Raw genomic sequence first — 226,141 nt, forward strand, 5'->3', positions numbered from 1 at the left:
CTCGGCGTCGGCGAAGGTCATTTGCTTCATCGGGAAACTCGGGCAACGGGATCGGCGTATTTCACCAGATTCGGGAAGTCTTTTTCAGACCATCCCTAACCGGGGCCTTATAGACGCGTCAGAACGAATCACGGTAATGAATGGCGTAACTCTCAATTCCATCATTTGGATTCTTAATACCTGCGTTTGAATAGTGAATCGCCCGCAATCCTATCTCATGGCCACCAGCGAAACGAAGGCCGGCGCCTATGCGGTCTTCGAACTGAAAAGACGATCCTAAGCCATTGTTTTCAATCTCTGTATTTTCGAATATCGCGATACCAACCGCCGCTTCGAGATAGGGCTTGACCGACCCACCATTGAATTCGTACACGAATACAGGTGCCAGCGAGATGCTGTGATTGTTGGAGATCCGGTCTCCCTCCCAGTACGTAAACCCTGCATCCCAGTATCCCGTTAACCGACCCGTCTCTGTCTGAAACCAGCTGCGCTCGAACTCTTTTTGAACGCCGAATCGGTAAGTTGTCGTTGACTCACCGGTGCGCCCAACAGCAGCGGTAAAATCTAAAGCGTGTGTAGCAGTCATTGGTATAAGCACAGCCGTCGCAACCGCGGCGAGATAGGCCCATTTTTTCATTTTGGCTTCCTGTAGATACGGGTTTTCCCGGCGCTAGGTAACGAGAGCCCAGCGCCGTTGAACGGAGCGGAATAACAACAAACTGGAATCGATACAACTACGATAGACATGCTCATACATAGAAAGCCAAAGGTGGCTAGGGGCACATGTACGAAACAGATCTCAACATGGGAAGCCTAGGGCGCTTTGACCGGCCCTAGGATCGTGTTAGTGCCCTCTACTGCAAGCATCAGAAAGCGCCTTATATTTAACCGTTTGGATTTTTCCAGACGAATCTGCGTATTTCATTATGTAATCTATTGGCTTGCAGGTACGGCCTTCTTCAACTGAAGATATGGACAGGACATTCTGTATGTCCAGATTGGCGTCATAGGTATAGGTTGTCGGAGCGCTTTCAGCGAGCGCGCCTAGCGACAAGAGCAAGCCAAGGCTGGCGAGAACAAGGTTTGCTGGTTTACTCATTTTCTTGCTGGTCATATTTACATTCCTGGTTACTAAATAATTGCTTGATATCTTCAGGCGCGGCATCAGGCAAACTAGCAATTTAGCAAGCGACATAGCGATACTCGTCCCTTGAAGCACTGTTAAAGCTAGAAGTAGTCAGCCGGCTTAATTTCGATCAATAGATATTCTCGGTCACCCCCTTTTGTAGACTTGCTGATAAACCTTTGGAACACGCGACCATTCTGTCTATTAAACGGCCTTGGTCGCGCAGATCGGTTCTTTGATACACCGCGTACCTGTTGTCGTCTTGCAAGATATAAAACTCAACAGGCCCTGATGGGACTGCATTGTCGGGCGAATCGGCATAAATACTCGACTCTTCGCCGCTTCTTATTACAACGGTCTCGAACCCTTTGCCAATATCAAATTTTATACAATTAAAGAACTCTCTCTCCTGTATCAAGGTAATCTCCGGGTATCGGTCGCGCCCCTGCCTTATGTCTGGGTTTTGCATGCAGCCTGTTAACAGCAATGCAGGCACAAGCAAAGCCAATACAACTATCAACGAAAGTGAACGGTTACCAAATACAAGATTTTTAATATTTCTCACAACCGCTTCCCTTGACGATAACCATTACAAACAGCCGCGGAAAAGCGTGCCCAATACTTTTCACAACCGAGCGAGAGCTTTCGCTATTAGCGGCCGTCAAAATTAGAGGATCTACTTATCTAAGTAACAGAAACGAAGTTGTTCTTACACTATCTGTAAGCGCTAACCACTATTACCATTCAAGCCAAAGGCTCTGCGACAAAAAAGACGTTATGCGACTACAGGAATCAATGGATCTGCTGCTGCGATGCTGCATGTCGATCAGCAGCCGGCGGGTAAATCCAGACGCTATTAATCAGCTGTTTGCGAGCTTTCGCTTCATCTCGCACCGTATTTTTACTTCTCGATTCCTCGTCCAACTGATCCACATCGGAAGTATGCTCAATGCCAGCTAGCGCTGGACGCACCACCTTGCTACAAGCAGCTAGTAATCGGTCATATGCCAGTTCCAGCGGCTCAAATTGGGCGTTGCGGTATATGACGACTCGGCTGCTTACGTCGATATGCTCAGCCATACCCTTTACGAAGGTTACGTCGACAGCGGCTAAGAGCTCGTCCAAAGAAGCAACCATCCTGTGCACATCAGACTCGTAGAAGCGTGGCCGTACATGGAGTTCGGCCTGCGGCGCCATGACCTCGATTTCGACGTCGTTGCGGCTGTGTTTTTCCAACATACGAGTGGCGCTAAGCGCACTCCACATGCCGCTGAACCCTGCACCAACGATGAGAATGCGCTGCTTCATCGGAACCTTTCCTGAATTACAAAACGGGTGCTCACCAGATCTGTAGGCCGGCAACCGCTGTTGGGTGCTGCAGATGAGCGAACCGGCTCAATAACTACGACAATACTAGTCGTAGATTTGCGACGCAAGCTTTTGTTGATCTGGAAGGCCACCGCTTGTGACCACCAAGCGGCTGCGACCATGCAGCGCTTGGTTTACGTGTGGTTCAGGCATAACCTAAGGCAGATGGGAGCTTAACTGCAGGCAAGTCAAAGGCAGACTCCCCTTGAATAGCCCAAAATGTCCCAACTGAAATGCGGTTGCTATAGGCGGAGTTTCTGATATGGCGTTGTACAGTGCAGGAGTGGAGTACGGGGTTCACTGCCTACTTTTCTTAACTGACGAGAAAGGCGATGCACGCGAGGCCAGTGTGCGGACGTTGGCTGAGCTTCAAGGTGTTCCCGCGGAATTACTGGCGAAGGTATTCACTCGCCTGGCCAAGGCGAATTTGGTTGTCGCGACCGAAGGGGTGCGTGGCGGTTTCCGTTTAGCGCGCCCTGCAGACGAAATCACCGTGCTGGATATCGTTCGAGCAATTGATGGAGAGAAGGAAATCTTCAAGTGCCGCAACGTGCGTCAACGTTGCGCAGTGTTCGAAACCCACTGTCCAGAGCCTGATTGGGAAAGTTTTGGGCCCTGTAGCATCCATGCCATCATGATTCAGGCTCAGCAGCGGATGGAGGAAGCCCTTGCTCAGCAGACCATTCTGGATATCGTTCGCCGGATTGCACGTAAAACACCGCCAGAGTACGGAGAGCAGGTCCTCAAGTGGATCAGTTGACTGCTCTGGAAGCAGCGAAAGCCCGCTTTGAAATCCTCCTTGTATCGCAGCTTTCCTTCACGTCTGCCGACAACCCGAGAATTTGGCCCGTACTTTCTATGGCCAACGGCGCTAGATATCTGAGCGAGCCAAACGGGACAGCCGGATGGCCGTTTCCCGGACTATCCGGCGAGTAGCCTGGAAGTGATACCAGGATAAAGACTTCGCGCTCTTCGACGCCACGAAGGCGGAGCACAGCTGGTATCACCCCACCACCTCACACAACCCACCCGGCACCTTCATCACCCACTCCCTCACCGCAAGCACCGTCGGATCATCCCGACGGCTCTCCGGATATACGAGATGAAACGGCTTGCCCGGCATCTCCGGCCCGAACGGCTGCAGCAGCCGCCCTTCTCTCAATTCATCCTCGATCAACTGACGGCTCATCAGTGCCACGCCCTGCGCGCCGATGGCGGCTGAGATGGCGTGGGTCTCGTCGGAGAAGACCAGCCCGGCGCTGACGTCCAGCCCCGGCACGTTGGCGAGCTTCTGCCATGACGCCCAATGAATCGGGGCCGAGGCGGCACCCCGCGCGTGAAAGTGGATCAGCGGGTGGTTGGGCAGGTCGGCGACGTCGCGAAGGCCCAACAGCGGACTGCAGACCGGGACGAAGGTGTTGTCGATCAGCTTCTCAGCCACCAGCCCTGGCCAGCGCCCATCGCCGTAGCGGATGGCGATATCCGCCGTAACGCCATCCAGCGCCACCGGCTCGTGCGAGGTGTGGAAGCGCAGGTCGATACCAGGATGCGAATCGCGCAGCAGGCAGACCCAGGGCACCAGCCAGCGCACGGCAATGGCCGGCGTGGTGCTGAGGGTGATCGCCTGCCGGCACGGCCCCGCACTAAGGCGTTCGACCGTGGCGCTGATGCTGTCGAACGCGGTCTCCAGCGTCTGCTGCAGGTCACGGCCTTGGGCGGTGAGTTCCAGCTGCCGGGGTTTGCGCAGAAACAGCGCCACGCCGAGGGAATCTTCCAGCGAGCGAATCTGGTGACTGATGGCCGTAGCGGTGACATTCAACTCTTCGGCGGCCTGCTTGGCGCTCTCGTGGCGTGCGGCGGCTTCGAAGGCACGTAGCGCAGAAAGCGAAGGTAACCAGCGGTGCGCCATGGCTGAGTTTTCCTCATCTGTAACCGAAAGAAATGGTCGTTTGTCGCCCATAGAGCCTAAATCTAGTCTGGGCCTACCGCGAATGACAGATGAATTCTGTTTATAGAGGAGACCTACCATGACGCACCTTCTGCACCTCGACGCCAGCGCCCGCCCCGGCTTTGCCGGCAAAGACGAGCACGGCTCCCACAGCCGTAATCTTACCCACCGTTTCGCCAGCCAGTGGCTGGCCCGCCGCGCACAGGACAGCGTGACCTACCGGGACATCGGGCAGAACCCACCCTCCTACATCAGCCATGACTGGATCGCCTCCAGCTTCACGCCGGAAGAACGCCGTGAGCCTTGGATGACGGAAACATTGGCGGAAAGCGACCAGCTGGTCGATGAGCTGATCGCCGCCGATGTATTGGTCATCGGCACGCCGCTTTACAACTTCGGCATGCCCGCCGCGCTGAAGGCCTGGATTGACCTGATCGTGCGGCCGGGGCGGACGGTCGCGGTCGACGAAACCAGGCTCCCTGACCCCTACATCCCGTTGCTGGCGGACCGGCCACGGCATGCAGTCATCCTCACCGCAAGGGGTGGCATCGGCTTTGGGCCCGGTGGGGAGATGGCGCATATGAATCATCTGGAGCCGAACCTGATGACCGCACTTAATTTCATCGGCATCACCCGCATCCACCAAATCGCCATCGAAGGGCAGGAAACCGGAGGTGATGTGCTGGCTGCTTCGGTGGAACAGGCGCTATGCGCGGTGGATGCGTTGGTGGCATCGCTTCAGGCGGCGTTTGACGATCCCGCCTCGAAGTTAGCCCGCCAACGGCAGGCAGAACCCGTCTAGCAGGCGATCTCCGAGAGAAGCTTGACCGTCCTGCACTCCGTGTAGGAACGCCGCCCACTGGTGCTTCAACGTCTTGCTAACAGCTAGCCTGGCGGTGAAAAGCACGCAGCGATGCGGAGCGCAGCAGATGGTTCCATGCTGTTACACCGAAGCCATCGTAGGCCGGTTGTCAGGGGCGGTTGCTCGCCTCAAGCTTCTTTCCTACAGCGGCGGTTACTTCCCGCAAGCCTTGGCTGGTCACCTTCGCCCAGTCGCTGTCCGTTACGAATTGCCTACCGTCTTGGCGCCATCGGTCGCTGGACGGAACCCACGCATCCTGGCCACTTATCGCCGGGTACAATGGCACCTTTTCGCACCGCACCGGAGCTCCCATGTTCACCCTCTGCCACCTGAACTCTCCGCCGCCGGAATCGATGAAAAGCCAACTGCTGCAGATGGTGGTGGACTACCTCAGCGACATCAGCGCGATTTCACTGCGCCCCAGCAACCCGCTGTATCAGCTGTATCAATACGTGGTGGGGCTCGAAGTGCACCGCTATCTGGACAGCATGGAGGGCGCCCCGGCGGGCGCGCCTGAATTGATCATGGCGCTGGATGCCGACGAACCGGCCAACCTGGTCGGCTTCGCGCTGTATCTGCCTTATGTGGATGATCCCGAGGCGTGCTCGCTGCTGTATCTGGCAGTGCGGGACAGCCATCGCCGGCAGGGCATCGGGCGGGCCATGGTCGATGCAATGCTGACGCGCTATCCGCATGGAGAAGTGGCGTGTGTGGCCGGTAAGGTGTCGTATTTCCAATCGCTGGGCTTTCAGCCATTGGCGGCTCGCGGCCCTCAGGTACTCATGAATACGCAAAGCCAGGCGTCCAGCGGACTAGTAGCGGTGCAGGATCTGGAGCCGATCTTCAAGTCTGAGGAAGTTCGCCAGATTCATAGCTATCTGGTCAAACAACACGGCGCCGAAGCCATGAGCGACGCGGAGAAAAGCCGCGATCAATTACTCGATGAGCTGGCTCAACAGGCGATTCATCTGACGCAGACGTCCTCGACGGCCAATCGGTTGCATTGATTGCCGGCCCAGCGCAGCCATACGCTTCATAACTTCACACAGGCAAAGATCGCGTTGCCGGACGTCCCGTTCCAGGGAAGGATCTTTTCGTAATCATGCTCCAGCACGTGCACGCCGAAATACGGCTGCAACAGCTTGCTCAGCTCGGCGAAACTCACCGCCACCATGCGATGCTCGTCGTGCCATGTCTGACTTTGCCCCGCTGTCGTTCTTTCGATCCGCAGTTTCAACAGCTGTTGCTCGCCCGCCCCAGCGTAGTGCCAACCCGAGCTGAAGCTGAACAACCCATCGGGGTGGTTAGCTTCGTGCGCTACGAATGACGCGTTATCGATGGTGTGTTTGTCGACTGCGTTGAAGCAAAACAGCCCACCGGTTGCCAATGCACCTCGCACGCTAGCGATGCAGGCCTGCAATCGTGCAATTTCGGCACTGTAGTGAATCGAATAGAGAAAACAGGTGATTAGATCGGCTGGCTGAGCCACGGTGAAGCCGCACATGTCCTGACGTGAAAACTCAGCTTCCGGGCAGCGGACGGCCGCCCTGTCCAGCATGGGCTGATTGATATCGAGTCCACTGCTCTGATAGCCAGCATCAAGAAAGTGCCGTACATGCGGGCCTGTGCCACAGGCGAGATCCAGGTGTCGGTTGCCGCCGTTACCGAACAACTTGTGCAGACGATGAACACAGTGGCTTTGCGCGCGGTAGTCGATATCGGCGCACATGAGGTCGTAGTAACCCGACAAGTCGGTATAGATAGCGGTGCCGGGCATGATGGCCTGAGGTGCGAGGACTGGATGGGGCGCGCATATTATCCCGGCCGACTGGAAATCGCCTGGCAATTACGCATGAGCTGGCACGGCGGCCTACCGCCCTCCCGATGTCCAGCGCGCCCCGCTTGATTCCCCTTGAGTAAGTTTGCACCGGCCGATGATCGATAGCGTTCAGACCGGGACGACCGGCCCCGCGAGCCTGTCCAGGCACAGCTGTTCCATGCAGCGGGCCCAATCGCTCATTCGATCCGCTTCGAGCTGCACCAGCATCGCGTAGCGGCGCCCGCCCCAGACCGAAAGATGAAGCGCTTCCAGGGTTGCAGCAGACGGGCGCGCCGGCAGGTCGGTCGCCGCGTCGATGACGCGTTGCCAGGCGCCCAATAGATCCTCATAGACCCGGCGCTGGTGCTTGGGCTCAGCCACCAGCGTTTCCAGCTCGAGCATGTCCGGGTGGAACCAGGGTAGCTGAGGCTCGGCCCCGGCCAAGGTGCGCACCAGGCGCCGGATGCGCTCGGGCCAGGCAAGGGCGACCGGCGCTACGGCTCGCGCCTCGATGGACTCCAGCAACTGCTCGACGCAATAGCGCACGTAGCCTGAGTGCAGCGCGTGTTTGCTAGGGAAATAGTCGTACAGGGTGCCGATGGCCACACCGGCTTCCAGCGCGACCGCCCGGGTCGTCAATCGAGACCAGCCGTCGCGCTGCCATATCCGAACATAGCTGTCGAAAATCGCCTGAACGGTGACCTTGGCGCGCTGCTGAGTGGGCCGTTTGAGCGGCTTGGCGCTCGGCAATCGTATGCTCATCTAATCCGAACCCGGCGGTGAAACGAAAGGGCTACAGTCAATGCCGTCCATTTACGAACCCAAGGTGCCATCGATGAGCGTCATTCGCCAGTTGCAGAACAACAAGAAAGACATGGAGCAGACCCGCCTTCAGACCCAGGCCATGCCGGAACTGAAAGCCGGCGAAGCCCTGCTGCGCATCAGCCGACTGGCGCTGACGACGAACAATGTCACTTATGCCGCGTTTGGCGAGACCCCTCATCTGCGCTACTGGGACTTCTTCCCAACGGGCGATGCCGACTGGTTCCACATGCCCGCCTGGGGATTTGCCGAGGTCGTGGAAAGCACCGTTGATGGCCTGGCGAAGGGCGAGCGCTTCTATGGCTTCTGGCCGATCGCCAGCCATCTGGTCATGCAACCGGTGCGGGTCTCCGAGCGCGGATTCTACGACGGTGCCGAACACCGGCTTGAACTCACATCAGCCTACAACCAGTACCAGCGCATCAGCAGCGATGACGCTTATCGCGCCGAGAGCGAGAACTACCAGATGTTGTTGCGCCCGCTGTTCATCACCTCGTTCATGCTGGCCGACTTTCTCGATGACAACGCCTTCTTCGGCGCGCGCCAGATCCTGGTCTCCAGTGCCTCAAGCAAGACGGCGTACGGGACTGCCTTCTGCCTGCAGGACAATCCAGCCGTACAGCTGATCGGCCTCACCTCCCCGGGCAATATCGATTTCGTACAACGCCTGGGCTGCTACCGCCAGGCGCTTGGCTACGACCAGCTCGCATCGCTGGACCCGAGCGTGCCCACGCTGTACGTGGACTTCTCGGGTAGCGCCAGCCTTCGCCAGCAAATCCATGGACATTTCAAAGAGGCTCTGGTGTACGACTGCTACGCCGGGTCTGCCCAAAGTCATGAATACAGCAAACGTGATCAGACGTTGGCCGGACCGCAACCACAGCCCTATTTCGCGCCGTACCAGATCAAGAAACGCAACGCCGACTGGGGGCCTGCCGAGGTGACACGCCGCTTCAACGAAGCGCAGCTGGCCTTTATCGCTCGGGTGAGCGACGCGCAGCAGCCCTGGATGCAGGTCAACGAACACGCCGGCCTTGAAGCGGCACAAGCGCTAGCCGAGTCCTTGATCAAAGGCGATATCAACCCGTTGGCAGGCCACGCCGTGGTCCTGGACTGACCCGCTAACACTGCCGTTTACGGCGTGTCATCCGAACGTATTGAGCGTGAGGCTGGCGTCATTTGCGCAAGCCGCTAGCCTGACTATCAGACTGACTCTGAGGAGCGAGGATGACTGGCGACGAGATCACCGATTGCTACCAAGGCTACATCGCCTGCTTGAACAGCCAGAACTGGCCGGAGCTGGGTCACTTTGTCCATGACGAGGTGCATTACAACGGCAAGTTCGTGGGGCTGGGTGGCTATCGCCGGATGCTTGAAGAGGACTTCCGAGCGATTCCCGATTTGCAGTTCACCATCGGGCTGCTGATCGCCGAACCGCCGCATGTAGCGGTGCAGCTGCTGTTCGATTGCACCCCCATAGCGGACTTGTTCGGCTTTGCAGTAAACGGAAAACGGGTGGCCTTCACCGAAAACGTGTTCTATGCGTTCAGCGAGGGAAAGATCCGGAACGTCTGGTCCGTGATCGACAAGGCCGCTGTTGGCGACCAACTCTGATCGAGTGGGCCGTCAGAATGCGCTGCGATTGACAGACTGGTGCGGTGCTGGCGAATCCCGGCGCACCTGATCGTCAAACGCAGCGGGAGCAGGATTCAAAGCCGGTTGTCGTGCAGCCCGGCATAGAGGCGGGTCATTTCGTTGAGCTGACGGAACATCGATTCGGCATTCACCGCCACGATGGTGGACACGAACTGCTTGGAGGTGAACGCCTTGCTCGCGAACTTCCAGCGGGCGTCGGTCTTGCGCAGGGCTTCGGCGATTTCTGCGTTGGGTGCATCGGCTGTCTGCAGCTCGGCCATGTCATGAGGTAATCCTTGCCGACGATCTGTCCCAGGCTGCGCTGCAGACCGGCCATGTTCATGATTTCCAAAGGCGCCGTATCCGCCCAGCACATCGCACTCAGCAGGCTGCAACCCAATAGCACAGCGGTGTCGAGTGCCTGTAGAAAGGCGAACGCTGGCGGTAACGTATCGGCTGTTCGGCTTCAGCCCCGCCTGCGCGACGTGCTTCTCGGCTGCAGCTGATCCAGCGCGCTGGAGTTCTGCCTCGCCCAGTCGTAAATCATTTCGATCGGCTGGACCATGAGTTTGCCGAGCGGCGACAGCGCATAGCTCACTGCTGGCGGTACCGAGTCGAGCGTGTGGCGTTCGATCAGGCCGCTGACCTCCAGCTCGCGCAGGGTCTGTATCAGCATTTTCTTGGATATACCGGGCAGGCTTCGATGCAATGCGCCACTGCGGGCAGTGCCATCGTGCCGAGCATGCAGGGTGTGCAGAATCATGCTCGTCCACTTGGTGGAGAAGATCTCGAGCACGCGTCTTGGGGCGCAATCTTCGCGCCATTGTTCTTCGTCAGAGCCGGGTTGCATCGGGGATGGTTACCATTTGGTGCCGACTTGGGTCGGCATCTTCGAGTGAGTAAGGTGCAGGCCTGTTTCGCTTTGTGGGGTTTTGAACATGACAAATCAAGCACTGGTGGTCGGCTCGAGTGGGATCGTTGGCAGCGCGGTGTCTCGCCTGTTGGCCAAGAAAGGTTGGTCCTTTGCCGGCCTCGCCCGTCGCCCGAGTCAGGAATCGGGCGTCACCCCGATCAGCGCGGATCTGCTGGACCCGGCGGCGCTGTCTTCAGCGCTGGCCGACGTTTCGCCCACTCATCTTTTTCTGACCACGTGGGCGCGCCAAGCCAGTGAAGCGGAGAATATCCGCGTCAATGCACTGATGATTCGCAATGTGCTCGAAGCCGTTCGAGCTTCAGGCTCGGTTCGCCATGTGGCGCTGGTCACCGGGCTTAAACATTACCTCGGCCCATTCGAAGCCTACGGCAAGGGCACGCTGCCACAAACGCCGTTTCGTGAGGAACAAGGGCGACTCGACGTCGAGAATTTCTACTACGCCCAGGAAGACGAGGTATTTGCGGCGGCCGAACGCGATGGCTTCAGTTGGAGCGTTCACCGCCCCCACACCGTCACTGGAATCGCAGTCGGCAACGCGATGAATATGGCAACGACGCTGGCCGTGTACGCCTCGATCTGCCGTCAGACCGGTCGGCCCTTCCGCTTTCCGGGCTCGGAAGTCCAGTGGAACAGCCTGACCGACATGACCGATGCGGGCCAGCTGGCCCGGCACCTGCACTGGGCTTCGACTACACCGGCCGCCGCCAACCAGGCCTTCAACATCGTCAACGGTGACGTGTTCCGCTGGAAGTGGATGTGGGCGCGAATTGCCGAGTGGTTCGGCATCGACGCGGCCCCCTTCGATGGCCAGCCCGCTCCGCTGGAACAACAAATGGCAAACGATGCCGAGGTCTGGGCAAAGATGGCCAAGCAGTTCGGTTTGGCTGAAGCGGATATCGGCAAGCTCATCTCGCCTTGGCACACCGACGCCGATCTGGGCCGCCCAATCGAGGTAGTGACAGACATGTCGAAGAGCCGAAAGCTTGGCTTTCTGGATTATCAGGCAAGTGACGACGCATTCTTCGACGTGTTCACCAAGCTGCGCGCCAGCAAACTCATCCCCTGATCGGAGCCGGGTATTCCGGGCCCACCGACAATTGGGCTGTCCCGTATACTCGCGCGTTTTCCGCGCGAGTCTTTTCCCAGTGAGCAACAAACGTTACGCCTGCATCGGCCTGAGCAATCCGAAGTCGCCTTCCAATGTCGGCGCAATCATGCGGGCGGCGGGCTGCTATGGCGCGGCTTCGGTGTTCTACACCGGCACTCGTTATGACCGAGCCAAGGATTTCATCACCGATACCAAGAAAGTCCATCAGGACATCCCACTGATCAACATTGATGACCTGCGCAAAATCCTGCCGCTCGGCTGCGTGCCGGTCGCCGTGGAGTTAGTCGAGGGTGCTCGCGCCCTCCCCGAGTACACCCATCCGGATCGCGCGCTGTACATCTTCGGTGCCGAAGATGGCTCGCTGAGCAAAGAGATCCGCGACTGGTGTGAAGACGTGGTCTACATCCCCACCAACGGCTGCATGAATTTGGCGGCGACGGTCAACGTGGTGCTCTACGACCGCCTGGCCAAGGGCAACAACACCCGCTCGGGCCCCGGGTTCGGACGTCAAGCTCAACAAAGCACTTAATCGAATGCTAGGGGCACGGTTGGGCGAGCCATAGACGCAGTGACCTGCGGGCGAACCGGCAGGCCTCACGGATAAGCCGAGCTAAGTCACGCGGGCTTCATCATCACCAGAATGAAGCCGGCGACGATGCCGGCCACGGCGATTGCCCAGCCGATCCGATGCGCACGGTTCTTTTCTGCTTGCCGAACAGGGTCTACTGGCTTTTTCTTTCTCACGATCTACCTGCTTTTGAAAAAAACACGACTGCTGACTAGCACGTTGCGCTACCGGGCTTGAGGCGCGTCCTTTTTAGGCTGGGCCGATCGAATTGTCCAGTACGCTGCTTGGCGAAGGGTCCTCTGCAACAAATGAAACAGCTGCCGCCGGCTATCCGAGCGGGCTCTCTCCAGCATTCGGCTCGTCTTTGGGCTCTACCGTTTCCTCCGGGTCGTTTTCACCCGAATCAGGCACGTCGCCATATTCGTCATAGTCCGGTGGGGTCAGGCCATCCTTGAGTGGATCGTTAGGGTCGGTCATGTCATCGGTCCTGATCAGTTACGTGAAAGATGAACAGCTCAGTTGTTCGAACGCTCCTCTCAACGAAATGTTCGCAGGCGACCGATCAGTATCCGAAAATACTCGCCATCGTGAAGGTCAGGCGTTGCGTTCGTGCGGCACCGGCTAGGGCGCACCGAAGAGTGCGACCCAGTAGATGCCCGCATCGCTCTGCGGATCCACCGCATAGGCCGCGCCCAGCTCACTGAATTGCGGGTTCATCAGATTGGCGCAATGCCCCGGATTCGCCAGCCAACCTTCGACGATCTGCCGCGGTCGGTCCAGCGCGGCTGCGATGTTCTGGGCGACCGGCGCGCCGGGATACCCGGCCAGCTCCGCCCTGTCGCCCGGCGTACGTCCATCCCGATCCAGGTGGCTGAAAAAGTTGCCGTTGGCCATGGCTCGGCTGTGGGCTTCGGAGAGGCTGGCAAGCGTAGCGTTCCAGCTAAGCGGAGCGGCTGCAGCGAAGGGTTTGCCAGCACACTGGCGCGCGCTGGCACGCACGCGATTGATTTCGTCGAGTAGCGCCTGCCCTTCTGCCTGCGCGTCTTTCAAATGCCCGCCGAGCATCGGCCGCGCCAGGACGATGCGCCAGTCGCGCCCCTCGCGACTGACGCCGATGTCGGTGTATTGCGGATCGAGCACCACGCGACAGAAGCTTTCGCGCAGCGCCTGCATCGCGGCTTGTGCATCACGCGGTCCGGACAGACTGATGGCCTGAACATTGGCCATCGGATAACCGTTGCGTGCCAATGAGCCCTGCAGATCACCGGCGCCAGTGGCAGGCAACACCAGGCGCGGGTCGGACGAAAGGGCCGTCAGCTCCTCACTCGCCCGGTCTTTGCAACGCTGCACTTCGCTGCGGTAGGCGTTGATCGTCTCGATCAATTGCGCCTCCTCCGCTGCGCTGGCCGCAATCGCCATAGCGCTGCCGGTGAGCGTTACCAAAAGCAGTGAGAGGGAAAGCAGGCGCATGAAGATCTCCAGATAGCACGGATGCGGACGCTGAAGATGCACCGGGCACGCCCCGGAAGTCGAGCCCATGTGGCGAACCAACCCCCTGAACCAGGGACCGTGCTTGGCGTTCCGCACCTCCCGCAATCTATAATCGTTCTTATTTGCACCGGAACTATGCATGTCCTCCTGCGCAGCTCGCCAGATACTGGCGATCGAAGACGATCCGATCCTCGGCCCTCACCTGAAAACCTCTCTGGAACATCGTGGCTTTCACGTCACCCTCGCCGATGACGGCCCGACCGGCCTCGCATTGGCCAGCGAAGCGACGTATGACCTGATCCTGCTGGATGTGATGCTGCCTGAACTCAGCGGCATGGAGTTGCTGACCCGGTTGCGAGAGCAACGCCGCACACCTGTGCTGATGATGTCCGCGTTGGGCAACGAGGCGCACCGTATACAGGGCTTCGACAGCGGCGCCGACGACTACCTGCCTAAGCCGTTCAGCATCGAGGAGTTGCAGGTGCGCATCGCGGCGATCCTGCGGCGGGTGGCCTATGAGCGCAGCGTACCGGCAGCGCCGAATCAGGATGCAGTGCGCTTCGATGACCAACGCAGCGACATGCTGTACGAAGGCCGATGGGTCGGCCTGACGGCCACCGAATATCGACTGATGAAGGTCCTGCACGACGCCGCCGGCGAAGTGCTGAGTAAGCCGTTTCTCTACCAGCAGGCGCTGCGCCGCGGCTATTCGCAGCATGATCGCAGCCTGGACATGCACATCAGCAATATTCGCCGCAAGCTGGCGCGCGAACAGGTGGCAACCCTGCGCCTGGAGTCCGTGTGGGGCAAAGGCTACGTGCTGGAACTGCAGGCGAGCTGATGCCCAATCGTCATTCGTTGTTCTGGCGCCTAGTGGTGCTGGTTGCAGGGTTCTGTCTGTCGATGATCTGGGCCAGCGGCTACGTGAGCCGTTATATCGATAGGGCCAGCTCCTTTCTGTCTGAACAGGCGCGCGACACCCTCACCAGCTATGCACACGAAGCCAAGGTTGCGCTGCAAACGGGCCCAGCGGCGATGGCGCAGTGGCTGATTGTTATGAAAGAACGTGAGCCGGGCTGGCTCGTGGTCGTGGACCAACAACTGCAACCGCTCGGTGGCCAGACGCTGAGCGACGAGGAACGGCAAAGGCTCACCTTTGTGCGGCATTTCGATTGGCCCATGAGCAGGCGCTATGACGGCCTGCCCCTAGTGTCCGTCCCGCTAGAGAGCACCGGTGCCAAGTTGATTATCCAGCTGCCGGAACGCTTCCGCCCCTGGCGTAACCATGCGCTACTCACCGCGGGCGGCGTCTATCTGCCGTTGGTGTTGCTGTCATTGCTGTTCTGCTGGCTGCTCTATCGAATGCTGGTTTCGCCGCTGGACCGCCTGCGCCGGCAGGCCAACGCCTTACGCGGCAACCGCCTCGACTCATTGCTGCCGCCCTCCATCGCCCGACGCAACGATGAGCTGGGCGAACTGGGCCGCTCGCTGGAATACCTCACGCAGCGCCTGCGCGATTCGGTCGCCCAGCAGCAACAGCTGTTACGCGATCTGTCCCACGAGCTGCGCACACCACTGAGCCGGCTGCGTGTCGCCTGCGAGAGCGAGCTGAGCGCCGGAGACATGCGCAACCGCACCGAGCGTGAAATCAACAGCATGCAGCAACTGGTCGATCACACCCTGGAGTTCGCCTGGCTGGACAGCGAGCAGCCCCGCTTCGAGTGCGAGCCTGTGGATGTAGCGGCGCTCTGGGACCTGCTGTGCGAGAACGCTTGTTTCGAGGCCGGCTGGCCGCGTGAACGCATCCAGGCGCAGATACCGGAAGGCTGCCAGGTGCTCGGCAACCTCAACGCATTGGCGCAAGCCATGGAAAACATTCTGCGCAATGCCATTCGCTATTCCCCCGCGCACGGCGTGGTTTGCCTGACGGTCGCTCGAGACGGCGACAGCTGGCGTCTGCGCATTCAAGACCAGGGCCCAGGCGTGCCTGAGGCGAAACTGGCCGTCATCTTCAGGCCCTTCGCGCGACTCAGCGCCGCCCGCCCGGGAGGTGACGGCTTCGGGCTGGGCCTCGCCATCGCCCGCAGCATGGTGGTGATGCAAGGCGGTGCGATCTGGGCCGAGAACGGAGCGTCCGGGCTGCGCATGATCATTCGCCTGCGAAGTGTATAGATTGTAAATGCGCTTTACTCTCAAATGAGAATACTTAGCATTGCGAGCAACTAGCGGATCGCACCGCAGCTCACATGCATGCGCCATATCGTTCATGGCTGCAGACGTAGGTTTTCTCAGGGAGATGGCAGTACATGGTGACTTTCAATCGACATCGGCTGGCTTGCGCAATCGCTGTAGCAACCTGGATGAGCACGCCGGTCAGTGCCGCAGAGCCGGTCGAACTAAAGAACGTCGTCGTGACCGCGTCGGGATTCGAGCAGCAGATCAAGCAGGCCCCCGCCTCCATCTCCGTGGTCACTCGCGAGGAACTGGAAAACAAATCCTATCGCGACGTCACCGATGCCCTGCGTGACATCCCCGGCGTCGTTGTCACCGGCGGCGCCAGCTCAAGCGATATCAGCATTCGCGGCATGGCGTCCAAGTACACCCTGATCCTCATCGATGGCAAGCGCATGGAGTCGCGCGCGACGCGCCCCAACAGCGACGGCCCCGGCATCGAGCAAGGCTGGACGCCGCCGCTGGAAGCCATCGAACGCATTGAGGTCGTGCGCGGCCCAATGTCCTCACTGTATGGCTCTGACGCCATGGGCGGCGTGATCAACATCATCACGCGCAAGGTGGCCGATACCTGGCGCGGCGGGCTGCGCACCGAAAAGACCTTCCAGGACCGCTCCGATTCCGGCGATTACCACACGCTGAACAGCTACCTCTCCGGTCCGCTGGTCGAAGGACTACTTGGGCTGCAGGTCTACGGACAGACAGCGCGCCGAGACGAGGATGACATCCCTCGCGGTTTCAACGAGCAGAAGACCGACAGCGGAACGGCAAAGCTGTCGTTCACGCCGAACGAGGCCAACGACATCGTTCTGGAAATGGGCAAGACCGAGCAGGAACGCAACGCCAGCGTGAGCCGCTCCGGCACGGGCAACAGCGATTCGCTGTCGGACTACGACCGCACGCATTATTCCATCAGCCACACCGGCCGCTGGGATTCAGGCCAGTCGGAGAGCTATTTGCAGCAGGAGCGCATCGAGAACCCGGGCCGTGAGATGGAGCTGGAAAACAGCGTGTTCAATACGCAAAGCTCGCTCTTTCTGGGTAGCCACATCGCCACATTCGGCGGCCAATACAAGTACGAGGATCTTTCGGACAAAGGCAACCAGCTACCTGGCGCTGAGGACCTCACCCGCCTGACACGCTGGTCCTGGGCACTATTTGCGGAAGACGAGTGGAGCCTGACCGACAGCTTCGCGCTGACCACCGGCCTGCGCATGGACCGCGATGAGAACTACGGCACCCATTGGTCTCCGCGGGTTTATGGCGTGTGGCAGGCAGCCGAGCAATGGACGGTCAAAGGTGGCGTCTCCAGTGGCTACCGCTCGCCGGATATTCGTGCAGTCGTGGACAACTGGGGGCAGATCACCGGCGGCGGACGGGGCGACCCCGCGGTTATTGTCGGCAACTCGGCTCTCAAACCCGAGGAAAGCCTGAGCCAGGAAATCGGCGTGTTGTGGGACAGCCTGAACGGTGTCTCGGCGGGCGTGACCCTGTTCAACACCGACTTCGAAGACAAGATCACCGAGCTTCGCCGCTGCACGGATACTACCGGCAATGCCTCGGGCCAGTGCGTCGTCAATGGTGAGGCGTACCGTTTCATCAGTGATCGGGTGAACGTTGATGAAGCGCGCATGCGTGGCGTCGAGGCGACCTTTGATTGGGCGATCACCGAAACGGTGTCCCTGGGCGCCAACTACACCTACACCGAATCGGAGCAGCGCAGCGGCGACTTCCGCGGCGAACCGCTCAACCAGATGCCTGAGCACATGTTCAACACCATGCTGGACTGGCAAACCAGCGACCGCCTTGGCACCTGGGCACGACTCAATTACCGCAGCGAAACCTCGGAATACCTCTCGCGTACCAGCATGGCGGAAAGTACCCCGGCGTACACCCTGGTTGACCTGGGCGGCACCTATGCACTGAACCAGAACGTCAAGCTGCTGGCGGGTGTGTACAACGTCTTCAACGAGCAGATCGACTACGACAGCTACGAAACTGTGCTCGACGGGCGTCGCTACACGGTAGGAGTAAGCGCTTCGTTCTGAGGATTCATGAGAGACGCTTTGCCCAGCCAGGCCTCTCGCTTCGCTTAACGAGACTGGCGTAACGCTCATCAGGCTGGCCCGGGCGCAAGGGCGTTGCCCTCTCGGTTGATCACAACACCCATGCCCGGCCGGCTCTTGAGACGGTTGGGCATTTTTCGTACGAACTTCACTCGGAATCCAGTCGTGCCCCGTTCTGCCACTCAATCGAAAAGTGCCTGGCCTGCCATCGCCACCCGCACCGTGCTGGCCCTCCTGGGCGGTTACGCCTTCACCTATGCCTTCACTGCCGCGCTCGCGCAGTGGCTGCCGCTGGATCCGGTGGACGCGGTTAGCACGGCCTCGTTGCTGTCGTTCGTGGTGTACCTGACGTTCCTGCTCTGGGCGTTCGCCGCTGCCTCGCTGTGGCGGGTACTGATCGGCGCTGGGCTCGCAATTCCCTTGGCTGTCATCGGCTTCTGGCCGCAATTGCTGGAGGTGCTGCGATGAAAGGCAGCCTGACCCAACCGATGTCCTGGCTGCATACCTGGTGCGGGCTGTTGCTCGGCTGGATGCTGTTTGCGATTTTTCTCACCGGCACTCTTGCGGTGTTCGACAAGGAGATCAACTGGTGGATGCAGCCGGAGCTGACCGATCAGGCGCAGTCTCCTGCCGCTGCGGCCAACGTGGCGCAGCGCTGGTTGATGGATAACCATGCGGACCAAACGAACTGGAACATTAGCCTGCCCACTGAGCGCTCGCCGGATCTGAGCGTATCGGTCGGTGAGCGGCGCCGAGGCGCCGTGAGCACTCAGCTGGACCCGGTTTCCGGGGCGACCGTCGAACCGCGCGAAACCATCGGCGGTAACTTCTTCTTCCATTTCCACTACACCCTGCACCTGCCGCGCACGCTGGGCGTATGGCTGGTGGGGTTCGCGGCCATGGCGATGCTGGTGGCGCTGATCAGCGGGATCATCATCCACAAGAAGCTCTTCAAGGAGTTCTTCACTTTTCGGCCCGCCAAAGGGCAGCGCTCCTGGCTGGACGCGCATAACGCCAGTGCCGTTCTGCTACTGCCGTTCCATCTGATGATCACCTATACGGGCCTGGCAATCTTCTTTCTGCTTTACATGCCGGCAGCAGTCGACGCGCTGTATGACGGCGACCGTCAGGCCTATTTCCGCGACGCACAGCCAGCCCGCGCAGCGGAGCAAGGCCACCGCGAGCAGCAGGCTGCGCAAGGCGAACAGGCGTCACGTGAAGTGCAGCCCGGACGCAGTGAGACAACCCGCGGCGAAGGCCGTGCCAGACCTGCTTCAGCACCGGCAGCACCTCAGATTGCGCTGGGCGGGATCGTCAGCCGCGCCGAGGCACACTACGGCGCAGGCATGATCGGCGGTCTGGCCGTGAGCAACCCGGGCCGGGCCAATGCTCAGGTCACGGCGCGCCCGGTGCTGGGCAACCGCATCGAGCTGACCAAGGGCGAAGGCATGGTCTTCAACGGCGTTACCGGCGAACTGATCCAGGCGCCGGAGCTGTCGCGCACCAGCCAACTGACCCAACGAGTCATGGCAGGCCTGCACTTCGCGCAGTTCGGCGGTTATCCGATGCGCTGGCTGTATTTCGTCTGTGGCCTGATCAGCTGCGCCATGATCGGCACAGGACTGGTGCTCTATACCGTCAAGCAACGCAAGCAAAGCAAGGCCAACCCGCATTTCCTGAGGGTCGTCGAAAGTCTGAACGTAGCGGTGGTCGCCGGGCTTTCGCTTGCCTGCATCGCCCTGCTGTGGGGAAATCGGCTGCTACCGGCCGCGCTGGAAGACCGTCAGAACTGGGAATTGCGGGTGTTCTTCGGCATCTGGGCGTTGAGCTGGTTACACGGGTGGGCCCGCAAGCCTTTACACGCGTGGCGAGAGCAAATCTTCGCTTCGGCAGTACTGGCGCTCAGCCTGCCGCTGCTGGACCTGATGACAGGAAACCTGACCGCCGACAGCATGCGCGTGTCGCTGAGCGTCAGCATGGTGATGACAGGCCTGCTGCTTGCCTGGACGGCCTGGAAGATTCCTAAGGCAGTCGCCGCCCGAAAGGCGCGGTCTGCTTCTCTCAACCGCCCCGTCACTGGAGCCTCGTCATGAACGGCTCCGCACTACTGGCCAGCCTCGTGTTGGCGTATGCCGGCATGCTGGGTTTCTGTCTGGGGAAAGAGCGCCACTGGAAACAGCTGGTCAGCCCGCGCATGCCTGCGCAACTTCGCCGCCTCTGCATTCCGGCCGGCAGCCTTCTGCTCGGCCTAGCCGTGTATGTGGCAGGACAGGTCTGGCCCAGCGGCATGGCAATAGTCGCCTGGTTCGGCCTGATCTCGCTCACCGGCTTCGCCCTGCTCATGCTGATCCCCTATGCGCCGCGTTTGGCCACCGCCTTGCCTGCGCTGGGAGGGATGGTCTGGATCATTCTGGCGCTGGTTTGAGTGGTTGCTAACGCGGTCAGGGCCACTGAAGGCGGCCGCTAGCGGAACGCGGTGAGATCATTCCCGCGCTAAGCTCGAATGCATCCATCACAACCCCCTACGGCAGGATATGTAGATGCCCGAAGTACTGGCGAGAGTCGAGTGCGCGGTGCTATGCGGTCAAGACGGGTTGCTCGAGCGCACGCGCTGGAGCAGGTATTCGGCAATTGACGCAGAGCGTCACGGCGGCGCTCCCACGTGGGAACGAGGGAGCGGTTAATAGCCCATGCAGGATGACGTTGAGTGAAGCGATACCTATCGAGCGAATTCGCCCCTCGGATCCTGATGGGTGTAGCAAGCTCAAGCCATCCTAAAGAGCCAGGTTTTCTTTAGATCCTTCTGCTCACCGTGGAGAGGCAGGCTGCAGGTTTGCGGCAGATCCTGGCTGGCCTACGCATGGGCCGCCAGGACATGCAGGGCTTTTTCGCTTACCAGTTGTAGCTGACCTTCGCCGTGATCTCGCGGCCGGGGTTGTAGTAGTCCGCAGTGCCTGAGCCAACTACGTGTTGCTCGTCCAGCAGGTTGCTGACGTTGATGGCCAGATCGGTGTCTTTGAGGATCTGGTAGTTGAAAGCGGCATCAAACAGGGTGGTGGCATCGCTTTTAGCGCTGTTAGCGGGATTGAAGTAATACGCGCCTGTGTAGCGCGCACCCAAACCGACACTCATTGTCGTGCCTGGCAAGTTGTAATAGCTCCACAGTGATGCCGAATGTTTGGGCGCCGCTTCGAACTCGTTACCCTCGAGCGAAGCGCCACTGCGCAACGTTCCGCGAAGCACCTCCGATTCCATGTAGGAATAGCCACCGATCAGGCTCAGGTTTTCAGTCAGTTCTGCCTTGGCCTCCAGATCGAGACCGCGCACACGCGACTCACCAATGGTTTCCCGTTCGATAGTGCCATTAGGCTGTACGACCGCGACGGTAATGTCTTCCTGAGTCAGATCGTAAACGGCTGCAGAGAACAACGCATTCATGTTCGTGGGCGAGTACTTCACCCCCACTTCGTATTGCTTGCCGCGCTCTTGGGTGACGCCAATGGATGGCGGCGCGACGGATTCCACCATGCTGACGTAGGTGGAAACTTCGTCGTTCACGATGTAGGTCAATGCCCCGCGAACAGAGTTTTCCGAGAAGGTATCCGAGGCTCTAACGTTGGTGATGTCGGTGCTGGAAAGATCCAGTGAGTCGTTGCGGATACCACCCGTAACGATAAAGCGCTCGAAGAATGACAGGTTCTGCTGCACGAAAACCGACTTGGTGGTGTAGTCCTGTTTGTTACGGCTATAGGGGACCAGACCGACCGGGGCACCGCCGTAGACGGGACTGGCGATGTCGATGGGAGAAACGCCTTGATAGAAAGAACTATCCTCGGACGAGGCATCGCGATACTCCACCCCTACCATCGTGCTGCTATCAATGTTTTCAAATCGGGCATCGTACTGAAGCATCAAGTTGCCGTTTAGCTGGTCGGCGTCAGTGTCGGTACCAAAAGCATCACGATTGAGTAAGGTTCCAGTCCCCGTGCCGTTCAGGTACACGTAGCCAAAATCATCAGTCAGCTCGCTGTAACGCAGATTGCTGCGCAGGACGAAACCATTGTCGAAATCATGAGTGAAGTTGCCGCTTAGACTGGTGCGTTCGACATCATGAAAGTTGTAGTCAGGCTCGCCATATAATTTGCTGCGGTCGTACTCCTTATCTTTCGGATAACCGCCGCTGTTGGGCGTGCTGGTTGTCTTGAGGTAGTCGAGAATTACCGTTGCCGAGGTGAATGCCGTCGGTGCCCAGGTCAGGCCGCCCATCAAGAACTTGTTGTCGTCCTCTGAGTGATCGTACTCACGATCGCTGTTCTGGATCTTACCCGTGAAGCGGTAGGCCAAAGTCTGATCTTCATTCAACGAGTCCCCGACATCGATGCCGGTTTCAACATGATCATAGGAGCCGTAGGTCACGTAGCCCTGGCCGAACTTGTCGAACCGCGGCTGCTTGGTGACGAAGTTCACCGAGCCACCCGGATCTGCCGGGCCAAACAAGGTTGAGTTGGCACCACGGAGGATTTCGACGCGCTCATAGGCGAAGGGCTCTTCGCGTACGCCGCGCATCGATCCCAGAGTCAGGCCATCACGGTACGTGGTGGCCTGAAAGCCACGAATCTTGAAGTAATCGTTGCGATCGTCAGTGCCGTAGTAGTCGGCGATGACGCCCGGGGTGTACTGCAGAACCTCTTCAGTGGTACTGGCGCTGCGCTGCTCGATTTCCTTTTGGGTGACCACCGAAACCGAAGCGGGCGTGTTAAGGATACTGGTAGGAACCTTGCCGCCGACCCAAAGCTCCTGAGCAACAACCGTGCTGGCGTCGTCGCCGGCAGATGCGCTGGCATTGACGATGATGGGCGCCAGGCGAAACGGCTCTTCAGTATCCGTGCGGGCCGACTCTTGCGCGCTAACGCTCAAGGGTGCGGCTACCGCACAGCACAGAAACGCGGTGGTGGTACGTCGCCAAGGTGTCTGCGCCTTGTAAAGCCCGGCCTTACTACCAGTCATGCTTGAGGTCCTCTGTATTTAGTGGTTGGCAGCCGCATCTTCTGATTTTTGTTACATCAGGTCACATTGAGCCGCGGACAACGGATAATAATCAATCGCGAATGAGATAAGTAATCATTTATTTAGCTAAACGAAAAACCTTCTCGTCCACATCACTAAAACTGGTGGATTTACTTGGTTAGGTAGCCGCCTCTCGCCGTAGCGCGAATCGTCGAGTCAGTGGCGTTCATCATCGCAATCGATATCCGGGCCTCGATCACTCGCCCGGCGGCCAGTCCCAAATGGCCCGTAAGTCTTTACAATGCGCGGCTTCGATCTACACCCGGTCCGCGCTCATGTCCTTGCCACAACATCACCTCGAATTGCTCTCCCCTGCCCGGGACACGACCATTGCACGTGAAGCCATCCTGCATGGCGCCGACGCGGTGTATATCGGCGGGCCGAGTTTCGGTGCGCGGCACAACGCTGAGAACAGCGTGGCGGACATCGCCGAGCTGGTGAAATTCGCCCACCTGTTTCACGCCCGGGTGTTCGTCACCATCAACACTATCCTCCATGACGACGAACTGGAAGCCGCGCGGGCGCTGATCTGGCAGCTCCACGAGATTGGTGTCGATGCGCTAATCGTGCAGGACATGGGTGTGATGGAAATGGACATCCCGCCGATCGAACTGCACGCCAGCACCCAAACCGACATCCGCACCCTGGAGCGCGCCACGTTTCTCGACAAGGCCGGTTTCTCTCAGCTGGTACTGGCTCGCGAATTGAACCTGCAGGAAATCCGTGCGATCAGCGATGCGACCGATGCGGCGATCGAGTTCTTCATTCACGGCGCCCTGTGCGTGGCGTTTTCCGGGCAGTGCAACATTTCCCATGCGCAAAACGGCCGCAGCGCCAACCGTGGCGATTGCTCCCAGGCGTGCCGCCTGCCCTACACGCTCAAGGATGACCAGGGCCGCGTCGTTGCCTTCGACAAGCATCTGCTGTCGATGAAGGACAACAACCAGAGCGCCAACCTGCGCGCGCTGGTCGACGCCGGCGTGCGCTCGTTCAAGATTGAGGGGCGCTACAAAGATGTGAGCTACGTGAAGAACATCACCGCTTACTACCGCCAGCGCCTCGACGAGATCCTCGCAGACCGCCCTGACCTGGCCCGCGCGTCCAGCGGCCGTACCGACCATTTCTTCGTGCCGGACCCGGACAAGACCTTCCACCGCGGCAGCACCGACTACTTCGTCACCGACCGCAAGATCGACATCGGCGCCTTCGACTCACCGACCTTCACCGGCCTCGCCGTAGGCGAAGTGCTCAAGGTCGGCAAGCATGACCTGACCGTGCAGACCCGCGAGCCGCTGTCCAACGGCGACGGCCTCAACGTGCTGATCAAGCGCGAGGTGGTGGGTTTTCGCGCCAGCGTGGTCGAGCCGCTGAAGCAGTTCGAAGAGGACGGCCAATCGCTCTGGCAATACCGCGTGGAGCCTAACGAGATGCCCGACGCGATCCGCCAGCTACGCCCGAACCATCCGCTCAATCGCAACCTGGACCACAACTGGCAGAACGCGCTACTGAAGACCTCTGCCGAACGCCGCATCGGTGTGCGCTGGCTGGCCAAGCTGCGTGCGGACGAACTGGAACTGCACGTCACCAGCGAAGAAGGCGCCTATGCCAGCGTCTCGCTGGCCGGTCCATTCGGCGAAGCGAAGAAGCCGGAACAAGTGCCCGGCCAGATCGCCGACCTGCTGAGCCAACTGGGCACCACGATCTACCACGCCGAAGAAGTGGACGTGGACGCACCGCAGGCCTTCTTCATCCCCAACTCGCAGCTCAAGTCGCTGCGCCGCGAAGCCATCGAGGCGCTCACCGAAGCCCGTGAAGCGATCCGCCCACTAGGCAGCCGCAAGGCGGTCAGCGTACCGCCGCCGGTCTACCCGGAAGCGCACCTGTCGTTCCTCTATAACGTCTACAACGAGAAAGCCCGCGACTTCTATCACCGTTACGGCGTGCAACTGATCGATGCGGCCTACGAGGCCCATGAAGAAACCGGCGAAGTGCCGGTGATGATCACCAAACACTGCCTGCGCTTCTCCTTCAACCTTTGCCCGAAACAGGCCAAGGGTGTGACGGGCGTGCGCACCAAGGTCGCGCCGATGCAACTGATTCAAGGCGATGAAGTCCTGACGCTGAAGTTCGACTGCAAGCCCTGCGAGATGCACGTGATCGGCAAGATCAAGGGCAACATCCTCAACCTGCCGCAGCCCGGCAGCGCCAGCAGCGTGGTCGGGCACATCACGCCGGCCGATCTGATGAAGACCATTCGTAGCAAACCGCACGCCTGAGATTAGGCCAGACCCAGCGGACGCCTTCGAGGTGTCCCACTGGCGCTGATAACCGGTCGCACCGTCAACAATAACGCCTGCAACCGGAAGTTGCGCACCGGGCCGCAGTGGCTGGTTGGCCAACTCTGCCGACGGAATAAGAAATAGCTGTCGAAATCCACTGCCTCAGCAAACTTACTGGCGAATGGACACTCCTAATGGCACCGCGCCCTTACCCACCAAGGGCCTAAGCCTCAGCGTGAAACAAGGATCGAAGGATGCTCAACAGGTCAGTCAATTGGATCGTTGTACTGCTTTTGCTCGCCGCTGTTGCTGGCTGTACGACCGCTCCGCCGAAGGAACCGACAGCAGGTCAGCCGCCGGCGTCTGTGACCGGGCAGCTGATCGGCTCCGGCAAGGCTTCGTACTACGGAAGCCAGCATCACAACAAGTTGACCGCCAGCGGTGAGCGCTTCGATCAGGGCGCGCTGACCGCAGCTCACCGCACCCTGCCCTTCGGTACTCACGTGCGGGTCATCAACACGCGCAATGGCAAAAGCGTGGTGGTCCGCATCAACGACCGGGGGCCATTCGTGCGGGGGCGCATTATCGACCTGTCAAAAGCGGCCTTTCAGAGCATCGCCAGCACCCGCTCGGGGATCATCCGGGTGCGCCTGGAAAAGGTTGAGTAGCCGAACAAATCCTTTGCAGGCGGCATCAAGTCGGGGCGCAGCGTGCCGATAAATTGTCACGTCCCCTCCCGCCCGGTGCTTCCATGTTCAATGGCCAATTAAAAAAACAACTCGAAGAACAAGCCTCAGAGCTTTCGCTGCTTCGCCAGCTGCGAGACCAGATGAACGCGACACTGCTGTCGATCACGCTCGACACCGAGTTCCGAATGGCCGCCATCAACCCGGCATTTGCCAAGACGCTCGGCTACACAGTCGAGCAGCTGCAAGGCCGGCCAATGGCTGAAATTGTCCCGGCGTACGTCAAGAACCTGCCCTGCTTCCACAATTTCCGGGCCGCTGTCGCCAAGCTCGCACCCGTTAGCGATGACTACCGTTTTCTGCGCACCGACGGCAGCCTGGCGTGGTTGCACATCGACTGGTTCCCGATCAAGAACGCCCAGGGCAGCTTGCTGCAGATGAGCGGCTATGCGCGTGAAGTGACCAAGGAACTGCAGCTCGCCAAGGAAAACGAGGCGTTCATCAACGCACTGCTTCGCTCCACCGCTGTGATCCAATTCAACCTGGACGGCACCGTCGTAACGGCCAACGATCAATTCCTGCAAGGCATGGGTTATTCGCTCAAGCAGATCGTCGGCAAGCATCACAGTATGTTCTGCACCACCGAAGAAGCGTCTTCGCAGTCCTACAAGGCCTTCTGGCAGACCCTCAATCGCGGCGAATTCGTCGCCAATCGCTTCAAGCGCATCGACAGCATGGGCAGGGACGTCTGGCTGGAAGCGACGTACAACCCGGTCTACGACACCGAGGGCAATCTCTGCAAGGTCGTGAAGTTCGCCAGCGTTGTGTCCGAGCAGGTCGCGCGTGAGGAAGAAGTTCGCGAAGCGGCCAGCATCGCCTACGACGTGTCCCGCAAGACGGACACCAGTGCCGAGCGCGGCGCCGTAGTGGTCAAGGATACGGTGGCGACCATGCAGCGCATCGCCGAGGAAGTCGAATCAGCCACTCAGGGTATCGAGGCGCTGGGCCAGCAGTCCCATCTGATCAGCTCCATCGTGCAGACCATCGGCGGCATCGCCGCTCAGACCAACCTGCTCGCGCTCAACGCCGCCATCGAAGCGGCGCGTGCCGGTGAGCAGGGTCGCGGGTTTGCGGTCGTCGCCGATGAGGTACGCCAACTGGCCGGCCGCACCAGCGCGGCCACCGAGGAAATCGTCAGCGTGGTCCAGAAAAACCAGGCGCTGGTCGACGAAGCCGTACGGGAAATGGCCAACAGCCGCGAGCAAGCCGCTCAGGGTCTGTCCCTCGCCAACCAGGCCGGCGCGGTGATCGTCGAGATCCAGGACGGCGCCAAACAGGTCGTTAGCGCCGTTGGCCGCTTCGCCAACGAGCTGAAATAACCGCGTCGGATGACCGGTCTGGATGCATGGAGCAGTCCGTGCATCCGCCTCCCCTGTGTTTGGTCGCTCTCGATGCGAATCCGTTCACTCCGAAGCACGCCGAAACACGCAAGCGCCACGCCATCCAGTCTGAGAGTTCACCCCGTCGAGCTGGGCGCGAGAAGTGGCTGATTTGCCAGGAGTCAGCTTACCGTCGTGCTCATCGGACGCGCAAAACGGTACGTGGCGAAACAGCACAGCACCACGCCGCTCAACGCCAGCAAGCCGCCGACGATGCCGACATTGCTCAGTCCCAGATGAAGCGTGACCAGGCTCCCCAGCAGCGCGCCGCCGCCAATCCCGACGTTGTAGATGCCGGAGAACATGGCCATGGCGACGTCGGTCGCATCGGACGCGAGGTTAAGCACCTTGGTCTGCAACGCCAGACCGAAGCACATCCCGGCGATTCCCCAGACCACCACCAGCGCACCTAGCAATGAGCTGTCCCGCGCGGCGGGCAGCAACAGCAGCAGGCAGGTCGCCATGGCCGAAATTGCCGCGATCAGAAAGCCCCTCGGGTAGCGACCGCTGTAACGACTGAACAGCACCGAACCCAGGATGCCGGCGCCGCCGAAGAGCAACAGCAGCACCGTCGTCATTTCACCGCTGAGGTGCGCAATGGTCTGGGCGAAAGGCTCGATATAGGTGTAAGCGGTGAACTGCGCCGTGATCACCAGCGCAGTCAGCACGTATGCGGCCACCAACGCTGGGCGCTTGAACAGCACCGGCAGACTGCGCAGCGATCCGGAGTTCTGGCTGGGCAGCAATGGCAGGGTGCGCGCCAGCACCACAACGACCAGCGCGGCGATCCCGGCAATGGACAGGAATGTCGTGCGCCAGCCGAGTGCTTCACCGACGACACGACCCAACGGAATGCCCAGCACCATGGCAAGTGCGCTGCCCGTCGCCAACAAGCCCAGCGCCTGAGCCTGCTTGCCTTCAGGCGCAACACGCACGGCTAACGATGCAGTGATCGACCAGAACACCGCGTGCGCCAGCGCGATGCCAATCCGACTGAGCATCAGCATGCCGAAGCTTGACGCCACGCTCGAGACCAGGTGGCTACCAATAAACACCACGAAGACGAACATCAGCAGCGTGCGGCGCTCGACATTGCGCGTCAGCAGCATCATCGGCAGCGACATCAACGCAACCACCCAGGCGTAGATGGTCAGCATCAAGCCGACCTGGGCGGGCCGCATATCGAACGAGCGCCCGATATCACTGAGCAAGCCGACCGGGACAAACTCGGTGGTGTTGAAGATGAAAGCGGCAAGAGCCAGTGCAACGACACTGAGCCAACTGCCGGGCTGGGCGTTCGATTCGTTCATGTAGACAGGTCTGACTGCGGTGCATTGGTGGAGGGATGCCGCGTGGCATCCGGGCACGAATGGCGATTGGAAGGTGACAAGCCGCTTGAAAGTCCACAACGCGGTCGCGCCGCTACTCCGAAGAAGTACGGGGATCGTTCACAAAGGAATGTGTTTCAGGCGGAAGGTCTGAGCGGCGCGGATTCTACGCCTGCGGCTGAAGCCTGTCAGGCACGGGAGATGACGGCCGACCAATGGCGGCTGCGCCCAGCAAACAGCGCCTTGGAACGAGGCGTCCAAAGCGCTGGGGTGTTGCGATCAGTTGGTGAACCGCAATTACGGGTTGAAGTAGGCCCGGGCGCGCGCCACTTCAGCGGCGGTCGGTGTATAGCTGGTCCACTGATCCTGCTCGTTCTTCTTGTAGCGCACCACACCCTTGGCCACATCGAACTCGTAGAACGGATAGACCTCACGCAGGTTGTAGAAGGCGGCGGGGGCGAAGAACAGGATGTCCGCCACGAGATAGCCACTGTTGAACTTCAGCGGGATCAGCCCGTACATGGGCTCCATGCCGGCCTGCGTGGCGCGGAAGCGGTACTGACCGAAGCTGGTCGCCTTGTAGGTCTTGCTGACCGGATTCTTCAGCACCAGCGGCGCGTCATCGTTGATCTTGACTGCGAGGCTGGGGTCGCTGGAGCGCAGCGAGGTGGTGGCGGTGCAGGCGGACAGCAGAACAGCCATCAGCGGCAGTGCGAGGAGGTGTTTGGTTTTCATCGTCATTCCCTTGCAGGTGGTTGGCGTAGACGGCTCGCTGTCGCCCTGCGCTGGGGTGCTGCGGCCGTCCGTTGGCGGGCGGCACTATAGGGCAACGTCCGTGTTATGGCCATGTGACACTACGCCCAAGCAGCCTGTTTCCGATCACCGGTTCGTTCGAACGCTGCCACTCGGCACTCCGCCGAAACTTTCCCAGCCGGGCACCAGCCGTATCTACAGAACCCATCCGACTCCGGAGCACCTATGGCTTACCCGAAGATCCCTGCGCAGCAGCAGGACCGCTTGCCCGGCCGTGAAACCGAGATGCACCCGCAGGCCGAATTCATACGCGACAGCTACAAGGGCAGCGGCAAGCTCGCGGGCAAGGTCGCGTTGATCAGCGGCGGCGATAGCGGCATCGGTCGTGCTGCTGCGGTGCACTTCGCCCGTGAAGGCGCGGACGTCGCGATCATGTACCTCGACGAACACGAGGACGCCGAGAACGCCAAACGCATGGTGGAAGCCGAGGGCCAGCTCTGCCTGCTGTTACCCGGCGATATCCGTGACAGCCGCCACTGCAACGATGCCGTCGAGCAAACCGTGAAAACCTTCGGCCGGCTGGACGTGCTGGTGAACAATGCCGGCCGCCAGGAGGTGCAGACGCGGCTCGAAGACATCACCGATGAGCAGTGGGAGAAGACCTTTGCCACCAATATCCACGGCTACTTCTACCTCACCCGTGCTGCCCTGCCTCACCTGAAGGCTGGCGCCTCGATCATCAACACCACCTCGATAAATTCCTTTATCGGCAACCCGATACTGGTCGATTACACCTCGACCAAGGGCGCCATCGACGGGTTTACCCGCGCCCTGTCGCAACAACTGATCGAACGCGATATCCGCGTCAACCAGATCGCGCCCGGTCCGATCTGGACCCCGCTGCAACCGCCATCGCTGGGCAAGCACGACCCGGAACTGCTCGAAGACTTCGGCAGCCAGATGCCAATGGGCCGCTGCGGTCAACCATCCGAGCTAGGCCCGGCCTACGTCTATCTGGCAAGCGAGGACTCGTCCTATGTCAGCGGCCAGACGATCCATATCAACGGCGGCAAAGTCGTTAACGGCTGAGCCGGTCACCCATCTACCTATTGGGCCGCACCAGTTCTGGCGCGGCCCGCCCAGGCCCCAAGGGCCCGAATCATTGGGTAATGACCCGCTACGGAACCATCCGCCTGTCTCGCCCGCCCAATAATCAGGACGGCACGGCTCACCTGACCGGTCGAGACGCCCGCCGCGTATTTGAACCGCAGCCAGGTCTGCATACCCAAGGTGAAGTCATGCCCCAGATCCTCCTAGCAGCGTTTGATCGTTACGCCGAAGCCGAGCAAGTCAAAACCGAGCTCATCAGCAAAGGGATAACCAGCGACGCCATCCAGATTTCCGCCTCGTTCAACCCGGACACGGTCGACAGCAGTCGCGTGGAGGTAATCGGCGAAGAGCCGGGCGATGACGCCTCGGTAGCGGAGAAGATCGGCAGTTTCTTCGGCAAGGTTTTCGGTGACGACTCAAGCAAGCATGCCGGTCGTTACCCGGAAGCTGCTCGACGGGGTTCGACCATCGTGACCGTCACGCTGGACACCGATGATGAAGTCGCCATGGTCGAAGAGTTGATGGAGCGCAACGGCGCGATCGACATTGATGAGCGCAGCGCCAGCTGGGGCGAAGAGGAAGCGACCCCTGTCACCGCGAGTACCGAAACGCTGACCACCGGTTATCCCGATGCCGCCTCACTCAGCGTCGATGAACGCGAAGTAAACGGAACGGCCAGCGGTGATCGCGGCGCAGCGGACGGCTCGATTCCCGGGCGTGCCGAAAACGACAAGGCCGGGCGGCGTGACAACACGGCTGGGCGTGTGCGGATCGTTCCGCGCTGAGATCATTTGCCGACCCGCGCAGGTCAGCCTCCACCTTTCTGAATAGCGGCTGACCTGACGCAACCGACCGCAACCTCCGGTCGCATCACTGCGGGACAAACACCTCGTCGAGCAGACTGTTCATGGCCTGAAATGCTCGCTCGGCCACTTCCGGATTGAACTCGTTGCGCCCAGGCACGTTGGCGTAAGGGTCGGTGAAGGAATGCACGGCGTTGCCATAGATGTTCATCTGCCAATCCACATCGGTGGCTTTCATCTCGGCGATGAACGCATCGACCTGTTCTTTCGGTACCGCCGGGTCGTCGGCACCATGCAACACCAGCACCGGCGCCTTGATCTGTTTGGCATCGTCCGGGTTCGGTGTATCGAGGTTGCCATGGAACGAGACGAAGGCGTCCAGATCGGAGCCAGACCGGGCCAACTCAAGAACTGCACCGCCGCCAAAGCAGAAACCGATCGCCGCCATCTTGCCGGTATCCAGCGCCACCACCTGCTGCGACCTGAACGCCTCGACCGCAGCCTGGGCCCGTTTGCGCATCAGCGGCCGATCGCCACGTACCGACGTGGCAGCCGCCTTGGCTTCATCCGGATTGGATGGCCGCACCGCCTTGCCGTACAGGTCAGCCATGAACACGACGTACTTATCCCCCGCCGCGCGCGCCGCCTTTTCAGCGGAGCGCTCGGTGACGCCCAACCAGTTGGGCACCATCAGCAAGCCGGGCCGCGGCGCGGTGACCGAATCGTCATAGGCGAGCAGCCCCTCATAGGTTTCACCGGCGATTTCGTAGGCATGTGGCTTGACCACCACCGCCGCTTCGGCGGCACCGACCATCCCGGCCAGCGCCAGGGCAATACACGTCTTGTTCATGGAGGCGTTCCTGCTCAGTGAGACGACTGTTCAACGGTAGCGGAAAACCCAGACCGTACCGGCTGGCCTTACCCTCAGACCATTTCGGTTTGTGTCGCCACCTTGCGAGCAGAGTCAGATCTGCTTGAGACGATGCTGCAGTGCTAGCGCATTAGCGGTCGCCGCCCCGCTGGCGGTGTTGTCGAAAATGCACCAGCTGGCTGTGTCCGCTGGTTGCGTAGCGCTTCGCTCAGCCAGCCGCTCGGTCAAGCCGTCGAGCCAATCGTCACCATACGAGGAGTAATAGATGCGCGGCGAGCCATGCAGACGGTGATACGTGAAGCCATCCCAACCGCCCGGCTCGGCCGCGGCCGGAAAAGGCGCCGGGTCAGCCGCGACCCGTGCGACTCGAGCGTCTCGAAGCACCGGATCGGCATCGAGCCAGCTCGGATGGCGCGGCTCGATCGCCACCAGCCCGTCATAACGTGCTCTCAACGAGTCGATGAACGCTTGGGCGATGCTCGGCTCGTAAACCAGCGAAGGTGGCAGCTGCACCAGCAGGCAGCCTAGCTTGTCAGCCAAATGGCCACATTCGTTCAGAAACTGTTCGATCAGTTGATCGCAGCCAGCCAGCCGCCGTTCATGGGTGATCTGCTTGGGTACCTTGACGCTGAAACGAAACCCGACCGGCACGCTTTCCGCCCACTTGGCGTAGGTCGTGGGCCGATGGGCTCGGTAAAACGAGCTGTTGATCTCGACAGCGGGTAAACGAGCCGCGTACCGCTGCAGGTGCGTGCCCTGCGCTGGAAACGCCGACCATTGCTCGCGCGGCAAGCTCCAACCGGCGGTGCCGAGCAGAACGGCGGGACCGTGGCTGACGATACTCACTGGGCCGCACCCGTTACGTTTTGCATCTCAGCCGTCTACTGACTGAACACAGCAGCGCAGGCAGCGGGCAGACGGCGACTTGGGCTGGCCATTGCCACCGGACGCGGGGTCGGGAGGATCGCTTCACAGCCCTCGCCCGGTGGCGGCGCTGGCTGGTCGACACAGTCGGTCGAGCCCTCCGGGCAGCGCAGACGGACATGCAGATGTTCGTCATGAAAAGGCCATGGGCGGATGCGTTGCAGCCAGGAACGGTCGTCCCACTCACGCTCACAGAGGTCTCGCTTGACCGCCGCATCGACGAAGATGCGCGCCACCTGTGAGTCCTGCGCGGCAAGGCGGATCAGCTCCGCGTGTTGGTCGGTCCAACGTGTGCTGTCCAGTTCCCCGGTGGTTTCGTCGACCAGGATGGGTTGTTCGATCCCCTCGCGCTCGCTGCGGGCCAGCGGCGGCAGGTCCAGACGGAACCAGATGTCGACGTCCAGGCCGCTCTGGTGGCTGACATGCCCATAGGACATCGGGCCGCCGCGCGGCTGCGCCATATCGCCGACGAGCATGGGGCCGATGCCAGCCCCATCCAGCCGGCGACCAAGGTCCTGGATGTAATCAAGCAGCGCGGGATGCCCGTAGTGGCGGTTACGCTGCATATCGACGGCCTGGTAACCCTCACCTTCGGGCGGCAGCTGGACCGCGCCAGCCAGACACGCCGCACCGTGCTTACCGATGATCCGTGGCTCGCCGGGTAGCGGCGCGGTCACGCTGGACCAGTCCCGGTCCGCCGCGCTGACTGCAGAAACCAGCCATCCGGCCATACCGCAGGCCACCAGTGCCTGCCTGCAAAGTTGACTTAATACGCGGATGCGTTGACTGCTCATAGCGACTTCGAAGTCCTCCTATTGATCCGAACGTTAGATCAGCGCTGCTGACGTGAAAGCCACTCCAGTCCAGGCCGGTAAAGCATGTCGTGCTCGCCCTCGAACAGCACCAGCTCGGTAGGACCCGATTTCAGGTACAGCAACACGTCGGCATCCGCCTCGGCGAACTGCGGGAACTCGTCATTGCCCTTGGCCGATCGTCGGCGCAAGGCATCCGGCACCTGACGGGTTTCCATCAGTTGGTCGATCTGCTCCTGGGGGATGCGATCCTGTTCGTTTGCCAGGTCGTTGAAGGCATGAAGCGCCTGCTCAGGCGGGACAGTGGTGTCATTAATGCCGTGAGCGATGAGTACGCGAATATCGCCCGCGACCTCCGGCACATAGCGACTCGGGCTGCGCTTGCGGCATTCATCAAAGGCGCTGGAGCCCTGAGTTGGCTCACCACCACAGGCCTGCTCGATTTCACCGGCGTACTTTTCGCCGCGCGCTTTGTTCCATTGGTGCCAGGTCACCAGGTCATAAACCGGCACCCAAGCCGCAACGCCGGCAAACACATCGGGATTACGACTCGCCAGGTGCAGTGCATTCATCGCGCCGCCCGAATAGCCGAGCAGGTAGATTCGCGACTCGTCGATTTCAGCCTGTTCGCGCGCATATTCGAGCGCGTCCTGCATGTCAGAAATCGCCAGATCGGAGGCGGTCGATTCGGGACGGCCATCGTTCTGACCTCGGAAGTTCGGGTGAATGAATACCCAGTCGTTCGCAATCGCGAACTGGCCCAGCGGAATGTCGATGTTCTGCAGGTAATCGGTGCTCCAGCTGTGCAGCACCATGAGCAGCGGCTTTTCCTTGTCTGAACCCGAATCGTAGAACAGCGCCGCCTGCTCGCTGTCATCGGCACTGGACGGAATCTTAATGTCCTTTATTTCTGGCGTTGCTTCACGCCAGCGGGACAGCTCGGCTATCGCCAGACCGCCCGGATAATTGGTGACCCGCAGAAGATCGCTGGGGTGCTCTAGATCCTCAGCCTGAACGCTCCCGACGCCAGCACCGGCCAGCATCAACATCCCGAGCATGACCGCACAGATGACCCGCCCGAACAGATCGTTGGCGCGCCATGAAGGACCATCGCCCACTGGAACAGCCTGTAGTGAGTAGCTGCTTTCTCCGTGCGAAGCACCATAGCGTTGTCTCCCGCGAGTCGGTTTCGGGCGTATAGGATTTGCGACTCCGAGCAATTGCATACGTTCGCGATTCTGCGAGCCGACGCATGGCCGCCTGCCATGCTGCTCGTATTGCGCGGCCTGATTGTCCAAACTTGCAGCACACCTGATCAGAGAGGCGTCGATCATGCGCAAGGCCGAAGCCAAACAGCGCCACACCCACAAACTCGAAAGACTTCAGCGCTTTCTGGACTGGGCCAGCGAGCGCCATCCCGATTTCGTGCCGAAGAAGAATCACCAGGAGAAATGGTTCAGCACCTACCTCGGCCATCAGCCACCGGAAATCGGCCGTGCAGCGCGGTTGTTCTGGCTTGGGCTGGACGAGCCTACGGTCGAGGCGAATCTTGAGGACGCCGACCCGACTCACCTGATCGGCCGACTGCTGAACCGGGACGTGAACGATTTCAGTTGTACCGTCGATATCTTCGGTATCGAGAAATCGCTGGATTGCGGCGCGGTGCAGAACCTGCTCGAACCCGAGTTCGCGCTGCGCATCGACGACAGCGGATCGATAGACGAATTCGAACGAAACGTGTGTGCTGCGGTGCAGACCCTGGTCCGGGATCGCCTGCATGTGCTGGAGCAGCCGTTCGGCAGCCTCAGCGAAGAACAGAAAGCCCAATGCCTGGAGCGCCTGCCCGTGCGGCTCTCACGCCTCGACGACTTTGCGGCGCGCGCCGTCGACATTGTCAACGAGGTCAAGCACGAGCTGCGCTATGTGGTCGAGCTGCGCCACGGCGAGGTCGCCCTGGACATGCAAAGGCGCATTCCGGGCGGCCGGGGCCATGTGCTCAGCGAGCAAGAAGTCGCGCAGCTCAAAGACGAAGACCGTCAGGCGATGAATGCCAAGTTCGAGATGATGATCGAGGAAGCGCAGGACTTCGATCTGCAGCTGCTCGGCGAGAAGCGCCTGACCGAAGTCTTCATGATGGAGCCAAAAAAGCTGCGTCGGACCATACGCTTCGCCCGCGAGGACAATCGCGAGAAGATGGCCTTCGCCGTGCTGCTGGAGAACAACCCGCGCTTCGTCCATTACCACAAGCTCTACGCCGCGCGGCGCATCACTCGCACCTGGACCGCCCTGCTCGGCCCGACCAACAGCGGCAAGACTTACCAGGCGATCCAGGCCATGACCGGCGTGACCCACGCTATCTACCTGTCGCCGCTGCGCCTGATGGCTCTGGAAAACCAGGAACGCATCGAATCCATGGGCGTGCCCTGCTCGTTGGTCACCGGGGAAGAGGAAATCATCCGCGAGGGTGCCACCCACTATTGCTGCACCGTCGAGGAATTCGCGCGCTTCCGTCACGAGTCCTGGGACGTGGTGGTGATTGACGAAGTGCAGATGATGGCCGACTCGCAACGCGGCTGGGCATGGGTCGATGCGCTGGTCAGCGCCTACACCCAGGACCTGATCATGACCGGCCCGGAGCTGATCCAGCCGTCGCTGAGAACCCTTTGCGACCTCTGCGAAGACCAACTCGTAGTCAAACGCACCAAACGACTTTCACCCGTGGACGTGGCGCGCCGCTCGACCACCCTCAAGCAGCTTGAAGCCGGGTCGATGCTGGTCGCTTTCAGCCGCAAGACGGTGCTGGAACTCAAGGCGATGCTGGAGATGACCGGCAAAAGCGTCTCGGTGGTCTACGGTGCGCTATCGCCGGAAGTTCGCCGCGAGCAGGCCCGTCGCTTCCGCGAAGGCGAAGCCGACCTGATGGTCGCCACGGATGCTGTGGGCATGGGCCTCAACCTGCCGGCGCACACGCTATGCTTTTACACTGACGAGAAGTACGACGGCATCCAGAACCGCCAGCTGAAGGTGCAGGAGGTCAAGCAGATCGGCGGTCGCGCCGGGCGCTTCGGCCATCACGACAGCGGCCTCATCACCGCACTGGACGGGCAGACGCTGCAGTCGATCAAGCGCCTCTTCCACAGCGCGGACCTGCCGGTGGACCTGTCGCAGTACCAGGTACGGCCCTCCATCGAGCACCTGCAAGCCATCTCCGAGCTGATGAACGAGCCGAGCCTGCTACGGGCCTGGCTGACCTTCAACCGCAACATCAACTACGGTGACGAATTCATCTCGATCCTGCCCGACGAGCTGGCGGAGTGGATCAAGCTGATCGACGACCCGACCATAGACCTGCCGTTGCGCTGGATCTTTGCCTGCACACCAATACGCGGCGGTCTCGACAGCCCGGCCGCCGTTTTCGCCCAGCAGTGGTTGAAGAAGGTCGCGCAGGACAAAGAGATCCCATTGCCGCGGCTGATCATCGATGCCGACCTGGCGACGCTGGAAAGCTCACTGCACGTCATCGAAACCTACCTGCACCTGGCGCGCACCCTGCCGGCGCATTTCCCCGCACTGGAGCAGGCAGAAGAGCACCGCAGCCTGCTAAACGGCGCCATCACCCGCGAGCTGTCGCACCAGCGCAAGCCACGCAGCTCTGATCGCCGGCGGGTGTCGGGCGACAACCGCAATTGCAAGGGCTGCGGCAAGGCGATGCCGATGGCCGCACGCAAATTCAGGCTGTGCCAGAGTTGTTTCAGCGAAAAGCGAAGGTAGCCTGGCGGATAAGGGCAACCCATCGGCGTCCGCGCGGGCTCGAAAACTTCAGGCTCGGCAATGATTGAGGCCGCGAACAGGCTCCGAGTCCCTTAACCGACTACACCGGCGCGGCGCGATCCCATCCCATGGTTCGCAGCAGCAGTCGATGCCGCTTACCGATTGCAGGCAAAACTGGCGAACGCCCGGCTTGGGACTGGCCAGCAGACCGGGCGCCCCTTAGGATGCCGCAGGTTCATAGCGTGATCGGGCGTATTCAACACCTCGTTACGACAGCGATCACCGAAAGCCATGGAGTCAGGACCGATGTCGATCATCCTTCAGTTGCGCAGGCAACTGGCCGCGGTCACCAGTCGACTCGGCTGGGCCGCACTACTACTCGCAGTCATGGTGCACGCCGGCGTGTCTTATCTCGGCCTGCGCCTGTTCGCCGAAGCGCCGCTCACCGAGCTCAAAACCTTCATCTATTTCTATCTGACCACGGCGCTGACCGTCGGCTACGGTGACTTCTCGCCGCAGACCGCTGGCGGTCGCATCTTTGTTTCCACCTGGTTGATGATTGGCGGCATCGCGTTGCTGACCGCTGTCATCGGCAAAACCACCAATTCCATAATCGCAGTCTGGAGGAAAGGCATGAAAGGCAAAGGGACATTCGCCACCTGCACGGGCCATACCGTTGTGATCGGTTGGGAAGGCGAAATCAGCGAGCGCGTCGTCGAGCTGCTGCACGAAGACGAGACCTCCAACGACCACCTGATCGTCATCTGCGACACGGTGCTCGAAGAGAATCCAATGCCAGGTAAGACCGAGTTCATCCATGGCGAGAGCCTGTCGTCCCTGGCACTGCTGCAGCGCGCCGGGGTAAAGGGGGCCGAACGCACACTGGTGCGCACCGGCTCGGACGACCTGACGCTGGCCGTCGTATTGACCATCAACCAACTCAACCCGGTCGGCCATGTGGTTGCCCATTTCAGCAGCAGCGAGACCGCGCGATTGGCCCGCAGCTACGCGCCAAAGCTGGAATGTACCTCCAGCATGGCCATCGAAATGCTGGTGCGCTCATCGCAGGACCCGGGCTCCTCGGTGATTATCAACGAGCTGCTCAGCGTCGGTCAGGGCGCGACCCAGTACCGCCTGCTGCTGCCCGAGAGCTACGAAAGCACCGTCGGCTCGCTCTACAAGCAATTGAAAGACCGCCACAACGCGACACTCATCGGCTACCGCGGCAAGGACCAGAGCCAACCAATCATCAACCCAGCTAATGACACCCAGGTGCGCGGCGGCGAGCTGTTTTATATCGCCAATGCGCGCCTCGCGGGCTTGGGTGAGGCGAGCTAAAACGGCGCTACAGCTAAGCATTCATAGACTTTCGCTCCGGGGCGGGGCTTTCTGGATGCCCCGGAGCGTCGCCTGATACATAGAAGCTGCGGTCGCGGCGACAGTCAGATCCGACTTGTCACAGCACCAAGCACACCGCCCGCAACCCCCGCATTCATGGAATCAACCCCACCCTCCCGGCTCTGATTAGGACAGTCTGAGCTACCGGGAGACACCATGAGCGACCCACACGACCTGCAGCGATTCGTCGACGCCCAGCAATCGACCTATGACCGCGCGCTGGCGGAACTCAACGCCGGCCACAAGCAAAGCCACTGGATGTGGTTCATTTTTCCGCAGATTGCCGGCCTAGGCCACAGCGACATGGCCCGTCGCTACGCCATCAACGACGCGGACGAGGCGGCGGCCTATCTGGAGCACCCGCTGCTCGGGCCTCGCCTGGAGCAATGCGCGCAAGCACTGCTGGCCCATGCCGAGCGGCCGGCACGGCAGATTCTCGGTTCACCCGACGATAGGAAGTTGCACTCAAGCATGACGCTATTCACCGCCGTTGCGCCTGAGCGAACCGTATTCCAGGCGGTGCTCGATGCGTTTTTTGCAGCCGATCCCGACCCGGCGACGCTCTCGCGCTTGCATCGCTGACCCGAGAACGGGGTTGGCCTGTCAACGGGCGGACAAGGCAAGCGCGATAGGCTTCAGCTTCCAGTGCCGCCGGAGGAAAAGAACGACAGTCCGACAGGATCTGGAGCGTGGCCCAGGCAGCCCCCTTCGAAGTCTTACCGTAAAGACTGATGGTGGCGCCGCACAGATCAAGGAACCACTGATCAGTTAATCCCTCCAACCAGCGGATCGCAGCCCGTCTCCCTGGCTCGTTGCGATCCGTCTGCGTCTATGCCGCGCTTTCGCCGGCCTGCAAGTACCGCTTCCTGCTGCGTTCACCTGACACAGCCGCTCAGATCATCAGCCTGCGCGCCAGAATCCTGCCACACCCGACAGGAATATCGCTGTTTCGTCAGATTTCCGTAGAAATGTTCAGCTTTTTACTTTGACAGCCCGTGCTTTTGACCTTAAGTTTTCACTTCCGAACATTTCCGAACCCTCGCAGTATTCGGATCATAACAACAACAGTCTCACAAAGAGGTTCTGCGCATGAGCAACCCGTCCACCCCGACGCTTCGGGGGCAATGCATCGCCGAGTTTCTCGGCACCGCCCTGTTGATCTTCTTCGGTACCGGCTGCGTGGCCGCACTCAAGCTCGGCGGCGCTGATCTAGGCCTTTGGGAAATAAGCGTTATTTGGGGTATCGGCGTCAGCATGGGGGTTTACCTCGCCGCAGGTGTTTCGGGCGCTCATCTGAATCCTGCAGTCTCCATTGCGTTGTGGCTGTTCGGCACATTCGAGCGGAACAAGGTGCCGGCCTATATCCTCGCCCAAACCGCGGGCGCCTTCTGCGCCGCCGCGTTGGTTTATGGTCTTTACAGCAGCCTGTTTTTCGATTTCGAACAGGCCCAGCAGATGGCTCGCGGCAGCGTTGCCAGCCTCGAGCTGGCATCGGTGTTTTCCACCTACCCTCACGCATCTCTGTCGGTCAGCCAGGCGTTTCTGGTGGAAGTGGTGATTACCGCTATCCTGCTGGGGATGATCATGGCGCTGACAGATGACGGTAACGGCCTGCCGCGCGGTCCGCTGGCGCCTTTGCTGATCGGTTTATTGATCGCCGTGATTGGCGGCGCGATGGGCCCGCTGACCGGCTTCGCGATGAATCCAGCGCGGGATTTCGGTCCAAAGCTGATGACCTTTTTCGCCGGCTGGGGAGAAGTCGCATTCACTGGCGGGCGCGACATTCCGTATTTCCTGGTCCCGCTGATCGCACCAGTGCTGGGCGCCTGCATTGGCGCGGCCGGCTACAAAGCGCTGATCTGCAAGCATCTACCGGGGCTGGGAGGCGCGTGCGACGTGTCGGCAAATGTCGAAACGAAGCCTGACAGCAAAGCCTTCACCAAACACGATGTCACTGCCCCAGAAGCTCGTTAAGGAATCGACACCATGAGCAATCAAAACAACAAGCAATTCATCGTCGCCCTCGATCAGGGCACCACCAGTTCACGCGCCATCGTGCTGGACCGCAACGCCAACGTAGTGACCATCGCCCAGCGCGAGTTCGCACAAATTTACCCACAGCCGAGCTGGGTCGAGCATGACCCCATGGAAATCTGGGCCACCCAGAGCGGCGTATTCGTCGAAGCCCTGGCGCAGGCCGGGATCACTAATGAGCAGGTCGCGGCGATCGGCATCACCAACCAGCGCGAAACCACTATCGTCTGGGACAAGATCACCGGCCGCCCGATCTACAACGCCATCGTCTGGCAGAGCCGCCAGAGCACGCCGATCTGCGATCAGCTCAAACGCGACGGTATGCAAGACCATATCCGCAAGACCACCGGCCTGGTCATCGATCCCTACTTCTCCGGCACCAAAATCAAGTGGATCCTTGATCACGTCGAGGGCAGCCGTGAGCGCGCGCGCCGTGGCGAGCTGCTGTTCGGCACCGTCGATTGCTGGCTGATCTGGAAGATGACCCAGGGCAAGGCCCACGTCACCGATTACACCAACGCCTCACGCACCATGCTTTATGACATCCATAAGCTGGACTGGGACCCGGTCATGCTCGAAGCGCTGGATATTCCGCGCGAGATGTTGCCCGACGTACGCTCGTCTTCCGAAGTCTATGGCCACGCCTATCTGGGCTCGGGCCAGAGCACCGGCATCCCCATCGCAGGCATTGCCGGCGACCAGCAGGCCGCGCTGTTCGGGCAGATGTGCGTCGAGCCGGGCCAGGCCAAGAACACCTACGGCACCGGCTGCTTCCTGCTGATGAACACCGGGACCAAGGCCGTGCAGTCCGAACATGGTTTGCTGACCACCATCGCCTGCGGACCGAAAGGCGAAGTGAACTATGCATTGGAAGGCGCCATCTTCAACGGTGGTTCTACCGTGCAGTGGCTGCGCGACGAGTTGAAGGTGATCAATGACTCGCTGGATTCCGAGTATTTCGCCACCAAGGTCAAGGACAGCAATGGCGTCTACCTGGTCCCGGCCTTTACCGGGCTCGGCGCGCCCTACTGGGACCCACGCGCCCGTGGCGCGCTTTTCGGCCTGACCCGCGGCGTGAAGGTCGATCACATCATCCGGGCGGCGCTGGAATCCATCGCCTACCAGACCCGCGACGTGCTCGATGCCATGCAGCAGGATGCCGGTGAGCGCTTGCGTTCGCTGCGTGTGGACGGTGGTGCCGTGGCCAACAACTTCCTTATGCAGTTCCAGGCCGACCTGCTCGGCACGCAGGTCGAACGCCCGGAAATGAAGGAAACCACTGCACTTGGCGCGGCTTATCTGGCGGGCCTGGCGACGGGTTTCTGGAGCAGCCTGGACGAGTTGCGCAGCAAGGCCACCATCGAACGTGTGTTCGAACCGGCCTGCGACGATGAGAAGCGCGAAGCGCTCTATAAAGGCTGGAAGAAAGCGGTTGGCCGCACCAGGGACTGGGAAGAAGAATAAGCTCAGCCGCAAACTGCCACGCAGCACAGCGCCCGGCCCGGTTTCTATTTCGCGCCGGGCGCTCGATTCGCAAACGAACAATTCTTTAATCACAGACCAGACTGCGGCATGCTTCCCGGCATATCGATAAGAAGGAAGCCTCCATGAGTCTGGCCCCACGACAGCAGAGCATTCTCGAATTGGTGCGCGAGCGCGGCTACGTCAGCATCGAAGAACTGGCGCAACAGTTCGCCGTGACGCCCCAGACCATCCGTCGTGATATCAATCAGTTGGGCGAAGCCGGCCTGTTGCGCCGCTACCATGGTGGCGCCGCCCACGACTCCAGCGTGCAGAACACCGCCTACACCCAGCGCGCCCGGCAGATGCGTGACGAGAAGCGCCGCATCGCCGACGCCATGGCCGCGCACATCCCCGATCAGGCCTCTCTGTTCATCAACATCGGCACCACCACCGAAGCCATCGCCCACGCTCTGCTCAATCATCGCGACCTCAAGGTCATCACCAACAACCTGCACGTGGCAAGCATCCTCAGCCCCAAGGAAGATTTCGACGTACTGATCGCCGGAGGCAACGTGCGCAGCGATGGCGGCGTGGTCGGTCAAGCCACTGCGGATTTCATCAGCCAATTCAAGGTGGACTTCGCCCTGATTGGCATCAGCGGGATCGATGAGGACGGCACCCTGCTGGATTTCGATTACCAGGAAGTGCGCGTCTCCCAAGCCATCATCAACAATGCGCGGAAAATCTACCTGGCTGCAGATTCAAGCAAGTTCGGCCGCAGCGCCATGACTCGTCTTGGCTCGCTGGAACAGATCGATATGCTGTTCACCGAGGCCCAGCCGCCCGAAGCCTTCCTCGGCCTGCTGGCACAGCACAACGTGAAGCTGGAAGTCACCGGTTAAACCGCTTCAGTGACCGTCATGCTTGGAGTATGCGCAGCCTGCGCAATACCCGCCTGGACCACATTTCTTCGGTGGTGTGAACACGCGAGCGGCCAAGGCTGCCGTGCTCCGGTGGGCTGAAGCCCACCCTACTTCTCTGGCTGAATCGCTTCAGTAACCGTCATGTTTGGGGCACGCGCAGCCTGCGCAATACCCGCATGGACCGGATTTCTTCGGTGGTGTGAACACGCGGGCGGCCAAGGCTGCCGTGTTTTGGTGGGCTGAAGCCCACCCTACTTCTCTGGCTGAATCGCTTCAGCGACCGTCATGTTCGGGGCACGCGCAGCCTGCGCAAACCCGCCTGGACCAGATTTCTTCGGTGATGTGAACACGCGAGCGGTCAAGACTGCCGTGTTTTGGTGGGCTGAAGCCCACCCTACCTTTTAGCGTTACCCATCCAAAGCACACCAATCCGTCGCACGCCGTAGGGTGGGCTTCAGCCTACCACATGCAGACTGCACCGCTAACCGACTGAACCCCGCTAATTTCTGCCCTAACACCCATAGGTTGACCGCTCAGCACCAATAAGCAGTTCGGATCGATTCGATTATTTTCTTTTGATATAAAAAACGAATACCACCTCTAGAGAGAGGTTCTTTTCTACGCTAGGATGTTCATATTCGAAAACAAATGTTCGTTCTTGAGGAGAATCCCTGTGACCGAGACCGTCTCCGAGCTGTACGACATCGCTGTGATTGGCGGTGGGATCAATGGTGTAGGCATCGCTGCGGATGCAGCCGGACGTGGCTTATCGGTGTTTCTCTGCGAACGCGACGACCTGGCCAGTCATACCTCCTCAGCCAGCAGCAAGCTGATCCACGGCGGCCTGCGCTACCTTGAGCATTATGAATTTCGCCTAGTGCGCGAGGCACTTGCCGAACGCGAAGTGCTGCTCGCCAAAGCCCCTCATCTCGTCAAGCCGATGCGCTTCGTACTGCCGCATCGTCCGCACCTTCGTCCGACGTGGATGATCCGTGCAGGCCTGTTCCTTTACGACAACCTGGGTAAACGCGAAAAGTTGCCGGCGTCGCGGGGGTTGCGCTTTGGCTCAGAGAGCCCGCTCAAGGCCGAGATCAAGCGCGGTTTCGAATATTCCGATTGCTGGGTCGACGATGCACGGCTGGTGGTGGCCAATGCCATGGCCGCTCGCGAGAAAGGCGCGCACATCCACACCCGGACCCAGTGCCTGAGCGCCAAGCGTGCCGCTGGTATCTGGCACGTCGAGTTGCAGCGACAGGACGGCACACGGTTTTCCTTACGCGCCAAGGCACTGGTCAATGCGGCAGGCCCATGGGTAGCGCAGTTCATCGGTGACAAGCTGCAGCAGCGCTCGCCCTACGGCATCCGGCTGATTCAGGGCAGCCACATCATCGTGCCGAAACTGTACGAAGGTGAGCAGGCCTACATCATGCAGAACGAGGACCGGCGCATCGTCTTCGCCATCCCCTATCTCGACCGTTACACCATGATCGGCACGACCGACCGCGAGTACCGGGGTGACCCGGCCACGGTCAGCATCAGCGAAGAAGAAATTGCCTACTTGCTGGGCGTTGCCAATACGCACTTCCGCAAGCAGCTCGAGGAGAAGGACATCCTGCATACCTTTGCCGGTGTACGACCACTGTGTGACGACGAGTCGGACAACCCCTCCGCGGTCACCCGTGACTACACGCTGTCGCTGTCGGCAGAAGAGAAACAGGCGCCGCTGCTTTCAGTATTCGGCGGCAAGCTGACCACCTACCGCAAACTGGCCGAATCGGCGATGGCTCAGCTCAAGCCCCACTTTCCCAGCATGGGCGAGAGCTGGACAGCGTCTGCGCCGCTACCCGGCGGCGAAGGCATGACCACGGCCGAGGCGCTCGCTGAAGAGCTGATGGCTAAGGTAAAAGGCGTCGAGCAACCGCTGGCCAAACGCTGGGCGACGCTTTACGGCAACCGTGTTTGGCGCATGCTCGGCGATGCCCGCTCGCTGGATGCGCTGGGGGACAACCTCGGCCAGCACCTATATACACAGGAAGTTGATTACTTGCGGCGCGAAGAATGGGTGACGCAGGTAGACGATATTCTCTGGCGCCGGAGCAAACTTGGCCTGGCGTTCACAGCGAATGAAATAACCCGCCTGCAGCACTATCTGCAGGCGCAAGTGAGCAGGACGACCGACGTAGACGCGGCCTGACGCCCGCGACGTTTCGGATCGCCGCCGATTGCGGTAGGCTCAGCGACTTCTCAAGACGGAGTAACTCCCCATGGCCCGAGCCACTGCCCGCCACATCCTGGTTCCCACTGAAGACAAGTGCAACGAGCTGAAAGCTGCCATCGAAGGCGGCGCCGATTTCGCTCAGGTTGCCAAGGACAATTCCACCTGTCCATCGAGCCGCCAGGGCGGCGACCTGGGTTCGTTCGGTCCTGGCCAGATGGTCAAGGAATTCGACACCGTGGTGTTCAGCGCCCCGCTGAACCAGGTGCAAGGTCCGGTGAAGACCCAGTTCGGTTATCACCTGCTGGAAGTGACCAGCCGCCAGGACTGATCCTGCAGCCCCCGCGCATCTTGCGCGGGGGCGCCCAGGCCGCTCAGCCATCGATGCGCCGAGCGACCTCTTCCAACCCGTACCTCCCCGCTACCCCTTGAATCCAATCACGCCTCCAGGCGGAAACGCCCAGTCAGAGCTTTGAGCCCGTTCATGCTCTGCATGATGGTGTTGCCTGAGGCCGCGGTATCGTGGGTAGCGCTGGCCGCCTGATCGGCTACCTGAGCGATACGGGTCAGCGACTGGTTCATGTCCTCGGCTACCTGCGACTGCTCCTCGGCTGCCGTCGCGATCTGATTAGTCATGCCGCGAATGGTATCCACAGCACCAACGATTTGGCCCAAGGCATGCTGCGCCGCTTCGATCTGCGTCAGCGTTGTGATGCTGCTCTGCCGTGAGGCATCCATGCCTTCACCGGCACGCGTGGCCTGGCTCTGCAGTCGCTCGACCAGGACACTGACTTCCTTGGCTGAATCCTGCGTGCGACTGGCCAGGCTGCGTACCTCGTCTGCAACCACGGCGAAGCCACGCCCTTGTTCGCCCGCTCGCGCAGCTTCGATGGCTGCGTTGAGCGCTAACAGGTTGGTCTGCTCGGCGATGCCGCTGATCACGTTGAGCACCTTGCCGATCTCATGGCTGTCCTGCACCAACTGCTGCATCACACTGGCCAATCCATCGACATGGCCGGTCAAGGCGCGGATGGCCGTGACCGATTCGTTCATCACCGCATTACCGGCGCTGGTTTCCTGCTCGGCAAGATCCGCCGCGCTGGCCGCTTCGACGGTGCTCCGCGCCACTTCCTGCGAGGTGGCGAGCATCTCGTTCATGGCGGTGGCGACCTGATCAATCTCGGCCTGCTGCGCCTCGACGTTGCGCGCGCTGTCGCCCGCCAAACTCGCCATGCGCACGCACTGACCATCGGCTTCGTCGGCAGCCTGACGCACGCCACGAATCATTTCGCCAACCTGCCCCAGCAATCGGTTGTAAGCGAGGGTGATCATGCCCATTTCGTCATCGGCGTGGCGCACCTGCAGCGGTGCGGAAAAATCCCCCTGGCTGACCTTTTCCAGGCGACCGCGCAACTCGTCGACCTGCAGCATCAGCCAGTTCATGCCGGCGATCCGTCCGAGGATCACCAGTAGCAGGATGCACAAGGTCGAACCCATCGCGACCCAAAGTTGCTGTGAAGCACTGCGATTGGCCTCTGCGGAAATCAGTGACACCACCTCGTTGGACGCTGCGAGAATTTCGTTGGCATCTGCGGCCACCGCTTTCAGATCAGCGTTCTGGCCGGCCGCCAGCGCCTGCACGGCGGGACGATAGCGCTGCCATATCTGGTCAACGCGCTGCAGATGCGGCTTGACACTGGCCAGCTCTACCGGGGCGATGCCCTGGCTGCCGTCGCCGTTGAGCAGCAGACGATGCGACTGTTCGAAGCGCTGGATGGTTTTATCCACTTCAGCCGGACCAACGATACCCTGGGACGCCAACAGCGCCTCTTTCATCATCTTCTGGCTGAGCATGCGCTGGGCGCCAGCCATGTCGATCTGGCTGGCGTCCTTGGCGGACATGAACAGCACGCCGGCCGTGAGCGCCGCGCAGAGAAAGATCAGGCTGTAGGAAAAGAAGAATTGCTGATTGATTGTGCGCAGGCCCAGCGCGCGCAATACCGACTGGATGAGGTTAGCCAAGGTGCTGGTCATGGGTGTATCCAACTACAGAGAAGGTAAAGCGCTGCCATTACTCGACGGCGTCGCAGTTACCCACTTCTCGGCTGTAACAGGAGCAACTTGATAGCCGTCGATCATCTATCTGAAAGTACCGTCATACAGGCGTTTGAAAGATTTTCGCCCACTCACGGGACGCTCATCCACGCTCTGATCCAGATCAATTAAATTGACACTTTGGGCAACCGAACGCCGCATAAGGACTATGGTCAGGTAATGGCAGGGCTACTTGTCTGGCACCCATTTTTTCATTGAGGACTCGTCATGTTTCATGTAACCCGCATTGGTGATAATCGCATCGACGTGGATTTCTCCGGAAAACTCGACAGCAGCGAGATGCGCTTCGCACTCGACGAACTGATGCGAAAGTCAGAGGGCATCAGCCACGGCCAAATGCTCTATCGCATCGGCGATTTCGATATACCGACGCTGGGCGCGATGGGTGTCGAACTGGCGCGGATTCCCCAGCTGTTCCGCTTCATTCGCCGCTTCGATCGCTGCGCGGTGGTGTCCAACAAGGACTGGCTGCGCAGGGCCAGCGAGATCGAGGGGGCGCTGTTCCCTGGCCTGGCTATCAAGGCCTTCGACGAGCACCAGAACACCGAGGCGCATAACTGGCTGGAGAGCCAGAACTGACCACGCTTTCTCGACAGCCGCTAGCGGGGCGTACCGAACACCTGGGTCCAGTAGCTGCCGGCGGCGCTGGATTTGTCGATGGCGTAGGCCGCGCCCATCTCGGTGAAATCCAGATTCATGATGTTGCTGCAATGCCCGGGACTGGCCAACCAACCCGCCATGACCTGATCTGCCGACCCCTGCCCGGCCGCGATGTTCTCGCCGATACGCTGCCAGCTGTACTCGGCACGGTTGGCGCGATCACTGACCAGGCTGCCGTCCGGCGCCCGATGGCTGAAGAAGTCTTGTTTGGCCATATCGCGGCTGTGCGCCAGAGCAGCATCGGCCAGGTCGCCGTTCCAGCTCAATGCCGGTGCCGCCTCGAACGAACGATTACCGCATTTGCGCGGCTGCGCCCTCGCTTCATTGACCCGCTGCAAAATGTTATTACCTACCTGTTGCCAGTCGCCAAGGTCGGGGGAAAGCAGCGGCTTGGCCAGCAGTACCTGCCAAGTGTTGCCCTTACGCGACACACCGATTTCGGCGAAGTCCTGGCTGCGCAGAGGGGCGCAGTAGCGCTGCTTGAGGGCCTGCATGGCGCTTTTTGCATCCGCCGGCCCGGAGACAGAGATGGCTTGCAAGTTGGAAGGTCGGTAACCCGCTTCCTGTAACGCCTGCTGCAGTTGCGCCCCACTGGTGGCCGGTGCCACAGCCAGCGCAGCATTGGGCGCTAGTGGCCCGACCGCCTGGGCTTCATCACCGCCGCAGGCTTCCCCAGCCTCGCGAAATTCATTGATCAGACCAATCAAGGGATCGGATTCCTGAGCATGCGCCTGGCACGCCAGACTCGTAGCCAGAACCAGCAGGGCACCAACTGCTACACGTGTTGGCGCACCGCCTGCTGAGGATGTGGCTGGAGTCGGGATAAACGGGGTCATGGCGTCACCTGTCTGTCTGCGATTAAACATGCTGACCACGATGCTTAGAGGGCGATCCGCTGCGGCGCTCAAACCGGTAGATCATCGACGACCACAAAGATTGGCGGCAAAGATGCGATGATGCCCAGCGCAGCCGAACCCAACCCGCACGACTGACCACACTCATGACTCTTTCTGATTTCCTGCTATTTGCCCTGCCGGCAATCTTCCTCACCGGCCTATCCAAAGGCGGATTTGGTGGCGCCCTGGGCGGCATCGCCGTCCCGCTGCTGGCCCTGGCAATCTCGCCGAAACAGGCCGCCGCAGTGATGCTGCCTATTCTCTGTTTGGCTGATGTCGTGGGCCTCAAGGCGTATGCCGGTCACTGGGACAAAGCGAATCTGAAAGTGATGATGCCGGGTGCGTTGATCGGCATCGCGCTGGGCTCGCTGACCTTCGGCATGCTCGACGAGCGCATGATCGGCCTGATGATGGGCGCCATCGCTGTCGGCTTCGTGCTGTTGGGCCTGGTGACCAACAACGACAAGCCGCGACCGCTGCAGCGCGGGCGCGGTACGTTGCTCTCCTCAATTGCCGGCTTCACCAGCTTCGTCGCCCACGCCGGCGGGCCGCCAATCATGATGCATCTACTGCCGCAGCAGCTGGACAAGCTGCGCTACGTGGCGACCATCAATCTGTTCTTCCTGATGACCAACGCGATCAAGCTGATCCCTTATGCAGCGCTCGGCCAGTTCAGCTACGAAAACCTGCTGCTCAGCCTGACGCTGGCGCCGGTGGTGCCGTTCGGCGTCTGGGCCGGGCTCTGGTTGCACAAGCGCATCGACCACAAACTATTTTACCGAATCGCCCGCGTGGGCATGCTTCTGGCCGGGCTGCAGCTGATCTGGAAAAGCCTCTGAGATCTGCAGCGGCTACGACCGGCCGCCCGGTTTTTCTGAACGTTTCGCGCGCCTGCCCAGTCGGATTCAGTGAACCCAATGCAAAGGAGTCATCCTCATGCTGAAGTTTCTGGGCAGCACAATAGGCATCATCTTTCTGATCGGTCTGTTGGTCGTGATCGGTTTATTCGCGTTGATTTTCTAACGTCAACCAAGACGATCACTTTGCAACCACGGCCCCTCGGTACGCACAGCCGCACGTTGCACGTTTATCGACAGGCCGCCGCCAACCCGGCGGCCTGTTTGTTTCCGGCCACGGCATATCAACCATGACCCTGTCTCCTCGCCTCGTGATGGCGCTTCTCAACCTGTCAAGAACGCTTGCCCTGCTAGCACTGCTCTGCGCGGCCATGCTGCCGACGACCCACGCCTGGGCTCAGGAAGGCGTCGCGACCGTGCGCCTGGACGGCCGAACCTTGTTCCGCATCGGCCCCAGCGAAGCGCTCGAACCGCGGCCGCGGGCGCGGCAGATAGAACGGCAACTGGCAGCCGTGCTCGAAACGCCCCAGGGCATCACCCCGGCGCGTATCGAGCCGACTGAATCCGAGGAGGACGATGGACTGCAGATCAGCGTGGCCGGCCGCCCATTGATAGTGGTCACACCGGCCGATGCCGAAGCCAACGGCCAGCCGCTAGACCGACTCGCGCGCAACTGGGCAGCAATAATTGACCGAGCTCTGGCGACGGCTGCCAAACGCCGCGATTCGGACCGTGGACGGTTTTTGACTTCAGTGCAGTCGAGCGTCGAAACCGCCTTCGCCAGGCTGCTCGAATCGGCGATCAGCATCATTCCCAGAGTACTGGCGGCCCTGTTGGTCCTGCTGCTGTTCTGGGGGCTGGCCACTGCCGTACGTGCGCTGATGAAGAAGGTCGTGCGCCGCTTGGCGAATGATCTGACCGTTGAGAACTTGGTCCGGCAGGTGAGCTATTACGCGGTCTGGGTGCTCGGCATCATCGTCGCCGCGAGTGCCTTCGGCCTGGAACCGAGCACTCTGGCCACTGGGCTTGGACTGACCAGCCTTGCGCTGGGTTTCGCCCTCAAAGACATTCTCTCCAACTTCGTCAGCGGTCTGCTGATCCTGACGCTGCGGCCGTTCCAGCTGGGCGATCAGATCATCATCGGCGAAACCGAAGGCAGCGTGGAGCGCATCGAGCTGCGCGCCACCCAGATCCGCACCTACGACGGCCGCCGTGTACTGGTCCCCAACGCCGAAACCTTTACCTCGCGCGTCACCAACAACACGGCGGCGCCGATCCGCCGCGGCAAGGTGGTCTGCATGCTGGGATATGGCGTCGACATCGATGCAATCAGCGCAGTGATGCGTGAGGCCGCCCAACAGACCACCGGTGTGCTGGCGACTCCGGAAGCCTCGGCACACCTCATCGACCTGGGCGAGAGCCAACTGGTGTTCGACGTGCAGTTCTGGTGCGATTCGCGCCGCTCGGATTTCGTCGCCACCGCATCAGAGGTGCGAAAGAGCCTGATAGCGGCGCTGCGCGCGGCCAGAGTCACGCTGCCTGACGAAGCGCGCCAGAACGTAGTGCTGCACACCCCAAAAGCCTGAGCCGCGCGTACTGGCTGGGAGCTGATTGAACGCGGCCATCCGGTGGGCTTACGGAACGGGGGCATGATCGCCGGTAGGGGTTTCAGGTGGGCTAAAGCCCACCCTACGGAACGACGGGACAGGGGTTGAGGACCGGTAGGGTGGGCTTCAGCCCACCAAAAGGCACGGCAGATTCAGTCAACCCTCGCGCTCCGGCTGGACCACCATCATGCGTGTACGACCGGAAGGCAACGCGGCGGGCGGCTCGTTGCGACCTGTTTCTTCACGACGGTCCGAGCCAAGACGACGGATAACACCGGAACCGCGCCGGGCACACGGCCGGTAGGGTGGGCTTCAGCCCACCGAAAGGCGCGGCAGATTCACTCAACCCTCGCGCCCCGGCTGGACCACCATCATGCGTGTAGCACCGGAAGGCAACGCGGCGGCGGCTCGTTGCGACATGTTTCTTCCCGGCGGCCCGAGCCAAGACGACGGATGACACCGGAACCGCGCCGGGCACACAGCGGTCGAGTGTAGGTCAGCGCGCTATCCCGCGGCGAAGACGTGCGAGACGAAAAGGTCCAACTGAATGAGGCAGTTACTGCAAAACGCTGCGTTAGCCTGTGCCACGGCGCTGTTGCTAGTGGCGTGCTCCGACGACGAACAAACCGCACCACCCGCCCCCCCACCGCCCGAGGTGGAGGTCATGACGGTCGACCCCCGACCGATCCCCAACATCATCGAGCTCCCTGGGCGGGTCCAGGCCGTGCGCATTGCCGAAATCCGCGCGCGGGTCAACGGCATCATTCAGGAACGGCTTTACGAAGAAGGCACCGACGTCGAGGTCGGCACGCCGCTGTTCCAGATTGACCCGCGAGAAATGCGCGCCAACCTCAAGGCTGCCAAAGCCGCGCTGGAACGCGCCGAAGCCACCGCGTTGAATGCCGCGCAGGACGTCAAACGCTACAAGGGCTTGGTTGCCAAACAGGCGATCAGCCAGCAGGAGTACGACACCGCCCTGGCCACCTTGCGCACCGCCAAAGCCGACGTATCGCAAGCCGAGGCCAATGTGCAATCGGCTGAGCTCGAACTGGAATACACCACCGTCGAGTCCCCTATCGAAGGTCGAGCGGGCCGCGCCCAGGTCACCGAAGGCGCGCTGGTCAGCGCCAGCGAAGGCACGTTGCTGACCACCGTGGAGCAATTCGATCCGGTCTATGTGAACTTCGCCCAGTCCAGTTCCGACCTTTTGCAGATCCGGGCGCAGCTCGCCTCCGGCGCACTGAAGTTGCCGGAGGACGGTCGAGTCGAGGTCAAGCTGATCCTGGAGAACGGCGCCGAATATCCGCATCTCGGCTACGTCAATTTCTACGCCATGAGCATCGACGAGAGCACCGGCACCGTGGCCGTGCGTGCCGAATTTCCGAATCCGGACCGCCTGCTGTTGCCCGGTCAGTTTGTCCGCGCGCGCGTCAATGCCGGCATCCGCCCGAACGGCGTGCTGATTCCGCAGCGCGCCGTGATGGTGAACGACCAGGCCGCGCGGGTATTGCTGGTGGGCGAGGACGACAAGGTCGCCTCGCGCGAGGTTGAACTGGGCGAGCTGCAGGGCAGTAATTGGATCATTCGTAGTGGCCTGGACGCTGGCGATGTGGTGATCGTCGAAGGTGGCGGCAGTGTCCGTAGCGGTGCGCCCGTACGCACCATACCCTTCGAGCGCGAAGAGCCGCCGGAGCCCTCGGAACCGCCAACGTCTTCCGAGCCCGCCCCATGACGCCGGCGTTCTTCATCCGTCGCCCGGTATTCGCCTGGGTCATCGCCCTGGGGATTCTGCTGGGCGGTCTGCTGGCCGTGCGTTCGCTGCCCATCGAGCAATACCCCAGCATCGCGCCGCCCAGCCTGCGGATCAGCGTCACCTACCCCGGCGCCGATGCGTCGGTGCTGGAAACCAACGTGACCCAGGTGATCGAACAGGAGCTGAACGGCGTCGAGGGTTTCCTCTACATGGACTCTTCGAGCCGCTCCAATGGCAGCGCTTCGATCGAGCTGACGTTCGAGGCCGGCACCGACATCGATATCGCCCAGATGGAAGTGCAGAACCGCCTGAGCCGGGTCGAGCAGCGCTTACCCGAAGAAGTTCGCCGCCAGGGCATCCAGGTATTCCAGGCGTCGAGGGACTTCCTGCTGATCATTTCGCTGTTCTCCGAGAACGGCACCATGAGCACCCTGGAGCTGGGCCATTTCGCCACCACCCGCGTACTGGACGAGCTGCGCCGCGTGCAAGGCGTCGGCGACATCCGCGAGTTCTACACCGCCTATGCCATGCGCATCTGGCTCAACCCCGACCGGTTGGCCAGCTTCGGCCTGTCCGCCGCGGATGTGCTGGCCGCGGTGCAGGAGCAGAACAGCCAGTCGGCCGGTGGCGCCCTCGGTGATCTACCCCTGGCCGAAGGCATCGAGATCAATGCACCGCTGGAAACCCGCGGACGCTTCAGCACGCCGGAAGAGTTTGCCTCGATCATCCTGCGCGCCACACCGGACGGTTCGGCGATACGGCTGCGCGATGTCGCCCGGGTCGAGCTCGGCGCGCAGAACTACACCTCGCGCAGCGAACTCAACGGCCAGCCCGCCGCAGGCCTCGCTGTACAACTGTCCCCCGGCGCCAATGCGCTGGATACAGCCGCGGCGGTCAAGCAACGGATGCGTGAGCTGGCCGATGGCTTTCCCGAAGACATCGCCTGGACGGTGCCATTCGACTCGACGCCGTTCATCTCGTCGTCCATCCAGCAGGTTGTAGTCACTCTGCTCCAGGCCATGGCGCTGGTCGTGCTAGTGATGCTGCTGTTCCTGCAGAACTGGCGCACCACGGTGATTCCCACCATCGTCATCCCGATCACCCTGGCGGGCACCTGCCTCGGGCTGTGGATCGCCGGCTTCTCGATCAACCTGCTCAGCCTGTTCGGCATGGTGTTGGCGATCGGCACGCTGGTGGACGATGCCATCGTGGTGGTGGAGAACGTCAAACGAATCATGGACGAAGAACAGCTGCCGCCCTACCAAGCCACCGTCAAAGCCATGGATCAGGTGACCGCACCGATCATCGGTACGACGCTGGCGCTGATCGCGGTGTTCGTGCCTCTGGCCTTCTTCCCTGGCTCGACGGGCGGCATCTATCGTCAGTTCGCCATCACGCTGTCGATTGCCGTCGCCACTTCAACGGTGCTGGCGCTGGTGTTGACGCCCGCACTCTGCGCAGCGTTGCTGAAACCGAGCAAGCCGGACGACGAGAAGCCCGGTCTTGGTCAGCGCATCTTCAGCCCGTTCAACCGCTGGATGGAACGCACCACCGACCGCTATCACAGTGCAGTCGGCGGCATGCTCGCCCGCCCCATCTGGTTCCTGCTGGCGTTCGTCGGGCTGTTGGCACTGACGGCATTTCTCTATCTACGGATGCCCAGCGCCTTCCTGCCTGACGAAGATCAGGGCTCGCTGATGACGATCATCCAGGCGCCGCCCGGCGCGACCGTCAAACGCACCGAAGAGGCCATCGAACAGGTCAAGGCGTTCTACTCCGAGCACCCCTTGGTGGAGGATGCCATCACTGTTTACGGCTTCAGCTTTTTCGGCCAGGGCCAGGCGCACGCGATGTCCTTCGTACGGCTGATCCCCTGGGACCAGCGCACCGAAGAGAACAGTTCTGCCCAGGCATTGGTGCGCGAGGCCATGGGCCGTTTCTCGCAGATCAAGGAAGCGCGGGTGTTCGCCTTGAATCCACCCTCAATACCCGGACTGGGCGTGGCCGGTGGCTTTACGTTCAAGCTCGAAGACCGCGGCGGAATGGGTTACCAGGCGCTGCTCGACGCGCGTAACCAGCTGTTGGGCAAAGCGAGCGAAAGCCCCATCCTGCAAAACGTGCGGCCTGAAAGTGCCGACGATGCGCCGCGCCTGCGGGTCAACATCGACCGGATCAAGGCACGCGCGCTGGGACTTTCGATCAACGAAGTCAACGCGACGCTGGCGATCGCCTTCGGCAGTGCCTACGCCAACGACTTCAACCGGGACGGACGGGTGCTACAGGTTTTGCTGCAGGCCGAGGCACCCTATCGGATGACGCCTCAGGACGTGCTCGACCTCAAGGTGATCAACGATCAGGGCGAAAGCGTGCCGTTCGGCGCCTTCACCACGGTGGATTGGACCGAAGGGCCGACCCAGCTACAGCGCTACAACGGCTATCCGGCCCTGACTCTGTCCGGCAGCGCCGCGCCCGGTTCGACCACCGGTGAAGCCATGACCGAAATGGAAAGGCTGGCCGGTGAGCTGCCCGGCGGATTCAGCTACGAATGGACCGGCGCCTCGCTGGAGGAACAGCAGGCATCCGGGCAGGTCGGTCTGCTGTTGGGGCTGTCGTTGCTGGTGGTGCTGATGGTATTGGCCGCGCTGTATGAAAGCTGGACGGTGCCCATTGCGGTCTTGCTGGTGGTGCCCTTCGGCGCGCTCGGTGCGGTGTTGTTCGCGATGCTGCGCGACCTGCCGGCGGACGTCTATTTCAATGTCGGCCTGGTGACCATCATCGGCCTGTCAGCCAAGAACGCGATTCTCATCGTCGAGTTCGCCATCGAAGAGGAAGGCCACGGCAAAAGCCTGACCGATGCCGTGATGAACGCGGTGCGTCTGCGCTTCCGGCCGATTCTGATGACCTCGCTGACCTTCATTCTCGGCATGCTGCCGCTGGTACTGTCCACCGGCGCCGGCGCGGCTGGCCGGGTGGCAGTCGGCACCGGTGTGATGGGCGGAATGATCGTTGCGACCCTGCTCGGCCTGTTCTACATCCCGCTGTTCTATCTCTCCGTACGCCGCTGGCTGGCCAAGCGCCGCCCGCCTAGCGCAGAAGACAAGGCGCACCCGGCCGAGGAAGAGGAGGCGCCAAACAATGCCTAGGTTTGCGCCCTTGCTGCTGATCAGCGTCCTGACGGGCTGTCAGCTCGCGCCGTCCCATGAGCAACCGCCCTCGCCTACCGCTGCCCAGTACCCGGCGGACTATCAGCCCATGGACGGCGAGGTATTGGCCAGTGAGATCGGTTGGCGCGAGTTTCTTCAGGATCCACGCCTTGAGCGGTACATCGACACGGCGCTGCAGCGAAACCGAGACCTGCAGATTGCTACAGCACGGATAGAAGAAGCCCGCGGCCAGTTCGGTGTACAGGGTGCCGATCGCTACCCGACGCTGGCCGCAACGGCTGACGCCAGCCGGGGTCGTTTTCCAACCGGCGGCGCGGGCGCGACCGGTGCCGGTTCGGTAGGCGGTGGCACAACCGGCTTCAGCGGCGGTTCCGGCGGGCAGATCAGCGAACGGTTCACGGTCGGGCTGGGCCTGTCGGCGTTCGAACTGGACTTCTGGGGGCGGGTGCGCAATCTCACCGAGGCTGCCCGAGCGCAATACCTGTCGACCGTCGAGGCACAGCGCGCCTTCAGGTTGTCATTGATAGCGGACGTGGCCTCGACCTATCTCGCCGTGCGCGGCGCTGAGGCGCGCATCGATCTTGCCGAAGCGACCTTGCAAAGCCGCCGCGATGGTTTGCGCATTGCCCGCGTGCGCTTCGAGGCGGGAATCACCACGGCATTGGACCTGAATCAGGCTCAGGCGCTGCTGACTCAGGCCAAGACAGAGTTGGCCAACCTGCACCTGGTCCGAGCCGAGCAGGTCAACTACCTCACCCAACTGGTCGGAGGGCCGCTGCAACAGCCGTTGCCGGAACCGCTGCCGCTGAACGAACAGATCGAACCGCTGCGCCTGGACGCGGGACTGCCATCGGAGCTGCTGCTGGTACGCCCGGACATCCTGGGCGCTGAGCTGGACCTGCGTGCAGCGCGCGCCAACATCGGCGTGGCGCGGGCGGCGTTCTTCCCGCAAATCTCGCTGACCGGCAGCTTTGGCTATATCTCCAGCGAGCTGGACAACCTGATCAGCCGTGATAATCGCACCTGGAGCATTGGCCCTAGCCTTTACCTCCCCCTGTTCGACTTCGGCCGCAACCGTGGCAACCTGACCGTCGCCGAGGCGCGGGAGAACGCGGCTGTTGCGCGGTACGAAAGCGCCATCGAAACCGCCTTCCGCGAGGTGGCGGATGCACTGGCAGGCCGCCGCTGGCTGGCCGAACAGGTCGCGGCGCAAGCGGAGAACGTCGCCACGCTGCGCCGTATCGCCGACCTCGCCCGCGAGCGCTACGCCGAAGGCGTGGTGAACTACCTTCAGGTGCTCGATGCAGAGCGCAACCTGTTCGATGCCGAACAGGCCTTCATCCAGGTCAAGCGCGCTCAGATTCAGAACCTGGTGAGCCTGTACATCGCGCTGGGTGGCGGTACCAGGACTCCGTCTTCGACAGCCCAGTCCGACGCGACACAGCGGGCCGTGACCTCTGGTCGCTAAGGCGCGTAACGGCGCGCTTCCCGACCTGCGGCGGCGAATGCTCTGCGTCCCGTGACGGTCAAAAGAATCACCACACAATCACCAGAGGAATCGAAATGGGCCTGTTCGATACGATCAAAGAAAAACTCGGCATGGGCGGCGTGAGCAACGAAGCGCACAAGCCGCTCGATCCGAACCACACACCGAACCAGCATGCGCCGGATACGGTTGTTGACTCGGAGCGGCCTACCGCAGCACACAATGCGACCACCACGCCGCCGGGAGTGGCGCCCAGTCCCGAAGGCGTAGCTCATTCAGCAGGTGCTTCAACCAGTGCGGTCGATGTTCCTGCAAAGCTCGACGCCATGGCCGCCAACCATCCGGAACAGCTGAACTGGCGCACCTCCATCGTCGATCTGCTCAAGCTGTTGGGGCTGGATAGCAGCCTGGAATCGCGCAAGGAACTCGCCACAGAACTGGGCTGCCCGCAGGACAAAATGGGCGATTCGGCCCAGATGAACAGCTGGCTGCACCGCACCGTGATGCACAAGCTCGCCGAACATGGCGGCACTGTTCCGCCGGAATTGCGGACCTGAGCAGTACCCTGGCTTCGCCGGGTGCTGTCACCCGGTAGGTCCGGTTCGCAAGCAAGCTGGCTCCTTCAAAAATTGGTGCATACACCCAGTAGGAGCGAGCTTGCTCGCGAACCGCCTAAGGCGCCGCGTATTACCGGCGTTTATGCAGCTCCTGAATTCATTACGCTGCTTAGCCGAGATCAGCTAACGCCAGCGCTCAATCGTCCAGCGACGGCCCGATCATCTCCGCCAGCTGTGGATACACGCCCGGGCAGGCGACAAGATACGGATTGCCGAGCAGCAACCCATCATTTCGGAAGAAGTCATTGACCTGTCCGCCCGCCTCTTTCACCAGCACCAGCCCCGCCATGCAGTCCCAGCTCTTCAGTTCGGTTTCGTAATAGCCGAGCAGCCGTCCCGCGGCCACGTAGGCGGTCATCAGTGCGCCTGAGCCGTTGCGGAAGAACATCCCGCCTTCAGCCAGCAGCTTTTCCATGAACGGTATGAAGTGTTCCTTCCCGCGAGAATGGAAGGTGCCCGTGGCGGTCACGCCTTGTCCGACGTGTGTCGCCGCGCTGACCTTCAACGGCGTGTCGTTGACGAACGCACCTTTGCCTAAACAGCCGTTGAACAGCTCATTGTGGTTGGGGTCGGCAATCGCGCCAAGATGCGGCTCACCGTCAATCAGCAGGCCGATCGAAACGCACCAGTTGTGCAGGCCGTTGACGAAGCAGGCAGTGCCATCGATCGGGTCGATGACCCAGACGCAGCGGGCGCCCAGATCAGCCGAGCCACTTTCTTCCCCGAGAAAACCGTCCTCAGGGAAGAGCTGAGTCAGCCGCTCACGGATAAAGGCTTCGATCTGCTTGTCGGCAATGCTGACCACATCCTGCAGATCGTCGCCCTTGTGTTCGATGGTCAGTGCTTCACGCTTGCGGTAGAAGTCCATGCCCAGCTGCGCGGCCTCAAGGGCAAGGGCTTTGGCGCTGGCATAGCGCGCGTCGATATCGAGGAATTGCTCGGAAGTCATGACCGTCCTGTGAAGCGGATGCGCAGTGCCGCGCGGGAACGCAGATTCTAGAGAATCGATGACGACGGGCATACCGGACGTTGCACCTTCGTCGTCTGGCGAGCCATGGCGTGGTCCACCTGGCGTTACTGGCCAGGCGGAACCGCCAGTTCAACTCACGGTTACTCTTCGCCCTGCTCGTGCAGGCGCACGTTGAGCTCATCAACCACTGGCGCCCATTCGGCATCATCCATCAGCTGCTCCTTTAGAAACGAACCCTGGGCTTCGCTCCAGAACGGCGCTTCGGAGACTTTCATATGATTGGGGATCGGACGGTGGCTGGCGATGAATGCATCGATGCTGGCAGGGTCGGACGGCAGGCCGAGTTGTTCGAAAAGTGTGCCGAGGTCTTTGTTGGGTAATTCCATGAACGGGCTCCGTCAGGCTATGCAGAAAGTCTGGACCGCCAGGTTGACGATCCTCTCTAGATAGAGACGGTGGTGCGCTGCACAGTTCAACCGGAAGCAGGCACAGGACAATCCCGAGGCATCGTGGGTATCAATCGGAAACAAAAAACCCGCTGCAGCCATTGGCTTGCGGCGGGTTGCAAAGGGTTAGGCTGCCTTGTCGAACAGCTGCCGTCCCTGATCGAGACATTGGTCGACCAGCCACTTGCCATGGGCGATGGATGCCCGCTGTGCCTGTTCGAGTTCTGCCATGAAGGCGTGTCCAACCGGCAGCGCCATACGTCGGGTTGTCTGCCCCTGGGGATTGCTGATACGGCATCCGCCAGCCCAGGGAGTCGGCGTGCCTGGGTGCTCCACTACCGCTGCGGTAATGACGTAATCACGGTATTCGCACTGCATCATGGTCATGGGTGTCACCTCACCTGCTGGTGGCACGGGTTGCCCGCTGGAGCTCGCCCACGTGCCAATGATCCCCCTTTGATCGTCCGTTAAAATGCCGCAAAAACCCGAGCGCGCAATGACCCGGCGTCGATTGCAGTTCCTCGATTGGGTATAGCACAGGCACGAACGTTCACAGGCCCGGTCATCGGGTCGATGGGCGCTACGAGATGGCGGGTTACGGCAGGTTGTAGCGAGGAGGCAGGCGTCGCGGGGCGACGCCTGCCTGTGGCGAGAGGTCGCTAGGTATCAAGAGCTGCGCAGTTGCTCGTCAGCCAGAAAATCCTCTTCCAGCAAGGCGTCGCGGCCTTCGACTTCGAGGGTCTCACCTTCGAGAGGTGTCGGGGCTAAGGCGCGCTTGCTGCGCAGCTTGCCGAACTGATGGTTCAGCGCATTGTTGAGCTTGTCGATGGCGCCATCGACTGCCAGCTCCAGCGACGCCGCCTTGTGCGTGACGGACACTGGTTGCAGCCCTTTGGGCCGTGCCTCGATCTGGCAGCGCTTGTCCTGCGCGCCGGCCTTGACGCCGTTCTCGTCGTTCAGGTGCACCACGACGCGGGTGACTTCGTCGTCGAATCGATCCAGCTTGTCGGCAACACTGCCACTGACCCAGTCTACGAGACGGGCGCTGCCTTCGATGTGGTTATCGCTATGAACTTGGATCTGCATATGCTCTTCCTTCTACGCGATCGGGTAACCACCGTTCAGCCACAAACGGCCTGATCTAGGAATGCCACTAATGCGCAGAATAAGCAAGGCCAAGAAAGTCGCGTATCGCCTGGGGTGAACACCACTGGTGCGACGGGAACATCACGAGGCTGATTGGCTGGCGGCGGTCAGCTTCTTCTTCGGGTAGATGTCGTAACGGCTGGACTTGCCCTCAAGGCTGTAGCCCGGCGTAGCACCGTCAATGGTCGGCGCCTTGCGTGGTCGTTTTACCACTACTCGGTGGCTGGCCAGCACCAGCGCCTGTTCGAGCAAGGCGCCGGCATCCAGATCATCACCCACAAACGGCCGGAACAGGCGCATTTCCTTTTTCACCAGTGCGCTTTTTCCCCGGTGCGGAAACATAGGATCTAGATAGATGACCTGCGGCGGCTCACTCTGCCACTGATGCATCAGCTCGATGGCGTTGCCCTGCTGTAAACGCATGCGCTCGACGATAGCGCGCACCTCGGCATCCTCACTACCACGCCGCAGACCATCCTCCAGCAGTGCGGCAATCAATGGCTGACGTTCGAACAGCACCATCTCGCAGCCCAACGTCGCCAGCACGAAAGCATCCCGCCCCAGGCCAGCCGTGGCGTCGAGGATGCGCGGTCGGATACCGGGCTGGATGCCAACTGCCTTGGCGATCATCTGTCCGCTACCGCCGCCGAACTGACGACGATGCGCTGCGCCGCCTTCGACGAAATCCACCCGCACCGGCCCTGGCGCACTTGGCCCGAGCAGCTGCAGCTGCAGGCCGTCCTCCCCCAGTTGAAGGGCAAACTCCGCGTCGTCCGCTTGCATCGGCAAGCCCAGCCGCTTCGCCCAGACGTCAGCCTGCTCGGCGAATCGAGGAGCGAGGGCTTCGACGCGAACCAACGGAGATGAGGCGGCCATAGGAAAACTCGGGGGTCGGAAAAACGCCGCATTCTGCCAGAGGAGACGCCGGGCTGCCTCAGCGGCACATGCCGAAACCGCCCATATCCACATGAAAATGATCGTGATGAGCCGCGTTGTACTCGGGGCTCAGGGTGATCTTGAAGGCGTCACAGGCGGCAGCCTTGACCTCACGGAGAAAGCGCGCCTTATCGTCATCACCTTTCCAGTCACGCGCAACGGTGATCCGCGTGCCGTCCTTCAGGCGAAAGCCAGCCAGATCCAGCGCGTTGGCCGAAGCGTGCTGACTGCGCCTGTTGCTTCGCGCAATATTGCGGCAGGCAAAGCTGCCGAAATGATCGATTCGCGCGACCGGCTGACCGAATATCCGCTGTGCCGCAGGCTGCAGGCCATGCCGTTCGAACATCGCATAAGCTGCGGCCAGAGGGCAGGTGGCCAGAAAGGCGCCACTGAATTGCACGCCCGAGCCACTGATACGTACGGCATTTTCAACCGGGCAGCCAGGCTGCGGCGTGCTGTCAGGCACAGCCACATAATTTAAGACAGAGGTCCTCAACGCCTGCTCGCACAATGCACGATCCTGCTGCAAGCGCTGCAGTTTGAACGAGGTCAGCAGGTTCGGTGCCTCGCGGATATCCAATGGCGCCCAGGGGTTCCACTTCGCCGGAACATCGACATGCCCACGCCAGACGGCGTAGGCGAACCCAGCCAGAGCGACGAGCAGCAAGAGGAATAAACGGCCAAATGTCATAGACGTTTCGGCAGCGCCGCGACTTGAAGGTTGCAGCGCCGACTAGCCGTCTGTGCCGTCAGCGCTCCCCAGTTGCATCGAGCAGGGAGAGCTGCGACTCGGTTTGCATGGGCGGCGCGGTCAGCGGTGGCAAGCCGGGTAGCCGCTCGCTGAGCAAGTCATGGAAGCGCATGGCCAGCTCGGGCGCCAGGCGATTGTCTGGGGTATGCAAGTAGACGTGTGGGCGCTTCCCTGCTTCGATCCAGTCCGCGACCTTGCCTAGCCAAGGCGTCATGAAGCGATCGTTTGCTTCCAATGCCGGGTGCCCGACGAAGCGGAGCTGCGGAGACTCGCTGAATGCCGCCGGCCGCACCGGCAGCCGGGGCTTCTTGCTTTGGGCATGCCGCAGCGCCGGATCGCTGGATTGGCAGCTGAACAGCGCGCGCGTATCCATGCAGATCCGCTCGACGCCTCGTTCACGCAGCATCCGGTTCAGCGCCCGCTCGTCCTCGCCCTTGGCAAAGAACGCGGCATGCCGCACCTCCACGGCAAGCGGTCGATCCAGCGTCTCGATCAGTTGCGCCAGCTCGTCGAGACGTGCCGGACCGAACGATGCAGGCAGCTGCAACCAGAACGGCGTCACCCGCGCGCCAAGCGGGGCCAACAGGGATCGAAAAGACAGCACCAGGTCCAATACGTCGCGGAGATCCGGCGCCTGACTGATCTCGCGAGGCAGCTTGGCGCAGAAGCGGAAGCCTTCCGGCATCACCGTCGCCCAGCGCTGGATCTTCTGCACCGAAGGCCAGGCGTAAAGCGTGGTGTTGCCCTCGACCGTGTTGAACACCGAGCAATAGCGCGCAAGGTATTCACTGGCGGGCAAACCCGGCGGGTAGAGCGAGCCACGCCAGGCGGCATCGTTCCAGGAGGGACAGCCGAGAAAATAGGGAAGATTCAATCGCGGTTCACTAGCAGGCCGTTGAAAAACGTTGGCGAGGCAGCCAGTGCAAGGCAAAAACAGGCGAAAAAGCGGAGTTTACGAGTTGTAAATGAGCATTTTGAGCCTGTTTTTAACGCAGCAATGGCAACGCAGGTAGTTTTTCAACAGCCTGCTACGCCTCAGGCATAGAGATCCAGACCTAGCACTTCATGGGCGTCCAGGTCAGCCGTGAAGCTGGCGGTAGTGCCGTAGCTCTGCAACGCCTGGGTGGCGCGGCTGGTAAGCGGTCGCTCCATCATGGCTTCAAAGCGCGCCGGCATGAAGTCGCCGGATATCACCGAACCGTAGTCAGTCGACTCGCTTTTATTGCGTCGGGCGAGGTGTTCGTAGGTGGAATCGGCTTGGCTGGCCGGCGTGACGATGGACTCGCGTGCCTGCTCCGCAGCCCTTTCGCTTTCACGATAAGGGACCGGCGCACTGCCTGGGTGGGCAGGACGTTCAATGGGATAGGCAGAGGGGGCGAGACCGTTAAGGCGCATCATTCACCTGTTCAAGTTCGCCGACTCTAGCGAGCCGACACGCAATTGGCAATGCCGCTTGTCACCGAGGGGCCTTGGGCGTGGCGACATTGTCACGCAGGTAGATCGGCTGGGCCTGATCGGCCTCCACCGCTTCCCCACGCTGCCAAGCAAAGCCGGCCAACGCAAGCAGATCCAAAGCATGCGGTAGCAAGGTAGCGTCGCTCGCGGAGGGCTGAACGGCGAGACGCGCGCCATAACCCCAGCCCGTACCCGCACCGAACCATTGCCCTTCGCTTCCGCGGGGCAGGCTGACCTGTTCCGGTGGCAACACCGCCTCGCTGCCGGCCAGCTGCATTTCACCCTGCTGCGCCCGATAGCAACCCCAGTAGACCTCGTTCATGCGGGCGTCGATCGCCGCCGCGACCTGCTCCGCACCCTGTTCGCGGTAAGCGCGCTGGGCGATGGTTGCCAGGGTCGAGACTGGCAGCACCGGGCGCTCCAGCGCGAATGCCAACCCCTGCACCACACCAACAGCAATACGCACTCCGGTAAAAGCACCGGGACCACGGCCGAATGCCAGGGCGTCTACTGCCGACAGCGCGACGCCCGCCTCGCTCAGCAGCGTCTGGATCATGGGTAGAAGACGCTGGGCGTGCAGCCGCGGAATCACCTCGTAATGGCTCAGCACCTGACCGTCATGCAGCAGCGCGACGGAGCAGGCTTCGGTGGCGGTATCCAGGGCCAGCAGCGTGGTCATCAGATATTCCGGTCAGCAGCAAAAAGGGCGGCGATTGTAGCAGTTGCGCTCGCGCCGATTGAATACGAACTGCCCCCGCCGCTCTGCAGATGAGCAGGAAACGAAAACGGCCCGCAAGCGGGCCGTTTCGTGAAGCCAGACAATATCAGCTGAGCGCCGCCATCACCTTCGAAGTGATCTCTTCCACGGAGCCGACGCCTTCGACGCGGCTGCACTTCGGCGTGCCTTCAGCCGCTTCGAGGTTCTGGTAGAACGCGACCAGCGGTTTGGTCTGGGAATGATAGAGGCTCAGGCGATGGCGGATGGTTTCTTCCAGATCGTCCTTGCGCTGAATCAGGTCTTCACCTGTCAGGTCATCGACGCCAGCGACCTTTGGCGGGTTGTGTTCGGTGTGATAGACACGACCTGAAGCCGGATGCACGCGGCGGCCGGACAGGCGACCGACAATCTCTTCATCGTCCACCGCGATTTCCAGTACGTGATCCAGCTTGACGCCGGCATCACGCAGCGCTTCGGCCTGTGGAATGGTGCGCGGGAAGCCATCGAAAAGGAAACCGTTGGCGCAATCGGGCTGCTGCAGACGCTCCTGAATCAGCGCGATGATGATCTCGTCGGAAACCAGACCACCACTGTCCATCACGTCCTTGACCTGCAGGCCCAGCGGCGTGCCGGCCTTGACCGCTGCACGCAACATGTCGCCCGTGGAGATTTGCGGGACGGCGAACTTCTCGGTGATGAAGCGGGCCTGTGTGCCTTTCCCGGCACCCGGCGCTCCCAGCAGAATGATGCGCATGGAGTGAGTCCTCAAGTTTGCGAAGGGATGCCGCCAGGATCGATGCAACGCACCCTCACCTCTGGCGAATCAAAAAATCTGGTTTGCCGCCATGCGACAAAAGGTTGAACACGATACACAGCGCACAGAATGCAGACAAGCGGGGCCCATGGCGTCTTGGCAAGCCGACACCAGGCAGCGTGAGGTGACGATAAATTGCCACCAGCTGCCCATGACGGCGGTTGCCAGACGCGTCATGAGCATGGCCGTAAGGATTAGCCGGTGTTGCGCAGACCAGCGGCAATTCCCGCAACGCTGACCAGCAAGGCTTGCTCCAGAGGGCTTTCCGCCGGGCTTTGCTGTTGCCGTGAACGTGCCAGCAGTTCGGTCTGCATCAGATGCAGCGGATCGAGATAGGTATTGCGCAGGCTGAACGCTTCAAGGCTGGTAGGGTTGTGCGCCAGCAGCATTGACTGCCCGGTCAACTCGAGCACCGCCGCAACCGCCTGCGACAATCTGTCACGCAGATCACAGCCTAACGGCTGCAGCTCTGCGCTGACCAAGCGCGTGTCGTAGCGCTCGGCGATCTCCGCGTCGGCCTTGGCCAGAACCATCTCGAGCATGTCGATGCGGGTGCTGAAAAACGGCCAGTGCTCACGCATCGCCTTGAGCCGTTCACCTTCGCCTCGCTCCAGCGCGCCGCGTAGGGCCTGTTCCCAGCCCAGCCAGGCGGGCAGCATCAGCCGCGTCTGGGTCCAGGCAAATATCCAGGGAATCGCGCGCAGGCTTTCGACACCGCCTTCGCGGCGCTTCGATGGGCGGCTGCCCAGCGGCAGACGTCCGAGCTCCTGTTCCGGTGTCGCCTGGCGGAAATACTCGACGAACTGCGGATGGTCGCGGACCACGCTGCGGTAGGCCGACACGCCGTCTGACGCCAGCTGTTCCATGGATTCACGCCAGTCCGGCTCGGGCATGGGCGGCGGCAGCAAGGTCGCTTCGAGTACGGCAGCCAGATACAGGCTGAGATTCTGCTCGGCGATATCCGGCAGGCCGAACTTGAAACGGATCATCTCCCCTTGCTCGGTGGTACGGAAACGCCCCGCCACCGACCCGGGTGGCTGCGAAAGAATGGCTGCGTGCGCCGGTCCGCCGCCACGCCCAACCGTGCCGCCACGGCCATGGAATAACAGCAATTCGACCTGGTGCGCGCCGCAGATCTCCACCAGGCTTTCCTGCGCACGGTATTGGGCCCAAGCCGCGGCGGTGGTACCAGCATCCTTGGCAGAATCCGAATAGCCGATCATCACTTCTTGCGGGCCGTGCAGCCGCTGCCGATAGCCAGGCAACCCGAGCAGCTTGTCGATGCTCGGACCCGCATTTTCGAGGTCGGCCAGCGTCTCGAACAGCGGCACGACACGCATCGGGCGTTGCAGCCCGGCTTCCTTGAGCAACAGCTGTACCGCCAGCACATCCGATGCGCCCCTGGCCATGGAGATGACATAGGAGCCGAGCGACGCACCCGGCGCTTGCGCCACTACGCGACAGGTATCGAGCACCTCGGCCGTTTCGGCCGAGGGTTGAAAGTTCGGCGGTAACAATGGCCGACGGTTGTTCAGCTCGGATTGCAGAAAATCCAGACGCTGCTGCTCGTCCCACTGATCGTAGTGGCCGATACCCAGATAATCGGTAATCTCCGCCAGCGCCGCGACATGCCGGGACGCGTCCTGGCGAACGTCCAGGCGCACCAGAAATAGGCCGAACGCAGCGGATCGGCGCAAGGTGTCGAGCAGGTCGCCGTCGGCAATCATGCCCATGCCACAGGCATGCAGCGAGTGGTAACAGAGCTCCAGCGGTTCGCACAGATCGCGGTTGTCCAGTAACACGTCGGGCGGTGCTGGCTGGGCATTCTCGAGCGAAACACTGGCCCAGTCGCGCGTGGCTTGCAGGCGTTCGCGCAACGTTTTCAGCAAGGCTCGATAAGGTTCAGCCGACTGCCCGCTGCGGCTGAGCAGTTCAGCGCTGGCGGTCTGCATCGACAAGGCGGTGATCAGGCCCTCGATATCGCGCAGGAACAAGTCTGCCGCGACCCAGCGTGCCAGCAGCAAGACTTCCCGGGTCACTTTCGCTGTCACATTGGGGTTGCCGTCACGATCACCGCCCATCCATGACGCGAAGCGTATCGGCGCGACATCTAACGGCAGGTGTAGGCCGGTGCTGCGTTTGAGCGCTTGATCGGCCTGCCGCAGCACGTTCGGAAGCGCTTGCCACAGCGAATTCTCGATCACGGCAAAGCCCCACTTCGCCTCTTCTACCGGCGTCGGCCGGCTGCGACGAATCTCTTCGGTGTGCCAGGCCTCGGCAACAAGCCGCTGCAGGCGCAGCTCGATCTTGGCCAGTTCTTCCTGACCGAGGTCCGTGTGGTCCCGCGCCGCCAACTGAGCGGCAATGGCGTCGTATTTCTGGATCAGGGTACGGCGCGATACTTCGGTGGGATGCGCGGTCAGCACCAGCTCGATGTCCAGGCGACCGACCTGACGCGCCAGAAACTCCTGGCCGAAGCCTTCGCTCTTCAAGCGTTCGAGCAGGCCACCCAAGGCGCCCGCCTCGAACGGAGCCGGTTCGTCGGGCCGACGCCTGCGCACCTGGTGATATTGCTCGGCGATATTGGCCAGGTTGAGAAACTGGCTAAAGGCGCGCGTCATTGGCAGGAGCTCGTCATCGCCCAGGCCATCGAGCGTTTCCTGCAACAGCTGGGCGCCCTCAGCCGAGCCACGGCGCGCGCCCTTGGCACCCTTGCGGATGCGCTCGATCTTGTCGAAGAAGGCATCGCCATGCTGCTCACGAATTGCATTGCCCAGCAGCTCGCCGAGCAGATGAACGTTTTCGCGCAAACGCGCGTCGATCTTCGCCATGTCCGCCTCTCTTTACAGGCCGCCGCATCGCCAGCTCGCAATCCAATGCCAGCAATGCTGAACGGCTACGCTGTATGAACCGTCCAAACAGAGTGCACAGCGTCCACGACGATGACAAGGCGTAGCAGAACAAGCCTTGGAGATGCTGGCTCGTAATACCCGCCAATACCGCTCGCCAAGCGAGCTAAGGATGGAGCTAGATGAAGATTTCAGAACTGGTCCGGGAATGGGAAAGCAGTGCCAAGGGCCGCATGAGCGCCGACCAGTACACCATTCCGTTGGATGTCGAAAGCGCGGCAAGACTGGCTGCCCTCGCCGAAATGTATCCGAAGCGCAGCACCGAGGAGCTGCTGGGTGAGTTGGTCGGCGCGGCCCTAGAAGGGATCGAGACCAGCCTCCCCTACGAGCAAGGTTCCAAGGTGATTTCGACAGACGAGCAAGGCGACCCGATCTATGAAGACATTGGACCAACGCCGCGCTTTCTGGCCCTCTCGCGCAAGCATCTTGAGCGTTTGCTTGCCGAACGCGGTGAGCAAGCCTGATCGATTTTTGAACGTTGGGACCAACCTCGAATAGGCGTACCGAGGTGGCGTGTCATCGCCCCCTCACGCCTGCCAAATGGCTCTAGGCAGCCCTTTTCTAGTGGTTGGGGTTGTTTTTACTGGAACGATTACGCCCAGCCGGCCTCACAAAAACATGCCCGTTTTAATTGCTGACCGCTCCTGACGCGTTCAAAGCACAGCCTAACGGGCACTGTTCTCGATATCCCGTCCGATATCCCACTGGAGACTGGCCATGAAAATGAACACCATCGAAAGCCCCCTTTCGCGATTCCAGCTACCCAAGCTGGCAGCCGTTGCACTTGGGGGCCTGTTGCTGGTTGGTTGTGCCGGCAATCCACCAAACGAGCAGTTCGCTGTAACCGAATCGGCCGTTCGTAGCGCGGTGAGCGCTGGCGCCACCCAGTACGCGCCCGTAGACATGCGTGCCGCTCAGGAGAAGTGGAAGCAAGCCGAACTCGCCATGCAGAAAGAAAACTATGAGGAAGCCCGTCGACTCGCCCAGCAGGCCGAGTGGGACGCTCGGGTTGCAGAGCGCAAGGCACAAGCGGCCAAGGCCCAGAAGGCCGTTGAGGACGCTCAGAAAGGGGTCCAGGAGTTGCGCGAAGAAAGCATGCGTGGCCTGCAGCAGTAACCCTCTTCCCTTCCGCACTCTCTTTTAGCAGAGGATGAATCGACATGCATAAGCTAGTAGCCATCCCCACAGCGATTGCCATGAGCATCGGCCTCGCCGCCTGCTCGTCGCAGCCGAATCAGACGCTTGAAACCGCACGCACCGAGTTTTCGGCCCTGCAGAGCAACCCGCTTTCGCAGAAGTACGCCGCGCTGGAAGTCGAGGATGCGAGCAAGCAGCTCGACAAGGCCAACGACGCCTACCTGAACGACGCCGATGAAGAACGTGTCGACCAGCTCGCGTACCTGGCCAACCGCCGGATTGATCTTGCTGAGCAAACCATCGCGCTGCGCAAGGCCGAAGAGCAGATCGACGAAGCCTCGACACTACGCGCCAAGGCCCGCCTTGAATCGCGCGAAGAGATGCTCAAGCGTCAGCAAGAAGAAATCCGCCAGTTGCAGCAGGATCTGCAGGCCAAGCAGACCGAGCGCGGCACACTGGTGACCTTTGGCGACGTCCTGTTCGATCTGGACAAGGCCGACCTCAAGCCAGCCGGCATGCGCGACGTGCAAAAGCTTGCTGACTTCCTCCAGGAAAATCCCGACCGCAAGCTCGTGATCGAAGGCTATACCGACAGCACCGGTTCCGATTCCTACAACCAGCAGCTGTCGGAGCGTCGTGCAGAGGCCGTGTACCGTGCACTTATCCATGCCGGCGTCGATTCCCAGCGCATGCAGACCGTCGGTTACGGCGAGCAGTATCCGGTCGCCAGCAATAACACGCCGGCCAGCCGGGCAATGAACCGTCGCGTCGAGGTGACGATCTCCAACGATAACCAGCGCGTGGCACCGCGCTCCTCAATGCAGTAACGGCGTCTCGAACCGCCCCGGTGACACCGAAGCCCGCCCTGATGGCGGGCTTTTTTGTGTTCAAACCTTAGAACGGCGCGAGGTTATGGCCTGGTCGCCGGAGCGCTCTCGGCCGGCACCTGCTGGCCCGTACAGCGGATCGCTCGCTTGCGATTGTCAACCAGCACGCCAGTCAGGCCCTTCTGCTCGGTATCGAAGAGCACTATCACACCATCAATGCACTGTGCGACTTGTGGTGCAGGCTTCAGCGAGACCCGGTAGTCCTCGCCGGGAATGGTCTTGAGCATCGTATAGTCGGCCAGCAAAAGCGCATCCTCCGGCTTGGCGATGTGCACGTAACCATAGTAGGACAGCACCGCAACGGTGCCGATGACGCTGCCGATGGCGGTGAGAATCAGCGGAATGGGGTTGCGTTCGGACATGACGTATTGGCCTGATCAAAGAACCCGCATTGTCGCAAAAATAGCGGGCTCAAGGCGAAACCCGCTTGCGGCCCGACACCAAACAATCAGGGGAAGGCGTGTCCGACAGCGCTGACTTGCAATGGAATTGCCAGCAATCGTGCCTACAGGTGATTGCCCACCATTGCCGAGACAAATAGCGCTTCCCGCGCATGCGCCAACCGCCGAAGGTTGTGCGACTGCTCCGCTGTCCTGCGTGCCGTTGCATGCATGCGCCTTTCTGCCCTCATTAGAGCGAGCCCGCCATGGATCTTTCCGAACGCCCCGACTCCCTCGATCTGGACCGAGCCTTCGCTGCGGTCCCGGACCTCATTGCGCACTGCGCCATCGAGCGACCCGACCATCCGGCATTGGTGCAAGATGAGCGCCGCCTGAGTTACGCCGAACTCGACGCGTTGATGGACAGAGTCGCAGCCGCATTGCAGCGCGACGGCATGCACCCCGGCGACGTACTGGCGATATGCGCCTACAACTCAATTGAATACGCTGTCGTGTTTCTCGGCGCGTTGCGCGCCGGTGTAGCCGTAGCCCCCCTGGCTCCCTCCGCCAGCGCCGAAAGCCTGTTGACCATGCTCGCCGACGCCGCACCCCGCGTGTTGTTTTTAGATACCCACGCCGCCCAGCATCTGGCGCCGGTGGAAGCACGCCTGCCCTGCCCAACCCTGCGCCTCGATCAGGCGACACGGCACGGCTTGTCCGCGTGGCTGAGCGATGCCGCGCCGGCGCCTGTGGCGATCCAACCGGGCTGGGCGTTCAACATCATCTATTCCTCCGGTACCACCGGCGAGCCCAAAGGCATTGTGCAGTCGCACGCCATGCGTTGGGCCCATGTGCGCCGCAGTGCCGCCTATGGATACGGCGACAACGCCACGACACTGATCTCCACACCGTTGTATTCCAACACCACGCTGGTGGCCTTTCTGCCGACACTGGCGCTGGGCAGCACGGTGGTACTGATGAGCAAGTTCGACGCCGGCGAATACCTGCGCCTAGCCCAGCAGCACGCGGTAACCCATACGATGCTGGTGCCGGTGCAATACCAGCGGCTCATGGCACGCGACGATTTCGAGCAATACGACCTCAGCCGCTTCCGCTACAAGATGTGCACCAGCGCGCCGTTCAGTGCAGCGCTGAAGGCCGACGTCCTGGCGCGCTGGCCCGGCGGGCTGGTCGACACCTACGGAATGACCGAGGGCGGCGGCACCTGCATCCTCGCCGGGCACGAGTACCCCGACAAGCTGCACACCGTTGGCCGCCCGGCCGAAGGCCATGATATCCGGGTGATAGACGACGAAGGTCATGAACTGCCTGTCGGCTCGATTGGAGAGATCGTCGGCCACTCCCCGGCAATGATGACCGGTTACCTGAACAAGCCGGAGAAAACCGCTGAAGCCGAATGGTTCGATCCCAGCGGCAAGCGCTTCATCCGCACCGGCGACGTTGGCCGCTTCGATGCGGACGGTTTTCTCACGCTGCTCGACCGCAAGAAGGACATGATTATTTCCGGCGGCTTCAACCTCTACCCGAGCGATCTGGAGGTGATCTTGCGCGAGCATCCGGCCATCGCCGACGTAGCGGTGGTCGGTGTGCCTTCAACGCGCTGGGGCGAAACGCCGGTGGCTTTCGTGGTGCTGTCAGAGAATCAGACGGAGGCGCCCGAGACACTGCAAGACTGGTTCAACAGCCGCGTGGGCAAGACGCAACGCCTGGCCCGGCTGGTACTGACGGACGAGCTGCCACGCAGCGCCATCGGCAAGGTGCTCAAGCGTGAGCTGCGGGATCGGTTCACCTCGGAGCACGGGACGGTGGACTGATTCAGCCGGCGCCCGCCATGGCGCCGGAAAAGCAGCTGCGAGCGCGCCCTCCAAAACGGGCACGCGATCAGTAGAGGAAGAGCTGGCTGCAGCTTTGAACTGCCGACAGCGCTTGCGCCGCGGTTCACATTCGTTGAAACAACGGCGCGACCGACCGAACATTCTCGAACGTCGGAACACGCCTTCGGCTGTTTAACTCAACCTATCCGCCAGAGCCTGAACCCTGGCTGGGTCAGCCTCAATACCCGCGCTGAATATCAATCACACCGCTTACGGCCTGGCCGTTTTCCAGCGCGACAATCTTCCCGGCAATCTGCGCAATGGTCGCTTCGCGCAGGGTTCGCGCCGAGACATGCGGAGTGATAGTGACCTGCGGCATCCGCCAGAACGGATGCGACGACGGCAGCGGTTCTTCCCGGAACACGTCAAGCACTGCGCGGGTCACCTTGCCTTCTTCGATGGCTCGGCAAAGATCTTCATCGACTAGATGCTCGCCGCGCCCGACGTTGATCACCACGGCATCGGGCCGGAGCTTGGCCAGCATCGAATGGTCGATCAGATCGCGTGTGCTGTCGGTCAACGGCAGCGTATTGACCAGCACCCGAGTCTCAGCGAGGAACTCGTCAAGCCCAGCCGCGCCGGCAAAGCTGTGCACGCCATCGATGCTGTGTGCGGACCGCGCCCAACCATTGACCGGATAATCCAATGCCGCGAGCGTCCGCACGACACGCTGGCCGATATGCCCCAGCCCGAGTACACCCACCGGCCATTCGCTGCGCTCGATGGGGCGGCGCAGTTTCCATTGGCCCGCCGCCTGCTGTTCGCGGTATGCATCCATGTCGCGGCTGATACCGATCACGTGATAGGCAACATACTCGGCCATCTGCACCGACATGCCGGCATCCTCGAGCCGCACCACCGGAATGTCGCGCGGCAGATTCGGCACCTGCACCAGCGCATCGACGCCCGCGCCGAGGTTGAACACCGCTTTGAGCTGCGGCTCTTTGTCGAACAGCGCGGCCGGCGGATGCCAGACGAGGGCGTAGTCCGCGCCGCAGCTCGGTAAGTCCGGATGCCATACCTGGATATCAGCCTCCGGCAGGTGCTGCTGGATCAGGCTGGTCCAGCGCTCGGGCTTGGGGTCGGCGGCGACGAAAAGGATCTTCATAAGCTCTCTGTATTCTGCTCGGGGAAAAATGCCGGGCCGCGCGGCAAGCGGCACCGTTTGCCTGATGCTAGATGGCGTAGACGTGGCCGTTGGCTTCCAACAGGCGCAACAGGGCCGGCCAGGTCAGCTTCGAGGCATTGCCCAGTTCGGCGGACTGCTGACGCGTGGTCTCGATGGCGGCGGCGGATGGCAAATGAGTCGGGCCACAGGATTGGGCGCGCACCTGAATCTCACAGGCCTTCATCAGGAAATACAGGTAGGTAAAGGCTTCGGCAACCGTGCTACCGGCGGTGAGCACGCCGTGGTTGCGCAGCATCATCATCCGCTTGTCGCCGAGGTCGCGGATCAACCGCTCGCGCTCGCTCAGATCCAGCGCGACGCCTTCGTACTCGTGATAGCAAAGGTGGTCGAGACAGAGCATCGCCGTCTGACTCAGGGGCAACAAGCCATCGCGATGCGCCGAAACCGCCACGCCATCAGCCGCATGAAGATGCATGACCGCACCGGCATCCTCCCGCCCCATGTGCACGGCACTGTGGATGGTGAAGCCGGCCGGATTGACCCGATGCAGGCTACCGCTCTGAACGACCTGCCCCTCCTGATCGACCTTCACCAGGGATGAGGCGGTAATTTCCTGAAACAGCAAACCGTAGGGGTTGATCAGAAAGTGATGTTCCGGCCCTGGCACGCGCGCCGACAGATGGGTGAACACCAAATCGTCCCAACCGAAGTGCGCCACCAGCCGATAGGCCGCGGCGAGGTCCTTGCGCACCTGCCATTCGGCTTCGCGATTCGTCGAGGTTGACTCTTGCATAGCTCTGCTCCAGTGGTTTGGTAGGCGCGCCGGGGGGCGCATGGCCCGCAGTGGCCGATGTAATCAGGCCTCTTGCGTATTGCCGACGTGCTTGCGATTTTCTTCTTCCTGCAGGGCCCGCCACATCAGCTTGCCAGTCGATGAGCGCGGCAGCGAGGTGACGAACTCCACATACACCGGCGCCTTGTAGGCCGCCATTTCCGCCTTGCACCAGTCGATGATGTCCTGTTCGCTGACCTGTCCGGCCTGACCGTCACGCAGCACCACGCAGGCCTTTACCGTCTCGCCGCGCTTGGGGTCGGGGCAGGAAATGACACAGCACTCCTGAATCGCCGGGTGGCGGTACATCAAACTTTCCACCTCCGATGGCCAGACCTTGAAGCCCGAGGCGTTGATCATCCGCTTGACCCGGTCGACGAGGAAGAAATAACCCTCTTCATCGTAGTAGCCCATGTCACCGGTGCGGAAAAACCTCTGGCCGTCGAGTTCGATGAAGGCCCGTTCGGTCTCTTCCGGCCGGTTCCAGTAGCCCTGGAACAGCTGCGGCCCGCGACTGATGATCTCCCCCACTTCGTTGGGCCCCAGCTCCTGCTGGGTAGTCAGGTCGATGACACGGCTGTCGACGTCGAATACCGGAATACCGAGGCACTGCGCCTTGGGCCGTGGCACCGGATTGATATGCGTCGCCGCGATGGTTTCGGACAGCCCATAGCCTTCGATGTAACGCAGGCCGGTGAGCCGATGCAGTTTCTCCTCCACGGCCTTGGGCATCGCGGCGCCGCCGCCACCGACGCTGACCAGGCTGGACAGGTCGTAGCGTTCCAGGTCCGGATCGGAGAGGAAATCGATGGCCATCGTTGCGATGTTTACCCAACCGGTGACGTTGTGACGCTCGATGAGCTGAGCGGCCACCTTACGGTCCCAGCGGGTCATGATGACCGCGGTGCCGCCGTTGTAGATCGGCCCGCTCATGGCGCCCTGCATGCCGGTGACGTGAAAGTAGGGCAACGTTGCGAGAATCACTGATTCGCTGGTGCTGTTGGTCCAGACCACGCGATGAATAATGGTGGCCATCGCCGAACGATGGGTGTGCATGCAGCCTTTGGGCGCGCCAGTCGTACCGGAGCTGTAAGGGAATACGCAGAGATCATCCGGACCCGCCGTATGCGGACCTGGAGCATGACCCGCATCGAGGGTGTCGCGCCAGGCGATACCGCCTGCGAAATCCGGGGTACTCGGCGCAGCCTGCACTTCGGCCGGTAACGCCAGATCGGTGGGCTTCCGAACATATTCCGAATAGGCCGCGACGATCACGTGGCGCAGCTGTGCAGTGCCGACCAGCGGTGCAATGAAACCCGTCAGCTCCTGCCCGCAGAGGCATACCGAAGCGCCGGTGTCGTGCAGGTAGTGTTCCAGCTCGGCGCTGTGGTTCATCGGGTTGACCGGTATCACCACGGCGTCCGCACGCAGGATCGCGTAGTAGGCGATGGTGAATTGCGGTGAGTTCTGCATGTACAACAACACCCGATCGCCCTTGGCCACGCCCAGGTGCTGAAGGTAGCCCGCGAGCGCCTCTACCTCGCGCAACAGCTCGGTGTATGTGATCAGGGTGTCGTAATAGACGATGGCCGTCTTGTCCGGGAAGCGCCGTGCGGCGATTTCCAGGTTAACGAACAGGCTGGTCTCCGGCACCGTCAGGTGCTTGGGCAACTCTTCAGGCCAGACCGCATGATGACGAGTGAACATTACAGAACTCCTGAATCGCTATGAGAGGCCAGTTCGGCTATGGCCCGTTCTTCGCCCCACTCGAGCCAGCGTCGGGTGTCGCGCAGAGGCGTGAGGGCGATACGTTTCTCCCGCAACGCCGTGACATCTGCTTCAGGCGCGACGATGTGGGCCGAGGAGTGCTCAAAGCCGAGCCACCAATACGGAAGCCCCCGCCCGTCCTGACCTGCCTGCAACCGCGGCCGCGTAATTGAGCCCCGCGATTGCTGGGTCATCCGCACGTGGCTCACGGCAGTGGCCGAGCACGCCGGGAAGTTCACATTCCAGCAGCAACCGCTGCCCTCGCGACGCGCCCAGAGCGCCCTGATCGTAGGTGCGGCGTAGCGTTCGACGCAGGACCAATCGATGGCCGTGCGATCGAGGAAAGCCTGGCTCAAGCCAATCGCGGGCAGGCCCAGCAGATCGGCACTGAGCACCGCACCGAGCGTTCCCGAATAAGGCACCGAATCACCGATATTCGCCCCGCTGTTGATACCGGACAGCACCAGGTCGGGCGGCGTTTCCTCCAGCCATTCGGCCATGGCAAACATCACACAGTCTGACGGCGTACCGGAGACGGCGAAGCGTCGCTCGCCATGGTGATACACCCGCAGCGGTGAATGCACCGAGATGCCCTGACCGGTGCCACTCTGGTCGTGCTCGGGCGCCACCACCCACACTTCTTCCGCCAGTTGTGCGGCGATCCGCTCGAGCAAGGCCAGTCCCGGCGCGGCAATGCCGTCATCGTTGGTCAGCAGTACGCGGCGCAGCAAGGGCGCACTCATGACAATGCTCCCTTGTCGCCACCTTGGGCGATGCGCCAGCCGGCTTCGGCCAGTAGGCCCGCACGCTGGCCGACCTGCAAGGCATCAGCGTTGCTGGCGTTGCCCTGCAACGCACGTGCATAGACACCCTGAAGAATCGCCGCCAGCCGGAACAGGGAGAATGCGACGAACACATGCCAATCGGCGACCTCGGCACGCCCGCTTTGCTGACAGTAACGGGCCAGCACGTCTTGTTCGGAGGGGATGCCCTGCGCCTGCAGGTCGATGCCGATCAGACCACGCAAACCGTCGACGCCGGCCGGAAGGTGATACGGCAGGCAGAAGTAGGCCAGGTCCGCCAGCGGATGGCCGACGGTGGACAATTCCCAATCCAGAATCGCCGCCACCCTCGCCTCCGCCGGATCGAAGATCAGATTGCCGAGCCGGTAGTCTCCGTGGGCGATGGCGCACTCGTCGCGCTCCGGCGCCTGCTCGGGCAGCCACTGCATCAGATTTTCCATCGCCGGCATGTCGCCGGTGCGGGACGCCTGATACTGGCCGGACCAGCGCTTCACCTGACGGGCGAAATAGCCTTGAGCCTTGCCGAAGTCGCCAAGCCCGACGGCGGCGACATCAACCTTGTGCAACTCGGCCAGGGTATCGACCGCGGCCAGATGGATCGTGTGGCGGTCATCAACGGCCAGCCCTTCCAGCGCCGGATGGCTGAAGATCCGCCCCTCAACGTGGTCCATCACATAAAAGGCGGTGCCGATGATCGCTTCGTCCTCGCATAGCAGATGGACGCGTGGCACCGGAACTGCGGTGTGCTCGGACAGGGCCCGGATCACCTTGTACTCACGCTCGACCATGTGCGCCGAGGGCAGCACTTTGCCCGGCGGCTTTTTGCGCAGGACGTAACGCCGCCCAGCACTTTCCAGAAGGTAGGTGGGGTTGGACTGACCGCCCTGAAACTGCCGAACCTTTAGCTCGGAGCCTAAATCTGGCAGCTGCTGCCGAAGGTATTGCGCCAGCGCCGCCTCATCGAAACGATGCGCGGGAAGCACGTCGATCAACTCGGGTTCATTCATCGCCGAGCCCTCAGCATGCGGTTTCGCCGCCATCGGCAACGATGACCTGCCCTGTGATGTAAGCGCTCGCGGGCGCGGCCAAGAACACAGCCAGGCCGGCAATGTCCACCGGCTCGCCGATACGACGCAGCGGTGTTTTTTCCGCCGCTCGGCGGACCCGCTCTGGATCATCGAGCAGCGCCTTGGCGAAATCGGTACGCACCAGCCCCGGTGCGATGGCGTTGACGCGGATGCCCTTGGGCCCCCACTCCACCGCCAGGTTGCGGGCCAGTGCCGCTTCGGCCGCCTTGGACACGCCGTAGGTGCCAATCACGGTGTTGCCGCGCAGCCCGGCGATGCTGGAGAGCATGATCACCGCGCCCTCGCCACGCTCGGCCATCTGCGGCAACACCATGTTGGACAGCCAGAAGGTGCCCTTGACGTTGGTGTCCATGATCTTGTCCCAGGCGTCGTCGGTCAGCTCACTGGTGGGGCCATAGACCGGGTTGGTGGCCGCGTTGCAGACCAGCACGTCGATACGCCCCCAGGTCTGCAGCGTGGTGTCGACCAACCGCTGCAGGTCTTCCTTGCGCCCAACGTGGCACGGCACCGCAATCGCCTCGTGGCCCGCGGCTTTAAGCTCGGCAGCGACGGCCTCGCAGGTGTCGGCCTTGCGGCTGGAGATGACCACCCGCGCGCCGCACCGAGCCATCTCCTCGGCGATGGAGCGGCCAATACCACGGCTGGAACCGGTGATCAGCGCCACTTTTCCGGACAGATCGAACAAGGGATTGGTCATGAGGACTGCATCCTTCTTTTGGGTTTGTCGGAAGCTCAGCGCTTGCTGGAATAGTTCTTCAGTTCGAGCTTGGCGATGGTGTCCAGATGCACCTCATCAGGACCATCGGCCAGCCGCAGCGTCCGCTGGTGTGCCCAGGCCGCTGCGAGGAAGCTGTCCTGCGAAACGCCCTTGGCGCCGTGCACCTGAATTGCGCGGTCCAATACTCGCAACGCCATGCTCGGCGCGGCCGCCTTGATCATGGCGATCTCCTGCCGCGCGACCTTGTTGCCAACGGTGTCCATCATTCGTGCCGCCTTCAGCGTCAGCAGGCGGGTCTGCTCGATCTCGATGCGCGAGCGGGCAATGTCCTTGCGGATCGAATCGAAGTCGGCGAGCTGCTTGCCGAACGCCACTCGGTCATAGACGCGCTCGCACATGGCTTGCAAGGCCCGCTCGGCCACGCCGATGGTGCGCATGCAATGGTGGATGCGGCCCGGGCCGAGACGCCCCTGGGCGATCTCGAAACCGCGCCCTTCGCCAAGCAGCATGTTGCTGGCCGGCACGCGAACGTTGTTGTAGTGAATTTCAGCGTGGCCATGGGGCGCGTGGTCGTAACCGAACACGTGGAGCGCACGAACGATCTCAACACCAGGCGTGTCCAGGGGCACGAGAATCATCGACTGCTGCCGATGGCGCTCGGCCGCCGGGTCGGTTTTGCCCATTACGATGGCAATCTTGCACGTGGTGGTCATCGCACCTGACGACCACCATTTCTGCCCGTTGATCACATACTCATCGCCTTCGCGGCGGATTTCGCAGGCGATGTTGGTGGCGTCAGAGGATGCCACCTCGGGTTCGGTCATGGAGAAACAGGAGCGTATTTCGCCATTGAGCAGCGGCTTGAGCCACTGTTCCTGCTGCTCGGGTGTGCCGTAGCGCGCCAGCACTTCCATGTTGCCGGTGTCCGGCGCTGAGCAGTTGAAGACTTCGGCGGCAACATGCGAGCGGCCCATGATTTCGCAGAGGTGGGCGTACTCGAAATTGGTCAGTCCAGCGCCGTGTTCGCTTTCTGGCAGGAACAGATTCCACAGGCCCTGCGCCCGAGCTTTCACTTTCAGCTCCTCGAGGATCGGCGGTGGTGCCCAGCGGTTGCTGGCGGTGGCAACCTGCTCGTGAAAGACATGTTCGTTCGGGTAGATATGTTCGTCCATGAACGCCGTGAGTTGCTGCTGGAGTTCCAACGCCTTGCCGGTCAGTTCATACATTGCCGTTTTCCTTCTTATTGTTAGGTGCGAGGAAATCCATGGGGACGCCCTCAGGCTGCTCGCTACCGGAGCGCAGTCGGAAGGTCGCTTCGCCGATGGCCAGCAGACGATCTTCGCTGTCGCGTATTTCTCCGGAGCTGTTGAATATTCGGCTGCCACCGGCGCGTCGCCGACCAATGGCGCGTATCACACCGCCGGAGCACTGGCCAGTAAAGGTGGTGTTGAGCACCAGCGTGATCGCCTTGCGAACGCGCCCCGGATAAGGGCAATAGGTGCCGGCCTCGGCTAGCACCACGTCCAGCAGCGCAGTCATTACGCCGCCATGAAGCACGCCGGCCATATTCAGATGGCAGGCCTGCACATCGAGCTCGATCACGGCTTCGTCTTCCGTCCAGGACACCTGGCGATAGCCAAGCACCTGATGAAAGCCAGGCAGGTCGCTGCCTCCGCTGATCGGCAAATGATGGGTTCGGCTGTCGTTCACGGGCAGCTCCGTTTCCTGCCCGTTCATCGCTCGATTACCGCGCAGCGCGCCGCATCGAAACAGGAATATTGCATCCGGATGATTCTCGCAATAAGGCGCATAGCGAGTCCTCTCGATTGTTTTTGTGGGGAGTCCTCTTCCTTTTAACGCTGGCATGCTTGAAACATCACGTCAATTCGGAATCCAGTTCCATCAGGCAGAATTATGATGCCCCACAAACAGAACCGTCTAAGCTCAACTTCTGCCGGACATACACCGGTCAATCAGCCGCTGAACGCCGAACTGATTGTCGAAAAAGGAAGCGATAGCTTTGTGCTAGCGCTTGAAAAAGCTTCGAGCTATGTTAGCTTTCGATCAGCCCTGCAAAAATCAGTTCTGCTGTGCGAAACACTGACACAGAACACGAGGCACAAAAGATCGCCTCAGCCAGACAATTACAACAAGAGGACGCGTTATGAAATCCATGCTTAAGAAACTGCTCGTTCCCGCCAGCCTATTAGCGTTGACAGTCTCCGCCATGAGCGCGCAGATGGCGGCCGCACAGGAAGTCACCAAATGGCGCGTGCAATCACATTGGCCGAGCGCCAGCAGTTCCTATGAAGACAGTCTCGGCCGCCTGAAGCGCGAGATCGAGCGACGTACCGAAGGCCGCCTGGAATTGCAGCTGTTCGAGTCCGGCGCGCTGTTCAAGCCGCAGGAAACCTTCAATGCTGTGAGCCGCGGCATCATCCAGATGGGCACCATCTCCCCCGGCTACGCTCAGGACAAGATTACGCTGGCCGGTATTGCCTCCGGCCTGCCCTTCGCCTTCCAGAACGTCTGGGAAGCCGCGTATTTCCATAAGCACATGGGTTTCGAGAAGATGCTGCAGGAAGAAGCTGCCCAGCATGGCGTCTACTGGTCGACCGATAAGGTCTACCCGACCGAGATGGTGGTGAAGAACCCGATCAACAGCTGGGAGGATTTCACCAAGCTGAAGATTCGCTCGTCGGGCGCGCTGCAGAAGTTCCTCGATGAAGCCGGGGCGTCAACGACCTATCTGCCAGGTGGTGAGCTTTATCCGGCGCTCGATACCGGTGTCGTAGACGGCGCGCACTGGGGCGCAGTGCAAGGCGCGGCGAGCATGAGCTTTTATGAAGTGGCGAAGCATCATGTCCGACCCGCTCTGAACATCGCCGGCACTGATGTGATCATCATCAGCCAGAAGGCGCTCGACAAACTGTCGGAGCGCGACCAGGAAATCGTCAAGCAGATCCTCGACGAACAGTTCTGGTACCGCACCAATGAATACCTCTATCAGGAGCAGATCGCACTGCGCAAGGTCATGGCCGAACAGGGCGTTCAGGTCAATACGCTGCCTGACGATGTGCAGAAGCGTCTGAGAGACGTTGCGCAAAAATCTTGGGAAGAAGAAGGCAAGCGCAGCGATAGAGCAGCCGAAGCCCTTCAGAAGCTCAAGTCGTTCCTGAGCGATCTCGGCTACCTGTAAACCCCCTCGCTTGATCAGCACGCCCGGCGCGGTTACCCGCTCGGGCGTTTGATCCGCTCAACTTCGCTCGTAGGGCTCGCCATGCGCCTGATCCATGCCTACATCAATGGCATCACCCGGCTCAATGAATTCATCGGTCGCTGGGTGGCCTATCTGATATTCGTCATCTTCGCGTTGCTGCTACTCGAAGTGTTCATGCGCTACCTGTTTTCGAGCCCAACCTCCTGGACTAACGAACTCGGGCAGATGCTGTTCGGCGCTTACGTAGTGTTGTCAGGCGGCTACGTGATGGCGCACCGCGACCACGTCAACGTGGACCTACTCTATTCCTCCTTCAGCCCTCGTACACGGGCGTGGGTCGATATCTTCACTTCAAGCATGTTCTTTCTGTTCATGGCGGCATTGCTGTACTTCGGTAGCTCCATGGCCTGGGAATCGGTTCAGGGCATGGAAACGTCGTACTCCGCCTGGAACCCACCTATCTGGCCGATCAAGGCGATGATTCCGCTGGGCACGCTCCTGCTGCTGTTGCAGGGCATTGCCAAGCTTCTGCAAGACATCCTCGTCGCGCTGGGCCGTGAGCCGGCTGGCGACGCCAAGCACGCGGAGGATGCGCAATGAGCATCGAAATCACCACGCTGCTGTTCTTTTTGACGCTGGTGTTCTTCCTGGTTCTTGGCCTGCCGCTGGCCTTCGTACTGGGCGGTGTCTCGGTCCTTTTCCTCTATTTCACCTGGGGTGTCGACGCCTTCTATATGGTGGCCTCACAGATGTGGGGCACCATGGAAAGCTTCACCCTGGTCGCCATTCCGCTGTTCGTGTTCATGGCCATGCTCCTTGAACGAACGGGCGTGGCCCGTGACCTCTATCGCATGATGCACCTCTGGTGCGGCGGCATGCGTGGCGGGCTGGCGATCGGCACGCTGGGGATCTGCGCGGTGTTTGGTGCCATGGTCGGTATCAGCGGTGCGGCCGTGGTCGCCATGGGCACGATCGCGCTCCCCGCGATGCTCGAACGCGGCTATGACAAGCGCATGGTGCTGGGTTGCATCAACACGGGCGGCGGCTGGGGCATCCTGATTCCACCGAGCATCATGATGATCCTCTACGCGATGATCAGTGGTCAGTCGGTCGGCAAGATGTTCGCGGCAGGCGTCCTGCCGGGCCTGTTGCTGGTCACACTGACGGTCACGTACGTACTCGTCCGCTCTTTCCTGCAGCCGCACCTGGCGCCAGCTCTGCCGAAGGAGGAGCGCGGCACCTGGCGCGAAAAATTCCTGGCGGTGCGCGCCGTACTGCTGCCGATCGGCATCGTGGTCATGGTGCTTGGCTCGATCATTGGCGGCCTGACTACCCCGACCGAAGCCGCTGCAATGGGCGTTTTTGGCGCGCTGATTTCTGCTGCGGTATACCGCAAGCTTGACTGGCCGGTCCTGCAGGAAGCGGCTATCCGCACCTTCAAGCTCACCGGCATGATCGCGTGGATTCTGTTCGCGGCCCACGCGTTCAGCTCGGCCTACCAGGGCATGGGCGCACAGTCGCTGATCGAAGGGCTGATGATGGACCTGCCGGGCGGCCGCTGGGCGATCATCATCTTCATGATGGCCATCGTGTTCGTCATGGGCATGCTGCTCGATCCGGTCGGCATCATGCTGATCACCCTGCCGGTATTCCTGCCCATCGTGGCTTCGCTCGGCTTCGACCCGATCTGGTTCGGCGTGCTGTTCGTGATCAACATGGAAATCGGCTACATGACGCCGCCGTTCGGGTTCAACCTGTTCTACCTCAAAGGCATTGTTCCGCCCGGTATATCCATGAAGGACATTTACTGGTCGGTCATCCCGTTCGTGATCGTCAACATCATCGGCATGGGCATCATCATGCTCTTCCCGGAGATCGCGACATACCTGCCGGATACGCTGTTCTGACGGCAGCCGCTGAAACGAAAAAGCCGGAGCAGATGCTCCGGCTTTTTTTTGTGGTCGCTTAGATGATATTGGCGTAATCCGCTTCGATGCGATCCAGGCTCAAATGGTTGAGGAAGTTGGAAAAACACATCCAGGCCGACAGCGCATTGAGATCCTGGAACTGTTGCGGCAGGTACTTGGGTGGTACGACCATGCCCTCCTCTACCAACTGGCGCAGGGTGCGCATGTCTTCCAGCGTGGTCTTGCCACAGAACAGCAGCGGGATCTGCTCCAGCTTGCCTTTGCGCACCGCGAGCTGGATGTAGTTGTAGATCATGATGAAGCCCTTCAGGTAGGACAGGTCCTTGGTGAAAGGCAAACCATCGGGTGTCGAACCGCGGAAAACGCGGCTCGCATTACCGTAGCTGTCTTCGTCGGAGTAGCCCTGCTCACGGAAGAAGCCGAACACATCGAGAAAATCCGCACCCTCTTCTGCCATGTGGATGGCGCGGGTGCGATTGGTGAGCTTGCGCAGGCGCGTCGGGTAAGACGCAAAGGCGATGACCTCCATGAGAATCGCCAAGCCTTCCTGCGTGACGGTCGACGATGGCGGCCCTTTGGCGAGGAAGGTACAGATCGGCTGATTTTGCCCGTTGAGTGTGGTGCCGACGTGCACCAAGCCCTCGTGAACCTCCAGCGCCCGCACGTCGCGCTCGTTGAACATCGCATCGCTGCGGATCTTGATGTAATCCGCGCCGGCCGCGGCATCAGCCAGGATGCCATCGGATTCAAAGACGCGGATGACGCCTTCACCCTCGCCGAATACCAGATCCAGGCGGCGCTGCAGCATTTCCACCGCTTGCGGTGCGGTCAGCAGCTTGGCTTCGTCCTTCAGGTCGCCGCGGTCGGCAATATTGTTCAGGTAATCGGACAGCATCAGCCCGAGGTCGGCCAGGGTCGGGTCGCCGGCATGGAAGGCATCCGAAGCGGCGCCGTAGAGTTCTTGGGAGATCAGTCCGAAATCAGCGGTGCCGCGTGCCTCGAGCATGCGGATCACCATGCGGTATTCCTTGCACATGCGCCGCATGATCTGCCCGACCGGGTTAAATTGCCCCAGCTGCCGGGTGATATCGCGTTCGATGTTCTGGAATTCTTCTTTCTTTGCACTGGAATCGAAAGCCAGCGGACGGCTTTCGTAGTAGGCCCGATCCACCTTGGGCAGCTCGCGGGCGCCCGTCGCAAAAAAGCTTTGCCGGACGCTGTCGTCCCACTTCACTGCATCGAGCACCCGCACCGGGGTTTGTGCCTCGACGATGCGATCGGACAAGCCGCGCACCGTGAGCTGATATTCGTCCAGGTTGTTACGGGAATTCATCCGTACCTCGTCAGTGATGAGCCGTAGCCTTCAGCTTATACACCAGCGGACCCTTTTGATCCGTGCCTGGTTCGCGAACGGCCCATCAGGCAGAACTGTGTCGGCGGGCATCGACCAATCTAACGCCAGCCATTACGGCGGACAGATGCGCCCGCTTGTAGGCGAATCGGCACAGCGCAACACGGGCGGACGCGGGAGTCTGATCCCGCGCCGTCCATCCAGAAAACAAGCCGACCAAAGCGCCGCTCGCGACACATCGAGGGGCTCGCCTGCCTGATCAGACCTCAGGACGCATGTGCGGGAACAGGATCACGTCGCGAATCGACGGCGAGTTGGTCAGCAGCATCACCAGACGGTCGATACCGATGCCCTCGCCTGCGGTCGGCGGCATGCCGTACTCCAGCGCGCGGACGAAGTCGGCGTCGAAGTGCATGGCCTCGTCGTCGCCGGCGTCCTTGTCCCGTACCTGCGCGTGGAAGCGCTCGGCCTGGTCTTCGGCGTCGTTCAACTCGGAATAAGCGTTGGCGATTTCACGGCCGCCGATGAACAGCTCGAAGCGGTCGGTGACACTCGGGTCGTCATTGCTGCGTCGTGCCAGCGGCGAAACCTCGAAGGGATAACGAGTAATGAACGTCGGCTGCTCCAGCTTGTGCTCGACCAACTCCTCGAAAATCATCACCTGGAGCTTGCCCAGGCCTTCGAAGCCGAGCACCTTTGCGCCGGCCTTTTTGGCGATGGCGCGCGCGGTGTCGATGTCCTGCAGGTCGGCGGCACTGATGTCCGGGTTGAACTTGAGGATGGCGTCGAACACCGACAGCCGCGCGAACGGCTCGCCGAAGTGGAACAGCTTATCGCCGTACGGCACATCGGTGCTGCCCAGAACTAACTGCGCCAGTTCGCGGAACAACTCCTCGGTCAGGTCCATGTTGTCTTCGTAGTCGGCGTAGGCCTGGTAGAACTCGAGCATGGTGAACTCGGGATTGTGCCGGGTCGAAACGCCTTCGTTACGGAAGTTGCGGTTGATCTCGAAGACGCGCTCGAAGCCGCCAACCACCAGGCGCTTTAGGTAAAGCTCCGGCGCGATGCGAAGGAACATCGGGAGGTCCAGCGCATTGTGATGCGTCTCGAACGGCTTGGCCGCGGCGCCGCCGGGAATGGTCTGCAGCATCGGCGTCTCGACTTCGAGGAAGTCGCGCTCGTTGAGGAATTTGCGGATATGGCCGATCACCTGCGAGCGCACACGGAAGGTGTGGCGGGTTTCTTCGTTGACGATCAGGTCGACATAACGCTGGCGGTAGCGCTGCTCGGTGTCGGTCAGGCCATGGTGCTTGTCCGGCAGCGGACGCAATGACTTGGTCAGCATGCGCACATCAGTCATCTCGACATACAGATCGCCCTTGCCGGAACGCGCTAGGGTGCCTTCGGCGGCAATGATATCGCCCAGGTCCCAGTGCTTGATGGCTTCGAGCGTCTCGGTCGGCAGCGTTTTGCGGTTGACGTAGACCTGCAGGCGTCCGGTCATGTCCTGCAGCACCATGAAGGCGCCGCGGTTCAGCATGATGCGCCCGGCAACCTTCACCGGGATCGCCGCTTCTGCCAGCTCTTCCTTGGTCTTGTCGGCGTACTTCTGCTGCAGGTCGTTGCAGTAGCTGTCGCGACGGAAGTCGTTGGGGAAGACGTTGCCCTTGGCGCGCTCGGCGGCCAGTTTTTCCTTGCGCTGAAGGATCAGGCTGTTTTCTTCCTCTTGGATGGCGTGCTGGTTCAGCGGTTGTTCGCTCATGGTTTCAAAATGCCTGGATCGAATGAATGAATCCTGGGGAGGGTGATGGAAGGCGTTTCGCTTCATTCCATCACGGACATGCCCCTATTTTGGTGGGCTGAAGCCCACCCTACATCTGGACGCTTGTAACACGAGTTAGGTGGGCCGGACGGCGTTCCGCTTCAGCCCACCGACGCTGGCTAAGCGCAGTAGCTTACAGCCCCTGTTTCAAACTGGCTTCCAGGTACTGGTCGATGTCGCCATCCAGAACCTTCTGGCAGTCGCTACGTTCCACGCCGGTACGCAAATCCTTGATGCGCGAGTCGTCGAGCACATAGGAGCGAATCTGATGACCCCAGCCGATATCGGACTTGGTGTCTTCCAGCGCCTGGGAGGCCGCGTTGCGCTTCTGCATTTCCTGCTCGTACAACCGGGCCCGCAGCATTTTCATGGCGGTGTCCTTGTTGGCGTGCTGGGAACGTTCGTTCTGGCAGGCCACCACCGTGTTGGTTGGTACGTGGGTAATACGTACCGCCGAGTCGGTGGTGTTGACGTGCTGACCACCGGCACCGGAAGAGCGGTAGGTGTCGATGCGCAGATCCGCCGGATTGATGTCGATCTCGACCCTGTCGTCGATCTCGGGCGAGACGAACACTGCCGAGAATGAGGTGTGGCGGCGGGCCCCAGAGTCGAACGGGCTCTTGCGCACCAGGCGGTGCACGCCGATCTCGGTGCGCAGCCAGCCAAAAGCATATTCACCCTTGATGTGAACGGTGGCGCCCTTGATACCGGCGACTTCGCCCTCGGACAGCTCGACGATCTCGGCGCTGAAACCGCGCTTGTCGGCCCAGCGCAGGTACATGCGCAGCAGGATGTTGGCCCAGTCCTGGGCCTCGGTGCCGCCAGAACCGGCTTGGATGTCGAGGTAGGCGTTGTTGGGGTCCATTTCGCCGCTGAACATGCGACGGAATTCCAGCCCTTCGAGGATGCCGCGCAGGCGGTCGAGTTCGGCGGCGACATCGTCCACGGCGCTCTGGTCGTCTTCTTCGACAGCCATGTCGAGCAGGTCGCGGGAATCGGCCAGGCCGCCCTCGAGGTCGTCGATGGTCTCGACGATCTGCGCCAGGGTGGCGCGCTCGCGGCCCAGGTTCTGGGCGTACTCAGGTTTGTTCCAGACGTTGGGGTCTTCGAGTTCGCGGTTTACTTCGACGAGACGATCATGCTTCTGATCGTAGTCAAAGATACCCCCGAATGGACAGGGTGCGCTCGGACAGGTCCTTGATGCTGTTGAGGATCGGGTTGATTTCCATAGGTAGGCAGCTCTCAATCGGACGTTGCGAAAAGCCGGCGATTATAGCGCAGCAGGCCGCTGCTGACAGCCCACGCGGGGCTGCCGGAGCGGCGGAAGTCAAGCGAAGTTGTTCAAGAAGGGAGCGGAGGCGGCGTTAAGGCCGCCTCGAACATGATCACGCGGAGACGCCACGCACCTGACTCTCCAGCTCGACCTTCAGCTGCGCATCGAGTTTAAGCTGGCGGGCCAATTCATCCAGGTACGCGCGCTCCATGAACTGCTCCTCGTCCACCATCAAAACGCTGGCGAGGTACATTTCCGAAGCCATTTCCGGGGTGGTGGCTGCAGCGGCCACATCGACTGGATCGAGCGGCTTGTTCAGCTCCTTTTCCAGCCAGTGTTGCAGTTCAGGATCATCAGTGAGCTGGGCCAATTCGGCCTCGATCATCTTGCGCTCCTGATCATCCACGTGGCCGTCCGCCTTGGCCGCAGCGACCAGCGCTTTGAGGATGCCGCGGCTGTGTTCCTCCACCTGTTCGGGTGGCAGGCGGTCCACTGTCTTTGGCTCGGATTGAGTATTTGGCTGCGTCACTCCGACCCCGCCCTGCTGCGCCTGTTGTGCCTGCCAGTTGCCGTAGGCCTTGTAGGCCAGCATGCCGAGCGCGGCCAGGCCGCCATAGGTGACGGCTTTCCCGCCAAGACGACGCCCGCTGCGGCTCCCCAGCAACATGCCGAGCGCACCGGTTGCCAATGCGCCTTTTCCGATGCCTCCGCCACCGCCCCCAAGAATGCTACCGAGCGGGCCGCCCGCGCCGGAGAGCATATCTCCGAGCGAACCCCCGCTTTTAGACGGTGTTGAGCGCGTCACGGAACCTTGCTGCTTCTGCAACAGGTCCTGACCCGATTTGAGCAATTGGTCGAGCAAACCGCTGGTTTTCATGGAAAGACCTACCTGAATACTGATGAAAGGAACTTACTCGAGCGAATCGGGCACCTGCCGGATTGGCGTGTTTCGATGAGCAGCGCGAACATACTGGGCTGGCCATGGCACCGTGCTGTCGCGTAGATCTTCAGCCGCATGCAACGGCCAGTAAGGGTCGCGCAACAGCTCGCGTGCCAGCAGGATCAGGTCAGCCTGACCGGTGCGCAGGATATGCTCGGCCTGGACCGCTTCGGTGATCATGCCGACCGTGCCCGTGGCGATGCCTGCTTCGCGCCGAACCTGCTCGGCGAACTGCGTCTGGTAGCCAGGACCGACCGGGATTTCCGCATTGGCCGCCGTACCACCGGAGGAAACGTCGATCAGATCGACGCCAAGATGCTTCAACCGCCGCGCCAGCTCGACGGTTTCCTCGGCGTTCCAGCCGTCCTGAACCCAGTCGGTTGCGGACAACCGGACGAATAACGGCAGCTCCTCCGGCCACACCGCACGCACGGCCTGGGTGACTTCCAACAGCAAACGGATACGGTTGTCGAACGAGCCACCGTAGCCATCCTGACGCTGGTTGGACAATGGCGAGAGGAACTGATGCAGCAGGTAGCCGTGCGCCGCATGTACTTCTGCAATCTTGAACCCCGCAGCCAGCGACCGCTCAGCCGCCCGTACGAAAGCCTGGATCACGTCGTTGATGCCGACCTCATCCAGCGCGGTCGGCACCGCGTGCTCCGGATCGAACGCAATGGTCGACGGCCCTACCGGCGTCCAGCCGCCAGCGGCAATGGGCACGCTGCCATGACGTCCGAGCCAGGGCTGCCACGTACTTGCCTTGCGTCCGGCATGCGCGAGCTGAATGCCAGCCACGGAACCCTGGGCTTCGATGAAGCGCGTGATGCGCCGCAACGGTTCGACGTGCTCGTCCGACCAGATGCCCAGGTCCTCGGGGGAAATGCGACCGTTTGCGGTAACAGCGGTGGCCTCGATGATGACCAGCCCCGCCCCGCCGACGGCACGGCCGCCCAGGTGGACCAGATGCCAGTCATTCGCCATTCCGGCCTTGGCCGAGTACTGGCACATAGGCGAAACGGCGATTCGATTGGCCAGTGTCAACTGACGCAGGGTGAGCGGCTGGAAAAGCTGTGTCATGGAAACCTCACTGCAATGGATGCGCGTTGGACACCCTTCAGTACAGACTGTTTCCGAGACTTTGCCTGGTCAGGCGACACGGCTGCCCCGATTCGGTGACCGTATGTTACGAACATCCACGTCGGGCACCGGCGAACACCGATTACCGCCCAGCGAGGCGCTGCCTGGACACTTCCATCTGTCGAACCGGAACGTGGCGAGAAGCGTGCCGGCGTAGCGCACCATGCAGTTCCACTTTGGGGTCACCAGTGTATGCCTGCAAGAGCAGCGAACGCGCGCGCAACCATCTGCAGCCCAGCCCCAGCATGCGGAACGCTACGCCGCCTCCACACTCACTGGAACGCCATTGAGTGCAGCATTGCCGGACAGCGCGTCCAGATAGCGTTCATCGGTCAGATCATTGGCACTCGCACCGGGCTGAGTACTGGCGATGCCCATCTGCACACCCGGGCGGGCATGACCCCAGCCATGCGGCAGGCTGACCACGCCGAGCATCATCTCGTCACTGACGGCCACCTCAACTTCGATCACGCCGACCCGCGAGCGAACCCGCACGCGCTGACCGTCAAGCAGGCCCAGCCGGCTCAGATCCGCCGGATTCATCAGCAGCTGATGGCGCGGCTTGCCCTTCACCAGACGGTGATAGTTATGCATCCAGGAATTATTGCTGCGCACATGGCGACGTCCGATCAGCACCAGCTGATCGGCAGGCACGCTGATTGCCTCAGCGAAACGTTGGACGTCGCCGAGGAACAACGAGGGCGCTGCGTGTACTCGCTGACCCTCGGTTTTCAAGCGCCCAGCCAGATTTGGCTTGAGCGCACCGAGATCAAGCCCGTGCGGATAGTCGCGCACGCTGGATAGGCTCAGGTTCATCTCGCTCTTCTCACCGTACGGCCCGGCGCGCAGGCTGAGGTCGATCATCTGCTCTGGCGTCATGGTGGGCTTGAGATCCGCGCCGATTCGCGCCGCGAACGCCTTAGCCAAGCCGATGAAAATTTCCCAGTCATGCAGCGCGCCCACCGGCTTGCCGAGCACCGGCTCGTTGAAGCGGGTGACGTTGCGCACCGCGAACAGGTTGAAGGTGGTGTCGTAATGATCATGCTCCAGCGGCGCCGTGGGCGGCAGGATCAGATCGGCATAGCGGGTGGTTTCGTTGATGTAGAAATCAACGCTGAGCATGAACTCCAACCCATCAAGCGCCTGTTCCAGTTTTCGCCCATTGGGCGTGGAAAGCACCGGGTTGCCCGCAACCGTCACCAGCGCGCGGATCTGACCTTCCCCTTCGGTAAGCATCTCCTCAGCCAGCGCTGAAACCGGCAGCTCGCCGCCGTATTCCGGCAGGCCCGACACGCGGCTTTGCCAACGGTTGAAGTGCCCTCCCGAGGTGTTCGCGACCAGATCGACTGCCGGCTCCGTGCAAAGCGCGCCGCCCACCCGATCCAGGTTGCTAGTGACCAGATTGATCGACTGCACCAACCACTGGCATAGCGTTCCGAACGCTTGAGTGGAGACACCCATCCGCCCGTAGCAGACGGCTTTGTCCGCAGCAGCAAAATCCCGCGCCAGTTGTCGAATCTGTTCAGCCGGTACGCCACAGCGCGGCCCCATTACTTCGGCGGTGAAGGGCTTTACGGCCGCTCGAAGTTCATCCATACCCGCCACGGGAAGATGGCTGGCACGTGTCAAACCTTCATCAAAAAGCGTATTCAGCAAACCGAAAAGCAACGCCGCATCTTCACCCGGGCGGACAAACAGATGCTGGTCGGCGATGGCCGCGGTTTCACTCCGACGCGGATCGACCACGACGAACTTGCCGCCGCGGGCTTGTAGCGCTTTCAGGCGCTTTTCCACATCCGGCACGGTCATGATGCTGCCGTTGGACGCCAGCGGGTTGCTACCGAGAATCAGCATGAAATCGGTATGGTCGATGTCTGGAATCGGGATCAGCAGACCATGCCCGTACATCATCAGGCTGGTCAGGTGATGCGGCAGCTGATCGACCGAGGTGGCCGAAAAGCGATTGCGCGTTTTCAGCTGACCGAAAAAGTAGTTGCTGTGGGTCATCAACCCGTAGTTGTGCACGCTGGGGTTGCCCTGATAGACCGCAACTGCATTGTTGCCGTGGCGCTCGCGGATGACGGCGAGTCGCTCCGCTACCAATTCAAAGGCATCGTTCCACTCGATGGCCTGCCATTCGCCGCCGACCCGTCGCATGGGGTGGCGCAGGCGGTCCGGGTCGTTCTGGATGTCCTGCAACGCGACGGCCTTTGGGCAGATGTGGCCGCGGCTGAAGCTGTCCTGAGCGTCGCCCTTGATGGATACGATCTGCTCGTCACGGGTTTCGATGGTCAGGCCACAGATGGCCTCGCACAGGTGGCACGCACGGTGGTGCAGGGTCGCTTCGCTCATCGCAGGCTCCGAAGGATTGTTCTTGTAATCCAATCACTCTAGGCCGGAGTCGGGCGTGCGCCAATCATGCACTTCGTGGCAAATAGGGAGCGATTCAGACAACCGATCTTGCAACTGGCAGTGCCGGGTTCGGATACGCCGCCGCTCCTGTAGGAGCGAGCTTGCTCGCGAAAGGATGTCCAGCTAGCGCCGGCTAGAGCCCGCGCCACCTTGGCTGCGACCGACCGACCGCGAACCTGAAGTCAGCGCGCCGCGATATGCGCCACCAGAAGCTGCACGCTTTCCCGGCCGCGAAACTCGTTCACGTCGAGTTTGTAGGCGAGATCGGCCCAGCGCACCGTGGGATTGGGCCAGAGCTCGCGATCGATATTGAAAGCGATGCCATCAAGGGTCAGCGAGCCGCATTCGCTCTTGAGGACCATTTTCAGGTGCTTCTCGCCGACCAGTCGCTGCTGCACCAGCTGGAACACGCCGTGGAACACCGGCTCGGGAAAATGCTGCCCCCACGGCCCGGCATTGCGCAGCGCCTTGGCCAGTTCGAGGTGGAAGTCCTTGATGCTCAACTGACCATCGGTGAGCAGGCGCCCGGTCAGGTCGTCTTCGCACAGCTGACGCCGCACCTCAGCATCGAAGGCCGCCGCGAAGGCGCCAAAGTTAGCTTCCGGCAGCGACAGACCGGCCGCCATCGCATGGCCACCGAACTTGCTGATCAGCCCTGGGTGACGCGCAGCAACGGCATCCAGCGCGTCGCGAATATGAAAGCCCGGCACCGAGCGCGCCGAGCCTTTCAACAACCCGTCCCCGGCGCCCGCGAAGGCAATGGTCGGACGGTGATAGCGCTCCTTCAGGCGCGAGGCGAGGATGCCGATCACGCCCTGGTGCCATTCCGGTTCGAACAGACAGAGGCCGAACGGCATGTCTGCGAGCGGCAGGTCTTTCAGCTGGGCCAGCGCCTCGCGTTGCATGCCCTGTTCGATGCCCTTGCGATCCTGATTCAGCTGGTCGAGCTGCACGGCCATGTCGCGCGCCAGCGCTTCGTCCTCGCAGAGCAGGCATTCGATGCCCAGCGCCATGTCGTCGAGGCGACCCGCTGCGTTCAGCCGTGGGCCAAGGATGAAGCCCAGATCGGTCGAGGTGATACGGCTGTGATCGCGACCAGCAACTTCCAAAATGGCGCGTAACCCCGGCCGCGCCCGGCCGGCACGGATGCGCGCCAAACCCTGGTGCACAAGGATTCGGTTGTTGGCATCAAGCGGCACCACGTCGGCAACGCTGCCCAGCGCGACCAGATCCAGCAGCTCAGCCAGGTTCGGCTCCGACCAGCCATTGCGTGTGAACCAGCCCGACTCACGCAATGCCGCGCGCAGGGCCAGCAGTACGTAGAAGATCACCCCGACGCCGGCGATGCATTTGCTCGGAAAAGCGCACTCGGGTTGGTTGGGATTGACAATGGCATCGGCAAGCGGGAGCTCGGACCCCGGCAGGTGATGGTCGGTCACCAGCACCTTGAGCCCCGCCGCCTTGGCCGCGGCGACGCCGTCCACGCTGGAAATCCCGTTATCCACAGTCACCAGCAGATCAGGCTGACGCTCGAGGGCCACGGCAACGATTTCCGGCGTCAGTCCGTAGCCGTACTCGAAGCGGTTGGGCACCAGATAATCCACATGTGCTGCGCCCAACTGGCGCAGGCCCAACACACCCACCGTACTGGCGGTGGCGCCGTCGGCATCGAAGTCGCCGACGAAGAGGATGCGCTGACGCTTTTCCAGCGCCTCGACTAGCAGCGCCACAGCAGCATCGATGCCCTTGAGTTGGCCATAGGGGATCAACCGCGCCAGGCCCTTGTCCAGCTCGCTTATCGACTGCACACCACGGGCGGCATAGAGACGCGTCAGCAGTGGCGGCAGGTCGCCCAGGTCGGGGAGCTGGTCAGGAAGAGGACGGGGTTCGATGCGCATCTGTTGATTATCCGGTGCAACTGAAGTGAGTGATATTGATGTAGCGAGCGGGGCCGGGCAGCCAAACGCAGGACGTGGCAGACGCGACTGGCAGGGTCGCTATTGGCGCAAATGGCCAGACAGTCGCAGCGGGAGCGCCGACGCGACCTGCGCCGCTTGGACCGGCCGCAAGCATACAGGAATGAAATGTTGCCGGGCCGCCCGCCGACGTGTGCCCAATGATCAGCAATCGCGGATCAATGCTTTATCATCGTGGCGACCGCACTAGGGCCATACCCAAAGCGCCATTACTCCGGAGACCGCCATGAAGCGCCTGCTACTTAATTGCGATATCGGCGAGAGTTTCGGGGCCTGGACGATGGGCTTGGACGCCGAGGTCATGCCCTTCATCGATTGCGCCAACATCGCCTGCGGCTTTCACGCGTCGGACCCGCAGATCATGCGCCGCACCGTCGCCCTGGCAACGCAACATGAGGTGAAGATCGGCGCGCACCCCGCCTACCCCGATCTGGTCGGCTTCGGTCGGCGCTCCATGGCCTGCAGCCCGGATGAAGTGGAGAACATGCTGCTCTATCAAATCGGCGCACTGGACGGCATCTGCCGCGCCGAAGGCACTCAGGTTCGCTACGTCAAACCGCACGGCGCGCTCTATAACGACATGATGCGCAAGCCCGAACTTCTTCGCGCGGTGATGAACGCGGTCATCGCCTACTCGCCGGCGCTGCCCTTGATGTTGATGTCCACCCGCGACAACAGCGCCGCCCAAACGCTGGCAGATGAGCTCGGCGTGAGCCTGTGGTTCGAGGTCTTCGCTGACCGCGCCTATGATCCGGACGGCTTGCTGGTCACCCGCGATCAGCCCGGCGCCGTTCATCACGACATCGATACGATCGCTGCTCAGGCACTGAGTCTGGCCAGTGGCGAAGCACTCACCGCCAACGACGGCAGCGCGCTGCTGCTGCGTGCCGACAGTCTCTGCGTACATGGAGACAACGCCGGCTCTGTCGCCGCCGTTCAGCGGATACGCCAGGCACTCGAGAACCTTGCAGGATGAAGCCACGTATCGAAGTGGTCGGCATCGATTGTCTGATGCTGCGCCTGTTCGACGAGATCGACGAAGCCCATATGCCGTGGCTGCTCGCGGCAACCCGGCGGCTGCGCGAGGCCTTCGGTGCGGCGCTGCTTGATCTCGTGCCGTCCTACACGACGCTGCTGGTGCACTACGACCTGAGCCAACTGGATGACGATCAGGCCCGTCAGCGAGTGGCCGAAGCGCTGCATGACCTGCAGCCAGACGCCAGCGGACAGGCGCGTGAACTGGACATTCCGGTGTGGTACGACCCGAGCGTCGGCCCCGAGCTGGAGGCATTGGGCCAACGCAGCGGGCTCGGCACGGCAGGCGTGATCGAACGGCACAGCGCGCGCATTTATCAAGTTTTTGCGCTGGGCTTTGCACCGGGCTTCGCCTTCATGGGATTGGTCGACGAGTGCCTCGCCAGCCCGCGTCTGCAAACGCCACGCACGCGAGTTCCAGCCGGCAGCCTGGGTATCGCCGATCGCCAGACGGCCATCTACCCGCTGATCTCACCGGGCGGCTGGAACCTTATCGGACGAAGCCCAACACGTCTGTTTGACCGTGAGCTGGACGGCTACAGCATCTGGCAACCCGGAGACAGGGTCCGTTTTCAGCCCATCGATCATGCCGAATTCGTGCGACTTGGCGGAGACGACACGCCGTACGAGGTGTCGCGATGAGCCTGCTGATCGAGCGCAGCGGCGCGCTGGCCAGCCTGCAGGACGGTGGTCGCTTCGGCGTTCGTCATCTTGGCGTGACCCAGGGTGGTGCTGCCGACTGGGTGTCCCAATTCTGGGCCAACTGGCTGCTGGGTAATCCGCTCCAGGCTGCCACGCTGGAAATTACGCTGGGCAATTTCGCCCTGCTCGCCGAAACCGACAGTTGCCTGGCGCTATGCGGTGCCGACCTAGGCGCCACGCTGGACGAAAAGCCCGTCGCGCCAGGTCGCAGCTTCAACGTTCGCAAGGGCCAGCGGCTGATATTCAATGCACCACTCAAAGGCGTGCGCGCCTATCTCGCAGCGCCAGGCGGATTCGCGGCGCCGCAACTTCTAGGCAGCTGCGCCACTGTACGCCGCGAGGAACTCGGAGGTCTGCATGGCGATGGTCAGCCGCTGACGGAGGGTGACCGTCTGACCTACTGTGGTGTACGTGCTAGCGGACCTGAATTGAGTCCTGAACAAATCCCACCGCTGTTCACCGATGCGCCACTGCAGGTTGTGCTGGGCGCTCAGGTTGGAGACTTCAGCGGCCAGAGCCTGTTCGACGTATTCAACCGTCCCTGGACAGTCGATCAGCGTGCTGATCGTATGGGCATCCGTCTGCTGGGGTCGGTGCTGCGCAGTTCACGGCAGTCGATGATCTCGGAAGGCGTGCCGCTGGGTGCGCTCCAAGTGCCGCCTGATGGCCAGCCCATCGTCCTGCTCAATGACCGGCAGACCATTGGCGGCTACCCGAGGCTGGGTGCGCTGACGCCACTTGCGGTGGCACGCCTGGCGCAGTGTCTGCCAGGCACCGAGGTCCACTTGAAGCCAGTGGGCCTGCAGGCTGCGCAACGCGAGCAACGCCTGTTACTCGCCCATTGGCAATAATACCGTCAGCAGCTTGAAACCACACACGGCTGCCTGACCTGCTACTGCCCGAGGGGGCACGTGCAATTCTGACGCGGACCAAAAGCAGGTCCGTGTAGTTGGTGAATGTTCAGCCGCGCTCGCCGATCAGCCACTCCAGCGGCACTTCATGCTGGCCGCGTTCATCGGTGATGAACAATGAACCCTCGCTGACCATCACACTCCAGCTGATCGCCCTGGGCAAATCCTGCGCCACAGCTTCCAGTGCCTCCTGCCCCACCGCTACCACGTTGATCTTCTTCAGGCTGCGCACGCTGTCGAGCACCTTGGTCTGCCACACCCGCAAATTGCCGTAAGCCACCAGGCTGAAGCGCTCGGCGCGACGCGAACACCAGGTGATCCGCTCAGCATCCGGCTGGCCGACTTCGATCCAGTGCAGCACGCGATCGTCCAGACTCTTCTCCCAAAGCGCCGGCTCATCCACATCCGAAAGCCCCCGACCAAAAGCGAGCTTTTCGTCATACCAGAGCACGTAGGCGATCAGCCGCGCCACCATCCGCTCCTCGGTCTCCGACGGATGACGAGCCACGGTGAAGCGCAGATCTTGATAAACATGACGATCAAGATCGGTGAGATTGATCTCGACTTTATAAGGTGTGGCTTGCAGGGCCATGACAGCTCCAGGCGAAAAGAGGAGCCGCAGTTTAGCGTATTGACAGAATTTCAGAGGTGGCCGTAGCGAGGCCTCCCGCGCCGCTGGAAGGCGGGTTGTGAAATGAAAAATCCGACGAGCGATCTTTGACAATCATTCTCATTCTGTTTAGCATCTCAACCATCGCAAACCCAACGGGTAGTTCATATGTACGTGTGTCTTTGCCAGGGCGTTACCGACGGCCAGATCCGTGAAGCCATCTATGAAGGCTGCTGCAGTTATCGGGAAGTGCGAGACGCGACTGGCGTAGCCACGCAATGTGGTAAATGCGCTTGTGTCGCCAAGCAGGTCGTTCGCGAAACCCTGAGCGATATCCAGAATGCCAGCGCCCCCCTTGCTTACCCGGCAGGTTTTGCTCCCGCCTAGAACCAATTGAATATCGAAGCCGGGCACATGCCCGGCTTTTTTCTGTTCGCGAATCAATACCTTGGCACCCTATCGCGGAACAGACTTATTCTTATTCCGCTTACCCTTTATCATTCAAGGACTTAGGTTTGACAGCCCCTAGCTTCGTGGCCAGACTGCGCTATTAACAAACCCGATTCGACGCAGGACACCGACATGAAAGGCGACAAGCTAGTCATACAGCATCTGAACAAGATCCTCGGCAACGAACTGGTCGCAATCAACCAGTACTTCCTTCATGCGCGCATGTATGAAGACTGGGGACTCGGCAAGCTCGGCAAGCATGAGTACGAAGAATCCATCGACGAGATGAAGCATGCCGACAAGCTGATCAAGCGCATCCTGTTCCTTGAGGGCTTACCCAATCTGCAGGATCTGGGAAAATTGCTGATCGGCGAAAACACGCGCGAGATGCTCGACTGCGACCTGAAGCTCGAGCAAGGCGGCGTTCAGGACCTCAAGGTCGCCATTGCCTATTGCGAGAGCGTCGGCGACTACGGAACGCGTGAGCTGCTCGAAGACATCCTTGAATCCGAAGAAGAACATATCGACTGGCTGGAAACCCAACTAAGTCTGATTGGCAAGGTCGGCATGGAAAACTATCTGCAGTCGCAGATGGACGAGTAGCTGGTCGCTTCGCTAGATGAACGGGAGCCTCGGCTCCCGTCTTTCGTTACTGCCTGACGCAACATCGAAGCCAGATCTCGCAAAGGATCTGAGCGGACCGAAATTCAGGCATAAAAAACCCGCCGGCAGGCGGGTTTTTTAGGAGTCGCGATCAGGCGCCAGCTTTCTCAACGGCTTGTTTGATCAGCGGCTGCAGCTCACCCTTTTCGAACATCTCCAGAATGATGTCGCTGCCACCGACGAGCTCGCCATCTACCCACAGTTGGGGAAAGGTCGGCCAGTTGGCGTACTTCGGCAGATTGGTGCGAATTTCAGGATTTTGCAGAATGTCGACATAGGCAAACTTTTCACCACAACCCATCACAGCCTGGGTCGCGCGGGCAGAAAAGCCGCACTGCGGTGCGTTGGGCGAGCCTTTCATGTAAAGCAGCACCGGGTTCTTTTCGATCTGCTCTTTGATAGTTTCGATGATATCCATGGGGCACCTCGGCTAGTCTCGGTTGCCGCGCATTGTACAGAACAGCAGCCTAAAAGCCGAGTCACGAGCTCGGCTTTTATGAACACGGATACGGCACAGCTCGCCTGCAGCGCCGGATTCTGGCGCGCTGAGACCGATTTGCACCGGCTGAGCCTTTCTGGATAAGATCGCGCCTTTCCCGTTTCGTCGCCATCTATGCGACCCCCTGTCGTAGGCCTTTCTTTTTCGTCGGAATCACCGGCCTCGACTGCGGCAATAAAGGTAGTTGATATGAGCGCAAGGCATTTTCTCTCACTGATGGATTGCACGCCCCAGGAGCTGTTAGGCCTGGTCCGTCGCGGCATCGAGCTGAAGGATCTGCGCGAGCGCGGCATTCTGTTCGAGCCGCTGAAAAACCGTGTTCTGGGAATGATTTTCGAGAAAGCTTCGACCCGCACAAGACTGTCTTTCGAGGCGGGGATGATCCAACTCGGCGGACAGGCGATATTTCTCTCGCCCCGCGACACCCAGCTGGGTCGCGGCGAACCGATCAGCGACTCAGCCATCGTTATGTCGAGCATGCTCGACGCCATCATGATCCGCACCTTCGCCCATTCGACGCTGACTGAATTTGCAGCGAATTCCTCGGTACCGGTAATCAACGGACTATCTGACGATCTGCACCCTTGCCAGTTGATGGCCGACATGCAGACGTTTCATGAGCTGCGCGGCAGCATCGCGGGCAAGAGCGTAGCCTGGGTCGGGGACGGCAACAACATGTGCAACTCCTATATGGAGGCAGCGCTTCAATTCGACTTCCAACTGCGTATCGCCTGTCCGGAGGGCTACGAGCCCAAAGGCGAGCTGCTCGCGAGGGCAGGTGACCGGGTGCAGGTCTTCCGCGATCCACGCGAAGCGGTAGCTGGCGCTCACTTGGTCAGCACAGACGTCTGGGCCTCCATGGGCCAGGAAGACGAAGTCGCAGCTCGTATTGCCACCTTTCGTCCATATCAGGTCGATCGGGCCTTGCTTGATGCGGCGGCTGAAGACGTTCTGTTCATGCATTGCCTGCCCGCACATCGCGGCGAAGAGATCAGCCAAGACCTGCTCGACGACAAGCGCGCGGTGGCCTGGCAGCAAGCCGAAAACCGTCTGCATGTGCAAAAAGCACTGCTTGAATTTTTGGTCGAGCCGGCTTACCACCACGCATGAGCCATGAGCCGCTGTTGCACCTTCGCGATCTCGCCTGCGGCTACGGCGGGCAGAGCATTGTGCAGAACCTCAATCTGCACCTGAATCGCGGTGACATTGGGTGCCTGTTAGGTCCATCCGGTTGCGGTAAAACCACCACATTGCGGGCCATCGCTGGTTTTGAGCACATCAACGAAGGCGAGATCCAGCTGGGCGACGCGGTGCTTTCACGGCGAGGTTTCACGCTGGCACCCGAGAAGCGCCGGGTTGGCATGGTGTTTCAGGACTATGCGCTGTTCCCGCATCTGACCGTGACGGAAAACATCGGCTTTGGCATCCGCAAGCATCCGCAATCACAACGCATCGTGCGCGAGATGCTTGACCTGGTGCACCTCTCGCCACTCGGCAGACGCTATCCGCACGAACTTTCCGGCGGCCAGCAGCAACGCGTAGCGCTCGCCCGAGCCCTTGCACCTGAGCCGGAACTTCTCCTGCTGGATGAACCTTTTTCCAACCTCGATGGCGACCTGCGCCGACGCCTGAGTCATGAAGTACGCGAAATTCTAAAGGCGCGCGGCACCAGCGCGATTCTCGTCACGCACGATCAGGAGGAGGCCTTCGCTGTCAGCGATCAGGTTGGTGTATTCAACAATGGTCGGCTGGAACAGTGGGACACGCCGTTCAACCTCTACCATGAGCCGCTCACACCTTTTGTGGCGAGCTTCATAGGCCAGGGCTATTTCATTCGAGGGCAGCTGATCGACCCAGAAACAGTGCAGACCGAACTGGGCGTCATCCGTGGCAACCGCGCCTACACGATGCCGGCGGGCAGCTCGGTGGATGTCCTGCTGCGTCCGGATGACATCGTTTATGCGCCGGAAAGCGGACTCAAGGCGCTCATCGTCGGCAAGACATTCCTAGGCGCCTCAACCTTGTATCGCCTGCAGCTGCCCACCGGAAATCAGCTTGAGGGAATATTTCCCAGCCACGCGGACTACCCGACCGGCCAGGAAGTGGGTATCGCCATCGCCGCTGACCATCTGGTGGTGTTTCCTGCACAGGGCAGCGTTGCCGCCTATGAAAAACTGCCAGAAGCGGGCGTGCGACGTTACAGTAGCAACGTTTGAGCTCTGCTCCCGCTCCCTACTCTTCCGACCGAGCCTCCATTGCCTCCCCGCCTCGTGATTTGAGACGGCGTGCCTTGAAAAACTCACTCAGCATCTCGCTGCAATCCTGCGCAGCCACGCCGCCTTCGATCAACACGCGATGATTGAGAAAGCCCTGCGAGAAAAACTCGCCTCGGCTGACCGCAACTCCCGCCTTGGGCTCCGTTGCGCCGTATACCACTCGCTGCACACGCGAATGAACGATCAAACCGGCGCACATGCTGCAGGGTTCGAGTGTCACGTACAGCGTGCTTCCCGGTAGACGATAGTTTTCCCGACTCAATGCCGCGTCGCGAATGGCGACCATCTCAGCATGTGCGCTGGGGTCGTGACTGGAGATCGGACAGTTGAAACCACGGCCGACTATCTGGCCATCCTGCACCACCACCGCACCGACCGGGACTTCCCCGAGCCGCGCCCCTTCAGCGGCAAGCGCCAAGGCCTCGCGCATAAACTCATCATCACGGGAACGATCAATGATCATCGGTCTTTTCATGTAATCAATTCGGCTACTGCCGCCCCTCAAACCACTTCAATCGCCGCCATCAACCCAGTTTCCATGTGATCGATCACATGGCAGTGGAACATCCAAACCCCCGGATTATCCGCAACCAGCGCAATGCGTGCCGTTTCGTTCTTACCGAGCAGGTAGGTATCGGTGTACCAGGGGTCGATGCGCTTGCGATTGGACGATATGACTTTGAAGGTCAGCCCGTGCAGGTGAATTGGGTGCTGATACTGGCTGAGGTTGCGCAGTTCAAATATGTAGTGCCCGTCTTTCTTCAACGTAGCAATAGGACGGTCCGCACAGGTTTTATCGTTGATATCCCAGGCCTGGCCATTGATCTGCCAGAAGGTGAAGGCCCCGCCCTGCCCCGCATCGCTGGACAGCGTGCCAGCCCATTCGAAATTGAAGCGCAGGGTTTCCGCTCGTCGCAGATCCGGCTCGGCGACCGGATTGGCGGATAACGGTGCAGGCCAATCGCCCTCAGCCTCAGCGGTGTCTACTGAGGCGAGCGTCGCCAGCCGCAGCGGGCCGTTGCGCAATGAAAGTGCCGCTCCGGCAGGAGGGACTTTCACCGCCAGGTCAATGCGCATGCCTGGGCCTAGCCAATAGGCTTTACCAAGCGGGCGCGGCGCGATCGGGTGGCCATCGATCGCGTAAATACGCGCGTCGCCACTTGGCAGGTTCACGCGATAGGTCACCGTGTTGGTGAGATTGATGAGCCGCAAGCGCACGACTTGACCCGCCGGCAGCTCAAGGGTCGGCGCGTGCTCTCCGTTGACGGTCGACAGCACACCGGGCGTCCCTCCACGCGCGGCTTCTCGCGGCACGCTGAAATCGGTGAATGCACCTTGCTTGTCGACATGCCAGTTTTTCAGGCTCAGCGTTCGCTCATGACGAAACCCGCTCGGCTCGCGCTCTTCGACAATCAAAGGTCCCACCAGCCCACGCCCTAACTGCTCGGCGCTCGACGTATGTGGGTGATACCAGAAACTACCGGCATCCGGGACCTGGAACAGGTAGTCGAACGATTCACCCGGCAAGACCGGCAACTGCGAAACATAGGGAACTCCGTCCATGCTCAGCGGCAGGCGGATGCCATGCCAATGAATCGTGGTGGGCTCCGGCAGGTGATTGGTGAAGCGCACCCGCAGCCACTCACCCTGCCTGGCGCGCAGTTCCAAGCCAGGCGCCTGCCCACCGTAGCACCAGGCTGGGGTTCTGGTGCCAGCGATTAACTCGATATCGGCTGGAGCGGCAATCAGATCGTAATCATGGGTCGCCGGGTCAGCGGGGCGGCCAATCCAGTAACGTGCTCCACCACCGACAATGCCCAGCGCCGCGAGCCCGGCTAACCCGGTCAGCATTTTTCTTCGAGTAAAAGTCATTTCATTCTCATCAGAACTGCACGAGCCGTTACACCAACAGCTAGATTGGAATTGCTCGCATTTGCGACATGCTACAGCTTCGCGAGCCTGCTCGCAGCCATAGAGCCATGGCGCTTAGATAAGCCCTTTGGTCACTCGCTGCGAACCCTTGCGCCTGGCCCCGCGTCTACTGCCCAGACACTCAACTCGAGGAGGCGCCATGCACACCACTGCAGTCCAGGCCAAGGGCGAGGTCAGCCGCGGCATAACCTGGCTCGCTCGGAGCGGGTACGCCGCTCGAGGTGTTGTCTATGTGATTGTTGGTGCATTCGCGTTCATGGCCGGCATCGGCAGCGGCAAAACGGTCGGTACCAAAGGCGCCATTCAGCAATTGTTAGGGCAGCCCTTCGGGGAGACTTTGCTGTGGATCATGGTGGTCGGCCTCGTAGCATACGTGGCGTGGCGCCTGACCCAGGCGATTACCGACCCTGAAGGTCATGGTACCGGTGCCAAAGGCTTAGTGATCCGCGCGGGTCTCGTCGGTAGCGCCGTGGCTTATACACTGCTCGCCCTGTTCACCCTTGGCCTGCTTGGCAGCTCCATTGGCAGTTCTGGCAGCGGTGGCGGCTCAGGTAGCGGCGACTTCCTGTCAGGCCTGCTTGGTTGGAAATACTCGAACTACCTGATCTACCTGGTTGCGCTGGTGCCTCTCGGTGTCGGTATCGCTCACATAATCAAAGGCTGGAAAGCGAAGTTCGAAAAATACTTCTACGCCTCTGAACACGTCATGAAATGGGTTCGGCCGATTTCACGCGCCGGCCTGGTAGCCCGTGGCGTCGCCTTTCTGGTAGTTGCCGGCATGCTCTTCACTGGCGGTAGCCGCTACAAGCCAACCGACCCACCAGGTCTGGAAGATGCGCTGAATGCGTTGCAAAACCTGCCGTTCGGCACCTTCTGGCTATCGCTAGTAGGCATTGGATTGGTGGCCTTCGCCCTCTACAGCTTCGCTGAGGCAATCTGGCGACGCATCGATACGCCGGCTGTCATGCACTGACTGTCACGCTGCAAAACAGAAGCCCCGGCAAACCGGGGCTTCTTCGTTCTTCTACCAAACCACCCGCAGAATCATTCCCACTCTATTATAAAAGCACAGATAAAACCCATACAAATCAATAACTTATCCTGTTAATTCTAAGCTATGCCATGTAAAATACCATTTCAACCATATTGATTGAAAACACGCTTCTTTCAATCACTAGTGATGTCAATGTAAAATCATTGAGGAAGGGGCAGGTTTTTCCTCTCACGTAAGTGAGGGTGGTTCTGATAATGAACGGTTTCGGCCGTTGGGCGTACGCTCACCGATCCCCTCGGGGATGTTCAAATGTACTCAAATCCCCCTGCCTTCTTCTCCTTTTTCATGGAGGAATGCGATTGAAGGACAAGGTCTGGTTTACCTACAAGGCGCGTATTCAAGCGCATAAACGCTTGGAGTGGCTGGACTTCCATTCACAAATGCTGCTCGTATGGTATGCCATTCTCAGTACGATTCTTGGCGTGCTGGTTGTCCGATATGTACATGTCCTCGGCCCCGATACCGATGTGATGGCGACAGTCTTGTCCGTAGCCTTACTCGGGGTTTCCCTCGCGGTTACCAATCGGGACTTCAGAGGGAGGGCCATGGCAATGCGCAGCAATTACCTGCAACTGCAGAAGCTGTATAACGAGCTGTCCGGCAGCACCCCACCTACTCCGGTGCAGGCCAGTAGATATGACGACCTCTTAGCCGAGTCCGAAAACCATAACGAAATCGATGATCGGATCGCTCGGGTCTTTGCCGGTGGGCTCTCCACCCGAAAACCAACACGCTACGAAAATATATCCGCCATCTACTGGCTCAGTCTTCGCCTATTGGTAACTAGCTTGCTCTACGCACTGCCATTGGCCGTAGGACTGTATGCCTGGGCCATTAAGTGAGCGCCGCTCGAAGCTTCAAGAAATACTTCGCTCACAAGCCCTTGCTTCGGATCTACACCGACAAAATCAAGCCATCTGGTGCGATTGGGCTTGATCGCACCAGACCGGCACAGCTGGATGCTCGGTTGAATGAGGAGTTGGACCTCATCATCCGGAAGGTTCACCAAGGTAATTACCGCTTTACCGCCTATAAGGAAAAGCTGATTCTTAAAGGTGCAATCTCCCAACCCCGACAGATCTCGATCCCGACAGCTAGGGATCGGATAGTTCTGCGTGCATTGTGCGATTGCCTTGCCGAGGTTTATCCATCGGCCAAGCTGTCATTGCCCCAAGAGGTCATCAACGATCTAAGAGCGGGGGTTGCATCAGGAAAATACGCGGAATACGCGAAAATCGACTTGAAGAATTTCTATCCATCGATCCCACATTCTTTGATCAGAACGGCGATATGGAAAAAAGTCCGAAAACCAGAACTTCGAAGCCTGATCGAGGCTGCGATCACCACGCCGACCGTCCCTGAATCCAAGGGTAGAAAAGACACGCCGGACTCAACAATCGGCGTACCTCAAGGCCTCGCGATCTCCAATCTATTGGCCGAGATCGCCCTGCAGAACATTGACTCTGTGTTTCAGGCCAACACTGGCATTTGGTACAAACGGTACGTCGATGACATTCTGATCCTTGCACCGGAAGGCCAAGCCAAAGTAGCAGCAGATGAGCTGATCGCTGCCCTGAAGAACCTTGGGCTTAACCCCCACGACTTCGGCCCTGACTCGAAGTCTAAGGTTGCATCGCTCACAGAACCCTTCAGCTTTCTGGGGTATCAGGTCGAAGGCGGCCAGATCATCATTCGCCACGAAAGTATTCTTCGATTCGAGTCCTCTATCGCGAAGATCTTCACCGCCTACAGGCATAAAGTAGCGACCGCAAATTCCCCCAAGGACTTGCAACGCGCCAGAGCGTACTGTGAATGGAAGGTGAATCTCCGAATCACAGGGTGCTACTTCGGTTACAAACGCAGAGGATGGGCATCGTATTTCTCTCAGATCACCTCGACGACGCAGCTACGGTCAGTCAACCACACCATACGCAAGCTCACCCAGCGATTTTCCTTAGAAGGTCACATTAGAACAAAGTCACTCATCAAGACGTTTTATGAATTAAGGCGCGGGAGCGCTGGCAGCCATACTTACATCCCAAACCTAGATGATCGCGACATCGGCCAGAAGCGGGCACTCTTGGCTATCTGGATCGGCGACGAAGCGTGGCAGCTCTCTGACCACCACGCGGAGCGGCTCTTTCTGATCAAAGTAACCAAGGCCGTTCAGGAACTCGAAGAGGATATTGCCCACGCGTCGTAGTGCAGGCTGCACCGATAAGAAATCGCCATCTGAACGCCTCTGACCGAATGCCCATCCTCGCGCAGGACAACTAACCGCGCGTAGGTGCTTGAGCCACCGTCAACCCGCAAGCCCGCCCACGCATCCGACAGCCCGCGCTGACGAGCAACGTTTAACCGCGTTGAAAACAAGAAGGCCTGCCACCAAAGGCAGCAGGCCGACTGAGATGAAGGCTTTTCAACTAAGCTAGAGCCTGCCCTTCTCAAAATCTTCCCTGCCAGCCGATAGAGGAAAAAGCGGGCAAATATCTTTACTCATTGAAAAAAGGGAACAGATTTATTTATTTAACGGTGACGGTTAGCAGTGGCCCACCGAGGGCCATACCCCAGGCAGGGGCTCCTGCCGGGCTAGTTCCACCCAGTTATCAACAGCCTTAAAAAATCCTTACTTTTCAACATATCACCTTGAATATCACTATGGAGCCATGAAAATACCAAGAAACTTTTTTTACAGACCTCTGACCGTCTCTACACCATAGGATCACAAGTGGGGTCCAAGAAAACGGTCACCGTTGAAGTGGATCATATGAGTCGGAGCATCGGCGACCCAGACCTCGGTTTCCCAAGCGAGAACCGAAAGGTATTTCACCATGGTTTTACGGTCTGGAAATGCGCTGACATATACTAATCCCGCGGTACAAGAGGAAAACAGTTTCGCAAGCTCCCCATGCCTCTTGCCGTCTACAGGACCATGTGAGGTAACGGATTCAATCAGCAAAAGCCAGTTACGCTCAGGCCAATATAAAACAACATCAGGGAGTTTTCCTTTTCTATCTACCACAACCCCTAATTCAGCCAGACGTGCTTTTTCAAAAAAATCTTCTTTAGCCCCAGTATCACCAAGATAAATAACTTCTGCGCCTGGAGCGAACCTAGGACCAAACTCTGTCACGATATCGTGAATTAGCTGGCTGTGAGCTCCTGGACTCAATTTTATTTCAGTTTTCCCATTGAGCATCAGAGGGATGAGTTCCATTTCTCTACTCATTGCATATTGGGATATAAGCGTAGGAGACTCATCAAGCCAGCTTTTAAGTTGAGAATTCCATTCCGGCGTGCCAAAAGTCACTAACACATGAAACAGCTCTAATGCGACTTGGTAGCAGGCACTAGGAGAGTTTACCGCCCGGTCCGGCTTATCCGGATTATATAAGCAAAGCCCAGCATCAACGAATTGGTGGAGGGTCTGCCGACGGAACGTCTCACGCGTGTTCGGCGCGTACTCCTTGCCATAGCTGTCTTTGACCCAGCTCATAATTGGCGTCACGCCTAACAACGGACGCTTCAATTCAGCCCAAGAGCCGTTTGGAGGCAGATCAACAAGTGCTAATAGCGTCAGTGCTGTTCGCTCATTCTGCTGTGCTCTTGGCAGACCGAGAGCAACCAAAATGCTCAGCGCCTCGTCGATTTTTCTCTGAGCGTGCAACGGGTTATTGTCGACTCCGGTCATTCGAAATATCTCTTCATCAATGAAACGATCAATTTCCGCTTGGCTAGGGGTATTTCCCCCTACACGCCTACCCAGGCGCTGCAACGAATCCAGCGAGGGATAATTCAGATTTTTCAAGTCAGTCGCGTTAACTTGAGTATGACCACCAAAATTTCTGTAGTACTTATCCAGCAATGTGCTATTTAAAAAGACGAATAATCCACGCGCCAATATTGAATCAAAACCAGTTTTAGCGATATGAAAGACATTGAGTCCGTTATCGAAACCAATTAGATCTCCTGGCAAGTCACTCTCATACAAAGTTGCGACGATTCTACGCTTCTCTTCCTTGGAACTAAAACGCCTTACGAGTACGAACGAACCTTTGTGAGCCCACAAAGATTTTTTAGTTATAGTAGTAACCTCAATTGCGTTAGGTTTTTTGCCATTTTTTGGCCAAGTCACGGAGAGACCCAAGTGACTAGGATTTAGAAGCGGAACCGACGTCTGACCTATCGCATCTCTAAGATCGTCTTTAGCGCGAAAACTTACGACCGGCCCAGTAGATACGCCAACGCCTAAATCCTTCAAAGTGGACGAGAAGGCCGAAAGCTTTTGAATTACAGCCAAATCTCTCTCATTGGCAGCAATATGAAAAAATTTTTCTTTGTCGTTGGGATAAACAATACTTCCGAAATCAACGGTCCGGATAGTCATATCCGAAGCGGTTACGGTATCCGATTCATGATCGAGGTGAAAGTCTGACGTAGGGCTAGACGTTATTACCACACGGCCTTGATCTTTTCCTTTCGTCAGATGGATGATAATATTCTCTTGAAGAACTTCGTCTTCTGCGAATGCTACATTCCGACTATCAAAAATATGAATATGATCTATTGCGCATGTAGCCGTAATTAGCTCACGAAAATCTCGATAGTAAGGACCATTACAGAAAGAGCGAGGAATGATCGCTACAAGCTCTCCACCTGGAACAAGCTGTTTGATTGCAAGCGAAACGAAACCGGAATAAAGATTAACGGTTTCAATTCCGGCGAGGCTTAAGAGTCTACGATGATCGCTGGTAGCAGAAATCTTCTTATACGGCGGATTCATGATAACGTGCGTATAGCTTTCCGAGGCATGAAACAAGCCCTCAGAAAAGGCGCCGTTGATAAAATCAGCGCAATAGAGATTTAGGTTAGCTGGAATTGAATTTTCAGAAAATGCATCGTTACAGCGATCCAAGGTTTGTTGCAAATATGGGTGAATAACTCGATCAATCTCAAAAGTGCTTATAGTAATGCTTTCGATACTCAAGCGCTTGATAGCTTCATCGGTGAACGCCGCCGTGAGAGAGCCCGGCCCGGCTCCAGGATCGAGCAATACTACCTGGCCCTGTATACGCTCAAACATGCTCGCCATATAGAGCGCGATCGATTGCGGTGTAAAAAACTGACCAAGTGAGCCTTTGGTCTTTTGGTTGAGCTTCGAATTTGCTTCGGACCGATACCGTTCTACTTCCGTCAAAATACTCAATTTATCGCTCGAGCTTTCCTGATTCAACCGTCATCTTATCAGATTTTTTTAAGGGATGCCCTACGGCTCGCTTAAGGCTCAGCAGTAGTTATATGCTACTGTTAAGCCATAATCTACGGGAACCAAGGTAATTCACATCAAAACTATCTCTACGTCGCTGAACCACCCCGAGGTGGTTACTGTTTTTTCTACAAGTTTAGGCTCTTTAGTATATGCAACAACAGCTAGGCTTTCTTGTGCTCTGCTGCAAGTAACGTAGAAAAGACGCCTAGACCGTTTAGGGGAGGAATCCGCACCTGCTTTTTCATTAGCGACGTCCTTAGTCGACAGTGGCTCAGCCCCTAAGAGTTTTTCATAGCTAAATAAAAATCCTCTTGCATCTTCATCATCCAAGATCACCATAACACGCGAAAACTGCAACCCCTTGACACCTTGGTGCGTATCGTAAGACGATGACGATGAAACATAGCGCACATAGTTTTCAAGCTGCTTAGTTGAAGCGCTGAGCGACTCTCTCCAGGCATTATGTTCAGCCTCGACTCGGGCGCCACCCTCATCGCCGCTATCATCCTCGAGCGCATCGAATTTCATGCCGACACCTAAGTGCAACATGAATGATTCCGGAACTCGTAAAATCATACCATCATTTAGTAACTCGCATATCTCGATAATCGTACCACCACTTTCGCTATCCAGTGCGCGCTTTATATTGTCTACATATACTTGAGCGTTCCGCAACACAGCTATTGGATCTTCTACTGACACTAGATTTGCGCTAGCTAACAGAGGCGAATACTTCCGCATAATAGTCGCTATCTCAAAATCATCTTCCCGTTTAATCGCGGAAATCAATGGAGAAAGCTGCAACGTCAAAAACCGAATATCCTCACTTTCGCCATTAATAGCAGCATCTCTGAGCCTTTCAACTTCTAAGAAAGGAAGAAAAAACTCTGAAAACCCGCCTCGTTTCGCTGCCATGTGGTGCTCTAGCGTAAGTGCAGCTACTGACTCACTGTCGCTCCAGCTTTGATCTCCCGTGCATTTGGCCATAAACCGAGCCACCGCACTCTCTATTTTAGACTTATCTTTTTGAACGCTCGTATCTACTAAAAATAGTCGAGCAGTACCTTCTTTGGCATTGGGGGCGAAATCCTGCTGATGGTCATCATCAGTAATGCGTATTTTGTTTATCAACCTCACTATACGTTTTGGACACCGATAGTTCACCATAATAGCCGGTGATTTCCAACCGGCTGGTAATGCGGATGCTAGATCTGACTTCCCACCACTGTAGATTCTCTGCATCATGTCGCCGAACAGCCCCAAACAAAATTGATGCGGATTCTCTTGCTGAGTGGCTATCAGTGACTCGAGGAGTTCACTATTTGTGTCCTGACTCTCATCTATGAGCAAAACAGGATATCTATTCCACAATATTTCCCGCAGCAATGCTTCATTTGTAAGCAGGTAAGCGGCCAAACCTAATACTTCAGCATGGTTCAAAGCGCCTTTTTCAGGCTTATTGCTTGCAGGCGAATAGGTAAAGCTTCGTATTGCATGGAGACCTGCTAATCTTTTTTTCTTGCTCGCTAAGCTCCGCTGATTACGAACTGCTGTCACTCCATGAGGTGTAGTGCTTTTAGCGATAGCGGCATCCAACTTTTTAATATCAGCTACTAATTTTTCTTCTATCCAATTTCGAATGTCATTCGTGAAAGGCTTTATGAGATCCCAGCAAAAGCTATGGATGGTTGACACCATGAAATTGGCATCAAAAAATAGACGCCTTTTGATTTCTTCGCACGCGGCGTTTGTATAGGTAATAATCCCAATTTTTTGACCTGACATCGATAGGGCTTTGGCATATTGCAGCTTCATGAGCTCGAGCGCGTCGACAAGAGTTCTAGTTTTTCCGGACCCGGCGCCAGCGAACAGTAAGAAGCTCTTGGGGTTAGATAAATCCATGTATTGAAAGATGGTTTGAACCACCGGATTTTGGGGTTGATCACCCATTATGAGCTCCTTCATACCGGCTCAACCACGCCTGGGACAAGATCCTCACTTGCAACATCTAGTTCTTTTTTTAGCCAGTCTAAACCTTCTTGAATATAAGCAGGCGCCGCTAAATCAGTCGGTTCGGCGCAGAAAAGCAGGTCAAGCGCCATCTCTGCCTTGTCTTCTGCTAACGCGTCATACAGAGCTTCACAACACAACTCAAGAGTCTCTAGATTAAGTGCAGTCTGCATCTTTTTAATCATACCCGTCGGTTTTACTAGCCCCTTGAATAATACCGGGTTTGTTAAAGCAATCGCGTCTTCAAACGTATAGGGTATTGCCAGAGCCTCGGAACTATCTGCATACACAATCGGTATGCCATACTGAAAAGCGATACGCACCTTCCCGACGACTTTCTCTTCCGCCTTCATAGCTAAAACAGCGTCCAAGGATGGGTCTTTGACCGCCAACCACTTGGTAATCGTATGGCTACCAGTTTTATATCCTTTGCCAAGCGCTGGTCTGATTGACTTTGCTTTTGCCTTAGGAGCTGCATCTGCTGGGGGCGGCTGCATCGCGTCTGTATCGGTTATGACAAGTGTAGGTAATCCTAACTTATCGATCAGCGCTCGTAGGCGGTGAGCGTGAGCACCACCAACCTCTAGAATTGATATATAACTATTATCTAAGCTCGTGTCTTCATTGATATTATTTCTTATGAAATGTGGAATCAGTAAGCGTTCTGCTGCGCCCTCTACTAATATTATTCCATTCGCAAAAAAAAGATCGCAATGCGTAGTTTTTAGGTAGCGCGCAACAAATTGGGCTGTCTGCAAAATCTCTTCTGAACGTGTTTTTGATGTTCCGAAGGTAGCAGACAAATCTATTACCTCCGCCGTTGGAACTTCAAACGCACCGCCCGCTGGCTTACGCTTGAAATATCGTAGCTTTTCAAATCCGATTTCGTGGGCCAAGTAACTTGAGTGCGTACTTACGATCAGCTGACTAGAAAACTTTTTTTTCAAGAGCAAATCGGCGTGATTTCTTAAAACCGAATAAGCCTTCTTAATGAACACTTGCTGAACCTGGGCGTGCAGATGCGCCTCTGGCTCTTCAATTAAAACTAAATGAAGCGGCTCGATAAATGCGTCATCTTCTGGCTTTCGCTTACCAGCTTTTCCGACTCTCATCCATTGATCTCTGAAACTCATTAATTTGAAGACCATTGCGATTAGGTTTTTATAACCTAGCCCGTTATATTTCTCTGACAGGCTTAGCAACGGTGCCCCAGGTGACAGACTCGCCTTTTGAATTTCAAATAATATTGCTGCCTCATGATCGAGATTATCAATAGGATTGACTTTGCTAGACAACCTGATGTGCGGGTCATTGAATCCTGGATATCCTAGGGTCTTAATTTCGCCAAGGGGCTTGGTGAAAACGTCATTTAATCTCCCATCAAAAGAATGCTGCGCTAAAGCGATAGCCTCAAGAGCTTCTAAATCTTCAACTCCGGGTAGGTCTGTTGGATTGAGGTGCCTGTTGTAATATTTGTTAATTTGACCGGCCAAGTTTGAGCTATTGGCTTGGGATACAGTCGCTGCATTGGGATCGGTGAATCCACGTGTAGCATCAATTATATCCACCTTAAACAATCCATTGAATGGATAAAATTCAAGCGCAACTTGCCCCTCGGTAAGTTCCTGAGGTTTATAATTAGCCTCAGGAACCTCCTCTACCTTACCCGGATCAAGTATGTAAGATTTCAACTCAAACGCTCTGCCAGCCTCACGATCTAGGTATTCTCGCAACGAACTGGGCCAAATCTCCAACGCGAATTTAGTTGGATTTTCACCATTCTGTTTACCCAGCTCCTTTCTTTTTGCTTCGGCGTTGTCTTGAGCAATTTTTTTTAGCTGCTCTGCGGCATTGTAGTTATTTACAAAGTCTGATTTTAATGTATCTAAATCTTTTGGCTGGTAGATCATTCTTACACCTAGCAGCCCACCATCCCACTTTAAGGTCGGAATCAAATGGCTGACTCGGTGTATCTCATTTTTCTCCACCTGTAACCAGATATCCACAGTAGGGCATAAAGGTTGCCAATCACCAAGCTGATCGCCACTAGCTTCGGCTGCTGCCCAAGCGCGACCAAATTCATTCAGCTGATGCCAGTTCGATAGAGTAAAATCTGTCGCGCTTAACTTTCTCGAAACAGGCATCTCTCCCGAAGCTATGCTAGCCGCGCTTCTCCCCTTTTGATCTAGAAAAAATATCAATGCATCCATTGCAGACGTTTTACCGCTGTTATTAGCGCCTACTAATAAGGTTTCAGCTTCTGTCAGGCTAATCCGGCAGCTTTTTAACTTTCTATAATTTTGAATATCTATATAAACAATTTTCATCTGGCTTCCTTTCCTTAAAAGACTATATGTTTAAGAGCAGTCAGGTATGCTGACCGTATTCATTCGAGGCGATGGCCGGTCGGGGGTTCGCATTGAGCCTTCCTCCCTCGCCTCGGACGCTACGTCTGTTGTATTCAATACTGACCATTGCGGTCCAGCAGATTTTAGAAAGTCACTCGGAAGCGTCCACACTACCCCATCGAGGACGCAGATCGAAGCTCCGACACTTCTGGGTGGAAAGGAGCAACGTCACGAGCATGGCCTGGCGCTACGACGCGTGCTTTGACCGATTTCGAAGCGCACACTCCAACGGTGCATGCTCCGTTGGATTCGTTTATTTATGCGCTCTGACGACTAAGCCAATCTTCTCCCTGACAATAGATTGTAATTAGCGAAACTCAACCTTCATGCCCTCCACATCTAGGGCACCTGCCGCCTTACCACGCGGCTCCTCAAGCCAAAGCTTTAGCAAACCAACGTTCCCGCAACCATCACCGCCCCCTCTACTGATGCTTGAGCATGGCTGGCATGCATCGTTACGCCCGTCAATTGCCCTGAGGCGACAAGGGAGGCCGTTGGCCGCCCTTGCTGCTCCCACTGCGCAAACTACTCGGCGAGTGACTGCCGCACCGCATCCAGAGCCTCGCGGAAGTCCGCTGGGGTGGCTTGCCCGGTCTCGGCCTGGTAAAAGACGACCATGAATGCATTGGCAACTGCTTCGGCCATCGGCCCGAGCTGCTGGGCCTCCTCTTGGTCGATCCAGTCCAATGCCGCGAGCTGCACGGCTGCATGATGAACTGCCTGGGTTACGTTGTTAAAATTCACGGTTGCCATGATTCACCTCTCTATCAGGTGGGTTGTGGAAGTGTCGGCCGGCCCCACGCCGGCCGACGCGCCTTTTACGATGGTGTCGAGCGATTTACGAACGCAGCGATTTCACCATCGGGATCAGCGGTCTCATTGTCCATCTGCTCTCCGGCAAAGCTGTCCCCATCGAAGGCCGGAGCATCGGCCGCCGTGCTGGCCCGGATCGCCGCTGCTACTTGGCCGCCTATTGTTTGGTCTATACGCTCCTGAAAGCGGTCTGCGAGCTGCACGGCCTTGTCCTTGAGCACGGACCCTGCGCCCTTGGCTAGTTCGCCCGCTGAGAGTGCTGCTGTACGAGTGAAGTCACCGGGGTCAGTTCTGCCTAGTCCAGCCTGTCGGCCGCCCTGCTGCTCCGACCTGGCACCTCCAGCAGGCCCGGGTTCGCCCTCGGCGGCCTTGCCGTCAGCGCTGTCGGAACCGGCTCTCAAGCTGCTGGTCTTTTCACCGCTCTTCGAATTGCCCGAACTGCTGCCGGTCGCTGTGCTGCCTCCACCAAAGGACGAATCGCCGAAGCCTGCCGCCTGTGCGAACGGTGTCCCCCCTGCACTGGCCGACCCTTCACCGCCCGAGGCATTCTCGCCGCGCATGCTCGCCATCATGTCCATGCCCCCGCCGGCATCGCTCATTGCGCTCTGGGTCTTCATGAAAGCGGCGTTGAGGGCCGAAGTGCCGCCAACGAGATTCACTGCGCCACTCAGCACAGAGGCACCGGCCATGCTTGCAGCTCCAGCCGCAACACTGGCCGCGCCCATCGCGACACCTACAGCTGCGCCCGCGCCGAAGCTACCAATACCGCCAGCGTTTCCAATGCCCGCACCGGTAATAACGCCGGCCACCAGCGGTGGCACACGATTTACCAGCATTAGCAATGCCACGCAGAAAACAAGCATCACGCCCAGCTCGTCAAAGTTCTGCACACCGGTGTTCATCCTGGCGTAGAAGCTTGAAAGGAGGTCGTTTCCGATGCCAACCAGCAGCACCATCGTCATGATTTGCACGGCTAGTCCCAGAACAGTCTTGTAGTAGGAGATCGCTATGTCCGACGTCCACCGCGAGCCGCCGAAGCCGAGCAAGAAGATTCCGGCGTACATCAGCAGCCAACCCGAGACGAGCAGCAAAAGCATGTTCACGGCGACAACGGTGAGCAGGATCAAGATGCCGACACTCAATACCACTCCGATGAAGCTATCCACAGGAGACCAATTTGTTGAGTTGCTGAATGCCTGCTTCAAGATCATGAACCCGACGTCCACAATGCTCGAAGGTGTCACCGACGCCACCCCTGATGCCTGCTCGCCGATCCGGGCCAGTGATTGAATGATCGAATTGGCGATGGCCGGGCCGTTCCGTAGCAGCCAGAGGAAGAACCCGAAGAACAGTATGAAGCGGATGAACTCGGCGAAGAACTCACCAATGTCGGCCTTGCGTAGCACCATAAAGCCGAAGGTGATGACCAGTGAGATCATGCCCAGCGTCCAGAACAAAAACGTCGCGGCGCTCATCACTACCGTCTGCCAGGCAGAGGCACGAGTGGCAAACTCAGTCACAACTTGGTCAAGCATTCCCTGGTTAGTGAGCTGGGCCGATGCGGCCGAGGTGTAAACCGCAAGAATGGCGCCCATCAACGCCGCCTTGTGCAGTGCTTTCATAGCGTCGCCTCCTGCTTATTGGTGTGCTTCGGGTCGGCCAACTCCAACCAGTTCAGCGGCTTATCGGTCGGAGCGATGCCACCGCCGGCCGGGGACCGGCGCGAGCACAGCCCGGCGAAGGTTTCGCGCGTGGCCTTGTCCGTGATCATCTTGACCGCCTGAACTTGGCAATTGGTGTCATTAACTTCGGGCATGGGCGGGATGGCAGGTTTGTTGTCGCAGCCGGACAGCATCGCCGCCGCAAGGCCGGCAAGCAGCATTATCTTTTTCATGTTGCTTGCCTCCGTCAGCGGGTCAGTTCGAGCCAGTTTTTCGGGCTAGCCGTAAGCTCGATCCTGGACTCCCTTGAAGTAACGCCGGCTGCCAGCTGCCGGGCGTCCTTATCCGCCTCGGCCTGCATCTTGGTTGCCAGCGCGTTCTGCTGAGCGATCAAAAGGCCCCGAATCTGCAGCAGCTGGTTGGCCTGCTGGCTGGCGAGCTGGTTGGCGTATCCGATTGCCTGCATCTGGCCCTGAGCGCTTTGCGCGCCCGTCTGGAGGCGCTGCAACGTCGCCGCATCCGAGGTCAGGTTGTCTTGCTGCTGGTCGAGGCCCTTGAACACAGCATCGTTAGCCTTCTTCTGCGATTCACTGGCGAGGTGCTGTACGTCGTTCATGACCGCCCACTGAGCGGCAGAGCAGCCGGTGGCCGAAAAGCACGGGGTCCCCCTGTAGTAGTTCACGTCCTGGAACCTGCTGACGTAACTGTCCAGGCTGCCGAGCTGGTTCTTGTAATAGTTCAGGGTGTTGGTCGCGCTCATCAAGCCGTTGATGGTTGATTGCGCCTGATCCCAGATGTACGCGGCCGGGGCCATCGTGTTCTGAAGCTGGTTTTCATATTGCTGGAGCTGAGTGCTGTACTGCTCAATTTGCTTGAGCGTTTGGGCCACCGATTCGATTGCCGTCATGATGTTCTGCGACAAGTTTGTGCCGTCGACGACAGGAATTCCGGCTTGCGTGGACGTGATGTGCACGCCGCCGGCCAGGACGGCCGCGAGCGCAGTTTTAGCCGCTAAAATACGGAAGTGCTTCATGGTTCGATAACCTTTTCTGAAAGTGGCTTTCAGAGTCATCGAATAGCTGCGCCACGTAGCTAATCGGTAGTTGACCAGAGCGACACCGAAGCCCGGCCTTTTTGTTCATTTCACGGCGTCAGGGTGAAGGCTAGATCTCCCAAGGGTTGATAACAGTCAGACCGGCAGCTTGAAAGGGGCTTGTGTCGCGAGTGGCAACGACAAATCCGTTAGCAAGGGCGACCGCTGCGATGCACGCATCGGCTGCCTCTATGCCGCTACCTGACTTGCGAGCCATCGCCAGCACTTCGGCGTACGCATGCGTGCAAGCCAAATCAAAAGGCAGAACGCGCCCAACGAACATGGGCAGCACCTGCTTTTCCAGGCTTTCTTGCAACATCGTACGACGCCTGCCGGTCGGCAGAAGCGCCACCCCGGCGCGCAGCTCGGCTACGGTCATGGCTGATAGGTAAAGCGTTTCCAGCGGTTGTGCATCAATCCATTCGATTACGCGGGCCTCGGGCGCATGACGTAGCGGCTCCGAAACCACGTTCGTGTCGAGAAGGATCATTCAAAGCTCGCTGCACGGGCGGGAGTTCTGTCGCGCATGCTCTCAAAGAAAGCGAACTCTTCATCGGTCAGCTTGGCCTTGCGACCGACTTCGGCCAGCAGTGAGCCCAGCTTAACCCGACCCTTCGGCTTCACCGCAGACTCCAGGATGTCGCGCATTTCGGCCTCAATGCTACGGCCGTGCTGAGCGGCTCTCACGCGGATCGCACGATGCACCTCATCGGGCACATTTCGAACGGTTACAGATGGCATCTTTCAAAACCTCTTTGTGATGCATACTCTTGCACTCTAGCAAAACGCAAGCATTCTCACAATCGCGGCTGTCCATGAGCTTTTGTCTAGGAGGGCTTGGCCCTCAATCTACAGCACGGCCCGCAGCCTCGGCTCGGAGTGCGCGGACCTACTGTAAAAACAGCAAGTCAGCGTAACGTGGCGACTCATGCTCGAAGCCTATCGCGCAGCCGCTATACGGACCGTGGTGGAGATATTGAGCAGAAGACTAGGAGGTGCGCATGAAGGAAAACGACACCACACAATGTGACATTGGCGGAAACCATGTCTTGCCAGTCAAGGCGGACGGTTCCAACCAAAACGTTCGCGCATTGACGGACGTTGAACTCGCAGAGCTTCGCCGAGATATGGCCGAATCATCGGCTCGGATGAAGGCCGAACTGGCGCGCAGACGTCATGAGAAAATAACTCTCAGCCCGCATAGCCATGGCAACGCCCCCGCACAAATACTTAGCTAACTCTATGGGGGAAAGATTACGGCTGTAGTAAAACGTCCTAGCTCGTCTCGCCGAAAAACGGTCTTGGAAAATTCAACGCACCTGCGTCGCTAGCAGCGACCACCAGAAACTACCGTCAGTAATGCACGGCCGTTCACAGGCCCAAGCCCCGTCGCCACGCATGCCTAGCTCTTTTGTCACCGCCCTGAAAGAGAGGATCCGGCTATCCCAAATTTCCATTTGCCAGGCTGAATTCCGCACTCTCACCAGTGCCGACAAAAATTCGAGAGAGGGAAAGATTCCGGCTGCGTTGCGAGCCGGGCCTGTAAGCAGTGTTGCTGCACGCCGTCCTGGGTGTGTTTCTAGCTGATGTAACAAACTTCCAGCCATCCAGTCAGCTATCAGCCTGCGCGTGTTACAGCCTCGCAGAGCAAGACTCCCGATTGAGCGCGTAGCGCGAATTAGGGAAAGTGAAGCAGGATCCGCCCGCTCGCGGGTGGGCCTACTTCACCTGTCTTGCCCGCAGTTCCACCGCGTTTTTGTCTGTTCTTCAAATCAACTGACATCGACTGAGCATCAATCGGTATATCCGCTAAAGGCCATCAGAACACTACCGGAGCGCAACTGGAGCACAACTGAAATACAAGTAGAGTATCCAAGACCACCGAGATGGCGGAAAGCGCGCCATGGTCAAAAGGGATGACGTCTCGATGGAGCCGAGCGCTCCGAGCTATTACCTCCAGCCCCTACAGCACGACGCCAACAGTTTATGTGCGCGTTTCGAAACTAAAAAAACAGGTTGAACGCCAAAGGGGAGACTCGCTAAGGCCGCAGGGGGAGATGGGAAGAAAACCTAAGAGACTTCGGTCGCCGGGTGGCATAAGCCAGTCGGAGAGTGAATGATATTCTCGAACAGCCTCGGTTCTGGAAGCGATAGCGGTGAGACCTGCCGATGAGATCGCCGCGGTAGTTAATGCGGCCGACGAGACGAGAAATCTAGCTATTAAAAATGGTGCCGGGACAACCGCTACGCCACTGGAACAGACTTCCAACGCGAGAAGTCAATCTCAGCCACCTCTGCGGCAATTCCTTCCTTAGCCGACGGCTCAGAATCCCTTAGGCTAAGCTGCCTATTCTCGCCTATTGCGTCAGCCACCGCTGCTTTGATCAATTTCATGCGTACCAGTAAACCAGCGTGTTCGTCTGGACTTTGCATACAAACACCTCTGAGGTCATGGCGGAAATTTAGCAGCTAAAGCGCCCTGCCGCTTTAGCTGCTGATTCTCTAAATCGCAGCGAGCCCTTGAATCAACAAGCAGGGGCCTTGTCGCCTGACGACGTATAGAGATGGCCTCTGCCACTCCCTCCCCCTTGGCGTCCAACCATCGGCCTCAAGCCGATTGAGCGAACCATCAGGCCGTGCGCAAAAAGGTGTAAGCGCCCGCCTCAAGCGGGCAATTACACCGCCTGGATATCCTAAGAAATCCTGAATATCCTGCCAAAAGTGCAAAAAATCGGGCCGCTGTGGCACGCCGCCGGGCCGCTGTGACACGCCATCGGGCCGTTGTGGCACGCTATCGGGCCGCTGTGACACGCTTTACTCTGTCCGCGGCGGCTAGCTCAATCCCGACTTCGATCAATCCGGCGGCATCCTCCTTCAACCGCCGCCGATAATTGCGCAGCATCATGCTATTGACCGTTCCGCCTCCTACGGCACGAATCAACGTGTCCAGGTGCCAGCCTCCCGCCGGATGTTGCTTGTGGGTCAGGACATGCCGCGCAAGCGCCTGGCTGATCCCGTGTTGCAACCGGGCGATCGGGCCAGGTGGGTAGTACAGGGACAAGTCCCTTTCCAACAGCATCACCAGAGCAACACCTAGCCGGACGCGCCACAAATGGCGAACCCCGCCAGTGAGCGGATCACGTCGGGTCATGGGTGACGGGATAACGTGGTCGATCAGGCCGCCGATGATCCGCTCACCACTGCACTCCAGCTCCGGCGTCACGATTTCTACCGTGGCGGCCCGCAGGTCGGTCAGCAGCTTCTTGATGCGGTCGTGGCTGTACTGGTGATCGGATAGCATCCGGCGCAGCCTCGCCGGGTCGATCAGCAGCTCGATGCCGCCGTCTGATATTTCGCGGCGGCGTTCAGCCACATACAACATGGACTCCACGATATCGGCATGACGCTGACCCAGCCTGCCGGTTACGCGGCATCGACCGAAGCAAGTGTCCATCCATTGCCCCGCCAGCTCTCGTGGACGCTGACTGGGCTGATAGATCATTACTCGTGCCTGCAATACCGTGCTGGTCGGGGCGACCTGGTTACCAGTTTTCATTGCCGCCCCTCGTTACGGACTTCAGCTTCGCAGGTGAATGGCGTTTCTGTCGTTCGAGTACAGCAGGCTTGAGGACGCCGCCTTCGTGCCTCCGGAACCAACACTCCCGAAAAGGTGCGCCGTAGTTTGCTTTGCTGACGCCATAGCGGACGAAATACCCACGTTGACCTTCATCAACCCCCCACTCCTCGGCCTCGACCTGCGTCATGCCTGACAAATACGACTGCCAACGAGTGTTATCAACTAGCACGGATGACCCACGGCTGGCCTGCTGCTGATCGCCAGTGCCCGACAGGGCCGCACCCTTGTTGGCATGGTGCAGAAACACAATTGCGCAGCCCGTATCGGCGGTTATGGCCTCCATTCGGCCGATGACCTGCGCCATAGGCCCGCTGGCGTTCTCTTCCTCTACGTGAAACCGGCGCAGGGTATCCAAAACCATCAGACGACGCCCCTCGGCAGCCCGTCTGAGGCCATCGAACCAATCAACCGCCATAATATTGGGACATCTTCCGATTAGCGGCTCAATCAGCAGACCATCAGCCACGGATTGTCGCTGCTCGGCAGTTAGGTATGCGCCAAGGGCGTGCAAACGGTGATGAATTGCTATAGGTGGGTCTTCGGCGGGTAGATACACTACCGCGCCATTGCGCAGATCCCCCACTTCCAATAAGTCGGGCCCGCCGGCGATCTGCATGGCCAATTGTAGGATCAACATGGACTTACCAGCCCCGCCAGGCGATACAAGTGCGCCCACGGTGCCAGCAACCATATTGGGTAAAACGTAATCTATCGGCGGTGGCAGCTTGTTAAATCCTGCCATTAGGTCGAGGGCCATATCAGCTCCTCTCGTCGCCAGGGCGGGCTGCCTGGACACCCGACGCTCTGCGCGCCTCAATCCACTCTACAACCTCCGACAAGTCCCACGCGATACTTCTGCTAGTAAGCACGATACGGCGCGGAAACTCCCCCCGCTGCTCCAAGTTATAAATAGTTCGCGTCGAGAGAGGAATTATCTCCGATAGCCTTTTTCGGTTGATCAACGTCTTGCTGTGCAGTGCTTGCATGGCTTGGGCTCCTATTACCGATACCTGCCTCATGGTGCCAAGCGGTGCACATTGATTTACCGTATTAATTGGCCATAATAGTTGACATGAAAAATGAACTTAGCATTTTCGTATGGGCAAACTGCGCTCCCTCAGTTTTGGAAGCCATTCGTGAATTTGAGGGGCGCTGGCAGCCGTACTCCATATCTTCTCGGCGCTATCCAATCGTTCGGCTGATAGAAGAAATCATTGACCCCGCTATAGCCGCATACATGACAACTCTTCCGGACAAGTACAATGGATATGTGCCCGGAGCTGGCACAGGGGTTAGCCTCAGCGCAATCATTCGACTAGTAGGGCTTGACGCCATGGTCCGCATGCAACGTCAGCTGCTACGCCAATTCATCAAGACGGAGGATAGACAGACCGCTAGAGACCAGCGCTTTGTCGCAACCCTGGAGTCAATTATCGAATTGGCCTGGGACTGCGCCTGCAAACGACCAAAAACGTCAAACCCGGCAAAAGGCGTCAACCTAAATAGCCAACGAAAACATGGATTTTGCGATCTCTGCGGCAATCTAACCGAGTTCGCTGCCTTCATGGCGACGATAGCTGATGGTCGTATCAATGATGTCGAACTGGACGACCATAGAAAGCTCGAACTCAGCCACCAATACTGCCTCAAGCACCGGCCGAAGCGGATGGATGGCGCATGGAACCCAACGTATCGGACGGCTAAACGATCCCAGGGACAGTTTGATCTCGAACTAGCAAGGCTCAACCGTCAATGCGCGAAACGGTCCTCGCCACAGGCAGCATCCGGGACCCCGCTGGTAGACAGTTATTTCTACTATTACATGCTAGGCCAAACAACCCAGCCAGCGGACAAGGCGGAACTCCGCTATCAAGCGCGCCTCATGGTGGATTCAAAGCTATCAGATAGAAAAAAGCAGATGCTTGCACTGCTGCACTTCGGTTTCAGTCAATCTGAGATTGGGCGAAGATTGGGAATCGGACGCCAAGCCGTATCGAAGGCGCTGGGGTCCATTCCTGATGCGCTCTATTTGAAGCGGTAACATCAGCGTGAAATTTAGCCGCTAAAAAATCAGCGGGAATTACCAGCAGTCCAGTCATCAATCATATTGGCCCAATCCTGCAACATCTCCCGCCGCTGGTCGCGGTACTCAGCTTTGTTGTAAACCGCTCGCACGCCCTTCTGTTCATGAGCAAGACACTTCTCAATCCAATCGGTGTTGTAGCCTGCCTCATGCAGAAGCGTGCTTGCCGTACGCCTCAGGTCATGCGGCCCGAACTTGCCAAGCGGTTTGCCTTCCTTTTGCGCAAGTCGATAGGTCAAAGTCAGCACTTGATTGATCGTCGCAGCGCTCATTGGCTGATCGGAATCGTAACGAGACGGGAAAACGTAGTCCGAGCCGCCCGCAAAGGTCTTCAGCGCAATGAAGAAGTCCAGGGCCTGCCTAGACAGGAACACTAAATGAGGGTTACGACGCTTCATGCGCTCCTTGGGAATCGTCCACAGCGCCTCGGTAAAATTGATTTCGCGCCATGTGGCATTGGTCAACTCACTCTTGCGCACCATGGTGAGCAGCAGCAGCTTGGCCGCAGCGCGTACAGACGACGCCGTGCCGATTCGATCCATGTACTGGTACATCAGTGCGATCTCATCGGGCGCCAATGCGCGGTCACGAGGTTCGAACTTGGCAATACTTGCCGAACGAACCAAGTCGGCGGGGTTCTCAACTTTCTGACCCCGCTCAATTGCCCAGCGGAACACCTGCTGTACGATTTCGCGCGCATGCACCGCCGTCGCCGGGGCACCGCGCTCGACAATGGAGTCGGCAAGCGCTCGAAGATCTTCATGGTTGATTTCGATGAGCTTTCGGCTACCAAATTCCGACTTCAGCTCACGCTCATAGACCGAACGGCGCATGTCACGAGTTGAATCAGCCATCTGATAGCCACGCAGCCATTTTTGGGCCCAAGCATCGAAGGTCTCTGCGTCTTTGACACGCGCCTTGGCCCGCGCTTTCTCCTTCGCAGGAGACTTGCCTGCAGCGATCATCTTCTTCGCCTCACCCAAGCGCTCCCGCGCCTCTGCCAAGGTGATTCCTCCAACCCCGTAGCGGCCGAAGGTGATGGTCTCCTGCCTGCCGTGAATTGAGTAGTTGTAGCGGAATGAGATTGAGCCGGCAGGCGTGACCGCAACATAAAGACCATCTCGGTCATTGGCTTTGTAAAGTTTCTCTTGCGGTTTGAGGTTGCGCAGCTTGGTATCGGTCAGCATCGCCCTGGCGAATCTCCATGTAGAAATACCATGACAGAAAAGCTTCAATCTAAAAGGATACAAATCCATATAAATCAATGACTAATCAAAAATTCATACCATGAAGCCAGCTCTATTACCACCATGGTATCGAGGGCAGCGCATGGCATTTCATCTGGATACTACCATCATCTGTACCACGCAAAAGAGCTGCTTGCCGTTGCCAAAACTTGCCAGATAACTCCAGACGAAAAATGCAAAAAGCCCGCAATTACGCGGGCTCCAAGGTATTTATTGCTAATTAGTGCCGGACATTGCCGGACGCCCAATCATTCCCACTCAATGGTCGCTGGCGGCTTGCTTGACACATCGTAGGTGACGCGCGAGATGCCTTCAATTTCATTGATGATGCGGTTGGAGACCTTCTCCAGCAGCTCATAAGGCAGATGGGCCCAACGTGCGGTCATGAAGTCGATGGTTTCCACTGCTCGCAGGGCGACGACCCAAGCGTAGCGGCGGCCATCGCCCACAACACCGACCGATTTCACCGGTTGAAACACCACGAACGCCTGGCTGGTCTTGTGGTACCAGTCGAAGTTGCGCAGCTCCTGGATGAAGATGTGGTCGGCACGGCGCAGCAGGTCGGCGTATTCCTTCTTCACTTCGCCGAGGATGCGCACGCCCAGACCCGGACCCGGGAAAGGATGGCGATAGACCATGTCGTACGGCAGGCCCAGTTCCAGGCCGATCTTGCGAACCTCATCCTTGAACAGCTCACGCAGCGGCTCGACCAACTTGAGGTTCATTTCCTCCGGCAGGCCACCGACGTTGTGGTGCGATTTGATCACATGGGCCTTGCCGCTCTTTGCGCCGGCGGACTCGATCACGTCCGGGTAGATGGTGCCTTGGGCGAGGTACTGGATGTTGTCGAGTTTGCTCGCCTGGGCATCGAAGACGTCGATGAAGGTCCGGCCGATGATCTTGCGCTTCTTCTCCGGGTCGGCTTCGCCAGCGAGGTTGTCGAGGAACTGCGCCTCGGCGTCAGCGCGGATCACTTTGACGCCCATGTTCTCAGCGAACATCGCCATCACCTGATCGCCTTCGTGCAAGCGCAGCAGACCATTATCGACGAAAACGCAGGTCAACTGAGTGCCAATGGCCTTGTGCAGCAGCGCGGCGACCACCGAGGAATCGACACCACCAGACAGGCCCAGCAGCACGTTGGCCGAACCGACTTGCGTGCGCACCTGTTCGACCAGATCCTCGACGATGTTGGACGGCGTCCACAGCGCTTCGCAGCCACAGATTTCCAGCAGGAAGCGCGACAGAATGCGCCCGCCCTGACGGGTGTGGGTCACTTCCGGGTGGAACTGCACGCCGTAGTAGCGGCGATCGTCATCGCCCATGGCGGCAATCGCGCAGCTCGGCGTGCTGGCCAGGATATGGAAGCCTTGCGGCAGGTCGGTGACCTTGTCGCCGTGGCTCATCCAGACGTCGAGGCCGAACACACCGTCGTCGTCCATGTGGTCTTCGATACCGTCGAACAGCTTGGACTTGCCGACCAGGTCGACACGCGCATAGCCGAACTCGCGCTCATCCGATCCCTGCACCTTGCCACCGAGCTGCTCGGACATGGTCTGCATGCCGTAGCAGATGCCGAACAGCGGCACGCCCAGATCGAATACCGCCTGCGGAGCGCGCGGGCTGCCTTCGGCATGCACGGATTCCGGGCCGCCGGCGAGGATGATGCCGCGCGGCGCGAAGGCGCGGATGTCGTCTTCGCTCATGTCCCAGGGATGCAATTCGCAATAGACGCCAAGTTCGCGCACGCGACGGGCGATCAGCTGGGTGTACTGCGAGCCGAAATCCAGGATCAGGATGCGGTGAGCGTGAATGTCAGGATGAGCCATGTGGGCGTCTCTCGTGGTAGTCACAAATGACACGGGGCTGAGTGAGCAGCCCCGTTATTCATACTTGAAATCGATTTGCCGATTATCAGCCAACCCGATAGTTAGGGGCTTCTTTGGTGATCTGCACGTCATGCACGTGGGACTCGGCCATGCCGGCACCCGTGATGCGCACGAACTGCGGATGAGTCCGCATGTGATCGACCGTGGCGCTGCCGGTGTAGCCCATGGAGGCACGCAGGCCGCCCATCAGTTGATGAATAATCGCCGCCAGACTGCCCTTGTATGGCACGCGCCCTTCGATGCCTTCGGGCACCAGCTTCTCGGCACCAGCCGACGAATCCTGGAAATAACGGTCCGAGGAGCCCTGCGCCTGGGACATCGCACCCAGCGAGCCCATGCCGCGATAAGCCTTGTAGGAGCGGCCCTGAAACAGCTCGATCTCGCCTGGGGCCTCTTCAGTTCCGGCGAACATCGAGCCCATCATCACGGCATTGGCGCCGGCAACGATGGCCTTGGACAGATCACCCGAGAAGCGAATGCCGCCGTCGGCGATCATCGGCACGCCGGTGCCTTCAAGCGCGGCGGAGACGTTGGCGATAGCGGAAATCTGCGGCACGCCGACACCGGCGACGATGCGCGTGGTGCAGATCGAGCCTGGGCCGATACCGACCTTGACCGCGTCAGCGCCAGCCTTGACCAGATCCAGCGCAGCCTCGGCCGTGGCAATGTTGCCGCCAATCACCTGGACCTGCGGGAAGTTGTCCTTCACCCAGCGCACGCGATCAAGTACACCACGCGAATGGCCGTGGGCGGTGTCGACCACGATCACGTCGACGCCAGCAGCGGCCAATGCTTCGACGCGCTCGACCGTATCAGCGCCAGTACCCACGGCAGCCCCGACACGCAGGCGACCCTGGTCATCCTTGGACGCCAGCGGGTAGGTCTTGGCCTTCTCGATATCTCGGAAGGTGACCAGACCGCGCAGATGGAAATTGCTATCGACCACCAGCATCTTCTCGATGCGGTGCTCATGGAGTTTGGTTTTGATCTCTTCGAGGCCGGTGCCTTCCTGCACAGTGATCAGCTTTTCCTTCGGCGTCATGATCGCGGCGACCGAATCACCGACATTCGGCGTGAAGCGCAGATCGCGCCCGGTAACGATACCCACCAGCTCTTTGCCTGACACCACAGGAAAGCCCGAGAAGCCCAGCTCGCGCGCCTTGAGCAGCAGCTCGCTGATCTTGGTTTCGGGTGTCACGGTGGCCGGATCGTGAACGATCGCTGTTTCGTGACGCTTGACCTTGCGCACTTCGGCGGCCTGCTGCTCGACATTCATGTTTTTGTGGATGATGCCGATGCCGCCTTCCTGCGCCATGGCGATGGCCAGGCGAGCTTCGGTGACGGTATCCATGGCAGCCGAAACCAGCGGGATGTTCAGCTCGATGTCGCGGGTCAGGCGGGTCTTGAGGCTGACATCCTTCGGCAGGACCTCGGAATATCCCGGGATCAGGAGAACATCATCGAAAGTCAGGGCTTCTTGGCTGATACGCAGCATGGCGGGGGCTCCCAGGCGGGAAAAAGGAAGCGCGGCATTATACCCACGCGGCCCCTTGCGCTCAATGCGGTTGTGAGGTCCGTGATGCGCGCGCCGCTTCGTTTGGATTGGAAAATGACTGAGCAGTCATGCCTGTGCGACCACTATCGCGACCTTGAAACCAAGGCGTGCAGCAAACTCGTCAAGAAACGACTGGCTGAATACAGCCTCGCCCCAACCGTTGAAGATAAAGCCGAGGTTGGAGAAACCGCAGGCTGGAATGAACAGAAAGCCGTTGATGTCGTCCTCGTGACCACATTCCGGGCAGATAAAGGTATCGGTCTGCGCCGGCATCCATTCGTCGAGACTTTCGAATAGGGCTTCGCCGATTTCGCGGCGACACTCGCGACATCCAGCCTCCTCCGCAAAATCCCGGGTGGGTGTGTAGATGCAGCGCTTGGTCACCACTTCCAGTCCGTTGATCGCCTCGCCGAACGGCAACCGTTCCGGATGCAGCACGACGCTGCGCGCGCCCGATCCGATCGCATACCCCATGCCGCCAACGCCGCGTCCGCAGGTGGTGGGCAGGGCCTCGACGATGCGTCGCTCGGTCAGCCAGCGCAGAATCATTCGCGCCTTGGCTTCATGGCCGGGAAACGTGGAGATACGCGGCACGACAATGGCTTGTGTGTGGCTCATAACTGACTCGAAAAGGAGGCGACGAAGGCCGCGCAGCTTAATGCGCTTCGGCAGGAGGTCAATGCTGATCCGTCGCCTGCTATCCGTTTAGCCTCCAGCGTTCAGCGCTCTTGCCGCACTTTTCCCTTATCATCACCGCCATGCTCAAAGATCCCTTCCAACGCCTCAACCTCGACCGCGAAGTGCTGACTGTCAGCCAGCTCAACGGTCGCGCGCGGCTCCTGCTCGAAGACGTGTTCGCCCAGGTCTGGGTCGAAGGTGAGATCTCCAACCTGGCCAAGCCGGCATCCGGGCACATCTATTTCACGCTCAAGGACAAAAACGCCCAGGTGCGCTGCGCACTGTTCAGGCAGAACGCCCAGCGCGTGCGCCAGGCCTTACGCGACGGCCTCGCAGTAAAGGTGCGCGGGCGTGTTTCGCTGTTCGAGGGTCGCGGCGACTACCAACTGATCCTCGACAATGTCGAGCCGGCTGGCGACGGCTCGCTGCGCCTGGCTTTCGAAGCGCTGAAAGAGAAGCTCAGCGCCGAGGGCCTGTTCGATGCCGCCGGCAAACGCGTCCTGCCCGTTCATCCACGGCGCATCGGCATCGTCAGTTCGCCTACCGGTGCAGTGATCCGCGACATCATTTCAGTGTTTCGCCGCCGTGCGCCGCATGTCGCGCTGACCTTGGTGCCGACGCCGGTCCAGGGCCGCGAAGCGACCGCACAGATCGTCCGCGCTCTGGAACTGGCCGATCGTGGCGGGTTCGATGGGCTGATTCTGGCGCGGGGCGGCGGCTCACTGGAAGATCTCTGGTGCTTCAACGAAGAAGCGGTCGCGCGCGCCGTTGCCGCCTGTGACACACCAATCGTCTGTGCCGTCGGCCATGAGACCGATGTATCGATCGCCGATTTCGTCGCCGACGTTCGGGCGCCGACCCCGTCCGCCGCAGCCGAACTCCTGGCCCCGAGCAGCGCCGACATGCGTCAGCGCCTCGACGGCCTGCGCCAGCGATTGTTGCTACGCATACGCGACCGACTGCACCGCGACAGCTCGCGCCTCGAAGGCCTCACGCGGCGCCTGCGCCATCCCGGCGAGCGATTGCAGCAGCAGGCGCAGCGCATCGACGACCTGGAGCAACGCTTGCTGCGCGGTATCGATCGTCGACTCCGCGCCGGACAAGAACGCCTCGCCCGGCTAGAGACTCGCCTTGCCGGCCAGCACCCAGGCCGCAACCTGAACCTGCTGCGCCAACGCCTCGATCATCTGTCCAGCAGGCTGCCGCGCGCCATGCAGGACAGATTAAAAGGCCATCGCTTCCAGCTTCAGAGTCTGGCGCAGACACTGACTGTGGTCAGCCCGCTGGCAACCCTGTCACGTGGCTACAGCATTCTGCTCGACGAGCGCGGCCAGGCAGTTCGCCGTGCCGACCAGACCCAGCCTGGCCAGCGCCTGAAGGCGCGACTAGGAGACGGCGAGCTGGATGTGCGCGTCGAAGACAATCACCAGACGCCAGTCACCTTGTCATTGCTGGACTGACCCACCCCTTACTCAGGATTCCCATGCGCTTCGCCCTTGCCCTGCTCCTCTGCCTGACACTCCCCGCCCATGCCGAAGGCTTTCTCACTCGCCTGTTGAACAAACCTGTGCCAGGTGGCGTCGCCGTGATCGACCTGGGCAACGATGCCAACGCGCCGAGGGCGCGCTACGACGGCAAGCCCGTGCTGGTGGTTCGCGAGGACGATCAACGCTGGATCGCCATTGTCGGGATTCCGCTAACGGTGAAAGCCGGCCAGCAGTCGCTGGATATCGATGGTCAATCCAGCAGCTTCCGTGTGGCGCCGCGTACCTATCGCGAACAGCGCATCACCCTGAAGAACAAGCGGCAGGTCAATCCCAACCCCGACGACCTCAAGCGTATCCAGCGCGAGCTGGACGAGCAGACCCAGGCCTACCGGCAATTCAGCCCGCGCCAACCCAGCAATCTGCTGTTCGACAAGCCGGTCAACGGCCCGCTGTCCTCGCCGTTCGGGTTGCGCCGCTTCTTCAACGGTGAAGAGCGCAACTCGCATTCGGGTCTGGACTTCGCCGCGAAGGCCGGCACGCCGATCAAAGCTCCGGCAGCAGGTAAAGTGATCCTGACCGGCAACTACTTTTTCAACGGCAACACCGTATTCGTCGACCACGGCCAGGGACTAATCAGCATGTTCTGCCACCTCTCGCAGATCGGCGTAAAGGTAGGCGATGAACTCTCACGCGGCGCCGTGCTGGGCAAAGTCGGCTCCAGCGGCCGGGCCACCGGACCGCACCTACACTGGAACGTCAGCCTCAACGATGCCCGGGTCGATCCGTCGATCTTCATCGGTGCGTTCAAGCCCTGACTGCAAATTTTCAAGGAAATGACATGCTCATCAATGTTAAGGAATCCACCCTCCTCATCATCGACATCCAGGAACGTCTGTTTCCCGCCATCGAAGGTCACACCACATTGGCCGAACACAGCGCCTGGCTGATGCAGATCGCCCAGCGCGTCGGCGTACCGGTGCTGATTACCGAGCAGTACAGCAAGGGGCTGGGTCCGACGATCGCCTCGCTGCGCGACGGCATGGCCGACGACGTAATCATCGAAAAACTGCACTTCTCTGCGGCGCGCGATGGCGAGCTGTTCAAGCGCCCCGGTGGCGAACGCAAGCAATTCGTTGTCAGCGGTATCGAAACCCATATCTGCGTGCTGCAAACCGTGCTCGACCTGCTGGCTCGCAGTAACCAGGTTTTCGTGGTCGACGAAGCCGTCGGCTCGCGGCGCGCCAGCGACAAGGCGCTCGGTCTGGCACGCATGCAGCAGGCCGGGGCTCGTATCGTTTCGCGAGAGATGGTCGCCTTCGAGTGGATGGAGCAGGCCGGGACCGAGCTGTTTCGCAGCATCAGCCGCGAGTTCATCCGCTGATATGAGCCTGTTCTCTATGGCCGTCCATGGCCTGATGCCAACTAACCGTGAGCGTGCACATGCAGGATGAATTAAACGTCTGGCTGGCATGGCTGAGCGAACATGCGGAGCTGCAGACGCTGGTCGCCAGCGCAGCGCTAATATTCGCCGCCTGGCTCGCCAACTGGGTGGTCAAACGGATTCTTGTCCGGGGACTGTACAAGGTACTGCGCAGCACACGGGAAACCGAGCTGCAGGATTTCGGCATTATCCGCCGACTGTCCAACATCGTACCGGCGCTGGTGCTGTCGATTGGTGTGAACGCCGTTCCCGGCTTGCCAGAGGCGGCCGTCACGGTCGTGCGCAATGTCTGCGGTGGCTTCATCGTACTCACCATCGCCCTCGCTCTGGGCGCGCTGCTGGACATCATCAACATGATGTACCAGCGCCGGGCCGATGCGCATGTGCACCCCATCAAGGGCTATCTGCAGGTGGTCAAGATCGTGCTGTACGCGGTCGCCACCATCTTGATCATCGCCACCTTGATCGACCGTTCGCCGCTGATCCTGCTATCCGGTCTCGGCGCCATGGCTGCGGTCCTGATGTTGATATTCCAGGACACCATTCTGTCGCTGGTGGCCAGCGTACAGATCACCTCCAACGACCTGATCCGTGTCGGCGACTGGGTGGAAATGCCGCAGCTGAACGTCGACGGCGATGTCATCGACATCGCGCTACATACGGTAAAAGTGCAGAACTGGGACAAGACCATCAGCAACATCCCGACCAAGCGCTTTATCAGCGATTCGTTCAAGAACTGGCGCGGCATGCAGGAAAGCGGTGGCAGGCGGGTCAAGCGCAGCCTGTTTCTTGACCAGCAAAGCGTCCACTTCCTCAATGACGAGGAATGCGAGCATCTGCACCGATTCAACCTGCTCGCTGACTACCTCACCGAGAAGCGCCGCGATATTGATGCGTGGAACGCCAACCTCAAAGAGCGTGGCAAGGAGCCGGTGAATACGCGGCGCATCACCAATATCGGCAGTTTCAGAGCCTACGTGGAGCGCTACCTGCGAAGTCATAGTGGGATTCACCAGGGCATGACCCTGATAGTGCGCCAGCTAAGCCCGACCGCTGACGGATTGCCACTGGAAATCTACTGTTTCACCAACACCGTGGCCTGGACGCAGTACGAAGCGATCCAGTCGGACATTTTCGACCACCTGCTGGCGATCCTGCCGGAATTCGGTCTGCGGGTATTCCAGCATCCGAGCGGTGGCGATATGCGGGAGTGGCGTGATTCACTGCGCCAGCCGGGCCCGCCGGCATTGCAGCAACCGGAAGGACATCCGGCTGAGGAAAGACGTTAATCGTAGGTTGGCGCTGAGGCACGAAGCCGCCGAAACCGCCTTGAGCGCTGCCCATGCGTCATCCCTGACGCCAGCGCCGCGAGCCGCACCAACAGGCCCCGCGCCTCAGCGCCAACCTACGTCCGGAGCGGGAATTGCTCCCGCCCCTGTCAGCGATGAATCAGAAGCTCATGTCGACCCGCGCCCAGTACGTGCGACCGGGCTCGTTGATGCGCTCGTCGGCCGACAGGCCGATACCCGCATTGCCGGCCTGGTTGAGGTGCTCGCTGTAAGCTTTGTCGAACAGGTTGTCGATGCCCGTGCTGAGCTTGAAGTTCTGATTCACGCGGTAGGCGCCGTTGAGCGAGAACACGCCGAAGCCCGAGCTTTCGTCGAAATCCTTGCTGGTCACGTTACCCTTGCCTTCCGCCACGCGATTCTGCGCTGCCACTACACGCCAGAGGCCGGCCGCACTCCAGTCACCCTGCTCGTAGGTCAGGCCCAGGCGCCCTTCGAGCGGTGGCATCTGTGGCAGCGCCTCGCCATCGGAGCTGTTCTTGCCCCAGGCGTAGGCCAGGCTGGCATCGCTTTTCCAGTTGGGGTTCAGGCGATAGCTGGCTCCCAACTCGCCACCGGCGATACGGCCATCGATGTTTTCGGCGCTCGAACTGGACATGCCCATCATGCTGGTCTGGTAGCTGAACAGGATGTAGTCACGTACCTGCCCAACATAAGCCGACGCCCAGGCCTCCAGCGGCCCCTGGCTGTACTGCATGCCGAAATCCAGCTGCGTAGTCTTTTCCGGTTGCACGTTGGCGAAGGCATCGGCACCGCCCGAGAACAGTTCCCAGTAATCGGGGAAACGCTGGGTATGGCCAAGGCCGATATAGGCCGTTGCGGGAAGCGATTGTAGATCATGCTCGTAGCGCAGGAAGCCGCTAGAGAGGTTGTCGCTGCGGCTGTCGCCTGCCGACGCGCCGGTGCTGCGGTAATCCTTCGCAGCGGCATGATCCAGGCGTGCGCCGCCGATCACCCGGCTGTTGTCATCCAGGTCGCGGGTCAGCTCGCCGAACAGGCCATAGTTGTGGAAGTCGGCGTCCTTGGTCCAGGCGAAGCGATCATGCTCGGTGAGTGTGCCGGTCATCATGTTGAAGCTGGAGTTGCGCTTGCGGTGCTCGTTGCGTTGCGCATCCACACCCGCCACCAGCTCGTAATCGCTCCATTGCCAAGTTGCCGCCAGACGTCCACCCAGCGTACGTCGATCGACGTTGCTGGCCATGGGGTTGGCCATCATGCCCATGCCCGAGGGCGTACGCAGGCTGTAGTTGTCCATCACGTGATCGGCGTAGTTGTAGTAGACCCGCGCCTCGATCTTCTGCAGCACCTCACCGATATTGTCCTGCTCGAAGCGCAGGGCAATGCTCTCGCGCTCGAACTGGCTACCGTCCATGCCGCGCCCGGCGTAGCGGGCTTCGCCGTCGCCGCGACCGACTGTCAGCTCCAACAGCGTGTCTTCGTCCGGCGTCCAGCCGAGGACCAGATCAGTGCTCCACTTGTCCCAGCGCGAATGCACGTCGTCGCCGTTGCCGTCCTGGTAGTCATCGGAATCGGAGCGATTGGCCAGCAGGCGGATATAACCCTGTTCGCCACCGGCGGCGGCATCGATATTACGGTCGAAGCGACCATCGGAGCCGACCAGAAAACTGGCATCGACTCGCCCGCCCAATTCGCTGAAATCCTCTGGATCACGCTCGAAGAGGATGGTCGCAGCCGAGTTACCCGGCCCCCAGAGCACCGTCTGGGGGCCCTTGATCACGGTCAGTGCATCGTAGTTTTCCGGGGTGATGTAGGAGCTCGGCGAGTCCATGCGACTTGGACAGGCACCCAGCATCTCGGCACCGTTGGCCAGTAATTTTAGGCGCGAACCGAACATGCCGCGGAACACCGGATCGCTATTTGAGCCGCCGCCACGCACTGCGGAGAAACCGGGAATGGTTTGCAGGTAATCACCCGCGTCGCTGGCCGGCACCGGTTGGCGCGGAATCTTCGGATCGGTCGTGACCGTCAGCGGTGATTGCTGGGCGACGCCGGTGATGACCATCGGCGCCAGCTGCTCGGCAGAATCGGCATGGTGCACATGCTCGCTGTGGTCGACCGGCTCGGCGGCCAGCGCATTACTGGCGAACATCCCCAGCAGTGCGGCATGGGCGAACTGCCAACGCAGGCGGGATGGTTGAATCGAAAAACGCTCAGACAGGCGCACTCGCGCCGTACAGCCATGAGTAATGCTGGACATAAGAACTTCCACTTCTGCATGTGGTTAGGCCGCAATGAGGCGGCTGATTACGGTCAGCAGTGGAAATACGGTGGCGCGCGGGGATGGCCGCTGCTGCGGCGCAGCGCAGGAATCTGCGGCTGCTCAGGAAGTGAATGGAAGTAAGCCGGCGCGTGGCGCGGCAGAACCAGATCTACAGAGACGGTGAGCGGCGGATTGACCGTCAATAGCTCGCAGTAGCCGCAAAGCTCGAGGGCTGCGAGCCAAGCGGGCTCACCGCCACGCGTCTGGTCGTGATGACCGCGAGCAGCTGATTCATGCTCGGCATGGTGGTGACGCTGCCCACTGGCCTCCGCGGCCTGGACGGCGGAGTACAACGGACCGACATGGATCATCAGCATGGCGAACAGGCCAAGCCAGATGCTTAATGTCGAAAGCCGTTTGCGTGCCACCGGAGTGTCCTTCGTGACCTGAGCTTATGGGGTAGCGGAATGATCGCACAGCCGTTTCGCCTCGGCCGCTGCGACATGAGGCCGCAACGGACCTGAGCAAGCAAGCGTGGCTTTTTACGGGCAAACCAGCACAGATCACCAGAAATCCTTAAGCGCAGCAATAAACCACCAATCTTCTGCAAAGCCTTGCAAGTTAGAACCAATAAGCAATAGCTTTGCACCATAACCAATGCCCGACGTGGGCAAATAAGTTTCTCGTTCAAGGATTGCCTGGGGATACAAGATGACCATGCTCAAGAACCCGTCGAAAAAATACCGCGCCTTTCCGGCCATCGACATTCCGGACCGCACCTGGCCGTCCAAGATCATCACCGAGGCGCCGATCTGGCTGAGTTCCGATCTGCGCGACGGCAACCAGTCACTGATCGAGCCGATGGACGCGGCGAAGAAGATGCGCTTCTTCAAAACGCTGGTTCAGGTTGGCTTGAAAGAGATCGAAGTGGGCTTTCCGTCTGCTTCCCAGACCGACTTCGACTTCGTCCGCGAGCTGATCGAAGGCGGCCACATCCCCGATGACGTGACCATTCAGGTACTGACCCAAGCGCGCGAAGACCTGATCACCCGCACCTTCGAGTCCCTGAAGGGTGCCAAGCAGGCCATCGTCCATTACTACAACGCCACCGCTCCGAGCTTCCGTCGCATCGTCTTCAATCAGGATAAAGCCGGTGTGGTAGGCATCGCTGTCAGCGCCGCGCAGGTCGTCAAACGCCTGGCGGACGCGGCACCGGAAACCGATTGGCGCTTCGAGTACTCGCCAGAGGTGTTCAGCTCCACCGAGACCGATTTCGCCGTTGAGGTATGCAACGCCGTGATCGAAGTGTTCCAACCGACGCCCGCACAGAAGCTGATTCTCAACCTGCCTGCCACCATCGAAGCGGCAACGCCGAATATCTACGCCGACCAGATTGAGTATTTCGCTCGCAAAATCAACAAGCGCGACAGCGTATTGATCAGTCTGCACACCCATAACGACCGCGGCACGGGCGTTGCCGCCACAGAGCTGGGTCTGATGGCCGGCGCTGATCGCGTCGAGGGCTGTCTGTTCGGCAATGGTGAGCGCACCGGCAACGTCGATTTGGTAACCGTAGCGCTGAACATGTACAGCCAGGGTGTCGACCCACAGCTGGACTTTTCCGACATCGACGCCGTGCGCAAGGTGGTCGAGGAATGCAACCAGTTACCGGTGCACCCGCGTCATCCCTATGTCGGCGATCTGGTCCACACGGCCTTCTCCGGTTCGCACCAGGATGCGATTCGCAAGGGTTTCGCCCAGCAGGATCCGAACGGTGTCTGGGAAGTGCCCTACCTGCCGATCGACCCGGCGGACATCGGCCGCAGCTACGAGGCGGTAATCCGCGTCAACAGCCAGTCCGGCAAGGGTGGCATCGCCTATCTGCTGGAGCAGGAGTACGGCATCAGCCTGCCACGGCGCATGCAGATCGAATTCAGCCAGGTGGTGCAGAAAGAGACCGATCGCCTGGGCCTGGAGATGAGCGCTAAGCAAATCTACGCACTGCTCGAGGCCGAGTATTTGCAGGCGAGCGCGCCCTACACGCTCAAGAGCCATCGTCTGCAAGAAGAAAACGGCACCAGTGCGCTGGACGTGGAAGTCGCTAGCGACGGTGAAACCACGCACTGGCGCGGCATCGGCAAGGGCCCGCTGGAGGCGCTGGTTGCCGGCCTGCCGGTCAAGCTGGAGATCATGGATTATCACGAGCACTCGATCGGCGCCGGCAGCAATGCCAAAGCCGCGGCGTATATCGAGGTACGCCTGGATGGCGAGCGGCCGCTGCATGGCATCGGCATTGACGAGAACATCACTACCGCCAGCATCCGCGCCCTGTTCAGCGCACTGAACCGCGCAGTGTCCATGGCCGAGGCGAAAGCAGCCTGAATTCAACTGGCGAGCCCCGCAGGGCTCGCCAGTGGCACTTTCAGAAGCTGAAAAGATCTGCTCAATCGATATGCAGCGGCAACTCGCTGAAACCACCGGCCGGATAGCACGCGCGGACTGGGGGCTGATCAGGCAGCAGGGCGATGTGGCGCGTCTGCGTCAGCAGCTCCTCCATCACGATACGCAGCTCCATGCGCGCCAGCGGTGCACCCGGGCACACGTGAATGCCCGCACCATAGAGCAGATTCAGCGAAGGATCATGGTCCAGGCGAAACGCATCGGGATCGCCGAATACCTGCTCGTCGCGATTAGCCGAAGCCCAGAGCAAGGTCAGCCGTTCCCCTGCCTCGATCCTGCGCCCGCCCAGTTCCACCGCACGGGTAGTGGTCCGGCGATTGGCGATCAGCGGCGCGTCAATACGCAGGATCTCATCGATGGCCGCTGGCAGCAGCGACAAGTCTTCGCGTAGCTGTCGCTGCAGTTCCGGCCGCGCGGCCAGGTAATGCGTGACGATGCCTACGCTGGCCGAGATGGTTCCCAGCTCGCCCACCGTCCAGTTGCGCAAGATGCTGACAATTTCTTCATCGCTCAGGGGGCGTCCCTCGACCTGCTCGTTGAGCAGGCGATCCGTGGGGTCCTCGCCTGGCATGCCGCCCTCGGCGCGACGCGTTTCGAGAATGCCCCTAATGTAGCCGTCGAACTCGAGCGCGACTTCGGCTTTCGCGGCATGGAGACCTGCCAAGGTCGCCTTGTGGTTTTTGCCGGTCCATTGGCGCAGGGGTTCGTGCAGGTCGGTCGACCAGCCCATGAACGCGCACTGGATGCGCAGTGCGAAATCCTGGGCAAAACCGTTGATCAGCTCAACCTCACCGGCCTTCGGCAGCGAGGCGGCCAACTCGTGTGCAATCGCCCGGCAGCGAGGCTCGAAAGCCTGCATGTGCTGGGGCGCGAAATACGGTTCGATCAGCCGACGAAACGACGTGTGCTCTGGCGGGTCCATTCCATTGGGCACCGAGGGATAGCTGGACACCGCACTGCTGAAGGTCTCATGGTCCAGCAAAACTTGCATGACGTCGGCGTGGCGCAGCACCGACCATTGCAGGTACTCGCTGTGTGCCACGGGACAACGCGCCCGTAGCGCATCATAGGCAGCGATTTGGTCAGCCAGTACATCAGCGGATCGTGGATCCCAATCCGACTTCGGTTCTTCGCTCATTTGGTTTCCTCGTTTACCGGGGTGCCGAAATTCGGCAACCTTTTTTGGTCTCATGGCCTGTACGGTTGGTTGATCAACTCACGTTCGGACGACTGAGGTGCTGAGACAAGGCGCTGCGACGAGTCATAGCTGGCTATGGTGAGGAGCAGCAACGCAGTATCAGGGCCTCAGCGCCGAAATGGACTTATTGAACCCTACACAGGCCACCAGACTTTGCCCTCTGCTTCCCCTAACGGAGACACAAACATGATAGATGCCCAAGGCTATGCCGCCCTTGATCCCACGACGCCACTTGCTCCGTTCAGCTTTCAACGCCGTGCGCTGGGCGAGCATGACGTGCAGATCGAAGTCCTGTACTGCGGGGTCTGCCACTCCGACCTGCACACCGCCCGCAACGAGTGGAACAATACGCTCTATCCATCCGTTCCCGGCCACGAGATCGTTGGCCGCGTCGTAGCTGTAGGCTCGGCAGTCAGCAGTTTCAAGCTCGATGACATCGCTGGTGTCGGCTGCCTGGTGGGCAGCTGCCAGAGCTGCTCTTCTTGCAGCGAGGGCCTCGAGCAATACTGCGAGAACGGTTTTGTCGGCACCTACAACGGTCCCGCGTTCGGTGGTGGCGAGAACACCTTTGGTGGCTACTCGGACACCATCGTAGTGGACCAGAAATTCGTTCTGCGCATCTCCCATACCGAAGCCAACCTGGCTGCCGTCGCACCGCTGCTGTGCGCCGGTATCACGACGTACTCACCACTGCGCCAATGGAAAGTTGGCCCAGGCCAGAAAGTGGGCGTGGTCGGCCTCGGCGGCCTTGGTCATATGGCTGTCAAAATAGCTAACGCCATGGGCGCGCATGTGGTGCTTTTCACCACCTCGCCGGATAAAAAGGAAGACGCTCTACGCCTTGGCGCCAGCGAAGTCGTGGTCTCGAAGAACAAGGACGAGATGGCCGCGCACTTGAACAGCTTCGACTTCATCCTCAACACCGTCGCAGCCCCGCACAACCTTGACGCGTTTCTGTCGTTGCTCAAGCGCGACGCGACTATGACGCTGGTGGGCGCTCCCGCTTCGCCGCACCCCTCGCCCAGCGTATTCGGGCTGATCTTCAAGCGCCGCCGCCTGGCCGGCTCGTTGATCGGGGGCATTGCCGAGACCCAGGAAATGCTCGATTTCTGCGCTGAGCACAGCATCGTTTCGGACATCGAGATGATCGATATCCAGAACATCAACGAAGCCTATGAGCGCATGCTCAAGAGCGACGTGAAGTACCGCTTCGTGATCGATATGGCCTCGCTCAAGTCCGCTTGACGCTCCGCTACTGGCGCGCCAATCCGGACGCGCCAGTTACTTCCACACTGGACGCCATAGCCTGGCGAGCCGGGTCTTCCTTCTTTGCAGATGAACCGCTAAGGTCGCGGGCCTTCTGCTGAGGAGCCGGCATGCGCAACCTGATTTTCGTCACGCTACTCTGGGCGTTTTCCTTCAACCTGATCGGCGCCTACCTGGCCGGCCAGGTGGACAGCTATTTCGCCGTGCTCACGCGCGTCGTTCTCGCCGGCCTGGTTTTCCTTCCGTTCACCCGCTGGCGCGGCGTCGCGCCGGGCTTCATTGCGGGCGTGACCCTGGTCGGCGCGCTGCAATTCGGGGTGACCTACCTGTGCCTGTACCTGAGCTTCAACGTCTTGACCGTGGCCGAGGTGCTGCTGTTCACGGTATTGACGCCGCTGCACGTGACGCTGATCGACGACGCGCTGAATCGCCGCTTCAACCCCTGGGCGTTAGTGGCTGCTGCAGTTGCCGTGTTCGGCGCCGGTCTGATCCGCTATGACGGCGTATCCGGTGACTTTCTTGGCGGCTTTCTGCTGATGCAGCTGGCCAACTTCACCTTCGCTGCCGGGCAGGTGGGCTACAAGCATCTGGCCCAGCGTTATCCCTCAGCTATCCCGCTGCATCGACGCTTCGGCTATTTCTTCCTAGGGGCGTTGATCATAGTACTGCCGGCCTGGCTGTTGTTCGGCGACGCCGACAAGCTGCCGACAACGACCAGCCAGTGGGGTGTATTGCTATGGATGGGAATACTGGCCACCGCTCTGGGTCAGTTCTGCTGGAATAAGGGTGCCACTCAGGTGGATGCCGGAACCTTGGCCGTCATGAACAACATGGCGGTCCCGGTGGGGCTGGTACTCAATTTGCTGTTCTGGGGCACGGCAACCAACCTGCTGTTGCTCGCCATCGGCGGGCTGATCATTCTCGCCTCGCTATGGATCAATCGACTGGGCCGACGAACGGCCATCTAACTCGTTGTTTTTCATATATTTTCTGTTTTACACACCGGTAAGATTGCGGCGCCCCGCATGGATGCATTTCTCAGTCAGTCGTCGAGATATCCATGCGCCGTTTCAGCCTGCTCCTGCTCGTCCTGTTTTTCGTTCCAGTCGCTCATGCCGAGGCGCCGCGCACCTTTCGCGAAGCGAAGAAGCTGGCCAGGCATATCTACGCCGAACGGCCGGTGGATTTCTATTGCGGCTGCGCCTTCAAGGGCAAGCGAATCGATCTCGCCAGTTGCGGTTACATCCCGCGTAAACAGCCCAAGCGTGCCGCCCGCGTGGAATGGGAGCACATCGTTCCGGCCTGGGTGATTGGTCACCAACGTCAATGCTGGCAACAGGGCGGGCGCAAATACTGCACTTCGAACGATCCGGTATTCAGCAAGGCCGAAGCCGACCTGCATAACCTCGTCCCGGTCGTGGGTGAGGTCAACGGCGACCGCAGCAACTATGGCTTTGGCATGCTCAGCGAGAAACCAAGCCAGTACGGCGCCTGCCCCTTCGTGGTGAACTTCAAACAACGCACCGCCATGCCTCCGGAATACAGCCGGGGCGCCATCGCTCGAACCTATCTGTACATGAGCGAACGCTATGGGCTGCGCCTGTCAAAGCAGGATCGCCGCCTCTACGCTATCTGGAATCGCCAGCACCCGGTCAACGAATGGGAGCAATGGCGTAACCGCAGCATTGCCTGCGTGCAAGGCAATGCGAACCGCTACGTGGGGCCGGTGGACCTCAACCGCTGCGCCAAATCGATTGCTCGTTCGGCTGCAATCCGCCCTGAGCGGAGCTGAGGGAATCAGCCAACAGCGAGCCCCCGCCGGAAGGCCTGATCCGGTAAACCGAGGCCTCGCTCGCGATATTGCATGTAGCCACTCGAGCACGGCATGCTGAGGCCTCCTACTGCGATCACGACAATTCACTATGCAGGACAAGACGCTCTACGCAACCCTCAGCCTGGTGGTTATGTTGGCTCTGCTCGCCTCAGGCATCGCCCCGTACGACCGCGCAACCTGGCTGCTGGAAGTCGCGCCGGTGTTGATCGCCATCCCTGTCCTGCTGCTCAGCTATCGGCATTTCCCGCTTACCCGTCTGCTTTACGCAGTGATTGCAATCCATGCGCTGATATTGATTCTCGGCGGCACCTACACCTACGCCCGGGTACCGCCAGGGTTCTGGGTGCAGGAGTGGTTCGATCTCAGCCGAAACCCGTACGACAAGCTTGGCCATTTCATACAGGGCGTAACGCCTGCACTGCTCGCACGGGAAGTCCTGCTACGCCGCCACATGGTTGTGCCGGGAAAAATGCTGGGGTTTCTCGCGCTCTGCATTGCCCTGGCATTCAGCGCCTTCTATGAGCTGATCGAATGGTGGGTAGCGCTGATTGCTGGGCAAGGCGCGGAAGATTTCCTCGGCACTCAAGGCGACCCCTGGGATACTCAGTCAGACATGCTTATGGCGCTGCTCGGCGCTCTGCTTTCAGTCACCGGGCTGGCAGGTCTTCAGGACCGGCAGATTGCCCGGCGAGCGAAGCCCGGCGCAGCAGGATAATCGTCATGCTCTATCGCTTCGCCGCTGACGCCGTGCTGCTTCTGCATCTGGGCTTTATCGTCTTCGTGCTGCTGGGTGGGCTGCTGGTGGCCTGGAAGCGCCACCTACTGTGGCTGCATCTACCGGCGGTGGTCTGGGGCGTTTTCGTCGAGCTGACTGGGCGTCTGTGCCCGCTTACGCATTGGGAGAACCGGCTGCAGCATCTGGCGGGTGGTGCCGGCTACAACACCAGCTTCGTTGAGCAGTATCTGCTGCCGGTGATCTATCCGAGCTGGCTGAGCGTGCCGACGCAATACCTGTTGGCCGCCATCGTGGTGCTCGCTAATCTGCTGACCTATGGCTGGCTGGTGTGGCGCTGGCGGCGCACGGCAGCGCCGCCAAGCTGACACGCAGCGAGTTAGAACTTCAGTTCGAATTCATCGCCGTCGTGATACGCCGGGAACTTGCTGCGGAAGGCGGCCAGGTCTCGGGCGCGCAAGGTGGTTCGGAATACACCGGCGGCCTCGCCCGCCTCCAGCAGCGGATCACCCAGGTAATCCAGCACCTGGCTGTCGCCGCTGTAGGGGTAGCCCTTGCCGTCTTCGCCGACTCGATTCACCGCCGCGACATAGCAGATGTTCTCAATGGCGCGTGCCGGCAGCAGGCGATTCCAGGCATTACGTCGCGCAGCGGGCCAATTGGCCGTGTAAAGCAGCAGGTCGGTGTCGTGGGGGTCGCGGCTCCAGACCGGGAAGCGCAAGTCGTAGCAGATCAGCGGGCGCACATGCCAACCGTTCAGCTCGAACAGCGCCTGCTGCTCGCCTGCCGTGTAGTGCTTGTGCTCACCGGCCATGCGGAACAGATGACGCTTGTCGTAGTGGGAAATCTCGCCGTTCGGCCGTGCCCAAAGCAGGCGGTTGCGGTGACTGCCATCCGCCGCCTCGATGATCACGCTGCCGGTGATCACCGCGTTCATGCGCGCTGCTTGCTCGCGCAGCCAGCTATAGGTCGGGCCCTCTTCGGGTTCAGCCAGTTCCGATGAGTTCATCGAAAAGGCCGTGGTGAACATCTCCGGCAATACGATGAGATCGGCCCCACGGGCTTGGTCGAGCAAGTCAACGAAGCGCTCGCGGTTGCTGGTAGCGTCCTGCCAGACGAGGCTGGTCTGGATCAGGGCCAGCTCGAGGTCCGGCAAATCGTTCAGATCGCGCATAGTCGTTCTGCTGCTTGGCGCAGCGTCTCCTCTCGTTTGGCGAAGCAGAAGCGGACCAGCCGCGATTCTGCAGGAGGCGTTTGATAGAACACCGAAATCGGAATACTTGCGACACCGTGCTCGCGGGTGAGCCATTCGGCCATGGCGACGTCATCGAGATCCGGTCGAATTGCCGAATAGTCGGCGAGCTGGAAATAGGTGCCCGCCGCACGGGTAAAGCTGAAACGCGAGCCGGCCAGCAGATCGCAGAACAGATCGCGCTTGGCTTGATAGAACGCGGGCAACTCGCTCAGATGCTCTGGATGCGCCGCCATGAAATCGGCAAGCGCCCACTGCAATGGCGTAACGCCTGTGAAGCTGACGTATTGATGGACCTTGCGCAGCTCACTGCTGAGCGCGGCAGGCGCGACCACATACCCTGTCTTCCAGCCGGTGACGTGGTAGGTCTTGCCGAAGGAGCTGACGACGAAGGCACGCTGATACAGCTCGTCGTGGCGCAGTACGCTGGCATGCTGCCGGCCGTCAAAAACGAGATGCTCGTAGACCTCGTCGCTCAGCAGGTAGATATCCCTGTCGCGGATCAGCTCGGCCAGGCGATCCAGATCTGCTGCATCGATCAGTGCCCCGCTGGGATTGTGCGGCGTGTTCAGCACGATCATTCGGGTGCGGGGCGTAAGCGCATCGGCCAGTTTCTGCCAATCGATGGCGAAGCTCGGCAGGCTCAGCGCCTGATGGACACAGACCCCGCCGGCGAGCTCCACAGCAGGCTCGTAACTGTCGTAGCAGGGATCGAAGACAATCACTTCATCGCCGGGGCGAATGACCGCGTGGATCGCACAAAAGATGCCCTGGGTCGCCCCGGGGGTAATAGTGACTTCGGCGTCAGCGCTGACTTGGCGACCATAGAGCGATGCGACTTTGACCGCCACTTGCTCGCGCAACGCCGGCAAGCCGGTCATCGGCGCGTACTGGTTATGCCCGGCCATGACATGACGCGCCACGGCTTCACGCAGCGCATCAGGGCCGTCGAAATCCGGGAAGCCCTGGGACAGGTTCAGCGCACTGGTTTCAGCCGCCAGCTGAGACATGGTGGTGAAAATGGTGGTGCCGACATTGGGCAGTTTGCTGGAGATCATGAGTTCGCTCGGCGCTGGAAGTTGGAAGCACAAGCCGCAAGTATGAACACTTCCAGCTCACGGCTTCCAACTTGAGGCTATCGTTTGTCGCGACGCTTTTTCTCGGCCTTCTTGTGGTGGGACATAAGCCGGCGCTTCTTGTTGACCTGGCGGTCGGTCAGGGTGTTCTTCTTGCCCTCGAAAGGGTTTTCGCCACCCTTGTACTCGATACGAATGGGCGTACCGACCAGCTTCAGAACGCGCCGGTAGGTATTCTCCAGATAACGCGTATAGGACTTGGGGATCGAGTCGACCTGGTTGCCGTGAATCACGATCAATGGCGGGTTGGCGCCACCCAGGTGCGCATAGCGCAACTTGATTCGGCGACTGGCGACCATCGGCGGCGCATGCTCGCGTACGGCGTCTTCTAGGATCTGCGTCAGGCGGCTGGTAGGCCAGCGGGTAACGGCCGAGGTGAACGAAGCCTGCACCGACTTGTACAGGTTGCCGACGCCGGTACCATGCTTGGCGGATATAAAATGGATGTCAGCAAACTCGACAAAGAACAACCGGCGCTCCAGCTCGGTCTTCACATAATCGCGCTCGCTCGGCTCCATGCCGTCCCATTTATTCAGCGCAATAACCAGCGCTCTGCCGCTTTCCAGCACGAAGCCAAGCAGATTTAGATCGTGTTCGACCACGCCTTCGCGGGCATCCATGACGAAAATGACCACGTTCGAGTCCTGGATCGCCTGCAGCGTCTTGACCACCGAGAACTTTTCTACCGCCTCGAAAATCTTGCCACGGCGACGCACACCAGCCGTATCGATCAGCGTGTACTTTTCATCGTCACGTTCGAACGGGATGTAGATGCTGTCGCGGGTTGTGCCGGCCTGGTCATAGACAATGACCCGCTCTTCGCCAAGCATGCGGTTGACCAACGTGGACTTGCCCACGTTAGGCCTACCGATGATCGCGATCTTGATGCCATCCTTTTCGCTCGGCCCAGGAATGCGTTTGAGTTCCTCGCCATCAGCGACCGCTTCGCCTTCTTCACCCTCGTTTTCAGCAACCTCGGCGTTGTCCTTGGGAAACACACCAAGTGCCTGCTCCAGCATGTAGCTGATACCGCGGCCATGAGCGGCGGCGATCGGCAGGGCATCACCGAGGCCCAGCGGACTGAACTCAGCGCGGGCTATATCGGGATCAATGCTGTCGACCTTGTTCGCCACTAAAAAGTGGCGCTTGTTCATTTTGCGCAAATGCTCGGCGATCATCTGATCGCCAGGCGTCATGCCAGCACGCGCATCAACCATGAACATGACTGCATCAGCCTCTTGCATGGCTTGCAGAGATTGCTCGGCCATCTTGGCATCGATGCCCTCTTCATCGCCGGTCAAACCACCAGTGTCGATGACGATGTAAGTGCGGCCCTGCCATTTGGCCTCGCCATACTGGCGATCACGAGTCAGACCGGCATATTCCGCAACAATGGCGTCACGGCTCTTGGTCAGACGGTTAAACAGGGTAGATTTGCCAACGTTCGGGCGACCCACCAGGGCGATTACGGGAACCATGCGGCTCTCCACTGCGATATTTCAGAAAACACGAAGGCCGCTGCAAGGCAGCGGCCAGATAATTATTGCTCCGCCTGGGCGGAACAGCGTGCGCGACGTGAAGCTGTCAGTCGGCCTGGCGAATGGTCAGCGCGACAAGCTTTCCGTCGTTACCGTAGGCATACAGCCAGTCGCCTTCGACCACGGGTCGGGCTCGCACTCCGTCACTGTCGATACGGGTGCGTGCAACGAAACGCCCATCGACCTGGCTGAGGAAGTGTAGATACCCCTCCTTGTCACCCACTACGACATAGCTGGAAAAAACCTCCGGAGCGGACAGCTGCCGACGCAGCAGTGAATCATTACTCCACAGCACGGTTGTCGATCGCTCATCGATGCCTAGAACCGTACCGTCGGCCTGGCTCACGTAAACGCTGCCATACCCCTTCGCTAGGCCGGTCGCCGTCGATGCATCACGCTGCCAGAGAATTCGACCACTCTCCAGATCCAACGCTGCGGCGCGGCCCTGGAAAGACGCGACATACAGGGTCCCACCTGAAAGCAGCAGACCGCCGTCGATATCGACGACGCGCTCGAGTTCGGAACGACCTTGCGGCACGGCGATCCGCTGCTCCCAGATTGGCAACCCGCGGCGGGTGTCCAACGCCACGACCTTGCCGCTGGACAGGCCGGCAATCGCCAGCTCGTTAGTCAGCAGCGGTGAACCCGTACCGCGCAGAGTCAGAACGGCTGGCGAACTTTCGTAGCTCCAACGCTGTGCGCCGGTGTCAATTTCAAGCGCGATGACACGGTCATCCTGCGTCTGGACAACAACCACGTCACCATTCACTGCGGGCGCGGCAAGCACCTCGCTACTGACCTGGCTGCGCCAGCGCTCTTCGCCTGTGGAGACATCCAAGGCCAGCACTTCGCCACGCAGGGTACCGACCAGAACCAGGCCATAGCCAGCGCCTACGGCACCCGAAATCGGCACTTCCAGGTCGTTCTTCCAGTTGACCTTGCCGGTCGAACGGTCCATCGCAACGACCAACCCTTCGACATCGGCGGCAAATATCTCGTTACCGTAGACGACGGGGGCCAGTAGGTTATAGGTCTCGCCCTGGCCTTCGCCGATGGAACGGCTCCATTGTTCTTTCAGCTGAATTTCAGCCTCAAACTTGACCAGCTCGGCGGGTTCGGGGTCTTTCTTGTCATTGCTGCTGCAACCCGCCGCCAGAACGGCCAGGGTCAGCAATGCTGCAGTTTTCCAACGCATCAATTCACGCCTCTCCACGAGCCAGATCGTCAAGTTTCAGCTGTAAGCCGCCAATTGCGGCGTCCTGAGACAGCAGTTCTTTTGCTTTGGAATAGGCGGCGTGGGCTTCTTCGGGACGCTCCAGCTGAACCAGCAGATCGCCCCGCAACTCCTCACGACTGGCGGCAAATGCTTCGACAGCCTCGCCTTGCAGTAGCGCTAGCCCTTCTTCTGCCTTGTCCTGCGCTGCCAGAACACGGGCCAAACGCTGACGAGCCAGCTCTTCCAGGGTCTTGTCAGCAGGCTTGTCCAGCACGGCCTGGAGTTCGGTGGCAGCTTCGTCGAGACGGCCAGACTCTACCGCGACCTTGGCGACGAAAAGACTGCCGTACTGAGCGTAATGAGAACCGGCAAACTCTTTCTGCAGCAGATTGCCCAGGCGCGAGACTTCGCCAGTATCTGCTCCGCCTTCTTCCAACGCGGCGTTCAGCAACTGCTGATAGACCGTCGAGGCGTTCTGCGCCTGATTGAGTTGATGCTTCTGCCAGAACTGCCAGCCGAACACCAGCGCCAGAGCAAGCGCGCCCCCCAACAGCAATGGCTTGCCGTTCTGCTGCCACCACTCCTTGATTTGCGCCAGCTGTTCTTCTTCGGTACCCGAGGTCACACTGTCACTCCTTAAATTCGCTGAAATCAGACCCGTCCGCTCACGCTAGACAGGCAGCCAGACGCTCGGGTAGAGCATCCCAGGCAATGCTTTGCTGTTCGCTGTCGTCGCGCAGCGGCTTGCAACCTACCACGCGCCCGGCCAGTTCGTCGTCACCCAGAATCAGCGCAAAACGGGCACCGCTCTTGTCAGCCTTCTTGAACTGACTCTTGAAGCTCCCGCCGCCCGCGTTGACCAGCAGGCGCAGGCCGGGTAACGCATCCCGCAACCGCTCCGCCAGGCCCAGCGCCGCAAGCTCAGCCGCTTCGCCAAAAGCACAGATGAATGCATGCGCCGGCTGGTTGAGTTCGCTTGGCACCAATTCTAGCGTTTCGAGTAGCAGTACCAGACGTTCAACGCCCATGGCGAAGCCGACACCCGGCGTCGGCTTGCCGCCAAACTGACTGACCAGCCCGTCATACCGACCACCCGCGCACACAGTACCTTGCGAGCCCAGTTTGTCGGTCACCCACTCGAACACGGTACGGCCGTAGTAATCGAGGCCACGGACCAGCTTTGGATTGATCTGATAGTCGATTCCCGCTGCTTCGAGCCGAGCCTTGAGGCCGTCGAAATGGGCGCGCGATTCGTCGTCCAGGTAGTCATGCAAGCTAGGCGCATCGGCCAGCAGCACCTGGGTCTGGGCATTTTTGCTATCGAGAATGCGCAGAGGGTTACTGGTTAGGCGGCGCTGACTGTCTTGGTCGAGCTGATCGAAATGCTGCTGAAGATAGGCCACCAACGCATCGCGATAGGTCGCGCGCGCTTCGCTGGAGCCGAGGCTGTTCAGCTGCAGGGTGACCGCATCGGACATTCCGAGCTGCTTCCACAGCCGGGCCGTCAGCACGATAAGCTCGGCATCGACATCCGGCCCCGGCTGATTGAAAACTTCTACCCCAATCTGATGGAACTGGCGATAGCGGCCTTTCTGCGGCTTCTCGTAACGAAACATGGGACCGGCATACCAGAGCTTCTGCACCTGGCCGCCGCCGGTCATACCATGTTCGAGCACTGCACGCACGCAACCGGCAGTACCCTCGGGACGCAGCGTCAGGGATTCCTCGTTACGATCGAGAAAAGTGTACATCTCCTTGTCGACCACATCGGTTCCCTCGCCGATTCCGCGGGCGAACAGATCGGTAAACTCGAGGATCGGCAGACGGATTTCGTTGTAACCGTAGCTATCGAGCAGCTGTGCGAAGGTCGTTTCGAGGTAGCGCCAGACCGGCGTCTGGGCCGGCAGAATATCGTTCATGCCACGAATGGCTTGCAGGGACTTGCTCAATTCGGTTCCTTAATTCAGCTGCGCAGGATCAGCGCAGCGTCAGTTTCGGCCTTCTCGGTGGCCTTGCGACGAATCAGCTGCTCCAGTTCATCGACCAGATTTTCATTGTTCAGCTTCTGTGCCGGCTTGCCGTCGATATAAATGAGGTTGTTCGGCGTGCCACCCGTCAGACCGATGTGTGCTTCCTTGGCTTCGCCGGGCCCGTTGACGACACAGCCGATCACCGCGACGTCCATAGGCACAAGCAGATCATCAAGCCGACCCTCGAGCTCGTTCATGGTCTTCACCACATCGAAGTTCTGCCGCGAGCAACTTGGACAGGCGATGAAATTGATCCCGCGCGAGCGTAGACGCAGCGACTTGAGAATGTCGAAACCGACCTTGATTTCTTCCACCGGGTCAGCCGCCAGCGAAATCCGAATGGTGTCGCCGATGCCTTCGGCGAGCAGCATGCCCAACCCGACGGCAGATTTGACCGTACCCGAGCGCAAGCCACCGGCTTCGGTAATGCCCAGATGCAACGGCTGCTCGATCTTGTCTGCCAGGAGCCGATAGGCCGCTACGGCCATGAACACGTCCGAAGCTTTAACGCTCACTTTGAAATCCGGGAAGTTCAGCCGGTCGAGATGCTCGACATGGCGCAACGCCGACTCAACCAGTGCCTCGGGCGTCGGCTCGCCGTACTTTTTCTGCAGATCTTTTTCCAGCGAACCGGCATTGACACCGATGCGGATCGGGATGCCACGGTCGCGTGCCGCTTCAACCACGGCACGGACCCTGTCTTCGCGGCCGATATTGCCCGGGTTGATGCGCAGGCAGTCAACGCCAAGCTCGGCGACGCGCAGAGCGATCTGATAGTCAAAATGAATGTCCGCCACCAATGGCAAACCGACGCGCTGCTTGATCTTGCCGAACGCCTCGGCGGCTTCCATCGAAGGCACCGACACACGAACGATGTCTGCGCCGGCATTCTGCAGCCGCTCGATCTGCGCAACCGTGGCATCGACGTCGCAGGTTTCGGTATTGGTCATGCTCTGTACGGCGATAGGCGCATCGCCGCCGACCGGTACGTTGCCAACCCAGATTTTCCGGGTATGGCGACGCTTGATAGGAGACTCACTGTGCATGTTTACTGTCCGAGCTTGAGACGCGCAGTTTCGCCGCGCGTTTTGCCAGAAAGACTGACGGCTTCACCGTTGAAGCTGACCTGCACGCCGGACGCAAAGCCCAGATGCAGGTCCAGTGGTGTTTCGCCGACCAGGGTGCGGCTGCTGCCCGCTTTAGCCAAACCGCTGTAGAGCACTTCGCCATTCGCATCGGTAACTCGCGTCCAGCAATCCGCCGTGTAGTCCAAGGTCAAACGACCTTCCCCCGGCGCGACGGTCTCCGCTTCAGCCACCTCGGTCACGTCAGCCACCGGCGCAGGTTCAGCGTCAGCCTCCACAGCGACCAATGCTTCACTGGACGTGGCAGTCTCATCCTGTGGATCTGGTATTTCGGCTGCCGTTTCGACTGCTGGCTGCTCATCTGCCGGCAACATTTCGGTGTCGGTAGATTGGGCCTCGTCGTTGGTTTCCGATGGCATCGAGTTGACCGGTGCCTCGATCGCGAGCTCGGCAGGTTCCTCGGTACGGTCGAGTAGATGAATCTCGGTAGTGCCGTCTGCAGCTTCTACCTCGATTCGCTCAAGCGCGGAAACCGACGGACCTGACTCGGTACGAGCTGAGCGCTCTTGCCACCACAAGAACGCGCCGACCCCGATCACCAGCGTCAGGATGAAGGTAAAGAAGCGCACCATGCTACGCGACAGGCGCACGGGTTGATCAATGTGGCCAAGACTGTTGACGCTGCTGCCGGTAGCATCCGTACCGGTATGATGGTCGAACTGCTGTACCAGACGATTCTGGTCCAGGCCCAGCAGCTTGGCGTAAGCGCGAACGTAGCCGCGGGCAAACGTATGACCGGGCAGCTGACTGAAGTCACCCGCCTCGATCTGGGTGAGTGATCGCTCCGAAAGGTTGAGCTGCTTGGCCACCGAAGAGACGGACCAGTTTTTATCCTCACGCGCAGCGCGCAACGTTTCGCCTGGGTTGGCCAGAGCCGTCGGGGCAGCGGCTTCAGAATGGGGCGCTATCATCGTTGCTCCGAAACAAACTGTTGATATTCAGAGGTCCCCGGATACAGGCGCTTGAGCTGCAAACCCAGGCTCGCCGCCTGATCGCGGTCCTGATGGATGTTCGCCAAACGAATGCCCAGCAACAGACTGCGAGCATTCTGCTCGGAAAGACTGCTGAAACCGTCGTAGTAGCGTTTTGCCGGAACGTACTGCTTGTCTTCATACGCCATCACTGCCAATTCGAGCAGGGCTCGCGGCTGCCGGCTGTCGAGGCGCAAGGCGCGAGTAAAATAGGTTTCGGCTTGCTCTCGCTGGCCTAGCATCAATGCGGTCATGCCCATGTTCTGAAAGACGTGGGAGCGCCCGGAATAGAGATTGTCTTCGGCTGCCTTTACAAAACGCTCCATCGCTTCCGGATAGCGCTTCTGCTCGAAGAGAAAGCTGCCGTAGTTGTTGAGAATACGGGCGTCGTTGCGGCTAGACAGCGCCTTGCGGTAATGCTCGTCTGCTAGCTGATGTTCCATCTCGTTCTGAAATACCAGTGCCAATGCTGCATGAGCATCCGCGCTATTGGGATCCAACTCGAGCGCTTTGCGTAGCGGCGATTTGGCACGCGAGGCCTCGCCTTGCTGCAAATAGCCGATGCCAAGCTGGATATAGGCGTCTCGCGCTTCGTCACGACCTTCGGAGGTACGCATCGGGTTACCCGATCCGGAGGACACACAACCAGCTATCAGGCCGGCGAGCAGAAACAGCAGCGCAACGCGCAATATCATCAGCAAAATCCCTCAGGAACGGTTCGTAGCAATGGACGCCGTACCTGGCTCGGACTGCAGCTCTCGCACTGCGATGTAACGCTCGCTTCGGCGTGTGCGATCCATCACCTGTCCGACCAGTTGGCCGCAGGCGGCATCGATATCCTCACCACGAGTGGTACGTACCGTCACATTGTGCCCGGCTTTATGCAGGATGTCCTGAAAACGACGGATCGCATTGTTGCTCGGCCGCTCATATCCGGAATGAGGGAACGGATTGAACGGGATCAGATTGATCTTGCAGGGAATCTTCGCCAAGAGCGTGATCATCTGCTCGGCGTGTTCGGGCTGGTCATTAATACCCTGCAGAAGCGTGTATTCAATCGTAAGAACGCGTTTCTCGCCCAAGTTGGAGATATAGCGCTGGCAGGCCGCCAGCAGCATATCCAGAGGATACTTCTTGTTGATCGGTACCAACTGATCACGCAGCGCATCGTTCGGCGCGTGCAGTGACAGCGCCAGGGATACGTCGATGACCTTGGACAGCTCTTCGATCATCGGCACTACGCCGGACGTCGACAGCGTTACCTTGCGTTTGGAAATACCGTAGCCCAAATCGTCCATCATGATCTGCATGGCAGCGACGACATTGTCGAAATTAAGCAGGGGCTCGCCCATGCCCATCATCACCACATTGGTGATGGCGCGATCGACCTTAGCCGGGATGGTGCCGAACGACTTGTTGGCAATCCACACCTGCCCGATCACTTCGGCAGCGGTAAGATTGCTATTGAAACCTTGCTTGCCGGTCGAACAGAAACTGCAGTCCAACGCGCAGCCAGCCTGGGAGGAAACGCAGAGCGTGCCCCGCCCACCCTGGGGAATATAGACAGTTTCCACACAGCTACCCGAAGCCACGCGCACCACCCATTTACGGGTGCCGTCAGTGGAGATGTCTTCGCTGACAATTTCGGGGCCGCGGATCTCGGCAGAGGCCTTGAGCTTTTCGCGCAGGGCCTTGCCGATGTTGCTCATGGCATCGAAGTCATCGACGCCAAAGTGGTGAATCCATTTCATCACCTGACCGGCACGAAAGCGCTTCTCCCCTATTGAATCGAAGAAGCTTTCCAGCTGGGGCTGGGTCAGCCCCAGCAGATTCACTTTACCGGTCATAACAGTCATCTGAATTCACCTTCGCCTGATCAGCGAATGCGGGCACACACTTCGGTGGCGGAGAAGAAATAGGCAATCTCGCGAGCTGCGGACGCTTCGGAATCGGAACCATGGACGGCGTTCTCGTCGATGGACACGGCGAAATCAGCGCGAATGGTGCCGGCAGCAGCTTCTTTCGGGTTGGTAGCACCCATCAGCTCACGGTTCTTGGCGATGGCGTCTTCGCCTTCCAGAACCTGAACGATGACCGGACCGGAAACCATGAACGCAACCAGATCCTTGAAGAAACCGCGCTCGCTGTGCTCGGCGTAGAACCCACCCGCTTCACGCTCGGACAGCTGGACCATTTTCGACGCAACGACGCGCAGCCCGGCCTTCTCGAAACGGGAAGTGATCTCGCCGATAACATTCTTGGCGACGGCGTCAGGCTTGATGATGGAGAAAGTGCGTTGCAGGGCCATTTGAAACTCCAGAAATCGATAGGTTAAAACAAACGAGTAAACCCGCGAATTATACGCGGGTCACGAATGAAAATATAAGGGTAGCTGTGACCTGCTTACTGGCGGCGGAGGCCGTAATGCGCGTGCTTCCGCTCGAAGCTCGGCACCCAGGTGCCCGCTGGCTCTAGACTTCTTCTATCCAGGCAGCCTGTATGGCTTCGAGCACCTTTTCGCCGCCGCGCTTCGGATCATCCGAGAAATCCGGCAGCTCGACGACCCAACGGTGCAGCTCGACAAAGTTCACATAACGCGGATCTACATTTGGCTTGCTTTCGGCCAGTTCAATCGCGATATCCAGCACATCAGACCACTTAAGCGCCATGCTTCACCTCGCTCTCAATGGCCTTCCGAGACTTGATTGATGGTGTATTTCGGAATCTCGACCACCAAGTCGACGTCCGCAACAGCTGCCTGACAGGACAACCGAGAATTGGGTTCGAGCCCCCACGCCTTGTCCAGCATGTCATCCTCAAGCTCATCCGAAGCTTCCAGCGAGGCAAAGCCCTCACGGATCACTACGTGACAGGTTGTGCAGGCGCAAGACTTTTCACAGGCATGTTCAATGTCGATACCATTTCGCAGCGCGGCATCAAGCACGGTCTCGCCGGGCTGCGCTTCCACCACCGCCCCGTCAGGGCAATGGTCGGCATGGGGCAGGAAAACAATCTGCGGCATCTGGGTCATTCCTCGATATCGTTAAGCCGTCGCCCAGCCAATGCGGCCTTGACGGTTGAATCCAGCCTGCGCGCAGCAAAGGCATCGGTGATCTGGCTCAGGCGTTTGATCTGGCGTTCGATGGCAACCCCATCCTGACTATCGAGAAGCTCGCGAAGACCCACCATCTGCGAATCGATCGCCACGCGCTCCTCCTCACTGAGCAGGCGCTCGCCGTCTACAGCCAGGGCACCCTCAACCGCTTCGAGCAACCGTTGCGCATCGACCAGTTGCTCACGTAGCGCACGGGCTGCCTTGTCATCGTTGGCTTTGTGAAAAGAATCTTCCAGCATGCGAGCGATCTCACCGTCGGTCAGCCCGTAGGAAGGCTTCACCTGAATGCTCGATTCGACGCCAGACGCCAGTTCTCGAGCCGATACACTGAGCAGCCCGTCGGCGTCGACCTGAAAGGTCACGCGGATTTTCGCGGCGCCGGCCACCATCGGCGGGATGCCGCGCAGTTCGAAGCGAGCCAGCGAACGGCAGTCAGCAATAAGCTCACGTTCACCTTGCAGCACGTGAATCATCATGGCCGACTGGCCATCTTTGTACGTCGTGAAATCCTGCGCTCGCGCAACGGGAATCGTGGTGTTGCGCGGAATGATCTTCTCCATCAAACCGCCCATCGTTTCCAAACCCAGCGACAGCGGGATGACGTCGAGCAGCAACAATTCCTCACCATCGCGATTGTTGCCAGCCAACGTCTCAGCCTGGATCGCCGCACCGATGGCAACAACCTGGTCAGGATCGATATCGGTCAGTGGATCTTGACCGAACATCTCGCCAACCCGCTCGCGCACCCGCGGAACCCGGGTGGAGCCGCCAACCATGACCACCGCCTGGATCTCTTCCATCTCGACAGACGAATCACGCAATGCACGTCGACAGGACTTGAGGCTGAGCGCGATCAGCGGATCAATGAGCTCGTTAAATGTTGCGCGTGTCAGCACACCCTGCCAGCCGGCATAGCGCATCTCGACCGACTCGGCGCGGCTGAGCTGCTCCTTGGCATCGCACGCCATTTTCAGCACCGCCCGCTGGGCACCTGGATCGAGATCCTCAGGTGCACCCGCCTGCCCCAAAATCCAGCCAGCTATCGCATGATCGAAGTCGTCACCCCCGAGCGCGGTATCTCCGCCGGTAGCCAACACTTCGAATACGCCTTTGGTCAGGCGCAGGATGGAGATATCGAAGGTACCACCGCCCAGGTCATAGATCGCCACGACGCCTTCAGCTTCGCGGTCCAGACCGTAAGCGACGGCTGCGGCGGTAGGCTCGTTAAGCAGGCGCAACACGTTGAGATTAGCCAAGCGTGCAGCGTCCTTGGTCGCTTGACGTTGCGCATCATCGAAATATGCCGGGACCGTGATCACCGCACCGACCAGCTCGCCGCCCAACGCTGCCTCCGCACGCTCGCGCAACACGCGCAAAATTTCAGCAGAGACCTCGACCGGGCTTTTAGCGCCTTGCACCGTCTCAACGAACGGCATTTGTGACTGCCCCTCGCTGAACCGATACGGCAGCTGTCCGCCCAGCTGTTTCACATCACCGACTCCCCGCCCCATCAAACGTTTGACGGACAGGATGGTGTTCAACGGATCGCTGGCAGCAGCAGCTATCGCCGCTCGCCCCACCTCGACGTGATCGTCGTGATAACGCACCACTGAAGGCAGAATCACCTCTCCATCGGCATCAGCCAACGGCGCCGTAACGCCACTGCGCAGCGCTGCAACGAGCGAGTTGGTGGTGCCCAAATCGATGCCAACCGCCAGGCGGCGCTGGTGGGGTTGCGGGCTTTGTCCGGGTTCAGCTATCTGAAGTAAGGCCATGTCTGTCTGATATCGGGCGCAGCGTCTGGGGCTACGCGGGGTTAATCGTCGAGGCGCTCTTCCAACTGGCGCACTTCCTGGGATAGCTTGTCGAGGAATTGCATGCGGCGCACAAGCCGTTCTGCCAGCTCGCGCTGCGACTCATCCCGCCAGATGCCGGCGAACGAATCATTCAGATTCTGCTGAGCCGCCTTGAGCCGACCCTTGAAAGAAGCTATGCCTGAGAAATCGGCGTTGTCCTGCAGTTCTTCGAGCTCTTCGCGCCACTGCATTTGCTGCATAAGAAACGCCGAATCCTGGACGGTCGCCTCCAGCGGCAGCTCGCGACCCTCGAGCGTCAACAAGTAGCGAGCCCGATGCGATGGGATTTTAAGGGTTTGATAGGCCTCATTCAGATTCGTCGAGCGTTCGATGGCATGGCGCTGCTCTGCTTCCCCCGCGTCAGCAAAGCGGTCAGGATGAACTTGGCGCGCCAGCTCGCGATAACGAGACGACAGGCTTTCCGGATCGATATCGAACGTCGGCTGCAGCTCGAACAGCGCGTAGTGACAGGGAGTTCCCACAGCGCCCTCAGATATTGAAACTTTCGCCGCAGCCGCATTCGCCACGCACGTTAGGGTTATTGAACTTGAAGCCTTCGTTCAGCCCCTCCCGGACAAAGTCGAGCTCGGTGCCATCGAGGTACACGAGGCTCTTCGGATCGATGATCACCTTCACGCCATTGCTGTCGAAGACTGAGTCCTCTGCAGCCGCTTCATCCACGAATTCAAGAACGTAGGCCAAGCCAGAACAGCCTGTAGTGCGTACACCCAATCGGACCCCGAGGCCCTTGCCGCGACCTTCCAGAGAACGGCGCACGTGTTCGGCAGCGGCGGTTGTCATGCTGATAGCCATCGATACCCCCTTAGGCCTGCGGCAACCCTTTCTTCTCACGGTAATCGCGAACAGCCGCCTTGATGGCGTCCTCTGCCAGTACCGAGCAATGGATCTTCACCGGCGGCAGCGCCAGCTCTTCAGCCAGCTGAGTATTCTTGATGGTTTCGGCCTCTTCCAGCGTCTTACCCTTCATCCACTCGGTGGCGAGAGAGCTGGAGGCGATGGCCGAGCCGCAACCATAGGTCTTGAACTTGGCGTCTTCGATGACTCCCTGCTCGTTGACCTTGATCTGCAGGCGCATCACATCGCCGCAGGCCGGAGCGCCGACCATGCCAGTGCCGATGGATGGGTCCTCAGCGTCGAACTTGCCGACGTTACGGGGATTTTCGTAGTGGTCAATGACCTTGTCACTGTATGCCATGGTGCAATCCTCATTGAATCAGGCTATGCGGAACTCGACGGATCCAATCAGTGGGCTGCCCACTCGACCTGTGAAATATCGACGCCATCCTTGAACATGTCCCACAAAGGTGAAAGCTCACGCAATTTTGTTACTGCCTCGCTGACTTTCCGCGCGGCGTAATCGACTTCCTCTTCGGTGGTGAAGCGACCGAAAGTAAAACGGATCGAGCTATGTGCCAGTTCGTCATTACGACCCAGCGCACGGAGCACATAAGACGGTTCCAGCGAAGCAGAGGTACAGGCCGAACCAGAGGAAACTGCCAGATCCTTGAGCGCCATGATCAGCGACTCGCCCTCGACATAGTTGAAACTCAGGTTCAGGTTGTGCGGCACGCGTGCGGTCATGCTGCCGTTTACATAAAGCTCTTCCAGATGCTCAACCTGCTTGGAAAAGCGGTCGCGCAGCTTGGTAATACGCTCATTTTCATCAACCATCTCTTCCTTGGCGATGCGGAACGCCTCACCCATGCCGACCGATTGATGCGCCGCCAACGTGCCCGAGCGCATGCCGCGCTCATGCCCACCGCCATGCATCTGGGCTTCCAGTCGTACGCGCGGCTTGCGCCGCACATAAAGGGCACCAACACCTTTGGGGCCATAGGTTTTGTGAGCAGAGAAGGACATCAGATCGACCTTCATCTTTTCCAGATCTATCTCAACCTTCCCGGTCGACTGAGCAGCATCGACGTGAAACAGTACGCCGCGCGGGCGGGTGAGCTCACCAATAGCGGCGATATCGTTGACTGTTCCGATCTCATTGTTGACGTGCATGATGGACACCAAGACGGTGTCATCACGAAGCGCTGCCTCGATCATGGCAGGCGTAATCACACCGTCCTCGCCAGGCTCAATATAAGTCACCTCGAAACCTTCACGTTCGAGCTGGCGAGTCGTATCCAGAACGGCCTTGTGCTCGATCTTGCTGGTCACGATGTGCTTGCCCTTGGAGGCGTAGAAGTGCGCAGCACCCTTGATTGCCAGGTTGTCCGACTCGGTCGCACCGGATGTCCAGACGATCTCGCGAGGATCGGCATTTACCAGCTCTGCAACTTGGCGACGTGCGTTCTCGACGGCCTCCTCGGCCTTCCAGCCAAAGGCATGGGAGCGCGACGCCGGATTACCAAAGTTGCCTTCGGCGGTCAGGCATTCAACCATCTTCTCGGCGACGCGAGGATCGACGGGGGTGGTAGCGGAGTAGTCCAGGTAAATCGGCAACTTCATCAGGTATCTCCTATCAGGCTGTCGTCCTGCTCAGTCGATGGCGGACGCTTCAATCTTATCCAGTTGCGGAGTCTGGCCATTAGCGCGGCGCATATCCTGACGCAGAGCCACTTCCTGAACCTCGCGGCGCATCACCAGATCCGCGAGACTGATACCACTCAAAAACTCGTGGATCTGCTGACTTAAATCGCACCAGAGATGGTGGGTCAGACAAGTGTCTCCCGAATGACAGTCACCCAGCCCCTGGCAGCGTGTGGCATCCACCGACTCGTTGACCGCGTCGATGACTTGCGCAACTTGAATGCCCGCCATGTCGCGCGAGAGTTGATAGCCACCGCCCGGCCCGCGAACACTGGTCACCAGACTGCCACGGCGCAGCTTGGCAAACAGTTGTTCGAGATAGGAAAGCGAGATGCCTTGCCGCTCGGAAATATCCGCGAGGGACACCGGACCGTGTTGCGCATGCAGCGCAAGGTCAAGCATCGCAGTGACGGCGTAACGGCCTTTGGTAGTCAATCGCATCGGTTCGCACCAAGCATCATGGTTTGAGGCAAGTATGCAATACCCGACTATTTAGATCAACTATAAGCCCCATTAAATTACTCGGACTTTAGCCGCACGAGGAAGGTGTCAAAGCGAGCCCGCGCTAACATGCCGCTGACAGACGGCCATCATAACAGCACGTCCGCCGCATCGCACTTTCAGGGACGAGACTCTTCACCAGCGCGTTTAACTTCAGCAAAATCTTCCTCGCGCAACTCGGGCATCTGCTTTGCGCAATAATCGCTGCCAAGGGCAGTTAACGCCTTGCACATGCCATCCATGCGCTCCTCAACCGCCTGAACATGATCAAGCAGTTGACCGATAGCACGCGCCACCGGATCAGGCATATCCTCGGTCACGCCGTATGCATCGAAACCAATCTTCTCAGCGATCGCCTTGCGCTTGGCCTCTTGCTCATCATCGGACTTGGCGATCACCCGGCCCGGAATCCCGACAGCAGTCGCGCCAGCCGGAATCGCACGAGTCACCACCGCATTGGACCCGATCTTGGCGCCTGCACCCACCGTGAACGGGCCGAGAATTTTTGCCCCCGCCCCAACGATCACCCCATCTTCAAGCGTCGGGTGACGTTTGCCCTTGTTCCAACTGGTACCGCCCAGGGTGACCCCATGGTAAAGCGTGACGTCATCGCCGATCTGCGCCGTTTCACCAATAACGATGCCCATCCCGTGATCGATGAAGAAACGCCGACCTATCTGCGCGCCCGGATGAATTTCGATGCCCGTCAGCCAACGCGCCAGATTCGAATTCATCCGCGCCAACCATTTGCAATCGTTTACCCAAAGCCAGTGGGATACCCGATGAAACCAGACAGCGTGCAGGCCCGGGTAACAGGTGACGACCTCGAATGCGTTACGCGCTGCCGGATCGCGATGGAAAACGCTCTGGATATCTTCGCGCATACCTTCGAACATCAATCACTTCTCCGCTTGTGGGGCTCGCCGCGGACGGCCTTCTGGGTTTCGGTAAGGATTCCGCGCAGAATGTTCATCTCCAGCTTGCTGATCCCGCTACGGCCGTAAAGCCTGCGCAAGCGGGGCATAAGATGCCTGGGTTTCTGGGGATCGAGGAAGCCGATTTCCACCAGAGTCTGCTCAAGATGACCGTAATAATGCTCGAGCTCATCGGCAGTCACCGGCTGAGTGTCCAGCATCGAGGTGGTTTCGAGTTTCTCTTGCTTGCTCGGCTTGTCGTTTGCCGCCAGCCAGGCCATGCGCACTTCATAAGCGAGCACCTGCACCGCCGCAGCCAGGTTCAGCGAGCTGAAGTCAGGATCTGATGGGATATGCACATGGTACTGGCAGCGCTGAAGCTCTTCGTTGGTAAGCCCGGCATATTCGCGCCCAAACACCAACGCAACCTCACCGCCTCGCTCGATTTGTTCAAGACAGACCGTACCGGTTTCGCGCGGATCCAGAAGCGGCCAAGGAATGCGACGATCTCGGGCACTCGTGCCCAGCACCAGGCTGCAGCCAACCAAGGCCTCTTCAAGCGTCGCTACGATCTCCGCTGAATCAAGAATATCGGTCGCACCCGAGGCTCGAGCGACGGCGTTCGGACTCGGAAAATCCTCCGGATCCACCAACACCAGGCGCGTTAAGCCCATATTTTTCATGGCACGGGCCGCACCGCCGATATTCCCGGCGTGGCTGGTATTGACCAACACTACGCGAATGCTCTGTAGCGACACGGTTTTCTCTCGATCAGGAAGCAGACCGAAAGCTTACAGGAAGGATCCGCAGCTTCGCCATTAACCGTCTGAACGACCCCTTGCCGAGCAACACACCGGATAGGTTTCTGATAGAATTGCCGGCTTTCTTTAAACGACCAGGTATTTGATCGATGCAGCCCATGCTGAATATCGCGCTGCGCGCCGCCCGTAGCGCTGGCGAAATGATTGTTCGTTCCACCGAGCGCCTGGACGTGATCTCGGTTAGCGAAAAGGACGCGCGCGATTACGTCTCGGAAGTCGACCGCACAGCCGAACAACTGATCGTTGCTGCGCTGCGCAAAGCCTATCCAAACCATGGAATCCTTGGCGAGGAAGGCGGACAGCTGGAAGGCAGCGGGGACGGCAAAGATTACCTCTGGGTAATCGACCCGCTGGACGGCACCACCAACTTTCTACGTGGCGTCCCCCACTACGCAGTCAGCATCGCTTGCAAATACCGTGGTCGCCTCGAGCACGCCGTAGTGATCGATCCAGTACGCCAGGAAGAGTTCACAGCTAGCCGGGGACGTGGCGCCGCCCTCAATGGTCGCCGGCTGCGTGTCAGCGCGAGGAAAAGTCTCGAAGGCGCGCTCCTCGGCACGGGATTCCCGTTTCGCGACAGCCAGCTGGACAACCTCGACAGCTATCTCAACATGTTCCGAAGCCTGGTTGGTCAAACCGCAGGGCTTCGTCGCGCTGGAGCGGCCAGCCTCGATCTGGCCTACGTCGCTGCCGGTCGCTATGACGCGTTTTGGGAGTTTGGCCTATCCGAATGGGACATGGCCGCAGGCGCCCTGCTGATTCAAGAAGCCGGCGGCCTGGTCAGTGACTTTAGCGGCAGCCATGAGTACCTGGAGAAGGGGCAGATCGTTGCCGGCAACACCAAGTGTTTCAAGGCCGTGCTCACCGCCATCCAGCCTCATCTGACCCCAGCACTGAAACGGTAATCACGAAGCGAAAAAAAACGCCCTTCCGGGCGTTTTTATCAAATCAGTTCACTGCTGCGTCAGCACCAGTTGACCGTCACGGACCGGAATTTTCTGGCCAGGGTCGCGATCCATCCGCACCTGCCCAACCTTGCCGTCAAGATCGTATTTCACCTCATAGGCCACAATCTTTTGGTGGCTATCGGTGACCGTGCTGCAACGGGTTTCCGTTGTGCTATAGGTGTCATTCGCCTGCATGCGGCCTTGCACCTGATTACCGGCGTAGCCACCGCCGACCGCTCCGGCGACCGTGGCAATCTTCTTGCCGCTGCCACCGCCAATCTGGTTTCCGAGCAGACCACCAACCACCGCCCCAACGGCTGTGCCGGCAATACGGTTACTGTCCTGTACGGGTCTCTGGCGGGTGACCGTCACGTCCTTGCATATTTCCCGAGGCGTCTTGACGGTCTCCTCGACAGGATTCACGGCCAGCACGCTGGCGAACTCAGGCCCTTGATCGACCAGCGCGTAGGTTGCAAAAGCACCGCCAGCGCTCACCACAACAGCCCCAAGGACTGTACCGACCAACATCGACTTGTTCACTGCATCTTCCTTTCATCTGACGAGCCAGGCTCGCGGCGGCGCGTTGGACCCGTCAGAGTGCGGGAAGTTCGAACTCAGGGAAGCTCGTCGACCTCTTCAACAACAGGGGGAATCAGATCTTCCCGCGTCAGATTCAGCCATACCAGCAACATACCGGCGACATAAACCGACGAGTAGGTACCTGCGCCGACACCGATCAGAAGCGCCAGGGAAAAGCCCCATAGATTTTCGCCACCGAAGAACATCAGCGCACCAACCGCCAGCAATGTGGATACCGAGGTCGCCAGGGTGCGCAGCAAGGTCTGCGTGGTGGAAATATTAATGTTCTCCAGTAGCTCCGCCTTGCGCAGCATCCGGAAGTTTTCGCGGATTCGGTCAAAGATGACGATGGTGTCGTTCAACGAATAACCAATCACCGCCAACACCGCTGCCAGCACCGTCAGGTCAAAGGAGATCTGAAACAGAGAGAAGACCCCCAGCACCAGGATCACGTCGTGGAACAGCGACAGCACCGCGCCCAGACCGAATTTCCACTGGAAGCGGAACGCGACATAAACCAGAATGCCGCCCAGGGCGAGCAACATACCCAGACCGCCCTGATCCCGTAATTCCTCACCCACTGCCGGCCCAACGAACTCCACCCGCTTAACCGTTACAGCACTGCCCGCCTCGCCACCACGCAGCGCTTCGGCAATGCGCTCGCCCAGTAGAGGATCGTCGCCCGGCATGCGCACGAGGACATCAGTGGTGGCACCAAAGCTCTGAACCACAGCCTCGTTGAAACCGGAACCGGCAAGCTGAGAGCGCACCTGATCCAGCGCGACCGGCTGCTCGTAAGAGAGCTCGATTAGCGTGCCGCCGGTAAAGTCCAGACCGAAATTCAGACCCTTTACCGCCAGACTAGCCAGGGAGGCAAGCGTGAGCACTACGGTCAGAGCAAACGCCACATGACGCACGCCCATGAAATTGATTACGCGTTTCATCGTGCTAGCCCCTTAAATCCACAACTTCTTAAGATCACGGCCACCATAGATCAGGTTGACCATGGCTCGAGTCACGATGACAGCAGTAAACATGGAAGTGATAATCCCGAGCGAGAGCGTAACGGCGAAGCCCTTAATCGGTCCGGTTCCCATGGCGAAGAGTATGCCGCCGACCAGTAGCGTCGTGAGGTTGCCGTCAACGATCGCCGAAAACGCCCGATCGAAGCCTTCATGGATGGCGCGCTGAACAGACATGCCATTGGCAATTTCTTCTCGGATCCGCGAAAAAATCAGCACGTTAGCGTCAACCGCCATGCCCATCGTCAACACGATACCGGCGATACCCGGCAGCGTCAGCGTGGCGCCCAGCATCGACATCAACGCCGTCAGCACTACCATGTTGAACAGCAGGGCAACCGTAGCTAGCACCCCGAAGAACTTGTAGATCAGCACCATGAACACCGCGACGAACAGGAAGCCCCACATCGCCGCCTCGACACCGAGCTGGATGTTTTCAGCGCCCAGACTCGGGCCGATGGTGCGCTCTTCAGCAAAGTACATCGGCGCAGCCAGGCCGCCAGCACGAAGCAACAGAGCCAACTCGGATGACTCACCCTGACCATCTAGACCAGTGATGCGGAACTGACTGCCCAACGGAGATTGGATAGTTGCCAGGCTGATGACTTTTTTCTCTTCCTGGAAGGTCTCAACGCGCACTTCCTGCTCAACACCGTCGACCATCTGCTTAACGTAGCGCGTTGTCGGCCGCTGCTCGATGAACACAACCGCCATGCTGCGCCCAACGTTGTTGCGAGTGGCGCGGTTCATCAGATCGCCGCCGTGACCATCCAGACGGATATTCACCTGAGGTCGGCCGTTCTCGTCATAGCTGGCCTGAGCGTCGGTGACTTGGTCGCCAGTAATGATCAGATTGCGCTCGAGCTGAACAGGCGGCCGCCCCTCCTCACGGAATTCAAATGTTTCGGTTGTCGCCCGCGCGGCATCGGCTTCAGCAGCCAGCCGGAACTCGAGGTTGGCGGTCTTGCCCAGGATACGCTTGGCTTCGGCCGTATCCTGAACCCCCGGAAGCTCAACCACGATGCGGTTGGCACCCTGACGCTGGACCAAGGGTTCGGAGACACCCAACTCATTGACCCGATTACGGACCGTGGTCAGGTTCTGCTTGATCGAATACTCGCGAATCTCCGCCAGCTTGGCCTCGGTAATGGCCAGGCGCAGCACCTGCTGGCCATTGCGTTCGGTGGAAGTCAGCTCAAAATCGTTGAAGCTCTTGCGGATCAGCGCCTGGGCAGCCGAAAGCGTGGCTTCATCGGCAAAACCTAGCTGTACAGCATTATCAGTCAACGGGAGGCTGCGATAGCGCACGCGCTCCTTGCGCAACAGGCTCTTGACCTCACCCTCGTAAACGTTGAGACGTGTTTCGATGGCTTTTTCCATGTCGACTTCGAGCAGAAAATGCACGCCACCGGACAAATCCAGGCCCAGCTTCATCGGGCTCGCGCCCAAATTGCGCAGCCACTCAGGCGTCGTGGGCGCAAGGTTGAGCGCAACCACGTAGGCATCGCCCAGCGCGCGGCGCACCACATCCTTGGCGGGCAACTGATCGTCCTGATTGGTCAGGCGCAACAAACCGCCACGACCCTGTTCGTCCAGGCCCGCTGCCTTGACTTCGATGCCGGCCGCAGCAAGTGCCTTGCTGGCTCGATCAAGATCGGCTTCAGTGACGTTGAGCGAAGCCGCAGCGCCAGTGACCTGAACCGCCGGATCATCAGGGTAGAGGTTTGGTGCCGAATAGATGAAGGCAATGCCTATCACCACCACTATCAGCAGGTATTTCCAGAGAGGGAATCTATTGAGCATGACGCAGCCCGTCTAATGACGCGGGGCGCCTTGCGCGCCCCGTCGTTGGTGTTGAGTAGTAGTCAGCTCAGATGGCTTTCAGCGTGCCCTTGGGCAACGTTGCGGCAATCGCTGCCTTCTGGAACTTCAGCTCCACCGAATCGGAAACCTCGATCACGACGAAGTCATCAGAAACTTTGGTGACCTTGCCCGCGATACCACCGGAAGTCACCACTTCGTCACCCTTCTGCAAGCCGCCGATCAGGTTCTTATGTTCCTTGGCGCGCTTGGCTTGTGGACGCCAGATCATCAGATAGAAAATGACCAGAAAACCAACCAGGAACAGCCACTCGAAGCCACTACCGGCGGGACCAGCGGCAGCCTCTTGAGCGTAGGCGGCGGGAATCAGAAAGCTCATGTAGCACTCCTGTTGCAGAGATCAGTTTAGTTATGGATTCGTCACGCAAGCGGCGGCGTTGGCAGACCGCGCTTGGCATAGAAGGCGTCGACAAAGGTCGCCAATGTACCCTGTTGAATAGCATCGCGTAAACCAGCCATCAGACGCTGGTAATGACGCAAGTTGTGGATTGTATTCAACATGCTGCCCAGCATTTCGCCACACTTATCCAAATGATGCAGATAGGCGCGGGAGAAGTGTTTGCAGGTGTAACAGTCGCAACCGGCATCCAGCGGAGATTCGTCGTGCCGGTGCATGGCGTTGCGAATCTTGATCACCCCACTGTCGGTAAACAGATGCCCGTTACGCGCATTGCGCGTCGGCATGACGCAATCGAACATGTCCACACCGCGGCGCACGCCCTCGACCAGATCTTCCGGCTTGCCCACCCCCATCAGGTAACGCGGCTTATCGGCCGGCATCTGCGGCGGGAGGAAATCAAGCACGCGAAGCATTTCCTCCTTCGGCTCGCCGACCGAGAGGCCGCCGATCGCCAGACCGTCGAAACCAATCTCGCACAACCCCTCCAGTGAGCGCATGCGCAGCGACTCGTGCATGCCGCCCTGAACGATGCCGAACAGCGCCGCAGGACTGTCACCGTGGGCATCCTTGGAGCGCTGCGCCCAGCGCAGCGACAACTCCATCGAGCGCCGCGCGACATCTTCGTCGGCCGGATAGGGCGTGCATTCGTCGAATATCATCACGATATCGGAGCCGAGATCGCGCTGCACCTGCATGGACTCCTCGGGTCCCATGAAGACTTTGGCGCCATCGACTGGCGAGGCAAAGTAGACGCCCTCCTCCTTGATCTTGCGCATCGCACCGAGACTGAACACCTGGAAACCGCCCGAGTCGGTCAGGATCGGCCCCTGCCACTGCATGAAGTCGTGAAGGTCGCCGTGCGCCTTGATGACTTCGGTGCCCGGCCGCAACCACAAATGAAAGGTATTGCCGAGAATGATCTGCGCCCCGATCTCCTCGATATCGCGCGGCAGCATGCCTTTCACGGTGCCATACGTGCCCACCGGCATGAACGCCGGGGTTTCTACCGTGCCTCGCGGAAAGGTCAAACGCCCACGACGGGCTTTGCCTTCGGTGGCAAGCAGCTCGAAAGACATGTGACAGGTACGACTCATTGGGAATCCTCGGGGCCGCGCGGGGCCGGATTGCGCGTGATGAACATGGCATCACCGTAACTGAAAAAACGATAACCGCTGGCGATCGCCTCGGCATAGGCGGCCATGGTTTCCGGGTAGCCAGCGAACGCGGAAACCAGCATCAGCAGCGTCGACTCAGGCAGATGGAAGTTAGTGACGAGCGCATCGACCACATGAAACGGCTTGCCTGGATAAAGAAAGATGTCGGTATCGCCACTGAATGGTTTGAGCACGCCGTCGCGCGCAGCACTCTCAAGCGAACGTACGCTGGTGGTACCTACGGCCACCACACGACCGCCTCGAGCACGACAGGCCGCCACTGCATCGACGACACCCTGATCAACTTCGAGCCATTCGCGATGCATATGGTGCTCTTCGATACGCTCGACACGCACGGGTTGAAAAGTACCCGCGCCGACATGCAGCGTGACAAACGCACTCTCAACCCCTTTATCACGCAGCGCCGCCAGCAACTGTGCATCGAAATGCAAGCCGGCCGTTGGCGCAGCAACTGCGCCCACCCGTTGCGCATAGACCGTCTGGTAGCGTTCACGATCCGCGGCTTCGTCCGGCCGATCTATATAAGGCGGCAATGGCATATGGCCGACGCGCTCCAGCAACGGCAATACGTCTTCGTTGAACTCCAATTCGAACAGCGCATCATGCCGCGCCAGCATCAGCGCGTCGCCCCCACCATCGATGTGAATCCTGCCCCCAGGCTTGGGCGACTTACTGGACCGTATATGCGCCAGCGCCCGGCGATCATCGAGCACGCGCTCGACAAGCACTTCGACTTTGCCACCAGTCGCTTTCTGGCCGAACAGGCGCGCCGGAATCACCCGCGTGTTGTTAAACACCATCAGGTCGCCGGGGCGTACGCAATCGAGCAGCTCAGCAAAGCTGTGGTGACCAAGCAAACCGGTCGGCCCGTCAAGTGTCAGCAAACGACTGCCACGACGCTCGGCCAAAGGATGTCGGGCGATCAGCGAATCAGGAAGATCGAAGGAAAAAGCAGAGACTTGCATTGAAAAGATCAGCACGGGACATCAGGGGCGCAAAGCTTAGCGGAAACACCTCATTCTGACCACGCTAGACGATTGACCGTTACGCATTGCATCCCTATACTGCGCCGCCACTGTGCCTCGATGGCGGAATCGGTAGACGCAGCGGATTCAAAATCCGCCGTTGGTAACAACGTGAGAGTTCGAGTCTCTCTCGAGGCACCATAATTCAGTGATCAGAGGCAACTTTGCCCTCTGATGAAGGGGAACCGCAGCAAACAGCGGCGTCACCCCTGCGACACGCCAACAGCACCCTGCCGAAGCAAGCCTTAGCTGCAAGCAAAACGGCTTTCCACTGCCGGTATGGCAGGCAGCGTCGGCCGTATCAACTGCGATAAAGCAGAACTTCTGCAACACCAACAGCACTGAAAGCGCCGCTTGCAGTGGGTATAAGTCTATGGCTCCAAGGGCTTGGCATCGCCCAGCGAGTTATCGTAGAGTGTGCCCACTGTGTTTGCATGGGTCGCTGTTGAATCGTGGCCTGATGCAGTAGATCTTCAGATCCGCTACATCCGTTCGACTCTTTACTCCTTGCAACCAGTTTCCGCTTTCTGCATATGCAGTGGCGTTTCCACTATTGAGTTTCAAGGATACAAAGCTATGTCGAATCGTCAGAACGGTACCGTCAAGTGGTTTAACGACGAAAAAGGTTTTGGTTTCATCACGCCTGAAAGCGGTCCGGATCTGTTCGTGCACTTCCGCGCGATCGAAGGCAACGGCTTCAAAAGTCTGAAAGAAGGCCAGAAGGTCAGCTTCATCGCTGTGCAAGGTCAAAAGGGCATGCAGGCTGATCAGGTTCAAATCCAGGAATAAGCCCCGCTCCGAAAAGCCCCTGATGACAACATCAGGGGCTTTTTTATGCGCGCGTTTCCGTAGAATGCGCCACTGCCTTTTCTAGCGAGACAACATGCATGCGCAACCACCCGCTCAGCCCGCAGGGCCCGTTTCCTGCCGCCGGCCTGACTCGTCGACTCGCCGCCATCCTCTATGATGCTTTTCTGTCGATCGCACTGATGATGGTGGTCACGCTGTTTTATCAGCAGGTGATCTTGCGCTTTTTCTATGGCAGTGAGGGCCTTAGGGCTGTCGCTGAATCAGGCGGCCTCGATATAGACCCGATCCTGTCGACATTGCTGCTGTTCACCCTGTTCGCCTTTTTTGCCAAGTTCTGGACGCACAACGGTCAGACGCTCGGAATGCAGGTCTGGGGGGTGCGGATCCAAAACACCGACGGCACCGCCATAGACTTATGGCAGGCACTGTTGCGCTTCCTGATTGCGATAATCTCCTGGCTCGCCCTGGGCTTGGGCTACTGGTGGATGCTTTGGGACAAGCAAAACCGGACATGGCAGGACATCTATTCCGAGAGCCAGGTCGTCCAGCTACCGAAGAATACGCATAAGAAATAGACCGGAGGCTGCTCGGTTCGCCTGCCGACTGGCCGAACCTTTTGGGCAGCTTGGGGCTTGCAGCTCTCTCCGCCAGCTTCCAGCCTCAAGCACTTTCGTCATTTCCCCTGGTTATCCCGCCCGCCGCAACAACCAGACACCGGCCAGCGCGCAGATAGCCGCTGGTACCGCCACTGCTAGTAGCGGTGAGAAGCCGAACACCTGGCTCGCCGGACCCAGCAGGTCCTGCAAAATGCGGAATACGAAACCAACTATGACACCGGTGAAAATACGCTGACCGAGCGTCACAGAGCGCAGCGGCCCAAAGATGAACGAGATTGCCAGCAATACCAGCGCCACCGTCACGGCCGGCTGCAACACCTTGCTCCAGAACGCCAACCAATAGCGCCCGTTGTTTAACCCTTGCTCGCCCAGATAATGGATGTAGCGCCATAACCCGGTGATCGACAGCGCATCCGGCTCCATTACGACCGTACCGACCAGCTGTGGCGTCAGCTGCACATCCCAGCGCTCTTCGGCGGCCTTGGTCACCTCAGTGTGATCGCCTCGAAAATGCGTCGTAGCGACATCGCTGAGCAACCATCGATCGCCCTCATAACGTGCACGCCGGGCAAAACTTGCCGATAGCAACTGCCGCTGCTCGTCAAATCGGTAGCGGGTGACGCCGAGCAGCAAACCACTGGGTTGCACCGCATTGATATGCACGAATTCGTCACCCTGACGATGCCAGAGCCCGCGCTTGCTGCTCTGCGCTTCACCAGCGCCCTGAGCCGAAGATCGATTGGCCTGAGCAATGTTTTCGCTCCAGGGCGATACATATTCACCAATCAGTACACCGATCAGAAGCAGCAACAGCATTGGCTTCATCACGGCCAGCACGATTCGCCCGAGAGACACGCCGGCAGCACGCATGATGGTCAGCTCGCTACTGCTCGCCAGAGTGCCAAGACCGATAAGGCAGCCGATCAGGGCCGCCATCGGCAACATCTCGTAGATTCGAGAGGGCGTGGTCAGCAACACATAAACGGCAGCGTCCAAGGTGCCATAGCTGCCTTTCACGTCACCCAGCTCGTCGATAAAGGCGAACAACAATGCCAGGCCGACAATGATGCCCAACACCGTCAGAATCGCCAGCAGCACGTGACTGCCAATGTAGCGATCGAGCTTACGCATGAGCGGCCCTCGACAGGCTGCGGCGCTTGCTGATGGCAAGCCTTAACGGTTCCCAGTAAAGCATCAGCATCCCTATCGCGAAGAAAATTCCGTGTACCCACCAGAGCCCCAACGTCGGCGGTATCCGACCCTTGTCCAAGGAGCTACGTGCAGCGATGAGCAACGCGAGGTAAGCCATATACAAAAGGATTGCGGGCAGCAGTTTCAGGAAGCGTCCCTGGCGTGGGTTGACCTTCGACAACGGGACCGCGAGCAGTGTGACGATGAACACCAGCAGCGGCAAAGACAACCGCCACTGCAGTTCGGACTGCAAACGAATGTCGTCGCTCCCAAGCAGATCAACCGTCGACATTGACTCTCGTTCACTCAGCTCGACACTGACCTCCGGCCGGGGCAGCAGCACGCCGTAGGTGTCGTACTGGATCGCCCGATAATTAGCCTGCCCCGGATTGCCGTCATAGCGATAGCCGTTCTCCAGAATCAGATAGCGGCTTCCGTCAGGCTGGATTTCCTGGCGCCCGCTTTCGGCGACCAAAACGGAGAGCCCACGTTTCTCACCGGTCGCGCTGGATAGATTGGTCTCGGAGATGAACACGCCGGCCAGCTCGGTGCGATCGTCAGTCAATTCGCGGGTATAGGTCACCCGAGTTCCGTCGCGCAGCGTCTGAAAGCGCCCTGGCACCAGCGTATCGAACTCAGTCAAAGAATCCTGCTCATTGAGAATACGATCAACCTCGGCGACGCCCTGCGGAGCCAAGCCGAGGCTCAACCAGCCAACCAGCGCGGCAACCAGCGCGGCCGGCGCAAGGCTATATACGAGCAGTCGACGCTGACTCATGCCGGTGGCCGAGAGGACGGTCATCTCGCTATCGAGGTAAAGCCGCCCATAAGCCAGCAGGATGCCCAGGAACAAACCTAGCGGCAGAATCAGCTGCAGGAACCCCGGCAGACGGAACCCCATGATCATCAGCAGCACGCCCGGATCGAGCAGCCCCTGTGCGGCCTGCGCCAGGTATTTGATAAAACGGCCGCTCATGATGATCACCAGCAGCACAGCACTTACCGCGCTCAGGGTGACCAAAAGCTCACGGGACAGGTAACGAAAGACGATCAAACCGGACACTCCAGGGTTGTCAGGCTCCGGCGGCTACGCTCAAACTAGCCGCCAAGCAGCCGGCCCGCCCGTAACAGGTCGTTGGATCCACTCAGCATTTTCCAACGCCCCGGTAGACGAACCACCGGAAAACAAGCCCGGCATTATCCTGCAAACCCGACTCTTTGTCTTGGGGACTCGACGCCATGGAATTTGTTGTAAAGAACACCAAAGCAGCTGCGGCAAAAACTGCCACTCTGGTTCTGCCCGTTGGCGAAGAGGGCCTACTCGGCGCCACAGCCCAGTCTGTGGACCAGGCCAGTGGAGGTGCCATCAGCGCAGTTCTCAAACGCGGCGACCTGAATGGCAAGGCCGGACAGACCCTGTTGCTGCATAGCCTGCCAAATCTCAAGGCTGATCGCGTCCTGCTGGTTGGCACCGGCAAGGACGACGAGCGCGACGGGCGGCAGTGGCGCAAGATTGCCGGCGCTGCACTCGGCGTACTCAAAGGCCTTGCCGGCGGCGATGCGACCTTTGCCCTGCAGGATGTGCAGGTCAAGGACCGAGACATCTATGCACGTGCCCGTATGCTGGTCGAGGTACTGGCCGATGGTCAGTACGTTTTTGACCAGTTCAAGAGCAAGAAGAACAACGAGCCGAAGCTCGGCAAGATAATCCTTCTGACTGACAAGGCGGATCAGGCGCGTATCGAGCAGGCCGCTCGCCACGCCGCGGCGATTGCCGCCGGCATGAGTTTCGCCCGTGACCTTGGCAACCTGCCGCCGAACATCTGCCACCCAAGCTATGTGGCCGAGCAGGCCAAGCAGCTTCGCAAGACCTTCAAAGGCCTGAAAGTCGAGGTTCTGGACGAAAAGAAGCTGCGTGAACTCGGTGCCGGCTCCTTCCTGGCTGTATCCCAGGGCAGCGACCAGCCCGGCTGTATCGTCGTCATGCAGTACAACGGCGGAAAAAAGGGCGATCAGCCCTACGCGCTGGTCGGCAAAGGCATCACCTTCGACACCGGAGGCATCAGCCTCAAGCCCGGCCAGGGCATGGACGAAATGAAGTACGACATGTGCGGCGCTGCCAGCGTGCTGGGCACCTTCCGGGCCGCATTGGAACTTGAGCTCCCGATCAACCTCGTCGGCCTTCTTGCTTGCGCGGAAAACATGCCCAGCGGCAACGCCACTCGCCCTGGCGACATTGTCACCACCATGAGCGGCCAGACTGTCGAGATCCTCAACACCGACGCCGAAGGCCGTTTGGTGCTCTGCGACACCCTGACCTACGCCGAGCGTTTCAAGCCCCGCGCAGTGATCGACGTGGCCACCCTGACCGGCGCCTGCATCGTAGCGCTGGGCAGCAACACGTCCGGCCTGCTGGGCAACAACGACGAATTGCTGCAGCATGTATTGGGCGCTGGCCAGAAAGCCGACGACCGCGCTTGGCAACTGCCATTGTTCGACGAATATCAGGAACAGCTGGACAGCCCCTTCGCTGACATCGCCAACATTGGTGGACCGAAGGCCGGCACCATTACCGCCGCCTGCTTCCTTTCGCGCTTTACCAAGGCCTACCCCTGGGCGCACCTGGACGTCGCCGGTACCGCCTGGATCAGTGGCGGCAAGGAAAAAGGCGCAACGGGACGTCCAGTCCCCCTGCTGACCCAGTATCTGCTGGACCGAGCCGAGCAGGCATGAGCAAAACGAGCGGAAGTCGGGCATGACGCGGATCGAATTCTACGTATTGCCTGACAGCGAACCGGCAGGCCGTGCAAGAGCGGCCTGCCAATTGGCGAGCAAGGGCTGGCAGCACGGCCTGTCGGTATTCATTCGCTGCCAGGATAACCAGCAGTGCAATGAATTGGACGAGCTGCTCTGGAGCTTTCGCGCCGAGCGCTTCATTCCGCATGAGCTTTATGACGACCATCCTCAAGCGCCCGTGGTGATCGGTACCGAGCAGCCACCCGCCGCCACGCAGGGTTTGTTGATCAATCTGTCACCCACCCTGTCGCCGCATACGGACCGGTTCAGCCGGGTGATCGAAATCGTCAATCAGCAGCCCGAGCTACTGACCGTCTGCCGGGACAATTTTCGCCTCTACCGGCAGCGTGGCTATGATCCCAAGAGAGTCGAGCTGTAACGAGTGCTGGCCGCAAGCGAAGGAGCCGCCGGGCCCGCCGCCGATCGACATCGATAGTTTGTGGGCCAATGCCCGATCAGGACCACCCTCAATACGCCTGGACGCTCAATTCCGGATGCCCCGTACATGACACAATCGCGCCCCCCCAAAGCCCACCTTCTCGATGATCTGGAATCCATTCGCGCGCTATTGGGCGACCAGGACCCGCCGCTGCTGAGCGAGACGCTGGACCCGGATAGCATTCCCATGCTTTCGGATATCGTCGAATACGCGCCCGCATCGGCCGCCGAACCTGAGGTCGAGCCACGCGAGCCCGCCGTACGCACAGCCTTTCGAACACTCGCCGAGCGGCATCTCGACCACGAGTTGCGCAATGCCGCGCAACTGATCCTGCAGGAGGTCATCGATGACTTCGTGCCGCAGATCGAAGCCGAACTTCGAGTTCGCCTGGAAGCACGCGCCGAGCAGCTGATCAAGTCGCATCGCTCCTGATTCTCTGGCAACAGGCACAGGTCGCGCCGGAACAGACCTTCACGCGCAGCTCAGCGGTGCCTGCGGGACAAAAGCGGCATCGCAACCCTGCCGATCATCTACTTTGCCTTTATACTTGCCGGCTTTTCCGATCAGCCGTTCTAAGGGTCCCGCCGCATGGACAAGACCTACCAGCCGCACGCCATCGAAACTTCCTGGTACCAGACCTGGGAATCGAATAACTATTTCGCCCCCCAGGGTTCAGGCGAGCCCTACACCATCATGATCCCGCCGCCGAACGTCACCGGCAGCCTGCATATGGGGCATGGCTTCAACAACGCGATCATGGATGCGCTGATTCGTTTCCGTCGCATGCAGGGCCGCAACACGCTGTGGCAACCGGGCACAGACCATGCCGGTATCGCCACGCAGATGGTGGTCGAACGTCAACTCGGTGCGCAGGGCGTCAGCCGTCACGACCTGGGTCGCGACAAGTTTCTGGAGAAGGTCTGGGAATGGAAGGAGGAATCCGGCGGCAACATCACTCGTCAGATCCGCCGCCTGGGTTCTTCGGTAGATTGGTCGCGCGAACGCTTCACCATGGATGCAGGCCTGTCCAACGCCGTAAAGGAAGCCTTCGTTCGGCTGCATGAGGATGGTCTGATCTACCGTGGCAAGCGCCTGGTCAACTGGGACACCAAGCTGCACACCGCAATTTCCGATCTGGAAGTCGAAAACCACGACGAGAAAGGTCACCTCTGGCACCTGCGCTACCCGCTGGCCGACGGCTGCAAGACGGCGGACGGCAAGGATTATCTGGTCGTCGCCACCACCCGCCCGGAAACCATGCTGGGTGATGCTGCCGTTGCGGTACATCCGGAGGACGAGCGCTACAAGAACCTCATCGGCCGCCACATCATGCTGCCGCTGGTGAACCGTCTGATCCCCATCGTGGCTGATGACTACGTCGACCTTGAGTTCGGCACCGGCTGCGTAAAGATCACGCCCGCCCACGACTTCAACGATTACGAAGTCGGCAAGCGCCACCACCTCCCGCTGATCAACATCTTCGACCGCAACGCCGCTGTGCTGGCTCGCGCGCAGGTGTTCAACATCGACGGTACGCCGAACGACAAGGTCGACGCGAGCCTGCCCGACGGCTACGCGCATATGGATCGTTTCGATGCGCGCAAAGCCATCGTCGCCGAGTTCGAAGCCATGAGCCTGCTCGAGAAAATCGACGACCATGCGTTGAAAGTCCCGCGCGGTGACCGCTCCGGCACCATCATCGAACCCTGGCTGACCGATCAGTGGTATGTCTCGACCAAGCCGCTGGCAGACAAGGCGATCAAGGCCGTCGAGAGCGGTGAGATCCAATTCGTACCCAAGCAATACGAAAACATGTACTTCAGCTGGATGCGTGATATCCAGGACTGGTGCATCAGCCGTCAGCTGTGGTGGGGTCATCGCATCCCGGCCTGGTACGACGAGGCTGGCAATGTCTATGTCGGCCGCGACGAGATGGAAGCCCGCACTCGCTACAACCTCGGCAGCGAGGTCGAATTGCGTCAGGACGAAGACGTTCTGGACACCTGGTTCAGCTCTGGCCTGTGGACGTTCTCCACGCTCGGCTGGCCCGAGCAGACCGACTTCCTCAAGACGTTCCATCCGACTGATGTACTCGTTACCGGCTTCGACATCATCTTCTTCTGGGTGGCCCGGATGATCATGCTGTCGACTCACCTGACTGGCCAGATCCCGTTCAAGACGGTGTATGTGCACGGGCTTGTTCGCGATGGTCAAGGTCAGAAGATGTCCAAGTCCAAGGGCAACGTGCTCGACCCGCTGGACATCGTCGACGGCATCGAGCTGGACGCGCTGCTGCAAAAGCGCACCAGCGGCATGATGCAGCCCAAGCTGGCCGAGAAAATCGCCAAGCAGACCCGCGCCGAATTCCCCGACGGTATCGCCAGCTATGGCACCGATGCGCTGCGCTTCACCTTCTGCTCGCTAGCCTCCACGGGCCGCGACGTGAAGTTCGACATGGGCCGCGTCGAGGGCTACCGCAACTTCTGCAACAAGATCTGGAACGCCGCCAACTTCGTCTTCGAAAACACCGAGGGCAAGGACACAGGAATCAACGACGAACCCGTCGAGCTCTCTCCGGTTGATCGCTGGATCATTTCGGCGCTGCAACGCACCGAGGCCGAAGTGACCCGCCAACTCGAAGCCTTCCGCTTCGATCTGGCTGCTCAGGCGTTGTACGAATTCATCTGGGACGAGTACTGCGCCTGGTATCTGGAGCTGGTCAAGCCGCTGCTGTGGGACGAAACCGCCAGTATCGAACGCCAGCGCGGCACTCGCCGCACGTTGGTGCGCGTACTGGAAACGGCCCTACGGCTTGCACATCCCTTCATGCCGTTCATCACCGAAGAGATCTGGCAACGCGTTGCGCCGCTGGCGGGCAAATCCGGCCCGACCCTGATGTTGCAACCCTGGCCGGAATTCAACCCTGAGCGCCTCGATGAGGCGGCCGAAAACGATATCGAATGGGTCAAGGCGTTCATGCTCGGCATCCGCCAGATCCGTGGCGAAATGAACATCTCCATGGCCAAGCGCATCGACGTGGTGCTGGGCAATGCCAGCGAATCCGACCAGCGTCGCCTCGCCGATAACGAGCCGCTGCTGAAGAAGCTGGCCAAGTTGGAAAGCGTTCGGGTCCTTGCCGCTAGCGAAGAGGCGCCGCTGTCCGCCACGGCGCTGGTGGGCGATCTGCAGGTACTGGTTCCCATGGCGGGGCTGATCGATAAAGAAGCCGAACTGGCTCGCCTCGACAAGGAGATTGGCAGACTCGACGGCGAAGTGAAACGCGTCGGCGGCAAACTCGCCAATGCCGGCTTCGTCGACAAGGCGCCAGCAGAAGTGATCGACAAGGAACGCGCGAAACTGTCTGAGGCTGAGCAAGCCAAAGCCAGACTGCTCGAGCAGCGCGAGCGCATCGCCAGCCTGTAATCAGCGAAAGGCCAGCACTTGATGTGCTGGCCTTTTGGCTTAGATAACTGCGCTTGATTGATGACAAGTCGCTTTCAGCGCCGCTGGTACACTATGCCGCACACGACGATAACGAATTGCAACTGACAGGCCTGAACCCACGCGGAAAGCTCCACGACATGAAGTAAGTCAGCAGCGAAGCGAACCCGAGGCGGTTTGCCCTACGCGCAGCCGTTCACGACGCAGGTAAAACCTTCCGTACCGCGGTTACTTAATTCTCTCGCACCGCCAGTCGCCCCATTTTTAAGCCTGTCAGCCCCGAGCCAGATCAACAACCCGAATGGCCCGGCACGGTTTATAAAAAATGGAGTCCCTCCGATGTATGTACTCATGGCTGTTCTATTTATTCTGGGCTATCTATGCATAGCTTTCGAGCATCCGCTGAAAATTGACAAGGCCGCCGCGGCGATTCTCACAGCAGTGCTTTGCTGGACCGCATTGATACTCGGCGCAGAAGCCATCGTGCCGCTATTGCCGTCGGCAGGCCATGACCTCGCCGATCCGTCAGCCTACGTAGTCGAATCACTGCGGCATCATCTGGGCGAAATCTCGGAAATCCTGTTCTTCCTGCTTGGCGCCATGACCATTGTCGAACTCATCGATTCGCACGAAGGTTTCAAGGTCATTACAGATCGTATCCAGACGCGCAAGCGCGTGCACCTGTTGTGGATCATCGGCTTTTTGACCTTCTTCTTGTCCGCCGCGCTGGACAACCTGACCACTACCATCGTCATGGTCTCGCTGCTGCGCAAACTGATCCGCGGCCGTCCAGAACGCTGGTTGTTCGTCGGCGTCGTGGTTATCGCTGCCAACGCTGGCGGCGCCTGGTCGCCGATTGGCGACGTCACAACCACCATGCTCTGGATCGGTAACCAGATCACTGCCTCTGGCGTAATCGCTGGATTGTTCCTCCCGAGCCTGGTCTGCCTGCTTGTTCCGCTGTTGATTCTCAGCTTTAGCATGCGCGGCGAAGTGCCCCGCCCAGGTGCCAGGGCGCACCTGGCCGAAAGCAATCCGCCAGCCACGACGGCATTCGAACGCAACCTGGTGTTGGCACTCGGTATCGGCGCGCTGGTATTCGTGCCGGTCTTCAAGACCGTGACGCACTTGCCGCCGTATATGGGCATCCTGTTCGGACTCGGCGTGCTCTGGGTCACGACCGAATTTCTACATCGTCACAAAGAAGACGATCACAAGCACCCGCTCTCGGTCGTGGGCGTTCTGCGCAAGGTCGATACTCCGAGCGTGCTGTTCTTCCTTGGCATCCTTCTGGCGGTTGCGGCGCTCGCTACAGCTGGCCACCTGACCCAGGTCGCCACGGCGCTGCGTGACACCCTCGGACATATATATCCGATCAACTACAGCATCGGCCTGCTGTCGGCGGTGGTGGACAACGTGCCACTGGTTGCCGGCTCGATGAAGATGTATCCGCTGATCAGCCCGGAGACGCTTGATGCAGCGCCCGCCGCCGAAGTCGCCTGGTTGTCGCAGTTCGTTGAAGACGGCAATTTCTGGGAGATGCTGGCGTATTGCGCCGGGACGGGTGGCAGCACGCTCATCATTGGTTCAGCCGCAGGTGTAGCAGCCATGGGCATGGAAAAGATCAGCTTCACCTGGTACGTCAAGCGCGTGAGTCTGCTGGCTTTCCTCGGCTACACTGCCGGTGCGGTCACCTACATCGGCATGCTCGCGCTGCGCTAATTGACAGGTAATGCCCGAACCGTTGGAGCCAGACTGCAGGCTCGACGGTTCGGGTGATCAGGAAGAGCGAATGATCAGCAAGACCAAAAGCAGTTTCTACCGTCGACTCTACGTCGCCTGGCTGATCGATACCGGCACAGCCACCAATGTCCCCGCGTTGATGACCGCAACAGGCATGCCCAGGCGTACCGCGCAAGATACCCTGGCTGCACTGGCGGAAATCGACATTGACTGCCGCTTCATTCAGGAAGATGGCGAGCGCAACAATTCCGGTCAGTACCGCATTCATGACTGGGGCGCGATCGATCGACAGTGGATAGACCGCCACGTCAGCCAGCTCAAATCCGCCCTCGGTTACCCCTGACTACCCCCCTCATGAATCTCGACCTTTTGCTGGTTCTTGGACTACTGGCAACCTGCGTTGGGCTGTTCGTTCTTAACCGTCCTCGGATGGACGTCGTCGCCCTGCTCGCCATGGTTGCCCTTCCGCTAACCGGCGTGCTGAGCGTGCCGGAAGCCCTTGCCGGCTTCAGCGATCCCAGCGTCGTGTTGATCGCCGCGTTGTTCGTGATCGGCAACGGCCTCGTGCGGACCGGCATAGCCTATCGGCTCGGCGAGTGGCTGATGCGCTCCTCGGGCAGCAGCGAAACGCGTCTGATGGTGTTGCTGATACTGGCAGTGGCCGGATTGGGTTCGGTCATGAGCTCGACCGGTGTGGTGGCTATCTTCATTCCGGTGGTGCTCAGCATCGCCGTCAAAATGAACGTCTCGCCGAGGCGGCTGATGATGCCGCTGGCATTTGCCGGGTTGATGAGCGGCATGCTCACGCTGGTGGCCACGCCGCCGAACATGGTGGTGCACAGTGAGTTACGGCGGGCCGGATTCGACGGCTTCGCGTTCTTCAGCTTCGCGCCCATCGGGCTGACTATCCTCGTGTTGGGCATCATTTACATGCTGGTGGCGCGCCGCTGGCTTGGGCGATCAGGGCAGCGAGACGAGGCAACCGAACCGCGAGACACGCTGGCGGCGCTCGCTCAGCGCTATCGGCTGCCGGAGCGCGAGCGCAGGCTTCGTGTGCTGCCCGCTTCACCGCTGGCCAACCAGGCGCTCGATGAACTGAAGCTACGGACTCAATACGGCATCAACGTCATTGCCATCGACCGGCAGCAACGGTTCCGGCGCCTGCTGCTAATCGCCACGGGTAACAGCCAACTGCAGGTGGGCGATGTATTGCTGGTCGACCTGGCGAGCCCGGCGATTGGGTTGCTCGGCGCTTATGAAGAGCTGGGACTCGCCCCCCTGCAGCTCAACACCTCCTACTATGCCGACCACGCCCGCGAACTCGGGCTGGCCGAGGTGGCGCTGCCACCCGACTCCAGCCTTCCAGGCAAAACCATTCAGGCGCTTGGTTTCCGCTCCAGGCATAAGCTGAACGTGGTGGGGCTTCGGCGCCACCGCGAAGCGCTCCAAGGCCTGCTGGTCGATGAGAAACTCAAAACCGGTGACACATTGCTCGTGGCCGGCAGTTGGAAGCACATTCACCGCCTGCAAGGCATCAGCCGCGATTTCCTCGTTTTGAGTTTGCCGGCTGAAGTCGATGACGTGGCGCCCGCCGCCAACCAGGCGCCCTTCGCGCTGCTGGGGCTCGCCGTGATGGTGGCGCTGATGGTCAGCGGACTGGTGCCCAACGTGCTCGCCGCGCTGATCGGTTGCCTGGTCATGGGCTTGTTTCGTTGCATCGACATGGACAGCGCGTACAAGGCCATCCATTGGCAGAGCCTGGTCCTGATTGTCGGCATGTTGCCCTTCGCCCTGGCGCTGGAAAAGACCGGCGGCATCGCACTGGCGGTGTCGGCGCTGATCGGTGCATTCGGAGACGCGGGCCCGCGCGCGCTGCTGGCCTGCTTGTTCCTGCTCACCGCCATCATCGGCCTGTTCATCTCCAACACGGCGACGGCCGTATTGATGGCGCCGGTTGCGATCTCCACCGCCGACCAGTTGGGCGCATCGCCTTACCCCTTCGCCATGATCATTGCCTTGGCCGCTTCGGCCGCCTTCATGACGCCAATTTCCTCTCCGGTGAACACCTTGGTGCTCGGGCCTGGGAACTATCGTTTCGCCGATTTCGTACGCATCGGTGTGCCCTTCACGCTGCTGGTGATGCTGACCTCGGTGTTGCTGGTGCCCCTGCTTTTCCCGCTTTGATGGGCGGCCTCAGCCATCCGTAGCGTGGCTGACTTTCGCCACTGCCGGTAAGCTGGACGGTATTCCAGCTTTCCGGTCGCCCTCCATGTCCCAACGCCCTGCCCTGTTTCCTGTTCTCCTGGCTGGTGCAACGCTGCTGCTCGTCGTCCACGGCCTGGGGCGCTTCGTCTACACGCCGTTGCTGCCGTGGCTGGTGGAAGATGGGGTGCTCACAGTGCAGCAAGGCGCGAGCATCGCCAGCTGGAACTATTTGGGTTATCTGATCGGCGCACTGCTCGCCCTGCGCTGGCATCAGGTGACGCAGATACGTCGCAGTCTGCCTTGGGCGCTGGCGCTACACGTCGTGACGACGCTGGCGCAGACCCAGGTCGAATCGGTGGAGGCGCTTTCGACGCTGCGCCTGCTCAATGGCATCAGCAACGGTCTAGTCTTTGTCCAGGCACCCTCGTTGATTCTGGAATGGTTGGCGCGTCATCGTCGAGTGTCGTCCAGCGGACTGGTCTATTTGGGCGTTTGCGTGGGGCTGATCCTGTCCAGTTTGATGGTTAGCCTGAGCAACGGTGTACTGCAGGGTGCCGACCGCTGGTGGCCCGCAGCACTGCTGTCCATCCCTCTGGCCTGGTGGGGCTGGCGTCAGCTGGCCAACCTCGACATGCCTCCCGACGAACCGCCCCGGGAAACGACGCAGCCGCCAAGCGGCCGTCTGCTGGATCGTGCCAGCACTCCGCTGTTTCTCTCGTATGCCGGTGCCGGCATGGGCTATATCCTGCCGATGACCTTTCTGCCCATGGTTGCTCGGTTGCAGGTCGAACCCGGCGACTGGCTGGTGGAAAGCAGCTGGCTGGTAGTCGCCGTGGCTACCCTGCCTTCACCCTGGCTCTGGAATCGCCTCGGCGCGCTGTTCGGCGACACGCTGGCACTGCGCTTCAGTTACATCACGCAGCTGGCCGGTGTTCTGGCGGCGCTCTTGCTGCCCGGCGCGTCGGGAATTCTGCTATGCGCCGTGCTGGTCGGCGGGACCTTTCTTGGCACCGTATTGCTGACTCAACGCCTGGCACGCACTCTCCACCCACACCAGGGACCGCGACTTTCAGCAGCATTGATTGCACTCTACAGCCTGACCCAGCTGGCTGGCCCCTGGCTCACCGGCGTCTGGCTAAGCATGGGCGGCTCTCTGCACAGCGCCTTCTGGCTTGGTGCCGGCGCGCTGTTGTGGGGACTGATCTGGATGTTGCTGGTGCCACGTCGGGCCTGAAAGCTGTGGGACAATGCGGTCTTTTACCGTTACCTGCAGCCGATCATGACCGTGCCGAAATCAGCTAAAACGCCATCACGCGCCGCCGCCCCCACCGCTGGCAAGGCCAGCCTGCATCCGCGTAATCGCCACACCGGACGCTACGACTTTCCCGCGCTGATAGCGGGCAGTCCCGAATTGGCGAAGTTCGTCATCATCAATCCCTATGGCAAGGAAAGCATCGATTTTGCCGACCCGGAGGCAGTCCGTGTATTCAATCGCGCGCTGCTCAAACAGTTCTACGGCATCGCGCATTGGGACATACCGCCAGGTTACCTGTGCCCGCCGATTCCAGGGCGGGCTGACTATCTGCATAGTCTGGCCGACTTGCTGGCAGACGAAAACACCGGTGAGATCCCTCGCGGCGCCAGCATTCATGCGCTGGACATTGGCACTGGCGCCAACTGCATCTATCCATTGATCGGTTTGCGCGAATACGGCTGGCGCTTCACGGGGTCGGATATCGACGCAATTGCATTGGCTTCGGCCCGCACCATCGTCGCGGCGAACAAGCTGGGCAAGAGCATTGCACTACGCCCGCAGCAGCATTCTCGACACGTATTTGCACACCTCGTGCAGGCTGACGACCGCTTTGACGTTACGCTCTGCAACCCGCCCTTCCACGCCTCGCAGGCCGAAGCCAGTAGTGGCAGCCAGCGCAAGTGGCGCAACCTCGGCAAGCTCGACCCCAAGCGCAAACTGCCGGCACTGAATTTCGGCGGGCAGGCGGCAGAGCTCTGGTGCGAAGGTGGGGAGGCAGCCTTTATCGCGCTGCTGGCGGAAGAGAGTCGCGACGTGGGCCAGCAGGTCTGCTGGTTCAGCACACTGGTTTCGAAAGAGGGCAACGTGCAACCGCTACAGGCTCGACTCAAGAAACTCGGCGCTCAACAGATACGCGTGTGCCAAATGTCCCAAGGGCAAAAGCGCAGTCGCTTCGTGGCCTGGACCTACCTCGATAGCAAACAGCGCGAGAAGTGGCGTGCTGATCACTGGTTGAGTCGCACGCCAGGCTGATCGTTTTCCCCGATGACCAGCCGAAGCAATTCACCTCAGACGGCAATATCCCAGCGCTGGCGATCTTTCAGGGCCAGCGTCTGGATGTACCGCGGCTCCCCGTTGATTTCTTCCAGCTCGGTCATCCCGGCGAGTTCGCCGACGACGCGATAGCGCTTGCCGACGCGTTTGTCCTGCAGCGGATAGAGCTGGGCAATCTGTTGGGCGAGTTCGGTAAGAGTGGACATGGTTCGGTAGCTCCAGATAACTGCATTCCGCAGCTTTTTACAGGCCTTAGGTTACGATTCAACGACAAGCTTCCTTCGTCTCGCCTGTTGGAGCCACCCGTTGCGCAATTGATTCCCTACCAGAGGCAAAAACTACCCGAACGATTGATCAGCAGATACCTACACCCAGCTGTAGCAGAGCCAGGCCGCCCTGCTGCCAGCCCCACCAAGCCGCAACCAAGAGCAGCGACGCCAACACGGCGCCGCCTGTCCATAACCAGACGCGGCGCATCAGGCCGTACCTGCCGCCAAGCGCACGCGCTCGACCGGTTGCTCACGAATTGGCCAGTTGAGAGCAGCAGCCATCAGGCTCAGCGCGATGGAAATCTGCCAGACCAGATCGTAACTGCCAGTCGTGTCATAGACCCACCCGCCCAGCCAGCCACCGAAGAACGAGCCGATCTGGTGGAACAGAAACACGATGCCACCCAACATCGACAGATTGCGCACGCCGAACAGCGTAGCGACCGTGCCGTTAGTCAAGGGCACGGTGGACAGCCACAGGAGCCCCATGGCGATGCCGAACGCATAGGCGGTCCAGAGCGTCACCGGAGCAAAAAAGAACGCGCTGATTACCACTGCCCGAGCCAGATAAAGCGCAGTCAGCAGTTTCGGCTTCGAATAACAACCGCCCAGCCAGCCCGCCGTGTAGGTACCGATGATGTTGAATAGCCCAACCAGCGCCAGAACGGTCGTGCCGGCCATCGCTGGCAACTGCTTGTCGACCAGATAGGCCGGCAGGTGAATACCGATGAACACCACCTGAAACCCGCAGACGAAAAAGCCCAACGCCAGCAGGCGGAAGCCGGAGTGGCTGACCGCTTCACGCAGCGCCTCCATCAGCGTTTGCTGCGGGCCGGTCACCGGCGCTGCCGGCCCGCTGCGCAGCATCAGCGCCAGCGGCATGATCAGCGCCACCAGCAAACCCAGCGCCAGCAAGGCCGACGACCAGCCCAACCAGCCAATCAGACCAAGCGTGCCGGGCAGCATGGCAAACTGACCGAACGAACCCGCTGCGCTGGCAATACCCATCGCCATGCTGCGTTTTTCGACCGGCACCGCGCGCCCAACTGCACCCAGGATCACGGAAAACGACGTTCCGGAAAGCCCCAGCCCGATTAGCAGACCAGCACTGAGAGACAGCGAAACCGGCGAATCCGCGCCCGCCATCAGCAACAGGCCGACCGCATAGAGCACACCGCCGAGCAGCACCGCGCGGGCCACACCGAAACGGTCAGCCAGCGCGCCGGTGACCGGCTGCGCCAGACCCCAAATCAGATTCTGCAGGGCGATGGCAAAGGCGAAGGTTTCACGCCCCCAACCGAATTCGGCGCTCATCGGTGGCAGGAAAAGCCCGAACCCGTGCCGGATACCCAGGGAAAGGGCGAGGATCAAGGAGCCGCCCAGCAGAATCCAGGTACTGTTGCGCCAAATCGCATTCATCGCTGACACACTTTGCAAAAAACGAGGGGGGATCCATCTTACTCGCAACCTCCTTGTCGTCCACCTCTGCCTTTTTATTCAGCAAAAGGCGAGCGACGGGGTTGCTCGGGTAAACTGCCGCCTGTCTGCCTTTCCTGCCGCGAGCACCTCATGCCGATTCGCCACAGCATCGTTCACCTGATCGAAAAAAAGCCGGACGGCACACCCGCCGTTCTCCATGCCCGCGATTCGGAACTGGGCGATTCCCAGGCCATCGAGAACCTGCTGGCCGATCTCAACGAGAGCTACAACGCCAAGCAGGGCAAGGCCTGGGGCTTCTTCCATGAGGAATCCGGCGCCTACCCCTTCAGCGGCTGGCTCGCGCAATACATGGAAGGCAATCAGAACTTCACCGCGTTCAGCCGCCAGGCGGTCGAGCATCTGCAGAAGCTGATGGAGGAGTCCAACCTGTCAACTGGCGGCCACGTGCTGTTCGCTCACTACCAGCAAGGCATGACCGATTACCTGGCGATCGCTCTGCTGCATCACAGCAATGGCGTCACTGTTACTGACGCGCTGGACGTGGCCGAAGCCAGGCACCTCGACTTGGGTCAACTGCACCTGGCGACACGCATCAACATCTCGGAGTGGAAGAACAACAAGCAGTCCAGGCAGTACATCTCCTTCATCAAGGGCAAGAACGGTAAGAAGGTTTCGGAGTACTTCCGCGACTTCATTGGCTGCCAGGAAGGCGTCGATGGGCCGGGTGAAACGCGCACGCTGCTCAAGGCCTTCAGCGACTATGTCGAGAGCGAAGACCTGCCCGACGAAAAGGCACGTGAGAAAACCAGCGCACTGGTGGGCTATGCCAGCAGTCAGGCCAAGATCGGTGAGCCCATGTCGCTAGAGGAGCTGTCCGGCGTTATCGACGAGGAGCGGCCGCGCGCCTTCTACGACCACATCCGCAACAAGGACTATGGCCTTTCGCCGGAGATTCCCGCTGACAAGCGCACCCTGAACCAGTTTCAGCGGTTCACCGGGCGGGCCGAGGGACTGTCGATCAGCTTCGAATCTCATCTGCTGGGCTCGAAGGTTGAGTACGACGAAGCCCGCGACATGTTGATCATCCGCAACCTGCCGACGCAACTGACCGATCAACTCAAGCGACGCAAAGGATAAGGCGCTGGGCAGCGACGCCTGATCACGCCGTAGGCTGCTGAGGCTGTGCGCAAGGCCTCGCAAAGCACGTCGGCTACGAAAATCTGTCTCCTCGCTGGAATGAAACGGCTATCTGCCAGTCAGATGGCTGCTCATCGCTGCTGCAACCCTGTACGACCCGCTACGGCTAAGGATTCACAATGGATTGGCTGCACCTAATTATTCTGTCCCTGGTCCAGGGCATCACTGAATTTCTCCCGATTTCATCTTCCGCCCACCTGATCCTTCCTTCGCAAGTGCTTGGATGGCCCGACCAAGGCCAGGCATTCGACGTCGCGGTACACGTCGGCACCTTGCTCGCCGTATTGATCTGCTTCCGTCACGAAGTGATCGCGACCACCCGTGGCTGGCTGGCACACGTGTTCCGCCGACAGGTCAGCGCGGAAAGCCGTCTCGGCTGGGCGATCATCATCGGCACATTGCCGGCGGGCATCATCGGCTTGCTGCTGGAGGACTACATCGAGCAGTACACCCGATCGATGCTCTTCATTGCGGCCACGACCATTATCTTCGGCCTGCTGCTGTGGTACGCGGACGTCAAGGGGCGGCGTGTCGCCGAAATGGATCAGCTGACCTGGAAAAGCGCACTGATCATCGGCTTCGCCCAGGCCCTGGCGCTGATTCCTGGCACATCGCGCTCGGGTATCACCATGACGGCAGCCCTGCTGCTTGGCTTTACCCGGCAGACGGCTGCACGCTTCTCCTTTCTGCTGTCGATACCGCTGATTCTCGCCGCAGGCGGGCTGAAAGCCGTCGAGCTGGCTCAGTCAGGTGAAGCTGCGCCGTGGAATGACATTTTCATCGGTGCAGCACTGTCGTTCGTTGCCGCATTCCTTTGCATCAAGCTGTTCCTCAAGGCGCTCGACGCGCTGGGCATGCTGCCTTTCGTGATCTATCGCTTGCTGCTGGGCGTGACACTACTGTTCATCGCGCTCTGACGAGCGTCGATGGAGGCCCGCGCAACGAAATGTGCGCGGGCCCGATGCATCAACGGGCGTCGATGCGATAGCCCATGCGCGGAAAGTGCACATGCACGACGCCAGCACGTTCATCCTCACGTCGCAGAATCAATTCTTCCACACCGGCGAAGACCAGCTCGCCCTCGACCGGATCGGTGCCGTAGTCCACTGCGGAGATGGTCACGGCCTGGCCTGCCTGGAACCCGTTAGGCTCGGAGAACGGCTCATCCGGTAGCTCGGCAGGCGTTGCTTCGCGGGCGATAGCGACGGCGTGTTCGGCTGACAGCTCGGACAGTGAGCCGTGCCCCACGGCCAGTACCTTACCTAGCCAGGCCGCTACGTCTGGATAGGCGTCAATCAGCGGCGCAGTTACCGGTGTGCCTTTAAGGAACCAAAGGCAATGGGCGACAGAGAAATCGGCCACACAAGGTGCGCTGCCAAGCAGAAACTCTCCATTACCGCGCGCTAGTTGCTGTTGCAGACGCGCCATCAGGACCGGCCAGTGGTTCTTAGCCTGCTCCAGTGGAACGCGAGTCGCCGAGCCGCTGCTGAACAAGGCGGCGCGGTCTTTGCTGAACACCTCAATGAACGCCTTGGGCACTTGAGCGAAACGCATCGCCATCGACTCGGGCTGGAACACCAGACTCACGGCGTGCAGAAACAGTACCGAGTCAGCCCACTGCGCCAGCGTAGCCGCGACGAACTCCTGTCCTTCAGGAAACAGCGCAGGTGTGGCTTTTTCGGCCTCCAGACGACGCGCGATCAGAGCGGTATCACAATAGATGTCAGCGCCAATCTGCAGCACGGGCGTGCGCCGATAGCCGCCTGTCAGCGCCGTGAGATCGGGCTTGGGCATGACCGGAGGAATTTGCACCGAACGCCAGGAGAGCTGCTTGAAACCCAGCATCAGCCGCGCTTTTTCGGCAAAGGGCGAGGTTGGATAGTGGTGCAGGATCACTTCGTGCATTGCAGGCTCCGCCAGTCGTTAGGTAGACCGGAAGCTTACTCGCGCCAACGGAGGCAGCCTACCCGTTCAGCTGATTGCCTGGACATTCACCGGATCGCTGCCGGATTGCGCCGAAACCAGCGCTTCCTTGGCCGATTTCTTCATTTGCTTGATGGCGCGCTCACGCCGCAGCGCGTCGCCCTTACTGCCAAGCGTTTCGACATAAACCAGCGCCACCGCGGGGCTGGAGTGAAAGAACCGCGCCCCTCGCCCACTCTGATGAGCGGCGAAGCGGCGCTGTGCATCGTCGCTTATCCCGCAATAAAGCGAACCGTTGGCGGCGCGTATCAGATAGACGAACCAGGGTTTGGTTGCAGCGGTGCTCATGCAGCAAGCTCTTGAGAGGACGGTAGGATTCTCCGGGGCCACGCCCGCCAGGGCAAGGCCGCCCTTGCGAAACGAAACCCGCGAGCTCGGCGCACGTCACCTCGACTTCATCGCGTTAAATCGCTGTGGCAATCTTCCGACACAGTTTTCGTCGGTGGGCGACCAACAGCCAAGCCGCGAGCGGCACCGGTTGCAGCGATCGCCGCTTCGCTTAGCAAAGTCCGTCGATCCTGTCGAGATATGGTGGCGGTTCGCCTTTGCGTATACTGCGCCGATGTTTGTCCAAACTGCATTCCGCAAACGCTGCGCCTCCTGGTTGCTGGCGGCCGGACTCTTCCTGATGCTCAGCAGCTGCGCTGAACCGCCCAGCGCACTCGAGCGGATCAAGGAGGAAGGCGTACTGCGCGTGATCACCCGCAACAGCCCGTCGACTTATTTTCAGGATCGCAACGGCGAAGCAGGCTTCGAGTACGAGTTGGTCAAGCGCTTCGCCAGTCATCTCGGCGTCAAGTTAAAGATCGAGACGGCCGATAGTATCGAAGAGATTTTCAACCGTCTGAACCGCCCCGGCGGCCCGACCCTGGCGGCCGCCGGCCTGGTGGCCAGCGAAGGGCGCAAGGATATGGCGCGCTTCACCCAACCCTACCTCGACGTCACGACTCAGGTGGTCTACCGCCGCGGGCAGCGCCGTCCAACCCAACCGGAAGATCTGGTTGGCAAACGTATTCTGGTACTCAAGGGCAGCAGTCAGGCCGAAAAGCTCAAGGCCCTGCAGAGTGATCTTCCGGATCTTCGCTACGAAGAATCGGATGCGGTGGAAGTGGTCGACCTGTTGCGCATGGTCGACGAGGGCCAGGTGGATCTGACGTTGGTCGAGTCGAACGAACTGGCGCTTAATCAGGTGTACTTCACCAATGCGCGAGCGGCATTCGATCTTGGCGAGCAGAGCAGCCTGGCCTGGATCGTTGGCAAGGGCGAAGACAACAGCGTGCTCGAAGCGGCCAACCAGTTCCTCACCCAGGCGCAGGAGAACGGAACCCTGCAACGCCTGCGGGAACGCTATTACGGTCACGTCGACGTGCTCGGCTACGTTGGCGCCTATGCCTTTGCCAAGCACCTTCAGCAACGTCTGCCGCGCTATGAAAAGGTGTTCCGCGAGACGGCCAAGGAACACGGCGTCGACTGGCGTCTGCTTGCCGCCATCGGTTATCAGGAATCCCACTGGCAGCCCGAAGCGACCTCGAAAACCGGCGTGCGGGGGCTGATGATGTTGACGCTCAATACCGCCAAGGCCATGGGCGTAAACAATCGGCTCGATCCGGTACAAAGCATTCAGGGCGGCGGAAAATACATCGCTCGGGTCCATGCCAATCTGCCTGACAGCATCAAGGAGCCGGACCGCACCTGGTTCGCCCTGGCCGCCTACAATGTCGGCGGTGGGCACCTGGAAGACGCGCGCAAACTTGCCGAAAGCGAAGGGCTAGACCCGAATAAATGGCTGGACGTGAAACAGATGCTGCCAAGGCTGGCGCAGAAACAGTGGTACACCAAGACGCGCTATGGCTACGCCCGCGGAGGCGAGCCGGTGCATTTCGTCGCCAACATCCGTCGCTACTACGACATCCTGACCTGGGTGACCCAGCCGCAGATGGAAGGCCAGCAACTGGTCAACAACGAAATCCACGTTCCCGGCATCAATTCCACCGATCTCGGTGAGATTCTTCCGCCGCTCTGATCCTTCCGGCTCCGCGCTTCAGCTTCGCCCGATGGCGGCGAAGCTGCCTGCGGTATGCTCGGCCAGCACCTCAGCCGCCAGTTCCACCTCCAGCCCTCGCCGCCCGGCGCTGACATAGATGCTCGGTTGTGCCTGCGCCGACACGTCAATAAACGTGCGTAGCCGCTTCTTCTGCCCCAGCGGACTGATGCCACCGACCAGATAGCCAGTCGCGCGTTGCGCCGCCATGGGATCGGCCATGTCGACCTTCTTCACCTTGGCCGCCTGCGCCAGCGCCTTGAGATCAAGCGAACCGGCAACCGGCACGACAGCCACCAGAAGCTCGTTCTTTTCGGTGCAGGCGAGCAGTGTCTTGAACACCCTTGCCGCCTCCAGGCCAAGCTTCTCAGCGGCTTCGAGGCCATAGGATGCCGATTTGGGATCGTGTTCGTAGCTGTGGATGCGGTGGTCGGCCTTGGCCTTTTTCAGCAGATCGATAGCGGGCGTCATGGCGAAAAGAATCGTCGAGGAAAGGACGCTACATTAGCCAAAAACACAAAGGCTCGCACAGCGTACAAGCCGAAAATGGTGCAGCGCGGCCGGGCCGTGAGACCGGCCGCCCTTCCCGACACTCGCTCAGGCCACCTTGTCCCGGTGCATCGCACGCAATTGACGGGCCGCCGCGACCATGTTTACCAACGCCGCCTCGGTTTCCGCCCAGCCGCGGGTTTTCAGGCCGCAATCCGGGTTGACCCAGAGCCGCTCGGCCGGGATTCGCTCGGAGGCCTTCTGCAGCAACTGGACCATTTCAGTTGTGTCCGGGACGCGCGGCGAATGGATGTCGTAGACGCCGGGACCGATGTCGTTGGGGTAGTCGAAGACGCGGAACGCTTCCAGCAGCTCCATGTGCGAGCGGGAGGTCTCGATGGTGATAACGTCTGCATCCATCGCGGCGATCGCCTCGATCACATCGTTGAATTCGCTGTAACACATGTGCGTGTGGATCTGCGTTTCGTCGCGCACACCGCTGGCGCACAGACGGAACGCATCGACTGCCCAATCGAGATAGTGCCCCCACTGGGCGCGCCGCAACGGCAGACCTTCGCGAAATGCCGCTTCGTCGATCTGGACGATTTTGATGCCCGCCTCTTCGAGATCACACACCTCGTCTCGGATCGCCAATGCCAGCTGCCGCGCCTGTTGCTCACGGCTGATATCCTCGCGAGTAAACGACCACATCAACATGGTGACCGGCCCGGTCAGCATGCCCTTCATGACCTTACTGGTCTGCTGCTGCGCGTAGCGAATCCACTCCACCGTCATCGCTGCCGGGCGGCTCAGATCGCCGTAGATGATCGCCGGTTTCACGCAACGCGAGCCGTAGCTCTGCACCCAGCCGAAACGGGTGAAGGCGTAGCCATCCAGTTGCTCGGCGAAATACTCGACCATGTCGTTACGCTCGGCTTCGCCGTGCACCAGCACGTCCAGACCCAATTGCTCCTGTACGGCAATTGCGTGACGAATCTCGGCGTGCATCGCCTCGGTGTAGTCGGTCAGCGCCAGCTTGCCCTGTTTGAAGGCTTGACGCGCCAAACGGATCGCCGGAGTCTGCGGGAACGAGCCGATGGTGGTCGTCGGGAATGCCGGCAGATCCAGCCGCGTACGCTGCTTCTCGATGCGGCTTTCGAAATCGGACTGCCGTTGGCTGTGCCTGGGCTCGATCGCTGCCAGCCGCGCCTGCACGGCGGGCTTGTGGATCCGTGGAGACTCGCCGCGGCTCGCCTGCACCTCGCGGCTTTGTTGTAGCGCCGCCTGAACTTGCGCATCTCCCGGTTGATTGACCGCTCGCGTCAGCACTGCAACCTCCGCGCATTTCTGCACGGCGAATGCCAGCCAGCTACGCAGCTCAGCATCCAGTTGGTCCTCCCGCGCAAGGTCCACCGGTGCGTGCAGCAACGAACAGGACGGCGCGACCCAGAGTCGCTCGCGCAACCGCTCGGCAGCGTGACGAAGCACGCTCAAGGCTTTATCCAGATCGCAGCGCCAGACGTTTCGTCCGTTGACGATGCCTAGGGAGAGGATTTTGTAGGCGGGCAGTCGATCAAGAATGACCGGGTACTGATCCGGTGCACGCACCAGGTCGATATGCAGGCCATCCACCGGCAATACTGCGGCCAAGCCAAGGTTGTCTTCCAATCCGCCAAAATAGGTTGCGACCAGCTTCTTCAATGGTGCGCGCTGCAACAGGTTGTAGGCTCGCTCAAAGGCGTTCTTCCAATCTTGCGGCAAGTCGAGCACCAGGATCGGCTCATCGATCTGCACCCACTCCACGCCCTGCGCGGCGAGCCGCTCCAGCACTTCCCCGTAGACCGGAAGCAGGCGCTCGAGCAGCTCCAGCTTGTCGAACGCTTCCCCCTTGGCCTTCCCCAGCCAGAGATAGGTCAACGGGCCGATCAGCACGGGCTTCACCGCGTGGCCGAGGGCCCTGGCCTCTTCCACTTCCTCGAACAACTGCGTCCAGGACAGCTGAAAGGACTGATCAACGCTGAATTCGGGTACCAGGTAGTGATAGTTGGTATCAAACCACTTGGTCATCTCTTGCGCTTGCCCGGCGCCGCAGCACTGATGAGTTACGCCGCGTGCCATGGCGAACAAGGTATCCAGGGTTGGCTTGCCATCGGCGGGGCGAAAGCGCTCAGGCACAACGCCAAACATCAACGAATGGGTCAGCACCTGGTCATACCAGGCGAAATCGCCTGCCGGCAGCAATTCAATGCCGGCGTCAGCCTGCAGCTGCCAATGGGCGGCTCGCAATTCCCGACCGACCCGACGCAACTCGGCCTCGCTGAGGACACCCTTCCAGTACGCTTCGAGCGCCTTTTTCAATTCCCGGTCGGCACCAATACGTGGGAAGCCCAGGGAATGCGCAACAGCCATGACAATCTCCAATTCGTTTCGTTTTCGATGTGCGAATTGTGGTGGCTTGAGATCTGTGAAACAAACTAATGCATTTCTTGATGATCTTTAGATATCTTCATGATCCGAAACTGACGAGACGCGAAAGCCGAGCGGCCACGCTGCGTGTCGTTTGGTATTCCGCCGGCCAAACCATCGCAAATCTCCAAGCGACCATCTGTTTCCATATGCTGGCTCGACAATGATCGGCGCGCTAGGACACACTTCGCCGCCACGATGAGGATTGCTCAAGTCACCCCAGTCTTGCGTTATCTAGCATCCTCTCGAACCTAGGCCCCGCCCACGAAATAGCAGGAACTCCCCAGCATGCTGGAAATCCGCCACCTGAAAACGCTTCACGCGCTGCGCGAAACCGACAGCCTGGTGGAGGCTGCCGAGCGGCTGCACCTGACCCAGTCAGCACTGTCCCATCAGTTCAAGGAACTGGAAGAACGCCTGGGCTTGCAGCTGTTCGTGCGCAAGACGCGTCCCGTACGCTTCACCAGTGCCGGTTTACGTCTGTTGCAATTGGCCGACAGCGTGCTGCCACAGCTGCGCAGCGCCGAGCGCGACCTGGCCCGGTTGGCAGGGGGCACCGCAGGCCGTCTGCATATGGCAATCGAGTGTCACAGCTGCTTTCAGTGGCTGATGCCGACCATTGACCAGTTCCGCGATGCCTGGCCGGAAGTTGAGCTGGACCTGGCCTCGGGGTTTTCCTTCGCACCGCTGCCGGCCCTGGCGCGCGGTGATCTGGATCTTGTGGTGACGTCTGATCCTGTCGACCTACCGGGCATCACCTATGTGCCGCTGTTTACCTACGAAGCGCTGCTCGCCGTCGCCAACCAGCACGCCCTGGCATCCCGCCCGTTCGTACGCGCCGAAGACCTGGCCAGCGAAACCCTGATCACCTATCCGGTGGAACGTGATCGTTTGGACATCTTTACCCGTTTCCTCGAGCCGGCCGACATCGAACCCGCGCAGGTTCGTACCTCGGAACTCACCGTGATGATGATGCAGTTGGTGGCCTCCGGTCGCGGCGTGTGCTGCGTGCCTAACTGGGCGTTGCATGAATACAGCACGCGCGGTTACGTCACTGCCAAACGACTTGGCGAGAAAGGCCTGTTTGCCACGCTCTATGCGGGCATACGCGCTGACATGCTGGATTCGCCGTTCATGCGCGATTTCCTGCTGACCGCCAAGGACACCTCGTTTTCGACGCTCGAAGGGGTCAGCGCCGCACCGAAGACGAAATAGCTCACTCCTGCCGATACGGCAGCGCATCGCGCGCGGCCTCGGCATAGCGCATCACACCTAGACGTTCCTGCTGTAGGAACTCGCTGACCGCAGCACGCAGCCCCGGATGCTCCAGGTAGTGCCAGGAGCGCGTGATCACCGGCTCGAAGCCGCGTATCAGCTTGTGCTCGCCCTGTGCTCCGGCATCGAAGCGTGACAGGCCAGCAGCAATCGCCTGATCGATCCCTTGGTAAAAGCAGGTTTCGAAATGCAGGCGGTCGAAGTCTGCCAAGCTGCCCCAGTAGCGACCATACAGCTCGCCAGCACCAATCAGACTAAACGCCATGGCCACCGGCCGGCCGCTCTGGCAGGCAAGCACCACCCGGATCGCCTCGGGCATCCGCTCGGCCAGCAGGCTGAAAAAGCTGCGAGTCAGATACGGCGCCTGACCGCGAACATGGTAGGTATTGGCGTAACAGGCATAAACGAAATCCCACTCTGCCTCGCTGACCTTGTGACCTTCGCGCCACTCGAATTCGATCCCCTGCCCCACCACCTGCTCGCGCTCTTTTCGCAGCTGCTTGCGTTTGCGCGACGTCAGCGCGTCAAGAAAATCCTGGAAATCACGGTAGCCGCGGTTGTGCCAGTGAAATTGACAGCCGATGCGCTCAAGCCAGCCATCACGGTTCTGGAAAATCGCATCGGCGTCGGGCTCGGTGAAGTTCACGTGCAGGCTGGAATGTCCCTGCGCGTCAAGCTCCGCCGTGAGCTGATCAAGCAACCGCGCCGCCGCCGCGCGATCACCGAGGAGCCGTGCGCCGGTCACTGGAGAGAACGGCACCGCGCAGAGCAGCTTGGGGTAGTAGTCGATGCCGGCGCGATGACAGGCGTCGGCCCAGGCCCAATCAAACACGTACTCGCCGTTGGAGTTGGTCTTGCGGTACAGCGGTAGCGCGGCGATCACGTCACCCTGCGCATCGCTGAGGACTTGATGATGCGGACGCCAACCGGTGCGTCCCCCGACGCTGCCGCTGTCTTCCAAAGCGGACAGGAAAGCGTGCCTTAGAAACGGCTGAGGATTATCGGCCAGCAATGCATCCCAACGAGCGGGATCGATATCGGCAAGGCGGGACAGGGTCTGAATAGGCATGCGCGCCAGTCTGGCCTGTAACCGGGACGAAAAAAAGCCCCAAGAACATGGGGCTTTATAAGGAGCATCGCGAGCGTAGCGGTGTTGCTTAGAAGACGTATTGGGCGCGCAGGGAGATGGCGTCACCGTCGTCGTCGCCATTGGCGTTGACCACGTCATCCACACTGGTCTTCAGGTAGTTGGCGGAGATCTTTACCGCCTCGTTGGCATACCAGTTGACGCCGATGGTGTGAGTCTTCGCGGCGGCCTCGGCACTGTCGACCGTCAAGCCGGCCACAGGCACGGCGCCACCTTCACCAACCGGCAACATGGCCGTTTCGTCAACCGTGATGTTGTCGTAACGGTAGAAGACTTCCCACGCGCCGAGTTGCTTGTTCTCGGGCTTGATCTTGTCGAACTTGCCGCCATCAAGCTTGTAGCTGCGTGACTCACCGGTAAGTGTGTAGGCGAGCTGGACGTTGTAGCCGGTGGCTTCCAGATCGTTGTCATTGCCGTTCAGGGCCGCGTCGCCATCCGCGTTGCGGGTGAGGTACTCGCCCTGGACGGAGAACGGGCCGATCATGTACGCCGCTTCGAGGCCCCAGGCCTGGTCAGTGCCGTCCAGCGCTGCGCCACCGAACAACGCGCGGTTACCATTCGGGCCGTCTTCGGTGGTGCCGCGGACCGACAGGCGCGATTCGATTTCTTCTTCAAAGCCCGCTTCGACCTCACGTGTAGCGAAATTCAGGCCGAAGTGCAGCACTTGGTCATCTTGAACGATCGGCGCGACCACACCGCGAGCGATGAACGAGGTGTTGTTCTGGCCATCTTCATCTTCGTTTCCGCTCTGGCGGTAGCCGCCGACTTCACCATGGAACATGCCTGCAGTTGCGCGCAGTCGGATGCCTTCGCCATCTTCATGGCTGTTCAGCCAGGGCGCTAGGTCATACATGGCCGACCGCTCGATCGCAGTGATCCATTTGGAACTGACCGCTTCTTCCAGACCGAAAGTCGGGTTGATGCGGCCTATCGATAGTTGCACGGGCTTCCAACCGTTGTAGTGGATCGCCAGTTCATCCCAGTTGCTCGAGCTGTCGCCGAAGTTGCGGTTGAACGTATAACCCCAGTCGGTAAAGGCCACACCCGATATCTCGATACGTGCCCGGCGGAAATAGGTCTCGTCAGCACGCTCACCGTTCTGGGTGTAGAAACCATCAAAGCTGTCAGCATCAGCTTGCAGACGACCGTTGATCTTGAAAGAGAACTCCTTGTCCGTCGTCCCTACTTCCAGACCACCCTTGGTCTTGATCATGATATCGGCGCCGTCAGTCGTAACGGTGCCGGCGAAAGCCTGGGCGGAAACGGCCAGAGCGAGGGCGCTGGCGGCGAAACCGGCGAAGTGCTTACGGATCATCGAAAATTCCCCTTTTGGTTTAGCGTCGGAAAACACACGGCTAGTGGCTCTTTGTGTTGCCGGCATCTTGGCCAGCGCGTGTGTCAGCCAGGTGGCTATTCCATAAAGGTTTTATGACAGCGGGAACTTAAAAGATCCGTCTTTATCGCTAATTATCAAGGCGGCAGCCGGATCCTCTCTGCATGCGGCGGCAAGGTACAAAAAAGGCGGACCGAAGTCCGCCTTTTACCCGTGAGTGTTAACGCAACTCAGCGTTTACGCAGGATCACGCTGCCAATCGAGTAGCCCGCACCGAACGAGCTGAGCACGCCGAGGCTGCCGCTGGACAGGTCATCCTGATGCTTGTGGAAGGCAATGACCGAACCCGCCGAACTGGTGTTGGCATAGGTGTCGAGAATAACGGGCGCTTCTTCCGGGCTAGCATCACGACCGAGCAACTTGCGTACAATCAGATGATTCATGTTCAGGTTCGCCTGGTGCAGCCAGAAGCGCTTTACCTCGCTGACCTCGATCCCGTTTTCCTTCAGGTGCTCGCCAATCAGCTCGGCCACCATCGGGCAGACTTCCTTGAACACCTTGCGGCCTTCCTGAACGAACAGCTTGTCCGGGTTGGTCATGTATTCCTCGGCGGTGCGATTGAGGAAACCGAAGTTATTGCGGATATTGTTGGAATACTCGGTCGCCAGCTTGGTGCTAACGATGTCCCACTGATAGCCCGAGGTGGCCTGATCGGCGCGCTCGACGATGACCGCCGTGCAGGCGTCGCCGAAGATAAAATGGCTGTCGCGGTCGCGGAAGTTCATGTGCCCGGTGCAGATCTCCGGATTGACCATCAGCACCGCACGCGCCTGGCCCAATCGCACCGAGTTGGCGGCATTCTGAATACCGAAGGTGGCCGAGGAACAGGCTACGTTCATGTCGAAACCGAAACCCTTGATACCCAGCGCCGCCTGCACTTCGATGGCAATCGCCGGATAAGCGCGCTGCAGGTTGGAGCAGGCAACGATCACACCGTCGATATCGGCTGCGGTTTTACCTGCGCGCTCAAGCGCCTGCTGAGCGGCCTTGACCGACATTTCGCAGAGGATGGACCACTGGTCATTGCTGCGCTCAGGGATGCGCGGAACCATGCGATCCGGATCGAGGATGCCGGCTTTGTCAGTGACGAAGCGACTCTTGATGCCGGACGCCTTCTCGATGAACGCAGAGCTCGACTCCGGCATCGGCTGAACATCACCCGCTTCGATCGCCGCAGCGTTCTCGTCGTTGAAACGACGTGAGTAGGTGTTGAAAGACTCAACCAGCTCGTCGTTGGAAATGCTCTGGGCAGGGGTGTAAAGGCCGGTACCGCTGATGACGACGTTATGCACAGTCGTTCCTCTCGAATATTGGCTGATCGTAGTCGGGTGTCGGAACAGGAGCGAAGCCAGCGAGCGCCGATGCGATCGTCACGCCGCGTCTGTTTATATGGCGGCTATTGTGCACGAAAACCGAACACAATCTGCAGCTCAGCGCGTAAAAGCAGACAAAGGTTGATGATCTGCAGCGAGGAATGCCGTGCGCCTGCTACGCCCACCGTGGCCCGCTGGCTCCAGGCTTTCGGGTATTCTTGCACACCCTCATTCCAGGACCGCGCCCGATGAAAGAGCCACTCGCTGAACTGATACGTCTGATCAGCTCAGGCTGCATGAGCGATGACGAGATCAACCGACTCGCCGACGAAGCGGCTCAGGCCTATGCGGACCCCCAGGCTTTCCTGCAGGCGAATCCGGACATCATCTACGACGATGACTTTCCCATTCCGCTGGGTGAATGGATGATCGTCGGAAGCTTGCCGGACACCGTACTGTTCCAGGCCGACGATTATCAGGCGCTGTTCGAGCAGATCGTCGGGTCATTCGGGCCGGATGTGAATTTCGTCCTCAAGCCAAAGCAGCTGGCGAAGACCGAGCCGCTCAAGGCACTCAACCGCATCCAGACCCAGTTGAGCAGTCTCTACCCGGAAAAAGGCGGCTACGTGCTGGTGGACTTCAGCGAGCCGCTGGACGATGAGTTGCAGGCCGTACTCGTCTACACCTGCGATATCGAGCGGGTCATGGCGCTGGCGGTGGAAGCCGGCATCTATGCGGCACCAGCGCTGGCAGCGCTTCAGGCGGAAAACGGGGACTGACTCAACGACGACGCAGCGGCTCGAGCAAGCCGGACAGGCCGTTGTGGTCGATCTCCTGCATCAGGGCCAGCAGCTGACCGAGATCCCCGGGTGGGAAACCGACCCGGGCGAACCAGTTCAGGTAGTTGCCGGGAAGATCCGCAATAAGCCGGCCCTTGTATTTGCCGTACGGCATCGTCTGGGTCACCAGGCGTTCGAGATCTTCAGCTTTCATTTGCAAGGTTCCCGGTGATAGAGCCGCAAATACTGCCAGAGCCGTTCCGCCCGCGCACATTTCGCACATTGGCGCTGCCTATCGGTCGGATAGATACGCAGTTGCCAGCCCGGGCCGATTGCTTTGGCAGAATTGACGCTCGCGCCGCTGCGCCCAACCCGACAGTCGAGGAGATCTAGATGACGGATCAACCGAGTTCCAAACCCGAACTGGACGACGCCGCACTGGCATTCGCCGAGCAGGTTTTCGAAAGTGCCCGTACCGGTGACGCTCAGCGTCTCGGCGACCTGCTCGGTCGGGGCTTGCCGGCCAATATCCGCAACCACAACGGCGACAGTCTGTTGATGCTCGCCAGCTACCACGGCCATCTCGACGCCTCGCGCGTGCTGCTGGAAAACGGTGCGGACCCCCAATTGCGCAACGACAAAGGCCAGAGCCCGCTGGCCGGCGCTGCGTTCAAGGGCAACCTGGAAATGGCCCGACTGCTGCTCGACCACGGCGCCGATGTCGAAAGCGCCTCGCCCGACGGCAAGACCGCACTGATGATGGCTGCCATGTTCAATCGCAGTGAAATTGTCGAACTGTTGCTGGCGCGCGGCGCGGATCCGAGTCGTGCCGACATGAACGGCGTGACGCCCCTGGCTATCGCGCATTCCATGGGCGCTCAGGACACACCGCATCTGCTAACCAAAGCCCTTGCTGCCCGTAGCTAGTAGCTGAGTTTCAACTGCGCAGCGACTGAACGGCGACCCTCCTCTGCGCACCGCGCCGTACATCGGATGGCTGCAGCTGCCAGCACGGTGGCCAAGGCAGCCTTCGCACGGAGCGCATTTATCCTGCGGCCTGCTGTCCAGGTGTTTGCCTACAGGCACATGGCGGCTGAGGACCATGCAGGGCGACAGTCAGTTCGCCACCGGTCCTGGCCGGGTGCCGATAACTGCTGCGCGTTGCCTGTTACGGGTCGTGCCGTAGATACAATCTGCCTTCGATGCCGCGACGAACTTCAACTTGCGATTATTGCCTACCCATCGCCCCATCCCCCGCACGCCCAGCGCCGCTCGACTCCAGCAGCACGTGTCCGTTATTCAAACCATCCGTTGAGGCACCGATGACCCAAGTGAACGCCACAGGCAAGCCGATGCTCTCGGCGCGCGCCATTCTGCTGATTGAACTGGCGCTGGCCATGGGCGGGTTCGCCATCGGCACCGGCGAGTTCGCGATCATGGGTCTGATGCCCAACGTCGCGCAGGGCCCCGGCATCAGCGAGCCGCAGGTGGGCCATGTGATCAGCAGCTATGCCCTGGGCGTAGTGGTGGGCGCACCACTGTTGGCGATCCTCGGCGCACGCATGTTTCGGCGGCATCTGCTGTTGCTGCTGATGGCCTTTTTCGCCCTGGGCAACTTTGCCAGCGCCATGGCACCGGACTACCAGGCGCTGATGCTGTTCCGCTTTCTGGCCGGCCTGCCTCACGGTGCCTATTTCGGCGTAGCCATGCTGGTCGCAGCCTCGATGGTGGCTCCAGATCAGCGGGCCAAGGCAGTTAGCCGCGTGCTGGCGGGCCTGACCATTGCCATGTTGATCGGCAACCCCACCGCGACCTGGCTGGGGCAGTGGCTCAGTTGGCGCTGGGCCTTCGGCCTGGTCGGGCTCATCGCGCTGCTGACGGTACTGCTGGTGGCAATCTTCCTGCCGCTCGACCGCAGCGAGCCGCGCAACAATGCGATACGCGAGCTACGCGACTTCAATCGCAAACCGGTGTGGCTGGCACTGGCCATCAGCTCGATCGGTTTCGCCGGCATGTTCTGCGTGTTCAGCTACCTGGCACCGACCATGCTGCAGGTCACCGGCGTCAGCGAACATTGGATCCCGGTGGGTCTCGCCGCGTTCGGCCTGGGCGGCATTGTCGGCAATATCTTCGGCGGCTGGCTGTTCGACAAGCTGGGGTTCAAAGCCGTCGCCTGGCTGTTGCTGTGGAGCATTCTGGTCCTGTTGATATTCCCGCTCGCCGCGCATTCGCTGTGGACGATCCTTCCGGCCGCGTTTGCGGTCGGCACCATGGTGTCGCTCGGCCCGCCCCTGCAGACTCACCTGATGGACGTGGCCGGCGAGGCCCAGACGCTTGGCGCTGCGTCCAACCATTCGGCGTTCAACGTCGCCAATGCCCTGGGCCCCTGGCTCGGCGGCCTGGCGATCAGCGCTGGCCTTGGCTGGACTGCCACCGGCTACATTGGTGCCGCTACCGGCGCCGCCGGCCTGCTGGTGTTCTGGTGGGCCTGGACCGCAAGCGATGCAAGCGAAGCAACCCGGGGAACCGCCACCGCCTGCGATTGAACAGCCCGAACATGAGGCTGCGACATACCGGGCGCTGCCTACGGTGGAAATATTTCGTTACGGGGCTTAAGTTTCCCCGTTTCGGGTCGTCTTTTTCCGTGGCACCAACCCGGACGGCGTTGGCACCAGCATGAAGGACCGTCAGGATCAGCAAGGCATGTTCATCAACACCGAACTGGTACGTGCGGCGAAGGATGGCAGCCATTACCTGCGGTACTTTTCCTCGATGCCCGGCAACGACAGCGTGCTGCTGCCGAAGCTGTCTTATAACCACTAACCTGCCGAAGTGGGACATGGCCATCGGTACCTCGATCAACATCGACAGCATTGATGCCGAACTGGAACAAATCCAGGCGCAAATCGATGAGCGAATCCAGGCGATCGTCACCAGCACCATTGTTCTGGCAGCCATCATGCTGGTCGTGCCCGGCCTCGTCGGGCTGGCACTGAGCAACTCTATCGTGCGGCCTATTCAGCGCATCAAAGACAACCTCGACGACATCGCCGCCGGCGAAGGCGACCTGACCCATCGGCTGCAGATCACCAGCCAGGACGAAGTCGGCGAGCTGGCGTCCTCGTTCAACCGCTTTGTCGAGAAGATTCACGGCATGGTAAGCCAGATGGTTGAGGTCACCTCTCAGCTGACCGAGCTGGTTGGCGAGGTGGCTGCGCAGGCACGGCGCTCCGAGATCGCCATGGCGCAGCAGCGCCAGGAAACCGACCAGGTGGCCACAGCCATCCATGAGATGTCCGCCGCAGCACAGGAAGTGGCACAGAGCGCGCAGAATGCTGCCAACGCCGCACAACAAACCGATCAGGAAGGCCAGGACGCCAAGCGAGTCGTCGATGTCAGCGTTCAGCGCATTCACTCGCTGGTGCAGGACATCGGGGAAAGCGGTGCGTCCATCAACAACCTGCAAAAGGACGTAAGCTCAATCATCAATGTGCTGGGCGTGATCCGCTCGATTGCCGACCAAACCAATCTGCTGGCGCTCAACGCCGCCATCGAGGCGGCACGTGCCGGCGAGGCCGGCCGAGGTTTTGCTGTTGTGGCCGACGAGGTGCGCGCACTGGCCAGCCGGACTCAGCAGAGCACGCAGGAAATCCAGGGAATGATTGATCGCCTGGAGCAAGGCACGCAAAGCGCAGTCAACGCCATGATCCGTTCCAGCGAAGCGGGCGAGAGCAGCAGCGAACAGGCCAATCGCGCGGGCGTTTCCCTGGATGCGATCGCTCAGCTGATCGGCACCATCAACGCCATAAACGCGCGGATCGCCAGTGCCGCCGAAGAGCAGACTTCGGTTGCCGAGGAGATCAACCGCAGCGTGCATCAGATCGCCGTCTCGGTCGATCAGGTCGCTGACGAGACCCAGCAAGGCGCGCAGACGGCGCGCAACCTGGAGCAGCCGGGCAACCGCCTGGGCGCACTGGTCAAGCAGTTCCGGATCTGATCGGCAACCCAATTGCGGCGCGCACGGGCAGCGCTCGGGCCAAGCCAGTCAGGGAAATCGCCAACACAGGTCGCCAGAATGGCGGCCTGCCAGACAACGCCGATCTCGACCTGCTGATCATGCCGCGCTCAGCATGCCCGGCATTCGGTTGACTCAAGGGGCGCTGTTGTCCATGGATTGCGGCCCTCGTCTATCCAGCCCAGGGTTGCCTGCCAGAAGCCGTGCCGGTGGCGCTCATGGAACAGATCGAAATGCCCGACCCGCGCCAGACCCAGCTCGGCGGGGCTGAGCCGCACATGTTCACAAGTACTGTTCCGGTAATAACTCAAGCCTCGTTCGATAGCCGGCAACGTGCCGTACTCATCATCCGTGACGCTCACCGCGAGAATCGGTGCGCGGACCGCGGCAAAGCGTTGCAGCACTTCGTCACGTTCGTGAGCCGGATAGCTGCTTTCCAGCCGTGCGCGGCGAAACGCCCACTCCAGCGCGACACCGGCTGGCAGGTCTTCCAGCCAGCCCAGGCGCCGCCCAGGGAAATAACCGCATAGCGCTGTCAGGGCAGGCATGAATAGATGCCATTTGGCGAACATCTGCCAGCGCTGCGCCGAAGCATAATCCGACCAATAGGCGTATTGCGCACCGACGCTGAGAAAGCGATCCACCTCTGTTGCCGCCGTCGCGAAACCAGGCAGGAAGCCGCCGATGCTGTGCCCTACTGCCACCAACAGACCCTCTGAATCGCGGGCGCGCATCCAGCGCACTGCCGCATCGAAGTCATAGTCACCCCAGTCACGCCAGCGAATCTTAACGCCGCGCAGGCTGGCCGGACGCGACCCACCGATGCCACGGTAGTCGTAAGTCAGCACCGCATAGCCCTGCTCGCGCAGGAAACCGGCGTAACGCGCGTAGTAGCGGGCCAGCACGCCAGTCGCGCTACTGATAATCACCGAGCCGCGCGCTTCGCCAGCCGGCAACCAGAGTTGCGCGGCGAGCGGATAGCCATCACGGCATTGCAGAACTAGATGCTTGGGCATGGGCACTTTCTGATCTGGACTCCGCTACATCCTTGCCCACCGGAGCGGGTCTTGCCAGTGGCTGGGGCTGGAAAAGTATCCGGCGCGGAATATTTCGGCCCTAGAATGCGAGCAGTGTCTGGTTTAAACACCCACCCCGCTATCACTAATATCGAACGCAGCGCTGGCTCAGCACCCGCGCCAACGGCTAGTGTATGGCGGCACTAGGCGCTTCGCGTTGACGCTCTACCTCCTGCCGCTCGGCTCTTTCATCTTCATCCGCCCACTGCGGCAAAAGCCGTTATCGGAGTTATCCATGCAAAGCGATCAGCTGATCGTATTCGCTGTGCTGGCCGCCACCCTCGGGCTGTTTGTGTGGAATCGCTGGCGTTACGACATCGTCGCCCTTGGCGCATTGCTGGTGGTCGCCCTGGCCGGCATCGTGCCACCGCAAGAGGCATTCATGGGCCTTGGCCATCCGGCGGTGATCACCGTTGCCGCCGTGCTGGTGCTCAGCCGCGGCTTGCTCAATGCGGGTGTGGTGGATTCGCTGGCACGGCACCTGACCAAGGTCGGCGATCGGCCCTGGATTCAGGTAATGACGCTCACCAGCATCGTCGCGCTGTGCTCGGGCTTCATGAATAACGTCGGCGCGCTCGCGCTGTTCATGCCCGTCGCCGTCTGGATGTCGCGACAGAGCGGGCGCTCACCTTCCTATCTGCTAATGCCGCTGGCTTTCGGCTCTTTGCTCGGCGGCACCCTGACCCTGATCGGCACGCCGCCGAACATCATCATTGCCGGCTATCGGCGTGAAATCAGCGAAGCGCCGTTCGGCATGTTCGACTTCCTGCCGGTGGGCCTCGCCATCACCCTTGCCGGGGTGCTGTTGATCGCTCTGCTCTGGCGCTTGACGCCTCGTCGCGAGGACCCGAGCGGTGAGCAGGGGCTGTTCGAAATCAGCGCTTATTTGACCGAGCTGCAGATTCCGGCCGACAGCAAATACGCTGGCCGCACCCTGCATGACCTGATCGTCGCAGGCGGTGACGAGGTCGATGTAATGGTCACCGGGCTGGTACGTGCCGGAAAGTACCACCGTATGCCGTCGACCTATGAAGTTCTACGCAACGACGACATCCTGCTGGTCGAAGCTGACTCTGACAGCCTGAAGCGGTTTCTCGACGTGACGCACCTGCGTCTTGCTGCCGAAGCCGACAGCAAGGCGGACGCCCGTGAAAAAGCCGAACAGGACAAACAGCTGAAACGGAACGGTGAGCCTGACAAACAGCCCGAGGCTGCCGATTCCAAAGCCGACCGCAACGCCGAGCGCGCCCTGGCCGAGGCCATCGTCACTGCAAGCTCGTCTTTGATCGGTACTAGCGCCTCCGGTCTAGCACTGCGTGAGCGTCATGGCGTCAACATCCTGGCCGTGGCTCGCCAAGGGCAGCGATTGCAACAGCGGCTGGGCAAGATCCGCTTTGCCGCGGGCGACATCCTGCTGTTGCAGGCGCGTGAGGATCAGCTGCAGTCGACGCTCAACAGTCTCGGTTGCCTGCCGCTGGCATCGCGCGGCCTGCGGATCACCGCACCTCGCCAGGTGCTGCTCGCCAGCAGCATCTTTGCCGCTGCGCTGGTGCTCATTGCGCTGGGCATGGTGCCGTCCGCCGTCGCATTGGTGGGTGCCGCCCTGGCGATGATTCTGGTCGGGCTAGTCCCCACGGGGGACATCTACAAGAGCATCGACATGTCGATCATCGTCCTGATTGCCGCGATGCTGCCCATTGGCGAAGCGCTGGAAAGCACCGGAGGCTCGCGCCTGATCGCTGATGCTCTGCTGGACGTTGGCCAGGCCGCCCCGCCGGCAGCCACCGTGGCGATCCTGATGGTGGGTGTGATGCTGCTGTCGAACGTGGTCAACAACGCCGCCGCCGCGGTGCTCGCCGCGCCCGTGGCGATCGCCCTCGCGCGCGGTATGGACGCCTCTGCCGATCCGCTATTGATGGCGGTCGCCATCGGTGCCTCCTGCGCCTTCCTGACGCCCATCGGGCACCAGTCGAACACGCTGGTCATGGCGCCCGGCGGCTACCGTTTCGGTGACTACTGGCGGCTCGGGCTGCCGCTGTCGATGCTGGTGGTGCTGGTGGCCGTTCCCGTCATTCTGTGGGTCTGGCCGCTGTAGCAGTCTTTTGCAAGCGGGGCTCAGCCATAGCGGGGTCCAAGATGTTTCGGCGTCCATACGGCCGGAACCACGGCGAAATCGCCCTGAGGTTTAAGCGCGGCGTGCACCTTTACTGGATGTCGACCTGCTGGATATCGAAGCCGATGCGGTTATCGCTGCTGATGCGGAACTGCAGCTTTTCACCCGGCTCGACCCGCGCCGCTCTCTCGCGTAGCAGATCGCCCTTGCCGCACAGGGTGTCGTCCTCAGGATCCGATTCGATGCTGACGATGCGCATCCCGGCCGGCACCTGCAAGCGCACCTGCTCGCCGACATGAATACGTGCCGCCAGCCTGCGATCAACCATCACCGCCACGTAGCACCCGCCGCCGCGAATGCCGAAATCACGGGTCACTACCAGCTCGCCACCATTGGCTACAGGCGTCTGGTAACCACGCAGACGCTCCTCGGGCACCGGCGTGATGTCCTCCGGGTCCGCCTGCCAGGACGAGCAACCGGCCAAGGCGATCAGAGGAATGAGTGCCACGAGTAAACGCATGCGAGCCTTCCTTACAGTGTGGGAATCGTTGGGCAACAATGCTGGCCACATGCAACACGGCCAGCATTTGCTCCGCTAACTACCGTCGCACTATAGCTCCGGTTTCGATCAGGTCACCTTCACCACCGATGATCTTGGCGTAGGTCGTTTTTGCATTGACCCGCACTACCTGCACATCAGCGACCTTTTCTTCGAGCTGGCCAAGAGACTCGTTGGTATAGGGATCGAACATCTCTTCACCAAGAAAGTAGACGCTTAGCTTGTCACCCACCTTAAGCGTCTTACCGCCTTGGTTCAGCACCACCGTTTTGCCGTTCTTGGCTACAACCCGCATCGGGTAGATGTTCGATAACGCGCTGCTCACTAATTGCTCGGCCAGCTCCGCCGTCATGCCCGCTTGTGACGAGCCGTACTTGCTGAGCAAGCCACGGACCCCGGAATCGCTGAAGTTGAGGGTTATCGAGTCAGACCACTTGACCTGACGGGTAGCCGCCAGAATGATTTTGTAATCAAGCTGAGCACTGCCGCTGTAGGTCGTGATCGTTTCGCCGGTCAATTGCAGTGTCTTAACGTTGCGGCTGCTACGCATGCCACGGATGTTGCCTACCACAAGGTAGTCGGCACCCAACACATTGCCCGCCTTCGCCTGCTCGGCAATTGCCGCATCGCCGCCCACCCAGATCGCCTTTTCCTGCTGGAATTCCGCTCCGAACTCCCGATCCAGCACATTCAGCCGTCGCGACTGGGTAAAGAGATCGAGAACCCGATTGCGCAGCTCCGATTCGACCTTCGCTGCGGGAGTGTTGTCGCCCAGCAGCGAAAATGTCTTGCGATCGACGTGGAACGGCATCACCGCCAGGCTGCGACGGCTGTCGGCTGACAGTCCCGGCTTTTCATACTTGATCACATGCAAAGTGATGTCGGCCCGGTAGCTGCCATCGGTTTCCTGCGCCACGTCGTGCACGTCATAGCGCGACACCACGCCACCCGTTTTCAGCTGCAGGTCGCCCTGACGAGCGACTTCAAAGCTGCTGGTGTGTGTTGCTTCGTCATTGACGCTGACACTTTGTCGTCCAGAGATGGATTGCATGACCTCCTGGCTCTCGATGGTCACGCCAGTCGCCTGCCGCAGCCCCTGAACCAGCGCATCGGCAATCGCCAGCGTGCGGTTGGCGCCGTAGCCGGTGGCATCGACGGCCTGCTCAGCCGCCAACACCGGCCCAACCAGCAGCACGAGCATGAGTCCCAACGCTTTCATTAACACAGGCATGGGATCTTCCTCAGAAATCGTCAGCTGACATCAAGTTGCGGCTTTGGCTCGTGCCGGCCTGACCGTCACCGCGGCGCTGCGTAGCTTGCGTATTGCTCGAGGTCCGCGCGGGTTTGAAATCGCGTAACCCTCGAGCATTTTGCTCGGCGAGCGGATGCCAGACGTACACCACGCCGTTGATCTCGTGTCCATAAAGCGGGTGATTGGCGCTCCAGCGGAACAGTTCGCGGGTGCCCGGCAGGTTCGAAATGCTGCCGCGCGCGGCAATCTGCCGATCCATCGTGCTGACGAACTGCAGCGTCTGTTCCTCGGACTCAGTGACGTTCTGCCCCTCGGCTGTCGCTACGCCAGTGGTTTCACGCACCATCTTCTTGCTTTCGGTCTGTTCAGTGCTGCCGGTCGCATTGAATAGATAGGCAAAGTTCGCGTAACTCGCCGACTTGGCGCTGGCATAGGAAAGCTCACGGTTGTCCGCTCGCTGTTGAAAGTCGTCGCCACGATAGGGGTTACTCGACTGGCCGAACGATACGAGCACCGGATAGCCCTGCTCGTCGTACATGCGTCGAATGCCAAACTCGTCGATCAATGCCGTCTTATCGGCGCGCAAGAGTTGCAGCAAGGGCTGCTGGCTGGCCTTGGTCGGGTCAGCAGCGATGTCGCCCTTGCTCTGGGCGATGTCATAGACAAACTGACGAAATTTGCTGGATGCGACGATGGCTACCGCTACGGCATGATCGCCATTTTCGTTGTAGGCCTCGAAGGTCTTCACCGGAATGACGCCGGTCAGGCTCTGGCGAGCCCGCGTCACGGTGCTCTCGGAAACAGAGCGTTCGAACATCTTGGCGCGCTTTTCCACCGGTGCGGCGCGGAATTCCTGCGGGTCGATGCCCATTTCCTGCAACTCACCGTCGAGCTTGCCTCCGACCACTGCAACCGCCTTGTCGAACAGCTCGCCGAGCTTGCCGTTTGCTCGCAGATCGGACTCGCTGAATGAGGGCATCTGCGATTTGTCGTCGAACAAGCGGCTGAGGCTCTCAGCGCGGACGCTGACGCCTAAAAATTCCACATACTTGGCTTGTGCCTTGAGCAGGGCGTCCTTGTAAGCCATGACGCGGGCGTTCCCCCAGTCGCGGCTGTCGGGACCTACCATCACCGAGCTGCTGGCGGTTGCGTAGAACATGCCGGGGCGATCACGGAAGGCCTGCCCCAGCGCCGAGGCTTCGAAGTCTTCAATCAATGTTTCGATTTTCAGGCCCGGATCACTGACGTCAGGCTTCGCAGCAGCGGCAATGCTAGCGGCTGCTGTGTCCAGCTCCTGTTCGGAGATAACCGCCGCGACCGCAACCGGTTCCTGCGCATGCAGCGCGGGCACAGCGCCGGCGATGACCAACGCGACCAGTGTTTTGCCAATCAACTTTTTCATGTCGGTGTCCTTACCAAGAGGTGCCCTTGGCACTGCCAAGCTTGCTGATCTGTTCCTCGCCTTCCCACACGGCGAGGCCGTTCTGCAGGTCGCTTAGGGTCATCTGGAAGTAATACTCGACCAGTTCCTTGTTGCCATCGACGCGGTTGTTGCGCTGCAGGATCTTGCCGGACAGGCTCATGTTTGGAGCCGCCAGTTTTTGTTTGACCAGGGTCGAGCGATCCACCTTGCGTGACTGGCTGAGCTCAGAAAAAGCAGTGTTCATCTGATCTTCCGCACCATTCAGGCCGATGGCGGTAGTGACCATAACCTTGCCACTGCGCAGCAGCTCAACGCGGATTTTCTTTACCAGCTGATCGGTGTCGATGCGCTGCATCGTGTCGTTCAGCACGCTCGACACGACCATGATGTGTTTCTTGCCGTCATTGCGCTCGACCGCGCCGGATTCCAGCATCGATTGCGTTGCGGCCGCAGCGGCTTGCTCGAAATCCGCAGCACTAAGGCCCAGCGTTATCGGGCGGTCGACTGAAGACGACGAGAGCAGCTGTGTCTGGGGTGCGCAGCCTACGGTTAGGCCCAATAGCGCAGCCATCCCGGCAACTCGAAAGAGGGCGGAGGCGGACTGAATCTTCATGGATAACTTCCTGATGTATGAGGTTTGACGTTGGCAGGTGTGTTGATATCGAACAGGTGGATGCGGTAGTTCGTCGCTTTCGGAGACGGCGCGATGCGGTCGAGTGAATGGCTAACCTGCGGTCGAAGCTCAAGCCGCTCCCAACGCCCGGCCAGACCTCGAAGCTCGAAACCAGAGGCATCGAGCCACTCAAAGCGAAAGCGCAGCGTCTGCCGCACATTGCTGATGCTGTGCAGGCGTACCCCGGCGCGCAGCAAGTCGCCGGAAGCCGTCCCCTCCTGCACACCTTCGATTTGCAGATAGCTGCTGGCCCGTGGCCCGATGACCAGATGCGGGTGCTCGGTATCCAGCGTTTTGGTCTGGCAGCCGGAAACGATCAGCACCGCGACCAGTAGCAGAGCGCGAATAATCATGGTTCAGGCCTCAGGGCTTGTAGCTGGCGATCTGGTAAACCGGTTGCGTACCCGGTGCCGCCGCCTTGACGTAGACGATGGAGAACTGTGCGTCCGGCAATTCGATTTGCAGCGGCGTCAGGAGCCCAGGTCCATTGATGGTGAGTTTGCGATCATCCGGGCGGCGCACACGTGCCACCTGCACTTCCTTCGGAAGCGCGCTCCAGATACGCGTATCGGCGCGAGTGGTAACCGCCTGATAGATGCCGGCAGCCAAGGCGCCAGCAAGTCCGCCTTCCTTACGCGCCTGATACTGAATGACGCCCTTGGTCAGCGTACTGATGACGGCTTCGGTAACCTTCAGCGGGAACTCGCGCTTGAATTCGGTTTGCACGACGCGATCGAGGCTGGCCAGCTGCTCGGTCTTGCCTAGCGAACGCTTGCCGGAAAAAAGCTCGAGGTGATCGTAGGCCTGTTCACGCAATTTCAGCTTCGGCAATGCCAGCTGCGAGTACTCGACCTTGTTGTTAACCACAAACAGCGGAATCGGTATCAGCAGCTCTTCTACCTGAGGCCCCAAGCCGTTCTCGAAGATGACCCACACCGCAGGGTTCAGCTTCTGCTTGCGCCATTTGCCGCGTATCAAGTTGTCGACGACCTTGAGGTCAGTCTTGATCGCAGGGTTGGTGGGATTCATTCCTGCAACCCGACGCAGCGAATCCCGCGCCTTGCCCAGATCATCCTTGTCCGTGCCGCCGAGCATGAAGTACAGCCCGTGCAGGTAGTCCGTATAGGGGTTTACGAAGTCGGGGTAGACCTGCCAGTCGGCAAGTTCGGGATAAGCGTCATACACCGTTTTTTCGGCCTGATCGCGATCAGGCTGAGGCATGCCGGCAGTCGTCGACGACGCTTGCTCGTCCTTCGCTTTCGCCTGCTTTTGCTTCAGTTCCTCAATCTTGCTGCGGAAATGCTCTTCCGCACGGCGCTGACGGTCCGCGGCACGGTTGAACTCGATGCGCGCATTCTGTGCGTCGCTGAGAAAGATGTTGTTCAGCGCTTTGTAGGTATTGATCATCACCCCGTCATACACAGCCGGCGAATACCTGTTGAGGTTATTGTTCACCAGCGTAGAGGTAAGTTTCTCGAACCCTTTGCGCGCTAGGTGCTCGGTATCCTCTTCCTTGGCCAGGTTCTCCGCTGCATCAAAGACCTGATTGCTCAGCGCAAATTGGCCGCTGGCCGTAAGAGCCGTGCCAGCCTGTAGCGACCAGAGCAGTTCAGGTTTCTGGGTAGTTGAGAGACCGCCGGCATTGGAAAGCGCTGCGTCAGCGGCAGCTTGATAGGCTCCGGAGACGTAGAGTTCGTTGAAGTCCGCCGCTTTCTGGGTGGGTGCGAGTGTCTGACAACCACTGGCCAAGGCGAAGCAGCCTGCTAGCACCAGCAATCGAGACGGGAAAGTTCTGCTGTTCATGTCTTCTGGTCCTTGATCCATAAGGTCCGAGTGACACCAGGCGGGCAAATACAGCCCTGCCAAACCGGCATCCCTCAGGCCGCCAGAACAGCGATACGAACAGGAACAATGTGCAGAGATGCACTATAAGAAGCGAAGACAGGGGACAAACAAAAAGCGTTAGAGCCATCCATGAATTCAACGACGCACGGGGCAGTCATTCAACTGCCCCGATCATTCCTTTGACGGCGTTATGTGTACCAAGCGTTGAGCATTCCGGTACAACAACAGCCCGCTGCCCTGATGGCACTTTGATACTGACCTGACTGACGGCCTCTGTCCAGTCAAAAAAACCTGTACCGGTTGCTTGACGCTTGGGTATCGGGTTCACATTTTGGACGCAACCCTATCCTCCACTCAACGAAACTTGACGCGTCGCGCGCGCCGCATCAAACGCATCGGGGTCCGTCATGCGACGGCGGCTAACGGGTCGACACCGGATGGCTGCTGCCGGGATAGGGCCGCTCTTCTTCCAACGTCCCGTTACGATCGTAGACCTCGACCGATGCGGTCTTGCCTTCCATCAAGCTGTCCAGGCCGGTGAACATTTCGTCTTTGGTGAGGGTCCGCAATACCGTTTCCTGAGACTGCTGATCGGTCAGCTCCCAGCCCATCGGGGTTGGATTCACGTGGTATTTGTCCATGCTGTGCTCCTTCTATGAAATGCGCTCGGCCCGCTTTCTTGGCGTGGCCGGCAATCGATTGCACCGCTTGACTTACCGACTCCCATACAGCGGGCGCGATAGACGAGCGTTAACGGGCTAGCCCCGATCGTCGTCACCGCCTTCGATTTCGCTATCGTCGAAGTCAGGGTCTTCGCCGGCTTCCTTCTCGCCAGCGTCGGTCATGGTGATGTCCGGCAGATCCTCGGCCGGCTCGTTCTGCTCACGCTGAGTCTGGTCGCTCTGGTTCATGGCTACCTCGTTGCATGGTTTCGAAGGGTCTAACCCATTGGAGCAACAGTCGGCCGACAGCGTTCGCCGGGCCCGGCACCGGTGGTCCGGTCACTCATCGGCAGGCCAAAAGAATCCGTCGCCCTTTCCAACTTGCGATTGCAGCGACCCCAGTACTCCACCACACTGCCGACAATCCAACCTTTGACCGGAGCTGCCTGCCATGCCTGCCACCCAAACCCCTTCACGCGACAGCATCCTGGCCAACCCGGATGCACTGAGCTGCACCATCTACCGCGCTCACGAAACGGACCCGGACGGTGAAGAGCGTGACATGGGCGACGCCCGGGTCATCATCACCGGGCAGTTCGAACCGCCGCAGGAGTGGGACGCCAAGGCGCGCACCGATTACTTCGACGGCATGCCCGAAGACGCCTTCTTCACTGCCGTTTTTGCCAGTGAACACGGCTCCGACTCCAAGGGCTATTTCACCGTCGATGCGGACGACTACGCGGCCGTGACTGAACAGGACGGCACCATCTCGATGTTCTATGTCTGCGAGCGCCTGGATGACGACACCTACGTCCTTTTGCGTGAGGAAGACGACGAAGAATAAGCGGCGCAGACTGCTCCGGATTAAACGCATCAAACCGGCCACTCGAACCCACCACCGTTCAACCGGGTCTGTGCTGTATGGGCAGACCTGTCGGCCATCCGGCTGACTGCACCTTCGCGTCACCCTTCCGCCGCTACCAAGAGGAATCGCATGAGCCCTCTGCAACGCCTCTGGCAATCTCCGGTTTCACGCATGAAGCTGGTTGCCGGCCTCCTGCTGCTGGTCGCCGCCTTGCTCTACATCATCGCGACCGCCCTGGAGCCGCGCCATCCGGCCTGGGGCTACCTTGCCTCATCCGCCGAAGCGGCTATGGTCGGCGCCATTGCCGACTGGTTCGCCGTCACCGCGCTGTTCCGCCATCCGCTCGGCCTGCCGATTCCGCATACGGCGATCATCCCGCGCAGCAAGGCGCGCATCGGGCAGAACCTATCGACTTTCATCACTACGCATTTTCTGTCCACACCACTGGTGCTGGCGAAACTGGACGCGCTGGATATCGGTGGACGCCTCGCCAACTGGCTGCGCCAACCGGCTAACGCCGAAGCGGTCGGCCGCCAGCTCACCGGCATGGCGCGGTTCGGCGTCGAATCTCTGCATGACGAGCGAGTGCAGGCCTTCGTTCAGGCCAAGCTGATCAACCGCGCACGCAAGGTCGACCTCGCACCGGTTTGCGGGCAGGTGCTGGAAATGCTCACCCGCCAGGGCAAGCATCAGGCGATGCTCGATGAAGCGCTGACCAAAATCGATGCTCTGCTGCAGGACGACGAAACCCGCGCGCTGGTGGCCGATGCCATCACGGCCGAGGTACGCACCCTGCGCTATCTGGGCCTGGGCAAGGCGGTCGGCGGCTGGTCGGCGAACAAGTTCGTCGATGGCGTATCGGCGGTAATCGCCGAGGTCGCGGGCGATCCCGAACACCCACTGCGCGAGCGTTTCGACGAGCATGTCGGTGAATATATTGACCGGCTCAAGCATGACCCGGCCTATCGACTGGAAGTCGAGCGCATCGTTGCGCAGTTGCTGGAGCATCCGGCTACCACCGTCTATATCCAGACGCTGTGGCACGAGCTGACCGACTGGCTGCAGGCCGATCTGGACCGTTCGGACTCGCGCATCGGCAAACGGATCGTCAAGCTGACCCAGGGCCTCGGCGACTCGCTGGCCGCCGATACCGCAATGCGCACCTGGATCAACGAAAAACTGATGGCGTCCGCGCCCGCGATGCTCGAGCGCTATCGCGGACAGATCGGCAAGTACATCGCCCAGCGCGTGGAAAACTGGGAAAGCCGCGAACTGGTCGAGCAGATGGAACAGAGCGTCGGCAAGGATCTGCAATACATCCGCATCAACGGCACCCTGGTCGGTGGTCTGGTCGGGTTGGTGCTGCACACGCTGACCCAGCTGGCCGTTGGGTAGCAGTCGACGAGGCAGAACCGATGTATCGCTCGGCGTGAACTTGATGAACGCCGCAGCCTGCTAGACGCCGAGCAAGCGCAGCTCTGCACTGATACGGCTCGCACTGGCGCCACCGGTCAGGGGCCGATCCCAGCGCAAGGTGGCAGGCCGGCCACTCATGTACCACAGGCGGTTGGCCAGTTGGTCGGCATCACGGGCGTCGTGGGTTACACAGATCATTGCCATCTGCGGCTGCGCATCCAGTAGCTGGACGATGAGCCCGCGCAGTTCGTCGGCACGATCCGGGTCCAGCGAGGCGAAGGGCTCATCGAGCAACAGCAGGTCCGGCTTGATCGCCAGGCTCCGCGCCAGCGCCGCGCGACGGGCCATGCCCAGCGACAGCTGATCGGGCAGACGGTGCCCGGCATCACACAGCCCCACCTCATTCAACAAACGATCGATATCGCCAGAAGATGCGCCGACCAGCGCCAGGTTCTGCCGCACCGTGCGCCAGGGCAACAGGCGGTGCTCCTGAAACAGGTAGCCGACACGCACACCGGCACGCGGCCGAGCCATAGAACTGAGACGCGGATCGAGCCCGGCGATGGCGTTGAGCAGCGTGGTCTTGCCAACGCCGGACGGTCCCAGCAGGCAGATGCGATCACCCGCCCGCACCTGCACGTCGATTGCACCCAGCACCGGATGGCCTGTCGCCGCACCGTCGATCCGCAGCTCAAGCATGCGCTATTCCCGCCTCGCGCCAGGATGATGCGCGCCGTTCCAGCGGTTGCAGCGCAACCAGTTCGATCAGTTGCACCACCGCGATGAAGGCCAGGCTGTAGGCCAGGATGCTCGATACATCGAACACCTGAAAGGCCATGTGCAGCTGGAAGCCGACACCGTCGGAACGCCCGAGCAGCTCAACGACCAGAACGATCTTCCAGATCAGCGCCAGGCCGCCGCGGGTCGCCGCCATCAGATAGGGAAACAGCTGCGGCAGCCAGACGTTGGCCACCCGCTGCCAACGGTTGAAACCGTAGACCTGCGCCATCTGTTCCAGCTTGGGATCGAGGCTGCGCGCGCCTTCACGCACGGTCACCGCTACATTCGGCACCTTATTGATCACCACCGCCAGCACCGCTGCCGCTTCCACCAGACCGAACCAGACATAGAGCAGGATGATGGTGACCAGTGCGGGGAGATTGAGAAACAGCACCAGCAGCGGATCGAGCACTGCGTTGGCAAACCGCGAGCGGCCCATCCACACGCCCAGCAGCGCACCCAATGCCATCGCCAGGACAAAACTGATCAGCACTCGACGCAGGGTAATCAGCAGGTGATGGGGCAGCTCGCCGCTCTGCGTGGCCAGCCAGAAGGTTTGCAGGACACTCGCTGGAGACGGCAGCAGCGGCGTACTGACGATCAACGCGACAACTGCCCAGAGCGCAACCACCAGCGGCAGCGCGATCCAGCAGGCCCAGCGCGAACCCTTCATGGTTCGCTCTGGAACAGCGCGGCCGGCATCAGCTTCGCCGGCCTGGCACCGGTCAGCTCTAACAGCCGGTGCAGCGCGGTTATGCGCGCCTCGCCCAGAGGTTGCGGGATGCCTTCGACGAAGCTGTCGCGCAGCGCGGCGAATACCGCCTCATCATCGGCGCGCATCAACGGACGAATCGCCTGCCAGTGGTCCGGTTCGGCAGCCAACTGATCCTTGGTCTGGCGCAAGGCACTGGCGAAGCCCCGCAGCAGGGCGCCGTGCTCGCTGGCCCAGGAATCGGCAAACAGATAGCCGAGCACCGGCAGATCGGAATCGAGATCCAGTGTGCTGACCAGATCGGCCAGTCTGAAGGCTGTGCGCACGCCGCCTTCGCCGCGCATGCGTGCGGAAAAATGCCAGAAGGTCAACAGTGCATCCACCTGACCGCGACGCAGCGCCTGGCTCAGCAACGGCGGCGCGGCGTACTGCACCGTCGCTTCGCGCGCCAGGTCGACGCCTTGCCCTGTCGCTACCTGTTGCAACAGCTGCCAGCCGAGCCCGTCCGGCCCACCCGCCACACCGATGCGCTTGCCGCGCAAGTCGGCCAAGGTGCGAATGTCACTGCCGTCGTTCACCAATAGTTCGCCGATCTGCGAAGAAAATGCGACGTAGCGAAAGGGCGTTCCGGCCTCGTAACGCGCCTGCGCCCAGAGCAGATCGCTGACCGCGCCGTCGACACTGCCGCTGCTCAGTGCTAGCCGCGACGCTGGCAGATCGGCCACCAACCGCACCTTCAATTCGAAACCGTTGCTCTTGTCGAGATGGTGGCGCTTGAGATGGTCGAGTTCCCAGTGCGAGGTGCCAAACTGCAACACGCTGAGGGTCAGCACTGGCAGGGGTTGCGCAGCACTTTGCGCCAGCGCGAAAAGCGGCAGCACGGCGATTAGAACCGCCGCAACGCAGCGACGCGCCACACCAAGGGTGCGGGCATGCAGGCAGGTGTGGAACCACGAAGTAGGCGTCATGCCTGCAGGGTACGAAGCCTCCGGGGCGCCACGAATAGTACTTTGGTGCCCCTTCGCTGCTGCGATGGTCGCGGCTGCGATACCCGTAGTCGCGACCGCGGCGCAGTCCGTGAATCAGAGGTCCGGCTGAGCGGTTTTCTGTGCCAGCCGCTGCACCAGCCGGGCCTGCAGCTTTTCCAGCTCCGCCGGCTCGGCCTTGCCCGCCGCATGAATTGCCAAGCCTTCGCCGGCGTAACGCGGCACGATATGCACGTGGATGTGAAATACCGTCTGCCCTGCCGGCGCGCCGTTGAACTGCGCGACCTGCACGCCATCGGGCTGCAACTCATCGACGATCACTTGACTGAGCGTTTGCACCACCGCCATCACTTTGCACAACGCCTCGGTATCTACATCGAGGATGTTGCAGGCCGCCGACCGTTTGGGAATCACCAGAGCATGCCCGAAGGACTGCGGGAACAGATCGAGAAAGGCGAGCACATCGTCATCCTCGTAGAGCTTGTAACAAGGCGCATCGCCCCGAATGATCTGGGCAAAGATGTTATTTGGATCGTAGGGAGTGATCAGAGACACCGGCGTCGCTCCGTGGCGGACAGGGCTCTAAACCATAGCGGGAACGACGACGGCAGCCAATAAGGCAATCCGCTTGCCGGGCCGGTGTTCAGAGCCAGACCGTTCGCCAGCGAGCACACGCGGACCTCCGCTCGCGAATGGCTGGCAAGACAGCGCGTTGCTTTGGTGCCATAGGGTTCAGCCAAGCGCGACTGCACCTGTCGCACCTCTACAAATGCAAAATTATTGCACTTAATCCGCATTATTATTCTTTTGCATACACAATCGTCGAGTATCAGACTGTATGCACTCCTCCCGCAACTCTGCAGTCTCGTAATAAAAGCCCCCGAAAGAGGTGGCTCGCGAAGACATGCATGCGGACAGCGGAATATCCCCCCTTGCGTGCAACTGGAATTATTCATGTCCAACCTGATTGCCGCCGGCTCGGCCGGCGAAACCTACAACTACGGCATCGTTCGTCGGTTTACCCTGATGACCCTGGCATGGGGCATTCTCGGCATGGGCCTGGGCGTGTTCATCGCCGCTCAACTGGTCTGGCCGCAGCTTAATTTCGATCTGCCCTGGACCAGCTTCGGGCGTATCAGGCCGTTGCACACCAATCTGGTGATCTTCGCCTTCGGCGGTAACGCATTGTTCGCCACATCCCTGTATGTCGTACAGCGAACCAGCCGGGTACGGCTGATCTCGGACGTGGTGGCCAGCTTTGTGTTCTGGGGCTGGCAGGCGGTGATTGTTGCCATGCTGATCACTTACCCGCTGGGCTACACCACCTCCAAGGAATACGCGGAGATGGAGTGGCCGATCGCATTGCTGGTCACTTTCGTATGGATTGCTTACATATGGCTGTTCTTCGGCACCATTGCCAAGCGCAGGGTCAGCCATATCTATGTCGGTAACTGGTTTTACGGGGCGTTCATCATCGTCACGGCGATGGTGCACATCGTCAACCACATGCTGGTACCCGTCTCGCTGTTCAAGTCGTACCCGATCTATTCGGGCGCGACCGACGCCATGGTGCAGTGGTGGTACGGTCACAGTGTGGTCGGCTTCATCCTTTCGGTGGGCTTCCTGGGGATGATGTATTACTTCGTGCCCAAACAGGCAGAACGGCCGATCTACTCCTACCGCCTGTCGATCGTGCATTTCTGGGCAATCATCAGCCTGTACATCTGGGCCGGCCCACATCATCTGCACTACACCGCGCTGCCTGAGTGGGCGCAGAGCCTGGGCATGGTGATGTCGATCATCCTCCTTGCGCCAAGCTGGGGCGGCATGATCAACGGCATGATGACCCTTTCTGGCGCCTGGCATAAATTGCGCACCGACCCGATCCTGCGCTTCCTCGTCGTCTCGCTGGCGTTCTACGGCATGTCGACGTTCGAGGGCCCGATGATGGCGATCAAGACCGTCAACGCGCTGTCCCACTACACCGATTGGACCATCGGCCACGTCCATGCTGGCGCCCTCGGCTGGGTGGCGATGATCAGCATCGGCACGCTGTACCACATGATTCCCAAGCTCTGGGGCCGCGAGCAGATGCACAGCGTCGGTCTGATCAACGCGCATTTCTGGCTGAGCACCATCGGAACCGTGCTCTATATTGCCTCGATGTGGGTCAACGGCATCACCCAGGGCCTGATGTGGCGGGCGATCAACGAAGACGGCACGCTCACCTATTCCTTCGTCGAAGCACTGGAAGCCAGCCATCCGGGCTATCTGGTACGTCTCGCAGGCGGTGGCCTTTTCGCCTTTGGCATGCTGCTGATGGCATACAACACCTGGTGCACCGTGCGTGCTGGCACACGTAACGTGCAGGCTTCGATTTCCGATCTGGCCGCAGCGAGGTAACCCATGACACTGCTGATTGTCCTCACCACGATCACCCTGGTCTGCGCCGCACTCAGCCTTGGAAACCTGTCCAGTCAAGACGCTGAGCAGGCCTCACTGCTGCCATTCGCCGACGATCCCGAGGCCGCCCGACAGATGACCACCGAAACCGGCCTGGTCTGCGAAACAGTGGTGCGGCCTGCCGAGGAGCCTGATCCCCCTTATACCTGGAAGGCTTGAACGCCTCGTACAGAGGCGGGCATGCGCTTTGGCACCGCTGTCGGTAACGCCTATATGTCGGACTGCGAGACGCCAGCGGTGCTGAAAACCAGGTGTCGAAGTGACACGGATCACGCCGCCGAAGTAGAGGTGCGGCATCCCAGGGACGCTTCCTCATTAGGCTCTGCACAAGTGCTCTCTGGCCAGCGCGTGACGGTATCGAAGCGCGGCTAGCGAAATGACCGCGTCACGCCGCACCCGCTATCCTCACCTTCCGATGTCTGTTTTGCGGAGAGAGCACCATGCACGATCTGTCCACCTTCCCCATCACCCAGAAATGGCCCGCCAGCTACCCGGATCGCCTGCAGCTGTACTCGCTAACCACGCCCAACGGGGTGAAGGCGTCGATCATGCTGGAGGAAACCGGTCTGCCCTACGAGGCGCACCTGGTCAGTTTCGAGAGCAACGACCAGCTCTCGGAAGAATTTCTCTCGCTGAACCCGAACAACAAGATCCCGGCGATCCTCGATCCCAACGGGCCGGACGGTGAGCCGCTGGCGCTGTTCGAGTCGGGGGCGATTCTGCTGTACCTGGCGGACAAGACCGGTCAGTTCATGCCCGAGGACGCCGCAGCCCGCTACGAGACGATTCAGTGGCTGATGTTCCAAATGGGCGGTATCGGGCCGATGTTCGGCCAACTGGGCTTCTTCAATATATTCGCCGGCAAGAATTACGAGGACAAGCGCCCGCTTGAGCGCTACGTCGCCGAAAGCCAGCGCCTGCTCGGCGTACTGGACAAGCGACTGGAGGGCCGCGAGTGGCTCATGGGCGGGCGCTACAGCATCGCCGATATCGCCACTTTCCCGTGGGTGCGCAATCTGGTGGGTTTCTACGAAGCGCGCGAACTGGTGGAGTTCGAACGGTTCGTCAACGTCCAGCGGGTGCTGGATGCCTTCGTCGCACGGCCTGCTGTGGCCAAGGGACTGAATATTCCGTCACGCGACTGAGCGTAGGTATGGGAGCGCTGCTCACCCAGCGCTTCACCCTAGAAAAAGTGCGCAAGCACATCCAGCGCCACAGAGTTCGCAGTCGGCTTTCCGAAGTCGTGACGATCGAGCGTCTCGGCTCGCAACTACAGATAGCTGATCACCCAAAGGCCCTCCGGCGAGGCTCGTCGACTAATAAAAAGTCGCACCCCGTTGTCGATTCTCGCCTCGCCCGCTCGACCAATGTCAGAGCCGGCGGAAATTCCTGCAGATCCGTCTAGGCTGACTCTCCCATTCGATGAAGGAGCCAGGCGATGCGATTCATGGTGATGATCAAGGCCAACCGGGACACCGAAGCGGGCGTGATGCCCAGCGAGGACGTGCTCGCGGCCATGGGCCACTACAACGAAGAACTCGTGAATGCGGGCGTCATGCTCGGCGGTGAAGGCTTACACCCGAGCATTCGTGGGGCACGCGTGCGCTTCAGTGAGGGACGAACAACGGTGGTGGACGGCCCCTTTGTCGAAACCCGCGAGCTGATCGCTGGCTATTGGATATCGCAGACCGGATCGCTGCAAGAAACCATCGACTGGGTGAAGCGTTGTCCAGCATCTGCCACCGGCAATTCGGAAATCGAGATTCGTCAGATCTTCGAACCCGACGACTTCGGCACTGAATTCACACCCGAGTTGCGCGAACAGGAAGAACGTTTGCGCGCGCAGATTACCCAATAACCCGAATAGGAGAGATCACATGAAAATCACCCCCTACCTCACCTTCGATGGCCAGGCGCGTGACGCCTTTACGCTTTACCAGAAGGTACTGGGCGGCACGCTGGAAATGATGACCTTCGCCCAGGCGCCGGAAGGCGAACGGTTTCCTGCCGAGCACCGTGAGCGAATCATGCACGTCTGCCTGAGCCTGGGCGACTACCAGCTGATGGCGTCCGACACCATGCCCGGGGATGCGGCCTGTGGCGGCGGTCCGTATGAGGGCATCAAGGGCTGTTCGATATCCCTGCATCCAAAAAGCGTTGCCGAGAGCGAGCGCGTGTTCAACGGGCTGGCCGAAGGTGGGCAGGTCGTGATGCCGCTGGAGAAAACCTTCTGGGCGGAGCGTTTCGGCATGTTCGTCGATCGCTTCGGCGTCTCTTGGATGGTTAACTGCGAGCAGGCCTAGCTACAGCTATCGCCTAAGCGCCACCACCGATGCGAAGACGCCTGACTCCGCCTTGAGCCAAGCGTCTCGCTGACTTCGGAATGATGGAGCTCGAGCGCGACGCATGCCGTCGCGTTCAATCGGCCGTCAGTGAGCCCAGCAAGGCGCGCATGTCCTGCCAGTGCGAACCCTCCCAGAAGACCCTGCCGCAGCAATCGCAGCCCACGAATCGCTCGTGGCGTTCCAGCACGCGCGGCGGCACTCGGTCGCGCGCAGCCTGCTTGTCGATTTCGGAGAGTGGCCGGTTGCAACGCATGCACAGGCTGAAGGGCCGCGCATGGGCGGCCAGTTCCAGTCGCTCATACAACTCACGCAGCTGGTCCGCTGGCTTGAGCGCATGCACATAGCAGCCATGCGTAACCACCCGGTGCATCAGCAACGCACGGTCACGGGTCAGCAGTACGCGGCCCTCTCGGTTAGCCAGATCTGTCATGGCCGCGTCTTCGTAATGGTTGTCGAAGAGCGTATCGAAGCCGGCCATGCGCAGCAGCCGGGCGAGACCGCCCAGATGAGCGTCAGCGACGAAGCGCGGCGGGCCGCTCGGGAGCGGCTGCATGGGTGCCAGTCCGCTGATATCGATGCGTTCGAATTTCGGGTAGACGGCTATTCGATCACCGTCATTGATGGCCCAGTCGAGCCCGACCGGGGTGCCGTTGGCCAGTACCAGTGCTACCTCGGTATGCGGCACGCCAAGGGCTTCGATCATGTGCTTGGTCGTCGCGGCCTGCGCGCACGAGCAGATGAACGCCTGTCCCCGACTGGAAGGAAGGCATTGAGCCTGGCATAAAAGCGGAAGGTGGCGGTCGTCATGCATGTTCGGCAACGCCAGCCGCGATGATGTTCATACCGGAACGCGCGGTGCGTCGCGCCTCCGAAAAAGGCTACGGTCAGATCAGCTTATAGCCGATGGTCGCCAACATCACCGCCATGCAGGGCCGCAAAACGGAATCCGGAACACGGCCGGACAGGTTGCTGCCCAAGTAAATGCCCGGCAACGAGCCCATCAGCAGATAGGCCAGAATGGTCCAGTCCATGTTGCCCATGCCCGCGTGGCCGAGGCCGGCAACAAGTGTCAGCGGAACGGCGTGGGCGATTTCCGTTCCTACCAGGCGACGGGTGGTCAGCAAAGGGTAGAGGAAGAACAAGGCGACTGTGCCCAGCGCACCGGCACCGATTGAGGTCAGCGTCACCATCGCCCCGAGAACCAGGCCGACCACAA

General features: G+C 60.0%; 214 protein-coding genes, 1 tRNA gene and 2 pseudogenes (1 of these 217 cut by a window edge). 92 read left to right on the forward strand and 125 right to left on the reverse strand.

From position 1 onward, the window contains the following. Positions 1–118: 118 nt before the first annotated feature. From BUE09_RS15305 to BUE09_RS15320, 4 genes are all read right to left on the reverse strand, one after another. Entirely contained in the window at positions 119–637 is a 519-nt protein-coding gene (locus BUE09_RS15305) for an acyloxyacyl hydrolase (protein WP_073302056.1), read from the reverse strand. A gap of 207 nt (positions 638–844) precedes the next feature. Further along, positions 845–1,114, reverse strand: coding sequence for a DUF2790 domain-containing protein (locus BUE09_RS15310; protein ID WP_073302059.1), 270 nt, complete (start codon positions 1,112–1,114; stop codon positions 845–847). A 142-nt stretch (positions 1,115–1,256) separates the two neighbouring features. Then, positions 1,257–1,691, reverse strand: a complete 435-nt coding sequence (locus BUE09_RS15315; protein WP_143164670.1) for a hypothetical protein — start codon at positions 1,689–1,691, stop codon at positions 1,257–1,259. Between the two features lie 227 nt (positions 1,692–1,918). Continuing rightward, positions 1,919–2,434 carry an NAD(P)/FAD-dependent oxidoreductase gene (locus BUE09_RS15320; RefSeq protein ID WP_073302063.1) on the reverse strand — a complete coding sequence of 172 codons (516 nt, stop codon included), beginning with the start codon at positions 2,432–2,434 and terminating at the stop codon, positions 1,919–1,921. Between the two features lie 322 nt (positions 2,435–2,756). Here BUE09_RS15320 and BUE09_RS15325 point away from each other — a divergent pair, with 322 nt between their 5' ends. After that, complete coding sequence (locus BUE09_RS15325; RefSeq protein WP_073302065.1) at positions 2,757–3,254, forward strand: RrF2 family transcriptional regulator; 498 nt, start codon at positions 2,757–2,759, stop codon at positions 3,252–3,254. Between the two features lie 243 nt (positions 3,255–3,497). On the opposite strand, the gene BUE09_RS15330 is transcribed toward BUE09_RS15325, so the two are convergent. Then, positions 3,498–4,403: a LysR substrate-binding domain-containing protein gene (locus BUE09_RS15330; protein WP_073302067.1), complete on the reverse strand. Its 906-nt coding sequence runs from the start codon at positions 4,401–4,403 to the stop codon at positions 3,498–3,500. Between the two features lie 118 nt (positions 4,404–4,521). Here BUE09_RS15330 and BUE09_RS15335 point away from each other — a divergent pair, with 118 nt between their 5' ends. Then, positions 4,522–5,244 (forward strand): FMN-dependent NADH-azoreductase, encoded by a 723-nt coding sequence (locus BUE09_RS15335; RefSeq protein WP_073302069.1) that lies wholly within the window; start codon positions 4,522–4,524, stop codon positions 5,242–5,244. A 371-nt stretch (positions 5,245–5,615) separates the two neighbouring features. Next, entirely contained in the window at positions 5,616–6,311 is a 696-nt protein-coding gene (locus BUE09_RS15345; protein WP_073302073.1) for a GNAT family N-acetyltransferase, read from the forward strand. Positions 6,312–6,337: 26 nt separating this feature from the next. On the opposite strand, the gene BUE09_RS15350 is transcribed toward BUE09_RS15345, so the two are convergent. Beyond that, complete coding sequence (locus BUE09_RS15350; RefSeq protein ID WP_073302075.1) at positions 6,338–7,081, reverse strand: class I SAM-dependent DNA methyltransferase; 744 nt, start codon at positions 7,079–7,081, stop codon at positions 6,338–6,340. A gap of 171 nt (positions 7,082–7,252) precedes the next feature. Beyond that, positions 7,253–7,885: a TetR/AcrR family transcriptional regulator gene (locus BUE09_RS15355; protein WP_073302077.1), complete on the reverse strand. Its 633-nt coding sequence runs from the start codon at positions 7,883–7,885 to the stop codon at positions 7,253–7,255. Positions 7,886–7,958: 73 nt separating this feature from the next. On the opposite strand from BUE09_RS15355, the gene BUE09_RS15360 reads away from it, so the two are divergent. Then, positions 7,959–9,062, forward strand: coding sequence for a DUF2855 family protein (locus BUE09_RS15360; protein ID WP_073302632.1), 1,104 nt, complete (start codon positions 7,959–7,961; stop codon positions 9,060–9,062). 110 nt (positions 9,063–9,172) lie between these two features. Next, positions 9,173–9,559 carry an ester cyclase gene (locus BUE09_RS15365; RefSeq protein ID WP_073302079.1) on the forward strand — a complete coding sequence of 129 codons (387 nt, stop codon included), beginning with the start codon at positions 9,173–9,175 and terminating at the stop codon, positions 9,557–9,559. Positions 9,560–9,654: 95 nt separating this feature from the next. On the opposite strand, the gene BUE09_RS15370 is transcribed toward BUE09_RS15365, so the two are convergent. Next, positions 9,655–9,861 (reverse strand): hypothetical protein, encoded by a 207-nt coding sequence (locus BUE09_RS15370; protein ID WP_197675236.1) that lies wholly within the window; start codon positions 9,859–9,861, stop codon positions 9,655–9,657. 185 nt (positions 9,862–10,046) lie between these two features. Beyond that, complete coding sequence (locus BUE09_RS15375) at positions 10,047–10,430, reverse strand: winged helix-turn-helix transcriptional regulator (RefSeq protein ID WP_073302081.1); 384 nt, start codon at positions 10,428–10,430, stop codon at positions 10,047–10,049. 88 nt (positions 10,431–10,518) lie between these two features. Between BUE09_RS15375 and BUE09_RS15380 the strand changes: the two genes are divergently transcribed. Together BUE09_RS15380 and BUE09_RS15385 are read left to right on the forward strand one after the other, a co-directional pair. Then, a complete protein-coding gene (locus BUE09_RS15380; protein WP_073302083.1) occupies positions 10,519–11,580 on the forward strand; it encodes an SDR family oxidoreductase in 1,062 nt (353 codons plus the stop codon). A gap of 79 nt (positions 11,581–11,659) precedes the next feature. Beyond that, positions 11,660–12,151, forward strand: coding sequence for an RNA methyltransferase (locus tag BUE09_RS15385; RefSeq protein WP_073302086.1), 492 nt, complete (start codon positions 11,660–11,662; stop codon positions 12,149–12,151). Positions 12,152–12,237: 86 nt separating this feature from the next. On the opposite strand, the gene BUE09_RS20785 is transcribed toward BUE09_RS15385, so the two are convergent. From BUE09_RS20785 to BUE09_RS15390, 3 genes are all read right to left on the reverse strand, one after another. Then, positions 12,238–12,366, reverse strand: coding sequence for a hypothetical protein (locus BUE09_RS20785; RefSeq protein ID WP_254981026.1), 129 nt, complete (start codon positions 12,364–12,366; stop codon positions 12,238–12,240). 151 nt (positions 12,367–12,517) lie between these two features. Beyond that, positions 12,518–12,667: a hypothetical protein gene (locus BUE09_RS20415; RefSeq protein WP_167369791.1), complete on the reverse strand. Its 150-nt coding sequence runs from the start codon at positions 12,665–12,667 to the stop codon at positions 12,518–12,520. Between the two features lie 144 nt (positions 12,668–12,811). Beyond that, a complete protein-coding gene (locus BUE09_RS15390; RefSeq protein ID WP_073302088.1) occupies positions 12,812–13,660 on the reverse strand; it encodes a CAP domain-containing protein in 849 nt (282 codons plus the stop codon). A 160-nt stretch (positions 13,661–13,820) separates the two neighbouring features. Between BUE09_RS15390 and BUE09_RS15395 the strand changes: the two genes are divergently transcribed. The 6 genes from BUE09_RS15395 (at position 13,821) to BUE09_RS15420 (ending at position 20,404) form a co-directional block, all read left to right on the forward strand. After that, positions 13,821–14,522: a response regulator transcription factor gene (locus BUE09_RS15395; protein WP_073302090.1), complete on the forward strand. Its 702-nt coding sequence runs from the start codon at positions 13,821–13,823 to the stop codon at positions 14,520–14,522. Next, positions 14,522–15,853, forward strand: coding sequence for a HAMP domain-containing sensor histidine kinase (locus BUE09_RS15400; protein ID WP_073302092.1), 1,332 nt, complete (start codon positions 14,522–14,524; stop codon positions 15,851–15,853). The genes BUE09_RS15395 and BUE09_RS15400 overlap by 1 nt, the downstream gene beginning before the upstream one ends. 134 nt (positions 15,854–15,987) lie before the next feature. Then, positions 15,988–17,961, forward strand: a complete 1,974-nt coding sequence (locus BUE09_RS15405) for a ligand-gated channel protein (protein ID WP_073302095.1) — start codon at positions 15,988–15,990, stop codon at positions 17,959–17,961. A gap of 183 nt (positions 17,962–18,144) precedes the next feature. After that, positions 18,145–18,447, forward strand: coding sequence for an iron transporter (locus BUE09_RS15410; protein WP_073302097.1), 303 nt, complete (start codon positions 18,145–18,147; stop codon positions 18,445–18,447). Continuing rightward, on the forward strand, positions 18,444–20,072 hold the full coding sequence (locus BUE09_RS15415; RefSeq protein ID WP_073302099.1) for a PepSY-associated TM helix domain-containing protein: 1,629 nt from the start codon (positions 18,444–18,446) through the stop codon (positions 20,070–20,072). The genes BUE09_RS15410 and BUE09_RS15415 overlap by 4 nt, the downstream gene beginning before the upstream one ends. Then, complete coding sequence (locus BUE09_RS15420) at positions 20,069–20,404, forward strand: DUF3325 domain-containing protein (RefSeq protein ID WP_073302101.1); 336 nt, start codon at positions 20,069–20,071, stop codon at positions 20,402–20,404. The genes BUE09_RS15415 and BUE09_RS15420 overlap by 4 nt, the downstream gene beginning before the upstream one ends. Before the next feature lie 467 nt (positions 20,405–20,871). Here BUE09_RS15420 and BUE09_RS15425 read toward each other — a convergent pair whose 3' ends face one another. Next, the gene (locus BUE09_RS15425) at positions 20,872–22,986 is read right to left on the reverse strand and encodes a TonB-dependent siderophore receptor (RefSeq protein WP_073302104.1); all 2,115 of its coding nucleotides are present in this window, start codon (positions 22,984–22,986) and stop codon (positions 20,872–20,874) included. Between the two features lie 335 nt (positions 22,987–23,321). On the opposite strand from BUE09_RS15425, the gene BUE09_RS15430 reads away from it, so the two are divergent. From BUE09_RS15430 to BUE09_RS15440, 3 genes are all read left to right on the forward strand, one after another. Then, positions 23,322–25,322, forward strand: coding sequence for a peptidase U32 family protein (locus BUE09_RS15430; RefSeq protein ID WP_073302106.1), 2,001 nt, complete (start codon positions 23,322–23,324; stop codon positions 25,320–25,322). Between the two features lie 257 nt (positions 25,323–25,579). Then, positions 25,580–25,993 carry a septal ring lytic transglycosylase RlpA family protein gene (locus tag BUE09_RS15435; protein WP_073302108.1) on the forward strand — a complete coding sequence of 138 codons (414 nt, stop codon included), beginning with the start codon at positions 25,580–25,582 and terminating at the stop codon, positions 25,991–25,993. A gap of 83 nt (positions 25,994–26,076) precedes the next feature. Continuing rightward, on the forward strand, positions 26,077–27,390 hold the full coding sequence (locus BUE09_RS15440) for a methyl-accepting chemotaxis protein (protein ID WP_073302110.1): 1,314 nt from the start codon (positions 26,077–26,079) through the stop codon (positions 27,388–27,390). Positions 27,391–27,572: 182 nt separating this feature from the next. Here BUE09_RS15440 and BUE09_RS15445 read toward each other — a convergent pair whose 3' ends face one another. Then, positions 27,573–28,760: a sugar transporter gene (locus BUE09_RS15445; protein ID WP_073302112.1), complete on the reverse strand. Its 1,188-nt coding sequence runs from the start codon at positions 28,758–28,760 to the stop codon at positions 27,573–27,575. A gap of 315 nt (positions 28,761–29,075) precedes the next feature. Continuing rightward, a complete protein-coding gene (locus BUE09_RS15450) occupies positions 29,076–29,513 on the reverse strand; it encodes a hypothetical protein (RefSeq protein WP_073302115.1) in 438 nt (145 codons plus the stop codon). A gap of 243 nt (positions 29,514–29,756) precedes the next feature. Here BUE09_RS15450 and BUE09_RS15455 point away from each other — a divergent pair, with 243 nt between their 5' ends. Both BUE09_RS15455 and BUE09_RS15460 read left to right on the forward strand, forming a co-directional pair. Continuing rightward, positions 29,757–30,620 (forward strand): SDR family oxidoreductase, encoded by an 864-nt coding sequence (locus BUE09_RS15455; RefSeq protein ID WP_073302117.1) that lies wholly within the window; start codon positions 29,757–29,759, stop codon positions 30,618–30,620. A 209-nt stretch (positions 30,621–30,829) separates the two neighbouring features. Beyond that, positions 30,830–31,426 (forward strand): hypothetical protein, encoded by a 597-nt coding sequence (locus BUE09_RS15460; protein ID WP_073302634.1) that lies wholly within the window; start codon positions 30,830–30,832, stop codon positions 31,424–31,426. Positions 31,427–31,511: 85 nt separating this feature from the next. Here BUE09_RS15460 and BUE09_RS15465 read toward each other — a convergent pair whose 3' ends face one another. The 4 genes from BUE09_RS15465 to BUE09_RS15480 all read right to left on the reverse strand — a co-directional run bounded on the left by BUE09_RS15465 (position 31,512) and on the right by BUE09_RS15480 (position 35,169). Beyond that, a complete protein-coding gene (locus tag BUE09_RS15465; protein ID WP_073302119.1) occupies positions 31,512–32,294 on the reverse strand; it encodes a dienelactone hydrolase family protein in 783 nt (260 codons plus the stop codon). A 114-nt stretch (positions 32,295–32,408) separates the two neighbouring features. Then, the gene (locus tag BUE09_RS15470) at positions 32,409–33,155 is read right to left on the reverse strand and encodes a DUF72 domain-containing protein (RefSeq protein ID WP_073302636.1); all 747 of its coding nucleotides are present in this window, start codon (positions 33,153–33,155) and stop codon (positions 32,409–32,411) included. Between the two features lie 41 nt (positions 33,156–33,196). After that, positions 33,197–34,033: a penicillin-insensitive murein endopeptidase gene (mepA, locus tag BUE09_RS15475; RefSeq protein WP_083380768.1), complete on the reverse strand. Its 837-nt coding sequence runs from the start codon at positions 34,031–34,033 to the stop codon at positions 33,197–33,199. Positions 34,034–34,071: 38 nt separating this feature from the next. Next, the gene (locus tag BUE09_RS15480) at positions 34,072–35,169 is read right to left on the reverse strand and encodes an alpha/beta hydrolase family protein (RefSeq protein ID WP_197675237.1); all 1,098 of its coding nucleotides are present in this window, start codon (positions 35,167–35,169) and stop codon (positions 34,072–34,074) included. Between the two features lie 214 nt (positions 35,170–35,383). On the opposite strand from BUE09_RS15480, the gene BUE09_RS15485 reads away from it, so the two are divergent. From BUE09_RS15485 to BUE09_RS15520, 8 genes are all read left to right on the forward strand, one after another. Further along, entirely contained in the window at positions 35,384–37,822 is a 2,439-nt protein-coding gene (locus BUE09_RS15485) for a helicase-related protein (RefSeq protein WP_073302123.1), read from the forward strand. A 306-nt stretch (positions 37,823–38,128) separates the two neighbouring features. Then, a complete protein-coding gene (locus BUE09_RS15490; RefSeq protein WP_073302125.1) occupies positions 38,129–39,160 on the forward strand; it encodes an ion channel in 1,032 nt (343 codons plus the stop codon). Positions 39,161–39,376: 216 nt separating this feature from the next. Beyond that, on the forward strand, positions 39,377–39,802 hold the full coding sequence (locus BUE09_RS15495; protein WP_073302127.1) for a DUF1810 domain-containing protein: 426 nt from the start codon (positions 39,377–39,379) through the stop codon (positions 39,800–39,802). Positions 39,803–40,309: 507 nt separating this feature from the next. Next, a complete protein-coding gene (locus BUE09_RS15500; protein ID WP_073302129.1) occupies positions 40,310–41,194 on the forward strand; it encodes an MIP/aquaporin family protein in 885 nt (294 codons plus the stop codon). A 12-nt stretch (positions 41,195–41,206) separates the two neighbouring features. Then, on the forward strand, positions 41,207–42,718 hold the full coding sequence (glpK, locus tag BUE09_RS15505; protein ID WP_073302131.1) for a glycerol kinase GlpK: 1,512 nt from the start codon (positions 41,207–41,209) through the stop codon (positions 42,716–42,718). Positions 42,719–42,861: 143 nt separating this feature from the next. Continuing rightward, positions 42,862–43,620 carry a DeoR/GlpR family transcriptional regulator gene (locus tag BUE09_RS15510; RefSeq protein WP_073302133.1) on the forward strand — a complete coding sequence of 253 codons (759 nt, stop codon included), beginning with the start codon at positions 42,862–42,864 and terminating at the stop codon, positions 43,618–43,620. Between the two features lie 649 nt (positions 43,621–44,269). Continuing rightward, the gene (glpD, locus tag BUE09_RS15515) at positions 44,270–45,835 is read left to right on the forward strand and encodes a glycerol-3-phosphate dehydrogenase (RefSeq protein ID WP_303623002.1); all 1,566 of its coding nucleotides are present in this window, start codon (positions 44,270–44,272) and stop codon (positions 45,833–45,835) included. Between the two features lie 70 nt (positions 45,836–45,905). Further along, positions 45,906–46,187, forward strand: a complete 282-nt coding sequence (locus BUE09_RS15520; RefSeq protein WP_073302135.1) for a peptidylprolyl isomerase — start codon at positions 45,906–45,908, stop codon at positions 46,185–46,187. A gap of 107 nt (positions 46,188–46,294) precedes the next feature. Here the strand turns inward: BUE09_RS15520 and BUE09_RS15525 are convergent, their stop codons facing one another. After that, positions 46,295–47,890: a methyl-accepting chemotaxis protein gene (locus tag BUE09_RS15525; RefSeq protein WP_073302137.1), complete on the reverse strand. Its 1,596-nt coding sequence runs from the start codon at positions 47,888–47,890 to the stop codon at positions 46,295–46,297. A gap of 288 nt (positions 47,891–48,178) precedes the next feature. Here BUE09_RS15525 and BUE09_RS15530 point away from each other — a divergent pair, with 288 nt between their 5' ends. Continuing rightward, entirely contained in the window at positions 48,179–48,550 is a 372-nt protein-coding gene (locus tag BUE09_RS15530; RefSeq protein WP_073302140.1) for a SpoIIAA family protein, read from the forward strand. A 20-nt stretch (positions 48,551–48,570) separates the two neighbouring features. Here BUE09_RS15530 and BUE09_RS15535 read toward each other — a convergent pair whose 3' ends face one another. Further along, the gene (locus BUE09_RS15535) at positions 48,571–49,467 is read right to left on the reverse strand and encodes a CAP domain-containing protein (RefSeq protein ID WP_083380770.1); all 897 of its coding nucleotides are present in this window, start codon (positions 49,465–49,467) and stop codon (positions 48,571–48,573) included. Between the two features lie 164 nt (positions 49,468–49,631). On the opposite strand from BUE09_RS15535, the gene BUE09_RS15540 reads away from it, so the two are divergent. The 7 genes from BUE09_RS15540 (at position 49,632) to BUE09_RS15565 (ending at position 58,951) form a co-directional block, all read left to right on the forward strand. Further along, positions 49,632–50,366, forward strand: a complete 735-nt coding sequence (locus BUE09_RS15540; RefSeq protein WP_073302142.1) for a sulfite exporter TauE/SafE family protein — start codon at positions 49,632–49,634, stop codon at positions 50,364–50,366. Positions 50,367–50,463: 97 nt separating this feature from the next. Further along, positions 50,464–50,550 (forward strand): small membrane protein YohP, encoded by an 87-nt coding sequence (locus tag BUE09_RS20880; RefSeq protein WP_122164729.1) that lies wholly within the window; start codon positions 50,464–50,466, stop codon positions 50,548–50,550. Positions 50,551–50,674: 124 nt separating this feature from the next. Continuing rightward, the gene (locus tag BUE09_RS15545) at positions 50,675–51,970 is read left to right on the forward strand and encodes a mechanosensitive ion channel family protein (RefSeq protein ID WP_073302144.1); all 1,296 of its coding nucleotides are present in this window, start codon (positions 50,675–50,677) and stop codon (positions 51,968–51,970) included. Between the two features lie 685 nt (positions 51,971–52,655). After that, positions 52,656–53,723: an efflux RND transporter periplasmic adaptor subunit gene (locus tag BUE09_RS15550; RefSeq protein WP_231975533.1), complete on the forward strand. Its 1,068-nt coding sequence runs from the start codon at positions 52,656–52,658 to the stop codon at positions 53,721–53,723. Beyond that, positions 53,720–56,887: a multidrug efflux RND transporter permease subunit gene (locus BUE09_RS15555; protein ID WP_073302148.1), complete on the forward strand. Its 3,168-nt coding sequence runs from the start codon at positions 53,720–53,722 to the stop codon at positions 56,885–56,887. Before BUE09_RS15550 ends, BUE09_RS15555 begins: the two co-directional genes overlap by 4 nt. Then, positions 56,880–58,376, forward strand: a complete 1,497-nt coding sequence (locus BUE09_RS15560) for an efflux transporter outer membrane subunit (protein WP_073302151.1) — start codon at positions 56,880–56,882, stop codon at positions 58,374–58,376. Before BUE09_RS15555 ends, BUE09_RS15560 begins: the two co-directional genes overlap by 8 nt. Positions 58,377–58,471: 95 nt before the next feature. After that, positions 58,472–58,951 (forward strand): DUF3597 domain-containing protein, encoded by a 480-nt coding sequence (locus BUE09_RS15565; RefSeq protein ID WP_073302153.1) that lies wholly within the window; start codon positions 58,472–58,474, stop codon positions 58,949–58,951. Between the two features lie 196 nt (positions 58,952–59,147). Here BUE09_RS15565 and BUE09_RS15570 read toward each other — a convergent pair whose 3' ends face one another. The 11 genes from BUE09_RS15570 to ppc all read right to left on the reverse strand — a co-directional run bounded on the left by BUE09_RS15570 (position 59,148) and on the right by ppc (position 69,078). Continuing rightward, positions 59,148–59,960: an inositol monophosphatase family protein gene (locus tag BUE09_RS15570; protein WP_073302155.1), complete on the reverse strand. Its 813-nt coding sequence runs from the start codon at positions 59,958–59,960 to the stop codon at positions 59,148–59,150. A 161-nt stretch (positions 59,961–60,121) separates the two neighbouring features. Further along, a complete protein-coding gene (locus BUE09_RS15575) occupies positions 60,122–60,367 on the reverse strand; it encodes a DUF2789 domain-containing protein (RefSeq protein ID WP_073302158.1) in 246 nt (81 codons plus the stop codon). A 186-nt stretch (positions 60,368–60,553) separates the two neighbouring features. Then, positions 60,554–60,814 (reverse strand): hypothetical protein, encoded by a 261-nt coding sequence (locus BUE09_RS15580; protein ID WP_073302160.1) that lies wholly within the window; start codon positions 60,812–60,814, stop codon positions 60,554–60,556. A gap of 279 nt (positions 60,815–61,093) precedes the next feature. Next, the gene (locus tag BUE09_RS15585) at positions 61,094–61,513 is read right to left on the reverse strand and encodes an HPF/RaiA family ribosome-associated protein (protein WP_019340992.1); all 420 of its coding nucleotides are present in this window, start codon (positions 61,511–61,513) and stop codon (positions 61,094–61,096) included. Between the two features lie 141 nt (positions 61,514–61,654). After that, positions 61,655–62,449, reverse strand: a complete 795-nt coding sequence (locus tag BUE09_RS15590) for a class I SAM-dependent methyltransferase (RefSeq protein WP_073302162.1) — start codon at positions 62,447–62,449, stop codon at positions 61,655–61,657. Positions 62,450–62,507: 58 nt separating this feature from the next. Next, on the reverse strand, positions 62,508–63,200 hold the full coding sequence (locus tag BUE09_RS15595; RefSeq protein WP_073302164.1) for an extensin-like domain-containing protein: 693 nt from the start codon (positions 63,198–63,200) through the stop codon (positions 62,508–62,510). 58 nt (positions 63,201–63,258) lie between these two features. Further along, positions 63,259–64,134, reverse strand: coding sequence for a DUF72 domain-containing protein (locus BUE09_RS15600; RefSeq protein WP_073302166.1), 876 nt, complete (start codon positions 64,132–64,134; stop codon positions 63,259–63,261). A gap of 161 nt (positions 64,135–64,295) precedes the next feature. After that, positions 64,296–64,658 carry a hypothetical protein gene (locus tag BUE09_RS15605; RefSeq protein WP_231975534.1) on the reverse strand — a complete coding sequence of 121 codons (363 nt, stop codon included), beginning with the start codon at positions 64,656–64,658 and terminating at the stop codon, positions 64,296–64,298. Positions 64,659–64,716: 58 nt separating this feature from the next. Continuing rightward, entirely contained in the window at positions 64,717–65,394 is a 678-nt protein-coding gene (tsaB, locus tag BUE09_RS15610; protein ID WP_073302169.1) for a tRNA (adenosine(37)-N6)-threonylcarbamoyltransferase complex dimerization subunit type 1 TsaB, read from the reverse strand. A 145-nt stretch (positions 65,395–65,539) separates the two neighbouring features. After that, positions 65,540–66,187 carry an adenylate kinase gene (adk, locus tag BUE09_RS15615; protein ID WP_073302171.1) on the reverse strand — a complete coding sequence of 216 codons (648 nt, stop codon included), beginning with the start codon at positions 66,185–66,187 and terminating at the stop codon, positions 65,540–65,542. Positions 66,188–66,441: 254 nt separating this feature from the next. Then, complete coding sequence (gene ppc, locus BUE09_RS15620) at positions 66,442–69,078, reverse strand: phosphoenolpyruvate carboxylase (protein WP_073302176.1); 2,637 nt, start codon at positions 69,076–69,078, stop codon at positions 66,442–66,444. Positions 69,079–69,278: 200 nt separating this feature from the next. Between ppc and BUE09_RS15625 the strand changes: the two genes are divergently transcribed. The 3 genes from BUE09_RS15625 to lptF (BUE09_RS15635) all read left to right on the forward strand — a co-directional run bounded on the left by BUE09_RS15625 (position 69,279) and on the right by lptF (BUE09_RS15635) (position 71,120). Further along, positions 69,279–69,620: a pilin assembly protein gene (locus BUE09_RS15625; protein WP_073302178.1), complete on the forward strand. Its 342-nt coding sequence runs from the start codon at positions 69,279–69,281 to the stop codon at positions 69,618–69,620. A gap of 253 nt (positions 69,621–69,873) precedes the next feature. Continuing rightward, a complete protein-coding gene (locus BUE09_RS15630; protein ID WP_073302180.1) occupies positions 69,874–70,272 on the forward strand; it encodes a DUF4398 domain-containing protein in 399 nt (132 codons plus the stop codon). Between the two features lie 44 nt (positions 70,273–70,316). Beyond that, the gene (gene lptF / locus BUE09_RS15635) at positions 70,317–71,120 is read left to right on the forward strand and encodes a lipotoxin F family OmpA-related lipoprotein LptF (RefSeq protein WP_073302182.1); all 804 of its coding nucleotides are present in this window, start codon (positions 70,317–70,319) and stop codon (positions 71,118–71,120) included. Between the two features lie 83 nt (positions 71,121–71,203). Here lptF (BUE09_RS15635) and BUE09_RS15640 read toward each other — a convergent pair whose 3' ends face one another. Beyond that, positions 71,204–71,542, reverse strand: coding sequence for a PA3694 family proteiin (locus BUE09_RS15640; RefSeq protein ID WP_073302184.1), 339 nt, complete (start codon positions 71,540–71,542; stop codon positions 71,204–71,206). 284 nt (positions 71,543–71,826) lie between these two features. On the opposite strand from BUE09_RS15640, the gene BUE09_RS15645 reads away from it, so the two are divergent. Beyond that, positions 71,827–73,395 carry a class I adenylate-forming enzyme family protein gene (locus tag BUE09_RS15645; protein ID WP_073302186.1) on the forward strand — a complete coding sequence of 523 codons (1,569 nt, stop codon included), beginning with the start codon at positions 71,827–71,829 and terminating at the stop codon, positions 73,393–73,395. 238 nt (positions 73,396–73,633) lie between these two features. On the opposite strand, the gene BUE09_RS15650 is transcribed toward BUE09_RS15645, so the two are convergent. The 8 genes from BUE09_RS15650 to BUE09_RS15685 form a co-directional block, all read right to left on the reverse strand. Continuing rightward, entirely contained in the window at positions 73,634–74,563 is a 930-nt protein-coding gene (locus BUE09_RS15650; RefSeq protein ID WP_073302188.1) for a 2-hydroxyacid dehydrogenase, read from the reverse strand. 67 nt (positions 74,564–74,630) lie between these two features. Then, on the reverse strand, positions 74,631–75,377 hold the full coding sequence (locus BUE09_RS15655; RefSeq protein WP_073302190.1) for a class II aldolase/adducin family protein: 747 nt from the start codon (positions 75,375–75,377) through the stop codon (positions 74,631–74,633). 63 nt (positions 75,378–75,440) lie between these two features. Beyond that, entirely contained in the window at positions 75,441–77,123 is a 1,683-nt protein-coding gene (locus BUE09_RS15660; protein WP_073302192.1) for a long-chain fatty acid--CoA ligase, read from the reverse strand. Next, positions 77,123–77,926: a 5'/3'-nucleotidase SurE gene (gene surE / locus BUE09_RS15665; protein WP_073302194.1), complete on the reverse strand. Its 804-nt coding sequence runs from the start codon at positions 77,924–77,926 to the stop codon at positions 77,123–77,125. Before surE ends, BUE09_RS15660 begins: the two co-directional genes overlap by 1 nt. Next, a complete protein-coding gene (locus tag BUE09_RS15670) occupies positions 77,923–78,993 on the reverse strand; it encodes a phosphotransferase (protein WP_073302643.1) in 1,071 nt (356 codons plus the stop codon). Before BUE09_RS15670 ends, surE begins: the two co-directional genes overlap by 4 nt. 10 nt (positions 78,994–79,003) lie before the next feature. Next, positions 79,004–79,771 (reverse strand): SDR family NAD(P)-dependent oxidoreductase, encoded by a 768-nt coding sequence (locus BUE09_RS15675; protein WP_073302196.1) that lies wholly within the window; start codon positions 79,769–79,771, stop codon positions 79,004–79,006. 35 nt (positions 79,772–79,806) lie between these two features. Beyond that, positions 79,807–81,018 (reverse strand): acyl-CoA dehydrogenase family protein, encoded by a 1,212-nt coding sequence (locus BUE09_RS15680; protein WP_073302198.1) that lies wholly within the window; start codon positions 81,016–81,018, stop codon positions 79,807–79,809. Further along, positions 81,011–81,529 carry a PaaI family thioesterase gene (locus BUE09_RS15685; RefSeq protein WP_073302200.1) on the reverse strand — a complete coding sequence of 173 codons (519 nt, stop codon included), beginning with the start codon at positions 81,527–81,529 and terminating at the stop codon, positions 81,011–81,013. Before BUE09_RS15685 ends, BUE09_RS15680 begins: the two co-directional genes overlap by 8 nt. A 427-nt stretch (positions 81,530–81,956) precedes the next feature. Here BUE09_RS15685 and dctP point away from each other — a divergent pair, with 427 nt between their 5' ends. The 3 genes from dctP to BUE09_RS15700 all read left to right on the forward strand — a co-directional run bounded on the left by dctP (position 81,957) and on the right by BUE09_RS15700 (position 84,919). Beyond that, entirely contained in the window at positions 81,957–82,991 is a 1,035-nt protein-coding gene (gene dctP, locus BUE09_RS15690) for a TRAP transporter substrate-binding protein DctP (protein WP_073302202.1), read from the forward strand. A gap of 81 nt (positions 82,992–83,072) precedes the next feature. Further along, positions 83,073–83,612 carry a TRAP transporter small permease subunit gene (locus BUE09_RS15695; RefSeq protein WP_073302204.1) on the forward strand — a complete coding sequence of 180 codons (540 nt, stop codon included), beginning with the start codon at positions 83,073–83,075 and terminating at the stop codon, positions 83,610–83,612. Next, a complete protein-coding gene (locus BUE09_RS15700; protein WP_073302206.1) occupies positions 83,609–84,919 on the forward strand; it encodes a TRAP transporter large permease in 1,311 nt (436 codons plus the stop codon). Before BUE09_RS15695 ends, BUE09_RS15700 begins: the two co-directional genes overlap by 4 nt. Before the next feature lie 58 nt (positions 84,920–84,977). On the opposite strand, the gene BUE09_RS15705 is transcribed toward BUE09_RS15700, so the two are convergent. From BUE09_RS15705 to recJ, 7 genes are all read right to left on the reverse strand, one after another. Continuing rightward, complete coding sequence (locus BUE09_RS15705; protein WP_073302208.1) at positions 84,978–86,273, reverse strand: flavohemoglobin expression-modulating QEGLA motif protein; 1,296 nt, start codon at positions 86,271–86,273, stop codon at positions 84,978–84,980. 277 nt (positions 86,274–86,550) lie between these two features. Beyond that, entirely contained in the window at positions 86,551–88,053 is a 1,503-nt protein-coding gene (gene lysS / locus BUE09_RS15710; RefSeq protein WP_073302210.1) for a lysine--tRNA ligase, read from the reverse strand. Between the two features lie 193 nt (positions 88,054–88,246). After that, positions 88,247–89,342, reverse strand: a protein-coding gene (gene prfB, locus BUE09_RS15715) for a peptide chain release factor 2 (protein ID WP_143164671.1) whose coding sequence is annotated in 2 segments (ribosomal slippage) — positions 88,247–89,269 and positions 89,271–89,342 — 1,095 coding nt in all. Because the reading frame shifts where the segments join, the coding sequence is not laid out codon by codon here. Between the two features lie 156 nt (positions 89,343–89,498). Next, entirely contained in the window at positions 89,499–90,263 is a 765-nt protein-coding gene (locus tag BUE09_RS15720) for a tellurite resistance TerB family protein (protein WP_073302212.1), read from the reverse strand. 33 nt (positions 90,264–90,296) lie between these two features. Beyond that, entirely contained in the window at positions 90,297–91,406 is a 1,110-nt protein-coding gene (locus BUE09_RS15725; protein WP_073302214.1) for an NADH:flavin oxidoreductase/NADH oxidase, read from the reverse strand. Between the two features lie 315 nt (positions 91,407–91,721). Next, the gene (locus tag BUE09_RS15730; RefSeq protein ID WP_073302216.1) at positions 91,722–93,818 is read right to left on the reverse strand and encodes a molybdopterin-dependent oxidoreductase; all 2,097 of its coding nucleotides are present in this window, start codon (positions 93,816–93,818) and stop codon (positions 91,722–91,724) included. A gap of 242 nt (positions 93,819–94,060) precedes the next feature. Beyond that, positions 94,061–95,776, reverse strand: coding sequence for a single-stranded-DNA-specific exonuclease RecJ (gene recJ / locus BUE09_RS15735; RefSeq protein WP_073302218.1), 1,716 nt, complete (start codon positions 95,774–95,776; stop codon positions 94,061–94,063). A gap of 304 nt (positions 95,777–96,080) precedes the next feature. On the opposite strand from recJ, the gene BUE09_RS15740 reads away from it, so the two are divergent. The 3 genes from BUE09_RS15740 to BUE09_RS15750 are packed head-to-tail and all read left to right on the forward strand — an operon-like array spanning position 96,081 to position 98,442. Continuing rightward, positions 96,081–96,830 (forward strand): 5-oxoprolinase subunit PxpA, encoded by a 750-nt coding sequence (locus tag BUE09_RS15740; protein WP_073302220.1) that lies wholly within the window; start codon positions 96,081–96,083, stop codon positions 96,828–96,830. Next, positions 96,827–97,531: a 5-oxoprolinase subunit PxpB gene (pxpB, locus tag BUE09_RS15745; RefSeq protein ID WP_073302222.1), complete on the forward strand. Its 705-nt coding sequence runs from the start codon at positions 96,827–96,829 to the stop codon at positions 97,529–97,531. The genes BUE09_RS15740 and pxpB overlap by 4 nt, the downstream gene beginning before the upstream one ends. Next, positions 97,528–98,442, forward strand: a complete 915-nt coding sequence (locus BUE09_RS15750; RefSeq protein ID WP_073302224.1) for a 5-oxoprolinase subunit C family protein — start codon at positions 97,528–97,530, stop codon at positions 98,440–98,442. Before pxpB ends, BUE09_RS15750 begins: the two co-directional genes overlap by 4 nt. 109 nt (positions 98,443–98,551) lie before the next feature. Here the strand turns inward: BUE09_RS15750 and BUE09_RS15755 are convergent, their stop codons facing one another. Beyond that, on the reverse strand, positions 98,552–99,094 hold the full coding sequence (locus BUE09_RS15755; protein ID WP_073302226.1) for a YaeQ family protein: 543 nt from the start codon (positions 99,092–99,094) through the stop codon (positions 98,552–98,554). A 186-nt stretch (positions 99,095–99,280) separates the two neighbouring features. Between BUE09_RS15755 and BUE09_RS15760 the strand changes: the two genes are divergently transcribed. Beyond that, positions 99,281–99,499: a bacterioferritin-associated ferredoxin gene (locus BUE09_RS15760; protein WP_019341026.1), complete on the forward strand. Its 219-nt coding sequence runs from the start codon at positions 99,281–99,283 to the stop codon at positions 99,497–99,499. 195 nt (positions 99,500–99,694) lie between these two features. Beyond that, a complete protein-coding gene (gene bfr / locus BUE09_RS15765) occupies positions 99,695–100,165 on the forward strand; it encodes a bacterioferritin (protein ID WP_073302229.1) in 471 nt (156 codons plus the stop codon). A gap of 151 nt (positions 100,166–100,316) precedes the next feature. On the opposite strand, the gene grxD is transcribed toward bfr, so the two are convergent. Further along, positions 100,317–100,643, reverse strand: a complete 327-nt coding sequence (grxD, locus tag BUE09_RS15770) for a Grx4 family monothiol glutaredoxin (protein WP_019341028.1) — start codon at positions 100,641–100,643, stop codon at positions 100,317–100,319. Positions 100,644–100,913: 270 nt separating this feature from the next. On the opposite strand from grxD, the gene argF reads away from it, so the two are divergent. Both argF and BUE09_RS15780 read left to right on the forward strand, forming a co-directional pair. Continuing rightward, positions 100,914–101,834 carry an ornithine carbamoyltransferase gene (argF, locus tag BUE09_RS15775; RefSeq protein WP_073302232.1) on the forward strand — a complete coding sequence of 307 codons (921 nt, stop codon included), beginning with the start codon at positions 100,914–100,916 and terminating at the stop codon, positions 101,832–101,834. Beyond that, a complete protein-coding gene (locus tag BUE09_RS15780) occupies positions 101,831–102,940 on the forward strand; it encodes an ABC transporter ATP-binding protein (RefSeq protein WP_073302234.1) in 1,110 nt (369 codons plus the stop codon). Before argF ends, BUE09_RS15780 begins: the two co-directional genes overlap by 4 nt. A 16-nt stretch (positions 102,941–102,956) precedes the next feature. On the opposite strand, the gene tadA is transcribed toward BUE09_RS15780, so the two are convergent. Both tadA and BUE09_RS15790 read right to left on the reverse strand, forming a co-directional pair. Then, positions 102,957–103,475: a tRNA adenosine(34) deaminase TadA gene (gene tadA / locus BUE09_RS15785; RefSeq protein ID WP_073302236.1), complete on the reverse strand. Its 519-nt coding sequence runs from the start codon at positions 103,473–103,475 to the stop codon at positions 102,957–102,959. A gap of 26 nt (positions 103,476–103,501) precedes the next feature. Next, positions 103,502–104,872, reverse strand: a complete 1,371-nt coding sequence (locus BUE09_RS15790) for a multicopper oxidase family protein (protein ID WP_073302238.1) — start codon at positions 104,870–104,872, stop codon at positions 103,502–103,504. A gap of 199 nt (positions 104,873–105,071) precedes the next feature. Here BUE09_RS15790 and BUE09_RS15795 point away from each other — a divergent pair, with 199 nt between their 5' ends. From BUE09_RS15795 to BUE09_RS15805, 3 genes are all read left to right on the forward strand, one after another. Then, a complete protein-coding gene (locus tag BUE09_RS15795; protein WP_073302240.1) occupies positions 105,072–105,905 on the forward strand; it encodes a DUF1206 domain-containing protein in 834 nt (277 codons plus the stop codon). A gap of 374 nt (positions 105,906–106,279) precedes the next feature. Next, positions 106,280–106,828, forward strand: coding sequence for an SLATT domain-containing protein (locus BUE09_RS15800; RefSeq protein WP_073302242.1), 549 nt, complete (start codon positions 106,280–106,282; stop codon positions 106,826–106,828). Beyond that, positions 106,825–108,189: an RNA-directed DNA polymerase gene (locus BUE09_RS15805; protein ID WP_073302244.1), complete on the forward strand. Its 1,365-nt coding sequence runs from the start codon at positions 106,825–106,827 to the stop codon at positions 108,187–108,189. Before BUE09_RS15800 ends, BUE09_RS15805 begins: the two co-directional genes overlap by 4 nt. 519 nt (positions 108,190–108,708) lie before the next feature. Here the strand turns inward: BUE09_RS15805 and BUE09_RS20675 are convergent. The 9 genes from BUE09_RS20675 to BUE09_RS20790 form a co-directional block, all read right to left on the reverse strand. Beyond that, positions 108,709–111,192, reverse strand: coding sequence for a BsuBI/PstI family type II restriction endonuclease (locus tag BUE09_RS20675; protein WP_073302246.1), 2,484 nt, complete (start codon positions 111,190–111,192; stop codon positions 108,709–108,711). Between the two features lie 132 nt (positions 111,193–111,324). After that, positions 111,325–113,205 (reverse strand): UvrD-helicase domain-containing protein, encoded by a 1,881-nt coding sequence (locus BUE09_RS15815; RefSeq protein ID WP_159438401.1) that lies wholly within the window; start codon positions 113,203–113,205, stop codon positions 111,325–111,327. 11 nt (positions 113,206–113,216) lie between these two features. After that, positions 113,217–115,592, reverse strand: coding sequence for an AAA family ATPase (locus BUE09_RS15820; protein ID WP_073302251.1), 2,376 nt, complete (start codon positions 115,590–115,592; stop codon positions 113,217–113,219). 606 nt (positions 115,593–116,198) lie between these two features. Beyond that, on the reverse strand, positions 116,199–116,426 hold the full coding sequence (locus tag BUE09_RS15825; protein ID WP_073302253.1) for a type I toxin-antitoxin system ptaRNA1 family toxin: 228 nt from the start codon (positions 116,424–116,426) through the stop codon (positions 116,199–116,201). A gap of 65 nt (positions 116,427–116,491) precedes the next feature. Next, the gene (gene trbL / locus BUE09_RS15830) at positions 116,492–118,108 is read right to left on the reverse strand and encodes a P-type conjugative transfer protein TrbL (protein ID WP_073302255.1); all 1,617 of its coding nucleotides are present in this window, start codon (positions 118,106–118,108) and stop codon (positions 116,492–116,494) included. Beyond that, on the reverse strand, positions 118,105–118,368 hold the full coding sequence (gene trbK / locus BUE09_RS15835; protein ID WP_231975535.1) for an entry exclusion lipoprotein TrbK: 264 nt from the start codon (positions 118,366–118,368) through the stop codon (positions 118,105–118,107). The genes trbL and trbK overlap by 4 nt, the downstream gene beginning before the upstream one ends. 26 nt (positions 118,369–118,394) lie before the next feature. Next, positions 118,395–119,180 carry a P-type conjugative transfer protein TrbJ gene (gene trbJ / locus BUE09_RS15840; protein ID WP_073302259.1) on the reverse strand — a complete coding sequence of 262 codons (786 nt, stop codon included), beginning with the start codon at positions 119,178–119,180 and terminating at the stop codon, positions 118,395–118,397. A 130-nt stretch (positions 119,181–119,310) separates the two neighbouring features. Then, positions 119,311–119,730, reverse strand: a complete 420-nt coding sequence (locus tag BUE09_RS15845) for a type II toxin-antitoxin system VapC family toxin (RefSeq protein ID WP_073302261.1) — start codon at positions 119,728–119,730, stop codon at positions 119,311–119,313. Then, complete coding sequence (locus tag BUE09_RS20790) at positions 119,727–119,981, reverse strand: FitA-like ribbon-helix-helix domain-containing protein (protein ID WP_172830730.1); 255 nt, start codon at positions 119,979–119,981, stop codon at positions 119,727–119,729. Before BUE09_RS20790 ends, BUE09_RS15845 begins: the two co-directional genes overlap by 4 nt. A 260-nt stretch (positions 119,982–120,241) precedes the next feature. Between BUE09_RS20790 and BUE09_RS15855 the strand changes: the two genes are divergently transcribed. Beyond that, on the forward strand, positions 120,242–120,478 hold the full coding sequence (locus tag BUE09_RS15855; protein WP_073302263.1) for a hypothetical protein: 237 nt from the start codon (positions 120,242–120,244) through the stop codon (positions 120,476–120,478). A gap of 1,553 nt (positions 120,479–122,031) precedes the next feature. Here BUE09_RS15855 and BUE09_RS15865 read toward each other — a convergent pair. The 3 genes from BUE09_RS15865 to BUE09_RS15875 are packed head-to-tail and all read right to left on the reverse strand — an operon-like array spanning position 122,032 to position 123,896. Then, the gene (locus tag BUE09_RS15865) at positions 122,032–122,796 is read right to left on the reverse strand and encodes an ABC transporter ATPase (protein ID WP_073302267.1); all 765 of its coding nucleotides are present in this window, start codon (positions 122,794–122,796) and stop codon (positions 122,032–122,034) included. Then, on the reverse strand, positions 122,783–123,634 hold the full coding sequence (locus BUE09_RS15870) for a helicase RepA family protein (protein ID WP_073302270.1): 852 nt from the start codon (positions 123,632–123,634) through the stop codon (positions 122,783–122,785). The genes BUE09_RS15865 and BUE09_RS15870 overlap by 14 nt, the downstream gene beginning before the upstream one ends. Before the next feature lies 1 nt (position 123,635). Then, entirely contained in the window at positions 123,636–123,896 is a 261-nt protein-coding gene (locus BUE09_RS15875) for a helix-turn-helix transcriptional regulator (RefSeq protein WP_425274905.1), read from the reverse strand. A 53-nt stretch (positions 123,897–123,949) separates the two neighbouring features. Between BUE09_RS15875 and BUE09_RS15880 the strand changes: the two genes are divergently transcribed. Beyond that, positions 123,950–124,918: a LuxR family transcriptional regulator gene (locus BUE09_RS15880; RefSeq protein ID WP_143164672.1), complete on the forward strand. Its 969-nt coding sequence runs from the start codon at positions 123,950–123,952 to the stop codon at positions 124,916–124,918. 29 nt (positions 124,919–124,947) lie between these two features. Here BUE09_RS15880 and BUE09_RS15885 read toward each other — a convergent pair whose 3' ends face one another. From BUE09_RS15885 to BUE09_RS15900, 4 genes are all read right to left on the reverse strand, one after another. Then, positions 124,948–126,147 carry a tyrosine-type recombinase/integrase gene (locus BUE09_RS15885; RefSeq protein ID WP_073302273.1) on the reverse strand — a complete coding sequence of 400 codons (1,200 nt, stop codon included), beginning with the start codon at positions 126,145–126,147 and terminating at the stop codon, positions 124,948–124,950. Positions 126,148–126,455: 308 nt separating this feature from the next. Then, positions 126,456–128,036, reverse strand: coding sequence for a glutamine-hydrolyzing GMP synthase (gene guaA / locus BUE09_RS15890; RefSeq protein WP_073302275.1), 1,581 nt, complete (start codon positions 128,034–128,036; stop codon positions 126,456–126,458). Positions 128,037–128,121: 85 nt separating this feature from the next. Further along, positions 128,122–129,591: an IMP dehydrogenase gene (guaB, locus tag BUE09_RS15895; RefSeq protein ID WP_073302277.1), complete on the reverse strand. Its 1,470-nt coding sequence runs from the start codon at positions 129,589–129,591 to the stop codon at positions 128,122–128,124. Positions 129,592–129,717: 126 nt separating this feature from the next. Further along, positions 129,718–130,269 (reverse strand): sugar ABC transporter ATPase, encoded by a 552-nt coding sequence (locus BUE09_RS15900; protein WP_073302279.1) that lies wholly within the window; start codon positions 130,267–130,269, stop codon positions 129,718–129,720. A 140-nt stretch (positions 130,270–130,409) separates the two neighbouring features. On the opposite strand from BUE09_RS15900, the gene xseA reads away from it, so the two are divergent. From xseA to BUE09_RS15920, 4 genes are read left to right on the forward strand one after another with little or no spacing between them, the layout of a single operon-like run. Continuing rightward, entirely contained in the window at positions 130,410–131,789 is a 1,380-nt protein-coding gene (xseA, locus tag BUE09_RS15905; RefSeq protein WP_073302649.1) for an exodeoxyribonuclease VII large subunit, read from the forward strand. 23 nt (positions 131,790–131,812) lie between these two features. Beyond that, positions 131,813–132,631, forward strand: a complete 819-nt coding sequence (locus tag BUE09_RS15910; RefSeq protein WP_073302281.1) for a M23 family metallopeptidase — start codon at positions 131,813–131,815, stop codon at positions 132,629–132,631. A 23-nt stretch (positions 132,632–132,654) separates the two neighbouring features. Then, positions 132,655–133,197: a hydrolase gene (locus tag BUE09_RS15915; RefSeq protein ID WP_073302283.1), complete on the forward strand. Its 543-nt coding sequence runs from the start codon at positions 132,655–132,657 to the stop codon at positions 133,195–133,197. A gap of 59 nt (positions 133,198–133,256) precedes the next feature. Next, entirely contained in the window at positions 133,257–134,546 is a 1,290-nt protein-coding gene (locus BUE09_RS15920) for a mechanosensitive ion channel family protein (protein ID WP_073302285.1), read from the forward strand. A 160-nt stretch (positions 134,547–134,706) separates the two neighbouring features. Here the strand turns inward: BUE09_RS15920 and BUE09_RS15925 are convergent, their stop codons facing one another. Beyond that, positions 134,707–136,821: a TonB-dependent copper receptor gene (locus BUE09_RS15925; protein WP_073302287.1), complete on the reverse strand. Its 2,115-nt coding sequence runs from the start codon at positions 136,819–136,821 to the stop codon at positions 134,707–134,709. Between the two features lie 53 nt (positions 136,822–136,874). Further along, the gene (locus tag BUE09_RS15930; RefSeq protein WP_073302289.1) at positions 136,875–137,252 is read right to left on the reverse strand and encodes a DUF2946 domain-containing protein; all 378 of its coding nucleotides are present in this window, start codon (positions 137,250–137,252) and stop codon (positions 136,875–136,877) included. A 283-nt stretch (positions 137,253–137,535) separates the two neighbouring features. Between BUE09_RS15930 and leuA the strand changes: the two genes are divergently transcribed. After that, entirely contained in the window at positions 137,536–139,206 is a 1,671-nt protein-coding gene (gene leuA / locus BUE09_RS15935) for a 2-isopropylmalate synthase (protein WP_073302291.1), read from the forward strand. A 61-nt stretch (positions 139,207–139,267) separates the two neighbouring features. Here the strand turns inward: leuA and BUE09_RS15940 are convergent, their stop codons facing one another. Continuing rightward, positions 139,268–140,422, reverse strand: a complete 1,155-nt coding sequence (locus tag BUE09_RS15940; protein ID WP_073302293.1) for a cytochrome P450 — start codon at positions 140,420–140,422, stop codon at positions 139,268–139,270. Positions 140,423–140,668: 246 nt separating this feature from the next. Between BUE09_RS15940 and BUE09_RS15945 the strand changes: the two genes are divergently transcribed. The 5 genes from BUE09_RS15945 to BUE09_RS15965 all read left to right on the forward strand — a co-directional run bounded on the left by BUE09_RS15945 (position 140,669) and on the right by BUE09_RS15965 (position 144,683). Then, positions 140,669–141,727, forward strand: a complete 1,059-nt coding sequence (locus tag BUE09_RS15945; RefSeq protein ID WP_073302295.1) for an NAD(P)-dependent alcohol dehydrogenase — start codon at positions 140,669–140,671, stop codon at positions 141,725–141,727. Positions 141,728–141,858: 131 nt separating this feature from the next. After that, positions 141,859–142,716 carry a carboxylate/amino acid/amine transporter gene (locus tag BUE09_RS15950; protein WP_073302298.1) on the forward strand — a complete coding sequence of 286 codons (858 nt, stop codon included), beginning with the start codon at positions 141,859–141,861 and terminating at the stop codon, positions 142,714–142,716. Positions 142,717–142,808: 92 nt separating this feature from the next. Next, a complete protein-coding gene (locus BUE09_RS15955) occupies positions 142,809–143,540 on the forward strand; it encodes an endonuclease (protein WP_073302300.1) in 732 nt (243 codons plus the stop codon). A gap of 130 nt (positions 143,541–143,670) precedes the next feature. Beyond that, entirely contained in the window at positions 143,671–144,297 is a 627-nt protein-coding gene (locus BUE09_RS15960; protein ID WP_073302301.1) for a DUF2238 domain-containing protein, read from the forward strand. A 5-nt stretch (positions 144,298–144,302) separates the two neighbouring features. Further along, a complete protein-coding gene (locus BUE09_RS15965; protein WP_073302303.1) occupies positions 144,303–144,683 on the forward strand; it encodes a DUF2784 domain-containing protein in 381 nt (126 codons plus the stop codon). A gap of 11 nt (positions 144,684–144,694) precedes the next feature. Here the strand turns inward: BUE09_RS15965 and BUE09_RS15970 are convergent, their stop codons facing one another. From BUE09_RS15970 to trmJ, 21 genes are all read right to left on the reverse strand, one after another. Next, positions 144,695–145,489 (reverse strand): amidohydrolase, encoded by a 795-nt coding sequence (locus BUE09_RS15970; protein WP_073302305.1) that lies wholly within the window; start codon positions 145,487–145,489, stop codon positions 144,695–144,697. Beyond that, on the reverse strand, positions 145,477–146,625 hold the full coding sequence (locus tag BUE09_RS15975) for a pyridoxal phosphate-dependent aminotransferase (protein WP_073302307.1): 1,149 nt from the start codon (positions 146,623–146,625) through the stop codon (positions 145,477–145,479). Before BUE09_RS15975 ends, BUE09_RS15970 begins: the two co-directional genes overlap by 13 nt. A 77-nt stretch (positions 146,626–146,702) precedes the next feature. Continuing rightward, entirely contained in the window at positions 146,703–148,181 is a 1,479-nt protein-coding gene (gene der, locus BUE09_RS15980; protein ID WP_073302309.1) for a ribosome biogenesis GTPase Der, read from the reverse strand. 106 nt (positions 148,182–148,287) lie between these two features. Further along, positions 148,288–149,436 (reverse strand): outer membrane protein assembly factor BamB, encoded by a 1,149-nt coding sequence (bamB, locus tag BUE09_RS15985; RefSeq protein ID WP_073302651.1) that lies wholly within the window; start codon positions 149,434–149,436, stop codon positions 148,288–148,290. A 4-nt stretch (positions 149,437–149,440) separates the two neighbouring features. Then, positions 149,441–150,082, reverse strand: a complete 642-nt coding sequence (locus BUE09_RS15990) for a YfgM family protein (RefSeq protein ID WP_073302312.1) — start codon at positions 150,080–150,082, stop codon at positions 149,441–149,443. 40 nt (positions 150,083–150,122) lie between these two features. Next, positions 150,123–151,406 (reverse strand): histidine--tRNA ligase, encoded by a 1,284-nt coding sequence (gene hisS / locus BUE09_RS15995; RefSeq protein WP_073302314.1) that lies wholly within the window; start codon positions 151,404–151,406, stop codon positions 150,123–150,125. Positions 151,407–151,420: 14 nt separating this feature from the next. Beyond that, positions 151,421–152,533 carry a flavodoxin-dependent (E)-4-hydroxy-3-methylbut-2-enyl-diphosphate synthase gene (gene ispG / locus BUE09_RS16000; RefSeq protein WP_073302316.1) on the reverse strand — a complete coding sequence of 371 codons (1,113 nt, stop codon included), beginning with the start codon at positions 152,531–152,533 and terminating at the stop codon, positions 151,421–151,423. Between the two features lie 2 nt (positions 152,534–152,535). Continuing rightward, on the reverse strand, positions 152,536–153,543 hold the full coding sequence (locus BUE09_RS16005) for a RodZ domain-containing protein (RefSeq protein ID WP_073302318.1): 1,008 nt from the start codon (positions 153,541–153,543) through the stop codon (positions 152,536–152,538). After that, positions 153,540–154,298 (reverse strand): type IV pilus biogenesis/stability protein PilW, encoded by a 759-nt coding sequence (gene pilW, locus BUE09_RS16010; RefSeq protein WP_073302321.1) that lies wholly within the window; start codon positions 154,296–154,298, stop codon positions 153,540–153,542. Before pilW ends, BUE09_RS16005 begins: the two co-directional genes overlap by 4 nt. Before the next feature lie 12 nt (positions 154,299–154,310). Continuing rightward, the gene (gene rlmN, locus BUE09_RS16015) at positions 154,311–155,459 is read right to left on the reverse strand and encodes a dual-specificity RNA methyltransferase RlmN (protein ID WP_073302323.1); all 1,149 of its coding nucleotides are present in this window, start codon (positions 155,457–155,459) and stop codon (positions 154,311–154,313) included. Between the two features lie 20 nt (positions 155,460–155,479). After that, the gene (gene ndk / locus BUE09_RS16020) at positions 155,480–155,911 is read right to left on the reverse strand and encodes a nucleoside-diphosphate kinase (RefSeq protein WP_019341062.1); all 432 of its coding nucleotides are present in this window, start codon (positions 155,909–155,911) and stop codon (positions 155,480–155,482) included. 163 nt (positions 155,912–156,074) lie between these two features. Continuing rightward, the gene (iscX, locus tag BUE09_RS16025; protein ID WP_073302326.1) at positions 156,075–156,272 is read right to left on the reverse strand and encodes a Fe-S cluster assembly protein IscX; all 198 of its coding nucleotides are present in this window, start codon (positions 156,270–156,272) and stop codon (positions 156,075–156,077) included. Between the two features lie 14 nt (positions 156,273–156,286). Beyond that, complete coding sequence (gene fdx, locus BUE09_RS16030) at positions 156,287–156,625, reverse strand: ISC system 2Fe-2S type ferredoxin (RefSeq protein ID WP_073302653.1); 339 nt, start codon at positions 156,623–156,625, stop codon at positions 156,287–156,289. 5 nt (positions 156,626–156,630) lie between these two features. Further along, positions 156,631–158,493 carry a Fe-S protein assembly chaperone HscA gene (gene hscA, locus BUE09_RS16035; protein ID WP_073302328.1) on the reverse strand — a complete coding sequence of 621 codons (1,863 nt, stop codon included), beginning with the start codon at positions 158,491–158,493 and terminating at the stop codon, positions 156,631–156,633. Positions 158,494–158,534: 41 nt separating this feature from the next. After that, positions 158,535–159,056, reverse strand: a complete 522-nt coding sequence (gene hscB / locus BUE09_RS16040) for a co-chaperone HscB (RefSeq protein ID WP_073302330.1) — start codon at positions 159,054–159,056, stop codon at positions 158,535–158,537. A gap of 7 nt (positions 159,057–159,063) precedes the next feature. After that, positions 159,064–159,387, reverse strand: coding sequence for an iron-sulfur cluster assembly protein IscA (iscA, locus tag BUE09_RS16045; RefSeq protein ID WP_019341067.1), 324 nt, complete (start codon positions 159,385–159,387; stop codon positions 159,064–159,066). Between the two features lie 10 nt (positions 159,388–159,397). Next, the gene (gene iscU, locus BUE09_RS16050) at positions 159,398–159,790 is read right to left on the reverse strand and encodes a Fe-S cluster assembly scaffold IscU (RefSeq protein WP_045425243.1); all 393 of its coding nucleotides are present in this window, start codon (positions 159,788–159,790) and stop codon (positions 159,398–159,400) included. A 47-nt stretch (positions 159,791–159,837) separates the two neighbouring features. Continuing rightward, a complete protein-coding gene (locus tag BUE09_RS16055) occupies positions 159,838–161,052 on the reverse strand; it encodes an IscS subfamily cysteine desulfurase (protein WP_073302332.1) in 1,215 nt (404 codons plus the stop codon). A 30-nt stretch (positions 161,053–161,082) separates the two neighbouring features. Then, a complete protein-coding gene (gene iscR / locus BUE09_RS16060) occupies positions 161,083–161,574 on the reverse strand; it encodes a Fe-S cluster assembly transcriptional regulator IscR (protein ID WP_073302334.1) in 492 nt (163 codons plus the stop codon). Between the two features lie 179 nt (positions 161,575–161,753). Next, entirely contained in the window at positions 161,754–162,530 is a 777-nt protein-coding gene (gene cysE, locus BUE09_RS16065; RefSeq protein WP_073302336.1) for a serine O-acetyltransferase, read from the reverse strand. Beyond that, positions 162,530–163,306, reverse strand: coding sequence for a tRNA (cytosine(32)/uridine(32)-2'-O)-methyltransferase TrmJ (gene trmJ / locus BUE09_RS16070; protein WP_073302338.1), 777 nt, complete (start codon positions 163,304–163,306; stop codon positions 162,530–162,532). Before trmJ ends, cysE begins: the two co-directional genes overlap by 1 nt. 152 nt (positions 163,307–163,458) lie before the next feature. Between trmJ and suhB the strand changes: the two genes are divergently transcribed. Continuing rightward, positions 163,459–164,274, forward strand: a complete 816-nt coding sequence (gene suhB / locus BUE09_RS16075) for a type III secretion system regulator SuhB (protein ID WP_073302340.1) — start codon at positions 163,459–163,461, stop codon at positions 164,272–164,274. A 48-nt stretch (positions 164,275–164,322) separates the two neighbouring features. Here the strand turns inward: suhB and BUE09_RS16080 are convergent, their stop codons facing one another. From BUE09_RS16080 to queA, 6 genes are all read right to left on the reverse strand, one after another. Continuing rightward, a complete protein-coding gene (locus BUE09_RS16080; protein WP_073302342.1) occupies positions 164,323–164,856 on the reverse strand; it encodes a glycine zipper 2TM domain-containing protein in 534 nt (177 codons plus the stop codon). 74 nt (positions 164,857–164,930) lie between these two features. Then, complete coding sequence (secF, locus tag BUE09_RS16085; protein WP_073302344.1) at positions 164,931–165,839, reverse strand: protein translocase subunit SecF; 909 nt, start codon at positions 165,837–165,839, stop codon at positions 164,931–164,933. Between the two features lie 12 nt (positions 165,840–165,851). Next, complete coding sequence (gene secD, locus BUE09_RS16090; protein WP_073302346.1) at positions 165,852–167,720, reverse strand: protein translocase subunit SecD; 1,869 nt, start codon at positions 167,718–167,720, stop codon at positions 165,852–165,854. A 67-nt stretch (positions 167,721–167,787) separates the two neighbouring features. Continuing rightward, a complete protein-coding gene (gene yajC, locus BUE09_RS16095) occupies positions 167,788–168,117 on the reverse strand; it encodes a preprotein translocase subunit YajC (RefSeq protein WP_019341076.1) in 330 nt (109 codons plus the stop codon). A gap of 41 nt (positions 168,118–168,158) precedes the next feature. Continuing rightward, entirely contained in the window at positions 168,159–169,274 is a 1,116-nt protein-coding gene (gene tgt / locus BUE09_RS16100) for a tRNA guanosine(34) transglycosylase Tgt (protein ID WP_143164677.1), read from the reverse strand. A gap of 14 nt (positions 169,275–169,288) precedes the next feature. Then, positions 169,289–170,338, reverse strand: coding sequence for a tRNA preQ1(34) S-adenosylmethionine ribosyltransferase-isomerase QueA (gene queA, locus BUE09_RS16105; RefSeq protein ID WP_073302656.1), 1,050 nt, complete (start codon positions 170,336–170,338; stop codon positions 169,289–169,291). Between the two features lie 114 nt (positions 170,339–170,452). Between queA and BUE09_RS16110 the strand changes: the two genes are divergently transcribed. The 3 genes from BUE09_RS16110 (at position 170,453) to BUE09_RS16120 (ending at position 171,783) form a co-directional block, all read left to right on the forward strand. Then, positions 170,453–170,539, forward strand: a tRNA-Leu gene (locus BUE09_RS16110). A gap of 435 nt (positions 170,540–170,974) precedes the next feature. Further along, positions 170,975–171,187 carry a cold-shock protein gene (locus BUE09_RS16115; RefSeq protein WP_014853413.1) on the forward strand — a complete coding sequence of 71 codons (213 nt, stop codon included), beginning with the start codon at positions 170,975–170,977 and terminating at the stop codon, positions 171,185–171,187. 98 nt (positions 171,188–171,285) lie between these two features. Continuing rightward, positions 171,286–171,783, forward strand: coding sequence for an RDD family protein (locus BUE09_RS16120; RefSeq protein ID WP_073302350.1), 498 nt, complete (start codon positions 171,286–171,288; stop codon positions 171,781–171,783). A 111-nt stretch (positions 171,784–171,894) separates the two neighbouring features. Here the strand turns inward: BUE09_RS16120 and lptG are convergent, their stop codons facing one another. After that, positions 171,895–172,956: an LPS export ABC transporter permease LptG gene (gene lptG, locus BUE09_RS16125; RefSeq protein ID WP_073302352.1), complete on the reverse strand. Its 1,062-nt coding sequence runs from the start codon at positions 172,954–172,956 to the stop codon at positions 171,895–171,897. Next, complete coding sequence (gene lptF, locus BUE09_RS16130; protein ID WP_073302354.1) at positions 172,949–174,070, reverse strand: LPS export ABC transporter permease LptF; 1,122 nt, start codon at positions 174,068–174,070, stop codon at positions 172,949–172,951. The genes lptG and lptF (BUE09_RS16130) overlap by 8 nt, the downstream gene beginning before the upstream one ends. Positions 174,071–174,255: 185 nt before the next feature. Here lptF (BUE09_RS16130) and BUE09_RS16135 point away from each other — a divergent pair, with 185 nt between their 5' ends. The 9 genes from BUE09_RS16135 to rlmF all read left to right on the forward strand — a co-directional run bounded on the left by BUE09_RS16135 (position 174,256) and on the right by rlmF (position 185,927). Next, positions 174,256–175,749 carry a leucyl aminopeptidase gene (locus tag BUE09_RS16135; RefSeq protein ID WP_073302355.1) on the forward strand — a complete coding sequence of 498 codons (1,494 nt, stop codon included), beginning with the start codon at positions 174,256–174,258 and terminating at the stop codon, positions 175,747–175,749. Between the two features lie 22 nt (positions 175,750–175,771). After that, positions 175,772–176,191, forward strand: a complete 420-nt coding sequence (locus BUE09_RS16140) for a DNA polymerase III subunit chi (RefSeq protein ID WP_073302357.1) — start codon at positions 175,772–175,774, stop codon at positions 176,189–176,191. Positions 176,192–176,317: 126 nt separating this feature from the next. Next, positions 176,318–176,683, forward strand: coding sequence for a DNA polymerase III subunit chi (locus BUE09_RS16145; RefSeq protein ID WP_073302359.1), 366 nt, complete (start codon positions 176,318–176,320; stop codon positions 176,681–176,683). 156 nt (positions 176,684–176,839) lie between these two features. Then, a complete protein-coding gene (locus tag BUE09_RS16150; protein ID WP_073302361.1) occupies positions 176,840–179,674 on the forward strand; it encodes a valine--tRNA ligase in 2,835 nt (944 codons plus the stop codon). Positions 179,675–180,031: 357 nt separating this feature from the next. Then, positions 180,032–181,414 (forward strand): sodium:proton antiporter NhaD, encoded by a 1,383-nt coding sequence (gene nhaD / locus BUE09_RS16155; RefSeq protein ID WP_073302363.1) that lies wholly within the window; start codon positions 180,032–180,034, stop codon positions 181,412–181,414. Between the two features lie 70 nt (positions 181,415–181,484). After that, positions 181,485–181,778: a winged helix-turn-helix domain-containing protein gene (locus tag BUE09_RS16160; protein ID WP_073302365.1), complete on the forward strand. Its 294-nt coding sequence runs from the start codon at positions 181,485–181,487 to the stop codon at positions 181,776–181,778. Between the two features lie 11 nt (positions 181,779–181,789). Continuing rightward, complete coding sequence (locus BUE09_RS16165; protein ID WP_073302367.1) at positions 181,790–183,619, forward strand: SLC13 family permease; 1,830 nt, start codon at positions 181,790–181,792, stop codon at positions 183,617–183,619. A gap of 85 nt (positions 183,620–183,704) precedes the next feature. After that, a complete protein-coding gene (locus tag BUE09_RS16170) occupies positions 183,705–184,874 on the forward strand; it encodes a YbfB/YjiJ family MFS transporter (protein WP_073302369.1) in 1,170 nt (389 codons plus the stop codon). Positions 184,875–184,919: 45 nt separating this feature from the next. Continuing rightward, on the forward strand, positions 184,920–185,927 hold the full coding sequence (rlmF, locus tag BUE09_RS16175) for a 23S rRNA (adenine(1618)-N(6))-methyltransferase RlmF (RefSeq protein ID WP_143164673.1): 1,008 nt from the start codon (positions 184,920–184,922) through the stop codon (positions 185,925–185,927). 35 nt (positions 185,928–185,962) lie between these two features. Here the strand turns inward: rlmF and BUE09_RS16180 are convergent, their stop codons facing one another. Continuing rightward, the gene (locus BUE09_RS16180; RefSeq protein WP_045425197.1) at positions 185,963–186,154 is read right to left on the reverse strand and encodes a hypothetical protein; all 192 of its coding nucleotides are present in this window, start codon (positions 186,152–186,154) and stop codon (positions 185,963–185,965) included. Positions 186,155–186,424: 270 nt separating this feature from the next. Beyond that, the gene (locus BUE09_RS16185) at positions 186,425–187,636 is read right to left on the reverse strand and encodes an MFS transporter (protein ID WP_073302371.1); all 1,212 of its coding nucleotides are present in this window, start codon (positions 187,634–187,636) and stop codon (positions 186,425–186,427) included. 150 nt (positions 187,637–187,786) lie between these two features. Here BUE09_RS16185 and yejK point away from each other — a divergent pair, with 150 nt between their 5' ends. Both yejK and BUE09_RS16195 read left to right on the forward strand, forming a co-directional pair. Beyond that, positions 187,787–188,794, forward strand: a complete 1,008-nt coding sequence (yejK, locus tag BUE09_RS16190; protein ID WP_073302373.1) for a nucleoid-associated protein YejK — start codon at positions 187,787–187,789, stop codon at positions 188,792–188,794. Between the two features lie 179 nt (positions 188,795–188,973). After that, complete coding sequence (locus tag BUE09_RS16195) at positions 188,974–189,771, forward strand: undecaprenyl-diphosphate phosphatase (RefSeq protein ID WP_073302376.1); 798 nt, start codon at positions 188,974–188,976, stop codon at positions 189,769–189,771. Positions 189,772–189,820: 49 nt separating this feature from the next. Here the strand turns inward: BUE09_RS16195 and BUE09_RS16200 are convergent, their stop codons facing one another. Together BUE09_RS16200 and BUE09_RS16205 are read right to left on the reverse strand one after the other, a co-directional pair. Then, a complete protein-coding gene (locus tag BUE09_RS16200; protein ID WP_073302378.1) occupies positions 189,821–190,759 on the reverse strand; it encodes a glutathione S-transferase family protein in 939 nt (312 codons plus the stop codon). A 66-nt stretch (positions 190,760–190,825) separates the two neighbouring features. Next, a complete protein-coding gene (locus BUE09_RS16205) occupies positions 190,826–191,125 on the reverse strand; it encodes a GIY-YIG nuclease family protein (protein WP_073302380.1) in 300 nt (99 codons plus the stop codon). Positions 191,126–191,399: 274 nt separating this feature from the next. On the opposite strand from BUE09_RS16205, the gene mltF reads away from it, so the two are divergent. After that, positions 191,400–192,860: a membrane-bound lytic murein transglycosylase MltF gene (gene mltF, locus BUE09_RS16210; protein ID WP_073302660.1), complete on the forward strand. Its 1,461-nt coding sequence runs from the start codon at positions 191,400–191,402 to the stop codon at positions 192,858–192,860. A gap of 18 nt (positions 192,861–192,878) precedes the next feature. On the opposite strand, the gene ybaK is transcribed toward mltF, so the two are convergent. Continuing rightward, on the reverse strand, positions 192,879–193,349 hold the full coding sequence (gene ybaK / locus BUE09_RS16215; protein ID WP_064480384.1) for a Cys-tRNA(Pro) deacylase: 471 nt from the start codon (positions 193,347–193,349) through the stop codon (positions 192,879–192,881). 126 nt (positions 193,350–193,475) lie between these two features. Next, positions 193,476–195,776: a 5-methyltetrahydropteroyltriglutamate--homocysteine S-methyltransferase gene (gene metE, locus BUE09_RS16220; RefSeq protein WP_073302383.1), complete on the reverse strand. Its 2,301-nt coding sequence runs from the start codon at positions 195,774–195,776 to the stop codon at positions 193,476–193,478. Between the two features lie 345 nt (positions 195,777–196,121). Between metE and metR the strand changes: the two genes are divergently transcribed. Beyond that, entirely contained in the window at positions 196,122–197,048 is a 927-nt protein-coding gene (metR, locus tag BUE09_RS16225) for a transcriptional regulator MetR (RefSeq protein ID WP_064480386.1), read from the forward strand. Position 197,049: 1 nt separating this feature from the next. Here the strand turns inward: metR and BUE09_RS16230 are convergent, their stop codons facing one another. The 3 genes from BUE09_RS16230 to BUE09_RS16240 all read right to left on the reverse strand — a co-directional run bounded on the left by BUE09_RS16230 (position 197,050) and on the right by BUE09_RS16240 (position 200,940). Next, complete coding sequence (locus tag BUE09_RS16230) at positions 197,050–198,177, reverse strand: GNAT family N-acetyltransferase (RefSeq protein WP_073302385.1); 1,128 nt, start codon at positions 198,175–198,177, stop codon at positions 197,050–197,052. 88 nt (positions 198,178–198,265) lie between these two features. Then, positions 198,266–199,570 carry an OprO/OprP family phosphate-selective porin gene (locus BUE09_RS16235; protein WP_073302387.1) on the reverse strand — a complete coding sequence of 435 codons (1,305 nt, stop codon included), beginning with the start codon at positions 199,568–199,570 and terminating at the stop codon, positions 198,266–198,268. Positions 199,571–199,818: 248 nt separating this feature from the next. Continuing rightward, positions 199,819–200,940 carry a beta-ketoacyl-ACP synthase III gene (locus BUE09_RS16240; protein ID WP_073302389.1) on the reverse strand — a complete coding sequence of 374 codons (1,122 nt, stop codon included), beginning with the start codon at positions 200,938–200,940 and terminating at the stop codon, positions 199,819–199,821. A gap of 269 nt (positions 200,941–201,209) precedes the next feature. Here BUE09_RS16240 and BUE09_RS16245 point away from each other — a divergent pair, with 269 nt between their 5' ends. Next, positions 201,210–201,740, forward strand: a complete 531-nt coding sequence (locus BUE09_RS16245) for a hypothetical protein (protein ID WP_073302391.1) — start codon at positions 201,210–201,212, stop codon at positions 201,738–201,740. Position 201,741: 1 nt separating this feature from the next. Here BUE09_RS16245 and BUE09_RS16250 read toward each other — a convergent pair whose 3' ends face one another. Further along, complete coding sequence (locus BUE09_RS16250) at positions 201,742–201,954, reverse strand: DUF3820 family protein (RefSeq protein ID WP_019341106.1); 213 nt, start codon at positions 201,952–201,954, stop codon at positions 201,742–201,744. Between the two features lie 179 nt (positions 201,955–202,133). On the opposite strand from BUE09_RS16250, the gene BUE09_RS16255 reads away from it, so the two are divergent. The 3 genes and pseudogenes from BUE09_RS16255 to BUE09_RS16265 all read left to right on the forward strand — a co-directional run. Next, positions 202,134–202,667, forward strand: coding sequence for an ankyrin repeat domain-containing protein (locus BUE09_RS16255; RefSeq protein WP_073302393.1), 534 nt, complete (start codon positions 202,134–202,136; stop codon positions 202,665–202,667). Between the two features lie 395 nt (positions 202,668–203,062). Then, positions 203,063–204,286, forward strand: coding sequence for an MFS transporter (locus tag BUE09_RS16260; RefSeq protein WP_073302396.1), 1,224 nt, complete (start codon positions 203,063–203,065; stop codon positions 204,284–204,286). Between the two features lie 85 nt (positions 204,287–204,371). Then, a pseudogene (locus BUE09_RS16265) lies at positions 204,372–205,737 on the forward strand (methyl-accepting chemotaxis protein); the annotation flags it as partial. 128 nt (positions 205,738–205,865) lie between these two features. Here the strand turns inward: BUE09_RS16265 and BUE09_RS16270 are convergent. Continuing rightward, positions 205,866–206,771 carry an alpha/beta hydrolase family protein gene (locus tag BUE09_RS16270; protein ID WP_073302398.1) on the reverse strand — a complete coding sequence of 302 codons (906 nt, stop codon included), beginning with the start codon at positions 206,769–206,771 and terminating at the stop codon, positions 205,866–205,868. 295 nt (positions 206,772–207,066) lie between these two features. Here BUE09_RS16270 and BUE09_RS16275 point away from each other — a divergent pair, with 295 nt between their 5' ends. Beyond that, on the forward strand, positions 207,067–208,926 hold the full coding sequence (locus BUE09_RS16275; RefSeq protein ID WP_073302400.1) for an SLC13 family permease: 1,860 nt from the start codon (positions 207,067–207,069) through the stop codon (positions 208,924–208,926). A 109-nt stretch (positions 208,927–209,035) separates the two neighbouring features. Here BUE09_RS16275 and BUE09_RS16280 read toward each other — a convergent pair whose 3' ends face one another. The 8 genes from BUE09_RS16280 to BUE09_RS20420 form a co-directional block, all read right to left on the reverse strand. Further along, positions 209,036–209,464 carry a 3-isopropylmalate dehydratase gene (locus tag BUE09_RS16280; protein WP_073302402.1) on the reverse strand — a complete coding sequence of 143 codons (429 nt, stop codon included), beginning with the start codon at positions 209,462–209,464 and terminating at the stop codon, positions 209,036–209,038. Between the two features lie 79 nt (positions 209,465–209,543). Next, positions 209,544–210,734: a hypothetical protein gene (locus BUE09_RS16285; protein ID WP_073302404.1), complete on the reverse strand. Its 1,191-nt coding sequence runs from the start codon at positions 210,732–210,734 to the stop codon at positions 209,544–209,546. A gap of 10 nt (positions 210,735–210,744) precedes the next feature. Continuing rightward, a complete protein-coding gene (locus BUE09_RS16290; RefSeq protein WP_073302406.1) occupies positions 210,745–212,157 on the reverse strand; it encodes a DUF6844 domain-containing protein in 1,413 nt (470 codons plus the stop codon). A gap of 10 nt (positions 212,158–212,167) precedes the next feature. Continuing rightward, positions 212,168–212,791, reverse strand: coding sequence for a penicillin-binding protein activator LpoB (gene lpoB, locus BUE09_RS16295; protein WP_073302408.1), 624 nt, complete (start codon positions 212,789–212,791; stop codon positions 212,168–212,170). After that, entirely contained in the window at positions 212,788–213,204 is a 417-nt protein-coding gene (locus tag BUE09_RS16300) for a DUF1425 domain-containing protein (RefSeq protein ID WP_073302410.1), read from the reverse strand. The genes lpoB and BUE09_RS16300 overlap by 4 nt, the downstream gene beginning before the upstream one ends. A 10-nt stretch (positions 213,205–213,214) precedes the next feature. After that, positions 213,215–214,654, reverse strand: coding sequence for a COG3014 family protein (locus BUE09_RS16305; RefSeq protein WP_073302412.1), 1,440 nt, complete (start codon positions 214,652–214,654; stop codon positions 213,215–213,217). A 461-nt stretch (positions 214,655–215,115) separates the two neighbouring features. Continuing rightward, positions 215,116–215,337 carry a hypothetical protein gene (locus tag BUE09_RS16310; RefSeq protein WP_073302414.1) on the reverse strand — a complete coding sequence of 74 codons (222 nt, stop codon included), beginning with the start codon at positions 215,335–215,337 and terminating at the stop codon, positions 215,116–215,118. 117 nt (positions 215,338–215,454) lie between these two features. Next, complete coding sequence (locus BUE09_RS20420) at positions 215,455–215,607, reverse strand: hypothetical protein (RefSeq protein WP_167369792.1); 153 nt, start codon at positions 215,605–215,607, stop codon at positions 215,455–215,457. Between the two features lie 202 nt (positions 215,608–215,809). On the opposite strand from BUE09_RS20420, the gene BUE09_RS16315 reads away from it, so the two are divergent. Both BUE09_RS16315 and BUE09_RS16320 read left to right on the forward strand, forming a co-directional pair. Beyond that, positions 215,810–216,202 carry a hypothetical protein gene (locus tag BUE09_RS16315; protein ID WP_073302416.1) on the forward strand — a complete coding sequence of 131 codons (393 nt, stop codon included), beginning with the start codon at positions 215,810–215,812 and terminating at the stop codon, positions 216,200–216,202. Between the two features lie 150 nt (positions 216,203–216,352). Then, a complete protein-coding gene (locus BUE09_RS16320) occupies positions 216,353–217,618 on the forward strand; it encodes a DUF445 domain-containing protein (protein ID WP_073302418.1) in 1,266 nt (421 codons plus the stop codon). A gap of 60 nt (positions 217,619–217,678) precedes the next feature. Here BUE09_RS16320 and BUE09_RS16325 read toward each other — a convergent pair whose 3' ends face one another. From BUE09_RS16325 to BUE09_RS16340, 4 genes are all read right to left on the reverse strand, one after another. After that, the gene (locus BUE09_RS16325; RefSeq protein ID WP_073302420.1) at positions 217,679–218,338 is read right to left on the reverse strand and encodes an ABC transporter ATP-binding protein; all 660 of its coding nucleotides are present in this window, start codon (positions 218,336–218,338) and stop codon (positions 217,679–217,681) included. Continuing rightward, positions 218,331–219,092: an ABC transporter permease gene (locus BUE09_RS16330; protein ID WP_073302422.1), complete on the reverse strand. Its 762-nt coding sequence runs from the start codon at positions 219,090–219,092 to the stop codon at positions 218,331–218,333. Before BUE09_RS16330 ends, BUE09_RS16325 begins: the two co-directional genes overlap by 8 nt. After that, entirely contained in the window at positions 219,089–220,099 is a 1,011-nt protein-coding gene (locus BUE09_RS16335; RefSeq protein ID WP_073302424.1) for an ABC transporter substrate-binding protein, read from the reverse strand. The genes BUE09_RS16330 and BUE09_RS16335 overlap by 4 nt, the downstream gene beginning before the upstream one ends. Before the next feature lie 114 nt (positions 220,100–220,213). Continuing rightward, positions 220,214–220,672 (reverse strand): HIT family protein, encoded by a 459-nt coding sequence (locus tag BUE09_RS16340; RefSeq protein WP_073302426.1) that lies wholly within the window; start codon positions 220,670–220,672, stop codon positions 220,214–220,216. A gap of 399 nt (positions 220,673–221,071) precedes the next feature. Between BUE09_RS16340 and ccoN the strand changes: the two genes are divergently transcribed. From ccoN to BUE09_RS16365, 5 genes are all read left to right on the forward strand, one after another. Continuing rightward, positions 221,072–222,520: a cytochrome-c oxidase, cbb3-type subunit I gene (ccoN, locus tag BUE09_RS16345; protein ID WP_073302428.1), complete on the forward strand. Its 1,449-nt coding sequence runs from the start codon at positions 221,072–221,074 to the stop codon at positions 222,518–222,520. Between the two features lie 3 nt (positions 222,521–222,523). After that, positions 222,524–222,739 (forward strand): hypothetical protein, encoded by a 216-nt coding sequence (locus BUE09_RS16350; RefSeq protein WP_073302430.1) that lies wholly within the window; start codon positions 222,524–222,526, stop codon positions 222,737–222,739. A 281-nt stretch (positions 222,740–223,020) separates the two neighbouring features. Then, positions 223,021–223,725: a glutathione S-transferase N-terminal domain-containing protein gene (locus tag BUE09_RS16355; protein ID WP_073302432.1), complete on the forward strand. Its 705-nt coding sequence runs from the start codon at positions 223,021–223,023 to the stop codon at positions 223,723–223,725. A gap of 293 nt (positions 223,726–224,018) precedes the next feature. Next, positions 224,019–224,438, forward strand: coding sequence for a YciI family protein (locus BUE09_RS16360; RefSeq protein WP_073302434.1), 420 nt, complete (start codon positions 224,019–224,021; stop codon positions 224,436–224,438). 19 nt (positions 224,439–224,457) lie between these two features. Then, entirely contained in the window at positions 224,458–224,883 is a 426-nt protein-coding gene (locus BUE09_RS16365; protein ID WP_073302436.1) for a VOC family protein, read from the forward strand. 115 nt (positions 224,884–224,998) lie between these two features. Here BUE09_RS16365 and BUE09_RS16370 read toward each other — a convergent pair. Both BUE09_RS16370 and BUE09_RS16375 read right to left on the reverse strand, forming a co-directional pair. Beyond that, positions 224,999–225,732, reverse strand: a pseudogene (locus BUE09_RS16370) (Mut7-C RNAse domain-containing protein). Positions 225,733–225,809: 77 nt separating this feature from the next. Further along, a protein-coding gene (locus BUE09_RS16375) for a sulfite exporter TauE/SafE family protein (protein ID WP_073302438.1) crosses the window boundary here: on the reverse strand, positions 225,810–226,141 show its 3' end. Its footprint extends 451 nt past the window's final position; 332 of the gene's 783 nt are visible here — the last part of the coding sequence; the start codon falls outside the window, past its right edge; its stop codon occupies positions 225,810–225,812.

Source organism: Stutzerimonas xanthomarina DSM 18231, assembly GCF_900129835.1.
GTDB classification, from domain to species: domain Bacteria; phylum Pseudomonadota; class Gammaproteobacteria; order Pseudomonadales; family Pseudomonadaceae; genus Stutzerimonas; species Stutzerimonas xanthomarina.

Excerpts from the sequence above, each read along its gene's own strand:
- BUE09_RS15305 (WP_073302056.1), bottom strand. The coding sequence starts at position 637 with ATGAAAAAATGGGCCTATCTCGCCGCGGTTGCGACGGCTGTGCTTATA.
- BUE09_RS15310 (WP_073302059.1), bottom strand. The coding sequence starts at position 1,114 with ATGACCAGCAAGAAAATGAGTAAACCAGCAAACCTTGTTCTCGCCAGC.
- BUE09_RS15320 (WP_073302063.1), bottom strand. The coding sequence starts at position 2,434 with ATGAAGCAGCGCATTCTCATCGTTGGTGCAGGGTTCAGCGGCATGTGG.
- BUE09_RS15325 (WP_073302065.1), top strand. The coding sequence starts at position 2,757 with ATGGCGTTGTACAGTGCAGGAGTGGAGTACGGGGTTCACTGCCTACTT.
- BUE09_RS15330 (WP_073302067.1), bottom strand. The coding sequence starts at position 4,403 with ATGGCGCACCGCTGGTTACCTTCGCTTTCTGCGCTACGTGCCTTCGAA.
- BUE09_RS15335 (WP_073302069.1), top strand. The coding sequence starts at position 4,522 with ATGACGCACCTTCTGCACCTCGACGCCAGCGCCCGCCCCGGCTTTGCC.
- BUE09_RS15345 (WP_073302073.1), top strand. The coding sequence starts at position 5,616 with ATGTTCACCCTCTGCCACCTGAACTCTCCGCCGCCGGAATCGATGAAA.
- BUE09_RS15350 (WP_073302075.1), bottom strand. The coding sequence starts at position 7,081 with ATGCCCGGCACCGCTATCTATACCGACTTGTCGGGTTACTACGACCTC.
- BUE09_RS15355 (WP_073302077.1), bottom strand. The coding sequence starts at position 7,885 with ATGAGCATACGATTGCCGAGCGCCAAGCCGCTCAAACGGCCCACTCAG.
- BUE09_RS15360 (WP_073302632.1), top strand. The coding sequence starts at position 7,959 with ATGAGCGTCATTCGCCAGTTGCAGAACAACAAGAAAGACATGGAGCAG.
- BUE09_RS15365 (WP_073302079.1), top strand. The coding sequence starts at position 9,173 with ATGACTGGCGACGAGATCACCGATTGCTACCAAGGCTACATCGCCTGC.
- BUE09_RS15370 (WP_197675236.1), bottom strand. The coding sequence starts at position 9,861 with ATGGCCGAGCTGCAGACAGCCGATGCACCCAACGCAGAAATCGCCGAA.
- BUE09_RS15375 (WP_073302081.1), bottom strand. The coding sequence starts at position 10,430 with ATGCAACCCGGCTCTGACGAAGAACAATGGCGCGAAGATTGCGCCCCA.
- BUE09_RS15380 (WP_073302083.1), top strand. The coding sequence starts at position 10,519 with ATGACAAATCAAGCACTGGTGGTCGGCTCGAGTGGGATCGTTGGCAGC.
- BUE09_RS20415 (WP_167369791.1), bottom strand. The coding sequence starts at position 12,667 with ATGACCGACCCTAACGATCCACTCAAGGATGGCCTGACCCCACCGGAC.
- BUE09_RS15390 (WP_073302088.1), bottom strand. The coding sequence starts at position 13,660 with ATGCGCCTGCTTTCCCTCTCACTGCTTTTGGTAACGCTCACCGGCAGC.
- BUE09_RS15395 (WP_073302090.1), top strand. The coding sequence starts at position 13,821 with ATGTCCTCCTGCGCAGCTCGCCAGATACTGGCGATCGAAGACGATCCG.
- BUE09_RS15400 (WP_073302092.1), top strand. The coding sequence starts at position 14,522 with ATGCCCAATCGTCATTCGTTGTTCTGGCGCCTAGTGGTGCTGGTTGCA.
- BUE09_RS15405 (WP_073302095.1), top strand. The coding sequence starts at position 15,988 with ATGGTGACTTTCAATCGACATCGGCTGGCTTGCGCAATCGCTGTAGCA.
- BUE09_RS15415 (WP_073302099.1), top strand. The coding sequence starts at position 18,444 with ATGAAAGGCAGCCTGACCCAACCGATGTCCTGGCTGCATACCTGGTGC.
- BUE09_RS15420 (WP_073302101.1), top strand. The coding sequence starts at position 20,069 with ATGAACGGCTCCGCACTACTGGCCAGCCTCGTGTTGGCGTATGCCGGC.
- BUE09_RS15425 (WP_073302104.1), bottom strand. The coding sequence starts at position 22,986 with ATGACTGGTAGTAAGGCCGGGCTTTACAAGGCGCAGACACCTTGGCGA.
- BUE09_RS15430 (WP_073302106.1), top strand. The coding sequence starts at position 23,322 with ATGTCCTTGCCACAACATCACCTCGAATTGCTCTCCCCTGCCCGGGAC.
- BUE09_RS15435 (WP_073302108.1), top strand. The coding sequence starts at position 25,580 with ATGCTCAACAGGTCAGTCAATTGGATCGTTGTACTGCTTTTGCTCGCC.
- BUE09_RS15440 (WP_073302110.1), top strand. The coding sequence starts at position 26,077 with ATGTTCAATGGCCAATTAAAAAAACAACTCGAAGAACAAGCCTCAGAG.
- BUE09_RS15445 (WP_073302112.1), bottom strand. The coding sequence starts at position 28,760 with ATGAACGAATCGAACGCCCAGCCCGGCAGTTGGCTCAGTGTCGTTGCA.
- BUE09_RS15450 (WP_073302115.1), bottom strand. The coding sequence starts at position 29,513 with ATGAAAACCAAACACCTCCTCGCACTGCCGCTGATGGCTGTTCTGCTG.
- BUE09_RS15455 (WP_073302117.1), top strand. The coding sequence starts at position 29,757 with ATGGCTTACCCGAAGATCCCTGCGCAGCAGCAGGACCGCTTGCCCGGC.
- BUE09_RS15460 (WP_073302634.1), top strand. The coding sequence starts at position 30,830 with ATGCCCCAGATCCTCCTAGCAGCGTTTGATCGTTACGCCGAAGCCGAG.
- BUE09_RS15465 (WP_073302119.1), bottom strand. The coding sequence starts at position 32,294 with ATGAACAAGACGTGTATTGCCCTGGCGCTGGCCGGGATGGTCGGTGCC.
- mepA (WP_083380768.1), bottom strand. The coding sequence starts at position 34,033 with ATGAGCAGTCAACGCATCCGCGTATTAAGTCAACTTTGCAGGCAGGCA.
- BUE09_RS15485 (WP_073302123.1), top strand. The coding sequence starts at position 35,384 with ATGCGCAAGGCCGAAGCCAAACAGCGCCACACCCACAAACTCGAAAGA.
- BUE09_RS15490 (WP_073302125.1), top strand. The coding sequence starts at position 38,129 with ATGTCGATCATCCTTCAGTTGCGCAGGCAACTGGCCGCGGTCACCAGT.
- BUE09_RS15495 (WP_073302127.1), top strand. The coding sequence starts at position 39,377 with ATGAGCGACCCACACGACCTGCAGCGATTCGTCGACGCCCAGCAATCG.
- BUE09_RS15500 (WP_073302129.1), top strand. The coding sequence starts at position 40,310 with ATGAGCAACCCGTCCACCCCGACGCTTCGGGGGCAATGCATCGCCGAG.
- glpK (WP_073302131.1), top strand. The coding sequence starts at position 41,207 with ATGAGCAATCAAAACAACAAGCAATTCATCGTCGCCCTCGATCAGGGC.
- BUE09_RS15510 (WP_073302133.1), top strand. The coding sequence starts at position 42,862 with ATGAGTCTGGCCCCACGACAGCAGAGCATTCTCGAATTGGTGCGCGAG.
- glpD (WP_303623002.1), top strand. The coding sequence starts at position 44,270 with ATGTTCATATTCGAAAACAAATGTTCGTTCTTGAGGAGAATCCCTGTG.
- BUE09_RS15520 (WP_073302135.1), top strand. The coding sequence starts at position 45,906 with ATGGCCCGAGCCACTGCCCGCCACATCCTGGTTCCCACTGAAGACAAG.
- BUE09_RS15525 (WP_073302137.1), bottom strand. The coding sequence starts at position 47,890 with ATGACCAGCACCTTGGCTAACCTCATCCAGTCGGTATTGCGCGCGCTG.
- BUE09_RS15530 (WP_073302140.1), top strand. The coding sequence starts at position 48,179 with ATGTTTCATGTAACCCGCATTGGTGATAATCGCATCGACGTGGATTTC.
- BUE09_RS15535 (WP_083380770.1), bottom strand. The coding sequence starts at position 49,467 with ATGACCCCGTTTATCCCGACTCCAGCCACATCCTCAGCAGGCGGTGCG.
- BUE09_RS15540 (WP_073302142.1), top strand. The coding sequence starts at position 49,632 with ATGACTCTTTCTGATTTCCTGCTATTTGCCCTGCCGGCAATCTTCCTC.
- BUE09_RS20880 (WP_122164729.1), top strand. The coding sequence starts at position 50,464 with ATGCTGAAGTTTCTGGGCAGCACAATAGGCATCATCTTTCTGATCGGT.
- BUE09_RS15545 (WP_073302144.1), top strand. The coding sequence starts at position 50,675 with ATGACCCTGTCTCCTCGCCTCGTGATGGCGCTTCTCAACCTGTCAAGA.
- BUE09_RS15550 (WP_231975533.1), top strand. The coding sequence starts at position 52,656 with ATGACGGTCGACCCCCGACCGATCCCCAACATCATCGAGCTCCCTGGG.
- BUE09_RS15555 (WP_073302148.1), top strand. The coding sequence starts at position 53,720 with ATGACGCCGGCGTTCTTCATCCGTCGCCCGGTATTCGCCTGGGTCATC.
- BUE09_RS15560 (WP_073302151.1), top strand. The coding sequence starts at position 56,880 with ATGCCTAGGTTTGCGCCCTTGCTGCTGATCAGCGTCCTGACGGGCTGT.
- BUE09_RS15565 (WP_073302153.1), top strand. The coding sequence starts at position 58,472 with ATGGGCCTGTTCGATACGATCAAAGAAAAACTCGGCATGGGCGGCGTG.
- BUE09_RS15570 (WP_073302155.1), bottom strand. The coding sequence starts at position 59,960 with ATGACTTCCGAGCAATTCCTCGATATCGACGCGCGCTATGCCAGCGCC.
- BUE09_RS15575 (WP_073302158.1), bottom strand. The coding sequence starts at position 60,367 with ATGGAATTACCCAACAAAGACCTCGGCACACTTTTCGAACAACTCGGC.
- BUE09_RS15580 (WP_073302160.1), bottom strand. The coding sequence starts at position 60,814 with ATGACCATGATGCAGTGCGAATACCGTGATTACGTCATTACCGCAGCG.
- BUE09_RS15585 (WP_019340992.1), bottom strand. The coding sequence starts at position 61,513 with ATGCAGATCCAAGTTCATAGCGATAACCACATCGAAGGCAGCGCCCGT.
- BUE09_RS15590 (WP_073302162.1), bottom strand. The coding sequence starts at position 62,449 with ATGGCCGCCTCATCTCCGTTGGTTCGCGTCGAAGCCCTCGCTCCTCGA.
- BUE09_RS15595 (WP_073302164.1), bottom strand. The coding sequence starts at position 63,200 with ATGACATTTGGCCGTTTATTCCTCTTGCTGCTCGTCGCTCTGGCTGGG.
- BUE09_RS15605 (WP_231975534.1), bottom strand. The coding sequence starts at position 64,658 with ATGATGCGCCTTAACGGTCTCGCCCCCTCTGCCTATCCCATTGAACGT.
- tsaB (WP_073302169.1), bottom strand. The coding sequence starts at position 65,394 with ATGACCACGCTGCTGGCCCTGGATACCGCCACCGAAGCCTGCTCCGTC.
- adk (WP_073302171.1), bottom strand. The coding sequence starts at position 66,187 with ATGCGCATCATTCTGCTGGGAGCGCCGGGTGCCGGGAAAGGCACACAG.
- ppc (WP_073302176.1), bottom strand. The coding sequence starts at position 69,078 with ATGGCGAAGATCGACGCGCGTTTGCGCGAAAACGTTCATCTGCTCGGC.
- BUE09_RS15625 (WP_073302178.1), top strand. The coding sequence starts at position 69,279 with ATGAAGATTTCAGAACTGGTCCGGGAATGGGAAAGCAGTGCCAAGGGC.
- BUE09_RS15630 (WP_073302180.1), top strand. The coding sequence starts at position 69,874 with ATGAAAATGAACACCATCGAAAGCCCCCTTTCGCGATTCCAGCTACCC.
- lptF (WP_073302182.1), top strand. The coding sequence starts at position 70,317 with ATGCATAAGCTAGTAGCCATCCCCACAGCGATTGCCATGAGCATCGGC.
- BUE09_RS15640 (WP_073302184.1), bottom strand. The coding sequence starts at position 71,542 with ATGTCCGAACGCAACCCCATTCCGCTGATTCTCACCGCCATCGGCAGC.
- BUE09_RS15645 (WP_073302186.1), top strand. The coding sequence starts at position 71,827 with ATGGATCTTTCCGAACGCCCCGACTCCCTCGATCTGGACCGAGCCTTC.
- BUE09_RS15650 (WP_073302188.1), bottom strand. The coding sequence starts at position 74,563 with ATGAAGATCCTTTTCGTCGCCGCCGACCCCAAGCCCGAGCGCTGGACC.
- BUE09_RS15655 (WP_073302190.1), bottom strand. The coding sequence starts at position 75,377 with ATGCAAGAGTCAACCTCGACGAATCGCGAAGCCGAATGGCAGGTGCGC.
- BUE09_RS15660 (WP_073302192.1), bottom strand. The coding sequence starts at position 77,123 with ATGTTCACTCGTCATCATGCGGTCTGGCCTGAAGAGTTGCCCAAGCAC.
- surE (WP_073302194.1), bottom strand. The coding sequence starts at position 77,926 with ATGAGTGCGCCCTTGCTGCGCCGCGTACTGCTGACCAACGATGACGGC.
- BUE09_RS15670 (WP_073302643.1), bottom strand. The coding sequence starts at position 78,993 with ATGAATGAACCCGAGTTGATCGACGTGCTTCCCGCGCATCGTTTCGAT.
- BUE09_RS15675 (WP_073302196.1), bottom strand. The coding sequence starts at position 79,771 with ATGACCAATCCCTTGTTCGATCTGTCCGGAAAAGTGGCGCTGATCACC.
- BUE09_RS15680 (WP_073302198.1), bottom strand. The coding sequence starts at position 81,018 with ATGTATGAACTGACCGGCAAGGCGTTGGAACTCCAGCAGCAACTCACG.
- BUE09_RS15685 (WP_073302200.1), bottom strand. The coding sequence starts at position 81,529 with ATGAACGGGCAGGAAACGGAGCTGCCCGTGAACGACAGCCGAACCCAT.
- dctP (WP_073302202.1), top strand. The coding sequence starts at position 81,957 with ATGAAATCCATGCTTAAGAAACTGCTCGTTCCCGCCAGCCTATTAGCG.
- BUE09_RS15695 (WP_073302204.1), top strand. The coding sequence starts at position 83,073 with ATGCGCCTGATCCATGCCTACATCAATGGCATCACCCGGCTCAATGAA.
- BUE09_RS15700 (WP_073302206.1), top strand. The coding sequence starts at position 83,609 with ATGAGCATCGAAATCACCACGCTGCTGTTCTTTTTGACGCTGGTGTTC.
- BUE09_RS15705 (WP_073302208.1), bottom strand. The coding sequence starts at position 86,273 with ATGAATTCCCGTAACAACCTGGACGAATATCAGCTCACGGTGCGCGGC.
- lysS (WP_073302210.1), bottom strand. The coding sequence starts at position 88,053 with ATGAGCGAACAACCGCTGAACCAGCACGCCATCCAAGAGGAAGAAAAC.
- BUE09_RS15720 (WP_073302212.1), bottom strand. The coding sequence starts at position 90,263 with ATGAAAACCAGCGGTTTGCTCGACCAATTGCTCAAATCGGGTCAGGAC.
- BUE09_RS15725 (WP_073302214.1), bottom strand. The coding sequence starts at position 91,406 with ATGACACAGCTTTTCCAGCCGCTCACCCTGCGTCAGTTGACACTGGCC.
- BUE09_RS15730 (WP_073302216.1), bottom strand. The coding sequence starts at position 93,818 with ATGAGCGAAGCGACCCTGCACCACCGTGCGTGCCACCTGTGCGAGGCC.
- recJ (WP_073302218.1), bottom strand. The coding sequence starts at position 95,776 with ATGCGCATCGAACCCCGTCCTCTTCCTGACCAGCTCCCCGACCTGGGC.
- BUE09_RS15740 (WP_073302220.1), top strand. The coding sequence starts at position 96,081 with ATGAAGCGCCTGCTACTTAATTGCGATATCGGCGAGAGTTTCGGGGCC.
- pxpB (WP_073302222.1), top strand. The coding sequence starts at position 96,827 with ATGAAGCCACGTATCGAAGTGGTCGGCATCGATTGTCTGATGCTGCGC.
- BUE09_RS15750 (WP_073302224.1), top strand. The coding sequence starts at position 97,528 with ATGAGCCTGCTGATCGAGCGCAGCGGCGCGCTGGCCAGCCTGCAGGAC.
- BUE09_RS15755 (WP_073302226.1), bottom strand. The coding sequence starts at position 99,094 with ATGGCCCTGCAAGCCACACCTTATAAAGTCGAGATCAATCTCACCGAT.
- BUE09_RS15760 (WP_019341026.1), top strand. The coding sequence starts at position 99,281 with ATGTACGTGTGTCTTTGCCAGGGCGTTACCGACGGCCAGATCCGTGAA.
- bfr (WP_073302229.1), top strand. The coding sequence starts at position 99,695 with ATGAAAGGCGACAAGCTAGTCATACAGCATCTGAACAAGATCCTCGGC.
- grxD (WP_019341028.1), bottom strand. The coding sequence starts at position 100,643 with ATGGATATCATCGAAACTATCAAAGAGCAGATCGAAAAGAACCCGGTG.
- argF (WP_073302232.1), top strand. The coding sequence starts at position 100,914 with ATGAGCGCAAGGCATTTTCTCTCACTGATGGATTGCACGCCCCAGGAG.
- BUE09_RS15780 (WP_073302234.1), top strand. The coding sequence starts at position 101,831 with ATGAGCCATGAGCCGCTGTTGCACCTTCGCGATCTCGCCTGCGGCTAC.
- tadA (WP_073302236.1), bottom strand. The coding sequence starts at position 103,475 with ATGAAAAGACCGATGATCATTGATCGTTCCCGTGATGATGAGTTTATG.
- BUE09_RS15790 (WP_073302238.1), bottom strand. The coding sequence starts at position 104,872 with ATGACTTTTACTCGAAGAAAAATGCTGACCGGGTTAGCCGGGCTCGCG.
- BUE09_RS15795 (WP_073302240.1), top strand. The coding sequence starts at position 105,072 with ATGCACACCACTGCAGTCCAGGCCAAGGGCGAGGTCAGCCGCGGCATA.
- BUE09_RS15800 (WP_073302242.1), top strand. The coding sequence starts at position 106,280 with ATGCGATTGAAGGACAAGGTCTGGTTTACCTACAAGGCGCGTATTCAA.
- BUE09_RS15815 (WP_159438401.1), bottom strand. The coding sequence starts at position 113,205 with ATGGGTGATCAACCCCAAAATCCGGTGGTTCAAACCATCTTTCAATAC.
- BUE09_RS15820 (WP_073302251.1), bottom strand. The coding sequence starts at position 115,592 with ATGAAAATTGTTTATATAGATATTCAAAATTATAGAAAGTTAAAAAGC.
- BUE09_RS15825 (WP_073302253.1), bottom strand. The coding sequence starts at position 116,426 with ATGGCAACCGTGAATTTTAACAACGTAACCCAGGCAGTTCATCATGCA.
- trbL (WP_073302255.1), bottom strand. The coding sequence starts at position 118,108 with ATGAAAGCACTGCACAAGGCGGCGTTGATGGGCGCCATTCTTGCGGTT.
- trbK (WP_231975535.1), bottom strand. The coding sequence starts at position 118,368 with ATGCTGCTTGCCGGCCTTGCGGCGGCGATGCTGTCCGGCTGCGACAAC.
- trbJ (WP_073302259.1), bottom strand. The coding sequence starts at position 119,180 with ATGAAGCACTTCCGTATTTTAGCGGCTAAAACTGCGCTCGCGGCCGTC.
- BUE09_RS15845 (WP_073302261.1), bottom strand. The coding sequence starts at position 119,730 with ATGATCCTTCTCGACACGAACGTGGTTTCGGAGCCGCTACGTCATGCG.
- BUE09_RS20790 (WP_172830730.1), bottom strand. The coding sequence starts at position 119,981 with ATGCCATCTGTAACCGTTCGAAATGTGCCCGATGAGGTGCATCGTGCG.
- BUE09_RS15855 (WP_073302263.1), top strand. The coding sequence starts at position 120,242 with ATGAAGGAAAACGACACCACACAATGTGACATTGGCGGAAACCATGTC.
- BUE09_RS15865 (WP_073302267.1), bottom strand. The coding sequence starts at position 122,796 with ATGAAAACTGGTAACCAGGTCGCCCCGACCAGCACGGTATTGCAGGCA.
- BUE09_RS15870 (WP_073302270.1), bottom strand. The coding sequence starts at position 123,634 with ATGGCCCTCGACCTAATGGCAGGATTTAACAAGCTGCCACCGCCGATA.
- BUE09_RS15875 (WP_425274905.1), bottom strand. The coding sequence starts at position 123,896 with ATGAGGCAGGTATCGGTAATAGGAGCCCAAGCCATGCAAGCACTGCAC.
- BUE09_RS15880 (WP_143164672.1), top strand. The coding sequence starts at position 123,950 with ATGAAAAATGAACTTAGCATTTTCGTATGGGCAAACTGCGCTCCCTCA.
- BUE09_RS15885 (WP_073302273.1), bottom strand. The coding sequence starts at position 126,147 with ATGCTGACCGATACCAAGCTGCGCAACCTCAAACCGCAAGAGAAACTT.
- guaA (WP_073302275.1), bottom strand. The coding sequence starts at position 128,036 with ATGGCTCATCCTGACATTCACGCTCACCGCATCCTGATCCTGGATTTC.
- guaB (WP_073302277.1), bottom strand. The coding sequence starts at position 129,591 with ATGCTGCGTATCAGCCAAGAAGCCCTGACTTTCGATGATGTTCTCCTG.
- BUE09_RS15900 (WP_073302279.1), bottom strand. The coding sequence starts at position 130,269 with ATGAGCCACACACAAGCCATTGTCGTGCCGCGTATCTCCACGTTTCCC.
- xseA (WP_073302649.1), top strand. The coding sequence starts at position 130,410 with ATGCTCAAAGATCCCTTCCAACGCCTCAACCTCGACCGCGAAGTGCTG.
- BUE09_RS15910 (WP_073302281.1), top strand. The coding sequence starts at position 131,813 with ATGCGCTTCGCCCTTGCCCTGCTCCTCTGCCTGACACTCCCCGCCCAT.
- BUE09_RS15915 (WP_073302283.1), top strand. The coding sequence starts at position 132,655 with ATGCTCATCAATGTTAAGGAATCCACCCTCCTCATCATCGACATCCAG.
- BUE09_RS15920 (WP_073302285.1), top strand. The coding sequence starts at position 133,257 with ATGCAGGATGAATTAAACGTCTGGCTGGCATGGCTGAGCGAACATGCG.
- BUE09_RS15925 (WP_073302287.1), bottom strand. The coding sequence starts at position 136,821 with ATGTCCAGCATTACTCATGGCTGTACGGCGCGAGTGCGCCTGTCTGAG.
- leuA (WP_073302291.1), top strand. The coding sequence starts at position 137,536 with ATGACCATGCTCAAGAACCCGTCGAAAAAATACCGCGCCTTTCCGGCC.
- BUE09_RS15940 (WP_073302293.1), bottom strand. The coding sequence starts at position 140,422 with ATGAGCGAAGAACCGAAGTCGGATTGGGATCCACGATCCGCTGATGTA.
- BUE09_RS15945 (WP_073302295.1), top strand. The coding sequence starts at position 140,669 with ATGATAGATGCCCAAGGCTATGCCGCCCTTGATCCCACGACGCCACTT.
- BUE09_RS15950 (WP_073302298.1), top strand. The coding sequence starts at position 141,859 with ATGCGCAACCTGATTTTCGTCACGCTACTCTGGGCGTTTTCCTTCAAC.
- BUE09_RS15955 (WP_073302300.1), top strand. The coding sequence starts at position 142,809 with ATGCGCCGTTTCAGCCTGCTCCTGCTCGTCCTGTTTTTCGTTCCAGTC.
- BUE09_RS15960 (WP_073302301.1), top strand. The coding sequence starts at position 143,671 with ATGCAGGACAAGACGCTCTACGCAACCCTCAGCCTGGTGGTTATGTTG.
- BUE09_RS15965 (WP_073302303.1), top strand. The coding sequence starts at position 144,303 with ATGCTCTATCGCTTCGCCGCTGACGCCGTGCTGCTTCTGCATCTGGGC.
- BUE09_RS15970 (WP_073302305.1), bottom strand. The coding sequence starts at position 145,489 with ATGCGCGATCTGAACGATTTGCCGGACCTCGAGCTGGCCCTGATCCAG.
- BUE09_RS15975 (WP_073302307.1), bottom strand. The coding sequence starts at position 146,625 with ATGATCTCCAGCAAACTGCCCAATGTCGGCACCACCATTTTCACCACC.
- der (WP_073302309.1), bottom strand. The coding sequence starts at position 148,181 with ATGGTTCCCGTAATCGCCCTGGTGGGTCGCCCGAACGTTGGCAAATCT.
- bamB (WP_073302651.1), bottom strand. The coding sequence starts at position 149,436 with ATGCGTTGGAAAACTGCAGCATTGCTGACCCTGGCCGTTCTGGCGGCG.
- ispG (WP_073302316.1), bottom strand. The coding sequence starts at position 152,533 with ATGCACAGTGAGTCTCCTATCAAGCGTCGCCATACCCGGAAAATCTGG.
- BUE09_RS16005 (WP_073302318.1), bottom strand. The coding sequence starts at position 153,543 with ATGATAGCGCCCCATTCTGAAGCCGCTGCCCCGACGGCTCTGGCCAAC.
- pilW (WP_073302321.1), bottom strand. The coding sequence starts at position 154,298 with ATGATATTGCGCGTTGCGCTGCTGTTTCTGCTCGCCGGCCTGATAGCT.
- rlmN (WP_073302323.1), bottom strand. The coding sequence starts at position 155,459 with ATGACTGTTATGACCGGTAAAGTGAATCTGCTGGGGCTGACCCAGCCC.
- ndk (WP_019341062.1), bottom strand. The coding sequence starts at position 155,911 with ATGGCCCTGCAACGCACTTTCTCCATCATCAAGCCTGACGCCGTCGCC.
- iscX (WP_073302326.1), bottom strand. The coding sequence starts at position 156,272 with ATGGCGCTTAAGTGGTCTGATGTGCTGGATATCGCGATTGAACTGGCC.
- fdx (WP_073302653.1), bottom strand. The coding sequence starts at position 156,625 with ATGCCGCAGATTGTTTTCCTGCCCCATGCCGACCATTGCCCTGACGGG.
- hscA (WP_073302328.1), bottom strand. The coding sequence starts at position 158,493 with ATGGCCTTACTTCAGATAGCTGAACCCGGACAAAGCCCGCAACCCCAC.
- iscA (WP_019341067.1), bottom strand. The coding sequence starts at position 159,387 with ATGGCTATCAGCATGACAACCGCCGCTGCCGAACACGTGCGCCGTTCT.
- iscU (WP_045425243.1), bottom strand. The coding sequence starts at position 159,790 with ATGGCATACAGTGACAAGGTCATTGACCACTACGAAAATCCCCGTAAC.
- BUE09_RS16055 (WP_073302332.1), bottom strand. The coding sequence starts at position 161,052 with ATGAAGTTGCCGATTTACCTGGACTACTCCGCTACCACCCCCGTCGAT.
- iscR (WP_073302334.1), bottom strand. The coding sequence starts at position 161,574 with ATGCGATTGACTACCAAAGGCCGTTACGCCGTCACTGCGATGCTTGAC.
- cysE (WP_073302336.1), bottom strand. The coding sequence starts at position 162,530 with ATGTTCGAAGGTATGCGCGAAGATATCCAGAGCGTTTTCCATCGCGAT.
- suhB (WP_073302340.1), top strand. The coding sequence starts at position 163,459 with ATGCAGCCCATGCTGAATATCGCGCTGCGCGCCGCCCGTAGCGCTGGC.
- secF (WP_073302344.1), bottom strand. The coding sequence starts at position 165,839 with ATGAAACGCGTAATCAATTTCATGGGCGTGCGTCATGTGGCGTTTGCT.
- secD (WP_073302346.1), bottom strand. The coding sequence starts at position 167,720 with ATGCTCAATAGATTCCCTCTCTGGAAATACCTGCTGATAGTGGTGGTG.
- yajC (WP_019341076.1), bottom strand. The coding sequence starts at position 168,117 with ATGAGCTTTCTGATTCCCGCCGCCTACGCTCAAGAGGCTGCCGCTGGT.
- tgt (WP_143164677.1), bottom strand. The coding sequence starts at position 169,274 with ATGTCTTTCGAGCTGCTTGCCACCGAAGGCAAAGCCCGTCGTGGGCGT.
- queA (WP_073302656.1), bottom strand. The coding sequence starts at position 170,338 with ATGCAAGTCTCTGCTTTTTCCTTCGATCTTCCTGATTCGCTGATCGCC.
- BUE09_RS16115 (WP_014853413.1), top strand. The coding sequence starts at position 170,975 with ATGTCGAATCGTCAGAACGGTACCGTCAAGTGGTTTAACGACGAAAAA.
- BUE09_RS16120 (WP_073302350.1), top strand. The coding sequence starts at position 171,286 with ATGCGCAACCACCCGCTCAGCCCGCAGGGCCCGTTTCCTGCCGCCGGC.
- lptG (WP_073302352.1), bottom strand. The coding sequence starts at position 172,956 with ATGCGTAAGCTCGATCGCTACATTGGCAGTCACGTGCTGCTGGCGATT.
- BUE09_RS16135 (WP_073302355.1), top strand. The coding sequence starts at position 174,256 with ATGGAATTTGTTGTAAAGAACACCAAAGCAGCTGCGGCAAAAACTGCC.
- BUE09_RS16140 (WP_073302357.1), top strand. The coding sequence starts at position 175,772 with ATGACGCGGATCGAATTCTACGTATTGCCTGACAGCGAACCGGCAGGC.
- BUE09_RS16145 (WP_073302359.1), top strand. The coding sequence starts at position 176,318 with ATGACACAATCGCGCCCCCCCAAAGCCCACCTTCTCGATGATCTGGAA.
- BUE09_RS16150 (WP_073302361.1), top strand. The coding sequence starts at position 176,840 with ATGGACAAGACCTACCAGCCGCACGCCATCGAAACTTCCTGGTACCAG.
- nhaD (WP_073302363.1), top strand. The coding sequence starts at position 180,032 with ATGTATGTACTCATGGCTGTTCTATTTATTCTGGGCTATCTATGCATA.
- BUE09_RS16160 (WP_073302365.1), top strand. The coding sequence starts at position 181,485 with ATGATCAGCAAGACCAAAAGCAGTTTCTACCGTCGACTCTACGTCGCC.
- BUE09_RS16165 (WP_073302367.1), top strand. The coding sequence starts at position 181,790 with ATGAATCTCGACCTTTTGCTGGTTCTTGGACTACTGGCAACCTGCGTT.
- BUE09_RS16170 (WP_073302369.1), top strand. The coding sequence starts at position 183,705 with ATGTCCCAACGCCCTGCCCTGTTTCCTGTTCTCCTGGCTGGTGCAACG.
- rlmF (WP_143164673.1), top strand. The coding sequence starts at position 184,920 with ATGACCGTGCCGAAATCAGCTAAAACGCCATCACGCGCCGCCGCCCCC.
- BUE09_RS16180 (WP_045425197.1), bottom strand. The coding sequence starts at position 186,154 with ATGTCCACTCTTACCGAACTCGCCCAACAGATTGCCCAGCTCTATCCG.
- BUE09_RS16185 (WP_073302371.1), bottom strand. The coding sequence starts at position 187,636 with ATGAATGCGATTTGGCGCAACAGTACCTGGATTCTGCTGGGCGGCTCC.
- yejK (WP_073302373.1), top strand. The coding sequence starts at position 187,787 with ATGCCGATTCGCCACAGCATCGTTCACCTGATCGAAAAAAAGCCGGAC.
- BUE09_RS16195 (WP_073302376.1), top strand. The coding sequence starts at position 188,974 with ATGGATTGGCTGCACCTAATTATTCTGTCCCTGGTCCAGGGCATCACT.
- BUE09_RS16200 (WP_073302378.1), bottom strand. The coding sequence starts at position 190,759 with ATGCACGAAGTGATCCTGCACCACTATCCAACCTCGCCCTTTGCCGAA.
- BUE09_RS16205 (WP_073302380.1), bottom strand. The coding sequence starts at position 191,125 with ATGAGCACCGCTGCAACCAAACCCTGGTTCGTCTATCTGATACGCGCC.
- mltF (WP_073302660.1), top strand. The coding sequence starts at position 191,400 with ATGTTTGTCCAAACTGCATTCCGCAAACGCTGCGCCTCCTGGTTGCTG.
- ybaK (WP_064480384.1), bottom strand. The coding sequence starts at position 193,349 with ATGACGCCCGCTATCGATCTGCTGAAAAAGGCCAAGGCCGACCACCGC.
- metE (WP_073302383.1), bottom strand. The coding sequence starts at position 195,776 with ATGGCTGTTGCGCATTCCCTGGGCTTCCCACGTATTGGTGCCGACCGG.
- metR (WP_064480386.1), top strand. The coding sequence starts at position 196,122 with ATGCTGGAAATCCGCCACCTGAAAACGCTTCACGCGCTGCGCGAAACC.
- BUE09_RS16230 (WP_073302385.1), bottom strand. The coding sequence starts at position 198,177 with ATGCCTATTCAGACCCTGTCCCGCCTTGCCGATATCGATCCCGCTCGT.
- BUE09_RS16235 (WP_073302387.1), bottom strand. The coding sequence starts at position 199,570 with ATGATCCGTAAGCACTTCGCCGGTTTCGCCGCCAGCGCCCTCGCTCTG.
- BUE09_RS16245 (WP_073302391.1), top strand. The coding sequence starts at position 201,210 with ATGAAAGAGCCACTCGCTGAACTGATACGTCTGATCAGCTCAGGCTGC.
- BUE09_RS16250 (WP_019341106.1), bottom strand. The coding sequence starts at position 201,954 with ATGAAAGCTGAAGATCTCGAACGCCTGGTGACCCAGACGATGCCGTAC.
- BUE09_RS16255 (WP_073302393.1), top strand. The coding sequence starts at position 202,134 with ATGACGGATCAACCGAGTTCCAAACCCGAACTGGACGACGCCGCACTG.
- BUE09_RS16260 (WP_073302396.1), top strand. The coding sequence starts at position 203,063 with ATGACCCAAGTGAACGCCACAGGCAAGCCGATGCTCTCGGCGCGCGCC.
- BUE09_RS16270 (WP_073302398.1), bottom strand. The coding sequence starts at position 206,771 with ATGCCCAAGCATCTAGTTCTGCAATGCCGTGATGGCTATCCGCTCGCC.
- BUE09_RS16275 (WP_073302400.1), top strand. The coding sequence starts at position 207,067 with ATGCAAAGCGATCAGCTGATCGTATTCGCTGTGCTGGCCGCCACCCTC.
- BUE09_RS16280 (WP_073302402.1), bottom strand. The coding sequence starts at position 209,464 with ATGCGTTTACTCGTGGCACTCATTCCTCTGATCGCCTTGGCCGGTTGC.
- BUE09_RS16285 (WP_073302404.1), bottom strand. The coding sequence starts at position 210,734 with ATGCCTGTGTTAATGAAAGCGTTGGGACTCATGCTCGTGCTGCTGGTT.
- BUE09_RS16290 (WP_073302406.1), bottom strand. The coding sequence starts at position 212,157 with ATGAAAAAGTTGATTGGCAAAACACTGGTCGCGTTGGTCATCGCCGGC.
- lpoB (WP_073302408.1), bottom strand. The coding sequence starts at position 212,791 with ATGAAGATTCAGTCCGCCTCCGCCCTCTTTCGAGTTGCCGGGATGGCT.
- BUE09_RS16300 (WP_073302410.1), bottom strand. The coding sequence starts at position 213,204 with ATGATTATTCGCGCTCTGCTACTGGTCGCGGTGCTGATCGTTTCCGGC.
- BUE09_RS16305 (WP_073302412.1), bottom strand. The coding sequence starts at position 214,654 with ATGAACAGCAGAACTTTCCCGTCTCGATTGCTGGTGCTAGCAGGCTGC.
- BUE09_RS16310 (WP_073302414.1), bottom strand. The coding sequence starts at position 215,337 with ATGGACAAATACCACGTGAATCCAACCCCGATGGGCTGGGAGCTGACC.
- BUE09_RS20420 (WP_167369792.1), bottom strand. The coding sequence starts at position 215,607 with ATGAACCAGAGCGACCAGACTCAGCGTGAGCAGAACGAGCCGGCCGAG.
- BUE09_RS16315 (WP_073302416.1), top strand. The coding sequence starts at position 215,810 with ATGCCTGCCACCCAAACCCCTTCACGCGACAGCATCCTGGCCAACCCG.
- BUE09_RS16320 (WP_073302418.1), top strand. The coding sequence starts at position 216,353 with ATGAGCCCTCTGCAACGCCTCTGGCAATCTCCGGTTTCACGCATGAAG.
- BUE09_RS16325 (WP_073302420.1), bottom strand. The coding sequence starts at position 218,338 with ATGCTTGAGCTGCGGATCGACGGTGCGGCGACAGGCCATCCGGTGCTG.
- BUE09_RS16330 (WP_073302422.1), bottom strand. The coding sequence starts at position 219,092 with ATGAAGGGTTCGCGCTGGGCCTGCTGGATCGCGCTGCCGCTGGTGGTT.
- BUE09_RS16335 (WP_073302424.1), bottom strand. The coding sequence starts at position 220,099 with ATGACGCCTACTTCGTGGTTCCACACCTGCCTGCATGCCCGCACCCTT.
- ccoN (WP_073302428.1), top strand. The coding sequence starts at position 221,072 with ATGTCCAACCTGATTGCCGCCGGCTCGGCCGGCGAAACCTACAACTAC.
- BUE09_RS16350 (WP_073302430.1), top strand. The coding sequence starts at position 222,524 with ATGACACTGCTGATTGTCCTCACCACGATCACCCTGGTCTGCGCCGCA.
- BUE09_RS16355 (WP_073302432.1), top strand. The coding sequence starts at position 223,021 with ATGCACGATCTGTCCACCTTCCCCATCACCCAGAAATGGCCCGCCAGC.
- BUE09_RS16360 (WP_073302434.1), top strand. The coding sequence starts at position 224,019 with ATGCGATTCATGGTGATGATCAAGGCCAACCGGGACACCGAAGCGGGC.
- BUE09_RS16365 (WP_073302436.1), top strand. The coding sequence starts at position 224,458 with ATGAAAATCACCCCCTACCTCACCTTCGATGGCCAGGCGCGTGACGCC.